At 58.6% G+C, this 230,686-nt stretch carries 167 protein-coding genes, 2 tRNA genes, 3 pseudogenes and 1 CRISPR repeat array (1 of these 173 only partly in view); of the genes and pseudogenes, 84 read left to right on the top strand and 88 right to left on the bottom strand.

Annotated elements, in window-relative coordinates:
• Together NQ492_RS09255 and NQ492_RS09250 are read left to right on the top strand one after the other, a co-directional pair.
• Positions 1 to 1,050 carry the 3' portion of a sodium-dependent transporter gene (locus NQ492_RS09255; RefSeq protein ID WP_015547316.1) on the top strand. Its footprint begins 300 nt before the window's first position, so only the last 1,050 of its 1,350 coding nucleotides appear in the window; its start codon lies beyond the left edge, outside the window; its stop codon occupies positions 1,048 to 1,050.
• A gap of 43 nt (positions 1,051 to 1,093) precedes the next feature.
• Entirely contained in the window at positions 1,094 to 2,512 is a 1,419-nt protein-coding gene (locus NQ492_RS09250) for a calcineurin-like phosphoesterase C-terminal domain-containing protein (protein ID WP_015547315.1), read from the top strand.
• 164 nt (positions 2,513 to 2,676) lie between these two features.
• Here the strand turns inward: NQ492_RS09250 and ribH are convergent, their stop codons facing one another.
• Positions 2,677 to 3,207: a 6,7-dimethyl-8-ribityllumazine synthase gene (gene ribH, locus NQ492_RS09245; protein WP_015547314.1), complete on the bottom strand. Its 531-nt coding sequence runs from the start codon at positions 3,205 to 3,207 to the stop codon at positions 2,677 to 2,679.
• Positions 3,208 to 3,216: 9 nt separating this feature from the next.
• The gene (locus NQ492_RS09240) at positions 3,217 to 3,900 is read right to left on the bottom strand and encodes a tetratricopeptide repeat protein (protein ID WP_015547313.1); all 684 of its coding nucleotides are present in this window, start codon (positions 3,898 to 3,900) and stop codon (positions 3,217 to 3,219) included.
• Positions 3,901 to 4,005: 105 nt separating this feature from the next.
• Between NQ492_RS09240 and recF the strand changes: the two genes are divergently transcribed.
• Positions 4,006 to 5,253, top strand: a complete 1,248-nt coding sequence (gene recF, locus NQ492_RS09235) for a DNA replication/repair protein RecF (protein ID WP_015547312.1) — start codon at positions 4,006 to 4,008, stop codon at positions 5,251 to 5,253.
• A 14-nt stretch (positions 5,254 to 5,267) separates the two neighbouring features.
• Positions 5,268 to 5,540 carry a DUF721 domain-containing protein gene (locus tag NQ492_RS09230; RefSeq protein ID WP_015547311.1) on the top strand — a complete coding sequence of 91 codons (273 nt, stop codon included), beginning with the start codon at positions 5,268 to 5,270 and terminating at the stop codon, positions 5,538 to 5,540.
• Between the two features lie 120 nt (positions 5,541 to 5,660).
• On the opposite strand, the gene NQ492_RS09225 is transcribed toward NQ492_RS09230, so the two are convergent.
• The 3 genes from NQ492_RS09225 to NQ492_RS09215 form a co-directional block, all read right to left on the bottom strand.
• Positions 5,661 to 6,860: an OmpA family protein gene (locus NQ492_RS09225; protein WP_022061664.1), complete on the bottom strand. Its 1,200-nt coding sequence runs from the start codon at positions 6,858 to 6,860 to the stop codon at positions 5,661 to 5,663.
• A gap of 173 nt (positions 6,861 to 7,033) precedes the next feature.
• Positions 7,034 to 9,586 (bottom strand): adenosylcobalamin-dependent ribonucleoside-diphosphate reductase, encoded by a 2,553-nt coding sequence (locus tag NQ492_RS09220; RefSeq protein ID WP_015547310.1) that lies wholly within the window; start codon positions 9,584 to 9,586, stop codon positions 7,034 to 7,036.
• Positions 9,587 to 9,779: 193 nt separating this feature from the next.
• Positions 9,780 to 10,154, bottom strand: coding sequence for a RidA family protein (locus NQ492_RS09215; RefSeq protein WP_015547309.1), 375 nt, complete (start codon positions 10,152 to 10,154; stop codon positions 9,780 to 9,782).
• 206 nt (positions 10,155 to 10,360) lie between these two features.
• On the opposite strand from NQ492_RS09215, the gene NQ492_RS09210 reads away from it, so the two are divergent.
• Positions 10,361 to 10,789 carry an META domain-containing protein gene (locus tag NQ492_RS09210; RefSeq protein WP_044054454.1) on the top strand — a complete coding sequence of 143 codons (429 nt, stop codon included), beginning with the start codon at positions 10,361 to 10,363 and terminating at the stop codon, positions 10,787 to 10,789.
• Between the two features lie 215 nt (positions 10,790 to 11,004).
• Here the strand turns inward: NQ492_RS09210 and NQ492_RS09205 are convergent, their stop codons facing one another.
• The 5 genes from NQ492_RS09205 to NQ492_RS09185 form a co-directional block, all read right to left on the bottom strand.
• Entirely contained in the window at positions 11,005 to 12,003 is a 999-nt protein-coding gene (locus NQ492_RS09205) for a malate dehydrogenase (protein ID WP_015547307.1), read from the bottom strand.
• A 63-nt stretch (positions 12,004 to 12,066) separates the two neighbouring features.
• The gene (recR, locus tag NQ492_RS09200) at positions 12,067 to 12,663 is read right to left on the bottom strand and encodes a recombination mediator RecR (protein WP_015547306.1); all 597 of its coding nucleotides are present in this window, start codon (positions 12,661 to 12,663) and stop codon (positions 12,067 to 12,069) included.
• On the bottom strand, positions 12,664 to 13,482 hold the full coding sequence (locus NQ492_RS09195) for a tetratricopeptide repeat protein (protein ID WP_044054453.1): 819 nt from the start codon (positions 13,480 to 13,482) through the stop codon (positions 12,664 to 12,666).
• Positions 13,483 to 13,486: 4 nt separating this feature from the next.
• The gene (locus tag NQ492_RS09190) at positions 13,487 to 15,343 is read right to left on the bottom strand and encodes a BatD family protein (protein WP_044054452.1); all 1,857 of its coding nucleotides are present in this window, start codon (positions 15,341 to 15,343) and stop codon (positions 13,487 to 13,489) included.
• 471 nt (positions 15,344 to 15,814) lie between these two features.
• Positions 15,815 to 17,428, bottom strand: coding sequence for a fumarate hydratase (locus NQ492_RS09185; RefSeq protein WP_015547305.1), 1,614 nt, complete (start codon positions 17,426 to 17,428; stop codon positions 15,815 to 15,817).
• A 318-nt stretch (positions 17,429 to 17,746) separates the two neighbouring features.
• On the opposite strand from NQ492_RS09185, the gene NQ492_RS09180 reads away from it, so the two are divergent.
• Positions 17,747 to 18,748, top strand: coding sequence for a class II fructose-bisphosphate aldolase (locus tag NQ492_RS09180; RefSeq protein ID WP_015547304.1), 1,002 nt, complete (start codon positions 17,747 to 17,749; stop codon positions 18,746 to 18,748).
• Between the two features lie 241 nt (positions 18,749 to 18,989).
• On the opposite strand, the gene NQ492_RS09175 is transcribed toward NQ492_RS09180, so the two are convergent.
• Entirely contained in the window at positions 18,990 to 19,949 is a 960-nt protein-coding gene (locus NQ492_RS09175; protein WP_044054451.1) for an alpha/beta hydrolase, read from the bottom strand.
• Positions 19,950 to 20,124: 175 nt separating this feature from the next.
• Positions 20,125 to 21,075: an NAD-dependent epimerase/dehydratase family protein gene (locus NQ492_RS09170; RefSeq protein WP_044054450.1), complete on the bottom strand. Its 951-nt coding sequence runs from the start codon at positions 21,073 to 21,075 to the stop codon at positions 20,125 to 20,127.
• Between the two features lie 114 nt (positions 21,076 to 21,189).
• Here NQ492_RS09170 and NQ492_RS09165 point away from each other — a divergent pair.
• A tRNA-Thr gene (locus NQ492_RS09165) sits at positions 21,190 to 21,261 on the top strand.
• Positions 21,262 to 21,500: 239 nt separating this feature from the next.
• On the opposite strand, the gene NQ492_RS09160 is transcribed toward NQ492_RS09165, so the two are convergent.
• The 8 genes from NQ492_RS09160 to NQ492_RS09125 form a co-directional block, all read right to left on the bottom strand.
• Positions 21,501 to 22,754: a Gfo/Idh/MocA family protein gene (locus NQ492_RS09160; RefSeq protein WP_044054449.1), complete on the bottom strand. Its 1,254-nt coding sequence runs from the start codon at positions 22,752 to 22,754 to the stop codon at positions 21,501 to 21,503.
• Positions 22,755 to 22,885: 131 nt separating this feature from the next.
• Positions 22,886 to 23,776 (bottom strand): IS3 family transposase, encoded by an 891-nt coding sequence (locus NQ492_RS09155; RefSeq protein WP_259872891.1) that lies wholly within the window; start codon positions 23,774 to 23,776, stop codon positions 22,886 to 22,888.
• Complete coding sequence (locus NQ492_RS09150; protein WP_014775546.1) at positions 23,773 to 24,186, bottom strand: hypothetical protein; 414 nt, start codon at positions 24,184 to 24,186, stop codon at positions 23,773 to 23,775. The genes NQ492_RS09155 and NQ492_RS09150 overlap by 4 nt, the downstream gene beginning before the upstream one ends.
• A gap of 142 nt (positions 24,187 to 24,328) precedes the next feature.
• The gene (locus NQ492_RS09145; RefSeq protein ID WP_259872890.1) at positions 24,329 to 27,670 is read right to left on the bottom strand and encodes a DUF1080 domain-containing protein; all 3,342 of its coding nucleotides are present in this window, start codon (positions 27,668 to 27,670) and stop codon (positions 24,329 to 24,331) included.
• 24 nt (positions 27,671 to 27,694) lie between these two features.
• Positions 27,695 to 28,975 (bottom strand): Gfo/Idh/MocA family oxidoreductase, encoded by a 1,281-nt coding sequence (locus NQ492_RS09140; RefSeq protein ID WP_015547244.1) that lies wholly within the window; start codon positions 28,973 to 28,975, stop codon positions 27,695 to 27,697.
• Positions 28,976 to 29,061: 86 nt separating this feature from the next.
• Entirely contained in the window at positions 29,062 to 30,303 is a 1,242-nt protein-coding gene (locus tag NQ492_RS09135; RefSeq protein ID WP_259874137.1) for a 3-keto-disaccharide hydrolase, read from the bottom strand.
• Positions 30,304 to 30,540: 237 nt separating this feature from the next.
• Positions 30,541 to 32,205, bottom strand: coding sequence for a DUF6377 domain-containing protein (locus NQ492_RS09130; RefSeq protein ID WP_050794758.1), 1,665 nt, complete (start codon positions 32,203 to 32,205; stop codon positions 30,541 to 30,543).
• A gap of 205 nt (positions 32,206 to 32,410) precedes the next feature.
• Positions 32,411 to 34,447 carry a DUF6259 domain-containing protein gene (locus NQ492_RS09125; RefSeq protein ID WP_044054718.1) on the bottom strand — a complete coding sequence of 679 codons (2,037 nt, stop codon included), beginning with the start codon at positions 34,445 to 34,447 and terminating at the stop codon, positions 32,411 to 32,413.
• Between the two features lie 824 nt (positions 34,448 to 35,271).
• Between NQ492_RS09125 and NQ492_RS09120 the strand changes: the two genes are divergently transcribed.
• The 8 genes from NQ492_RS09120 (at position 35,272) to NQ492_RS09085 (ending at position 48,920) form a co-directional block, all read left to right on the top strand.
• Positions 35,272 to 38,436 (top strand): SusC/RagA family TonB-linked outer membrane protein, encoded by a 3,165-nt coding sequence (locus NQ492_RS09120; protein ID WP_231839867.1) that lies wholly within the window; start codon positions 35,272 to 35,274, stop codon positions 38,434 to 38,436.
• 20 nt (positions 38,437 to 38,456) lie between these two features.
• Positions 38,457 to 40,427, top strand: coding sequence for a RagB/SusD family nutrient uptake outer membrane protein (locus NQ492_RS09115; protein ID WP_044054088.1), 1,971 nt, complete (start codon positions 38,457 to 38,459; stop codon positions 40,425 to 40,427).
• A 17-nt stretch (positions 40,428 to 40,444) separates the two neighbouring features.
• Positions 40,445 to 41,842, top strand: a complete 1,398-nt coding sequence (locus NQ492_RS09110) for a BT_3987 domain-containing protein (RefSeq protein WP_083810183.1) — start codon at positions 40,445 to 40,447, stop codon at positions 41,840 to 41,842.
• Between the two features lie 88 nt (positions 41,843 to 41,930).
• The gene (locus NQ492_RS09105) at positions 41,931 to 43,121 is read left to right on the top strand and encodes a DUF4855 domain-containing protein (RefSeq protein ID WP_231839868.1); all 1,191 of its coding nucleotides are present in this window, start codon (positions 41,931 to 41,933) and stop codon (positions 43,119 to 43,121) included.
• A 49-nt stretch (positions 43,122 to 43,170) separates the two neighbouring features.
• Positions 43,171 to 44,352 carry a DUF4855 domain-containing protein gene (locus NQ492_RS09100; RefSeq protein ID WP_015546442.1) on the top strand — a complete coding sequence of 394 codons (1,182 nt, stop codon included), beginning with the start codon at positions 43,171 to 43,173 and terminating at the stop codon, positions 44,350 to 44,352.
• Positions 44,353 to 44,367: 15 nt separating this feature from the next.
• Positions 44,368 to 45,840, top strand: a complete 1,473-nt coding sequence (locus NQ492_RS09095; protein ID WP_231839869.1) for a DUF4855 domain-containing protein — start codon at positions 44,368 to 44,370, stop codon at positions 45,838 to 45,840.
• A gap of 51 nt (positions 45,841 to 45,891) precedes the next feature.
• Positions 45,892 to 47,637 carry a DUF4855 domain-containing protein gene (locus tag NQ492_RS09090; protein ID WP_231839870.1) on the top strand — a complete coding sequence of 582 codons (1,746 nt, stop codon included), beginning with the start codon at positions 45,892 to 45,894 and terminating at the stop codon, positions 47,635 to 47,637.
• A 23-nt stretch (positions 47,638 to 47,660) separates the two neighbouring features.
• Positions 47,661 to 48,920 (top strand): hypothetical protein, encoded by a 1,260-nt coding sequence (locus tag NQ492_RS09085; protein ID WP_015546445.1) that lies wholly within the window; start codon positions 47,661 to 47,663, stop codon positions 48,918 to 48,920.
• Positions 48,921 to 49,006: 86 nt separating this feature from the next.
• On the opposite strand, the gene NQ492_RS09080 is transcribed toward NQ492_RS09085, so the two are convergent.
• The 8 genes from NQ492_RS09080 to NQ492_RS09045 all read right to left on the bottom strand — a co-directional run bounded on the left by NQ492_RS09080 (position 49,007) and on the right by NQ492_RS09045 (position 58,874).
• The gene (locus tag NQ492_RS09080; RefSeq protein ID WP_015546446.1) at positions 49,007 to 49,705 is read right to left on the bottom strand and encodes an SGNH/GDSL hydrolase family protein; all 699 of its coding nucleotides are present in this window, start codon (positions 49,703 to 49,705) and stop codon (positions 49,007 to 49,009) included.
• Between the two features lie 12 nt (positions 49,706 to 49,717).
• Positions 49,718 to 50,803, bottom strand: coding sequence for an SGNH/GDSL hydrolase family protein (locus NQ492_RS09075; RefSeq protein ID WP_015546447.1), 1,086 nt, complete (start codon positions 50,801 to 50,803; stop codon positions 49,718 to 49,720).
• Between the two features lie 7 nt (positions 50,804 to 50,810).
• Entirely contained in the window at positions 50,811 to 51,446 is a 636-nt protein-coding gene (locus NQ492_RS09070) for a GDSL-type esterase/lipase family protein (protein ID WP_015546448.1), read from the bottom strand.
• Positions 51,447 to 51,457: 11 nt separating this feature from the next.
• Positions 51,458 to 53,263 carry an FAD-dependent oxidoreductase gene (locus NQ492_RS09065; protein WP_015546449.1) on the bottom strand — a complete coding sequence of 602 codons (1,806 nt, stop codon included), beginning with the start codon at positions 53,261 to 53,263 and terminating at the stop codon, positions 51,458 to 51,460.
• Between the two features lie 75 nt (positions 53,264 to 53,338).
• On the bottom strand, positions 53,339 to 54,505 hold the full coding sequence (locus NQ492_RS09060; protein ID WP_157359516.1) for a n-acyl-d-glucosamine 2-epimerase: 1,167 nt from the start codon (positions 54,503 to 54,505) through the stop codon (positions 53,339 to 53,341).
• A gap of 58 nt (positions 54,506 to 54,563) precedes the next feature.
• Positions 54,564 to 55,958 carry a sugar porter family MFS transporter gene (locus NQ492_RS09055; RefSeq protein ID WP_015546450.1) on the bottom strand — a complete coding sequence of 465 codons (1,395 nt, stop codon included), beginning with the start codon at positions 55,956 to 55,958 and terminating at the stop codon, positions 54,564 to 54,566.
• 7 nt (positions 55,959 to 55,965) lie between these two features.
• Complete coding sequence (locus NQ492_RS09050; RefSeq protein ID WP_015546451.1) at positions 55,966 to 57,069, bottom strand: DUF4434 domain-containing protein; 1,104 nt, start codon at positions 57,067 to 57,069, stop codon at positions 55,966 to 55,968.
• A 356-nt stretch (positions 57,070 to 57,425) separates the two neighbouring features.
• On the bottom strand, positions 57,426 to 58,874 hold the full coding sequence (locus NQ492_RS09045; protein WP_083810185.1) for a phosphodiester glycosidase family protein: 1,449 nt from the start codon (positions 58,872 to 58,874) through the stop codon (positions 57,426 to 57,428).
• Positions 58,875 to 59,667: 793 nt separating this feature from the next.
• On the opposite strand from NQ492_RS09045, the pseudogene NQ492_RS09040 reads away from it, so the two are divergent.
• The 4 genes and pseudogenes from NQ492_RS09040 to NQ492_RS09025 form a co-directional block, all read left to right on the top strand.
• Positions 59,668 to 60,196, top strand: a pseudogene (locus NQ492_RS09040) (transposase family protein); the annotation flags it as partial.
• A 119-nt stretch (positions 60,197 to 60,315) separates the two neighbouring features.
• Positions 60,316 to 60,687 (top strand): DUF4372 domain-containing protein, encoded by a 372-nt coding sequence (locus NQ492_RS09035; protein ID WP_015546452.1) that lies wholly within the window; start codon positions 60,316 to 60,318, stop codon positions 60,685 to 60,687.
• 243 nt (positions 60,688 to 60,930) lie between these two features.
• Positions 60,931 to 61,782 (top strand): metal ABC transporter solute-binding protein, Zn/Mn family, encoded by an 852-nt coding sequence (locus tag NQ492_RS09030; RefSeq protein ID WP_026318415.1) that lies wholly within the window; start codon positions 60,931 to 60,933, stop codon positions 61,780 to 61,782.
• Complete coding sequence (locus NQ492_RS09025) at positions 61,779 to 62,558, top strand: metal ABC transporter ATP-binding protein (protein ID WP_015546453.1); 780 nt, start codon at positions 61,779 to 61,781, stop codon at positions 62,556 to 62,558. Before NQ492_RS09030 ends, NQ492_RS09025 begins: the two co-directional genes overlap by 4 nt.
• A gap of 63 nt (positions 62,559 to 62,621) precedes the next feature.
• Here NQ492_RS09025 and NQ492_RS09020 read toward each other — a convergent pair whose 3' ends face one another.
• The 7 genes from NQ492_RS09020 to NQ492_RS08990 all read right to left on the bottom strand — a co-directional run bounded on the left by NQ492_RS09020 (position 62,622) and on the right by NQ492_RS08990 (position 72,737).
• Entirely contained in the window at positions 62,622 to 65,396 is a 2,775-nt protein-coding gene (locus NQ492_RS09020) for a fimbrial protein (RefSeq protein WP_231839872.1), read from the bottom strand.
• 5 nt (positions 65,397 to 65,401) lie between these two features.
• The gene (locus NQ492_RS09015; protein ID WP_015546455.1) at positions 65,402 to 66,427 is read right to left on the bottom strand and encodes a fimbrillin family protein; all 1,026 of its coding nucleotides are present in this window, start codon (positions 66,425 to 66,427) and stop codon (positions 65,402 to 65,404) included.
• A 115-nt stretch (positions 66,428 to 66,542) separates the two neighbouring features.
• Positions 66,543 to 67,625, bottom strand: a complete 1,083-nt coding sequence (locus NQ492_RS09010; RefSeq protein ID WP_015546456.1) for a fimbrillin family protein — start codon at positions 67,623 to 67,625, stop codon at positions 66,543 to 66,545.
• Between the two features lie 44 nt (positions 67,626 to 67,669).
• Entirely contained in the window at positions 67,670 to 68,659 is a 990-nt protein-coding gene (locus tag NQ492_RS09005; RefSeq protein ID WP_015546457.1) for a DUF5119 domain-containing protein, read from the bottom strand.
• Entirely contained in the window at positions 68,656 to 69,840 is a 1,185-nt protein-coding gene (locus NQ492_RS09000; protein ID WP_018696174.1) for a DUF3575 domain-containing protein, read from the bottom strand. Before NQ492_RS09000 ends, NQ492_RS09005 begins: the two co-directional genes overlap by 4 nt.
• A 1,180-nt stretch (positions 69,841 to 71,020) precedes the next feature.
• Positions 71,021 to 72,226, bottom strand: coding sequence for a site-specific integrase (locus NQ492_RS08995; RefSeq protein WP_015546458.1), 1,206 nt, complete (start codon positions 72,224 to 72,226; stop codon positions 71,021 to 71,023).
• Positions 72,227 to 72,326: 100 nt separating this feature from the next.
• On the bottom strand, positions 72,327 to 72,737 hold the full coding sequence (locus NQ492_RS08990) for a plasmid mobilization protein (protein WP_026318417.1): 411 nt from the start codon (positions 72,735 to 72,737) through the stop codon (positions 72,327 to 72,329).
• A 455-nt stretch (positions 72,738 to 73,192) separates the two neighbouring features.
• Between NQ492_RS08990 and NQ492_RS08985 the strand changes: the two genes are divergently transcribed.
• Positions 73,193 to 73,690 (top strand): DUF3408 domain-containing protein, encoded by a 498-nt coding sequence (locus NQ492_RS08985; protein WP_014774946.1) that lies wholly within the window; start codon positions 73,193 to 73,195, stop codon positions 73,688 to 73,690.
• Between the two features lie 296 nt (positions 73,691 to 73,986).
• Here NQ492_RS08985 and NQ492_RS08980 read toward each other — a convergent pair whose 3' ends face one another.
• Positions 73,987 to 75,216 carry a site-specific integrase gene (locus NQ492_RS08980; protein ID WP_259872889.1) on the bottom strand — a complete coding sequence of 410 codons (1,230 nt, stop codon included), beginning with the start codon at positions 75,214 to 75,216 and terminating at the stop codon, positions 73,987 to 73,989.
• 286 nt (positions 75,217 to 75,502) lie between these two features.
• Complete coding sequence (locus NQ492_RS08975; protein ID WP_015546460.1) at positions 75,503 to 76,522, bottom strand: LacI family DNA-binding transcriptional regulator; 1,020 nt, start codon at positions 76,520 to 76,522, stop codon at positions 75,503 to 75,505.
• 353 nt (positions 76,523 to 76,875) lie between these two features.
• Here NQ492_RS08975 and rbsK point away from each other — a divergent pair, with 353 nt between their 5' ends.
• From rbsK to NQ492_RS08940, 7 genes are all read left to right on the top strand, one after another.
• The gene (gene rbsK / locus NQ492_RS08970) at positions 76,876 to 77,784 is read left to right on the top strand and encodes a ribokinase (protein WP_138266317.1); all 909 of its coding nucleotides are present in this window, start codon (positions 76,876 to 76,878) and stop codon (positions 77,782 to 77,784) included.
• Positions 77,785 to 77,814: 30 nt separating this feature from the next.
• Complete coding sequence (locus NQ492_RS08965; RefSeq protein ID WP_044054098.1) at positions 77,815 to 78,825, top strand: GRP family sugar transporter; 1,011 nt, start codon at positions 77,815 to 77,817, stop codon at positions 78,823 to 78,825.
• A 15-nt stretch (positions 78,826 to 78,840) separates the two neighbouring features.
• Positions 78,841 to 79,869 (top strand): nucleoside hydrolase, encoded by a 1,029-nt coding sequence (locus NQ492_RS08960; RefSeq protein WP_015546461.1) that lies wholly within the window; start codon positions 78,841 to 78,843, stop codon positions 79,867 to 79,869.
• A 26-nt stretch (positions 79,870 to 79,895) separates the two neighbouring features.
• A complete protein-coding gene (locus NQ492_RS08955) occupies positions 79,896 to 83,174 on the top strand; it encodes a SusC/RagA family TonB-linked outer membrane protein (RefSeq protein ID WP_015546462.1) in 3,279 nt (1,092 codons plus the stop codon).
• 11 nt (positions 83,175 to 83,185) lie between these two features.
• Positions 83,186 to 84,988, top strand: coding sequence for a RagB/SusD family nutrient uptake outer membrane protein (locus NQ492_RS08950; RefSeq protein ID WP_015546463.1), 1,803 nt, complete (start codon positions 83,186 to 83,188; stop codon positions 84,986 to 84,988).
• A gap of 34 nt (positions 84,989 to 85,022) precedes the next feature.
• Positions 85,023 to 86,807: a BACON domain-containing protein gene (locus tag NQ492_RS08945; RefSeq protein ID WP_172633807.1), complete on the top strand. Its 1,785-nt coding sequence runs from the start codon at positions 85,023 to 85,025 to the stop codon at positions 86,805 to 86,807.
• Between the two features lie 84 nt (positions 86,808 to 86,891).
• A complete protein-coding gene (locus tag NQ492_RS08940; RefSeq protein WP_015546464.1) occupies positions 86,892 to 88,058 on the top strand; it encodes a hypothetical protein in 1,167 nt (388 codons plus the stop codon).
• A gap of 178 nt (positions 88,059 to 88,236) precedes the next feature.
• Here the strand turns inward: NQ492_RS08940 and NQ492_RS08935 are convergent, their stop codons facing one another.
• Positions 88,237 to 88,389 (bottom strand): hypothetical protein, encoded by a 153-nt coding sequence (locus NQ492_RS08935; protein ID WP_015546465.1) that lies wholly within the window; start codon positions 88,387 to 88,389, stop codon positions 88,237 to 88,239.
• A 164-nt stretch (positions 88,390 to 88,553) separates the two neighbouring features.
• Between NQ492_RS08935 and NQ492_RS08930 the strand changes: the two genes are divergently transcribed.
• The 6 genes from NQ492_RS08930 to NQ492_RS08905 all read left to right on the top strand — a co-directional run bounded on the left by NQ492_RS08930 (position 88,554) and on the right by NQ492_RS08905 (position 96,396).
• On the top strand, positions 88,554 to 89,303 hold the full coding sequence (locus NQ492_RS08930) for an LPS kinase Kdo/WaaP (RefSeq protein WP_015546466.1): 750 nt from the start codon (positions 88,554 to 88,556) through the stop codon (positions 89,301 to 89,303).
• Positions 89,304 to 89,541: 238 nt separating this feature from the next.
• Positions 89,542 to 90,387 (top strand): prephenate dehydratase, encoded by an 846-nt coding sequence (locus NQ492_RS08925; protein WP_015546467.1) that lies wholly within the window; start codon positions 89,542 to 89,544, stop codon positions 90,385 to 90,387.
• 76 nt (positions 90,388 to 90,463) lie between these two features.
• Complete coding sequence (locus tag NQ492_RS08920) at positions 90,464 to 91,528, top strand: bifunctional 3-deoxy-7-phosphoheptulonate synthase/chorismate mutase type II (protein ID WP_015546468.1); 1,065 nt, start codon at positions 90,464 to 90,466, stop codon at positions 91,526 to 91,528.
• 202 nt (positions 91,529 to 91,730) lie between these two features.
• On the top strand, positions 91,731 to 92,411 hold the full coding sequence (locus NQ492_RS08915) for a response regulator transcription factor (protein ID WP_015546469.1): 681 nt from the start codon (positions 91,731 to 91,733) through the stop codon (positions 92,409 to 92,411).
• A complete protein-coding gene (locus NQ492_RS08910; RefSeq protein ID WP_044054104.1) occupies positions 92,389 to 93,837 on the top strand; it encodes a sensor histidine kinase in 1,449 nt (482 codons plus the stop codon). The genes NQ492_RS08915 and NQ492_RS08910 overlap by 23 nt, the downstream gene beginning before the upstream one ends.
• Positions 93,838 to 94,170: 333 nt before the next feature.
• Positions 94,171 to 96,396, top strand: coding sequence for an inorganic phosphate transporter (locus NQ492_RS08905; protein ID WP_015546470.1), 2,226 nt, complete (start codon positions 94,171 to 94,173; stop codon positions 96,394 to 96,396).
• A gap of 291 nt (positions 96,397 to 96,687) precedes the next feature.
• Here NQ492_RS08905 and NQ492_RS08900 read toward each other — a convergent pair whose 3' ends face one another.
• Positions 96,688 to 97,104, bottom strand: a complete 417-nt coding sequence (locus NQ492_RS08900; protein ID WP_015546471.1) for a DUF2721 domain-containing protein — start codon at positions 97,102 to 97,104, stop codon at positions 96,688 to 96,690.
• 163 nt (positions 97,105 to 97,267) lie between these two features.
• Positions 97,268 to 97,705: a PepSY-like domain-containing protein gene (locus NQ492_RS08895; RefSeq protein ID WP_015546472.1), complete on the bottom strand. Its 438-nt coding sequence runs from the start codon at positions 97,703 to 97,705 to the stop codon at positions 97,268 to 97,270.
• A 229-nt stretch (positions 97,706 to 97,934) separates the two neighbouring features.
• Here NQ492_RS08895 and pflB point away from each other — a divergent pair, with 229 nt between their 5' ends.
• From pflB to NQ492_RS08880, 3 genes are all read left to right on the top strand, one after another.
• Positions 97,935 to 100,163: a formate C-acetyltransferase gene (gene pflB, locus NQ492_RS08890; protein WP_015546473.1), complete on the top strand. Its 2,229-nt coding sequence runs from the start codon at positions 97,935 to 97,937 to the stop codon at positions 100,161 to 100,163.
• Between the two features lie 95 nt (positions 100,164 to 100,258).
• Entirely contained in the window at positions 100,259 to 100,984 is a 726-nt protein-coding gene (gene pflA / locus NQ492_RS08885; protein WP_083810187.1) for a pyruvate formate-lyase-activating protein, read from the top strand.
• 120 nt (positions 100,985 to 101,104) lie between these two features.
• Positions 101,105 to 102,259, top strand: a complete 1,155-nt coding sequence (locus NQ492_RS08880) for an acyltransferase (RefSeq protein WP_015546475.1) — start codon at positions 101,105 to 101,107, stop codon at positions 102,257 to 102,259.
• A 4-nt stretch (positions 102,260 to 102,263) separates the two neighbouring features.
• Here the strand turns inward: NQ492_RS08880 and NQ492_RS08875 are convergent, their stop codons facing one another.
• From NQ492_RS08875 to NQ492_RS08865, 3 genes are all read right to left on the bottom strand, one after another.
• Complete coding sequence (locus tag NQ492_RS08875; RefSeq protein WP_044054722.1) at positions 102,264 to 103,661, bottom strand: alanine/glycine:cation symporter family protein; 1,398 nt, start codon at positions 103,659 to 103,661, stop codon at positions 102,264 to 102,266.
• Between the two features lie 122 nt (positions 103,662 to 103,783).
• The gene (locus NQ492_RS08870) at positions 103,784 to 106,252 is read right to left on the bottom strand and encodes a heavy metal translocating P-type ATPase (RefSeq protein WP_015546477.1); all 2,469 of its coding nucleotides are present in this window, start codon (positions 106,250 to 106,252) and stop codon (positions 103,784 to 103,786) included.
• Between the two features lie 62 nt (positions 106,253 to 106,314).
• Positions 106,315 to 106,887, bottom strand: coding sequence for a helix-turn-helix domain-containing protein (locus NQ492_RS08865; RefSeq protein WP_015546478.1), 573 nt, complete (start codon positions 106,885 to 106,887; stop codon positions 106,315 to 106,317).
• A gap of 447 nt (positions 106,888 to 107,334) precedes the next feature.
• On the opposite strand from NQ492_RS08865, the gene NQ492_RS08860 reads away from it, so the two are divergent.
• A complete protein-coding gene (locus NQ492_RS08860) occupies positions 107,335 to 109,200 on the top strand; it encodes a glycoside hydrolase family 2 protein (protein ID WP_015546480.1) in 1,866 nt (621 codons plus the stop codon).
• An 83-nt stretch (positions 109,201 to 109,283) separates the two neighbouring features.
• On the opposite strand, the gene NQ492_RS08855 is transcribed toward NQ492_RS08860, so the two are convergent.
• Entirely contained in the window at positions 109,284 to 109,751 is a 468-nt protein-coding gene (locus NQ492_RS08855) for a hypothetical protein (RefSeq protein WP_157359457.1), read from the bottom strand.
• Between NQ492_RS08855 and cas9 the strand changes: the two genes are divergently transcribed.
• From cas9 to cas2, 3 genes are read left to right on the top strand one after another with little or no spacing between them, the layout of a single operon-like run.
• Positions 109,752 to 113,414 carry a type II CRISPR RNA-guided endonuclease Cas9 gene (gene cas9 / locus NQ492_RS08850; protein WP_044054106.1) on the top strand — a complete coding sequence of 1,221 codons (3,663 nt, stop codon included), beginning with the start codon at positions 109,752 to 109,754 and terminating at the stop codon, positions 113,412 to 113,414. It begins immediately after the preceding gene.
• Entirely contained in the window at positions 113,408 to 114,295 is an 888-nt protein-coding gene (gene cas1 / locus NQ492_RS08845) for a type II CRISPR-associated endonuclease Cas1 (RefSeq protein WP_015546482.1), read from the top strand. Before cas9 ends, cas1 begins: the two co-directional genes overlap by 7 nt.
• A 4-nt stretch (positions 114,296 to 114,299) precedes the next feature.
• Positions 114,300 to 114,638 (top strand): CRISPR-associated endonuclease Cas2, encoded by a 339-nt coding sequence (gene cas2 / locus NQ492_RS08840; RefSeq protein WP_044054107.1) that lies wholly within the window; start codon positions 114,300 to 114,302, stop codon positions 114,636 to 114,638.
• A 129-nt stretch (positions 114,639 to 114,767) separates the two neighbouring features.
• A CRISPR array of direct repeats spans positions 114,768 to 115,525; the repeat unit is 36 nt; unit sequence GTTGTGGTTTGATGTAGAATTTCGATAAGATACAAC.
• 33 nt (positions 115,526 to 115,558) lie between these two features.
• Here the strand turns inward: cas2 and NQ492_RS08835 are convergent.
• The 3 genes and pseudogenes from NQ492_RS08835 to NQ492_RS08825 all read right to left on the bottom strand — a co-directional run.
• A pseudogene (locus tag NQ492_RS08835) lies at positions 115,559 to 115,840 on the bottom strand (DUF4372 domain-containing protein); the annotation flags it as partial.
• A 260-nt stretch (positions 115,841 to 116,100) separates the two neighbouring features.
• A tRNA-Gly gene (locus NQ492_RS08830) sits at positions 116,101 to 116,173 on the bottom strand.
• Between the two features lie 159 nt (positions 116,174 to 116,332).
• On the bottom strand, positions 116,333 to 117,604 hold the full coding sequence (locus NQ492_RS08825) for an aminotransferase class I/II-fold pyridoxal phosphate-dependent enzyme (protein WP_015546483.1): 1,272 nt from the start codon (positions 117,602 to 117,604) through the stop codon (positions 116,333 to 116,335).
• A gap of 420 nt (positions 117,605 to 118,024) precedes the next feature.
• Here NQ492_RS08825 and NQ492_RS08820 point away from each other — a divergent pair, with 420 nt between their 5' ends.
• Together NQ492_RS08820 and NQ492_RS08815 are read left to right on the top strand one after the other, a co-directional pair.
• Positions 118,025 to 119,131 (top strand): site-specific integrase, encoded by a 1,107-nt coding sequence (locus NQ492_RS08820; RefSeq protein ID WP_015546484.1) that lies wholly within the window; start codon positions 118,025 to 118,027, stop codon positions 119,129 to 119,131.
• Positions 119,132 to 120,121: 990 nt separating this feature from the next.
• Positions 120,122 to 122,104, top strand: coding sequence for a PL29 family lyase N-terminal domain-containing protein (locus NQ492_RS08815; protein WP_015546485.1), 1,983 nt, complete (start codon positions 120,122 to 120,124; stop codon positions 122,102 to 122,104).
• Between the two features lie 228 nt (positions 122,105 to 122,332).
• Here the strand turns inward: NQ492_RS08815 and NQ492_RS08810 are convergent, their stop codons facing one another.
• The 3 genes from NQ492_RS08810 to NQ492_RS08800 all read right to left on the bottom strand — a co-directional run bounded on the left by NQ492_RS08810 (position 122,333) and on the right by NQ492_RS08800 (position 125,198).
• Positions 122,333 to 123,271, bottom strand: coding sequence for a phage/plasmid replication domain-containing protein (locus NQ492_RS08810; protein ID WP_015546486.1), 939 nt, complete (start codon positions 123,269 to 123,271; stop codon positions 122,333 to 122,335).
• Between the two features lie 151 nt (positions 123,272 to 123,422).
• Entirely contained in the window at positions 123,423 to 123,716 is a 294-nt protein-coding gene (locus NQ492_RS08805; protein ID WP_015546487.1) for a helix-turn-helix domain-containing protein, read from the bottom strand.
• 327 nt (positions 123,717 to 124,043) lie between these two features.
• Positions 124,044 to 125,198: a dicarboxylate/amino acid:cation symporter gene (locus NQ492_RS08800; RefSeq protein ID WP_149886890.1), complete on the bottom strand. Its 1,155-nt coding sequence runs from the start codon at positions 125,196 to 125,198 to the stop codon at positions 124,044 to 124,046.
• 68 nt (positions 125,199 to 125,266) lie between these two features.
• On the opposite strand from NQ492_RS08800, the gene NQ492_RS08795 reads away from it, so the two are divergent.
• Both NQ492_RS08795 and NQ492_RS08790 read left to right on the top strand, forming a co-directional pair.
• Complete coding sequence (locus NQ492_RS08795; protein ID WP_044054726.1) at positions 125,267 to 126,040, top strand: radical SAM protein; 774 nt, start codon at positions 125,267 to 125,269, stop codon at positions 126,038 to 126,040.
• A gap of 12 nt (positions 126,041 to 126,052) precedes the next feature.
• A complete protein-coding gene (locus NQ492_RS08790) occupies positions 126,053 to 126,814 on the top strand; it encodes a YaaA family protein (RefSeq protein WP_015546490.1) in 762 nt (253 codons plus the stop codon).
• Between the two features lie 57 nt (positions 126,815 to 126,871).
• On the opposite strand, the gene NQ492_RS08785 is transcribed toward NQ492_RS08790, so the two are convergent.
• Both NQ492_RS08785 and dxs read right to left on the bottom strand, forming a co-directional pair.
• Positions 126,872 to 127,018, bottom strand: coding sequence for a hypothetical protein (locus tag NQ492_RS08785; protein WP_157359458.1), 147 nt, complete (start codon positions 127,016 to 127,018; stop codon positions 126,872 to 126,874).
• A gap of 63 nt (positions 127,019 to 127,081) precedes the next feature.
• A complete protein-coding gene (gene dxs, locus NQ492_RS08780; protein WP_217727588.1) occupies positions 127,082 to 128,962 on the bottom strand; it encodes a 1-deoxy-D-xylulose-5-phosphate synthase in 1,881 nt (626 codons plus the stop codon).
• Positions 128,963 to 129,133: 171 nt separating this feature from the next.
• Here dxs and pyrH point away from each other — a divergent pair, with 171 nt between their 5' ends.
• Genes pyrH through frr form a run of 3 tightly spaced genes read left to right on the top strand, consistent with a single transcriptional unit; the run spans position 129,134 to position 130,991 of the window.
• Positions 129,134 to 129,841 (top strand): UMP kinase, encoded by a 708-nt coding sequence (gene pyrH / locus NQ492_RS08775; protein WP_015546492.1) that lies wholly within the window; start codon positions 129,134 to 129,136, stop codon positions 129,839 to 129,841.
• Positions 129,842 to 129,845: 4 nt separating this feature from the next.
• Positions 129,846 to 130,421 carry a TlpA family protein disulfide reductase gene (locus NQ492_RS08770; RefSeq protein WP_015546493.1) on the top strand — a complete coding sequence of 192 codons (576 nt, stop codon included), beginning with the start codon at positions 129,846 to 129,848 and terminating at the stop codon, positions 130,419 to 130,421.
• 12 nt (positions 130,422 to 130,433) lie between these two features.
• Positions 130,434 to 130,991: a ribosome recycling factor gene (gene frr / locus NQ492_RS08765; RefSeq protein WP_015546494.1), complete on the top strand. Its 558-nt coding sequence runs from the start codon at positions 130,434 to 130,436 to the stop codon at positions 130,989 to 130,991.
• Positions 130,992 to 131,338: 347 nt separating this feature from the next.
• On the opposite strand, the gene pckA is transcribed toward frr, so the two are convergent.
• Positions 131,339 to 132,946 (bottom strand): phosphoenolpyruvate carboxykinase (ATP), encoded by a 1,608-nt coding sequence (gene pckA / locus NQ492_RS08760; protein ID WP_015546495.1) that lies wholly within the window; start codon positions 132,944 to 132,946, stop codon positions 131,339 to 131,341.
• A gap of 594 nt (positions 132,947 to 133,540) precedes the next feature.
• Here pckA and hemW point away from each other — a divergent pair.
• The 7 genes from hemW (at position 133,541) to rimI (ending at position 146,068) form a co-directional block, all read left to right on the top strand.
• Positions 133,541 to 134,674 (top strand): radical SAM family heme chaperone HemW, encoded by a 1,134-nt coding sequence (gene hemW, locus NQ492_RS08755; protein WP_015546496.1) that lies wholly within the window; start codon positions 133,541 to 133,543, stop codon positions 134,672 to 134,674.
• A 134-nt stretch (positions 134,675 to 134,808) separates the two neighbouring features.
• Entirely contained in the window at positions 134,809 to 139,056 is a 4,248-nt protein-coding gene (gene glgP, locus NQ492_RS08750; protein ID WP_015546497.1) for an alpha-glucan family phosphorylase, read from the top strand.
• Between the two features lie 100 nt (positions 139,057 to 139,156).
• The gene (locus tag NQ492_RS08745) at positions 139,157 to 141,280 is read left to right on the top strand and encodes a glycogen debranching enzyme N-terminal domain-containing protein (protein WP_195636548.1); all 2,124 of its coding nucleotides are present in this window, start codon (positions 139,157 to 139,159) and stop codon (positions 141,278 to 141,280) included.
• A gap of 170 nt (positions 141,281 to 141,450) precedes the next feature.
• Positions 141,451 to 142,770 carry a glycosyltransferase family 4 protein gene (locus NQ492_RS08740; RefSeq protein WP_229094807.1) on the top strand — a complete coding sequence of 440 codons (1,320 nt, stop codon included), beginning with the start codon at positions 141,451 to 141,453 and terminating at the stop codon, positions 142,768 to 142,770.
• Between the two features lie 8 nt (positions 142,771 to 142,778).
• Positions 142,779 to 143,996 carry a glycoside hydrolase family 57 protein gene (locus NQ492_RS08735; protein WP_015546500.1) on the top strand — a complete coding sequence of 406 codons (1,218 nt, stop codon included), beginning with the start codon at positions 142,779 to 142,781 and terminating at the stop codon, positions 143,994 to 143,996.
• A gap of 126 nt (positions 143,997 to 144,122) precedes the next feature.
• A complete protein-coding gene (locus NQ492_RS08730) occupies positions 144,123 to 145,598 on the top strand; it encodes a RimK family protein (protein ID WP_015546501.1) in 1,476 nt (491 codons plus the stop codon).
• Entirely contained in the window at positions 145,595 to 146,068 is a 474-nt protein-coding gene (gene rimI, locus NQ492_RS08725) for a ribosomal protein S18-alanine N-acetyltransferase (RefSeq protein WP_015546502.1), read from the top strand. Before NQ492_RS08730 ends, rimI begins: the two co-directional genes overlap by 4 nt.
• Here the strand turns inward: rimI and NQ492_RS08720 are convergent.
• Entirely contained in the window at positions 146,040 to 146,387 is a 348-nt protein-coding gene (locus tag NQ492_RS08720) for a winged helix-turn-helix transcriptional regulator (RefSeq protein WP_044054728.1), read from the bottom strand. The genes rimI and NQ492_RS08720 overlap by 29 nt on opposite strands.
• A gap of 166 nt (positions 146,388 to 146,553) precedes the next feature.
• On the opposite strand from NQ492_RS08720, the gene NQ492_RS08715 reads away from it, so the two are divergent.
• Positions 146,554 to 147,081, top strand: coding sequence for a DJ-1/PfpI family protein (locus tag NQ492_RS08715; RefSeq protein ID WP_015546503.1), 528 nt, complete (start codon positions 146,554 to 146,556; stop codon positions 147,079 to 147,081).
• Between the two features lie 173 nt (positions 147,082 to 147,254).
• On the opposite strand, the gene NQ492_RS08710 is transcribed toward NQ492_RS08715, so the two are convergent.
• The 3 genes from NQ492_RS08710 to NQ492_RS08700 all read right to left on the bottom strand — a co-directional run bounded on the left by NQ492_RS08710 (position 147,255) and on the right by NQ492_RS08700 (position 150,132).
• Positions 147,255 to 148,169: an AraC family transcriptional regulator gene (locus tag NQ492_RS08710; RefSeq protein WP_015546504.1), complete on the bottom strand. Its 915-nt coding sequence runs from the start codon at positions 148,167 to 148,169 to the stop codon at positions 147,255 to 147,257.
• 65 nt (positions 148,170 to 148,234) lie between these two features.
• On the bottom strand, positions 148,235 to 149,113 hold the full coding sequence (locus NQ492_RS08705) for a YegS/Rv2252/BmrU family lipid kinase (protein WP_015546505.1): 879 nt from the start codon (positions 149,111 to 149,113) through the stop codon (positions 148,235 to 148,237).
• Positions 149,114 to 149,121: 8 nt separating this feature from the next.
• Positions 149,122 to 150,132: an FAD:protein FMN transferase gene (locus NQ492_RS08700; protein WP_015546506.1), complete on the bottom strand. Its 1,011-nt coding sequence runs from the start codon at positions 150,130 to 150,132 to the stop codon at positions 149,122 to 149,124.
• Positions 150,133 to 150,322: 190 nt separating this feature from the next.
• Between NQ492_RS08700 and rpsO the strand changes: the two genes are divergently transcribed.
• The 4 genes from rpsO to deoC all read left to right on the top strand — a co-directional run bounded on the left by rpsO (position 150,323) and on the right by deoC (position 156,033).
• Positions 150,323 to 150,595 carry a 30S ribosomal protein S15 gene (rpsO, locus tag NQ492_RS08695; RefSeq protein ID WP_015546507.1) on the top strand — a complete coding sequence of 91 codons (273 nt, stop codon included), beginning with the start codon at positions 150,323 to 150,325 and terminating at the stop codon, positions 150,593 to 150,595.
• A gap of 93 nt (positions 150,596 to 150,688) precedes the next feature.
• A complete protein-coding gene (pnp, locus tag NQ492_RS08690; RefSeq protein WP_015546508.1) occupies positions 150,689 to 152,932 on the top strand; it encodes a polyribonucleotide nucleotidyltransferase in 2,244 nt (747 codons plus the stop codon).
• A gap of 260 nt (positions 152,933 to 153,192) precedes the next feature.
• Positions 153,193 to 154,914 (top strand): hypothetical protein, encoded by a 1,722-nt coding sequence (locus NQ492_RS08685; RefSeq protein ID WP_015546509.1) that lies wholly within the window; start codon positions 153,193 to 153,195, stop codon positions 154,912 to 154,914.
• A gap of 237 nt (positions 154,915 to 155,151) precedes the next feature.
• Positions 155,152 to 156,033: a deoxyribose-phosphate aldolase gene (gene deoC / locus NQ492_RS08680; protein WP_015546510.1), complete on the top strand. Its 882-nt coding sequence runs from the start codon at positions 155,152 to 155,154 to the stop codon at positions 156,031 to 156,033.
• A 119-nt stretch (positions 156,034 to 156,152) separates the two neighbouring features.
• Here the strand turns inward: deoC and NQ492_RS08675 are convergent, their stop codons facing one another.
• Genes NQ492_RS08675 through NQ492_RS08665 form a run of 3 tightly spaced genes read right to left on the bottom strand, consistent with a single transcriptional unit; the run spans position 156,153 to position 159,328 of the window.
• Positions 156,153 to 156,413, bottom strand: coding sequence for a hypothetical protein (locus NQ492_RS08675; RefSeq protein WP_044054111.1), 261 nt, complete (start codon positions 156,411 to 156,413; stop codon positions 156,153 to 156,155).
• Positions 156,406 to 158,043, bottom strand: coding sequence for a S41 family peptidase (locus NQ492_RS08670; protein WP_015546512.1), 1,638 nt, complete (start codon positions 158,041 to 158,043; stop codon positions 156,406 to 156,408). Before NQ492_RS08670 ends, NQ492_RS08675 begins: the two co-directional genes overlap by 8 nt.
• A 43-nt stretch (positions 158,044 to 158,086) precedes the next feature.
• Complete coding sequence (locus tag NQ492_RS08665; RefSeq protein ID WP_044054113.1) at positions 158,087 to 159,328, bottom strand: DUF3078 domain-containing protein; 1,242 nt, start codon at positions 159,326 to 159,328, stop codon at positions 158,087 to 158,089.
• 96 nt (positions 159,329 to 159,424) lie between these two features.
• Here NQ492_RS08665 and nfo point away from each other — a divergent pair, with 96 nt between their 5' ends.
• Entirely contained in the window at positions 159,425 to 160,273 is an 849-nt protein-coding gene (gene nfo / locus NQ492_RS08660; protein ID WP_015546513.1) for a deoxyribonuclease IV, read from the top strand.
• A 32-nt stretch (positions 160,274 to 160,305) separates the two neighbouring features.
• Here nfo and NQ492_RS08655 read toward each other — a convergent pair whose 3' ends face one another.
• From NQ492_RS08655 to NQ492_RS08635, 5 genes are all read right to left on the bottom strand, one after another.
• Entirely contained in the window at positions 160,306 to 161,499 is a 1,194-nt protein-coding gene (locus tag NQ492_RS08655) for an aspartate aminotransferase family protein (protein ID WP_015546514.1), read from the bottom strand.
• 48 nt (positions 161,500 to 161,547) lie between these two features.
• Positions 161,548 to 162,273, bottom strand: a complete 726-nt coding sequence (locus NQ492_RS08650; protein ID WP_022061941.1) for a TrmH family RNA methyltransferase — start codon at positions 162,271 to 162,273, stop codon at positions 161,548 to 161,550.
• On the bottom strand, positions 162,254 to 163,174 hold the full coding sequence (rsgA, locus tag NQ492_RS08645) for a ribosome small subunit-dependent GTPase A (RefSeq protein ID WP_022061940.1): 921 nt from the start codon (positions 163,172 to 163,174) through the stop codon (positions 162,254 to 162,256). The genes NQ492_RS08650 and rsgA overlap by 20 nt, the downstream gene beginning before the upstream one ends.
• Positions 163,167 to 163,682 carry a CvpA family protein gene (locus tag NQ492_RS08640; RefSeq protein WP_022061939.1) on the bottom strand — a complete coding sequence of 172 codons (516 nt, stop codon included), beginning with the start codon at positions 163,680 to 163,682 and terminating at the stop codon, positions 163,167 to 163,169. Before NQ492_RS08640 ends, rsgA begins: the two co-directional genes overlap by 8 nt.
• Positions 163,683 to 163,789: 107 nt before the next feature.
• Positions 163,790 to 164,002 (bottom strand): helix-turn-helix domain-containing protein, encoded by a 213-nt coding sequence (locus tag NQ492_RS08635; RefSeq protein ID WP_022061938.1) that lies wholly within the window; start codon positions 164,000 to 164,002, stop codon positions 163,790 to 163,792.
• 157 nt (positions 164,003 to 164,159) lie between these two features.
• Between NQ492_RS08635 and NQ492_RS08630 the strand changes: the two genes are divergently transcribed.
• Positions 164,160 to 167,480: a hypothetical protein gene (locus tag NQ492_RS08630; RefSeq protein ID WP_015546516.1), complete on the top strand. Its 3,321-nt coding sequence runs from the start codon at positions 164,160 to 164,162 to the stop codon at positions 167,478 to 167,480.
• A gap of 422 nt (positions 167,481 to 167,902) precedes the next feature.
• Entirely contained in the window at positions 167,903 to 169,936 is a 2,034-nt protein-coding gene (locus NQ492_RS08625) for a glycoside hydrolase family 2 protein (protein ID WP_015546517.1), read from the top strand.
• Here the strand turns inward: NQ492_RS08625 and NQ492_RS08620 are convergent.
• Together NQ492_RS08620 and ispG are read right to left on the bottom strand one after the other, a co-directional pair.
• Positions 169,857 to 170,462 (bottom strand): WbqC family protein, encoded by a 606-nt coding sequence (locus NQ492_RS08620; protein WP_229104262.1) that lies wholly within the window; start codon positions 170,460 to 170,462, stop codon positions 169,857 to 169,859. The genes NQ492_RS08625 and NQ492_RS08620 overlap by 80 nt on opposite strands.
• A gap of 248 nt (positions 170,463 to 170,710) precedes the next feature.
• A complete protein-coding gene (ispG, locus tag NQ492_RS08615) occupies positions 170,711 to 172,195 on the bottom strand; it encodes a (E)-4-hydroxy-3-methylbut-2-enyl-diphosphate synthase (RefSeq protein ID WP_015546519.1) in 1,485 nt (494 codons plus the stop codon).
• A gap of 317 nt (positions 172,196 to 172,512) precedes the next feature.
• Between ispG and NQ492_RS08610 the strand changes: the two genes are divergently transcribed.
• From NQ492_RS08610 to NQ492_RS08595, 4 genes are all read left to right on the top strand, one after another.
• Positions 172,513 to 172,947, top strand: a complete 435-nt coding sequence (locus NQ492_RS08610) for a radical SAM-associated putative lipoprotein (protein WP_015546520.1) — start codon at positions 172,513 to 172,515, stop codon at positions 172,945 to 172,947.
• Between the two features lie 169 nt (positions 172,948 to 173,116).
• On the top strand, positions 173,117 to 175,228 hold the full coding sequence (gene recG / locus NQ492_RS08605; RefSeq protein WP_022061931.1) for an ATP-dependent DNA helicase RecG: 2,112 nt from the start codon (positions 173,117 to 173,119) through the stop codon (positions 175,226 to 175,228).
• 43 nt (positions 175,229 to 175,271) lie between these two features.
• Entirely contained in the window at positions 175,272 to 176,069 is a 798-nt protein-coding gene (locus NQ492_RS08600; protein ID WP_015546521.1) for a DUF3108 domain-containing protein, read from the top strand.
• Positions 176,070 to 176,184: 115 nt separating this feature from the next.
• Positions 176,185 to 177,120 (top strand): hypothetical protein, encoded by a 936-nt coding sequence (locus tag NQ492_RS08595; protein ID WP_015546522.1) that lies wholly within the window; start codon positions 176,185 to 176,187, stop codon positions 177,118 to 177,120.
• Between the two features lie 325 nt (positions 177,121 to 177,445).
• Here NQ492_RS08595 and NQ492_RS08590 read toward each other — a convergent pair whose 3' ends face one another.
• On the bottom strand, positions 177,446 to 178,519 hold the full coding sequence (locus NQ492_RS08590) for an SGNH/GDSL hydrolase family protein (RefSeq protein ID WP_015546523.1): 1,074 nt from the start codon (positions 178,517 to 178,519) through the stop codon (positions 177,446 to 177,448).
• An 80-nt stretch (positions 178,520 to 178,599) separates the two neighbouring features.
• On the bottom strand, positions 178,600 to 179,604 hold the full coding sequence (locus tag NQ492_RS08585; RefSeq protein ID WP_015546524.1) for an ROK family protein: 1,005 nt from the start codon (positions 179,602 to 179,604) through the stop codon (positions 178,600 to 178,602).
• Between the two features lie 118 nt (positions 179,605 to 179,722).
• Here NQ492_RS08585 and NQ492_RS08580 point away from each other — a divergent pair, with 118 nt between their 5' ends.
• From NQ492_RS08580 to NQ492_RS08525, 12 genes are all read left to right on the top strand, one after another.
• Positions 179,723 to 180,694 carry a polyprenyl synthetase family protein gene (locus NQ492_RS08580; protein ID WP_015546525.1) on the top strand — a complete coding sequence of 324 codons (972 nt, stop codon included), beginning with the start codon at positions 179,723 to 179,725 and terminating at the stop codon, positions 180,692 to 180,694.
• Between the two features lie 3 nt (positions 180,695 to 180,697).
• Entirely contained in the window at positions 180,698 to 181,948 is a 1,251-nt protein-coding gene (locus NQ492_RS08575) for a peptidase U32 family protein (protein ID WP_015546526.1), read from the top strand.
• A gap of 12 nt (positions 181,949 to 181,960) precedes the next feature.
• The gene (locus NQ492_RS08570) at positions 181,961 to 183,091 is read left to right on the top strand and encodes an acyltransferase family protein (protein ID WP_015546527.1); all 1,131 of its coding nucleotides are present in this window, start codon (positions 181,961 to 181,963) and stop codon (positions 183,089 to 183,091) included.
• A 172-nt stretch (positions 183,092 to 183,263) separates the two neighbouring features.
• On the top strand, positions 183,264 to 183,458 hold the full coding sequence (locus NQ492_RS08565) for a hypothetical protein (protein WP_015546528.1): 195 nt from the start codon (positions 183,264 to 183,266) through the stop codon (positions 183,456 to 183,458).
• Positions 183,459 to 183,490: 32 nt separating this feature from the next.
• Positions 183,491 to 185,395: a S9 family peptidase gene (locus tag NQ492_RS08560; protein WP_231839951.1), complete on the top strand. Its 1,905-nt coding sequence runs from the start codon at positions 183,491 to 183,493 to the stop codon at positions 185,393 to 185,395.
• A gap of 240 nt (positions 185,396 to 185,635) precedes the next feature.
• Positions 185,636 to 187,003: an MFS transporter gene (locus tag NQ492_RS08555; protein WP_015546530.1), complete on the top strand. Its 1,368-nt coding sequence runs from the start codon at positions 185,636 to 185,638 to the stop codon at positions 187,001 to 187,003.
• 47 nt (positions 187,004 to 187,050) lie between these two features.
• A complete protein-coding gene (locus NQ492_RS08550) occupies positions 187,051 to 188,445 on the top strand; it encodes an aminopeptidase P family protein (protein WP_015546531.1) in 1,395 nt (464 codons plus the stop codon).
• A gap of 105 nt (positions 188,446 to 188,550) precedes the next feature.
• Positions 188,551 to 188,784 carry a hypothetical protein gene (locus NQ492_RS08545; protein WP_015546532.1) on the top strand — a complete coding sequence of 78 codons (234 nt, stop codon included), beginning with the start codon at positions 188,551 to 188,553 and terminating at the stop codon, positions 188,782 to 188,784.
• 8 nt (positions 188,785 to 188,792) lie between these two features.
• Positions 188,793 to 189,473 (top strand): SGNH/GDSL hydrolase family protein, encoded by a 681-nt coding sequence (locus NQ492_RS08540; protein WP_015546533.1) that lies wholly within the window; start codon positions 188,793 to 188,795, stop codon positions 189,471 to 189,473.
• Positions 189,474 to 189,601: 128 nt separating this feature from the next.
• Positions 189,602 to 191,758 carry an elongation factor G gene (locus NQ492_RS08535; protein ID WP_015546534.1) on the top strand — a complete coding sequence of 719 codons (2,157 nt, stop codon included), beginning with the start codon at positions 189,602 to 189,604 and terminating at the stop codon, positions 191,756 to 191,758.
• A 559-nt stretch (positions 191,759 to 192,317) separates the two neighbouring features.
• Positions 192,318 to 193,475, top strand: coding sequence for a site-specific integrase (locus tag NQ492_RS08530; protein ID WP_259872888.1), 1,158 nt, complete (start codon positions 192,318 to 192,320; stop codon positions 193,473 to 193,475).
• Between the two features lie 353 nt (positions 193,476 to 193,828).
• Complete coding sequence (locus tag NQ492_RS08525) at positions 193,829 to 194,836, top strand: IS110 family RNA-guided transposase (protein ID WP_259872887.1); 1,008 nt, start codon at positions 193,829 to 193,831, stop codon at positions 194,834 to 194,836.
• 448 nt (positions 194,837 to 195,284) lie between these two features.
• Here the strand turns inward: NQ492_RS08525 and NQ492_RS08520 are convergent, their stop codons facing one another.
• On the bottom strand, positions 195,285 to 195,803 hold the full coding sequence (locus tag NQ492_RS08520) for a DUF3408 domain-containing protein (RefSeq protein WP_009596716.1): 519 nt from the start codon (positions 195,801 to 195,803) through the stop codon (positions 195,285 to 195,287).
• A gap of 456 nt (positions 195,804 to 196,259) precedes the next feature.
• On the opposite strand from NQ492_RS08520, the gene NQ492_RS08515 reads away from it, so the two are divergent.
• From NQ492_RS08515 to NQ492_RS08505, 3 genes and pseudogenes are all read left to right on the top strand, one after another.
• Positions 196,260 to 196,547, top strand: coding sequence for a plasmid mobilization protein (locus NQ492_RS08515; RefSeq protein ID WP_118406431.1), 288 nt, complete (start codon positions 196,260 to 196,262; stop codon positions 196,545 to 196,547).
• A gap of 543 nt (positions 196,548 to 197,090) precedes the next feature.
• Positions 197,091 to 197,435 (top strand): annotated as a pseudogene (locus NQ492_RS08510) (reverse transcriptase/maturase family protein); the annotation flags it as partial.
• A gap of 304 nt (positions 197,436 to 197,739) precedes the next feature.
• Complete coding sequence (locus tag NQ492_RS08505; RefSeq protein WP_015547672.1) at positions 197,740 to 199,140, top strand: DUF5009 domain-containing protein; 1,401 nt, start codon at positions 197,740 to 197,742, stop codon at positions 199,138 to 199,140.
• Between the two features lie 30 nt (positions 199,141 to 199,170).
• Here the strand turns inward: NQ492_RS08505 and NQ492_RS08500 are convergent, their stop codons facing one another.
• The 17 genes from NQ492_RS08500 to NQ492_RS08420 form a co-directional block, all read right to left on the bottom strand.
• Positions 199,171 to 199,851 (bottom strand): SGNH/GDSL hydrolase family protein, encoded by a 681-nt coding sequence (locus NQ492_RS08500; RefSeq protein ID WP_015547673.1) that lies wholly within the window; start codon positions 199,849 to 199,851, stop codon positions 199,171 to 199,173.
• 23 nt (positions 199,852 to 199,874) lie between these two features.
• Positions 199,875 to 201,188 (bottom strand): MFS transporter, encoded by a 1,314-nt coding sequence (locus NQ492_RS08495; protein ID WP_019149374.1) that lies wholly within the window; start codon positions 201,186 to 201,188, stop codon positions 199,875 to 199,877.
• Positions 201,189 to 201,405: 217 nt separating this feature from the next.
• Entirely contained in the window at positions 201,406 to 202,491 is a 1,086-nt protein-coding gene (locus NQ492_RS08490) for an SGNH/GDSL hydrolase family protein (protein ID WP_015547674.1), read from the bottom strand.
• Entirely contained in the window at positions 202,488 to 204,527 is a 2,040-nt protein-coding gene (locus NQ492_RS08485; RefSeq protein ID WP_015547675.1) for a calcineurin-like phosphoesterase C-terminal domain-containing protein, read from the bottom strand. The genes NQ492_RS08490 and NQ492_RS08485 overlap by 4 nt, the downstream gene beginning before the upstream one ends.
• A gap of 6 nt (positions 204,528 to 204,533) precedes the next feature.
• Entirely contained in the window at positions 204,534 to 206,333 is a 1,800-nt protein-coding gene (locus NQ492_RS08480; protein WP_015547676.1) for an FAD-dependent oxidoreductase, read from the bottom strand.
• Entirely contained in the window at positions 206,330 to 208,339 is a 2,010-nt protein-coding gene (locus NQ492_RS08475; RefSeq protein ID WP_015547677.1) for a glycoside hydrolase family 97 protein, read from the bottom strand. Before NQ492_RS08475 ends, NQ492_RS08480 begins: the two co-directional genes overlap by 4 nt.
• 7 nt (positions 208,340 to 208,346) lie before the next feature.
• Positions 208,347 to 209,822 (bottom strand): calcineurin-like phosphoesterase C-terminal domain-containing protein, encoded by a 1,476-nt coding sequence (locus NQ492_RS08470; protein ID WP_015547678.1) that lies wholly within the window; start codon positions 209,820 to 209,822, stop codon positions 208,347 to 208,349.
• On the bottom strand, positions 209,819 to 211,786 hold the full coding sequence (locus NQ492_RS08465; protein WP_259872886.1) for a glycoside hydrolase family 97 protein: 1,968 nt from the start codon (positions 211,784 to 211,786) through the stop codon (positions 209,819 to 209,821). Before NQ492_RS08465 ends, NQ492_RS08470 begins: the two co-directional genes overlap by 4 nt.
• A gap of 16 nt (positions 211,787 to 211,802) precedes the next feature.
• Positions 211,803 to 213,140, bottom strand: a complete 1,338-nt coding sequence (locus tag NQ492_RS08460; RefSeq protein ID WP_015547679.1) for a family 10 glycosylhydrolase — start codon at positions 213,138 to 213,140, stop codon at positions 211,803 to 211,805.
• Between the two features lie 4 nt (positions 213,141 to 213,144).
• Positions 213,145 to 214,428, bottom strand: coding sequence for an alpha amylase family protein (locus tag NQ492_RS08455; protein ID WP_231839925.1), 1,284 nt, complete (start codon positions 214,426 to 214,428; stop codon positions 213,145 to 213,147).
• A 110-nt stretch (positions 214,429 to 214,538) separates the two neighbouring features.
• Positions 214,539 to 215,897: a DUF5018 domain-containing protein gene (locus tag NQ492_RS08450; protein WP_015547681.1), complete on the bottom strand. Its 1,359-nt coding sequence runs from the start codon at positions 215,895 to 215,897 to the stop codon at positions 214,539 to 214,541.
• Between the two features lie 43 nt (positions 215,898 to 215,940).
• Positions 215,941 to 216,324 (bottom strand): hypothetical protein, encoded by a 384-nt coding sequence (locus NQ492_RS08445; protein ID WP_022062349.1) that lies wholly within the window; start codon positions 216,322 to 216,324, stop codon positions 215,941 to 215,943.
• Positions 216,325 to 216,350: 26 nt separating this feature from the next.
• Positions 216,351 to 218,006, bottom strand: a complete 1,656-nt coding sequence (locus NQ492_RS08440) for a RagB/SusD family nutrient uptake outer membrane protein (RefSeq protein WP_015547683.1) — start codon at positions 218,004 to 218,006, stop codon at positions 216,351 to 216,353.
• Positions 218,007 to 218,026: 20 nt separating this feature from the next.
• Positions 218,027 to 221,005 (bottom strand): SusC/RagA family TonB-linked outer membrane protein, encoded by a 2,979-nt coding sequence (locus NQ492_RS08435; RefSeq protein ID WP_407651332.1) that lies wholly within the window; start codon positions 221,003 to 221,005, stop codon positions 218,027 to 218,029.
• Positions 221,006 to 221,275: 270 nt separating this feature from the next.
• Complete coding sequence (locus NQ492_RS08430; protein WP_015547684.1) at positions 221,276 to 222,442, bottom strand: n-acyl-d-glucosamine 2-epimerase; 1,167 nt, start codon at positions 222,440 to 222,442, stop codon at positions 221,276 to 221,278.
• A 10-nt stretch (positions 222,443 to 222,452) separates the two neighbouring features.
• Positions 222,453 to 223,529: a DUF4434 domain-containing protein gene (locus tag NQ492_RS08425; RefSeq protein ID WP_015547685.1), complete on the bottom strand. Its 1,077-nt coding sequence runs from the start codon at positions 223,527 to 223,529 to the stop codon at positions 222,453 to 222,455.
• Positions 223,526 to 224,464 (bottom strand): DUF4434 domain-containing protein, encoded by a 939-nt coding sequence (locus NQ492_RS08420; RefSeq protein WP_015547686.1) that lies wholly within the window; start codon positions 224,462 to 224,464, stop codon positions 223,526 to 223,528. The genes NQ492_RS08425 and NQ492_RS08420 overlap by 4 nt, the downstream gene beginning before the upstream one ends.
• A gap of 326 nt (positions 224,465 to 224,790) precedes the next feature.
• On the opposite strand from NQ492_RS08420, the gene NQ492_RS08415 reads away from it, so the two are divergent.
• On the top strand, positions 224,791 to 225,996 hold the full coding sequence (locus tag NQ492_RS08415; RefSeq protein WP_015547687.1) for an ROK family transcriptional regulator: 1,206 nt from the start codon (positions 224,791 to 224,793) through the stop codon (positions 225,994 to 225,996).
• 77 nt (positions 225,997 to 226,073) lie between these two features.
• Here the strand turns inward: NQ492_RS08415 and NQ492_RS08410 are convergent, their stop codons facing one another.
• On the bottom strand, positions 226,074 to 228,215 hold the full coding sequence (locus tag NQ492_RS08410; protein ID WP_015547688.1) for an alpha-N-acetylglucosaminidase: 2,142 nt from the start codon (positions 228,213 to 228,215) through the stop codon (positions 226,074 to 226,076).
• 208 nt (positions 228,216 to 228,423) lie between these two features.
• Here NQ492_RS08410 and NQ492_RS08405 point away from each other — a divergent pair, with 208 nt between their 5' ends.
• Complete coding sequence (locus NQ492_RS08405; RefSeq protein ID WP_229092093.1) at positions 228,424 to 229,485, top strand: phosphodiester glycosidase family protein; 1,062 nt, start codon at positions 228,424 to 228,426, stop codon at positions 229,483 to 229,485.
• A gap of 174 nt (positions 229,486 to 229,659) precedes the next feature.
• Positions 229,660 to 230,583, top strand: coding sequence for an IS982 family transposase (locus NQ492_RS08400; protein WP_044118563.1), 924 nt, complete (start codon positions 229,660 to 229,662; stop codon positions 230,581 to 230,583).
• The last annotated feature ends 103 nt before the right edge of the window (positions 230,584 to 230,686 follow it).

Genomic DNA, 230,686 nt, shown 5'->3' with positions numbered 1-230,686 from the left:
CTGGGCTTCTACTTCGTGGTGTCGGGATGGACCGCCGAATACATGGTTCACTCCGTGACGGGAAGCCTTGCCCGGTACACCACCGCCGACGAATACAAGAGCGTTTTCGAGAATTTCATCCAGAACCCGTGGCGGCCCGTGCTCTACACCGCGCTGTTCGTGCTGGCCACGCACTTCGTCATCGCGATGGGCGTGCAGAAAGGCATCGAACGCTCGGCAAAGGTGCTGATGCCCCTGCTGTTCGTCATCCTGATCGCACTGTCGATCCACTCGCTGCTGATGCCCGGCGGCGAGGAGGGGCTTCGGTTCCTGTTCCGGCCCGACTTCTCGAAGGTGACGCCCTCGACGGTGCTCGTGGCGCTGGGGCAGGCCTTCTTCTCGCTCTCGATCGGCATCGGCACGATGGTCACCTACGCCTCCTACTTCAACCCCGACACCAACCTGCGCCACACGGCACTCAACGTCACGATCCTCGACACGCTGGTAGCCGTGCTGGCCGGCGTGGTGATCTTCCCGGCGGTGTTCAGCGTGGGCATCGAACCCTCGTCGGGACCGTCGCTCGTATTCATCACCCTGCCGGGCATCTTCAACTCGATGCCGCTGAGCATGGTCTGGTCGTCGGTATTCTTTCTGCTGCTGGTCGTTGCGGCGCTCACCTCGACCATCTCCCTGCACGAAGTCATCACGGCCTACATGCACGAGGAGTGGCACATGAGCCGGCGGGCCGCCGCATGGTCCACGACCGGAGCCTGCATGGCGCTGGCCGCCGTGGCATCGCTGTCGCTGGGCGTTCTGAAGGGATGGAACATCTTCGGACTCACGATTTTCGACTCGCTCGACTACCTTACGGCCAACATCCTGCTCCCCGCCGGCGGATTCTTCACCTGCATATTCGTCGGCTGGCGCCTCGACCGGAAAATACTCAAGGCCGAAATCAGCAACAACGGCACGCTGAAATTCCGTATCTACGGGGTGTTCATCTTCCTCGTGCGCTACGTCTGCCCGGCGGTGCTGCTGCTGATCTTCCTGGATAACCTGGGCCTCTTTTAGCGGCCCGCACCGATCAGAACGAAACCCAAAACCTACCGAAACCATGAAACGATTCATTGTCCTGCTGCTCGTCTGCTGCCTCGGCGCAGCCGTTACGGCCCGCCCGATCCGGGGCACGGTCAAATGCGCCGGGACGCCGGTCTCCGGCGTCACCGTCACGGACGGCCACTCCTTCACCGAAAGCGGCGCCGACGGAACTTTCACCCTCGACGCCGACGACGACGCACTGTTCATCAGCATCGTAACCCCTTCCGGCTACCTGGCCCCCATGGAGCAGGACATCCCGCAATTCTTCCGGCCCTACGCCGCTTCCACGAAGCGTTACGATTTCGAGCTGCGTCCGTGGCCGGCCACGGACGAGGTTTACGAATTGCTGGCGATCGGCGACCCGCAGCCCAAAACCGCGGCGCATTTCGACCGGCTCCGAACCGAGATCATCCCCGAACTGCGACGCGCGACCGCCCTCGGAAAGCAACGGGGCACGGCACAGGCGGCGCTGCTGCTCGGCGACATCGTCTGGGACTCTCCGGAGCTGTTCGCCGGCGTCCGCGAGCAGTTCGCATCGCTCGGAATACCGGTCTACGGCGTGATCGGCAACCACGACCACGACCGGAACAAATACACCGACCGGGAGGCCACGGAGAACTACCGGAACCATTTCGGCCCCACCTACTACGCCTTCGACATGGGACGGACCCACTACATCGTCCTCGACGACATCGTCTACCACGGAGCGAAGAAATACGACGAGCAGATCGACTCGCTGCAACTGGCCTGGGCCGCGGAATACGCCCGGCGGCTGCCCGCCGGGTCGCGCGTCTGCGTGGCCATGCACGCCCCGGCCATGAAGGCCTGGAAAGGCAATCAGGTCATGGAGTCGGCCGCCAGGCTGATGGACGCCTTCGCCGGCCACGAACTGCATTTCATCACGGGACACACGCACGTCAACTCGAACTACGACATCCGCGAAGGAGTCGTGGAGCACAACGTGGCACAGATCTGCGGAAATCTGTGGTACGACCCGATCAACAAGGACGGCACGCCCAAAGGCTACCAGCTCTTCCGCGAATGCGGCGGAGAGTTCTCGTGGGAGTACCGGAGCCTCGGATCTCCGGCCGTACGGCAACTGCGGGTATGGCAGCCCGGGCAGGTGGAAGCGTTTCCCGGAAGCGTCGTGGCCAAAATCTGGAACTGGGACCCCTGCTGGACCGTCGTCTGGTACGAGGACGGCCGTTACCGCGGCGCAATGCAGCGCATCCAGATCGTCGATCCCGACTATGCGGCGCATCTCGACTCTCTGAAAAACGCCGGGCGGAAACTCGCCAAATCGCAGCAACCCCGCATCTCGGACTTCTATTTCAAAGCGCGTCCTTCGGCTTCGGCACAGACGATCGAGGTAGTCGCCACGGACCGTTTCGGACGCCGCTATTCGGAGCGCATCACGCTCGAAAAGGCCCAATGACCGGCCGAAGCGGCGACAGCTGAACAAGTCCGGGCGAGCGGCGGGAACGGATCAGACGAACGAACGCCGGACAGCAAAAGAACGAGGCGGATGGAATGTACTTCGGTACTGTCCATCCGCCTCGTTTAAAGGATGTGCGAAAGATCGCCGCCAGAAAGCGGCAATCAGTTGATATTGCGCCGGTCGGGTTCGTGGTCGGGCGAAGCCGCCTCCATGTCGATCTGCAACTTCACCATGTTGATGGCCGTGGCCGCAGCCTCGTCGCCCTTGTTGCCGTGACGACCGCCGCAGCGGTCGAGGGCCTGCTGCATGTCGCCCACCGTCAGCACGCCGAAAGCGATGGGCATGTTCCACTGGATTTGCAGCTGCGTAATGCCCTGCGTCACGCCCTGACAGATGAAATCGAAGTGGCGCGTGTCGCCCTGGATAACGCATCCGAGAGCGATGACGGCGTCCACGTCGGTATACTCCGCGAAGAACTGCGCGCCGAGCGAAAGCTCGAACGTGCCCGGGACATATTTGACCTGAATATTCATATCGGGGCACCCGGCGGCACGCAGCGTGCGCACGGCTCCCTCCAACAGGGCCTCGGTGACCTCGCGGTTCCACTCGGCCACGACGATACCGAACCGCATGTCAGCGGCCGAAGGCAGGGGTGAGTCGAATTTGGAAAGGTTGTGATTCTTGGTCGCCATCGTCTTTCGCTATTTGATGCTGCCGAGCAGCTTTTCCGCATCGCGGGCCTCCATCGAGGCGGGATACGAAGTCAAAATCTCTTCATAGAAAGCCGCGGCTTTCTGCTCATTGCCCTGCGCCTGCTCCGCAAGACCTGCCTTGCGCAGGTACATCGGGGCCGTCAGGTTGTTGTCGGCGGCCTTCACGGCCTTCTCGTAGAACTTCACCGCCCTGGCGTAGTCCTGCTGCTCGACGGCGATATCGCCCTGCAAACCGTAGTTCTGTGCGTTGATCAGCTCCCCGGGGATACCTTTCAGCTGCGAGAACTTCGCCAGGTATTTGGCGGCGTTCTCCAGATCGCCCGTACGCAGGTAGCAGATGCCCGCATAATGCTTGGCGAGGTTGCCCGAAGGCGTCGAGCCGTACTTCTCGATCACGTCGAGGAAACCGGCCGCGTTGTCGTCGCCCAGCAGCGCCGTCTCGAAATCGGGGTTCTCGCCTTCGAAACGGTTCTGCGCCTCGGCGATCATCTCGGCGGCCTTCGTGGCGCGGGGCTGGAGGATCAGCGAGCGGTAGCCGAAAACGAGGGCTGCGAGGACGAGCAGACCGAGGAAAACGTAGGACATCGTCCGGCCGTTCCTCTCGAAAAACAACTCCGTTTTGTTCATTGCTTCGCCGAGGGTTTCCTGCTCGGCGACGTTCTGCTTTGCCATATTGCTTATTGTGTTATTAGTTTATAATTCGTACGATAGTTTGCAAAGATACAAAACTATTCACAATGTGCAATGTCGTGTCCGGATTTTTTGTATTTTTGTCCTATGCATCTGAAGAAAATAGCGCTGCTGAATTTCAAAAACATCTCCCAGGAGGAACTCGCGCTGTGCCCCGGCATCAACTGCCTGGTGGGCGACAACGGCGCGGGCAAAACCAACGTCGTGGACGCCGTTTACTACCTCTCGATGTGCAAGTCGTCGCTGCCGATGACCGACGGGCAGAGCATCCGCCACGGCGCCGACTTCTTCCTCGTCGAAGGGACCTATGCGAGCGATGCCGGCAAGCGGGAAACCATCGTGTGCAGCTTCTCGCGCAAGGGCGGCAAGGTGCTCAAGCGCAACGGCAAGGAGTACGAACGGCTTTCGGACCACGTGGGACTGATTCCCGCGGTGATCGTGTCGCCGGCCGACAGCGCGCTGATCTCGGACGCCGCCGACGAGCGCCGACGCTATCTCAACGCCTTCATTTCGCAGCTGGACCGCGCCTATCTCGGTTCGGTGATGCGTTACAACGCCGTGCTGGCCGAACGCAACCGCCTGCTGAAAACCCGGCCCGACGAAACCATGCTCCAAATCTACGACATGCAACTGTGCGAACACGGCAAGGCCATCCACGCCCGGCGGCAGGAGTTCGCCGAGCGGCTGCAACCCGTGACCGCGGCCTATTACAGCATCCTCTCGGGCGACCGGGAGCAGGTCGAACTGCACTACAAATCGGAGCTGAACGACCGTCCGTTCGAGGAGATACTGCTCGATGCGCGGCAGAAGGACATCGTCAACGAATTCACGACGGCAGGCATTCACCGCGACGACCTGGTGCTGAAAATCGGAGGTTATCCCCTGCGCAAATACGGGTCGCAGGGACAGCAGAAATCCTTCCTGATCGCCCTCAAACTGGCGCAGTACGCCGTCGTCGCCCAGACGAAGGGCGAACGCCCGATCCTGCTGTTGGACGACCTGTTCGACAAGCTCGACGCCGGGCGGGTCGAACAGTTGATCCGGCTGGTCTCGGACAACACCTTCGGGCAAATCCTGATCACCGACTGCAACCCGACACGCCTGAAACGGATTCTCGACAAGGCGGGCGGCGACTACACGCTCTTTTCAGTCGCCGAAGGCACCGTGACGCAGGAGCGGGCCGCGGCGGAAGATCCGGCGGAAGGCCCGGCCGGGAATGCAGCGGGAAATGCCGCAAACACCCCGGAGAACGCCGCAGGAAATGCAACGGAAGATTCCGCGAAAGGCGCGGAAAAAGAGCGATCCGTACCCGAATCAACCGACGAACAGCCATGAGACGAACCAAAACCATGCTGATGGGCGACCTGCTGGAGGAGTTTTTCAAACGCCCCTACATCGCCGCGAAAGTCGCCGAAGGCAAACTGCCGGACACATGGCGCGAGATTGTCGGCGACCGCGCCGCGGATGTCACCACCGAATTGCGGCTCGAAAAGCACATCCTGTACGTACGCATACAGTCGAGCGTCCTGCGCTCGGAACTTTTCTACCAGCGCGAGGCGCTCAAGGAGGAGATAAACCGCCGTTCGGGCGTACGGCTCGTCAACGCCGTCATCATCCGGTAAGTCCGGGTTCGGCAAAAAAGCATACCTTATATATATATGAAAAAAGATGCTCCTTTTCGAGGAGCATCTTTTTCTCTATGGCGGGAAGGTTCCATTCGCCCTCCCCAATACGGCCCGGCCTTATTTGATGATCACGGCGCGGTTGGCCTTCTGGTTGTTCTCGTAAACATTGGCTGCGTTGCCCTTGCCTTCGTAGGTCAGCTGTTTGGGGTTCACGCCGCATTTTACGAGGAAGTCGTAAACGCTCTTGGCGCGGTTCTCGGCAACGCGCTTGTTGCCTGCCGCCGTACCCGTCTGCTGGTCGGCGTGGCCCTCGATCTTGTAGACCCGGTCTTTCGGACCGCTCTTGATCAGGTCGGCCATCAGTTCGAGGCGGGTCTTCTCCTTCGGCGTCAGCTTCGACATGCTGTAATCGTAGAAAATGATCGAAGTCGGGCTGAGGGTGTTCACCTTCTGTGCGGCAGCGGCCTCGGCGGCGGCTTTGGCAGCAGCAGCGGCGGCAGCGGCTTTAGCGGCGTCGGCCTCGGCCTCGGCAGCCTTCAGTCTGTTGGCCAGATCCGCATTCTCCGACCGGGCGGCTTCGAGGGCGGAATTGCCCGCAGCCACTGCATTCTGGAAAGCACGGATGTCATCGGCCGTATAGCCCGGAACGCCGCGCTCCCAGCCACGCTGGTTGAAGCGGTAGGTGATACCAGCCGTAGCGGAAAGTCCGGCCAGATAAGAACCGTTCATCTCCGCAGGGCAAATATCCGACTTGGCGAGCAACCCCTTGAGTTCGATATTGAAATCGAATGCGGGCGACAGGCGGAACTTGCTGAGCAGACCCGCCGTGAAGGCGAAGTCCTGACGCGAACCGGATGCATTCTCACGCTGGCTACGGTCCGTGAAGTTCGAAGCCATGTAACCGAAACCGGCGAACGGCACGGCATACCACACACGGTCGGCACGGTAACCGCCGATCCAGTTCGAGGCGTTAACCATGAAATCCATGTGTCCGAACATGTACGGCCACGTCATCTTGCCGATCTGGGAATCGAAATTGTTGAACCATCCGCCCTGCAATTGAGCGCGCATACCGAAGACCGGATGCACCCACTTCGTCACCGACAGGTTGCCCTCGAAACCGAAACGGTCGCCCCAAGAGCCGGAGTTACCGCCGTTGGAGAAGGCTGTGCCGGTTCCGAAACCGGCCGAAATCTCCCAATTATCCCAGAATCCGTTCGACACGAATCCGGCAACGCTCGGCTTCTTCGGCGTTCCTTCGGCAAATGCGGCAGAGGCGAAAGCCACGAGCAAAAAAGTCAAGAAAATCTTTCTCATAATATTCATCTTTAATACGTCTTACATACTTGTCGTAAAAGTACACAATTTTTTCACAAAAACCATTCAAATCCGGTCAAAAAAACAGAAAAAAAGAGGGCTTCAAAATGTAAAAAGCCCCAAATGCCTGGGCATTGGGGCTTTTTAGAACACAAATCAGGTGGAAACAAACATCAGCCGCACTTGGAATAGCCGCACGACATGCAGGTCAGACAGCCGTTCTGATAGGCCATATTCTCCTGTCCGCAGCTCGGGCATTTACCCTTGGATTTCGTGCCGTCGACGATATACTGTTTCAATGCACGGCACACGCCGGTCTTCCACGTGTTGATCGACTCGCTGTCCAGATGCAGGGACTCGATCAGCGACACGGTCTTCTCGATCGGCATGCCGTGACGCAGCACGCCCGAAATGAGCTTGGCGTAGTTCCAGAACTCTTCGTTGAACAGACGCGAAATGCCGCCGATGGTGTTCGTATAACCGTAACGGTCGGTGTACTGGAAATCATAGCGTTTCGTACCGTCCGCCTCGCGGACCTTGATGATGAAGCCCTTCTTGATCTTCGGGGGAATGAACATGGCGTCCTCCTCGATCTTACCCGTGAAGACCTCGTAGGGACGCCCGCCCTGCAAGCCCACGAAGGCGATCCAGTCCTCCGTGCCGTTCTTGAACCGCACGATGTCGGCAGGAATCGACTTGGGACGCTTCTGCACCTCGCCGGGATGCTCCTCGCACTTCTTCCGGCTCTTGGAGTTCTTCTCCAGCAGCACGCCGTCGCGGCAGCCGTCGCGGTAGACCGTGACGCCCTTGCAGCCGCACTCCCAAGCCGTGCGGTAAACATCGGCCACCAACGCCTCCGAGACGTTGTTCGGCAGGTTCACCGTCACCGAGATCGAATGGTCCACCCATTTCTGGATGGCGCCCTGCATCTTGACCTTGGCCACCCAGTCGATGTCGTTGGCCGTGGCGCCGTGGTAGGGCGACGCGGCGACCCACTCGTTCAGTTCGGCGTCGGAGATCGTCGCCAGCTTCGAGGTGTCGTATCCGCTGGCTTCCAGCCATTTGACGAAATTATGATGGTAAACGTTGTACTCCTGGAACTTTTCGCCCGTTTCGTCCTCGTAATCGACGTGGGTGTCCACGTCCGAAGGATTGATCTTGCGGCGGCGCTTGTAGACGGTGCGGAACACCGGCTCGATGCCCGAAGTGGTCTGCGACATGAGCGACGTGGTTCCCGTGGGCGCGATGGTCAGCATGGCGATATTGCGGCGGCCCACCTTCGTCATCTCCTCGTAGAGCGCCGGATCGGCCTCGCGGATACGGGCGATCATCGGGTTGTTCACCTCCTTCGCGGCGTCGTAAACCGGGAAGGCGCCGCGCTCGGCGGCCATCTTCACCGAAGCGCCGTAAGCCGCCAGAGCGAGGCACTTCTGCACCTCGACGGCGAAGTCGATCGCCTCCTGCGTGCCGTAGCGCAGACCCAGCGCGGCGAGCATGTCGCCCTCGGCCGTGATGCCCAGACCCGTACGGCGGCCCTTCCGCGCCATTTCGCGGATCTTCTTCCAAAGCTCCAGCTCCACGCGGCGCACATCCAGGTCTTCGGGGTCGGCGGCGATCTTCCCGATGATCTGTTCGACCTTTTCCAGTTCGAGGTCGATGATGTCGTCCATCATGTGCATCGCCTTGTATACGTGGTCCCTGAACTTGTCGAAATTGAACTTCGCATCGGCCTTGAACGGGTTGTCCACATAGCTCAACAGGTTCATCGCCAGCAGGCGGCACGAATCGTAGGGGCAGAGCGGGATCTCGCCGCAGGGGTTGGTCGAAACCGTCACGAAACCCTCGTCGGCATAGCAGTCGGGAATGCTTTCGCGGATGATCGTATCCCAGAACAGCACGCCCGGTTCGGCAGACTTCCACGCGTTGTGGATGATCTTCTCCCAGAGCTTCCGGGCGTCGATGTCCTGCTCGTATTTGGGGTTGTCCGACTTGATCGGGAACTGCTGGTGGTATTTCTTCCCGGCGAGAGCCGCACGCATGAAATCGTCGTCGATCTTGATCGAGACGTTGGCGCCCGTCACCTTGCCCGTGTCGACCTTGGCGTCGATGAACCGCTCGGCGTCGGGATGCTTGATCGACAGCGACAGCATCAGCGCGCCGCGCCGCCCGTCCTGCGCCACCTCGCGCGTCGAGTTCGAGTAACGCTCCATGAAGGGCACGATGCCCGTCGACGTGAGTGCCGAGTTGAGCACCGGGCTACCCGTGGGGCGGATGTGCGAAAGGTCGTGGCCCACGCCGCCGCGGCGTTTCATCAGCTGGACCTGCTCCTCGTCCATGCGGAAGATGCCGCCGTAGGAGTCGGCGGGGTTCTTATGGCCGATGACGAAGCAGTTCGACAGCGACGCCACCTGGAAATTGTTGCCGATGCCGGTCATCGGGCCGCCCTGCGGAATGACGTAACGGAAATGGTCGAGCAACGCGAAAACCTCCTCCTTCGGGAGCGGATTCGGGTATTTTTGCTCGATGCGTTCGATTTCGGAAGCGATGCGCTCGTGCATCTCGCGCGGCGATTTCTCGTAGATGTTTCCGAAAGAGTCCTTGAGGGCGTACTTGCTGACCCACACCGTGGCGGCGAGGTCGTCCCCGTCGAAATACTTCTTCGACTCGGCAACCGCATCGTTGTAATTGACCTTCTGCGGCGTGTCGGCTTTGGTGGCTTTTGACATAACTATTTTCAGACTATTATTTCTATATTTTCAGATTTCAGGCGTCACGGCGGGCAAAACCCGGTTCTACAAAATTGCGGCTTTTCCGGATAAAAAGCCAGCATGAAGAGCCAAACTTATTCACAAAATATCTACAAAAGAGCAAAAGGCACGCCCCAGATACCCGGAGCGCGCCTTCGGTCCGAAGGCGGGATTATTTCACCGCCACGGCGTCGATTTCGACCAGCGCGCCCATCGGCAGCGCCGCGACCTGGTAGCACATGCGCGCCGGCATCTCCGAGGTAAAGAACTCCGCATAGACGGCATTCATGGCGGCGAAATCGCCGATCGACTGCAACAGGACCGTGGTTTTCACCACGTCGGAATAATCGTATCCGGCTTCGCGCAGAATATGGCCGAGGTTCGTGAGCGACCGGCGCGTCTGGGCCTCGATGCCTTCGTCCATCTTTCCGGACGCGGCGTCGATCGGGAGCTGTCCCGAAACATAGAGCGCGCCGCCGGCCTCGACGGCCTGCGAATAGGGACCCACGGCCTTGGGCGCATGGGGAGAAGCGATGATGGTTTTCATAAAAAATTATCTTGAAATTATTTAAGCCTTCGTGCTTTCAACCGCCGTACTCGCAGCCTCTGGCCGCATGTACAGGCCCGACCCTCCCTTGAATCCACGCCGAAGCGGGGACTTATATCCGCCTGCGGCGGAAATATCGGGTCCGGAAGTTGTACAAAGGTATAATTAATTCCCTATATTTGCCATATGATCCAAATGGAAAAACGATGAAGATTTTACTGAAAATTGCGATAGTCGCTGTCGCTGCGGCCTTTATGGCCGGATGCTGCAACTGCCGCTCCTACCAGAAAAAGACCCGCCGCCCGCTGGCGGGCACCGAGTGGCAGCTGATCCAGCTCGGCGGCAAGGCGGTCAAACCCGAGGAGGGCAAATTCACCGTCACGCTGCTCGCCGAAGGCAACCGCCTGACGGGCGTCGGGGCCTGCAACCGCCTGACGGGCGCCTACAAGACCGACGGGAAACGCACGCTGAAGATCGGGCCTCTGGCCGCGACGATGATGGCCTGCCCGGGCATGGACGAGGAGGACGCCTTCACCAAAATGCTCGAATCGGTGACCCATTACGACATGGACGGCCCGATGCTGCTGCTGTTGAGCGACGGCGAACTGCGCGCCGTGTTCCAGGCCAGGCCATGACGTTCCGGGGTCTGATCGGCGCCTGCGTCCTGCTCACCGCCCGACAGCAAGTTGTCCGCCGAAGCGGTCCGGGCGCTTGAAAGCTCCCCGCACTGGAAGCCGGGAGAGCTGTACGGACGAAAGGTCCCCGTGGAAATCACAATTCCCGTGGACTTCCGCTCGTCCAATTAAAAAGGGCCGGATGCATCCGGTCCTTTTCAGTTTTGCATTGCCCGCTATTTCAGGTGCGGATTCAGGCGGCCCCACTCGCCGACGGGAGGCAGAATGCCCATCGCGATCACCTCGTCGCGCAGTTTGCAGAGGTGTTCGTAACTCTCCGTCAGTTTTTGGCGCTCCCCGGCCGTGCCCTGCACGTTCTTATACGACACGCCCTCCTTCGTGATGACGGTCTCCATCGCCATGAGGATGTGCTTGAACTCGTCGTTGTGGACGAATACGCCGGCGGGATAGGTGAACGGCTTGCCGCCCATCGCCGCCGCGATCATCGAGATCGAGATATAGGCCGGACTCTGGAACGACGAACGGCCGCGCAGGTCGATGATGTGCTTGCCGCCCTGGATCACCCGCTGTTGCAGGTCGGCCCAGTCGCCCTCGGGCATTTCTTTGCCGATCAGCTCCGAAAGGGGCCGTCCGGCGACGAGCGTCGTCGAGGCGAAGACCGCCATCTGCTCGCCGTGGCCGCCGTAGGTGCGGCAGTTGCGGATTTCGTCGGGCGAGATTTTGAAATATTTGGCCAGTTCCGAACGCAGGCGCGTGGAGTCCAGCGCCGCGAGGGTCGAAACCTGCGAAGGCTTCAGCCCCGCATAGATCAGCGTGATCAGTCCCGTGATGTCGGCCGGATTGAAGACCACCACGACGTGCTTCACGTCCGGACAATAGGACTTGATGTCCTTGCCGAACTGTTCGGCGATCTGGGCGTTGCCTTTCAGCAGATCCTCGCGCGTCATGCCCGCCTTGCGGGCCGCGCCGCCCGACGACACGACGTAAGCCGCATCGGTCAGCGCCTCGCGGATGTCGGTCGTCCACGTGATGTTCGCCCCCTCGAAGGCGCAGTGGTAAAGCTCCTCGGCCACGCCCTCCAGCGCCGGTCCATACGGATCGTAGAGGCAAATGTTCGGCGTCAGGCGCATCATCAGCGCCGTCTGCGCCATGTTCGAGCCGATCATGCCGGCCGCACCCACGATGGTGAGTTTCTCGTTCGTTACAAAGTCCATAGTGTTGTTATTTTATTGAAACCACAAATTCGTCCCCTAAAACCCGCCTCCCGAGCGGGCCGGCTACTCGATCTCCCGGCGGTTCATCAGCGCGTGGGTGATCGTCAGTTCGTCGACATACTCCAGTTCGTCGCCGAAACCGATACCGCGCGCGATCGACGTAACTTTCAGCCCCGGGAACTGCCGCAGGCGGTTCATCAGGTAGAAAAGCGTCGTCTCCCCTTCGACCGAAGTCGAGATGGCGAGGATCACCTCCTTCACCCCGCCGCGGGCGATCCGTTCGCACAGCAGGTCGATCTTCAGGTCCGAGGGCGAGATGCCCTGCATGGGCGAGATGACGCCGCCCAGCACGTGGTACATTCCCCGGTACTGGCGCGTATTCTCGACCGACAGCACGTCGGCCACCTGCTCCACGACGCAGATCGTCGCATGGTCCCGTTCCCGGTCGGCGCAGATCGGACACACCTCCTCGTCGGAGAGGTTGTTGCACTGCGAACAGTAGCGGATCTCGTTGCGGAACCGGTCGATGCTCTCCGTCATCTCGGCCACCGAATCCCGCTCCATGCGCAGGATGTGGATGGCCAGGCGCAACGCCGTGCGGCGTCCCACGCCCGGAAGCTTCGAAAGTTCGCCGACGACGTCCTGTAAAAGTTTCGACATTTAAATCGTTTCGACGGTTTTACATTCGAGCCACCCCTTCTTGCCGTCGGCAATGGTGATCTCGCACCAGTTGTCGAGGCGGTCGGTGATCTCGACGAGCGTCCCCTCGTGCAGCACGAAGAGGTCGGTCGCCGACTTGTCGGGCGAACTCTTCACGGCCGTCGAGAGCGACATCACGACGGCCTGCGTGTCGTCGAGCATCTCGCGCCGCTCGCCCATGGCGAACCAGCTCGTGAGCATGAAGACCGCCGCGGCGACGAGGGTTCCGTAGAACCCCGCCTTGCGCAACGGCAAACGCTGTGCCAACAGGTAGGCGAGGAACAGCGCCAGGGCGCAGACCAACGCCGCGAGCGAGAAGACGCTCCACGCCGTGCAGCTCATCAGACGGCGCACGCCGCGCATCCATTCGGTGAAGAAAAATTCGGGTATCTGCTCGATGTTGTCCTTCGTGCGGGCCTCGGCGACGCTCAAATTATAGCGGATGTCGTCGTTGCCGGGAGCCAGCCGCAAGGCCCGGTGGTAGAAAAGGATCGACTTGCCCAGCCGCCCCTCCTTGAAACAGGCGTTGGCCAGGTTGTAATAGAGTTTCATGGAACTCAATCCGCGGGCGAGAATCTGCTCGTAGAACTCCGCGGCGGCATGGAAGTCGCCATTGATATAGGCCGTGTTGGCGCGGTCCCACAACTGCTCGGGCGACGCCTCGGCAGCGGGTTCCGGAGCCGCCGTCACGGCAGGCTGCGCCAGCGTGTCGGCTCCCTCCTGCGCATGCGCGCAGAGCATGCCGGACAGCAGGATCAGGAATAGGGTCAATCGTTTCATAACACTATCGTTTTATCACCGATTCGATGCGCGAGATCAGGTTCACGCCCTCGGAATAGACGTCGTTCATGCGGGCCGACTCGACGGGCGAATACTGCGCCTCGTCGCACCGGGTGATGATGTCCGTGAAACGCTGCGAGTCCTCGGACGAAACGCCCCGTTTGTGCAGCTCCTCGCGGACATTCTCCTTGGTGAGGTTGGCCACCGGGATGTTGAACTTGTCGCTCATGTACCCCCACAGCGCGCGGAGCATCTCCTCGTAGAAGGCATGCCGGTTCTGCTCCTCCATATACCGCTTCGCGGCGCGGAACCGCTGCACGGCGACCTTGTTGGCCCGCTTGCCCCGCACGAGGGCGACGTTCTGCGATTCGCGGATCTGCTTGCGCAGCGCCACGTAGATCATCGTGAAAAGCGCCAGCACACCTAACAGAAGAATCCAGTAGGCGGCGCTGAAGATGAACGGCACGCGCTCGGAGCGCAGCTGCGCCCCGCCCAGCTTGATGAAGCGGATGTCCTGGCCCAGCATCTTCACCTCCTCCTTCGACATGCCGCGCCCCTGCATCACCACCGCATCGCCTCCGCCGCGGGCATCGGGCGTGATTTCGAGCGTCAGCGGCTTCGATTTCAGCGTCACGTACTGCACCCGCTGGGGGTCGAAGTAGGTGAACTCGATGGGTTCGAGGTCGTAAGCGCCCTCGGCCCGTGCGATGAAGGGATATTCGAACTGGCGGTAGCCGGAGATGCCCGAGGCCGACGTGTTGATCGACTCGGTGGTCTTGACGTTATACTGCTCGAAGGAAGTGGGCAGCGGCAGTTTCGGGGCCTGTACGAAGGTGAGGTTGCCCGTGCCGGAAATCTTCACCGTGACCGTCGCGCCCGAATTGGCCGCGATCCGTTCCGAAGGGAACTGGGTGTCCATCGTGAAATTGCCCACAGCGCCGCTGAAGCTGGCCGGAGCACCTGCCGGAAGCGCTTTCACTTGGACCGTGGCCCGCTGGCTCTGCACCTTGCGCGGAACGTTGAACACCTCGCGGCCGCCCCCGAAGAAGGGATCGGCATGGCGGCTCTGCACCACGACCTGCGCCACGACGGTCATGTCCACGGGGTCGATCGTGAGCGAGCCGACCTGCTGCGGATAGAGCAGGTAGTCGTACAGCACACGCGTCTCGTACACCTTCCCGGCATAGGTCTCGCGCCCCACGCGGGCCGAATTGGGATCGGAGAGGTCCTGCGACCAGAAACCGTTGAACGACGGAGCCGACTCGGGAACGATGTTGACATAAGGAACCCGCGTATAGAGCTTGAAAGCCACGTGCAGGGGTTCGTTCTTGTAGACCGACGAGCGCGACACGACGGCCCGGAGCAGAATATCGTCCTTGCCGATCCGGCTCTGGGCATCGGCCTGCGTATCGTCCGCACGGTTCGAACCGCCCTGCTGCTGTTGCGCCCGGGAGCCTTCGCCCTCGTTCACGATCTCGATGGGCAGCGGCCGGGTCCGGTAGGACGAGCCGTCGACCTTGACCTCCGCGGCGCCGATGGTCACGTTGCCCGCGGCCTGCGGCAGCAGCACGAAAGTGTAGGTATAGCTGACGCTCTTGGTCATCGAGCCGTTGACGATCTGGACCGACGACCCCTGCGAGATGGCAGGTCCCGCCAGCACGTCGAATCCCTCGAACGAAGGCGCCTTGAAAGTATCCCCGTCGGGTTTGGCGTTCAGGGCGAATTCCACGCGGAACGCCTCGCCGACGGCGACCGTCAGCGGCGAGTTGGCTTCAAAAGTGACCTTCTCGGCAGCGGATGCCGAGAAGATCGTCAGCACGAAGAGTGCTGTCAGGGATATTTTTGCAACAAAGTCTCTCATCACAAAACGATATGTCTGTCAATTCGCACCGCACCCCGTACCGGCCGGCCGCTGTCGCCACCGGCGTTTGCCGATCCGGCTCCGCACGGCCAAAAGCCGGAACCAAGGGGCGGCGCCCGGTCCGCCGGGATACGGACCCGGCTCCACGCACCCTCTTCCGAAAGCCGTCTCTCAAACGGCCACAGGGAGGGGCTTGTCGCGGCGCGACCGGAATTTCGCCCGGATTATCTGCCGGATTTCATACCTTACGACGGTCTTTTTTACAATTTTACAACGCAAAGTTTTGCGCGTTAGTATTTTTTCATGCAACTAATTTACACCTGCCGTCCGAAACGCCAATTTTGCCGCTTGCGCCACCAAGCCCCTCCCTGAAGGAGGGGTTTGGGGTGGGGTCGAACCTGTAACCGGCACCGCAGGCGGCGACAACACCGATCGGGAGCGGGAAACAGTGCATGGTATAAACGACCGTTCTTAATGCTTGAAATCGGCGAAAAAGTCGTTCCCCTTGTCATCGACGATGATGAACGCCGGGAAGTTCTCGACATAGATCTTGCGCACGGCCTCCATGCCCAGTTCGGGGAAGTCCACGACCTCGACCGACTTGATGGAGTTCTTCGCCAGGATCGCTGCCGGGCCGCCGATCGAACCGAGGTAGAAACCGCCGTGTTTGCGGCAGGCGTCGGTCACCTGCTGCGAGCGGTTGCCCTTGGCCACCATCACCAGCGAACCGCCCTGCGACTGGAACAGGTCGACGTAGGGGTCCATGCGCCCGGCCGTCGTGGGGCCGAACGAACCCGAAGCCATGCCCTGCGGCGTCTTGGCCGGACCGGCGTAGTAAACCGGATGCTTCTTGAAGTATTCGGGCATCGGCTTGCCCTCGTCGAGCATCTGCTTGATGCGGGCGTGGGCGATGTCGCGGGCGACGATCAGCGTGCCGCGCAGATTCAGGCGCGTCTTGATCGGGTATTTCGTGAGGATCGCACGCACCTTGTCCATGCCCTCGTCGAGGTCGATGTCCACGGCCGGGGACATCGAGGGAGCCTCGGCCGGCAGGAAGCGCGCGGGATTCTTCTCCAGCTCTTCGAGGAAGATGCCCTCGGGCGTGATCTTGGCCTTGATGTTGCGGTCGGCCGAGCAGCTCACGCCGATGGCCACGGGGCACGAAGCCGCATGGCGCGGAGCGCGGATCACCCGCACGTCGTGCACGAGATACTTGCCGCCGAACTGGGCGCCGACGCCGCTCTCGCGGCAGATTTTCAGCACCTTCTCCTCCCATTCCAGGTCGCGGAAGCAGCGGCCGCCCTCGTTGCCCGAGGTGGGCAGCTCGTCGAGGTAGCCGGCCGAAGCCTTCTTCACCGTCGAAAGGCACATCTCGGCCGACGTGCCGCCGATGCAGATGGCCAGGTGGTAGGGCGGGCAGGCCGACGTGCCGAGGTCGAAGATATGCTGTTGGATGAATTTCGTGAGCGACTCCTCGTTCAGCAACGCCTTGGTCTGCTGGTAGAGGAAAGTCTTGTTGGCCGAGCCGCCGCCCTTGGTGATGAAGAGGAACTCGTACTCCATGCCGGGCTTGCCGCCGTAGATGTCGATCTGCGCGGGAAGGTTCGTGCCCGAGTTCTTCTCGTCGGTCATCGTAAAGGGCACGACCTGCGAATAGCGCAGGTTGCGGTCCTTGTAGGTCTCGTAAACGCCCCGGGCGATGCACTCGGCGTCGTCGGCCCCCGTCCAGACATCCTCGCCCTTGTGGCCGATGCAGATGGCCGTGCCGGTGTCCTGGCAGGTGGGCAGTTCGCCTTCGGCCGAGACGGTCTGGTTCAGCAGCATCGTGTAGGCCACGAACTTGTCGTTGTCGGTGGCTTCGGGGTCTTCGAGAATGTTGCGCAGTTTCTGGAGATGCGCGGCGCGCAGGTAGAACGACACGTCGGCATAAGCCTCCTTCGAAAGCAGTTCGAGGCCCTTGGGATCGACCTTGAGGATCTTGCGTCCGTCGCACTCCACGACCTTCACGTACTCCTTCATCAAAAGACGGTACTTGGTTTTGTCTTCCCCCACGGGGAACGGCTCCTGATAGATGAAATCTGCCATAGTATTTATAATGTTTGTATGTTGCTTCCTGTCTGCCCGCCGCGGACCGCCGTCCATTCGCGGCCTTCAGCCGCGCCTGCAAATCCGGCCCGCCCGAAACCCGTTCCCGGGAAGGACTTGCCGCATGCGGCCGGAAAATGCGGTCGCATGTCCCGCCCATCCGAAAATCCCTGCAAATTTACGAAAAACAATCCGGATTGTACAACGATTTCCCGGTTCGTCTGTTATTTTTTTCACAAAAAAGGCCTGTTATTTAGAATTTTTAGTAAATTTGTGCGGTTTTTTGAGTGCAACAAATTCACTAATATTTCAAATACTATGGTATCGTACAAAGATCTGGGTCTTGTGAACACGCGCGAGATGTTCGCCAAGGCCATCAAAGGAGGTTACGCCGTTCCGGCATTCAACTTCAACAACATGGAGCAGCTCCAGGCTATCGTCATGGCTGCCGCCGAGACCAAGTCGCCCGTCATCCTCCAGGTATCGAAGGGTGCGCGCAACTACGCCAACCAGACCCTGCTGCGCTACATGGCCGAAGGAGCCGTGGAGTACGCCAAGGAACTGGGCTGGGCCAAACCCCAGATCGTACTGCACCTCGACCACGGAGATTCGTTCGAACTGTGCAAGAGCTGCGTGGACATGGGATTCTCGTCGGTGATGATCGACGGCTCGGCGCTCCCCTACGACGAGAACGTCGCCCTGACGAAGCGGGTCGTGGAGTACGCTCACCAGCACGACGTGACGGTCGAAGGCGAACTGGGCGTGCTGGCCGGCGTCGAGGACGAGGTAGCTTCCGAAGTCAGCCACTACACCAAGCCCGAAGAGGTCGTTGACTTCGTGACCAAGACGGGCGTCGATTCGCTGGCCATCTCGATCGGCACCTCGCACGGAGCCTACAAGTTCACCCCCGAGCAGTGCACCGTAGATCCCAAGACGGGCCGTCTGGTTCCGCCTCCCCTGGCTTTCGACGTACTGGCCGCCATCGAGAAGGAGCTTCCGGGCTTCCCCATCGTGCTGCACGGTTCGTCGTCGGTTCCCCAGGAGGAAGTCGAGACGATCAACAAGTACGGCGGTGCGCTGAAGGCTGCCGTGGGCATTCCCGAGGAGGAGCTTCGCCAGGCCGCCAAGAGCGCCGTCTGCAAGATCAACATCGACTCCGACTCGCGTCTGGCCATGACCGCCGCCATCCGCGAGGTCTTCGCCACCAAACCCGCCGAGTTCGACCCCCGCAAGTACCTGGGTCCCGCCCGCGACAACATGAAGAAGCTCTACATCCACAAGATCAAGGAGGTTCTCGGTTCGGACGGCAAAGCCGAATAAGAGATTCCCGCCGGAAGGAGCGTTCCTTCCGACAAACGAAAAACCGGAGGTTCAGACCTCCGGTTTTTCGTTCGTCCAGCGGCTCCCGTCAGGACCGTCCCTTTCACGCAGTTCTCGGCGGCCGGGCGGTAAAGCCGCCCGCGCACTTCGGCCGGGAGTTTCCCGACGGTCTCCGCCAGAATCCGGCAGAAGGCCTGCGCCTGCTGCAAATCACACGCTTCCACATCGAGGGCGGCTCAATTCACTCCGGCCTGCCGCCGATATACCGCCCCACGAACTCCCCGACGCGGCGCGTGTACTCCTCCCGGTTGTCGCGGTACGAATTGGCATGCGACGCTCCCGGAACCACCCACAGCTCCTTGTCGCCGGGCTTGGCCCCGTAAAGCGGATAGACCATCCGCGTCGGCACGTAATCGTCGGCGTCGCCGTGGATGAACAGCATCGGAAGCCGGCTCTTTCGCACCTGCTCCAGCGACGAAGCCTCGCGAAAAGTCCAACCGTATTTCAGGCCGCACATCCACCCGGCCACGTCGAGCAACGGAAACGCAGGAAGCCCGAACTGCTCTTTCAGCTCCTTGGCAAACTGATCCCGGACGCTCGTGTAACCGCAGTCCTCGACAAAACATTTCACATAGGGTTTCTGCGCTTCGCCCGCAACCATCATCGTCGTCGCAGCGCCCATCGAAATTCCGTGGACCACCATACGGGTACGGCCGCCGAAGATTTCGTTGGCAACGTCCATCCACCGCAGCACGTCGAGACGGTCCTTCCATCCCATCTGGATGGCCCGGCCTTCGCTCTGGCCGTGATAACTGAGGTCCGGCAGCAGGATGTTGTAACCCAGGTCGTGGTTATAGAGGTAACCGATCATCAGCATCCGCACGGCATTGTCCGTATAGCCGTGAACGATCACCGCCGTACGGTCCGTCGGGCGGGGCGCCGCCGCATAGAGCGCATGCAGCCGCTCGCCTCCGCTCCCGGCGATCACCGTATCCCGCAGGGCCCCGGCACGTTCGAGGCTGTCGCCCCACGGCCGCAGGAAGGGATATTCGCCGTACATATATTCATACGACGACGCATTCTTGGCCTGCATCGTCGCATCGGGCGTCAGCGAATAGGAAAGCATGTAAAGGCTGCCGCCGGCAATGGCTGCCGCCAACAGCACCAAAAGGACAACAACGCTCCGGACAATTCGTTTCATAGCTGCGATTTTCGGTTATTCGATCGGTTCGGACAAAGGCAAATTCCCTGCCCCGGCGTAAAACGTAATGACTTCGGCGGCCCCGTCACCCGCAGCGTTCCCGCAGGATAGGCCGGGAGGGTCTCGCCGACCCGGTTTTCGGAGGCAGCGATGAGGGGAATTATCCCGACATCACTCACTCCGCAGCCAGTTTCATGCGGATATGCTCCAGCATGTCGTCGGTCATGCGCGAAAGGTCCCATTCGGGTTTCCAGCCCCACTCCTCGCGGGCACAGGTGTCGTCCAGCGAGTTGGGCCAGCTTTCGGCGATCTCCTTTTTCACGGGATCGACGTTGTAGTCCATCGTGAATGCAGGCAGGCGCTTTTTGATCTCGGCACAGATGATCTCGGGCGTAAAACTCATCGACGCGAGGTTGAAGCTGTTGCGGTGAATGAGCGTCGCCGGGTCGGCCTCCATCAACTCGACGCAGGCGCGCAGGGCATCGGGCATGTAGATCATATCCATATACACGTCCGACGGAACGGGACACGTGAACCGGCCGCTGCGGATCGCCTCGTAGTAAATTTCGACCGCATAGTCCGTCGTGCCGCCGCCGGGCAGCGTGACGCTCGAAATAATGCCCGGAAAACGCACCGAACGGGTGTCGACGCCGTATTTGTGGTGGTAATAGTTGCCCAGCAGTTCGCCTGTGACCTTGCAGATACCGTAGATCGTCGTCGGCTGCATGATCGTATCCTGCGGCGTCGAATCCTTGGGCGACGAGGGTCCGAAAGCGCCGATCGACGACGGGGTGAACAGCGCGCAATGGTGCTGGCGGGCCACTTCGAGCGAGTTGTTGAGCGCCCCCATGTTGACATTCCACGCCATCTGGGGATTGCGCTCGCCCACGGCGGACAGCAGGGCCACGAGGTTGAAAATCGTATCGATGCGGTAACGGGCCACGACCGAGGCCATAGCCGTCGCGTCGAGGGCGTTCAACACCTCGAACGGACCGTCCTCGGCCAACGTCCTGCACTCGCGCATATCGGTTGCGACGACATTCCCGCCGCCATAAATACTGCGCAAATAAACTGTCAGCTCGGAACCGATCTGGCCGCCTGCGCCTACTATTAAGATGCGTTTCATCTGATTTCTATTATGAATTGGTAGTAAAGGTAGAAAATAATTATGAAAAGTGTACAATTTTTTGGTCTTTTCATTTTTCTTGTGTACTTTTGCACCACTCGAAAGAGAAATGTTGCTGACATAGCTCAGTGGTAGAGCACTTCCTTGGTAAGGAAGAGGTCCCGGGTTCAAGTCCCGGTGTCAGCTCAGAAGACGGCACACAACCTTCGGAAGGCGGGTGTCATTCAACAGAAAATCAATTGCATAATCCTTGTAACAGGCTTGTTACAAGGATTTTTCTTTTTCGTTCCAACCAATCTTTCCGAAAACCGGCTGCAACCGATCCGCACAAAACAACACCTCCGGAAACAAAACAGCCGGAAAAATGAATCTTCCGGCTACGACCGGCTCTGCCCGGTCTATGCAATGTAAGTTATCGGAAACGGTTATTCGTCCATGCGAATCGTTTCGCCCGTCCGGCGGCTGCGTTCGGCCTCGTAACAGATGCGGTGGCTCTCGATCGAATCCTCGATCGAAGTCAGGAAAACATGGTCGGGGTCGTAGAGCGCCTGAATAAAATCGTCGATCAGATAGAGGTCGGCCCCGGCATGGAAAGACTGTCCGGCAATGTCCGAAAAGTCGTACGTCCGCTCATAACCGCCGCGGAACTTCCGGACCCGCAGCGTCCGCTCGTCACCGTCGATCTCGCCGCCGGTCATCCAGATATGCGTCCGCCGGAAATCGTCGTTGGAGAACATCTCCATCGACAGGCTCACGACGACCGCGTCATCCATCTCCATCGACAGCAACTGCCTATCCACCACATCGTTATCACAACGGTAAACACAGCGGCCGAAAAGCCCCGTACGCAATTCTTCCAGAATAGCATCGTCGAGGGTCATCCCTTCGGGAACATCGAAACTGGCCACCCAGTCCCGGCGGACATAATAGAGATCGCGCGCCGAAAAGGGGCATTGGGGCTCGATTTTACAGTCGAGACACCGTTCTCCGGCTCCTGCGGGAGCATTCTCGGCCCGAAACCATTGCAGCGATCCGAACGACGAGAGTTTCGAACAACGCGAACGGGTCAGCCACAACAGGAAGTCGATGTCGTGACAGCATTTGGCCAGCAGGATGGGATTCGCTTCGCGCACCCGGCGGAAAATCCCACGCACATAGCTATGTGTAGCCCGGTCCAATCCGACCGATGCAATGTGATTGACGGAGACGATCCGTCCGAACTCGCCGGAAGCGACCAGTTCCCGGATTTTGGCAAAATAAGGATGATAGCGCAGCACATGGCACACTCCGACCCGGACTCCGCGTTCCCGGGCGCGCCGCGCAATCTCACGGCATTCGTCCAGGCGCTGCGCAATCGGCTTTTCGAGCAGAAGGTGGTATCCGGCGTCGATCGCCTTGATGGCCGGGTCGAAATGGGCATTCTCCGGCGTCGAAACCAGCACCATATCGGCCTCGACACGATCGGCAAAGAAATCGTCGTAATTCACATAGCGGCGATCCTCCGGCAGTCCGAACCGGTCGGCCATCGCACGACGGCGCAACTCGTTCAGTTCGACGACGGCCACGAGTTGCAGCCGGCCGGGATAACGACGGGCATATTCGAGGTATTTGTCGGCCCGGTTCCCGGCTCCGATCACGGCGATCTTCACAGGACGGGACACGACCGGTTTAATTTTCATCAGGTCTTCACAGATGTTCGAACAGTCATACATATTCCGGATACAGCCGCAACGTACGGAACCGGGCTCGACAAATGTCCCGTCCTGAAAAAGGTTTACAGTGATTGATAATTAAAGATAAACATTTTGGTTCAAAAAATATTGTCCTGATATAAGTTTACATATGCCTTCCGAACAACCGTCTTTCGGCCCCAATGATGTTTGAGTTTCCCGGTTCTAAGTTCCGCTTCCAAGGGCGTAAGCCAATCGCAGCTGGCATGAGGTCTGAATGAATTATAAAGGATAACGATCTGGTCGATGCGTTCTTTTGCTGCCTGAAAACTTTCAAAACATTCCTCGTCGATCCATTCGCTCTTCAGAATACCGTTCACCCGTTCGGCAACGGCATTCTCATACGGATCGCCCTTTTCAGTCATGCTGATGCGAATCCCATTATCGGTCAGCAATTTCACATATTCTTTCGAACAATATTGGCATCCTCTGTCCGAATGATGGATTAACCCTTGCCGTTTTTGCTGCGGAGTCTGGTCTATGGCCATCCTCAGTGCACGGAGCGCTCCGTCCCGTTCCAATGTCGTATTCAGATCATAGCCTACGATCCGTTTGGAATAGGCATCCGTTATCAAAGCCAGATATGCAAATCCTTCTTTCAAAGAAATGTACGTAATATCTCCGACCCATAAACGATGCGGCCGCTCGAGGTCGAAACCCCGGATCAGATTCGGATATTTACGCATCCAGTGCCGCGAGCAGGTCGTAACGCTGTATTTCTTCCGACGTTTGACCAGAAGATTGTTTTCCGAAAGCAGCGTAAATAACCGATCCCGGCTGACCGGAAATCCGTCTTGTTGCAGCAAATGCCACAGTTTACGACCGCCGAGCCTGGGCATCAGTTTCCGGTAGTAACCCACCCGCTCCAAAAGAAGGGTGTCGGACAAGGATCCTTCCCTATTACGCCGTAAATGTTTATAATAGGCCTGACGGGTATAGCCGAACAACCCGCACAGAAACGACAGGCTCATTGCTGTGTGTCTTTCTTTGAGACGCTGGACTGTCCGGCTGCGGATTTTTTTAGCAGGTCGATACCGTATTCTTCCTGAAGGATATCTCCCATGATCTCATAGCCTTCCAGACGTAATAAAGCCTCTTCCAAGCGCCGCCGAAGGGCTTTGTTCTCGGATAATAATTCACTGGCTTCTTCACTCGTAACGCGGGACATGATCGGATAAGGATTAGGGGTACTCACAAAGCTACAACTATTTTTCGCTTTCCAGCGCTGACCCATCTTATGAATCGTAGACATGGGAATACCATGTTCTTCGGAGAGTTGGCGAGCCGTCTTGACTCCGCTCAAATACTCCTGTAAAATCAGATGACGCAACTGACGCGGTAAATAATGACGTGATAAGTCTGAATTCGTTGTTTGCTGCATAAGATTTACTCTTTTCTGTAAACCTTTTTCAGGACGGGACAAAAACCCGGTTATTCGCACTTCCGGACAACGGCGGTCAAAAGCGGACGGGGTGAAAGCCGCCGCCCGTCCGGATTTCTCCGGACGGGTAACGATTTTCAGCCTATTTACGCCCTGAAGCACTCAGGTCCAACACCCGCAGATTGCGGAACTGAATACCTGCGCCATGCCCCAGCAGACCAAGGTGACCGCTCTTGTTGAACAGTCCCGGATGATTCCGATGGTCGATCATATAGTGGTTGCCCTTCTCGCCCGGGTCGCCTACGCAATGGCCCTGACAGGCTTCGCGGATGTTGCCATCGAGAATCACTTCTCCGTTGACCGTCACGGTGATCCGATCGCCCACGGCGCGGATTTCCTCCACGTTCCAGTCACCGAGCGGCGGGAATTTCACTCGCTTGGCGGCAATTACACCGTAAACCGAACCATGCTGCTGGTAGTTTTTGATATCCTTGTAAATCGGTGCGTCGTGGTCGAGAATCTGAATCTCCATCCCCTCGAACGCAGCGTCGACGCCCATCGGCGTGCGGATGCCGATACCGTTGTTGACGCCCTCCCGAATGAAACGGAACTCGAAACGCAGCACGAAGTCGCTATACTCTTTCTTGGTGTAGAGGTTGCCCGAACCGCCGTATTGCGCCGTCACATCGATCGTACCGTTCAGCGGCACATAATTGGTCGTATTGCCGGTCCATTTGTGGAGCGACCGACCGTCGAAAAGCACTTCGAATCCTTCAGCAGCCTCTTCCGCCGAAAGTTCGAAAACAGGCGTCGAAGGCAGCTCGTTTACATATACATTGCGGAATTCGACGGGAGCCGCGCCGGCAATCAGTTCGATGCAACCGCAGATACCGACGGGTTCACCCGGCATATCCGGATTGGTCATCACGGCATTCTCGACTATTTTCACATCGTTTTCGAAGACGGTGATACGGTCGTCCACGACCTTTACATAGAGTGTATTCCAATTACCCGGCCGGTTATCGGCATCCGCAACACCTTTATCGTCCGCCAGCATACCCGTACCGGACACACCGCCCAAACGAATCTGCGGAATGGCCCTTACCGCGATACCGGCCTCTCCAGGAGTTTTCCAGTCGAGAATCATCTCGAAGTTTTCGTATTGCTTCGGGAATTGGATCGCGGGAGCGTTTGCTTGGGCCGTGAGGATACCGTCTGTCAGGGACCATTTTTGCGCCATTGCTGCGTCAGCCTCCAGTTGTGCCTTTGCCAGGGCCTTTGGCTTCATGGCCTTGCGGGTCTCGGGGTTTCCGACTACGGCTTTCCGGTTCTCCGGTTCGAGCGACAGGGGCTCGAATCCGGCCTCGGGGAGTTTTGCCATAAGTCCCTTTATCTCGTCGACGGCATATCCTGCATCGGCGTCGGCCTTGGCGAGTTCGACGTATACTTCCAGGGCCTTTTTCAGGGCTGCGGCTACCGTCTGACCACCCATGCCGGGGTTCTTCGCGGCGACGGTCTTCACGACCAATGCCGCCGTTTCGGCCGTCGCGGGAGCGTCCATATACTTCACGGCGAGTACCAGGGCGGGGAATACCGGGGTCCTGGAGAGCGCTTTGAGCAGTTTGTTCTGCGTTTTGGCCGAAGGGTTGGCTTCCAGTCCTTTGCGGTAAAGCTGGTATTTGCGCATCGGCGTATTGTCGGAGGCCGTTGCGAAATCGGTGTAACGCGAGATGGCGGCATCGGTCCAGTCGGGGTTCTTCCCGGCCAGTTCGTAGAGCACGTCGATCATCACGGGGTTCTTCACCGTGAGCAGGGCTGCGAAGGCGGCTTTCGGGTCGTCGGCTTTCAGCAGCGCGCCGATGGCCTCATCGGTGGCGGCCTGCGCCAGCAGGGGGTAGTAGCGGGCCTTCTGCGGGGCTGCGGCCATGCGTCCCGCCACCAGCTTGTACTGCATGTCGGGAGCCGCCGGCGCCAGGGCGTTCCTCAGTCCGGCCTGCAGGGCCTTCACGTCGTCTCCCTGCGCCTTGTCCAGCAGGTCGCACAGGCGGTCGAAATCGCCGGCGGTCGTGACGCCGGCCAGCGCGTCGTAAGCTGCCGTGCGTACGGCCTTGTCGCCGGATCCGAGCAGGGCGAATACCTTGTCGGCCGCGGTCGTGATGCGCCGCTTGGCGACGAGCTTCAGCGCATTGGCCTGCGTGGCGGGGTCGCCGTCGAGGGCCGCGACGAATGCGGCGTTGGGCTTTCCGTTAAAAGCCGCGAGGGCTGCGGAAGCCTCTTTGGCATGCGCGCCTCCCAGTTGTGCTATCAATGCGTCGAGCGCCTGCTGTCCGCCGATCTTCCCGGCGGCACGGACGGCTGCCAGGGCCAGCTCATCGTCCGGCGACGACATGGCGGCAACCACGGCGGCGCTCTGCGATGCGGCGTGGCGCGCTCCCAGCCAGCTTACGACATCCGTTTGCGCGGCGTCGCTCAGCGACGGGAGCTTCTTGACGAGGGCGGCATAGAGCGCCTCGTCGGCGAAGGCATTCGCGTAATCGAGCGCAGCGCAGCGGTAGGCCCTGTCGGCGTCTTTGAGCGCGGCGAGCAGTTCCGGCGTCTGTTTTTTGGCGTCCGTGCCGAGGACTATTCCCAGACCTGCGGCCCGGACGTTCTGCGGCATGCCGGTTTTGCGCAGGGCCTTGGCGGCGGCGACGGCCTTGCTGTTTCCTGCTGCCGCGAGCCGTGCGAGCAGGGCGACGTAGGCGCCCGTTGCGTCCGTTTTCGTGAAGGCGTATCCGTCGGCCTTTGCGGCTGCTGCGAGCGGCGCGATCGAGGCGGCTGTGCCGCACTTGGCCAGCGCGTTATAGACAGCCTCTTTCGTCGGCGTGCCGGCCTTGGGGTCTGCGGCCCATTTCAGCAGCGCGGGCTCTGCGGCCGCAAGGCGCTTCTCCGCGGCGGCATAGGCCAGCAGGGCGTCCGGGGCCGGGCTTGCGTCGATCAGTGCGAGGATCTCCCCGTCGGTTCCGGGCGTGGAGATCAGTCCGCGCACGGCGTAGTCGGCGAGGTATTCGTCCGCGGCGTATTTCACGAATACGGGGGCTTCGGCCGCCGTTGCGCATAGTTGCAGCTGCGAGAGCAGGAATGCCTGGTTGGGTTTGTCCGTCGAGGCGGCGACGGCGTCCGTCAGTCCGGCGCGGATCTCCCGCGCCAGCTCTTCGCGGCCTGCGGCGGTCACGTAGCTCACCACCCCGTTGATGGCGTATTCCACGGGGGCGTTCTTGCCTTCCGCTGCGGGCACGAGCATGGCGGCCATCATCCGGATTCCGTCGGCTCCGGTCGCCGCGAGTTCCTGCATCAGGCTGTCGAACGCCTTGGGCGTCTGGGCCGGGAGTTGGGCCAGGGCGTCCGCAACGATCGTCTCGGCGGTGCGCTGGCGCGCGTCCTGCGCACCGGCTGCGAAGGGCATCAGGGCGGCGAGGAGTATGGTGATAAATATCTTTTTCATGTTTTTTTCAGGTTTTGGACGTTATCAGATTTTCCACGGCGTGCGCATCGGCTGGTCGATGAGCCGGTTTGCGGCCTCGTCTCCGACGAAGAGCTGCTTGTCGGGATCGAAATGCAGCGTGCGGTTCAGGCGCAGGGCGCATGCCCCGAGGTTCACGAGCGTGGAGCTGCGGTGTCCCTTGAGCTCGTCGAGGGCGAAAGGCTCGCGGTTGCGCACGCATGCCAGGAAATCGGTGTTCTGCGGTTCGGGGTCGGGCATTTCGGCGATCTTCTCCATGACGTCGGGAATCGTGCACTCGAAACCCTGATACACCTTGCCCAGCGGACCTTCGATGTAGGGGACCTTGCCCTTGCTTTCGTAGCCCTCGCCTTCGAGGACGATCTGACAGCCGTCGTCGTAGGTGTATACGATCTTGCGCCAGATGCCCACGGCGTCGGGATGCTGCTGCGGAGCGTCGACCTCGATCTTCACGGGCGAGGTGTCGTCCTTGCCCAACAGGTACTGCACGGGGTCCATGTAGTGCTGTCCCATATCCGTGAGTCCGCCGCCGTCGTAGTCCCAGTAGCCGCGGAACGTGGCGTGCACGCGGTGTTTGTTGTAGGGTTTGTAGGGCGCCGGGCCGAGCCACATGTCGTAGTCCAGCTCTTCCGGGACGGATTGGGGCTTGAGGTTCTCCTGCCCCACCCAGAAGAATTTCCAGGTGAATCCCGTGGCTCCGGAGATGGTCACCTTGAGGGGCCATCCCAGCAGGCCGCTGTCGACGAGTTTCTTGAGCGGTTCGACCGTCGTGCCCAGTCCGTAGAAGGTGTCCTTGAAGCGGAACCAGGTGTTCAGGCGGAAGATGCGTCCGTTCTGCCGGACGGCCTCCACCACGCGCTTGCCCTCGCCGATGGTGCGCGTCATCGGCTTCTCGCACCAGATGTCCTTGCCGGCCTTGGCCGCCTCGACGGCCATGATGCCGTGCCAGTGGGGCGGGGTGGCGATGTGTACGATGTCGACGTTGGGGTCGGTGATCAGATCCCGGTAGTCGTGATAGCTTTCGAGGGTCTTGTCGAACTTCTTGCGGCCCAGCGCGATGGCGCTTTCGAGGTGTTTGCGGTCGACGTCGCAGACCGCCACCAGGCGGCATGCATCGTTGGAGGTGAAATGATAGCTGCTCTTGCCGATGCCGCCCACGCCGATGATGCCCTTCGTGAGCTGGTCGCTCGGGGCGACGAATTTGGTGCCTCCGAGCACGCTGCGCGGCACGATGGTCAGCAGCGCCAGCCCGCCTGCCTTTTTCAGAAAATCTCTGCGGTTACTCATAGTATTTCAGGTTGTGTTTTTTTGGATGCAGTCAATAAAATAGGTAGAGGAAACAGCGGTTCCGTCGGATGGGAACCGCCGTTTGTTTACAGGGTCGTCAGCCGGATGTTGCGCCAGAGGACCTTGATGCCTCCTCCGTCGTGAATCTGCAAGGCGATGCGTCCCTGCGCGGCGCCGATCTTCGCGTCGGTGATGTCCACCATCTCCTCGCCGTTGAGCCACGTCTGCACGCGGTCGCCCTGGACCTTCAGCCGCAGCGTGTTCCAATCCCCCTCCTTGAGAATCGACTCCTTCTCGTCGGGAATCTGCACCAGCCATCCGCGGCCGTAGGACTCGTAGATGCCCGCCGTGTCGTGGTTCTTCGGTGCCACTTCGCACTGCCAGCCGTGGACCTTCACCGGCGGCTCGACGAACGAGCGGAAAAAGACGCCGGAGTTGCCGTTGGCGAGCTGCTTGAACTCCACCGTCAGGTCGAAATCATCGTAGTATTCGCGCGTGGCGAGGTAACCGTATTTTTTGTCGGGACCGCTCTCGCAGACCAGCAGGCCGTCCTTGTCGACATACCATTTCTCGGTTCCGTAGGCTTCCCATCCCGTGAGGTCGCGGCCGTTGAAGAGTTCGACCTCCCGGCCGGCCTTGCGGGGCAGCTCCTTGATTTTCAGGTTGCGGAACGAAGCGGGGTAGCCGTGGTCCTGGAGGCACAGCACGCCGCGGTGCGCCAGTCCGTATTCGGGAGCCGTCTCCCATTTGCCGCTGTTCTTGCGGGCGAACCAGTCGTCGGTCCAGGCTTCGAATTCGAGGATCTTGCGGCCGTTGAGCCAATGCTCCACGTGGCCGTTGTCGCAGACGATGCGCGACGAGTTCCACTCGCCCTGCGGATTGACAAACAGGGAATCCGCAGTCGGAAGGTGCATCGCGTAGTCCACGCCCAGCTTCTGCCACTCTTCGAGCTTCGTCGGAGCGTTCTGAGACTCCCAACCATCGTTGTCGATCAGTTGGTACTCGGGACCCGTGACGTAGGGAACCTTGAAATAAGGATTCTCGACGACGTGGTAAAGCATGCCGCTGTTACCTCCGTAGGAGAGCTTCCAGTCCCAGTCTACGATGAAGTTTTCGTATTGTTTCTTGGTGACGATATAACCCGAAAGGTCGCTCCCGTCGCCGTTAGCCTGGATGCACCCGTCGACAACGTGCCACGGCTGGGTCAGAGAGTCCCCGTTGAAGTCTTTCCATTGATCCAGGCTATTCCCGTCGAAGAGCAATTCCCAGCCGGAGGCGATCTCCGATTCGCTGAGTGTGTTGTGGCGGGGACCGCAGGAAACGGCCATGGTGAGCAGCAGCGCAAAGCCGCACACGCCGGTGACTTTGCCGCAAAAAGTAGTTGGTAGTATCATTTTATGTTGGTTTAGTGGATATCTTTAGCGGATGTACAAAGTTATCCATTTTCAGGCATGCCGCTACACGCGCGATGCACTATATAGACCGATATAAGTCTATATACAATTAATAATCAAACTAATAGAAACAAGTATGACACCCCGTATTATATAGATTTCCGGAGATCTTTACAACCCGATCCGGGCGACCTGCGACTCGAAATCGTCGCGGTCGAGCGCGGCATTGCGCAGTTTGGTGCGGTAGGTATAGACCGTAGCGGAGGCGCAGTTGAGCAGCGAAGCGATATGCCCGCTGTCGGTAATTCCGAGCCGCAGGGCAGCCAGAATCCGCAGTTCGGTCGTCAGTGAAGAGTCCGTGCGGGGAGCGAAGCGCGATTCGGGCTGCAAAAGTTCGTTGACCTGCTCGATGAAATGCGGAAAAATATCGAGAAACGAGGCGTCAAACGACTGGTAGAATTTGAGGTACTCGCCGTTGATGGTCTGCGACATGCTGAGCTGGCGCACCAGTTCATCGGCGCCCTGGGTCTTGGCAATGTGGCACACTTCGCGGCGAAAAGCGTCCATTTGTCCGATATAGCGCACCGAGAGGTCGATATAGTGACAGACATAACGGTCCTTGATGCGGTTCGAATCGACCAAAGCGCCGTTGATCTGGCGGATATGATCGTTCTTGCCGAGCAATTCGTGGTTCTTTTCGCGGAGCATATCGCTCATGCGGATCAGTTTTTCGTGGTTGTTGTGCAGGCGGCGGTGCTGCCACAGCACGAACCACAGCACGACAGTCAGCACCACAAGGAAAACTCCGGCCAGGCAGATGACCACGATCATCATTGTCTGCCGTCCGGCGATATTGGCCGCCACGGCCTCGCTGATCTTCATTGCCGCCGCCGAAGAGTTGGGAATCCGGGCGATCGACTTGCAGCGCACGGCATCGTCGAAAGTGGAACCCATATAGGCCGCGGCACGGTCGAAGTCCCCGCGGTCGAAAAGCCGGAGCGCCAGGTCGTAGAGCGAATAGTAAGAACGGGTTCCGGCGCACAGGTCGGAGATCGACGACTCGGCCAGGCAGTACGCCGACAGGTCCTCGTCGCCCATTTTCCGGGCGATGTCCGACATGGCATAATAGAGCAACGCACGTTCGGGATAACTCAGGACTTTGGCCGTGAATGGCTCCAGCAATTGCAGCGCCTCCGCACAGCGCGCACTGTCGCGAAGACTCAGCGCCTCCATGCGCGCCCGGGTAAATTCGCTCAGCCCCGGAACCGAAATGCGGCGCGTCAGGAACACCGTATCACGCCATGCCTGCTTCTGGTGCGGGTCCTCGACCTCGGAATAACGCCGGGAAGCCACCGAGCAAAAACACAGATACCATGCTCCATACTCAAGCGGAGTCATACCGACGGTATCTATTTTCCGGAAAATAGCTTCGGCGTAACTGGTCTGCCCGCGGCCCAGCCAGACATCGATATCGGCCAGCAAGGCCAGCCGCCGCTCATACCGCGAACCGCTCCGTTCGGCCAGCCGGTAGAGCCGGTCGACGTAATAGGCCGAAGAGTCGAGATCGAAAGTCACGAAAACCTGCGCCACTGCGAACACCTGCTCCGCCTGTTCAGCCGTCGGGGCCTTGGCGTCGATGCGGCCGCGCAACTCGTCGGCCTGCTCCTGGCGCCACTGCTGATAGCGGGCTTTCTGCGCCAGCTCCGCATCCAACCGCTCCAATGCGGCCCGGGTCTGCAATGAATAGCTCTCCTGCGGTGTACATCCTACCGGCAGGAGGCACGCCGCAGCCAACGAGAAAAACACGCAGAAACGAAGGATAATCCGCAGAGGCATCGTCAATAGTTTTGGGTCGGACAAATTTAACAAAAAAGCCAGGCTTTGCAAACCGAATACGTCAATTTAAACCGAACAACAGGGATAAGAGACCGGAAAGCAGCGCCGAAAGGCACTCGCCGACGGCTTCCGGAAGACGACAGCAACACCCGTACCGACTCCTAAATCAGCTCCTTACGGATTATCCCCGAAGACCGGACGACGGTTACAAGTCGATACGCCGACAGGAGGCTCCGGCCATCCCGACCGGTTTGCCGACACCCGGCAGCGAGACCGTGTGCGCCTTGTCGTCCATGTTGACGATCAGGTAAACCCGCTTTCCGTCGGGTTTTAGCCACTCGGCGGCCAACACCGAAGCATCGTCGCCGAATCCGGGAATCCGGACGACCGGATTATCGCCCGACGGGGCGAACTCGCGGATAAACAAGCCCCCGTACACCACATCATGCACTCCCCGGCGGAAGTCCATGAGCGTCTTCATGAAGCGGGCCTCTTTCGCCGCGCGCTCCGACATCAGCGGCCGCGGATCGACCCACCCGATCTGCGAACCCCACAACAGGGCTTTGGCCAGTTCGTAACGGAAGTCGCCGAGGCCCATTTTATCCGCCGTGGCGGGCGTGTAGGTAAATGCGCTGGTAACAGCACGGTCGGAGTAAACCATCGGGAATACGGGTTTGATGACGCAGGCGTTCTCCTCGTGGGGTGTATTGACCACCAGCAGCATGTCGAACAGGTCGATGTAACACTCGGCGTTCTCTTCGCTGGTCAGAATTTTCCCCTCCTGCAAATGGTTGGCGCGGATTTCGCCGATGAGCCTGCGGTAGCCGTCGTACCAGAAACTCCCGCCGCCGACCGGGTGGTCGTGGCGCTCGTTCCAGCAGGGCTCCGGCGCCGCTGCCGAAATCTGGTCGATATAGACGCCGTCGACGCCGAGCCCGGTCTGGAGACTGTCGACCAGTCCGATAATCTTCCTGTGCCAGATGGCGGTCGAAGGGCATGTCACCGTATTGAGAACCTTCGAGGTGGGATAAATTTCGGTATAGAGCGATCCGTCGGGCTTGCGGCACGAAGCATCGTAACCGCGGTCGCGCTTATAGCTGTCCGCCGCGGGGTCCCAGAGACGGCCGTTGATGTAAGGCGTGACCCGGGCCCCCGACTGCTGAACGGCGCGGACCATCCCGGCAAAGCCCTCTTTGGCAGGCAGGTAGTCGGGATAGTGCGTATCGTAGGGATGGTTGTGCCAGAAGTACCAGTGTACACCCAATCCATCGCCGAAGTATTCGGCGGCGCTTTTGACCGCATCGAACGTATCGTCGCCGACGTATTTAGCGCGCACCCATGCGTCGGCGTTATAGCACCACTGCGGAATGTTACGTGCAGAGAGCGGTTTGCTGCCCCACTCGGTCGTAAAGGTGAAAGGACGATACCACCGGACGACGGCGTCCTCCCAACCTTCGGGGGCAAAGCCCACGACCGAAGTCCAGGGCAGGCGGAACGTTCCGTTTTCGATCCAGCCGGCCGAAGCAGGAATCGCGTCATTGAAGACGACCGTTTTGTGCGTACACTGCACCGAGTAGGTCTTGCCGCAGCCCCGGCGGTCCTCTGTGCCGTAGTAAAGGGCTCCGTCGCCGTTGTGCACCAGCACGAACTGCATAGCCGAAGCATGCGAGGGATAGCGAGCCTCGAAAGTGGCAATGTCGAGCGGTTTTTCGACACCCCAGCCTTCGGTCGTAATCACTTTACCGGCCGCCGGACGGTCGATTACGATGCGGGGAAACTTCACGTCGGTGACCAGCCATCCGGCAGGCAGATCGGCCTCCAGGTTCCATTGCAGCAACTCGCCGCCGTCGGGCAGCGTGACGTACATCCGGACAGGATATTTCACCGGCGAGTAATCGAGTGTCAACTGCCACGTGAAGACAAGCGTTTTGGCCCCGGCATCGTCGCGTACCCCGACTCCCTCGTAAACAGCGTGTTCGGGCAGCAACTCGGGATTCTCGCCCTGCGGGCCTTTGTAGACGAGCGCCCACGGCCGGTCGTTCTGCCCTTCGGGAGCCACAGAACGGCCGTTCAGCACCAGTTTTTTAATCCCGAAAACCTTGCCGGCGCCGAAAACGGCCTCCACATATCGATTGGACAGGGTGTAATCGTCGCCGGTCCGGCTTACCGCAGTCTGGCATCGGGCGAAAGTCGGCAGGTTCAGCAATAGCAGGCATACCGACAGCTTGCAGATTCGTTTCATCATATTTTGACAGTGTATTTCGGGTTGTCCGTCGTGTGTTGCCGCTTCGTACCGACGACCGGTTGTTACGGGCATTTCCGGCGCTTTATATTATAAGGTATATATCCGGCAGGGAGTTATATGGTTCGGAAACGTCCCTTTCGAACAAAAGTAAACAAAAAATATTTCTCAAACAACGGGAAGTTCATAAAAAACTTTTCGATCCCCTTCACGAACGAATCGGGTATCGCATTTTAAGAGGCCACAGACCCTTCCACCGCGCCTAATATCGTTCAATATTCTAATCAACAACAACTTATACAACAAAACCATATTCTTTTACCGAGTTGATTCCAGCCATAGGCAAGGAAATATTTTTATTCGGAAACGCCCCGCCGAAGCAAATAAAACCATTGATTATCAATAGTTTAACCCCCAAAAACCAACCTTACCGGACATCCTCCCTGTCTTTTTAAAGTAAAAAAACTTACCAAAAATACACGTGATAATAATTTTATTGTTATATTTGCTTTTGCATAATGAATACTTTTAACCGAGCATTGCCGTAAAATTATGTGATACGAGTCCTATAAACGACACACCCGACTCCGCCAAAGACCGATAACTAACTGAATACCAATACCGACAAACTATTAACTTTACCTAAAAAAACGGACGCCTATGGTTAAATGACACCGGCCAAATCGAAAACTATTGACTTCCCGAATTTCACAATCTCTCGTTGTTTTGCAGTTTGCAATAACAAAATTGAACCTGGACGGACCGTCCGACGGACACACGTAGGAACCGTACCAAACTTTATCAAGTAATTTAAATGAGGAAATATGACAATGACTATACAAAAGCTCTTTTGTAAAATAGTGCCCTGGGTGTGTGTGTTGATTCCGGGGCTTATCCCGATTACGGAATTGAGCGCGAATCCAAGATTCGAGTATACCGTAAACGACCTTTCCGAGGCGGTATCGGCTCCGCAAGAGAGGGGGGGGGAATTTAAGCTAACCGGTCAGGTATTCGACGAGACCAAGGCCGGAGTCCCGGGTGCGACAGTCACCGTCAAAGGCAGCACCCGCGGCGTTATCACCGGCAACGACGGCAGTTTTACGCTCGAGGTCACTCCGACCGATGTGATCGTGATCTCCTACCTGGGTTATGAAACGCAGGAGATTCCGGTGGGCGCCCGAAAGAATATCGTCGTCGAACTGGTCCGCAAAACCTCCGAACTGGAAGCTGTGACCGTAGTCGCCTACGGCAAACAGCGCAAAGAGAGCATCGTCGGAGCCATCAACACGCTCGACGCCAAAGAGTTGAAAGTATCCACAGGACAACTTTCATCGAGCCTCGCCGGAAAACTCGCCGGTCTGGTCGTCATGCAGCGTACGGGCGAGCCGGGATCGAGCGCCGAATTCTGGATCCGCGGCGTGAATACGTTCGGAACAGGCAGCACGACGCCTCTGGTGCTCGTCGACGGTATCGAACGCAGCATGGACCTGGTCGACGCAGACGACATCGCCACCTTCTCGATCCTGAAGGACGCCACCGCAACGGCTGTTTACGGCGTGCGCGGAGCGAACGGCATCATCCTGATTACCACCAAGCGCGGTATGGAGGGAACGCCGAAGATCAACGTGAAGGCCGAATTCGGCATGACCCAGCCGACGAAGCTGCCCAAGATGGCCAACACCAGGCAATGGCTCGATTTCTACGACGAATTGTGCCGGGACAGCCCGACCGGAGAGCAGGGTTTTTCGGATTATGAGCGCCAGATGTACCTGAGCGGCAAAGATCCCGACCTCTATCCGTCCGTCGACTGGACGAAGGAAATTTTCAAGAACCTGGCCATGACCGGCCGCGTCAACGTAAGCGTGGCGGGCGGTTCCCCCAAGGTGCGCTATTACGTGGGGTCGTCCTATTACACCGAAGGCGGTATCTTCAACATCGCCGACAACAAGCGTTACGACGCCCAGATGAACTACAACAAGTTCAATTTCCGTTCGAACATCGACATCAACATCACCAAGTCGACGGAACTCGGGCTCTCGCTGTCGACCCAATACACGACGACGAACCAGCCCAACAGCTCGTTGGCCGACCTGTACAACTACACCATGCTTTCGACGCCGATCTCGACTGCACCCATCTATTCGGACGGCACGCTCGCCATCGCTTCGGACAACGGCAGCACCAACCCCTACAACATGCTCAACAACTCGGGCTACGCACGGACCGCGAACGTCGTCGCCCAGTCGCTGATGTCGCTGACCCAGGACTTTTCGGATATCATCACGCCGGGCCTCAAGGCCAACGTCAAGTTTTCATGGGACGCCCAGAACTCGACGACCCTCAACCGGGCCTACTCCCCCAACGTCTATTCGGCCACCGGCCGCGACGAGGACGGCAACCTGATTTTCGACCAGACGGTCGTCGGAACGGGCTACATGTCGCTCGCGCGGTCCAATGCCGGCTGGACGACGATCAACTTCGAGGGAAGCCTCACCTACGAACGGCTCTTTGCCGATGACCACCGCGTAAGCGCCCTGTTCCTTTACAGCGTACGCAACCGGACCAATAACGTCCCCGGAACCTATATCGCGGCTTTCCCCTATCGGAACATGGGTATTGCGGCCCGCGTCACCTACGCCTTCCGGGACAAATATTTCCTGGAGTTCAACTGCGGCTACAACGGTTCGGAGAACTTCGCTCCGGGCAAGCGATACGGTTTCTTCCCCGCCTATGCGCTGGGTTACATGATCAGCAACGAGAAATTCTGGGAGCCGCTGCGCGACAAGATCAATGTACTGAAGATCAGAGGTTCTTATGGCAAAATCGGTAACGACCAGATCGGCGGAAGCCGTCGTTTCGCCTATAACACGACGATGAACGTCTCCGCCCCCGGTTTCGTTTGGGGAACCACGGGCCCCAGCGGCACGATCTATACGGGTATTCCGACGAACGGTTACACGACCGGAGAGATCGGCAATGCCAACGTGGCCTGGGAAGAGGCGACGAAGGCCGACGTAGGTATCGAATTGGGACTGTATAACAAGGTCCGTATTCAGGCCGACTACTTCTACGAGAAACGCGAAGGCATCTTCATCCAGCGCGAATCGACTCCGTCGGTGGTAGGAACCAAGGTCGCCCAGTATGTCAACCTGGGCCGGATGCAGAATCAGGGCGTGGATTTGTCGCTCGAATTCGACCATCAGTTCAACAAGGACCTCAGCCTGTCGGCACGCGGTAACTTCACCTACAACCGCAACAAAAAACTCTACGACGATAAACCGGATCAGATCTGGAAATACCAGAACCTGGCGGGATTCGCCCAGAACCAGCAGTTCGGACTTATCGCCGAGGGTTTGTTCGAATCCGAAGAAGACATCGCCACCTGGCCGAAACAGAATTTCGGCGATGTCCGTCCGGGCGACATCAAATACCGCGACATCAACGGCGACGGCGTAGTCGACACGTTCGACAAGGTGGCCATCGGTTATACGACTATTCCGGAGATCAACTACGGCTTCGGCGCCAGCCTCAACTGGAAAGGATTCGATATTTCGGTATTCTTCTCGGGCGTCGCCAATACGACCCGTATCATCAGCGGTTTCAACCTGTTCGGACAGGCTTCGAACATCAAACGGTCGGGACAGATTTTTGCCGACGTAGCCGAAAAGCGTTGGACGCTGGACAACCAGGACCCCAACGCTCCCTATCCCCGCCTGGCCATGAAGAAGGTCGACAACAACCAGCAGGCATCGACCTATTGGCTGCGCGACATGAGCTTCCTGCGCCTGAAGAACGCCGAAATCGGCTATACGCTTCCCAGGGCATGGACCAAAAAAGCAGGTTTCTCAGCGGTTCGATTCTATGTTCAAGGCGTCAATCTGCTTACATTCAGCGATTTCAAATTATGGGATCCCGAATTGAGCGCCAGCTACGGTAACCAGTATCCTCAAGTCCGCACCGTTACGATCGGTGTAAACCTGAACTTCTAAACCAAAATACCTGAACTATTATGAAACAAATGCGAATATTGTGTGCTATCCTGGTATTTTCCCTGGCATCGACCTCCTGTGAATCGTATTTCGACGTAAAACTGGACGACCAGCCCAATATCGAGGATATATTCAGCACGACAAACGGCACCAAAAAGTATCTCGCCCATATCTACTCCTACATTCCGATGGAGGAAGAGATCGTAGGCAGCGAGGGTTGGGTAGTTCCGCGCTCCGACGAAGCCCAGTACTCGTTCTTCCAGTGGGTGAACTACCTTCAGATCAAAACCGGCAGTTACAGCAGCGGTACGGTCAACGGGACCGGAGGCGACCTGGTAACAGCCGACGCGGCTTACTACAACTTCTGGAGAAAGAACTACGTGGCGATCAACCAGTGTTCGACGTTCCTCAAATACGTCGATCTAAACAAAGGCGAGAGCCCCGATAAAATCAAGGCCATGAAGGCCGAAGCCCGGTTCCTGCGTGCATTCTACTACTTCTGCCTGTTCCGTCAGTTCGGTCCGGTTTACATCTGGGGCGACCAGATGCCGGACGAAACTATCATGGGTTCGACGATCGACCGCATGACGGTGGACCAGAATATCGATTTCATCGTCGGCGAGTTGGACGCAATCAAGAACGACCTGCCGCTGCGGATGTCCGATATCGGAGAACCGGAGGCAAGTTTTGTCGGACGCGTTACGCGGGGAGCTGCACTGGCCCTGAAAGCACGCGTCCTGCTCTTCGCCGCATCGCCGCTCTACAACGGCTGCGACCTCTATGTCGGCAAGATGAAGAACATGCGCGGCGAATTCCTCTTTCCGCAGACCAAAGACGACACCAAATGGGAAGCTGCGGCACAGGCAGCATGGGATGTGATCGACCTGGGCATGTACAGCCTGTGCGAGGACAATACACAGACCGATCCGTTCAAGAAAGGCGTTGCATCGTATCAGAAAGTCATGTTCGACAACTGGAACAGCGAAACGATCTGGGGATGGTGGTTCCGGACGACCAAGGGTTACGAATACTTCGGCCCCACCGGCGGGCAGATCGGCCCGGCCATGCCGCCCAACGCACTGGAAACACTGGGTGTCCGCGGCGGATACGGCGGCATCGCCCCGTCGCTCAAGCTGATCGACACCTATCCCATGTGGGAAACCGGACGTTACCCGGTTACCGGCTACCAGGGCCAGAACGACCTGTCGAAACCGATCGTCGATCCCCAATCGGGATACCAGGCAACGGGATTCACCGAAAACTACAAGCAGCCGGCCGACGCCGACTGGGCCCCCGCTTTCAAGGCGCACAACAGTTGCGTCGGACGCGATCCGCGCTTCTACGCCTGCCTGGTCCCCAACGGATTCTACTGGCCTAACAAGACGTTCCCGAACCGGTTCACCTGCTATGACAACGCGGAGTGCACGTCGAGGTATTCCGCCACTTCGGACGCCAACCGCCTGGGTTATACCTGGCGCCGGCTGCTGAAACCCGACTATTCGCTCAACGACGAATACGACATGTACAAAGCAATCAAGTACGTGTATCCCGCATTCCGCCTGGCCGAGGTCTACCTGAACTACGCCGAGGCCTGCAACGAGAAACCGCAGCGCGACGAAACCGCAGCCCTCCTTTACCTGAACAAGGTACGCAACCGGGTCGGACTGAAGGATATCGAGGAGGCATACCCCGAAATCAAGGGCAACAAAGAATTGCTGCGCTGGTGTATCCAGAAAGAGCGCATGGTCGAATTCGGACTGGAAGCAAAACGTCACTACGACGCCTGCCGCTGGATGATCGCCAAGGACGAATACCCGGGCACTCCCTGGACGCTGCACCTGACTGCGACAAACTACGAGGATTCTTACCAGCGCGTGAACAACGAGCTCAGAATCAGCACCTATGTTTTCCAGGACAAGGACTATCTGTATCCCATCGGTGCCGCTCAGTTGGCCGAGATGACCAATATGACCCAGAATTACGGATTTTAACTAACGCTTGATGTGATATGAAAATAAATATGTGGAAACTGTTGTTTGCAGCCCTGATCGCATCGACCGCCATGGTCGCCTGCAAGGATGAGCGCAACAACTACATGGTAGACGATACGATCTCATTTCTCGCGACAGACAACCAGCTTATCAATGTAGCCCTGTATAATGAAGAATGTGATCTGACCGTCATTAAGAGCGGCAAGGGACAAACCGGCGCTACGGCGCGGCTGGAGGTTTCGGAAGCTGCGCTCGAAGCGTACAATACGGCCAACGGCACGGACTACAAGGCCCTGCCGGCAAACTACGTGACATTCTCTCCGGCGATCAAGTTCTCCGAAAAGGATATCCGCAAGACGGTTAAGGTAACCTGGGACGACGAGAACATCAATTCGCTCGGAGAAGGAAACTATGCCGTCGCAATCGAATTATCCGTCGACAACAACGCGCTGGAGGTTCCCGAAGCCCGCAAGGTAATGATCGTCAGCATGGCATGGTCGCACCTGGGCATGGAAGCGGATGTAGCGCCCGTGTTCAGCCCGGCCGCTTCGCGCGAAACCGCGGTTTACGAAGGCCCCGTCACCATCGACAACCCGATCTCGGTGATGGATATTACCGTCGACTACGAAATCGACAACAGCCTGATCACCGCTTATAACGACGCGAACGGAACCGACTACAAGGCCGCTCCCGCAGACCTGGTTTCGCTGGCCGCGACATCGTCACAGCTCGAGGCCGGCAAATCTTCGACGGCGTTCAGCCTCCAGATTCTCTCCGAAAAATTGTTCAACGGCAACGAACTCAAGGCGGTCGACGATAATCAGTATCTCGTACCCGTACGCATCAAGTCGCTGTCGAACGAGGCCATCGGCATCAGCCGCTCCGTCATGTACGTGCCCGTATCTTTCAACAGAGATGTGAAAGGCCCATGGACGTTACTCGAGGGTGAAAACAACTGCTATGGCAAGGATCCTAACGCTCCTGCATGGGCATTAGGATATACTGCGAACAAATTGTTCGACGGCATATTGACCGCCGGCGGCGAATGGATCTCCTCGTGGGACAACGGCCCCATCTCATTCCCGATGACCTTTGTCGTAGATATGGGCAAGGCCCGCGTGTTTACCAAGTTCCTGATCAGCGACTATACGACTCACCAGGGCAACTACCGCGAATACGAAATCTACATAGCAGACAAGTATAACGGGGCAAGTACGCAGTGGACACTCGTCGCCGACGGGAAGCGCGATTTCAAAGGCTGGACCGGCACGATCGAGACTTATGATTATCCAGTTAAGACGATGATCGCCGGTCGTTACCTGAAGTTCATAATCCTAAAACCAGAGAATCCGCAAACGGGCGATTATCTGAATGGACGCGGTAAATTGGCCGACGTTCAGGGCATAGGCTTCTAACGACTGATTTTCAATAAATTAATCCCGTTGTGAGTCTGAAAAAATTTCACAGCGGGATTAATTCGTACAACATGAAACACGACTCATTTTGCGTAAGTTATATTTCGTTGCACTGGTATTGGCTGTGGCGATGGGGTTCCTGGCGACATCGTGCACCGGCACGCGCGTTGTTAAACGCTATCCGTGGGAAGAGGCTCGGAAAAGCCTTGCGACTACGACCGACGCCATTTTGTGTTATGGTGGCAGCCACCACCGGACTCCTTATTTATGGGATCAGGCCCGGTTGGCGCCGCTGGTCACCTACACCGATCCGGCAGGCCGGGAACACTGGCTTTTCGACGGATTCATTTTCCTGGAATTCCAGGACACCAACCGCCCCGACAATGCCCGATATGCGTTTGAAACAGGCCAACTTCGCGACACGGGCGTCTCAGCCGGAAAAGCGCAGTGGCAGGAACTGATCGATTACTATTTCAGGCCGGGAAACGGTGTGGATGCACTGGATAAAGCCGTAAAAGAGGCCACAGGACGGTTGGGCAATGCCCCGGCCAAACGCCGCGTGATCATGGTCCTCCCGGATCCGGTGATCTACGAACACTACATCGACACGACCTCTTCGACGACCTATTGGGGCGAACTGGACGGCCGCCGGCTCGATTTCAGCAAAAACGAGGACCGCCTCGCCGCCTGCAAATGGTATATCGACCGGGTGCGTGCCGCATTTGCAGCCGGAAATTACCGATATGTCGAACTGGCCGGTTTTTACTGGCTGCGCGAGATCGTAACCCGGCCGCAGGATACGGCGTACAGTTACTTCCTGACACGTTCGGACATTCTGCTGCCGCACGTCGCCGACTACCTTCACCGCCTGAATTACAGTTTCAACTGGATTCCGTATTACGGTTCGCGCGGCTACGACGTGTGGCCGACATTCGGATTCGACCAGGCTTATCTGCAACCCAACTACTACTGGAAAGCAGAGCACGACATGGAGAAAATCTTCGACCAGATCGCGCAATACGACATGGCGATGGAGTTGGAGTTCGAGCCTACGCTGCTCCACGCCCGGGAGGGAAGCGAAGCCTTCCGGAAGCGGTTCCGCAGCTACATGGAATATGCAAAAAAGCGGAACATATACGGGACCAAGCCATTCGCCTATTACCACGGGACCAACGGATTCTACGACCTGTGGGCATCCCCAGACGAGGTAGACCGGGAACTCTACCACGAACTCTGCCGGTTCGTGATCGGGAATCCGCTGCGGCAACAACCGAAATAAAAACCCAATAACGACAAAATACACAATGACGACCCAACGATTTTTAACGATGTTCCTGTGCTGCGTTTCATTCTTCTGTTGCAGCAAGAGCGCCTTCGGAGCGCAGCAAACCCGCCAAGCCACCACCGAAGCGGCGGACCCCGCGATGTATGCCTGGGAGCAGGACCGCAACGGGATACTCTCCTTTTCGGACCTGGTGCTGTGCTACGGAGGCAGTACGCACCGGACGCCTTACAGGTGGGATGAACAGCGGTTTGCGCCGTTCGTCGCCTATACCGACAAACAGGGAAAGGAACATTGGCTGTTCGACAGTTTCCTTTGTCTCGAATTCCAGTTGGGATATACCTATGCCTACGAAGTCGGACACCGGGGCTACACTTCGGCCGGGAAACCCCAATGGCAGGAGCTGATCGACTACTGGTTCGACAAGGACAACGGTATAAATGCGCTCGAAGAGGCCGTGAAAGAGGCTGCGCAACGCATGGGAACGCCGCCGTCCAAACGCAAAGTGATTTTCAGCTTCCCCAATCCGGTCATATACAGACTGTACGACAAGACGAACGAATCGACGGTCTACTGGGGCGAACTGAACGGCCGGGAGCTGGACTTTTCGGTCGGCAAAGACCGCGTAGACGCCTGCAAATGGTTCATCGACCAGGTACGCCGGAAATTCGACGAAGCGAACTACCAATACGTCGAACTGGCCGGGTTCTACATCATTTCGGAAGAGATCGTCGTATCGCCGGCGGTCGAGGACGGCTGGAACCACGAGCTGAAGCGGTCGGAGGAGGTTGTTCCTCCGGTTGCGGAGTACCTGCATGCCCTCAACGAATGCCTCTGCTGGATTCCCTACAACCGCGCCGGGGGATACAAACGGTGGAAACAGGTAGGCGTCGACTACGCCTATATGCAGCCCAACCATTTCTGGGACGACAAGGGCGAACGGCCTCTTCCCCGGTTCTTCTCCGATATCAAGGCGCACGACCTTGCAATGGAATTCGAATTCGACGAAGCGCTGCTGGAAGGGAAACCCAACTGCGACGTGTACAAAAAACGCTTCCGGGAATATATGTCCAACGCCAAATCGGAGGGAATCTACGGCAAACAGCCGCTGAGCTACTATCACGGGACCAACGGGTTCTACGACCTGTGGGCGTCCCCGGCAGAGAAGGACAAGGAACTCTACCACGAATTCTGTCAGTTCGTGATCGGAAACCCATTGCGGAAATAAAAATCGGATACCGGCATGACAACCACAAGATTCATAACAATGCTCCTGTGCTGCGTCTCATTCATCTGTTGCAGCAACGGCAAAAGCGGCGAGGACGAGGGTTTGCAGCCCGCGATGAGCATGAAGATACTGACCTCATCGGCCTCATCGGTGACTCTGCGCGTAGAGAGTGTGAACGCCTCGCACTACCGCATCCTGTGCGCGGCGACCAACGACGAATCCTCACGGACGGCCCGGCAGGTCTTCGACGAGGGTAAAACCTACACCGGCAACAGGATCGTAATCGACGGGCTGTCGAAACTCACGACCTACACGGTCTTCGCCGTAGCCTGCAACGACAAAGGCGACTTCGGAACCCTGCAATCCGTTAAATTCACCACCGAAGCGACAGACCCCACGATGTACGCCTGGGAACAGAGCCGCGGCGGAATCCTCTCCTTTTCGGACCTGGTGCTATGCTACGGAGGCAGTTCGCACCGAACGCCTTACCGGTGGGATAAGCAGCGGTTCGCACCGTTCGTCACCTATACCGACAAGCAGGGAAAGGAGCACTGGCTGTTCGACAGTTTCCTGGCCATCGAGTTCCAGGTAACCAGCAGCATCGACAGCAAGCCCTACTCCTATATGGTGGGATTGAAACTCACTTCGGCGGCAAAGCCCCAATGGCAGGAGCTGATCGACTACTGGTTCGACAAGGACAACGGTATAAATGCACTCGAAGAGGCCGTGAAAGAGGCCGCACAACGCATGGGAACGCCGCCGTCCAAACGCAAAGTCGTCATGATCATGCCCGATCCGATCATTTACAGGGAGTACGCCGACGAATCCGCATCGACGGTCTACTGGGGCGAACTGAACGGCCGCACAATGAATTTTGCAAATGCCCAAGACCGCACAGCGGTTTACAAGTGGTATATCGACCAGGTGCGCAAGAAATTCAATGAAACAAATTACCAGTATGTCGAACTGGCCGGGTTCTACATTATTTCGGAGGATCTCACCACGCCGAGCTACGGCTGGAACAATGAACTGAAGCGGTCGGACGAGATTATTCCGCCTATTGCCGAATACCTCAACTCGCTCAACGAATGTCTCTGCTGGATTCCCTACAACCGGGCTTCAGGATATAACAAGTGGACCGATTTCGGTATCAACTACGCCTACATGCAGCCCAACCATTTCTGGGACGATAAAAACGAGCACCCTCTTCCCCGCTTCTTTTCCGATATCAAAGCCAATAATCTGGCGATGGAATTCGAATTCGACGAAGCGCTGCTGGAAGGAAAACCCAACTGCGACGTGTACAAAAAACGCTTCCGGGAATATATATCCAACGCCAAATCGGAGGGAATCTACGGCAAACAGCCGCTGAGTTACTACCACGGAACCAACGGGTTCTACGACCTGTGGGCGTCTCCGGCAGAGAAGGACAAGGAACTCTACCACGAATTCTGTCAGTTCGTGACCGGGAATCCGCTGCGGAAATAAAATTCAACGTTCAATATTGTTATGAAAGCCTTTAAATACTTTGCATTTTCCGTGTGCTTGGTACTGTTTGCCGGAAGTTCCGGAACTGCCGCCGCACAAAACTACCAGACGACCGACATTCAGGACCTCGCGCTGATCTATCAGGGCGGGAAACACCGGCTGGACTGGACGGTCGACGAATTCCGCCCCTACGTCGTACACCGATTCCTCGACGGTTCGAAACATTGGCTTTTCGACGGATTCCTGTTCCTCGAATTCAAAAACGGCACGGGCCGCTGCTACACCGTCGGGTATGAGAAAGAATTTGCCCGCAAACCCGAATGGGAGTGGCTCCTGGACCGCATCTTCGACGAGGGCAAGTCGCTTTCCGCGCTGGACCGATGCATCGGCGAGCAGATCGCAGAGATCGGCAAACCGGCGTTCAGGCATAAGGTCGTGCTGGGACTTCCCGAAGCCGTGCGCGACCAGAAAGACTGGGGCGAACTGGATGGCCGCAGGATGGACTTCTCGAAAGACGAAGACCAGATCGCCGCAACCAAATGGTATATCGACCAACTGATCGCGCGGTTCAAAAAAGCCGGGTACAAACACCTGGAACTCTCGGGCTTCTATTGGGTCGCCGAAGACACCAACCATTGCGGCGACCTGACCGTCCCGCTCAGCGAATATATCCACGCGCAGAAGAAACTTTTTTACTGGATTCCCTACTGGCAGGCCAAAGGCCACGAGGACTGGAAACGCCTGGGATTCGACGTGGCTTATCAGCAGCCCAACCACTTCTTCAACAAGTCGATCCCCGACAGCCGCCTGGACGAAGCCTGCGCCGTCGCCCGCAAAAACGGCATGGCGATGGAGTTCGAATTCGACGAGCGGGCTACCATTGCCGCCCCCGATACGTTCTATGACCGGATGCTGGCCTATATCGACCGGTTCGAAAAGAACGATGTCTTCAACGCATCGGCCGTAGCCTACTACTGCGGCAACCGCGGCGTACTGACGCTTTTCGAGTCGAACGAACACAAAGACAAGGTCATCATGGACCGGCTGGCCCGTATCATCTATACGCGCCAGGTAATGAAATACGGATTGCCCGTCAAAAACAAAACCCGCGTGGTGGCCCACCGCGGATTCTGGCATACCGACGGTTCGGCGGAGAACTCCGTTTCCTCGCTGTTAAACGCCGACAAACTGGGCGCCTACGGTGCGGAGTTCGATGTCTGGATGGCTGCGGACGGCAAACTGGTAATCCACCACGACGACAAACACGGCAGCTATGAGATGGAGAAAAATCCCTCGACCGTACTGACGACGCTCGAATTGGCGAACGGCGAGAAAATCCCCACGCTGGAACAGTACCTGCAGGCCGCCCGGAAAACGAAACTCGAACTGGTACTGGAGGTCAAGCCCCACGCTACGCCCGAAGCCGACGCCGAAGCGGTCCGCAAGATCGTGGAGATGATCGGCAAATACGGACTTACAAAGCGCGTAACCTATATTTCGTTCTCGTTCCATGCGCTGAAAGAGTTGGTGCGCGTGGCCCCGGCCAAAACCCCGATCATGTACCTGGGCGGCGGCACGCTGCCCGAAGACCTGAAAAAAATGGGGATGACGGGATGCGATTTCAACTACTGGGTTTTCCAGAACAATCCGACATGGCTCCATTCGATCAAATGGCTGAAAATGGCTTCGAACGTCTGGACGGTGAACAATCCTGTCGAAATGTTGTGGGTGATCGAAAACGGGTTCGATTTCATCACCACCGACCGTCCCGACCTGTTCCTCAGGCTCGTCCGGTGACACCACGCCAAAAACGAAAAAAAATGAGACACCGAATTTTACGCCGCCTGCTGATCTGCTGTCTGCTCCTGCCTGCGTCCGCCTGCGCCGACAAAGGTTCCGGCGAAGAGAACGGCGGCAACGGCGGCAATGCCGACGACGGCAAACGCCCCTATTCCGAGATGATGTACGTCAAGCGCCAGGGCGACAACCTCTACATTTCGGCCAAAATGGACGCTTCGACGGATATCCTCTACTGGTTCAAGCGCTGCCTGTTCAACGAAGTCTATACCTTCTACCGCGTGGGAACCCTTCCCAATACGGACCGGACGCCCACGACCCGCCCGGAAAGCGAACCCGCCGAGGTGCTCAACCTGGCTTACAGCGACAATATCGGCCCGTTCAATATCCAGGGCGGCGGCTGGTGCGGAGCGAACCACAAATACATGGAGCGTACGGCCCGGACGGCCTACAACAAGAGTTTCAGCGTAACGGTGGACGGGCAGCCCCTCGAAGGCGACAAGGCCGTATGGAGCCGGCAGGGAATAACGATCGAGGCGGAAAACGTGATTCTCGACCCGACGCATCCGTACAAAAACGCCGATAACGAGGAGGAACTGCGCGATGAGCTGTGCCACGAGTTCGCAACCTACCGGATCTTCCGCAACAACATCGACGTGACGGTACGCCACGATTTCTGCTGCAAAAATCCGGTGACGATAGCGATTTACTACGGCATGCAGTCGATGTTCGCGAACAAGACCCATTTCGCCACGCCGGGCGGGGCTTACAGCGGCTGGACACCCCCTCCCGCAGCCGGGGAATCGTCATTCACCAAAGCCGACTACCCCGATTTCCGACGATTCGTGGAGAAAAATGCAAAGGCTTACCAGTCGGCATATCTGTTGCCGGACGGGTTGGGCGACCATAGCTGGCTGGCAGATGCCGACGTGATGTTCATCTGTGCATCCTACGGCAAAAGTTACCACAAGCTGATTTCGAACAAACCGATCCAAAACGGCGATGCGATCGACTGGCGCGGCGTTTACACCTGGTTCGCAGCGCCGATTGCCGACGACGGCGACATGCTGTGCTACGAAGGAGCGGTGAACGGATATCCGGCGGTCTTCATCGACACCAAAAGAGCGTGTGAAAAAAGCATAACGCTGCCTTCTTACCTCGACCCGGAGAAGTACGAAACGATCGGCCCGAACGGGGGAATCCGCATCACGCCCGGCGGAGCCGGGAAGCTCCGGATTTCGGCCGATAAGGCCGGCGGATGCGTCCTGTCGTTCTGCAAGTGACCGAGCGCCCCCTACCGGGAACAGCCAAAGAAAGAGGTCGACGGCAATCGTCGACCTCTTTTTTTGTGCAGATACCGGCCCGCAGGCTATTTATGACGCTTGGATCCCGTGTGTTTGAGCGCAGCGCCGATCACCGGCTGCACGATCGCCTCCATTACATCGTAACCTGCCTCCGTGGGGTGAACGCCGTCGCCGGTATAGGCGGCGATCATTCCCCCGTCCGGCTCGGCCATCGGCGTGTGGTAATCGACATAGGGAATCTTCTCCTGCGCGGCATAGGCACGAATCATCCGGTTCAGTTCGATGATCTTCGGAGCGGGCTCCAGCCCCTTGTGCCAGCCGAAATCCCGGGCAGGCAGCAGCGAACAGAGAATGGGAGCGATGCCGTTCGCCCGCGCCAGTTCGACCATCGAAACGATGTTGCCGAAAATGTGCGGCAGCGAGATATAGCCGTTATTCTGGGCAATGTCGTTCGTACCTCCGCAGATCACCACGACCTGCGGATGCAGGTCGATGACATCGGCCCGGAAGCGCACGAGCATCTGCGAAGTCGTCTGGCCGCTGATGCCGCGGCTCACATAACCGTTCGAAGAAAAGAACCCGGGGTGTTTGCCGATCCAGCCCTCGGTGATCGAATTGCCCATGAAAACCGCTTTCGGCGCGGAAGGCTGTTCCCGGTTCGCCTGTTCGAACCTGCTAAAACCGGCCCAGTCATTCTGGGCATGCGCATCGGCGCAGATCGCAATGCCGGCAAGTACGGCAACGACAGTCAATAGTTTTTTCATCTTATGCTGATTTTATTCGATTGCCCGCAGCGGCATCTCCCAACCGGTGATCGTTGCGATGTAGGGAATTACCGCCGCGGCTATTTTGCGGTGTCCGCGGTAGTTGGGGTGATAGCCCGCTCCCAGATCTGCATCCATGTCGTGAATCTCGTCGAATTGCAGGATACAATGCAGGTTCTTATCGTTCAATCCCTTGATAATCGTTCGGGCGAAATCGTAAAACGGCCCGGCGCCCTGCGGCACGACGTAGAGGATCGGCACGTCGCCGTATTTTTCACGCAAATTGCCGCACATGCGCCGGAAAGCCTTCCCGAACACACGCTCCGAAGGCACGATGTCCGCACTCAGATCGTTGGTTCCCAGCTTGATGACCACAATATCGGGTTTATAGCCCTGAAAATCCCATCGGGAATCGGCGACCTCGTCGAACGTACGCATCATGCGGTCGGTCATGGTTATCTCCGAAGCCGCTTTCGGATCGCCCCAATTGCGCACGATCCCCCGTCCCGAATGAGCGATCAGCACGTAATCCGCATCGAAGTAGCGGGCCGTAATGCAGGCCCAAGCCAGGTCGCAATTCTCGGTCCGGGGCGTAAACGGCTCGCGGGGCGACAGCCCCTCGGTTCCGTAACCGCAGGTATGCGAGTCGCCGATAAACTCGATCAACCTCCCCGGTGCGGGCGGCGGCGCCAGCAGCCTGCCGTCGGTCTCTATCGCGTAGAGCGTCGTTCGCCCCTGCTCGGCTTCGGTCCGCTTCTGAACCGTCACGGTGTGCGGTCCGCGGCGGAGTTTTCCGACAAGCGGGATGACAGAGGCCCCGCCCTCGACCGTCACCGTGCCATAGAACTTACCATCGACGAAGACATTGTAGTAGTTACACCCGGTGTCCGAAGCGCGCATCGAGCAAGCCGTACCGTCGAAACGGAACGAAAAATGGCTGCCGCTCCAATCGAACGACAGGCTGCCGGCGGCGTCTCCGGCGGCACGCCCTACAAAGCGGACCAGCTCCGAATCCGCCCGGCAGGAACGCGGCCCGCCGCCGGCCGCACCGGCCCCGGCCGACAGGAACAGCGCGACAGCAAAGAACAGGACTTTCATAGCCGGATTATTTTACGTACGGACGAATCTTGTCGATCCAGACTTTATAACCGTCGGCCTTGAGGTGAATCCCGTCGAAATGGTATTTTTCGGGCAGTTGTCCGTTCTCGGCCATGCTGCTCCAAATATCGATGTATTGCAATCCGCGCGCTGCTGCGGCCTTTTGCAGCAGGGCGTTGAACTCGGCGATACGGACATTCTTGCCTTTGAGCGATTCGCCGCGCGACTCGTCGACGGGCAGTGCGCTCTGGATGTAAACCTTCGTGCGGGGAGATTTGTCCGCAATAATGTCGAGCATCCGCTCATACTGCCCGAGCAGGTCTTCGTTGCTGATATCCGTAAACACCAGATCGTTCACTCCTGCCATAATAAAGATGGCGCGCGGCTGCCCTCCGACGATGGGGTCGAGGCGGGCAAGCATCCCGACGATACGGTCTCCGCCGATACCGCGGTTGAGCACCCGCTTATCCGGGAAATACTCGGACCAGAATCCGCGTTCGGTGAGGCTGTTGCCGAGCATGACGATATTACGGCGTGTTACGGGCACGAGTTCCTCGACATTGCGCTTGGTCGTGTAGTAGTCCTGGGCAGAAACGGCTGTCGTCAGCAGGGCGGCCAGCAGTAAAAAAATCATTTTTTTCATGATCGGATGGTTTATTTGAGATTTCCTTCAAAATCGATGTCCCGCTCGAACGGATGCAGCGCCTCGTCGACCATGCGGGCCGCTTCGCGCCGGGTCAGTGGCGTCGTATCGGCGCTCGGGGCAATCCGTCCGCCGGCCCTGCGGAGCAGGTCAGCCGCTGAAGCCGCCGTGAGGGGCGCCGGGTCGTCCTCGACCGCGATCTGCGGGGCATAGTCGTGCAACCCCAGCGTAAATTCCCCGACCGATACCGTCCGCTCGGGGTAAAACCACGAACGATTCGCCCACTGGTAGGGTTCGCCCGTCATGCGCAGGATGCCCGTGGAAGCGATACGCTGCAACAACCCGAAATCCGGATCGTCGGGCTTCACGTCATAGAGCGGCTGAAGATAAGCTTTCTGGGCCAGCAAGGCAGCCTGAAGCCGCCGTACGGGGACTTCGCGGGGCGTACAGCCGGCCTTGACCGCAAGGGCCGCCAGCGTCCCCGCGGCCTGTCCGGTAAGCATGACGACGGGCTGCACGCGCGTCGACCCGTTGATCAGGTTCGAGACCGAGATCGCTTTGTCCGAAACGATAAGATTGTCGGTTCGGGCCGGAATCATCACTCCCGCCGGAACACAAAACGACGGCACGGGCAGGAATGCGATGCCGGGAACGTCGGGACGGCATTTGTGGTGATGGTCCACCGGGTAGTCGCCTACCGAAATACCCGTCCGGTAAAGCGGCGCAGGCCGGTCGTAACGTGCCATCACGTCGTCGAAAGTCAGCATGACGACCCCTTCCGCCCGGCGTCCCTCGCGATGGTAAGGCAGATAGGCCAGTCCGTCGGGAGTGTCGAATTCGTCGTCGGCGATACCCAGGTTGCGGTATCCCAGTTCGGTCTGGATGTAATAAATGAAACGCAGCGTCTTTTCACGCGCCGGACGCAACGCGGCTTCGCGCCGTTCATACGGCAGTTCGACGACATTGAGGTAGATGTCGTTGCCCTTGGTCGGCCAGTTGATCATGTACTTGCCGTTGGGCAGGCGACCGTAGGTAATCACCATTTCGGGCGGAATCGGATCGCCGACAGCCGTCGCATTACAACCGGAGAACTCCGCGGGATCGTAGCCCTCGGGGCGCGGGATCGTCCTGTCGGTCCCGGGGCCGTAGTCCTTGAGAATCGCAGTGACCGTCAGGTCCTGTACGATATTGCGGGCCTTCTCCGGGGCCAGCGACTCGCCCGTCAGGCTGCGCGAATCCATTCCCAACCGGTAAGGCGTACCGCTCAGGGGAAGCGCGTCGCCCAGGTCGGTGGCGTCGACGGTGACTTCGGCCGAAACCTCCAGCCTGTTGCCGGCTTTGTCGACGAACCGCGCCCCGGAGACTTTACGGCCGCGCCTGAATACCTTCACGGGGCGGAATCCATACTCGACCGACAACGCCGGTTCGGCCGCAGCCATGGCTTTGAAAATACTGTCGGCGACATGGGGTTCGAAGAGCGTATTGCTCACCCATCCGGTAGCCAGAGCCGGGGCTCCTCCGTAATGGGCCCGGAGCGCCTCGCGGAATTCATTCCACAAGCCCGAAGGCAGATTGGCATTGCCGTCGACGGCCGGAACGCCCTGCGCCGTAAACATTCCGCCGAGCATCGGCGTGGATTCGACGACGAGCGTCGTCACCCCCTGCCGCGCCGCGGCAACGGCCGCTGTCGTGCCGGATGTCGTACCGCCGATAATCAGGACATCGACCACCCGACGGGTGGTTTTGGCGGCTGCCGACAGTGCGAAAGCGACGGTTACGACCAATACGGCCGCGAGAAGGAATCCTGTACGTTTCATGCTTTTGACTTTTACGAATGAAACTCGCGGCTCAGGTTCGGGCCGCGAGTGAATTGAATTTGTATACAGGCCCGCCTACTCGCACTGTTCCAGAATTTGCCATATCTGGTACATGCCGCGCGGGACGTGGAAGCATCCCTTCCATTTGCCGCCCTTGAGCGGAAGCAGCACCTCGCCGCGGCGGTTCAGGTAGCCGAACCATTCGGGGTATTCGGAATCTTTGAAGTGCGTCCACATATATTCGTGCAGTTTCCCGAACCAGGCCAGGCACGCTTCGTTGCCCGTCATCCGGTAGCCTTTGATCATCGTGATCGCCGACTCGATATGCACCCACCACAGTTTCTGGTCCCATTCGAGCTGCTGCTGGGGATGGCCCAGCCGGTCCATGAAGTAGAAGATGCCGCCGTACTCCTTGTCCCAGCCGTATTCGATGGTCGACAACGCGATCTTCACGGCTTTGTCGATCAGTTCGGGACGGTTGAGCCGCTTACCCAGGTCCATAATGAACCACATGGCTTCGAGCGAGTGTCCGGGATTGATCGAACGCCCCTCGAACGAGTCCACCAGCGAATTGTCCGCCGCCGAGACATTCTCGACGATCAGCCCCAGGTCGGGTTGATAAAACACGTCCAGCACCTCGTGCAGACAGGTTTCGACAATCTGGTCGATGAGCTTCGGATCGATCAGGTGCTCGATTTCGAGCGAGAGGTTGCACAGGATCATCGGCAGCGCAAAGTCCTTCATCGGACGCGTGCCGGGGTGGCCCTTGCTCCATTTACCCTTGGGATTCGAGCGTTTTTCAAGCACCCGGTCGAAGGTCTTCCTGGCAATCAGGGCGTACTCTTCGTTGCCGGACGCTTTGGCCAACTGCGCAAAAGCCATCGTGGCGAAGGTATAGGAGAAGATGTTGTAGGGATCGACGATCGGCTGTCCGTCGCGCGTGAGCGAGAAGTACCAGTTGTAATCGCCGTCATGCCCGTATTTCCGGAGAAACTCGCCGCCCTGAACCGCACAGTCCAGCCACTCCTTGCGTTGTTCCACCTGGTTGTAAAGCATCGAGAACATCCACACCTCACGGCCCTGCAGCCAGATGAATTTATCCGTGTCGTAGACGCTTCCGTCACGATCGAGGCAGGTGAAATAACCGCCGTACTGTTCATCCTGCGAGTGCTCGAGCCAAAAGGGCAACACACTGTCCAGCAACTCCGACTTATATTGATCGGCTAATTCTTGAAAATTCATCATATTACTATTCGGTTAATTTCGAGGTTGTTAAAACCGCGATGAAAACATTGGTAAACTATTTCTGCCAGTACTTTTCGATCTCTTCGAGCGAGCGCCCCGTGGTTTCGGGAACGGCCTTCCAGATAATCAGGATATAAGGAACGCACATGGCGGCGAAGAGGAAGAACGTACCTGCGGGGGTGAGGTTTTCGAGCATCCACGGCGTCAACTGGCCGATCAGGTAAGTGCCGATCCACAGGGCGAGTCCGGCGATCGACATCGCCAGCCCGCGGATGCGGGTGGGATACATCTCCGAAAGCAGCACCCAGATTACGGCGCAGATCGACACCGCGCAGCAGAAGATGTAGGCCAGGAAGAAGATCAGCAGGAACGTACTGGACACACCCCATGCCGCTCCCCACAAGAAGTAGAGCCCGATGCAGACCAGCGACAGGATCATGCCCGACACGCCCCAGTATACCAAACTTTTGCGCCCCACACGGTCGATAATCACCAGTGCCAGAACCGTAGTCAGCATATTGACCATCCCCACGAGTATCTGCGAAAAAAGCGAGTCCCCGCTCGAAAGGCCGGCGTTCTCAAAAATCGTCGGACCATAGTAGAGCACCGCATTGACCCCCATGAACTGCCCCAGCACAGCAATAAACACGCCGATCAGAACCGCCTTGCGGATACCCGGAGCGAACAGCATACGCCATTCCGACTTTGTCTGCTGCGATCCAGCGGCGCGCACGGCCGCGATCTCCGCCGAGGCGACTTCCGAAGAGCGGTAGATACGCTCCAAAACGGTATGGGCCCGTGCGTCGCAGTTGCGCAGCACGAGCCAGCGCGGACTTTCAGGGATAAAGAAGATGACGATGAAGAAGAGAAGCGCCGGAAGCGTTTCGCTTCCCAACATGCCGCGCCACATCTCCGTTACCAGGATTTTCTGCATCAGGGCGGATGAATAGACGGCCGTTTCGGCCGATCGGAGGATCAGGAAATTGACCAGATAGGCTCCCAGGAATCCGATCGTGATGGCCAATTGGTAGAGCGACACGAGCGTACCGCGCCAGCGCGCTACGGCGACCTCCGAGATGTACATCGGCGAGACGATCGACACGACGCCGATACCCACCCCGCCGATGATGCGGTAAATGACCAACTGCGTGAAATCGGGACTCAGGGCGCAGCCGATGCCCGATACGGTAAAGAATACGGCCGAGATAAGCATCGTCATCCTGCGGCCGAAACGGTCGCTGAGGATGCCGGCCACCGCAACGCCGCCGATCGAACCGACGAGCGCACAGCCGACGAACCATCCCTGCTGCATGGCGTCGAGTCCGAATTGGGCCGAAACCCCGGTCACGGTTCCCGAAATGACTGCGGTATCGTATCCGAACAGGATTCCGCCGATAGCGGCTACGACCGAGAGGAACGCAACGTAGCCTGTGTTTGTCTGTGATTTCATAGTAAGGCTACCTGATATTGAAGTACTCTTTGTAACGGTCATAGAGGTGTCCGGCCTGCAAATAGGCCGACTGCGGACTCATGAAGTGCGAGAACTCGAAGGTGATCGCCTTGTCGTACCCGGCGCGCTTGGCCGCTTCGAGTTTCATGCGCAGTTTGTCGAATTTGATCGGCAGGAATTTGATCGGCATATCGCGGTCGAACGACTCGGCGTTGGTCCAGCACTGCATACCGTATTTATCGGCCATCTTCTTGTTGACGGAGAAGAAAGCGTCCAGTTCGTCGTAGTCGATGTGTCCGTCCTGAAAGGCGCAGGCATCGACCACGTCGTGAATCCCGTCGAAAATCTCGCTCCACTCCTTCTCGTGCTGCTCGACCGACACCGCCTGTTCCTTGGTCAGTTGGCTGCCGCTCGCCATAACGGCTTTCTTGCCGTCGATCCACGGGGAAATGAAGGTCGGCAGTCCGCCGGAAACCGCTTTGCACTGATTGCCCATGGCACGAAACGCCCCGATAGCGCCTTTGGTACTGCGGCTGATCTCGCCGCTCAGATACCAGCCGCCGAAACTCCGATACTTTTCACCGTACATCCTCCAGACCTCGTCGATGACGTATTTATTATGCTCGACTTCACTCGACATGTCGCCCGTGTCCCAGTACCGGCCCGAGTCGTAGAGGCCGAAATAGAATTTCATACCATATTTCTGGGCCAGACGCAGGTACATATCGACCAGGTCGACCGAGGGCATATAGCATCCCTGCCCGAGCAGGTGGGGCGACGGATAGGTGATGAACTTGCGGTATCCCGAGCGAATCAGGATCACGGTATCGATGCCGACGGCTTTCATGTAGCGGAAGTCGGCGTCCCACTCCTTCTCGCCCCAGTTCTGGTGGGGAATATCGTGGGAAATCTCATCCAGGAATGTTCCCGAAATCTGTAATCCGTTCCCTTTGGGGACAATCAGACCGCCCGGGCCCGGGAACGCCTCCGCCGATTCGGCCTCTGCGGTTCCGAGGTTTTCAGACGCCTTGACCAGCCCAGGTACGGCAACCGCTGAGGCGGCAGTAATGGCAATTTTTTTCAGGAAATTCCTGCGGGTCGAGGTTTTCATATTGGGTTCCAATTTTATCACACACTCAAAATAAAGTAAATTTTATCACTCTACAATGCAAATATAATTAATTTATTTACAATGAAGCAACCTTTTGCCTTTAAAATTCACGATCGAGCAAAAATAAATACGTTTAGCACCGGCAACCGGAGTTCGGCGTGTCATCCTAAGAAAAACCGGTGCGCATACCGACTTCCGTCAGCCGATTTTGCCGGTCCCGATCGGCGATACCGGTCCGCTCCGCGCCTGCGCAGGTGCAGGTGCAGGTGCGATCGCGATAAAAAACCGGGACAGCCGAAAAGCCGTCCCGGGTACAGAAAATTTACCGGCCAGCGAATATGCCGCCGTTTTCTCCGCTACTTGAATCCAAAAGCGCCCTGCACTTTCTTCGACGCCTCCACAGACCCTTTGGAGTTATCCACGGTCTTCTGACCGTTGATGAGCATATCGGGCGAGCTGGACCGTTCGAATACGATGGCCGAAGCGCAGCCCGTATCCTTCATGACCTGCGCCGTTTCCGGAATCGTAAGGCCCACGCTTCCGTTGATCTGCTGTCCGCAGAATGCGATCACCTTACCGTGAGGAGTAAGTCCTATCGACGAGGTCGCATACCGGTTGACATCGGTGGGATAACCCCAGTTGATTCCCGTATTGCAGATCATCTCGTCGGCAGTCTGGATTTGTCCGTCCCATAAGATCATCAACAGGCCGGAAGCTGCATTCTGCGCGTCCCAGACCGTTCCTTCCTCCTTTTTCCGCTCGACATAGGTCGAACCCGGCTTGTAGGGGAACGCATAGAGTTTGTCGTCGAATTTCTGCGACCAGGCCATCTTGTACACACCCTTGCTGTCCTGTCCCAGCGTGCCGAAAGGATAAAGCGCGCCTTCCTGCACGAATTGTCCGCCGCGGAAGATCAGCGGCTCTGCCGTAGATTCGATACCGACCAGCAGGACATTCCAGGAGGGTTCCTCCGAAGCAAAGGTATAAATCGATTTCTTGTTATCCTTGCCGGCTCCGAGCGCTCCCATCGTCGATTTGCCCGGCGACATGATTGCGATGTAACCGATGCTCTTGGTGGCTGCATTGTTGAGCAGGTCTTCGTTCTTGTAAACTTTGATGTAGTTGGGAAGCGTGCCGTAGGACGAAGTCACGTTCGTCCAGCCCTTGCTCAGCAGCGGATCTACATAATCTTTCACCTTGACGGTATAGTTGTAGTCTTCACCCTGATAGGTAACCACCAATTTACCGTCCTCGAGTTCGAGGTTGAACGTCTTGTCGGCGGGCGACTTGACGGTGGCGCCGCTCAACAGGCTGAAGTCGAACGTCATGGCGTTGATCTCCATCTCGGGTTTGTAGCCGATCGTGATGAGCTGACCTTCGACCACCGCGTCGGTGTCGCCGACCTTGGCCCCAACAACCGGCTGGAGGATCTCTTTGGGCGTTGCCGTCATCGTATAGGTCACCTCTTTCACGCCGTTGTGCAGTACGACCGAATAAGGAGCCGATAGATTGAGCGTCGAAGTGGCTTTGCCCGGGGTTTTCAGGAGCGCACCCTTGGTCATGTTGATCGTAACCGACACACTGGTCAGGTCGGACAACTCCTCGAATGCGAATTTGATGGTTTTGTCGGCATCGGAAATCACGGCATTGGCTGTTTTAGAGCCGTCGACCGCCACGACAGACGCAATCGGATTGGCAATCTCTTTCGAATCGCCCTCACCGTCGTCCTTATCCGAACACGAAGCGAGCCCTCCCCCTACCAGGAGGCCGAGCAATAAAGTCATCAGACTAAAATGTCTTTTCATAATTAAAGGTTTTTAGGTTACAGGAGGTTTGATGTTTTAATAGTATGTAGTTTCAGGTCCCCTTTTGCTATAAGTTTTTTCATTGACAACGGCGCTACATCTTTCGATGTCCTCAAAACAACATTTATTCATTTTGAAATAAAAATGCAACACCTTTGACACACAAACATAGTAATTATTTTTATCAATTATTCAATTTTGAATAAAATAAATAAACATATTTATCCAAATGGCAGAATTACCCGAAAATATCACACCCATCAAGCCGACACTTGGCAAAATCACATAACAACCATGAAAGGCCATTCGCAGAAATTTTATTTCCGCAAAACATTATTGCCGAAAAACAGAAGAATGAAGAGACACAACACATGCAACGGGGATGTCCGTACGGACATCCCCGTTTTCCGCACGGCCTATAAACAAAAGAGAGCCGGCGACAGGCCGGAAAACAAAAACGGGAACCTTGCAAGGTGTGGGATTATAATGATGTAACGACTTGATTTATCGGGTCGTTACATTTTTGTATAGGATAATAGGTAACGAAAAGGCAACGGTTTATTTTCAGTTAATTGCACGAAAATACCGCATTTCAAATAACCTACTGCAAGATACGAAAAATTTTCCGACCGGGCAAATTTCGGGACAGCCTTTACCAATGTCAAGTTCCGGAGTGATTTGCTCCGGTATCTGATAAAAAGTTTTGGTTCAAACATAGTTAAGTTTGTTTCTCCGTAGTTCTTTGAGTAAAATTATATAAACCCGTTGGCGGAATTAAAATTACAAAAGATTTATGCATAAAAAGTTATGCATAATACTAATTATTAACACATTAATGGTTTCCGATCAATTAATAGCTAATTCATATATGCACAACCTATATGCAATATTCGCAAAATTTCGCGACATCTGCAAGCAGTTTGCAGGGAACTTGATCAACGAAGAATATACCTCGATGTGGTGTCGTTCCCAGATTTTCCGACTTGGAAGTGGTTGCTCTCAATATGGCTTCTGAATCCATTGGTATTGACAGCGAATCCCTTTTATTCGTTAAACTGAGAGAATATAAATCTGAGATTCCTCATTTAATATCTCGTCAGTAATACAATGGCAGACGAAAGTTCACGGCTTCTCTTTGTGCTGCCATTCGAGAAAAGATGGCAGCAGCTATTGATGGTGGTGAAGACTACTTCTGTATAGATTCAAAACCGATAGAAATCTGTCGTCCTGCCTGTGCCAAGCGATGTTCCATGGGCAAAAATGAAATAGAAAAAGCTCCTTCGTTTGGATATTGTGCATCACAAGGAGTTTATTACTACGGTTCATTAGTGTCCACTAAAAAATCATAAGAGTTCTTTGAAATTATTGAAATTCAAATTGTTATAGCAGATTTTGAGGCGCAACGATTTGAAATTACTTTTGCAGTCTGAATCAGGCTGTTATGAATAAAGACAAATATGTTTTCGCCCAATTAGTCGGCTTCCTGGACAATTTTAAGTTCCTCCGCATTGTAAAGAAGTATGAAGGCGACAAGTATATAAAGAGTTATACTTGTTGGAATCAACTACTTACGATGATGTTCGGACAGCTGTCAAATCGAGAGAGCCTGCGGGATCTCATTGTTGCGATGGAAGCGCATGCCGGAAAACTTTATCACCTCGGCATCGGCAAATCCGTGACCAGAAGCAATCTTAACAAGGCTAACGAGCAGCGCAACTACCGCATATTCGAGGAGTTCGCGACCGACAGTAGTGATGCCAAAGAACAAAAAAATAACATTACCTTTACGGAACGATTTCGGGATTTGCCGTGATCCCAAAATCGTCCCGAATACAACCTCTGACACAGTTTATTTTACGATCCCATCAAGTTGAAGAATTCTTGCACATTCCGCTCCGATTTAGGGCAGACACATTCCTCGAACTTCATTCCGTCATTGAGACTGCCAAGAAGCACAACCATACTTCTTTTAGTGCCATTCAAGCCTTGTTTGAGGTCTGAAACCTTGACATGCACCTACCGCTGAATAGTTACTAAAAAACATTGATTATCAATCATGCGTAAAATTGCGACATATCTGTCAGCAATCATGCTGCTGACGGCCTGCATAACGAATAACCGGCAGAATAACAGAATTTTATACGTTTCGATACAACCGCTGCAAAGTCTTGTGGACAGCATTGTCGGCGGAGATTTCGAAGTCGAAGTACTCGTGCCCGCCGGAGCCAGTCCCGAGACGTTCGAACCTACGCCCAGACAATTTGTGGAGCTAAACGAAGCGCAACTTATTTTCAATGTGGGACTTATCGACTTCGAAACCTCGCTGTTGGGCAAAATCGAACAACAGGAGAAAGTCATCGACCTGAGCCGCGGAATCGACCTGATCGAAGGCTCTTGTTCGCACAGCAGCCACGGACACAATCATACGCACGGTGTCGATCCCCATGTCTGGACCTCCCCGAAGGCGTTGCAGAAGATGGCGGCAAACGCTTTCGAAGCCATTCGCAAAGCCTATCCCGATTCGGTGAAATACGAAACCAATTATAACCGGTTGCAGAAAGAGTTACAAGCATTGGACGCTCGCACGGCGGAGAAAATCGCACGGAGCGGCATCGAATATTTCATCGTCTACCACCCCGCCCTCACCTATTATGCCCGCGACTACGGGCTGCGGCAAGTCGCCATCGAAGCAGACGGTAAGGAGCCCTCGGCCAGGCAGTTGACGGCGATCATCCGGCAAGCCCGGGAGGATGGAGTCCGCCGGATATTCTACCAAAAGCAATTCCCGGCATCGACCGTGGAGGTCATAGCCCGAGACATCGACGCCGAATACGTGGCGATTGATCCGCTGGACCGGGACGCCATAGCGAACATCGACACGATAACCGACTTAATCACCGCAAAATGAATCTGGTAACGATGCGCGACGTAAGCGTCGCATACGACGGATACGAAGCCATTCAACATGTCGATCTGGAAATCGGCGACGACGATTTCCTGGGTGTCATAGGTCCCAACGGCGGCGGAAAGACGACGCTCGTGAAAGCCATACTCGGAACCGTGCCCCATACGGGCGAAATATGTTTGGCGCCGGAGTTGTTCCGGGGCAAGGAGCGGCTGATCGGCTATATGCCGCAGTTGTCGGATTTCGACCGGGAGTTTCCGATCTCGGTGCTCGAAGTCGTGCTGTCGGGATTGCAGGGCCGCCGCGGGTTCCGCTCCCCCTACACCCGGGAGGACCGCGAAAAGGCGATGGCGCTGCTGGCCTCGTCGGGGATTGCCGAAACGGCCCGCCAGCCGATCGGAGAGGTGTCGGGCGGCCAGATGCAGCGGGCGCTGCTGGCCCGGGCCGTGATCTCGGACCCGAAGCTGCTGATTCTGGACGAACCCGCGAATTTCGTGGACAACAAGTTCGAGAAAGAGCTTTACCGCACGCTGCACGAACTGAATACGCACATGGCAATCGTCATGGTGTCGCACGACATCGGCACGATCACGAGTGTCGTGAAAGAGATCGTCTGTGTCAACCGCCGCGTGCACCGTCATCGCTCGAACGTGCTGACCGAAGAGCAGCTGCGCAACTACGACTGCCCTATCCAGCTCGTTTCGCACGGCCACATTCCCCACACCGTGCTGGAGCACCACCCGGGGGACGGATGCTGCGACCACGATTCTGTCCGATAACGACCACCGCGACAATGGTCATACAGCCGGGCGCATTAGGGCGGAGAATGCCTCCCTGCGGCGTTATTCGTTTATATCTTTCACGCAGCGCACGCCGCCATAATTGCCTGTGCCGGTCAACAGATACAGCACACTGTTGCCTTGGCTGACGGAGAATCCGGGGCGGTTCGAGCCGAACTGGAAACGGGTGCGCGAAAAATGGTTGTTGAGCGTCCAGTTTCCGTCGTTGCCGATTCGGGAGTGCATCAGCGCCAGTTCCCGCTGATTGGGGATGCGGTATCCCGTCGGACAGGGGGAGTCGCCGCTGCTTGCATCGCTTCTCAGCGTCTCCCAGTTATAGGTATTGTTTCCGGATGTCGTGTTCATGACCTCGAATGTCCGCCACGGTTTGTTGGCCGCCTCGCGTTCGTGGTGTTCGGGCAGTTCGGCGGTCTGGAAATAGCCGCGGATGGATTGCTGATCGATTCGGGCAAGCGAGATCCTGCGGGTCATCGCATCGTAGGTAGCCAGATCGTCGGGCTTGACGGTTCCGGCGGCCGTGCGTGGAATTCCTAGATTACGGACACAACGATAATAAACAGGAGTAGAAATCGAACCGGAATAATTTTCGGAAAGTTTTCCGGTCGAGGAGCCTTCGGATGACCATAGGATTATGGGATTGTCATAGCCAAGGTACTTCTCGTGAACCGTACTGCTGGCGAAATACTGCTCCTGCCCCTCTGTCCAGGTCGTTTTCCTGTAAAGCCTGGCTCGCGGGTCGAAGGACCATTCGCCGATCCATAGATCCGTCAACTGGTGGATGGCCGCCAGATACCATTGCACCTCGTTCTCGTCGATCGTGCCGTCGCCGTCGTTGTCGCGGTTCATCCGCAGACATTTGTATTTGGCAGCCTCGTAATCAGACTTCATGGTCCAGGTCGACATCGTGACGTAATCGCTCCAGCGTTTGGTCGTACTGCCGCCCAGCCACATCCGGAGCGTATTCGCACGTCCGTTGTTCGAGTCGTTGTATGTCGGGTTGGAAACGTCGTTCGTGTTTTTTTCGAATGCGACCGGCGTTTCTTCCTGGATCATCTGCGTGCCCCAGGCCGTGAAATTCTCTTCGTCCATGATGTTATACATGGTCTGGATCGAGGACTGGCGGATCGAGTAGATGGCGTTGGTCTTCGTGCTCTGGCGATCGGGGCTGTACGCCAGATTCGAAAGGATGTTCATGACCCGCGCCTGCTGGTTGACGAATTTCTTCCACAAGCCGTTCACGGCCGTTTCCGAAGGATCGGTCGGGCTCGTCTCGTAATAGTATTCGTCGACGAATGCCGTGAAGCGCATGTAGTCGCTACTGTCGAACAGGTGGTCGGAGCCCCCGCTTCCGCTGGTACGGTAACGCTCCTTGCAGGCCTGAAGGATATTCACCAACTGGTCGACATACAGCAGTTTGTCCGTCCCGTTCGCCACGTCAGTCATATAGGTGTCCAGCGAGACCGTCCCCGTGTAGACCGCATCGTTGCCCGGATAGGCGCGGAAATCGGTGCTACTGTAGAAGTTGCTGCTGTTCTTGCTGTTGATCCGGAACTTTATCCACTTGTAGTCGGCCGGATGTTCGCCGGCGGCGCCCCGCGAGAAGGGGGTGTTGACGTCCCAGGTCATGGTCTCGTCCACGTTGCTCTGGTGGAAACTCAGGGTGAACACCTCGTTGTACGCGTCCAGCTCCTTGATCTGCAGCGCCATCACGACATCGCCCTCGGCGCCGGGACGCTGCTCGTCCTCCTCGGTCTTCTTGCTCGAATCGACCTCGATGATGATTTTGTCCACCGACACGATTTTCACGTTATAGGTATAGTAGGTGTTGCGGAGCAAGTTGTAGTCGTCGACGCCTTCCACGCCTCCGAGATGGATCGTATAGACCACATCGGTCGATATTTCCACGCCCGACGACGCGTCCTTGTAGCGTATGTCACCCCGCAACTGGACGCAGGTTCCGGTCTTCGGCGCATAGGTATAGTCGCCGTTGGCGACCTCGATTCCCGCGCCGGTCGGGGTCTTGTCTTGTTTCTCGCGCAGCGCATACTGCTCCTCATAGGTGCCCGCCGTGACGGGAATCTCGGCCCGGGGCGTCAGGACGCTCTCCAGCGAATAGAAGGCGAAGGTCTTGCCGTCCTCCTCGAAATGAGCCCACTCCGTATCGAAGCACTCCGCGGGGTCGGTGCACAGGTCGGTGCGCGAAGCCATCATCCCCGCCTTGCGTGGAACCGACACGACGCGCCAGTCGTCGGAAGTGAAGGTGACGCCCGAAGCCTCGGTGACGCGGAAGCGGATTTTGGAGTCGACGCGTGTCAGCGGCACGGTAGCCGAGACGGGACTGCCGGCCGTGACGGTGACATTCTCGGCGACGCCCGTCATCAGGAAGTTGGTGCCCCGTTCGATGAACTTGCCCCGGAGGTTCACCACGCACGAATCCAACGCCGCACGCGAGGCGATGCCGTCGAGCATCTCGCGGGTAATGTCGACGACCGTATTGTCCGTATTGGCAATGGCGGCCACGCTTTTCCCCGTGCCGCACGTCAGGCCGCCGATGGTTCCGGTCCAGCTCGATGCGCTCAGGCTGGAGATATAGTTGCGGCAATCGACCGACCCGTCCGGGTTGAATATGAAGATGTAGAGGTTGTTGATCCGCTGTTCGTCGGCATCGGCCGACACGGCGCGGGTCTTCACGTCGTTCTGCGAAGAGGCGACGCTCAGCGTCAGCGAGGCAAACTCGCCATGCGTTCCGGGCAATTCATCCTTCGAGCACGCCGCGACGGCCAGACACATCCAGGCTATATGGAATAATCGTTTCATAATCGTCAATCGAAATCGGGGACATCAATGGTTTCCTGGTTCCAGTCCTGCACCACACAGGTCAGCGCCATCTCGCCGAACGGGGTGAACTTCAGTCTGAAAACATATCGCTTGCTGGCTTCGATGCTGCCGGAGACGACGAAATCGCCGATATTCCGAACTATTGCAGATTCCCGCGTCACGCCGTTCGACGTGTAGCGGACCGTGACGGTGAGCAGGTCGTCGTCATCGATCTGTTGCGGCCAAAGCATCGCGCAGCCCGTTGCGGAGGAGACCGGCTGGTAGACGGGATAGACGGCAACCAGCGAATTGCCCTGCAACGTGCCGTCCGCCTCCGAGAGAGCGTACTCCCTGTCGGCGGCGTCCGTCGCTAAGGTCTGCGTGATGGCGTCCGGCAGTTCGTGGTGGCAGGTGGCCTTATGCAGGAACTTTCCGAGACGGATTCCGGTTATGCGTATCGACTGTCCCTCGGAGAGCGTGCCGTCGACGCTGGCTTCGAAGACCACGGCCGCCAACGCATGGCGGAATGTCAGCGGCACCCTGCCGCCCTCTTTCGTCCGGTCGAGGGCCGGGGCGCTCAGCAGCAGGTCGCGGTGATCCGCCACGGCGTCGGGAACGGCATAGGTGACGCGCGGAGCGCCTGTCCCGCATGAGACGGAGACCGCCGCATCGGTGTCATACGGAGCATAGGCGAAGAAGCTGACCTTTCCCTGGGGCCAGTATTTCGTCGGAGAATAGGTCCAGTCCCCTCCGGCGGGGCGTGTCACCCGGACATTGTACATGTAATCGGGCTTCGAAGCGGCGGCATCGTAGCTGCCCTGGGGCGAATAGTAGGCGAAAACCCCGAAGTCGGCAAAGTTGCCGTCGTCGGTCTGTACGCCTTTCGTCCATGGAACGGCCGAATCCCCTATCCGGTCGTCGAACCGGATGGCGTCGTCCGCGGGTTGCAGGGCTTCATCCCCTCCCCTGCCGCACGATATAAGAGTCGTCAGGCTGAAAACCGCCCAAAGCCAATATCTTCGTGTTTCCATATCCGTAACTTGTAAATCGTATCGGACCGCCGGGCGGTCCGGTTTGTACTCCGGGAGGGACATTCAACCCTCCCGGAATTTCGTGAGGCCGGCGCATGCGTGCGGCCAGAGCGTCTTAGATCTCCATGTCTGCGTTGGAATCCTCCCAATCCACTACCGACGTCTTGAACAGGATAGGTTCGAGGTTGCCGGTGACGGTCAGCGTATAGGTAATGCGCTTGTTCATCTTCCAGATCTCTTCCCCCTCCGTATCGCCGGTAACTTTCTTGCTGCTGAACGGAACCGTGTAGTCGGCATACGTGTCGGCCGAACCGAACAGATACTGGGGGGTTGCGTTATTATCCTTGTAATAGATCTTGCAGGAAATCGTAAGGGTGCCGCCGGTCATGTCTCCGTCACCGGTTTTTGCAGCGAACTCCTGCGGAAGCAGTATCAGTGCCTTGTCCGCATCATAGAGATTTTTTGCTTCCACATTGGTGATTTCCTTGGTCTCGGGGAAAACTGCCGTATATTCGGTCAGGTTGCCTTCAGTAATGCTCCAGCTGGCAGCGCCGGCGGCCGAGAGGGTGAAGGTGCCCTTCGACTTGAGGTTGCTCAGCTTGATGCCGTTCTCCTTCACGTCGATGAAGACACCGTCGCCCTTGGCCTTGGCCTTGAAACGCACCTGCGTCATCGCGTGTTTGAACTGGAGGGGAACCTTCACGGCCGGACTTGCCTTGGCGACATTCAGCGCCGAGGCGTACATGAGGTCCACCTGGCCGGCATCGTCGGCAGGAACGGTATAGTCCGTCATGATCATTCCGTCGCCCTTCGTATATGCAACCGGAATCGCAACGCCGTTCTTGGTGTAGGGCGCATAGGCGTAAAAACTGAGGGTTTCTCCCTGGGTCGGCCAGTAGCGGATGTCGCTCGTGTTCTTGTAGTCCCATTTCGTGCCGTCGGAAACGATCTCGGTGCCGGCATCGGCCTTGCCCATGTAGGGGCTGTCCGAGGTGCTAATAAAGGCCGTTACGCCGAAGACGTTGCCCGATGCGGCGAACTCGGGGTTGTTGTCGAACGGATTGCCGCGGGTGATGTTCGAATAGGTGTTGAAGCCGATAGCGTTGCCGGCATTGGTCAGGGCGGAGTCGACCACGCTTTCCTTTGCGCAGCCGGCCAGTGCGAAGGCCGCCAGAGCGATGAGAACAGATCTTTTCATTTTTTTCTTTTTTTTATGGTGTTTGTAAAATCATGTTTCGTCGGTTACATCGGGATGTCGACATCGATGTCCTCCCATTCCTCCAGGTCGGGGTCGAAGGCGCCGTCGCCGTTGCCGATCACCTCGGGAAGTTCGATCTCCACCTCGATATGGATGATCTTGTGCGTCGCGCCCTGCGTCACGCGGATGGCATCGGTGACATCGAGCGAGACGGGATGTTTTTCGCCGTTGAGCAGCACGAACTCCATCTCCATCAGGTAGCGCACGCCCGTCTCATCGTGCAGGCCGAACGTCGCCAGCTGTCTGGTGATGGTGCCGTTGCGCGGGTCTTTCGCATCGAAGCAGCGGTTGTTCAGCACGAACTCGTGGCAGACCTGCAGCGAATGCGGCTTGTCCGAATCGAGGTAATAGCCGCCCGAAAGATTCTTCAGGTGGGTGCGGGGCGCCCCCGCGGCATATTTGAGCCCCTTGACATGCACCCTGATGTCGGCCACCGAGATGATGCGGGTCGGAGCAGTCTGATAGACTGCCGCCGGGGCGGGTTCCATGCCGTGGGGTTTGGTCCGGAAATATTCGATCATCTTGCGGGTCACCTCGATATTTCGGACTACGCTTCCGGCCACCGTGTCGGGCTCCCCGATGAAGGATTCCGCTCGGGTGCCGCCGCCGAGCGACGTGAAGTTGGGGGACACCGCCCTGCCCATCAGGGCGAAGGTCTCCAGCCGGTCGGTTCCCGCGCTTTCGATATTCCTGTATTCATCCAGCGTATTGTTCAGCACGACAACACTATAGAAGCCTTCGGGCAGTGAGAGGTCCGCTTTCCGGGAGTCGTTGCTCCGGACCACGTCGAAAGCCGCGCCGTTGCGGTCGAACACGAATGCCGAAACGCCGTTGGGCGTCAGCCGCGCCGGAGTCCAGTCGGCCTCGATACGGACGGTGGCGCGGTCGACGGTGGCATAATAAAGGTCGTCGCGCCAGCAGGAGGAGAGCGCCAGAACGCCTGCAAGAGCCGATATAATCAGTATGTTTTTCATTTTGCAACCTCCTTTTTTCTGTAATGCAACAGCCATACCAGCGAAATCCGCGCCCTCGTAGGACCGATCCAGTTCAGCCGACGGGTCTCCCACGGGTAACGGACGACCTTGATGTCGCCGTACTTCGTGTCGCGCACACGGTCGTAGGCCTCATAGTTCGAACGCAGGTAACCGACTCCCAACGTGTATTCCATACGCAGGCTGCGGCTGCGTCCGATGCGGTGCGCATAGCCCAAGCTCAGCCCGGCATCGAAGAAGTCGCCCTGGGAACCGTCGTCGTTGAAGACCTGAAAGTCGAATTTTCCGCCGCCGCCGTACAAGCCGAGGTGCCAGCCCGTCATGACATCTCGTTTGGCGCGGTCGCCCAGCCAATATCTTATTTCGCCATGTCCTGCCAGAAGCTGCATCGTCAGGTCCGACTTGTTGCTCCGCCACCACGGGAACATCCACTCCCCGGCAACGGACCAGCGTTTGCCCATCGGGACTTCGAGCTCGACGTTGAGCGCCGAGGCCAGGTCGAAGAGCAGGTTGCTCTTCACGGCCAGCAGGGGCTTGCGGACGAACGTCGGTTCCATGGCCGGCGACTCCGGAACGGGTTGCGGAGCCGGCATCTGCACGGTGTCTGGTTCTACGACCGGTCCGGGTTCTGACTCGGGTTCCGGCTCGACCGTCGGTTCGGGCGCATGGGGAACCGACTGGAACACGATGATGCAGGTTGCGCCGGCCCGCAGATAACGCAGATGGTTGTTTACGATGTGCCGCCATGCCGCACCGTCGCCCACCTGTTTTAGCCGCCACTCTTTGGTCGCGGAGTCAACGTCCGAATTGATGATCTCCAGAACTCGCGCCCGATGGGGACATCGGTCGTCATCGGCAATCCGTTGGGCCAGTCCCGCCCAATCTTCGCCGATAGAACATATCTGCACCCTCTCTCGCACGATGTCGGGATGCTTCCAATACACATAAGTGCGCGTAGCCCGAGCCCGTTCTTCCGCGAGTTTGATGTTGCGTTCCAACATGCCCTCGGGAGATGCCGACGCGATGATGACAATGGAATCGAGATTATCCCTGACTTCCGGTCTGTTAAGCATGGTGTCGAGTTTGGCGAGCGACTCCTCGTTTGTCAGATACTTCTTTTCGAGCAGAGACCGGTCGAAACGGAAATACAGACGAATGATCACGCTCGTATCCCTCCGCAGGGATAAATCGGATACGGCATGTTGCGCATGGCTGTCATTCAGACAACAAACGCACGCCAGCATCAATAAGAATATCTTCCGTCGCAACTCCATTGGACCTGTTTCGATAAAGTTTCTAAAAAATTCCAATCCGTCTCTGCCTTTGAGTTTTTCCTCCGCTCTTTTTTCATTTTTGTAGCCCCGCATGACGAACCAGCGAGCGGTCGTGACTTCTTCTATATTGCGCGAAGCGATATCCATTCATGTTTATTATTTTTCAATCAGGACTCATACCCTTAGTCCATGCCAATAGGGGTATTAATATGTATTACAATCGTTTATATCACCCCTCCCGGAATATCAATCATCTATTCCGTAAATCCGTAAAAAGATATTCTGCTCGTTTTACGCCCTTTCTCTCCGCAAGAGAAAGAGCGATGGATATAATAGGTTGTAACTATCTGGTAAACAAACGGAAATCACACTCAACGGGCGGTTTATTTATATAACATTGTTGGATAAAAACCTTTCGGCGAGTTCAGCAGCCGAAAATTTCATCCGTTTTATACCGTTATTTCCATTAAATTACATAACTTTGTGTTTGTCAATATTTCTCTTGCGGAGAGAAGCAGTCTGTTTCACAACATTTTATCTTTCTACTCTCCCTATCAATCAATCGAAATCATCCATCGGAAATGTCTCTCTGCTCCATTTTTACCGGTTGCAGGCCGTTTGCGATTTCCTTGGGCGGATTCCGTCTGCCGATACATCTCTTCATGAGAGAAATAGCGAAATGATTAGCGTTTATTCCCAGCGCCCTACGCACGAAAGCCTCCGAATCAGTTCAACAAATTCTCCTGATTGTTTAACATTTCGAATTGAAATGACCGGGATAATTTTATTTTTCACCGAATTCTGTTGCCGTATTTCATATTTTTCATAACTTTGCGGCAGTGAGATATTTCTCTCATGAAGAGAAGTTGCATCTATCGGTCAATCCGTTAAATGCTATTTCGAGGATTTAGCCGTCGTTTATTTCTTCAATTATCACTACCGAACCACCGATTCCTTCCGGAGAGAGATTTTCCGGTGGATTGATCCGTCGGAAAAAATATCTCTTTCAAGAATAAGCCTTGAAAGAGATTTCCGAATGAAAGCCGGCTGAACAAAAATCTTTGTACGACTACAATGCTTTCAGAATTCGGCTGTTAGCCTTGTCCACAGCCGATGTGTCCAAAGAGGCGAGATAGATTCGCGTGGTTTTCTCCGAATCATGTCCCATCGCCTCGCTGATGATCGCGAGCGGAATGTTCCTGTCCTTGGCGATGGAAGCCCACCCGTGGCGGGCGACATAGCTGGTCAAGGGTATGTCCAGTCCCAACTGCTCGCCTAATTTTTTCAATTTGTCATTGACCAGATGCGCCGCATTCTTGTACTGCCGGCGAGCGTCGGCATGCATGTCCCGAATTACCGGCAGCAGATAAGGAGTGGCGTTCGTATCATATTTATCGACGATCTCCTGCATGGGTTTTTCCCATTTGACGAACAACTGCTGTCCCGTTTTCTGCCTGCGGTAAGAGAGTATGCCGTTTTGCAGATCTTTCTTCTTCAGGTAAGCCATGTCGATGAACGACATTCCCCGGGTGTAGAATGAGAACATGAAAATGTCGCGGGCGAAATCCATCGCCGGAAACAGTGCCAAATCCATATCCCGGATCTGGCGGATGACTTTCAGGGGTACCGCCCGCTTAACAGTTTTGCCAATGCCCGTGTAGACATACTTGAACGGATCGCGCTGCACGGTCATTTTCTTCTCAACGGCCCGGTTATAAATGGCTCGCAGTCCCCGCATATAGTAAGAGGAGGTATTCGGGCATACGCCCCTCGATTTGAGATAAGTCTCGTATTCGATCATCAGGTCGGAGTCCATCTCATCCCAAGACACCTCGGTATTCCTGCGGAAACGCCCGAAGCTGTTCAAGACGGTCGTGTAGCGTTCGCCCGTGCGAATTTTCCCGATCTGTCTCAACTGCCCGACAAGACTCCGGGCGAAAGAGAAAAAGCCCCCGGTATCCGAAGGCGTAAGATAACGTGCGACCACATCCCCGGCCGTATAACTTTCGCCCGTATGTTCCAACCGGGCGATAATGCGCTCCAGGCGGGCGGTGTCTTCCACGATCCGGCTTTTCAATGCGACAAGGTAAGCGTGTCGGGGCCCTTTGCAATCCGGCCGGAGCAATCCTGCACGCAGAGCGGCCCATTCCGACGGTAACAGTTTATGGCCGCTGTTGATCTGTCGGGTTACACGGTTATGGATGATCTGATAATACAGTCGGCCTTCACGATCCGCAACGGACGAGGCCCGGAATTTTACTTTTACGCTTGCCATACGTTTGTTGTTGTTAAAGTTGCCGGGCCAAGGTAACGAGCAAGCGTACAATTCTATATTGGAATCCGATAACGCTGCCGGTCGGGCGACAATCCAACTCTTATATTCGCAATCGCTCCTTAGCCTGTTTTGCAAGGTTGAGAATCTCAAGACTCAGAGCTTTCAGCTCGCGGGTCCGTTGCTCCAGCATAGCGATCTGATGCGGGATAGCAACGTTGGAAAAGTGTGCGTTGATGGCTTTTACAATCTGGTTATAGTTGTTCCCGAACTTTTGAAATTGGAAATAAAAATCATTCAGCCGGGCGATAAACTGCGTCTTTGACGGGTCGCGTTTGATGACGACGAACTCTTCGGCGAAGATGCGTTTGACGATAAACCGACTGCGGTTATGCTCAAGTCCGGCTTTGCAGAGCAACTCGTTGAAGCGGATGTTTTGCTCTTCATTGAGCCGGAAGGAGTATTTATAACTCGGAGTTCGAAATTGTTGTGTGTGTTTTCGGTCGGTATTCATAATATCGGTTAAAAAGGCGTTCGACTTGGGAGAACGCCCGGCCTCGCAGAGCGGGCACCTTTCGTATGCCGAAAAAATTTTCGGCATACGAAGGTACAGCTCGCTCCCATCTGGCGATGGGAAAAAGCCGCGCCGGAGAACTGCTATCGAAAGTTTGAAAACTCCTCCGCTACGGCTTCCGGGACTGGGGCTGTTCCCGGTGCAATATTACAACCGTCCGGTACGAAAAAAAAGCCCGCCGAACGGACTGGAGCGGTCGTGAGCGGACATCGGAATCGAGGTATTTCTGTCGGTTGTATCTTGCAGCATGAAAGGCAAGTTTTCTTATTCCGTTCATTATCCCGATATAAACTGTATTAAACAGAAAACGGTATTTTGAATGGTTTAAAACATAAAACCAAACACACGAGCTTTATGACCGTATAACGAATATTCAATCTCAAAAACATTGTACCATGGATTCATTAAAAGAAACTGACAAACCTGCAACAAACCTTCCGAAGCATCCCCGTATCGAAGTCGATGAGGAGTTGATGCGTCAGATGATCGCCGGACAAGCTCCTTTGGACTCGAAAGTCGTCCGTAGGATTCCCGAGCCGGAAGAGGAAAATACGGACGCTCCCGAGGGAAACACATCGGCACCAACTGCTGAAAAAACAAATGTCGACACCCAAACGACTACTGTAAAGGAGCCTGCTGGATTCCGACGGAAAAAGATCATACTGCCGGATTTCGAACGCACCTTCTTCGCTCCGGTAGATTGCCGTAACCGCTCGGCGATTTATGTCAGTGCGCAAACCAAGCGCAAAGTGTCGGAAATCCTCCACCTGTTGGGGAATGAAAGCACAAGGCTTACGGCTTTGGTCGACAATATGCTGCGCTTTGTCATGGACATTTATAGCGACGAGCTGAATTATCTCCATGAAAAGAAAAATAAAAGACGGCCGTTTTGAAAAAGCAGAGGAATTTCGACGGCAGATCACAGGACGGGATGAAATCCGCCGATCGCGGCTGAACATCAGAACCGGATCGTCAGGAGCCGCAGAATGTCGCCTTTTCCGACGGTAGCGACCAGCAAAACGCCGGGGATGGAAATATGCAAGGCTCGCCCCTCGGGCGATTCGCATGGCCTTGCATATTTCCATCTCTGACGATAAATTCCCTGCCGGCGGGAAAACTTACATCGAAAATTACCCTGCTATTGACGAAGTAAGATCGGGAATCGAATTAGCTGTAAGATAGGAGGCCATTACCGTGCGACCTTGAAGACGCTGCTGAGTTTCTCGCTTAATGCCGCCATATCCTGTCCGATTTTATCATTGGTGATCTTAGCATAGATTTGGGTCGTGGTGATCCGCTTATGCCCCAGCATCTTGCTGACCGTTTCCAGAGGTACGCCCTGCGTGAGCGTAACCGTCGTGGCGAAGGTATGCCGCGCGAGGTGGATCGTGGGGTTGAACGACAGACCGGCGTGTCTGGCAACATGCCGCAAGGACATGTTCAGCGTATTATAAGTGCCTTTGAGCGGAAAGACCCGGTCGCCTGAGAGGTGCATATCCTTATAACGCTCGTAGAGCATTCCGGCAACGGGAAGAAGTTTGACACGGAACTGCGTACCTGTTTTCTGACGCCTGTCGATAATCCAGCGCTCCCCGTTATCGTCCGTATGGATGTCCGCGTGGGTGAGTTTCACCACGTCCGCATGGCTCAGGCCCGTGAAAGCACAGAAGACGAAGGCATCCCGGTTGATACCCGTTCGGTAATTGGGGAGCCTGACATCTATCACGGCTTGTAACTCCGAAGCCGAAAGGTAACGGCGTTCTGAGTATTCCGGCCTCACGTAGAAACCTGCGAAAGGATCGGCGGCAATCCAGCCGTTCTTATACGCCGTGTAGGTCATCAGCTTCAATTTCTTGAGCGTAGAATGGATCGTCCCGGAGCGCATCCCTTGTACCGAGGAGAGGTAGACTACAAACTTTTCGATGAAATCCCGCTTCAGCTCTTTGAAAGGAATATCTTTTACACGGTATTCGTATTCGAGGAAAGAGGCAAGCCGGTTACGGCGTTTGCGGTAATTGTCATAGCTCGAATAGGCGCGGTCTTTGCCCACACGTTTGAGGAACCCTGCAAGGTATTCGTCGAAGGTCTGCAACAGCAGGCGGCAGTCGTCGCCCATACCGAGGAAGGCGTTGCGGACTTTTTCGGCCGTAACATACGAATCACGGTCGCAGAGCCGCTGGTACTGCTTGCCGATATTGGTCTTGATATTTTCCAGTTTTTCATTGAGACGCTGAGCTTCGAGGCTCTTACCGGAAGCCTTGTTCGCCTTGGCATCCCAAAGGGTGGAGCGAACGGTGAGTTTGCAGCTGAACTGCGACATCGTACCATTAATCGTGATACGACCCATGACGGGAACCTGACCATGTTTTTCCGACTGTCTTTTCACGTAGAAAAAGACTTTGAAAGTGCTGCGTTGCATGATAACCTGAACTTTGTGGATTTGTTAAACGTTAAGTCAGGTTATTTGTTATGCGGAAATCCAACACAATAAGCTGAAAACAAGCACTTTAGTGTAAATCAAAGCATTTCGGGCAGGTAACGGATAAGTAACACAACTCACCGTTAATCCTGCCCGATTCTGCTATTTTATTGCTTCGGGCACATGCGGAAAAGAGAATTAAATACTTATAAACAAGACATTTACTCTTTTCTGCATATTCCGTTACCTACAAATACCGAACCATACCGGTTCCCGTTTTTATTTTCTATAACAGCAGGTTGCGCACCGAACGCCGGATAATCAGCGACGGCGGCAGGTGCAGGTGCGAAGGCGCCGCACCGGGTTCGCGGATGGCGCGGATAAGCAGTTTCACAGCCAGCGTGCCGATCTCGTCCGTGGGCTGCCCGATGCAGGTGATCGCCGGGTCGAGGTAGTTGAAAAGCATGTTGTCGTCGAACGAAACGACAGAAATATCGTCGGGAATCCGCAGGCCCGATTCGTGGACCGCCTTCACCACCCCGAGCAGGATCAGGTTGCTCAGCGCGAAGATCGCCGTGGGCCGCTCCTCCCGGGCCAGCGCCAGCTTGGTCTCCAGATAACCGTTCTGCACCGAGAAATCCTCGCCCGTCACCACGATCCGGTCCCCGAGGCCGTGCGCCCGCAGCGTGTCGCCGAATCCCCGCACGCGGTCCCGCACAGGCATCGAATGGGGCGTGCCCTGGATGCAGGCGATGCGGCGGTGTCCGTTTTCGAGCAGGTACTCGGTCGCCATCACCGCGCCGCGGTAATTGTCCGTCGTGACATAGGAGAGCATCCCGGCGTCGGGCAGATAGCGGTCGATCAGCACCAGCGGCATGCCGCCCTCCTGCACACTGGCGAACAGCTCCGCATTGCTGCCGCACGGCGCGGCGACGATGCCGTCCACCCGCCGCGCCAGCAGCGCCGACAGTCCGTCCTGCTCGTTGCGCTCGTCCTCCTGCGTGTCGACCACCACCACCTTATAATTATAATTGCGCGACTCGCGGATCACCACGCCCGCAACGCCGGCGAAAAACGAATTCTCGATGTTCGGAATCAGCAGCCCGATCGTATCGGTACGATTTGTGCGTAAACCCTTTGCCAGCAGGCTGGGCGTATAGTTGCAGCGTTTGACCTCCTCTGTCACGCGCGCCACGGTACGCTGACTGATGCGGTATTTGGCCGCATTGCCGCTCAAAACGCGCGAAACAGTGGAAATCGAACATCCGGAACGTTCGGCGATGCTAACGAGAGTTTCTTTTTTCATTGCTTTATTTTCAGTTCACCCATGACAAATATATGAAAAATATCGAAAAAGAAAAGAAAAACGGTAAAATAATTTTGGAGGTTTCCAAAAAGTAATTATATTTGCGCAAACGATAAGCGCAAACAGAGCTAAAAAGATAGCATCCGAAAACCGAACATCTGCCACAGCCCCCATAAGAACCGTATTCTGCAAAGACACCCTATGAAAACAACGGGCGCAAAACGGCAAGAAACGGCATCGGGGACAATCGGCGGACGACCTGAAAACCAAAAAACCGCATCTCCGCGGGGTTGAGCCGCATCCGGACCCCGCAGGGCGAAAAAACGACAGAAATTAACCAACGATAACCGAACATGAACAAGATTCTGGTAATAGGCAGTACCAACATCGACATGATTGCCTGCGTCAAACACCTGCCCCGCCCGGGCGAGACCGTCGGCGAGGCGCGCTTCATGCAGTCCAACGGCGGCAAAGGGGCCAACCAGGCCGTCGCGGCCGCACGCCTGGGCGGCGACGTGGCCTTCGTCTCGTGTCTGGGCGACGACGCCGGCGCCGCAGCCCTCCGGCAGCAGTTCGCCGCCGACGGCATCAACACCGAGGCCCTCTTCACGGCCAAGGACACCCCGACCGGTACGGCGCTGATCTTCGTCTCGCAGGACGGCGAGAACTGCATCGCCGTGGCTCCCGGCGCCAACCACAGCCTCACGTGCGAGGCGATCGACGCCGTGGCGGACCGCATCGCCGGAGCCGAATACCTGCTCGTACAGCTCGAAATCCCGATGGAAACGGTGGCCTGCGCCATCGAAAAGGCATATGCGGCAGGAACCCGCGTAGTGCTCAACCCGGCCCCGGCCATGCCGCTCGCCGACGAACTGCTGCGCAAGGTCTACCTGATCACCCCCAACCGCACGGAAAGCGAAACGCTGACGGGAATCCCCGTGCACACCGTGCAGGACGCCTCGAAAGCGGCCGGGGCGCTGCTGGCGAAAGGCGTCGGCAACGTCATCGTCACGCTGGGCAGCGAAGGCGCGCTGATCCGGACCCCCGCGGAGGAGCTGCTGATCCCGGCGCGCACGGTCACGCCCGTAGACACGACCGCCGCCGGCGACGTCTTCAACGGCGCCCTGCTGGTGGCGCTCTCCGAAGGCCGCAGTCTGGCCGACGCCGTGCGGTTCGCCGCACACAGCGCCTCGGTCTCGGTGACCCGCATGGGCGCACAGGCCTCGATACCGTGGCGCGGGGAGCTGGAGACCCTCGCCTGAACCGAACGAAAACCTTAAAACTCAAATACTATGTTCGTTGTTAACAGCTACTCTTTGGCAGTCATCTTCTGCTTCATCACGATGCTCTGCTGGGGCTCGTGGGGAAACACCCAGAAACTCGCCGGCAAGACCTGGCGTTACGAGCTTTTCTACTGGGACTACGTGATCGGCATGGTGCTCTTCGCCATTCTCCTGGGCTTCACGATGGGAAGCATCGGGACCGAGGGCCGTCCCTTCCTCGAAGACCTCGCGCAGGCCGAATGGGGAGGCATCGGCAGCGTCGTGCTGGGCGGCGTGATCTTCAACGCCTCGAACATCCTGCTCTCGGCCTCGGTATCGCTGGCCGGGCTTTCGGTGGCCTTCCCGCTGGGCGTGGGACTCGCGCTGGTGCTGGGCGTTATCGTCAACTACGTCGGAGCGCCGAAAGGCGATCCCGTCGTGCTTTTCCTGGGCGTTGCGCTCATCGTTGTCGCAATCATCTGCAACGGCATCGCCTCGGGGCGCATGCGCAAGAGCGGCGACTCGGCGGCCCAGAACCGCAAAGGCATCATACTGGCCGTCGTGGCGGGCGTGCTGATGTCGTTCTTCTACCGGTTCGTCGCGGCGGCGATGGACCTCGACAACTTCGCGGCCCCGACGCCAGGCATGCTGACGCCCTATTCGGCGATCTTTGTCTTCTCGGTCGGCGTGCTGCTGAGCAACTTCGCCTTCAACACCTACGCCATGCGCCGTCCCTTCGTCGGAGCGCCCGTCAGCTACCGCGAGTACTTCCGCGGCTCGCTGCCCACGCACCTCGTGGGCATGCTGGGCGGCGCCGTCTGGTGTCTCGGAACGGCCTTCAGCTACATCGCCGCCGGCAAGGCCGGGGCCGCCATCTCCTACGCGCTCGGACAGGGCGCGCCGATGATCGCCGCCGTGTGGGGCGTCTTCATCTGGAAGGAGTTCAAGGGCGCCGACCGCAAAACCAACACGCTGCTGGCCGTGATGTTCCTCTTCTTCATCGCCGGACTGGCTTCGATCATCGCCTCCGGCGGCAACTAAAAACCCGAATCCGAAATGAAAACCTCACTGCTCCCCGCAGCGGCCGCCCTGCTGCTCGCGGGCACGGGCTGCGGCTCCCGGTCCGCAGCGCCGGCGCCGGAACCGATCCGGCTGATCGTCGAAACCGACATGGGCAACGACATCGACGACGCACTGGCCTTCGATCTGATCTACAAGGCGATGGACGACGGCCGCGTAGACCTGCTCGCCATCGGCAACCACAAACTCAGCCCGACGGCCACCGACTACATCGACATCCTCAACACGTGGTACGGCTACCCCGACATTCCGCTGGCGCAGTCGCCGACCCCGGTGCTCAACGACCACGCTCCCGACTACACGGCGGCGGTGTGCGCGATGACCCGCGAAGACGGCTCCCCGGCCTTCGCCCGGAGCAAGACCCCGGAGCAGATCGAGGACCCCGTCACGCTCTACCGCCGCACGCTGGCCGCGCAGCCCGACTGCTCGGTAACCGTACTTTCTTTAGGATTCGCGACCGAACTGGCAAAACTCCTCGACAGCCCGGCCGACGACATCTCGCCCCTCACGGGCCGCGAACTGGTGGCCCGCAAGGTGAAGACGCTCTCGATCATGGCGGGCAGCTACGGCGAGAAGCAGCGCGCGGAGTTCAACGTCGTCAACGACATCCCCGCCATGCGGAAACTCTTCGCCGAATGGGACACGCCGATCGTGCAGAACCCCTTCGAGCTGGGAAAGCAGGTCATGTATCCCGGTGCGGCCATCGAGAACGATTTCGGCTGGGCGAAACTCCATCCCGTCGTCGAGGGCTACAAGAATTACCACAAGATGCCCTATGACCGCGCGTCGTGGGACCTGCTGTCGGTGGTTTACCTGCTCCATCCCGAATACTTCACCGAAAGCGAGCCGGGAACCGTCGCCGTCGACGACAAAGGATTCACGAATTTCACCCCCGGTCCCGACGGACGGCACAGATGGCTGACCGCCACGCCCGAACAGCTGACCCGGCTGCGCGACTGCATCGTCCGGACGACGACCCGCGCCCCGAAACACACCGAACTCTGACCCAAACACTTCAAAGAACCTCGTATATGAATCTTTTTAACTACCGATCCGCAATCCGCCGGAAAATCTCGGGGGGGGGAATTTTCATCCTCCTGATGCTGGCGACGGGACAGGTCCTCGCCCAAAGCAAGGCCGTGTCCGGAACCGTGAAATCCCAACAGGGTGAGCCGCTCACAGGCGTCACCATCCTCATCGAAGGCACCACGCAGGGCACTTCGACCGATGCGCAGGGAGCCTTTACGCTTCAGGCAAAACCCGACGACATGCTGGCCGTCTCCTATCTGGGCTACAAGAGCCAGCGCGTCAAGGTCGGAACCCGCACCAAACTGGAGGTCGTCCTGACCGAGGACCAGAACCTGATGGACGAGGTCGTCGTCGTGGGATACGGAACCCAGCGGCGGCGCAACATCGTCGGGGCCGTGGAGAACATTTCGGGCGAGGTGCTCGAAAACCGCCCCAACGCCTATCTGCTCCGGTCGATCCAGGGCCAGATTCCGGGCTTGAACATCACGATGGCCGACGGCAAGCCGAGCCGTTCGGCGTCGATCAACATCCGTGCGAACACGCAGTCGATCGGCGCAGGCGGATCGGCGCTCTGCCTGATCGACGGCGTGGAGGGCGACCTGACGGCGATGAATCCCGAGGACGTGGAGAGCATCTCGGTGCTCAAGGACGCCTCCTCGACGGCCGTATACGGCGCCCGGGGTGCGTTCGGCGTGGTGCTGGTGACGACGAAAAGCGCCCGCAAGGATAAGATTTCGGTCGATTACAGCGGCAGCGTTTCGATCATCAGCGAGACCGTACGCCCGAAATACGAGACCGACAGCCAGACCTGGTACGACAACTACATGACCGCCTACGTGGGCTACTCGCACCATCTGCCGACGGGCATCAACAACTTCTTCCCCTGGACGCAGAGCTGGGAGGACGAGTACAAAAAACGCATGAACGACCCCGACCGGAGCTATCTGGAATGGGAACTCGACGCCAGCGGCAAATACCAGTATTACGGACGCAACACCGACTGGTACGACCTCTTCTACAAGAAATCGACCACGGCCCACCAGCACAACATCCGGATTTCGGGCGGCGGCAAAACCTCCAGTTTCATCGCTTCGGCCCGCTATTACGAGCAGGACGGCATCTACCGCGTCGGCGACGAGAAATTCCGCCAGCTGAACGCCCGGGCCAAAGGTACGGTCAACATCACCAAATGGCTGACCGTGGAGAACAACACCGACTTCGTGCGCCGCAGCTACCACCAGCCGACGACCTATGCGCAGAACCTGCTGGTGCGCCGCAACCTCGAACACCAGGGATTCCCGATCACCCGCGTCACCAACCCCGACGGGACGTGGACCGCGGCGGCCGTCTACACGGGTTACGCCAACATGGCCGAGGGCAACTCCTACCGCGACAACCTCAAGTTCGACATGAAGAACACGACCGTCGTGACCATCGACCTGATCAAGGACGTGCTGGTGGCCAAAGCCGACTACTCCTACCTGTTCAACCACTCGCGCCAGAACGACGTGATCTCGCAGGTCACCTACTCCAACGGTCCGGGTATCCAGATCTCCTATCCGGCGAGCAGCTCGATGCGCACCACCGAGACGCAGATCGAGTACCACAGCGGCAACGCCAACCTCTCGTTCACCCCGCGGCTGCCCGAAGACCACTCGCTGAACGTCATGGCCGGATGGAACATCGAACACAAGCGGGCGCGCAACACCCGCATGGGCCGCGACGGATTCATCGTCGACGGCAAACCCAACTACTCGCTGATGAACGGCATCGACTACGTCCTGGAGGACGCCAACAGCTACGACTGGGGGTTCGTCGGCATCTTCTACCGCGCCAGCTACGCCTACAAGGGCAAATACCTCGCGGAATTGAGCGGCCGCTACGACGGCAGCTCGAAATTCCCGAGCAACGAACGCTGGGGCTTCTTCCCGTCGGCCTCCGTGGGCTGGCGGATGTCGGAGGAGAACTTTATGAAGGACATCTCCTGGATCAACAACATCAAATGGCGTTTCTCGATCGGCAAGGCCGGCAACGGCAACGTCTCGCCCTACAAGTACATGGAGCTGTTGGACTTCAACAAGGCCGGCGTGATCGTCGACGGCAGCCAGCGCACCTACACCTCGGCGCCCTCGTCCGTGCTGCCGGCAAACCTCACGTGGGAGACCTCCTCGACGATCAACCTCGGACTGGACGTCAACCTGCTGAACAACCGCCTGAGCTTCGTGGGCGACATCTACCAGAAGGAGACGACCGACATGTTCGTCACCGGAGCCGAGCTGCCGGCCGTGACGGGCTATTCGGCGCCCTACGGCAACAACGCCGACATGCGCACCCGCGGTTTCGAGGTTTCGCTGGGCTGGACCGACAGTTTCCGTATGGCGAACAAACCCTTCAACTACAGCGTGCGCCTCTCGCTCTGGGACAGCAAGTCGATCATCACCAAATACACCAGCAAGTCGAACACCCTGCCCACGCTCTACGCCAACGCCTACTACGAAGGCATGGAGCTGGGTGAAATCTGGGGTTACCACGTCGTAGGGCTTTTCGCCACCGACGAGGAGGCGCAGGAGTGGGGTCTCAAGGCACAGGAGAAGACCTTCTGGAGCGGCGACAACAAGTCGTGGAACGCCGGCGACCTGAAATTCGCCGACCTGGACGAGAGCGGCGTCGTGGACAACGGCAGCAACCGCCTCGACGACCACGGCGACCTGCGCAAGATCGGCAACTCCTCGCCGCGCTACCACTACGGCATCAACTTCAGCGCAAACTGGAACGGCATCGACTTCGCGGTCTTCTTCCAGGGCGTCGGCAAACGCGACTGGTATCCCGCCGGCGAGTCGGGACTCTTCTGGGGACAATACGACCGCCCCTACGGATACAGCCTGCCGTGGCAGAACGCCGACCGCTGGTCGGAGGACAACCCCAACGCATACTGGCCCCGACTGCGCGGCTCGCTGGCCGTCAGCGGACGCGGCACGCTGCGCGCCGCCAACGACCGCTACCTGCAGAAAGCGCGCTACTGCCGCCTGAAAAACATCTCGCTGGGCTACACCCTGCCCCAGCAGATCACCCGCAAGGCCCACATCGAGAAACTGCGCATCTACGTCTCGGGCGAAAACCTGTTCTTCTGGTCGCCGCTGAAGAAGTACGCCAAGAACTACGACCCCGAAATGATCACGGCGGGCGACGCCGACTTCGCATCGAAGACCGGCACCGACGGCCAGGGCTACGGATACCCGATGACCCGAAGCGTAACCATCGGACTGAACATCAACTTCTAACACGCAATCCCATGAAACCCATACTGAACAAGATAGCGATAATCGCCGGATTGTCCCTCCTGGCCTCGTGCCAGAGCTTCTTCGACGAAGACCCCGTCTATTCGACGACCACCGACACCTTTTTCAATTCGGAAACGGCGCTGGAAACCTATGCGATCGGCTTTCTCGAAAGCCACCTGCCCTCGGCCGCGACGCTCACGCGCGGCGACCAGTACAGCGACATCTGCGTCACGACCCAGACCGAAGGATTCCTCAAGACGGGCGGTTACAGCGCCCAGCAGGCCAACAACTGGGCGCGGGGCAACTGGCGTCCGCTCTACAACGTCAACTATTACCTCAAGCACATGAAGGACGCGGCCCCCTATGTGGACGACGCGACAATGAAGCATTACGAGGGCGTCGGCCGCTTCTGGCGCGCGTGGTTCTACTGGGACAAGGTCAAGACCTTCGGCGACGTGCCCTGGTACGACGAGCCGATCGACCCCGACGACGACGAACAGCTCTACAAGGGCCGCGACCCGCGCGACTACGTCATGCAGAAGGTCCTCGAAGACCTCGACTTCGCCGCCACCTGGTGCTCCAAGGCCAGCAAATACGTCAACACCAACGTCATCAACCGCTATGTGGCGCTGGCCCTGAAATCGCGCATCTGCCTCTACGAGGGAACCTGGCGGAAGTACCACGGGCTGGACGGCAGCGAGGAATGGCTCCGCGCGTGCGTCGCCGCCTCGGAGGAGCTGATGGGCGACAGCCCCTATTCGCTGGTCTCGACGGCCGGCGAGGAGACGACCAATTACAGCAAGGTCTTCAAGAGCGAGGAGCCGCAGTACACCGAAGTGATCCTGGCCAACGAGTTCAACGCCACGCTCAACCGGTTTCACGACGCCTCGTGGTACTACGCCTCGGGCAGCTACGGACAACGCAACTCGGGTCCCAAAGCGTTCGTCAACATGTACCTGAACCTCGACGGGACGCGCTTCACGGACAAGGACGGATACAACAAGACGCAGTTCAAGGACGAGTTCGCCGGCCGCGACTACCGCCTGCGCCAGACCTTCATCACGCCCTACTACGTCAAGAAGGTCGGCGGCAAGGAGACCAACGAATTCGCAAAGGTCTTCCCCGGCCTGACCACGCAGCTGACCTACTACCGCATCATCAAGTGGAACACCGACGACGATGCGAACGAGAGCAACACCTCCAGCGCCAACTCGCTCCCGGTGTTCCGCTACGCCGAAATCCTGTTGAACGAGGCCGAAGCCAAGGCCGAACTGGGCGAGATGGACCAGACGGTGTGGAACAAGACGATCCGCCCGCTGCGCGAGCGTTCGGGCGTAAGCGGCGCGATGCCCGCCACGGCCGACCCCTATCTGGCCAGCTACTACGACGGGGTGACCGACAAGTGGATACTCGAATGCCGCCGCGAGCGGAGCATCGAGCTGTACATGGAGAACACCCGGCGCGACGACCTGATGCGCTGGCGCATGGGCCACAAACTGACGGTCGAATTCGCTGGCATCCACATTCCCGAACTGGGCAAGCCGTTCGACATGAACGGCGACGGAAAGAACGACCTCTGCTTCTACTCGAAGAGCCATCCCAAATCGGGCAGCAACCAGACCGGGGTTTCGTACGTGGAGGTGACCGCCGAAGAGGGCGACAACGTCACGACATACAGTGTCAACAAGGACAACTGCCTGGTTTACATTCTCGACCGGGAATGGGCAGACTACAAGTACCTCTACCCCGTTCCGAAGAATGCGCTCGACATCAACCCCAACCTGCGGCCGCAGAATCCCGGCTGGGACGACTAACCCGCTTACCCGAAACGATCAAAAATCCGATTTTATGAAAATACACGCTATAATTTCGTTTTTGTGCCTGGCGTCGGTCGCCCTCGGCACATCCTGCAAGGACGACGAAACCCACTTCCTGCAGCGGAGCCACGACGCGCTCTCGTTCCCGTACCTCAATTCGACGAAGGAGCTGCTCGTCCTGACCAACGGGTCCTGGAAAATCACGCCCGACGACACGTGGATCAGCTGTTCGCCCGGGGAGGGGAACGGCGCGCCGAAAGAACAGGCGGTGAACATCACCGTCGCGCAGAACGACGGCGCGGAGCGTACCGGCAGCGTCACGCTCTCCGACGGACTGAAAGAACTGGTCATCCGGGTTACGCAGGAGGACGGATTCTTCACCGTCGGCTCGCCCGAGATCGCCCCCAGTTTCGACCTCTACGAGGAGCTCGTGGACAAGCGGGTGACGATCCCCTACCAGAAATCGAAGCCCGGCTATAAGGCCGACGTCACGGCAACGCTCGAAGGCGCGGGAGCCGAAGGCATCGCCATCGAATCGCTCTCGGGATACGAAATGGAGGCGGGCGACGGAGCGATTCCCCTCGCCTTGAGCGGAACGCCGACCAAAAAAGGCCCGATCACGGTCAAACTGCACGTGGAGATCTCGTCCGTCGCGACCCCCTACGACCTCACCGCCGAGAGCCGCGCCAAACTGGCCGGCGAAGTAACCGTCACGATGTTCAAACTGCTGCCCCGCCTGGCAGTCCTCGACTGGGGCGACTACGAGAAGGGTACCGGCACGAACTTCAACAACGGCACGCCCCGCTCGTTCAGCTTCGGCCTCGCGCTGGAAGAGGAGGGCGACAACCTGCGCAACTACACCTCGAAGACGGCCAATTGGCTCACCGCCAGCAGCATGTTCTTCGCACACAACCGTTTCGCCTTCGGCAACCTGCAACCCAGCACGACCTACTGGTTCTGGATCGTCGCCCACGAGCTGGGTCCCAATAAGGAGGATTCCGACAAGACGTGGTTCTCGTTCACCACTCCCGAGGAGAATCTGGCGCCGAACGTCATCCTCTACAAGGATTTCGACGATTTCTGGTTCAGAGGCTGTCCGATCTACCAGGCATTCGGCGTCGAAGTCACCAACGCCCAGATCGGTGCGAACATCGACCCCGACGACCCGAACTGCCCGGCGGCCACCGGAAAAATCGTAAACCCCGTCAACTCCACCGACTCGTTCTTCAACTACGTCGGGAGCGCGACCGACAACCGCGGTCCGGTGAAAGCGGCCAAACTGTGGGAAGCATGGTGGGAAGGCGACACCTACGGCACGAACTACGCCGACGCCGACTATCCCGGCTGGCAGGGCTTCTGGGTACGCACCCAGACCGGAGCCGCACTGCTCTCGACCGCATCCGTTTCGGGCTACATCAAGACGCCCAAGCTGACCGGAATCGGCGAAGGGACGGCCGACATCACCGTAACGTGCCACACGGCGCCCTACTTCGAGCCGTACCACTCGTGGGGACAGGACCACGAACAGCACTACATCCAGGTCGAAGGTCCCGGAACCATCACCGACGGAGGCCCGACCAAGGCCGAACCGACAGGGGCCGCCACGGCCAACACGGACAAGCAGGTGACCGTACAGTGCACGACGCACGTGGACAGCGACAAAATTCCCACGACCGACTACGTAAACCCCACGGAGCATGTGGTCAAGATCGCCGGAGCCACCAAGGAGACCCGCATCGTAATCGCGGCGCATCCTTACGGAACCAAGCACTACCGCCTGTGGATCGACGACATCCAGGTAACGAAAGACCGATAATCACAAATTAGAAACAACAGGTTTTATTCGGTATTGCCGCCTCGGGCGGCAATACCGAATTTACCGCAACTAAAACGACATGCTATGAAACTGTTGAAATTCACGCTTATTTCAATTCTGGGCCTCTCGCTCTGCACCGCCTGCGGCGGCGACGGAGACGGCGGCGAAACGCCCGGTCCCGGCAAACCCGAAGGTCCCGACAAATCGTCGACCACGGGCATCGACCGGTTCGATGCCTCGAACATCTTCAGCCGGAACACCTACCTGCCGGACAACACGGCGATGCAGGGCTTCAACCTCGACTCGGACGGCTCGGTCTGGTACACGCAGCTCTCCAACACGAACCAGGCGCAGCTGAACTGGGTCCGCGCGCAGCCCAACAAGACCCCGGACGTGCAGACCGAGAACAAGGACTACATGAAACTCACCTACTTCGGCCACGGGACGAACACCGCCCTCGAAGAGGACGGCGCCGACCGTTACCTGTGGGCCGGAGCCTACGGCGTCTGCAACGCCAAAGGCCAGTACTGGAACGAAAAACTGGTGGGGCGCGTCAAATACGTGAAGGGAGCCACCGTCAAGACCAACGAGTGCAACGACTACTATTACATCGGCGACTACACCGACCTGCACCCCTCGATCGACGCGGAGAACGACCTGCTGACGATCAACTACGGCGACAGCAAAAATTCGTCCTACCGGTGTTTCGTCATCTACAAGCTGAGCGAGGCGAAAAAGGCCCCGATGACCAACGTAACGATCACCTGCACCGACGGCTTCCAGACCGACAGGCCCGCTTCGACCAACCCGGTCAGCGTGGTGGTGCGCTGCCACGACCTCACGACGCTGACGCCCGTCGCCCGGCCGCGCTTCCTCAAGACGGGATACGGCGCGAGCGGCGCCACCTACTACGACTGGCAGGGCTACGACGTCCACAAAAACCGGCTCTACTACACCGAGGGGCAGTCGAACTACAACCTCTTCGGCTCGTTCTACTCGGGCAGCTCGTTCGCCTACGTCACGGTGTTCGACTTCGAGGGCAACATCGTCGAGGAGCGGACGCAGGTGGCCGTCGTGTCGGACAAGGACAAACTGACCCAGATCGGCGTTTCGGTGTTCGGGACGCTCGAAGCCGAAGGCATCAAGGTCTGCAAGGACAAGCTCTATCTGGGATACACGGCCCGCGGAATCACCGCCGACAATACGAAACACTACCAGAACATCTTCGTATTCGACCCCTCTTCGAAATAACGCGCCCCACGGAAACCCGTTTCCGAAAAACCGGTGCTGCGCGCTGTCGCTGGCGACGGCCGCCGCGGCCGAGGGCTTCGCCCGGGGACCGGTCACGCCCAACGATTTCGGCTGCACAAGATCACCTACACGCGCGGCACCAGACCGTTCCAGACGGCCTGCCTCCCCACATGTGGCGTTACCGCACCTCGGGACCTGCGACGACCGTCCGCATCGAGGTCGCCGACTCGTTCGGCCGCACCTCCACGAAGACGATGACACGCCCCAAAGCGTTCCACATCCGGATGAGATAAATCCTGAAAACGAGCGGAAAAAGTTCCGCTCGTTTCATGCCCGTCCGAAACCGCACCCGGCCTTCGGGGAAAAGGAGCGCGTTCTCCGCACGCCACCCGATGAAATCCGCCTTTCTTTTCCGTTTCAGAACAACTTAACAATCAAACAGGACTAACGCCTTACGCCGCGGGTGCGTACCTTTGTTGCGGAAAAAACACCGCAATGCACATTCACGTCAATACGGCCTCGGAACACCTGCGGGACTTCGCGGAACGCCTGCCCGAACTCTTCGACCGGGAAGGCGAGGTCCTGCACGCGGGACGCAACACGATCAAAGCCTTCGAGGCGGAGGGAGAACGGCTGGTCGTCAAACGGTTCAAGCGCCCGAACCTGCTGCGGGCCGTCATCTACACCTTCTTCCGCCGGAGCAAGGCCCGCCGCTCGTACGAACACGCCGTGCGGCTCCGGGCGCTGGGCGTCGATTCGCCCGAACCCGTCGCATGGAGCGAATACCGCCGCCGCGGACTGCTCTGCGACAGCTACTACGTCTCGCGGCGCTCCGACTACACCCCGCTGTCGCAGACCACCGCACGCTTCCCCGCAGCGGGAACCCTGCCCGTGCTGGAGGCCTTCGCCCGCTTCGCCGTGCAGCTCCACGAGAAAGGCATCGAGCACCGGGACTTCAACCACGGCAACATCCTCTGGGACCGCACCCCCGCGGGCGCCTACCGCTTCCAGCTGATCGACATCAACCGCATGCATTTCGACGACCGGCCCCTCTCCTCCCGGGCCTGTATGATCAACCTCCGGAGGTTGTCCTGCCCCGCCGTGGCATTCCTCTACATCCTCGACCGCTACGCCGAAACGCGCGGATGGGATGTCGACGACACGCTGCTGCGCGGGACCTTCTTCCGGCTGGCGTTCGGCCGCCGCAAGCAGTTGCGCAAGCGGTTCCGGCACCGCAAGGGCTGATTTTTTCGCAAAAAAATACGGTGGACGTTTGGTTTTACGGATTATTTCGCTACATTTGCCAACGATAAAAGCCATCGAATGATGAGAGCATACGGTTTTGCATACTATTTTTATTACTTTTTCTTTTATAGCAAGGGAAAAAGCGGGATCGCATGCAATTAACTGTATACAGATAGTATAGATTAATATGACACGAAAATCCCGCTCGGTTGAGCGGGATTTTCTTTTTCAAACCATTATGGAACAAATCGCAATACAGGGCATCGCAGGATGCTATCACGAAACGGCGGCGCGCGGCTATTTCGCAGACCGGGAAATAGAGGTGCTGCCCTGCTTGAGTTTCGACGAGTTGTTCGCCCGGATGGCCGCCGATCCGGCGCTGCTGGGCATCGCGGCCATCGAAAACACCATCGCCGGCAGCCTGCTGCCCAACCACGAGCTCCTGCAACAGAGCCGCGCCCGGATCATCGGCGAACAGAAACTCCGCATCTCGCACGTCCTGGCGGCCCTCCCCGGGCAGACGCCCGACGACATCGCCGAAGTCCGCTCGCACCCGATCGCCCTGATGCAGTGCGGCGATTTCCTGAAAACCCTCCCCGGCATGAAGATCGTCGAAAGGGACGACACCGCAGGCAGCGCGCGCGAAATCGCCGAGGGACGCCTCGCAGGCACGGCGGCCATCTGCGGCGCCGACGCAGCCCGTCTCTACGGACTCGAAATCCTCCGGCGGGGCATCGAGACCAACAAACACAACTTCACACGCTTCCTCCTGCTCGCCGACGAGCGCCGCGCCGCGGAATTCGCCGATCCCGCCCACACCGACAAAGCCTCGCTGCTCTTCACCCTTCCGCACACCCGGGGGAGCCTCTCCAAGGTGCTCACCGTCCTCTCGTTCTACGACATCAACCTCACCAAAATACAGTCGCTGCCCATCATCGGGCGCGAGTGGGAATACCGCTTCTACGTCGACGTGACGTTCGACGACCCGATGCGTTACCGGCAGGCCATCGACGCCGCACGGCCTCTCACCAGCGACTTCCGCATTCTCGGCGAATACGCCGAATGCCCCAACCCCGCGATCTGACGCCCCGGAACGCCGCGCACCGCAAGCAGCCGGAAAAAGGAAAGACACTAAAAAAACAAACAAAAATAACGCAACCATGAACGACATTCAACCCATCACACTCCCGGGAATCGACCCCCGGCGCCCCCTGGTAATCGCAGGCCCGTGCAGCGCCGAAACCGAAGAGCAGGTCCTCGGCACGGCCCGCTCGCTGGCAGCCGAAGGCATCCGCATCTGCCGCGCCGGACTCTGGAAGCCCCGCACCAAACCCGGCGGCTTCGAAGGCGTCGGAGAGGCGGGCATCGCCTGGCTCCAGCGCGTGAAACGCGAAACGGGCATGTACACCTCGACCGAAGTGGCCACCCGCGAGCACGTCGCCACGGCGCTGAAAGGCGGCGTCGACCTGCTGTGGATCGGCGCACGCACGGCGGCCAACCCCTTCGCCATGCAGGAGATCGCCGACGCCCTGCGCGGAACGGACGTCCCGGTGCTGGTGAAAAACCCCGTCAGCCCCGACCTCGAACTGTGGATCGGCGCCATCGAGCGCATCTACAACGCCGGCATCCGCCGCATCGGGGCCATCCACCGCGGGTTCACGTCGATCGACAAGAGCCTCTACCGCAACCACCCGATGTGGGCCATTCCCATCGAGCTGCACCGCCGCCTCCCCCGCCTGCCGATCTTCTGCGACCCGAGCCACATCGGAGGCAAGCGCGAGCTGATCGCCCCGCTGTCGCAGCAGGCCATGGACCTCGGGTTCGACGGACTGATCATCGAAGCCCACTGCTCGCCCGACTGCGCCTGGAGCGACAAGGCCCAGCAGGTGACCCCCGAGGCGCTGGCCTATATCATCCGCAACCTGGTGATCCGCGACGAGTCGATCACCACCGAGAGCCTCACCGAACTGCGTTCGCAGATCGACAAGCTCGACGACCAGCTGCTGGAGCTGCTCTCGCGCCGCATGCGCGTCTCGCGCGACATCGGACAGTACAAAAAGGAGCACAACATGCCCGTCCTGCAAACGCAGCGTTACGAGGAGCTGCTGGCCCGCCGCGCCGGGCAGGCCGGGCAGATGGGCATGGACCGCGAGTTCATGCGCACCGTCCTGCAGGCCATCCACGAGGAGTCGATCCGCCAGCAGATGGAGGTGCTGGGGAAATAGATTTTCCCGCGTCGCCCGACACGAAAGGCTCCCGGCCGCCGGGGGCCTTTTCGGGTTTTTGCAGGCATCCGGCAAAGGCCCCCTGCGCTTCTTGACCGCAAAAGCGCATGAGACAACATTACATTTCGGTTAAATGTCATGCCGGGGGCATGCAACATCGGTGAATGATGCGTAAATTTGCTGCGGACTCAAACCCGCATTTATGGCAAAACACAAAATCCTGGTGGTCGACGATGAAGAGTCGCTGTGCGAAATCCTGCAATTCAACCTCGAAGTCGAAGGCTACGAAGCCGACGTGGCATACAGCGCCGAGCAGGCCCTCCGGATGCATCCCGAACGCTATTCGCTGATCCTGCTGGACGTTATGATGGGCGAGATGAGCGGCTTTCGGATGGCGCAGCTCCTGAAAGCCGATTCCGAAACGGCCCGGGTCCCCATGATTTTCTGCACCGCGAAGGACTCCGAGGACGACACGGTGGCCGGGCTGAACATCGGAGCCGACGACTACATCACCAAACCCTTTTCGGTCCGCGAAGTGCTGGCCCGCGTGCGCAGCGTACTGCGCCGCACGTCCGCCGCACGCGCCGAATCCGAAAGCATCCACTTCGAAGGTCTGGAGATCGACCTCCGGCGCAAAGTCTGCACGCTCGACGGCAAGGAGCTGCAACTCACCAAGAAGGAGTTCGAAATCCTGGCTCTGCTGCTCTCGAACCGGGGCGTGATCTTTTCACGCGAGGAGATCCTGCGCCGCATCTGGAGCGACGAGGTGATCGTCCTCGACCGCACGGTCGACGTGAACATCACACGCCTGCGCCGTAAAGTCGGGCCTTACGGGGAACACATCGTAACGCGCCTGGGCTATGGCTACGGCTTTGAAGCATAAACTTTCCTACCACCGGCGGCTGTTCCTGCTGCTGCTCGTCTTTTCGTGGACGCTGGTGGGGTGTTTCATCCTTTTCCAGTACGGGCGCGAAAAGCACTTCAAGGCCGAGCGGCTCGACGCGCAGTTGCAGCTTTTCAACCTGCGGATGCTCGACGCCGTGAATGCGGGCGTGCCCCCCGACGCCTTCATCGCCCGCTCCGGCGCACCCTGCGAAGGAGTGCGCGTGACACTGATCGACCCGGCGGGACACGTCGTTTTCGACAATTCGCTCGACACGCTGCCCGGCGCGAACCACCTTGACCGCCCCGAGGTCGCCGAGGCGCTGGCCCGCGGGACGGGGTACACCATCCGCCGCCACTCCGAAAGCACCGACCGCAACTATTTCTACTCGGCCATGCGGGGCGACCGCTACATCGTCCGCTCGGCCGTACCCTACTCCGTGCCGCTGGGTGAAATCCTGGCCGCCGACCGCGAATTCCTCTGGTTCATGCTGGGCGTGACGCTGCTGATGAGCGTGGCGGGCTATTTCGCCACGCGCCGCCTGGGCCAGAACATCACCCGGCTGAACGAATTCGCCGAACGGGCCGAGCGGGGCGAGCGGATCGACGACCTCCCGGCATTTCCCCACGACGAACTGGGCGAAATATCGAGCCACATCATCCGCCTCTACGCCCGTCTGCAAAAAACCACTGCCGACCGCGACCGCGAGCACGCCCTCGCGCTGCACGAGGAACAGGAGAAAATACGCATCAAGAAACAGCTCACCAACAACATCAACCACGAGCTGAAGACCCCCGTGGCGGCGATTCAGGGCTATCTGGAAACACTGCTGGCCAACCCGTCGCTCGACGCGCAAAGACGCACGGACTTCCTGGAAAAAAGCGCCGCACAGACCGAGCGTCTGCGGCGTCTGCTGGCCGACATCTCGACCATCACGCGCATGGACGAGGCGAGCCAGCTGATCCAGAAGGAGCGCGTCGTGCTGAACGACCTGATCGCCGAGGTCACGGCCGACATGGAACTGAAACCCGCCGACCAGCGGCTGCGGGTGAACATCGACTTCCCGCAGCAGGTCGAGATCGTCGGCAGCCCGTCGCTGCTGGCATCAATATTCCGCAACCTCGCGGACAACGCCGCGGCCTATTCCGGCGGACGCGACATCTTCATCCGGCTGCTTTCCGACACCCCCGAAGAGTGCACGGTCTCGTTCGCCGACAACGGCATCGGCATCGGCGAGGAGCACCTGCCGCACATCTTCGAACGCTTCTACCGCATCGACAAGGGCCGATCGCGCAAACAGGGCGGCACGGGACTGGGGCTGGCGATCGTCAAAAACGCCGTTGCGATCCACGGCGGCACGATCACGGCCCGCGAACGCGAACGCGGCGGGCTGGAGTTCGTCTTCACATTGAAGAAACACAGTTAACAAATTCCAGCTACACGACAACCCGCCCGGCCGCATTCGCAGCCTTCGGCTGCGATTACGAATCGGAGCCACCCCTGACTCCCCGCCTCGGCGGGGAGTTAAGGCGCAAAAACACACGCCTTGACTGCTGTGGCGGCCCGGCAATTCGCAAGCGATTGCGCTCGTCTGTCGCCTGCAGTTGTCGCACGCGGCCGGACAGGCGGCCGGATCGGTTTTTTACCGCTCCCCGATATTTTTTCACTCCCCCGCAACGCCCCTGTAACGCCTTTGTAACATCGGTTTCGGACCTTTGCAACGGTAAAGAACCATAACAATTACGAAAACGGATAATCCATGTCCCCGCTATTCACCGCAATCGTCGTCATCCTGGCCCTGCTGGCCGTGATGGGCATCGTCGTGGGCGTCGCCAACGACGCCGTCAACTTTCTCAACTCGGCCCTCGGCTCGAAAGTCGCACCGCGCCGCGTGATCCTCTGGGTCGCAGCCGCCGGCATTCTGGTCGGCACGCTCACCTCGAGCGGCATGATGGAGGTCGCCCGCAGCGGCGTCTTCTACCCCGGACAGTTCTCCTTTCAGGAGATTATGATGCTGTTTCTGGGCATGATGCTGGGCAACGTGCTGCTGCTGGACCTCTACAACACGCTGGGACTGCCCACCTCGACCACCGTATCGATGGTCTTCGGTCTGCTGGGCGCCGCCGTCGCCGCCGCCCTGTTCCGCATCGCCGGCAACCCGGGGACCTCCTTGCAGGACCTCTCGCAGTTCATCAACACGGGCAAAGCCATGGTCATCATCGCGGCGATCCTGTTGTCGGTGGCGCTGGCCTTCGTGGCCGGAACGCTTTTCATGTACATTTCGCGCCTCATCTTCTCGTTCCGCTACGCCGCCGTCTTCCGCCGCTGGGGAGCCGTCTGGTGCGGCATCTCGCTGGCCGGAATCCTCTATTTCGCGCTGTTCAAGGGGTTGAAAAGCTCGGGACTGATCCCGACCTCCGTTTCGGCCTACGTCGGCGACCACGTCCTCGTGACGCTCCTCGCCTTCTGGGCCGCGGCGTCGCTCCTCCTCTACATTTTCCAGCGCATGCGGCTCAACATCATGCGCATCACGATCCTGTCGGGAACCTTCTCGCTGGCCCTTGCCTTCGCAGGCAACGACCTGGTGAACTTCATCGGCGTGCCGCTGGCCGGCTACGACGCCTGGCGCATCGCCGGCGAGGCGGGCAGCGAAACGATGATGATGGGGGCGCTCGAAGCTCCCGCCCGGGCCAACTTCCTGCTGCTGGGCGTCTCGGGACTGATCATGGTGCTGACGCTGTTCTTCTCGAAAAAGTCGCAGCACGTCACCGAGACCGAACTGTCGCTCGCCTCGCAGCACGAGGGCGACGAACGCTTCGGTTCGACCCTCATTTCGCGCAGTCTGGTGCGCGCGACGCTGGTGATGAACACGATGTGGACCGGGCTGATTCCGGCGCGGGTTCAGAAGGCCATCGACCGGCGTTTCGAGCCGCTCCCTGCCGAAGAGCGTTCGTCGGCCCCCTACGACATGGTCCGCGCCGTGGTCAACCTCACCGCCGCGTCGATCCTGATCGCCATCGCCACCTCCTACAAACTGCCGCTGTCGACGACCTACGTGGTCTTCATGGTGGCCATGGGATCGTCGCTCGCCGACCGCTCGTGGGGCCGCGAAAGCGCCGTCTACCGCATCACGGGCGTGATGGCCGTCATCTCGGGGTGGTTCATCACAGCGCTCGGAGGATTCCTCATCGCGCTGGCCGTGACGGCCCTGCTGCTGTGGGGCGGCTGGATCGCCGTGGCAGCCCTCACGGCGCTCTGCGCCTGGCTGCTCGTCCGCAGCCACCTCAAGACGCCCGGACTGAAAGAGGAGGCCGAAAAGGCCCTGCTGCCGCTCGAAACGGCCGAGACCCCCGACGAGGTGCTGTGCGCCTGCATCGGCGAGGTCTGCACGACGATGCAGGAGGTCACGCGCATCTACAACCGCACGCTGGTAGCCGTCTTCAAGGAGAACCGCAAGGTGCTCAAGGAGATGGTGCGCGACTCGAACCGCCTTTTCGAGGAGGCCCGCATCCGCAAATACAACGTCATGCCGACGCTGCGCCGCCTGCAACGGTGCGACATCGACACGGGGCACTTCTACGTGCAGGTCACGGACTACCTTTCGGAGGTGACCAAGGCCCTGATCCACATCACGCGCCCGGCATTCGAACACATCGACAACAACCACGAGGGCATGTCGAAGGAGCAGATCGTCGACCTGATGCGCGTGAACGACCAGGTGGAGGCGATTTTCGACAAGATCAACGACATGCTGGCGACGAAGGATTTCTCGGACCTCGATCTGGTGCTCGAAATGCGCGACAAGCTCTTCGACACGATCGTCGAGGCGATCAAGAGCCAGCTGCGGCGCATCAACGACGTCCCGTCGGGCAGCACCCGCGCCGGGGTGCTCTACCTCACGATCCTCAACGAGACGAAGACGATGATGCTCCAGTCGCGCAACCTGCTCAAATCGCAGCAATATTTTCTGGAGGCCAAAAAATAATGCCGATACGCCATCGTGCAGACAATCCACCCAAACCCTCCTTTGAAAAGGAGAGCTTCAAAAAGCGCCGTGTAACGAAAATGCAACGGGTCCGTCATTTCAGCGAAACGACGGACCCGTATCTTTGCACTGTGAAAACCGGAGAACCGGATTCACAAGTTGGTTTTAGGTTACATAAGTAGGTTAGTGGGAGATGCAGTGACGCGACGTCGCGGCATCTTCGTTTTTGTCAAAAGATGCCGCTTCGCTAAATCACCCTTAAAAAAGGGCGGCTTGAACACGACCGGACAATTATTCCGAATCCCGCTTGTCAAGCGGGTTCTCCATATCCTTGAGGTGAATCTCCAGCGCCCGGACCGAGATCTGAATCTCCCAGATCGAAACGCCCAGCGAACCGACCAGCAGCAGCAACGCCGCACCGAAGACATAAGCCGAAAGCAGCATCAGCCCCACGTAGATCAGAAACATCGTCACCACGCACAGGAACAGGCTCGTGACGCCCAGCAACTGCATCGTGCGCGTGAGGTGGAGCCGCCGGCGGAGGTTGTCGATCTGCGCGCGCGTCACCTTCGAGGGGTGCTGCAAATGCTGCTCCTTGAGCGTGCGCACCAATTGCGCGTAGGACAGAAACCGGTTGGTGTAGGCCAGCAGAATCAGCGACACGGCCGAAAACAGCAGGGCGGGGGTCGTAAGCGAGAGTTCTTCCATCGTTATCGGGATTTACGCTGCAAAGATACGCTTTTTATCAAAGCCAAAGGCGAAAGGTTGTAAATGAAAAATTCACCTTTCACCTTACAAAGCGGCGGGACCCGGGGGCCGGATGCGCAACTCAAACCCCCGGGCCGTAATCCGCCGCACCAATCGTCGGCCGTCAGTGATCGGTCTCCACCAGCCGGAAACGGCGGTTGAATTTCAGTTCCAGTCCGTTGTCGAGGGTGATCTCATGGTTGCGGCCGTCGCGTTCGACACCCCGGACGTGCCGCCCCGGATAGTTCGCAGCCACGAATTTCAGGATCGGCTGCGGAATCAGCCCGTCGGGCACGACACCCCCCGGCCGCTCGACATCGGTCCACTCGCCGCGGGCGTCGAAGTCGATCTTCGTACCGTCGGCCAGCTTCACCTCATAGCTCGGGGCCACGCCCTTCTCCATCGTGGCGGAAACCACCTCGATGTCGTGAAAATACTTTTTCACCAACGTCTTCGCCGCATCGGGCAGTTCGTGCATCCTGACCGGAACTTCGTCACCGCCGGCGAACGCCGCCGTCGCAAAAAGCCCCGCACCCAGCAGGGCAATCCAGAATCTTTTCATCGTTTTTCGTATTTATACACTCCCGCCCCTGCAAAAGCAGGGCCACAAACGCCGCAACGCCTTCCTGTAACTATTGCATGTCCCGGAAGGCGCCGTCAATACCTGATCGTAGGTATTTTTTAAATTTTTATAAAAAATTGTAACCGCTCTTTGGCCGGTGTGAAAAAAATAACGTATCTTTGCCGACCGAAATAGGACAATTATCATCTCAAAACGAACAATATCATCTATGGAACTGAACAAAACCTTTATCGACGGGCTTTGGAGCAAAGAGATCAACGTGACGAGCTTCGTACAGACAAACATCACCCCCTACCTGGGCGACGCCTCGTTCCTCGCAGGACCTACCGAGCGAACGAAGCACATCTGGAACCTCTGCCTCAAGGCCCTCGAAGAGGAGCGTCAGCATAACGGCGTCCGCGCGCTGGACAACAAGACCGTTTCGACCGTCACCTCGCACAAGGCCGGCTACATCGACCGCGAAAACGAGCTGATCGTGGGCCTGCAAACCGACGAACTGCTCAAGCGCGCCATCAAACCCTTCGGCGGCATCAACGTCGTATCGCGCGCCTGCAAGGAGAACGGCGTGGAGGTCGACGAGAAGGTGAAGGACATCTTCACCCACTACCGCAAGACGCACAACGACGGCGTGTTCGACGTCTACACCGAGGAGATCCGCTCGTTCCGCTCGCTGGGCTTCCTGACGGGTCTTCCCGACAACTACGCCCGCGGCCGCATCATCGGCGACTACCGCCGTCTGGCCCTCTACGGAACCGACCGCCTGATCGAGGCCAAGCAGGAGGACCTCCGCAACCTCACCGGCCCGATGACCGACGCCCGCATCCGCCTGCGCGAAGAGGTCGCCGAACAGATCAAGGCCCTGAAGGACATCCGCACGATGGGCGAATACTACGGACTGGACCTCAGCCGTCCGGCGCATTCGGCGCAGGAGGCCGTGCAGTGGGTCTACATGGCCTACCTGGCCGCCGTCAAGGAGCAGGACGGAGCCGCCATGTCGCTGGGCAACGTATCGTCGTTCCTCGACATCTTCATCGAATACGACCTCGCGCACGGGACGATCGACGAGTCGTTCGCCCAGGAGCTGATCGACCAGTTCGTCATCAAGCTGCGCATGGTGCGCCACCTGCGCATGCAGTCCTACAACGACATCTTCGCCGGCGACCCGACGTGGGTGACCGAGGCCATCGGCGGACGCTTCAACGACGGCCGCACGAAGGTGACGAAGACCTCGTTCCGCTTCCTGCAAACGCTCTACAACCTCGGTCCTTCGCCCGAACCGAACCTCACGATTCTCTGGAGTCCCGAGCTGCCGCAGGGATTCAAGGACTTCTGCGCCAAGGTTTCGGCCGACACCAGCTCGATCCAGTACGAGAACGACGACCTGATGCGCGAAGTGCGCCACTCGGACGACTACGGCATCGCCTGCTGCGTCTCGTTCCAGGACATCGGCCGCCAGATCCAGTTCTTCGGCGCCCGCACCAACCTGGCCAAGGCCCTGCTGCTGGCCATTAACGAAGGTCGCTGCGAGAACACCGGCACGCTGATGGTCAAGGGCATTCCGGCGCTGTCGGAGGGTCCGCTGCGCTTCGAGGAGGTGATGCGCAACTACAAGATGGTGCTCAAGGAGATCGCCCGCGTCTACAACGAGGCCATGAACATCATCCACTACATGCACGACAAGTACTACTACGAGAAGGCCCAGATGGCATTCGTCGACACCGATCCCCGCATCAATCTCGCCTACGGCGTGGCCGGTCTCTCGATCGCCCTCGACTCGCTCTCGGCCATCAAATACGCCCGCGTGACGCCCCGCCGCAACGCCGAGGGTCTCACCGAAGCCTTCGACATCGAGGGTGAATTCCCCTGCTACGGCAACAACGACGACCGTGTCGACCACCTGGGCGTGGATCTCGTCTACTACTTCAGCGAGGAGCTGAAGAAGCTGCCCGTCTACAAGAACGCCCGCCCGACGCTGTCGCTGCTGACGATCACCTCGAACGTGATGTACGGCAAGAAGACCGGCGCAACGCCCGACGGACGCCTCAAGGGCGTGGCCTTCGCCCCGGGAGCCAACCCGATGCACGGCCGCGACAAGAGCGGCGCCATCGCTTCGCTCGCCTCGGTGGCCAAGATGCGTTACCGCGACTCGCAGGACGGTATTTCGAACACCTTCTCGATCGTGCCCAAATCGCTCGGTCCGACGGCCGGAGAGCGTATCGAGAACCTCGTGACGATGCTCGACGGCTATTTCACCAAGGGCGCACACCACCTGAACGTCAACGTGCTGAACCGCGAGATGCTCGAAGACGCCATGGAGCACCCCGAGAAATATCCGCAGCTGACGATCCGCGTCTCGGGCTACGCCGTGAACTTCACCAAGTTGAGCCGCGAACACCAGCTCGAAGTCATCAGCCGCAGCTTCCACGAAAGGATGTAACGGCTTGAAAAGCCGCTTTTAGGGGCGGGCGCAGGATTTGCATACCGGAACCCGGTTTGCGCCCGAACCCCCTTATTCAAAAACAAGGAACAATCATGCTTCGTGTACATTCTTACGAATCCATGGGAACATTCGACGGGCCGGGACTCCGGCTCGTCGTTTTCCTCCAAGGCTGCAATTTCCGCTGTCTCTACTGCGCCAACCCCGACACGATCGAGGCCGGAGCGGGCACATTGACCGACCCTGCGGAGATCCTGCGCATGGCCGTCGACCAGAAGCCCTTCTTCGGGCGGCGCGGCGGCGTGACCTTCTCGGGCGGGGAACCCACCTTCCAGGCTGCGGAACTCGTTCCGCTCGTAAAGTCGTTGAAGGAGGCCGGCATCCACGTCTGCATCGACTCGAACGGCGGGGTGTGGAACCCGGCCGTCGAAGAGCTGCTGGGGCTGGTCGACCTGGTGCTGCTGGACGTGAAGCAGGCCGATTCCGAACGCCACCGCGCCCTCACCGGACGCGAAAACGCGCAGACGCTCCGCACGGCCGCCTGGCTCGAAGCCCACGGAAAACCCTTCTGGCTGCGCTACGTGCTGGTTCCGGGCATCAGCGACGCCGAAGCCGACATCCGTGCGCTGGGCGAACGCCTCGGCGGCTACAAGTCGGTCGAGCGGGTCGAACTGCTCCCCTACCACACCCTCGGAGTGCATAAGTACGAGGCGATGGGGCTGGAGTACAAACTCCGCGACGTGCGGGAGAACACCCCCGAACAGCTCGACCGCGCCGCGGCCCTGCTGCGCGAATACTTCCCGACGGTGGTGGTCAACTGACCCGAAGGGGACGTCCGCCGGAGGGAGTGCGGACAACCAAAAATCCGGGACGCCGCGGCGAAAACGCACGGCGGTCCCGGATTTTTTTCGTACCTTCGCCGGAAATCCATTTCTGCGACAATGAAGAACCGACTTCCCGACCTGAACGTCCCGGCCCGCGAACGCATCGGCTGGGTGGACCTCCTGCGCGTGATCGCCTGCTTTCTGGTGGTCTTCTCCCACAGCTGCGACGCCTTCGTCGCCGTGTTCGACAGCGACCGCGCCACCTTCCTGCAAGGAGCGTTGGCAGGCAGTTTCGTCCGGGCCTGCGTGCCGCTGTTCGTGATGATGTCGGGCGTGCTGCTGCTGCCCGTGCGGACCGGAACGGGGGCTTTCTACCGCAAGCGGATCGGCCGCGTCCTCCTGGCGCTGGTCTTCTGGTCGCTGACGCTGCCCGTGCTCTACTACCTGTATATGCGCTACGTCGGGACCTCCAGTCCGTCGATCGACCCCGCGCTGTTCACCGGCGAAGCGACGCTGCACAAGATGTGGACCTTCGTCTTCAACTTCTGCTACGACACCACGCCGCTCTGGTATCTCTATATGCTGATAGGACTTTATCTGATCATGCCGCTGATCAGCCCGTGGCTCGAGCGGGCCTCGCGGCGCGAGTTGCAGAGCGTCCTCGCGATCTGGGGCCTGACGCTGCTGCTGCCCTACGTGAAGATGCTCGCCCCGGCGCTCGGCTACACGGGCAATTACGGCAACACGGGGCTTTACGGCGTCTGCGACTGGAACGGGTTCGGCACGTTCCACTACGTCTCGGGATTCGCCGGTTACCTCGTGCTGGCCTTCTACCTCGTGAAATTCCCGCCCGCGTGGAGCTGGCGCAGGACGCTGGCCATCTGCATCCCGTCCTTCATCATCGGCTACCTCATCACGGGACTGGGCTTCATCACCATGCAGAAGCATTTCCCGGGCAACTACGCCTACCTCGAAATCGTCTGGTATTTCGCCGGCATCAACGTCTTTATGATGACCGCCCCGGTCTTCATCCTCGTGCAGAAGGCCGCCGCACGGCCCCGCGCATGGCTCTCGCGGCTGGCGGGCGCGACGTTCGGCATCTACCTCTGCCACTTCATCTTCGTTCAGGCCGGCTACGACCTCGTGCAGCGGATTCCGGGACTTCCCGCGCTGGCGCGCATCGCGCTGATCGCCTGCGGGGCCTTCGCCGTGAGCTGGGCGGTGGTGCGGCTGATGCAGCGGTGGAGCGTGACGCGCCGGCTGGTAGAGTAATGCGCTACCAGCACTCGGCCTTGTCTTTCAATTCGGGAATCCGGTCTTTCGTGAAGACCGGATTTTTGATGCCCTGCCGCTTCTGGGCCGTGTAGTCGGCCAGCAGCAGGAAGGCCTGACGGCCCAGCAGCACGATCGCCGCCAGATTGCACAGCGTCATCAGCGCCATCGTCACATCGGCCAGGCTCCATGCCAGATCGAGCGTCGCCACGGATCCGAAGAGCACCATCGCGCCGACCAGCAGCCGGTAGAGCGTCAGCGCCCACGGCCGCGGAGTGATGAAGCGGATGTTGGCTTCGCCGTAGTAATAATTGCCGATAATCGACGAAAAGGCGAACAGGAAGATCGCCACGGCGACGAACACCCCGCCCGCGGGACCGATCTCGCTCTCCAGAGCCGCCTGCGTCAGCTGAATGCCGTTGAGCGAGGCGTCGGGAACGCCCCCGAACAGGATGATGAAGGCCGTGCAGGTGCAGATGACGAGCGTATCGGTGAAGACCCCGAGGGTCTGGATAAGCCCCTGCTTCACGGGATGCGAAACGTGAGCCGTGGCGGCGACGTTCGGGGCCGAACCCATACCGGCCTCGTTGCTGAAAAGTCCCCGCTTGATGCCCTGCATCAACGCCGCGCCGACCGCGCCGCCCAGCGTCTGCTCCCAGCCGAAAGCGTCGGCGACGATCAGTTCCAGCACTTCGGGCAGCCGCCCGAGGTTGAACAGCACGACGCCCAGCGCCAGCACGATGTACCCCAGCGCCATAATCGGGACGATCACGCCGCTGACACGCGCAATGCGCCGTATGCCTCCGAAGATGATGAGCAGCGTCAGCGCCGTGAGCACGACGCCCACCCACACATGATCGGCGCCGAAAGCTCCCTCCCACGCGGCGCAGATCGTGTTGCTCTGCACCGAGTTGAAGGCGAATCCGAAGGTCACGGAGATCAGCACGGCGAACAGCACGCCCATCCACCTCCGCCCGAGGCCGCGTTCCATGTAGTAGGCCGGACCGCCGATGAAAGAGTCCCTGCCGCGGCGTTTGTAAAGCTGTGCGAGGGTCGACTCGACGAAAGCGCTCGCGGCGCCCACAAGGGCGATGACCCACATCCAGAAGACCGCGCCGGGTCCCCCGACGACGATGGCCGTGGCGACGCCCGCGAGATTCCCCGTGCCGACGCGGCTGGCCAGCGACACGGCGAAAGCCTGGAACGACGAGACGTGCCGCTCGCCCTCCGGGCCGCTTCCGGCCGACTCGCCCAGCACGCGCATCATCTCGCCCAGCAGGCGGAACTGCACGCCCCGCGTGCGCAGGGTGAACCACACGGCACACCCCAAGAGCGCCGCGACCAGCACATAGGTCCACAGCACGTCGTTCACGCCGCCGATCCAACGGGAAAGAGTCTCCATCAGCATACTTTACACGATCCGACAGCAAAGTTAATGCTAAAACGCATTTTCCGCCGGACATTCGCCGGAAAGATGCGGCGCGGCACGAAAAAAACGCCCCGCCTGCGCAGGGGCGTCCGTCGTCACCGCGCCCGCAGGGTATACTCCCCGGCCCGCTCCGTAACGGCCTTCTGCAACTCCCCGAGGCCGATTTCCGGCCCGGAGAACTCCACGGCGGCCACCGGAGGGTCCAGCGTCACGACCGCCTTCACGCCGTCGAGGGCGTTCAGCGCATGTTCCACATGCATCCGGCAATGATTGCACGTCATGCCGTCCACGATAAATTCCTTTTTCATCTTTTCTTCGGTTTCAACCGGTTCGTCATGTTCACACTCATCGCCGATCCGCCGGCGTTTCAGCCGCAAGCTGTTGGCCACGACGCTCACGCTGCTCAAGGCCATGGCCGCCCCGCCGATCATCGGGTCGAGCAGAAACCCCCAGAGGGGATAGAGCGCCCCGGCCGCTACGGGAATGGCGACGAGGTTGTAAATGAAGGCCCAGAAGAGGTTCTGGCGAATCGTCCGCACGGTGAGTTGCGACAGCCGGATCATCTCCGGGATTTTCCGGAGGTCCGACGAGAGGATCGTCACCATCGCGGTATCCATCGCAATGTCGCTCCCCTGCCCCATGGCGACGCTCAAATCGGCCTGCGCGAGAGCCGCGCTGTCGTTGATCCCGTCGCCGGCCATGGCCACCGTCCGGCCTTCGGACTGCAACTGCCGGACGAATCCGGCCTTTTCGTGCGGCAGGACGCCCGCCCGGAAACGGGTGATCCCGGCTTTCCGGGCCGTTTCACGCGCCGAACCGGCGTTGTCGCCCGTCAGCATCCAGACCGTGATTCCCAGCGCGTGCAGCCGGGCGACGGCCCCGGCCGACGAGGGTTTCAGCGCATCGGCAAGGGCGAGCACGGCGTGCGTCCGCTCCTCGTCGGCGAACCAAACCACGGTCTTCGCCTCCTGCACCCACCCTTCGGCCAGCCGTTGCAGGCGGGCGTCGGGCACGATGCCGTGGCGGGACAGCAGCGCGTCGTTCCCGGCATACCAGGTCCGCCCCTCCGCGACGCCCCGGACACCCTGCCCGGGAATGCTTTCGAACCCGGTCACGGGAACGTCCCGCTCCCCGCCGAGCGATTCGACGACGGCCTGCGAAAGCGGATGCCCCGAGCGTTTTTCGAGGCTGAACAGAATCCGCCGCGCCGTCTCCGACCCTTCGGCCCACGCAGCGTCCACGACCGACGGACGGCCTTCGGTGAGCGTTCCGGTCTTGTCCAGCACCACGGTGTCGACCTTCCGGGCCACCTCCAGGCTCGCAGCGTCCTTGACGAGGATGCCCTGTCCGGCGCCCTTGCCGATCCCGACCATGAGGGCCGTGGGCGTCGCCAGACCCAGCGCACAGGGGCACGCGATGATCAGCACGGTCACCAGCGCCAGCAGCCCGCGGGTGAAGCCCTCCTCCGGCGCGAAAAGCATCCACGCCGCGAAGGTCAGCACGGCGAGGACGATGATGGCGGGAACGAAAACGCCGGCGATCCGGTCGACGGTCCGCTGCACGGGGGCCTTGCTGCCCTGCGCATCCCGCACCATGCGGATGATCCGGGCCAGCACCGTGTCCTGCCCCACCCTGTCGGTCCGGAAACGGAACGCACCGTTGCCATTCATCGTTCCGGCGAACACCGCCGCACCCTCCTGTTTGCAGACGGGGAGCGGTTCCCCGCTGAGCATGCTCTCGTCGACATACGACGCGCCTTCGGCCACCGTGCCGTCCACGGCGATGCGTTCGCCGGGATGCACGGCGACCAGATCCCCGGCGCGAAGCTCCGCAACGGGCACGGAGCGTTCGCCCGAAGGGGTGATCACCGTGACGGTTTTCGGTTGCAGGCCCATCAGTTTCGCGATGGCCGTCGTCGTGCCGCGCTTCGCCCGCTCCTCAAGCAGCCGCCCCAGCAGGATGAAGGCGACGATGACGGCCGCCGACTCGAAATAGACGTGCGGCTCGATGCCCCTCGACAGCCAGAATTCCGGGAAAAACAGGTTGAAAAGGCTGAACAGATAGGCGATTCCGGTACTGACGGCAACCAGCGTATCCATGTTGGCCGCCCCGTGGCGGAGCTGTTTCCAGGCGTTGACGAAGAACTCCCGTCCCAGTCCGAAAACGACCGGGGTGGAGAGCGCCCACACGGCGTATTTCACGGCCGGAGCGTCCATGAACAGCATGCCTCCGGCCACAATCGGAAGACAAAGCCCCGCCGCCCAAAGAGTCCGCCGTTTGAGCGCCCGGTAATGCGCCGCACGAACGTGCGCCGCCTCGTCCTCCGCCGGGCCTTCCGCGTCGGTCAGCAGGTCGTAACCGGCCGCCTGCACGGCCCGCTTCAGCGTCCCGGGAGAGCACTCCCCCGAACGGTAGTCCACCCGCGCCGTAGCGGAAGCGTAGTTCACATGCGCAGACTCGACGCCCGGCAGGCCGTTGAGCGCCTTATCGACCCGGACTGCGCACGAAGCGCAGCTCATGCCTGCGACCGGGAACGTATTCGTGATGATCTTACTCTTTTCCATGGGAACAAAGGTAAGGTCCCGACACGCTCCGGGTGTTACAGAATTATGGATATGATTTATACCTACACTTCATCCAGCGGTTTCAGGCCGCGTCCTTTCAGCCGGCGGAATTCAGTGGGCGACATCCCGGTCTGGGCGCGGAACTGGGCGCTGAGGTGCGCCACGCTCGAATAACGGAGTTTGTCGGCGATCTCGCTGACGGTCAGGTCGCCGTAGGCCAGCAGTTCCTTGACCCGCTCGATCCGCTGGGCGAGGAAGTATTTCTCGATGCTGATGCCGTTGACCTCCGAAAAGAGCTTGCTCAACGCACTGTAATCACGGTGGCAGCGTTCGCGCAGGTAATCCGACAGGTTGACTTTCGAGGCATCTTCGCTGTAATGCACCAATTCGATCACGGCCGTCCGGATCTGCTCGATGAGGCGCATCCGGCTGTCGTCGATCAGTTCGAACCCGTAGGCTTCGAGCAGTTTGCGGAACGCCTCCCGCTGCTCCCGGCCGGGCTTCTCCTGCACGACGACCGTTCCCAGTCCGACATCGAGGGGCGTGAACCCCGCTTTTTCGAGCAGCCGGGTGACGACCAGAATGCAGCGGTTGCAAACCATGTTTTTGATATAAAAGACGTTCTCCCGTTCCATAACCGCATTCGTTTTATCCGTAAATATAACACAAAAACGATTCCGTCCCGCCGACCGTCTTCCAGCCTTTCAGGTTCCGGCCGTTGAAAAGCGTCGGCCACGGGACCTGCGCTCCGACGAAGGTGCAGGGTCCCCAACAGTGCAAGAGTCTCTTTTTCCTATCAGTCGGGCAGTTTTGATCGTACGAATATAGTCTATTTTTTTCGGGTCTTCAGCCTGTTCCCCTGCAAAATTAACCTCTGACCCGCTCCGTATTCCGAAAAAGTTTCGTAACTTCGGCACAGCAAACCCATAGACGAAGCCATGAAACATGCGCACATCCTGCTGCTGCTCCCTTGCGGCATGCTGCCGCCGCTCGCCGGGGCGCAGCGCACGGAGCCGCCCGGCCGGTTCGACATCGCACCGGAATAACCACCCCGAAAACAAGCAAACCAACCAAAAACAACCATGAAGAAAACCGCAATCACCCTCTTTTTCCTGCTTCAGGCCGCGTGTCTGTTTTCGCAGATCCCCCGCCCGGAATATCCCCGCCCGCAGTTCGAGCGGACGGACTGGATCAACCTGAACGGCGAATGGACCTACACGTTCGATTTCGGCGCAAGCGGCCTGGAACGCGGCTACGCCGGCTCGAAGGGATTCGACGGCAAAATCATCGTGCCGTTCGCCCCGGAGAGCAAGCTCTCGGGCGTCGGCCACACGGACTTCATCGGCCGCATCTGGTACCAGCGTACGATCGACATTCCGGCAGACTGGTCGGGACGCAACGTGATGCTCAACTTCGGAGCCGTGTACTACACCTCCGAGGTGTATGTCGACGGCCGCTTCGTCGGACGCCACTTCGGGGGCAGCACGTCGTTCTCCTACGACATCACCGCATTCGTGAAGTCGGGCGGCAGCCACAGTCTGGTCGTCTTCGCCACGAGCGACCTGCGCAGCGGCAAACAGACTGCCGGCAAACAGTCGCTGCAATACGCCTCGCACAGTTGCGACTACACCCGCACGACAGGCATCTGGCAGACGGTGTGGATGGAGGCCGTGGCTCCCGAGGCCCTCGCACGCGTCCAAATGACGACCGACATCGACCAGCAGCAGCTGATCGTCGCCCCGCAGTTCTTCCGGGAAAGCCCGAACACGCTCCGGGTGACCCTTCGGGACGGCGGCAAGGTCGTCGGCACGCGGCAGGTCCGGGCGTCGAACAGCAGCGTCGTCGTCATCCCGGTCAAAAAGGCCCGGCTCTGGTGTCCCGAAGACCCGTTCCTCTACGACCTGACCTACGAGGTGGTCGCCCCCGACGGCCAGGTGCTCGACGCCGTGAAATCCTATGTCGGGATGCGCAAGGTCCACATCGAAGGCAACAAAATCTACCTCAACAACGAACCCTATTACCAGCGGCTGGTGCTCGACCAGGGTTTCTACCCCGACGGTATCTGGACCGCTCCATCGGACGACGCCCTGCGCCGCGACATCGAACTGGGACTGGCCGCCGGGTTCAACGGCGCGCGCCTGCATCAGAAGGTTTTCGAGGAACGCTACTATTACTGGGCCGACAGACTCGGCTACATCACCTGGGGCGAAAGCCCCAGCTGGGGAATGGATGCCAACGACGTGGAGACGGCCCGCAACTTCCTCTCCGAATGGGCCGAATGCGTGGTCCGCGACCGGAACCACCCCTCGCTGCTGACGTGGACGCCGATGAACGAGGAGTGGTGGCCCGACAACACGCAGTTCCCGCGCTTCGCCTCCGACGTCTACGACCTGACGGGGCGCCTCGACCCGACGCGCCCCGTCAACACCGTCAGCGGCGGCGCCGTCGTCAGGACCGACATCTGGGCCGTCCACAATTACGAGCAGAACCCGGCCAAACTGAAAGAGAAAATCTTCAGCGACGGCACGTTCTTCCATCCCCGCCTGCGGACGACCCGCGACCAGACGCGCAACATCGGATTCAACGAGGTGAAGGCGACCGCAAACTACGCCTGGCCGCAGTACGATGGCTCGTGCCCCTACCTGGTCGATGAATTCGGCGGCATCAAATGGGTGAAGGACCAGGAGAAGCAGGCCACGGATTCCCAGACCGAATCGTGGGGTTACGGACAGGCGCCCCGTACGCTCGAAGAGTTCTACACGCGGCTCGAAGGCCAGGTAGACGCGCTGCTCTCGCTCTCCGGACAGGTGTGGGGCTATTGCTACACCCAGCTCACGGACGTGGAACAGGAACAGAACGGCATCTATTGCTACGACCGCTCGGCCAAGTTCGACATGGACCGGATCAAGGCCATTTTCAGCAAACGCCCGGAACATCCCGCCCGATAACGCGCCGGACAGCCGCCCGCCCGAATGAAGCGCACCCCGAAAATCCGGAAAGGGATTTCGGGGTGCGCTTTTTATCCGGTTCGTCATCGTCCGCCCGCGGCAGAGCCTCGTGCACGAATGCGCCCGGAAACAGAAGGCGTCGCTGAATTTCTATTCGCGTGTTTTCCCGGTTTCAGAGTCTCGATATAAAGTATTCCTGCATATTCCAACGATATGCCCTTGATGAACGCTGCAATTGGAGATGCTTCATGTCGGTGCGTCGCACGGCGAGTGGCGGACGGTCCGACATGCGACCTTCTGTTTTCGGCACCATGAACTCCCGAAGGCAAAAAGCCACAGCGCCGGCACACTCCGCAATAGCAACCGAGGGTTTTTAAATTATTCACGAAATATAAAAAAGTCTCCACGGAGTACGCGGAGACAATAGGTTGAAAACCTTCGGCATATAGCCTTATTGTGATAAGATGTAGAATTCTTACACCACAAATATAGTAAAAAAAGATGAATTTCTGCAATTTTTTATTTAATTTTACAGAAAACACTTTCTTCATATGGCAAAAGTATTGGGTTTGGACCTTGGCACCAACTCACTGGGATGGGCCCTTGTCGATGAATCGGAGAACGAATATACGCTGATTGACAAAGGTGTAGACATTTTCCAGGAGGGAGTTGCCCGCGACAAAAACAATGAAAAACCTGCCGTTCAGGATCGGACGAGCGCCCGGGCACTGCGCCGCCACTATTTCCGGCGGCGTCTGCGAAAAATCGAACTGCTCAAAATACTCATCCGTTACGACCTTTGCCCGCCGTTGCCCGAGGAGCTGTTGACCGCCTGGCAAAAAGAGAAACGTTACCCGCAGGACAATGAATTCCTCCGTTGGCAGCGAACCGACGACAATGGGGATCGAAATCCTTACCACGATCGTTATGTAGCCCTGTCCGAGCGGCTCGATCTCGGGAATCGCACACAGCGCTGGCTGCTTGGCCGGGCGCTTTATCATTTGGCACAGCGACGCGGATTCCTCAGCAATCGCAAGGAAGCAGGAAATGAGAAAGAAGACGGCACGGTCAAGGAGTGTATCAAAAATCTGTCGGCTGAAATAGCAGCGGCAGGGTGTCGGTACCTCGGAGAATATTTCTACGGACTGTACCAACACAAGGAACGAATCCGCGACAAATACACCTCGCGCAACGAACACTACCTGGCCGAGTTCAATGCCATCTGCGACCGGCAGCAATTGCCCGACGAATGGCGTAAGGCGCTGCATCGGGCAATCTTTTTCCAGCGCGACCTCAAATCGCAGAAGGGGTCAGTCGGCCGATGCACCTTCGAGCCGACGAAGAGTCGGTGCCCCGTTTCGCATCCCCGTTTTGAGGAGTTCCGGATGCTGTCGTTCGTCAACAACATCCGGATTACAGGACCGGGCGACAATGCTCCACGACCTTTGACACAGGAAGAGTTCGAGACGATTCGTTCGCTCTTCTTCCGGAAAAGCAAGCCTTATTTCGATTTCGAAGAGATCGCCCGCAGAATCGCCGGCAAAGGGAAATATGCCTGCAAAGAGGAGCGTACAGAAGCTCCTTATCGTTTCAATTTCGCCCGCACGGCCACCGTATCGGGATGCCCCGTCACGGCATCGCTGCAAGCGATCTTCGGAGACGACTGGATTACGGAGATTCGCAGCCTTTACCTGCTTGGAGCAGGAAAAAACGAGGACCAGATGTTGAATGACGTATGGCACGCCCTCTTTTCGTTCAACGACGAAGGTCGGCTGCGTAGCTGGGCCTGCGAAAAATTGCAACTCACGGATGAACAAGCCAAAGCGTTTGCAGCCATCAAACTCCCGCAGGATTACGCGGCGTTGAGCCTAAATGCCATCGGCAAGATTCTGGTCTATCTGCGCTGTGGCTATCGGTACGACGAGGCGGTATTCCTGGCCAACCTGCGGGCGGCACTTCCGAAGGAGGTCTATGCCGACGAAAGCCGTCGGCATGAAATCGAACAGGACATCGCCTCGCTGCTGCTTGACTACAAGCGAAATCCGTATAACAAGTTCGATTCAAAGGAGCACCGCATTGCCGACTATTTCAGCGATCATGGATTGGATGCCTCTCGTCTGATGCGTCTTTATCATCCCTCGAAAATCGAGACCTATCCGGATGCGCAACCCAAGGCAAATGGCATTCTGCAGCTCGGCTCTCCACGTACTGCGGCCATTCGCAACCCGATGGCCATGCGGGCCCTGTTCCGATTGCGCAACCTGATAAACACGCTGTTACGCGAAGGCAGGATCGACCGAGACACGAAGATCCGGATTGAATTCGCCCGCGGACTCAATGATGCGAACAGGCGGAAGGCCATCGAGCAGTATCAGCGGGAACGGGAGGTTGAGAATCGGAAATATGCCGAAGAGATCCACAGCCAGTATGCCGCCGAAACCGGCCGCGAGATAAAACCCTCGGACGACGAAGTGCTGAAATACCGGCTGTGGGAAGAACAGCAGCACGTCTGTCCCTATACCGGGCGGCAAATCCGCATTTCGGACTTCGTCGGGTCGGCTCCGGATTTCGACATCGAGCACACGCTCCCGCAGGCTCGCGGCGGCGATGACTCGCAGATGAACAAGACGCTCTGCGAAAACCGGTTCAACCGGGAGACAAAACGGGCGAAACTGCCGGCCGAGTTGTCCAACCATGTCGAGATCATGGAGCGGATCGAATCGTTTGGTTGGCGGGAAAAAATGGAGAGTCTGCAAAAGCAGATTGAAGCCCAGGTTCGCAGGAGCAAAAGCGCAGCGATTAAATCCGAAAAGGACGACGCCATTCAGCGCCGTCACTATTTGCAGATGCAACTCGACTACTGGCGCGGGAAATACGAACGCTTCACCATGGCCGAGATTCCCGAAGGATTCAGCAATCGGCAGGGAGTCGACATCGGCATCATCGGCAAATATGCACGGCTCTATCTGAAGACGGTTTTTGACCGAATCTATACGGTCAAAGGTTCCACGACCGCCGCGTTCCGCAAGATGTGGGGACTGCAGGAGGAGTATGCCCGCAAGGAGCGCACGAACCACGTCCACCACTGCATCGACGCCATCACGATCGCCTGTATCGGCCGCCGGGAGTACGACCGCTGGGCGCAATATGTCGCCGACGAGGAGCGATACGGCTACGGCGAAAGCGGCAAACCCCGCTTCGAGAAACCCTGGCCGACCTTTACCGAAGATGTCAAGGCGGCGGCCGACGAACTGCTCGTTGCCCACCACACGCCCGACAACATGACCAAACAGACGCGCAGGAAGTTACGGGTTCGCGGCCGGATAAAGTTGAATGCCGACGGGGAACCAATCTACCAGCAAGGAGACACGGCTCGCTGCCGGTTGCATCAGGATACCTTCTACGGCGCTATTAAGCAGGATGGAGAGATCCGCTATGTCATCCGCAAATCGCTCGCGCAGTTACAGCCGACGGACATCGACAAGATTATCGACGATGCAGTCCGGGATCGCGTACGGGAGGCAATCGACAAGGTCGGATTCAAGACGGCGATGAATCCCGATGAATACACGATCTGGATGAACCGGGAAAAGGGCATTCCCATCCGCAAGGTGCGGATCTTCACACCGAGTGTCAAACATCCGATCGCGCTAAAAAAACAGCGCGACCTATCTGCAAAAGAGTACAAGCGGGATTATCATGTCGTAAATGAGGGGAACTATTGCACGGTCATCTATGAGGGCCAGGACAAAAAGGGCAAAACGAAACGCACCTTTGAACTCGTCAGCAACCTCGAAGCTGCCCAATATTTCAAAGCCAGCGCTGACCGGGAAGCCCGCCCCGATCTGGTACCGCAGACCGACACGAACGGTTTCCCCTTGAAATACATCTTAAAAACGGGGACCATGGTCCTGTTTTATGAAAATACCCCGGCAGAACTTTATGAATGTACCCGCAAGGAGTTGGTAAAACGACTCTACAAGGTAACAGCAATGGCTGCAGAAGGACGGGTACAGTTCCTCTTTCATCAGGAGGCCCGAGATCAGAAAACACTTACCTCCTTATATGGAGCTGGGACCTCTCAATTCTGCCAATCCAATCCATCACCGAAATTGCGCCTCAGCGTTTCCAATTTTAACATGTTGGTGGAAGGTTATGATTTCGAACTGACCGTAACGGGCGAGATAAAATTCAAAGATGACCGGCCATGCTGAAACGAACCTTGTTTTTTTCGACACCCTACTGTTTGAGCCTGCGCAACGGCCAGATGATCATCCACACGCGCGAGGCCCCCGACCAACGGAAAAGCATCCCGATCGAGGATATCGGCTTCGTGGTGCTGGAGGACCAGCAGACCTCCATCACGCTGCCGCTCTTGAATGCGCTGTCGGACAACAACGTGGCAGTTATCCTGTGCGGAGAGAACCGAATGCCGAACGCCTTGTTGATGAATTTGGATTCAAACAGAACGCAAGGTGAACATTATCGGATGCAGATCGCTGCATCCGAACCGCTGAAGAAGGGCCTTTGGAAACAGATCGTCGAGACCAAAATCCGCAACCAGGCTGCCTTGCTGCGGAAGCTGGGGTATGACGGAGACAAACTGAAACCCTGCTACATGAATGTCAAGAGCGCCGACGCCGACAACCGGGAGGGCATAGCAGCGAGAATCTACTGGTCAGAACTGTTCGGTGCCGAATTTTACCGTTCCCGCGAAGGTTCGCCGCCCAACAACCTGCTCAATTACGGCTATACGATCCTGCGAGCCGCCGTGGCCCGTGCGATCATGGGCTCCGGACTGTTCCCAGCATTCGGGATCTTCCATCGGAATCGTTACAACTCCTTTCCGCTGGCCGATGACGTAATGGAACCCTATCGACCGTATGTCGACGAATTGGTCTACCAACTTTACAGAAACGGGAATACACAACTGACCAAAAAGGTGAAAGGCGAACTGTTGCGGCTCCTGTTTGTCGATACTCGTTTCGACAAGGTTGTGCGACCTCTCGAAGTAGGACTTATGTTTTCAGCCTCTTCCCTGGCCAAATGCTTTGCTGGAACCCAAAAAAAGATTGCATATCCTTTATTGGAGTAGTCGAATGTCAGAAGTACGCTTGAATGCTTATCGAATCATGTGGTTGTTTGTCTTTTTTGATTTGCCAACCAATACAAAAACGGAACGACGTCATGCGGCGCAATTTCGCAAGGCGTTGGAAAAAGATGGTTTCACAATGATGCAGTATTCAGTCTATGTGCGCCATTGTGCATCGAAGGAGAATATGCAGGTTCACATTAAGCGGGTTCGACGATCGATGCCTCCGACAGGATTTACAAGTATTCTTGCTGTAACGGACAAACAGTATGGAGACATATTAAATTTTTGGGGTAAAAGCGAACGAGCAAAACCGGAAATTCCGCAACAATTGGAATTTTTCTGATAAATCGTTATTTTCGTTCTTTGAAATACGGAAAATGCATCAAACTGGCTTCGTCGGAACACCCGATCGTATTTTTATAGTGGCAGACAGCCCGTAAGTAACACTTTATCAATCAATATGAGGCCCGACGTTGTGGTTTGATGTAGAATTTCGATAAGATACAACTGAGTGGCCGAGCTTATGGCGAACTCGCTGTTGTGGTTTGATGTAGAATTTCGATAAGATACAACATCCCAGTAAGCAAGAAGAGTGTCGGCGTGTTGTGGTTTGATGTAGAATTTCGATAAGATACAACACAAGGCGAACGTATCAAGAGATCGCTGCTGTTGTGGTTTGATGTAGAATTTCGATAAGATACAACGATATAGGAAAGCATGTATATCATTTATCGTTGTGGTTTGATGTAGAATTTCGATAAGATACAACTCAGGCGACTCTTTTTGTGCCCTTGGGTAAGTTGTGGTTTGATGTAGAATTTCGATAAGATACAACAACTCGTCCGGGATATTATACCGCGCCTTGTTGTGGTTTGATGTAGAATTTCGATAAGATACAACCGATGATGCAACAGGTAACTGCGACGATTGGTTGTGGTTTGATGTAGAATTTCGATAAGATACAACGGAATGCCGTGGATACAGGTCCATCGCCTTGTTGTGGTTTGATGTAGAATTTCGATAAGATACAACGCGCCCCCTTACGTAATTGAACGGCTTGAAGTTGTGGTTTGATGTAGAATTTCGATAAGATACAACGATGATCTACACGGAGAAGAGCAAAGGCGTGTTGTGGTTTGATGTAGAATTTCGATAAGATACAACAGGATACTGCGTAAAATACGTAAGTAAGGTGTTGTGGTTTGATGTAGAATTTCGATAAGATACAACTCGGCCGTCCTTAACGGCAGCGCGAGGATAGTTGTGGTTTGATGTAGAATTTCGAGTGGCAAATGTCGTTTTCGCTATTGGATTACGCCCCATTCCAAGGTGATAACATTTGGATTGGTGAGTCTCCAATGCAACGACAACATCACGCAGGCTCTCACGGTTACAGAGTTGTCCGAACATGAGTGCCATGAGCTGATTCCAGCAGGTGAAGTTCTTGACATACCTGTTCCCATCATACTTGTCAACCAGGTGACGGAACTTGTTGTTGTCGAGAAATGCAACCAATTGAGCGAATACATATTTGTCTTTGTTCATAGAGCAGTCCCTTTATGGGCTGCAAAATTACAAATTCAAATCGTCGCACATGAAAAATTACTTCTAATAGACTATGTTTCAACTATTTCAAAGACCGACTTGCCCGCTTTTACGGGACAGTAGTGCACGATTTTATGTATCACACTCTGTATCACAAACGGCGATTTCAAGGCATTTTGTGTTACACAACGGACATCTGTAACACACGGTAGAAAAAGAAAAACGAGCGATAATTTATTGATTATCACTCGTTTATTAAGAGCGGAAAACGGGACTCGGACCCGCGACCTCAACCTTGGCAAGGTTGCGCTCTACCAACTGAGCTATTTCCGCAAAAGCTATCTTCTCCGCCCCGGGAAAACATCGTTTCCTGCGTTTCGAGACTGCAAATATAAAATGAAAAATTTATTCTGCAAAATTTTTCGGCTACTTTTGTCAAAAACAAAATGTCCCCGGCCGCAAAGCCGGGGACATCCGTATCGGAAACCGCCTTTAGCGGACCATAAACCCTTCGTCGGCACGTGCCGGAATGGGCATCGAAGCGTATACGCCGGTTTCGAGTTTCTCGCGAACGGCCTTGAAAGCCTCAATCGTAACCTTCACATCCTCCAGCGTATGCACCGCCGTCGGGATGATGCGCAGGATGATCTCACCCTTCGGAATCACGGGATAAACCACCATCGAGCAGAAAATACCGTGGTTCTCGCGCAGGTCCACGACCAGATTCGTGGCCTCGGGAATGCCGCCCTTCAGGAAGACGGGCGTCACCGGCGAGTTGGTCACACCGATCTCGAACCCGTTCTCTTTCAGGCTGCTTTGGAGCGCACGGACGTTCTCCCAGAGTTTCTCCTGGAATTCGGGGTGGTTGCGGATCAGCTCCAGACGCTTCAGCGCGCCGATCACCATCGGCATCGGGAGCGACTTGGCGTAAAGCTGCGAACGCATGTTGTAGCGCAGCAGGTTAATCAGCCAGCGGGGACCGCTCACGAAAGCGCCGATCCCGGCCATCGACTTGGCGAAGGTGTTGAAGAGCACGTCCACGCCGTCGACAACGCCGAAATGCGCCGCCGTGCCGCGACCGCCCGGACCCATCGTACCGAAGCCGTGGGCGTCGTCCACCAACAGACGGAACTGGAAATCCTTCTTCAGCGCCACGATCTCGTCGAGCTTGCCCAGGTCGCCCTTCATGCCGAACACGCCCTCGGTGATCACCAGCACGCCGCCGTTCTGCTCCTCGGCCAGATCCGTGGCATGCTGCAACTGCAGACGCAGCGACTCCATGTCGTTATGTCCGAAAACGAAGCGTTTGCCCTTGTGCAGGCGCAGTCCGTCGATGATGCAGGCGTGCGCCTCGGCATCGTAGACGACCACGTCGCGGGGGGTCAGCAGGCAGTCGATGATCGAGATCATGCCCTGGTAACCGAAATTGAGCAGGAAGGCATCCTCCTTGCCGACAAACGCGGCCAGCTCACGCTCCAGACGCTCGTGGTAAACGGTCTGTCCGCTCATCATGCGGGCGCCCATCGGGGCCGCCATGCCGAACTGCGCGGCGCCTTCGGCGTCGGCCTTGCGCACTTCGGGGTGGTTGGCCAGTCCGAGGTAATTGTTCAGGCTCCAGTTGAGCATCTTCTTGCCCCGGAAAACCATGTGGGGACCGATGTCGCCTTCGAGTTTGGGAAAGGCATAATAACCGTGGGCGTACGACATGTACTGACCGATCGGTCCGCCCGCATTTTTCTCGAGGCGTGCAAAAATATCAACCATATTTGTCTTGTAATTATGAGTTTATGTCTCTTTTTTCCGTTTTGGACGCACAAAAGTATACATAAAACGGAATCGGCATTCAAAAGTAGCCGTTTTTTATTCCACAAGGATACGCATTTATACTTATTTTCCGAAGAATCCCGGCAGCACATCCACAAACATACATGGGCAGAAACCGGCAACAATTCAATGTCAATATTTTATGAATCAACAGACAACCTGCTGAAAGACGGTCTTTGTTTGCTCTTCTTTGGTTGCATTCTGTTACTCGTTTGTTACTCAATGGTTCCCTCGTTTTGTTACTTGCTTGTTACTTGCTTGTTACTTGCTTGTTACTCGAAAAATCGAAAAAAGTTGCGGCAGAATCGAATCGTTTTGTTTTTCCTCGAATATAATCTATGAATTTTAAAATAATGGCATATGAAAGAAAAAGAAGTCATAAGATTACGCAGGAAAGCAACCCAATCAGGAGAATCCCTCTACCTCGACATTTATTTCAAAGGAAAACGTCGGTACGAATTTTTGCGTCTGTATCTCATTCCGGAACGGACAAAAGCAGACCGACTCAAAAACGAACAAACACTCCGACTGGCAATTGCAATCAAATCCCGGAGAACGATCGAACTGTTCAACAACAAATACGGATTTGCAACGGAAAAACCGGATGTCAATCTGATAGAGTATATACAACTGGTTGCCGCAAACAAACTGAAACAGGGAAGAATCGGAATCAAGGGAACTTTCGACACTCTGGTTTACCATTTGACAAAATATCATGGGGATAAGATTGCACTGCAAGATATTGACATCCGTTATGTTAAAGGATTCGTACAATACCTGTCGACAGCAATTGCAAGGACAAGTGGTGAGGTATTGAAATCATCATCCCAACACAACATTTACACCAGTCTCAAAATAATCATCCATCAGGCAATCAAGGATGAACTGGTGACATCCGATCCGACCAAATCGGTCGATCCTCCCCGAATGGTTCTACCCCACAAGGAACACCTGACGGAAGAAGAGTTGAAGAGATTGATTCAAACCCCATGTCCGAAAGAGATGGTCAAGAGGTCATTTTTGTTTTGCTGTTTTACCGGATTACGAATTTCGGATGTTCAAAAACTAATATGGAAAGAGGTGGTGACGACCAATAATGAAACCTATATCAACTTTCGGCAGAAAAAAACAAAAATTGAGAATTACGTTCCTTTGTCCGAAAACGCAATATCGGTTCTTCCTTCCAAGAGAGAGAATACAGAGACAGATTCGGTTTTCGATCTACCGAAGGAATCGACAATTCGCAAAGTATTGAAAAAGTGGGTATCGGATTCCGGTATCGACAAACACATCACATTTCATTGTGCAAGACACACCTGCGCAACTCTGTTGCTGAATTCCGGGGTTGACATCTATACCGTCAAGGAGATATTGGGACATACCGATATCGGAACCACCATGCAATATGCAAAGGTCGTTGACAAAACGAAACGAGAAGCAGTCAATAGCATCCCTGTCCTATATTGATCTTTGTTGAACCTGGTGTATTATCTCAAAAAGACCGGGATTGTCGTTACAGTTGACCCGTATCGAGTCGGAACAAGGTGTGACATCGAGTGTTTTAAGTAAATTGTTGCAACATGACAAAAATCGTAGGGAATAACAATAGTCGAGATTCAAAGTTCGGAGACGATTGAACCTGCAATTCAGAACCGTAAGGAAATGACACAACATTATATCGAGGTGGGACAATTCACATCCGGGACAAAACAAATAATTCAGTTTATAGTGATTCCGTAATTCGAGTTTTTTGACGGGATTCCATCCGCAATTCAAATAGGTCAGATTCGGGAACGATTCGATCCCTGCAAACGACTCGATCCCTCGGTGGGAACAATCTATCTTCGTAATTCGTAAAGTATCGTAGGGGGAGATTTTGCCATCTTTATCGACGATGAGATCATAGGTACTGACCAGATAATCGAAGAAATTGGAATCGGGGATACGAACTCCGTATCGATAAGTTCGTTCGGTGACTTTGTAAGTAGGAAAATCCATAGGTAAATTCGTTTTTTTGTATTTATCGAACGAAAAACCGGAAACATACAGAGAAGATACTGAAAGTAAAATAGTGATTTTTTGGAATATTCGGGTTAAATTTGTTCTGCAATACCCCGTTGAGTGTATTGATATTAGCAAACATTTTTATAGCTTTGTGGTGTTCCCGTGGGAACAACATATTATTGATGAAAGTGTTTTGCTTTTATCCTTGACAGGAAATCTGACAGTTTTCAAGAATACAAGGATAACAATAACACTCATCACTTGTATAGCTATGTATCGTTCGGATATATACTATTCAAGTGTGGGGTATTGTTTATTTGTATTCGGGTTTTGTCAGAACCTCCTGTCAGATAAACAAATAACTCCACACTTTCTTTTTTGATTGAATCCACCATTTGGGAGTTGAATGGTAACTACAATTTGAATGTTCAACCAATTCAAACAATAGTTGCTATGAAAAAAATTCTATCGGTATTTTGTATTGCCACATTGTTATTTGCAAGTTGCAGTGATGAGTATGAAGACAGTAAACTGTGGCAAAATGTCAACGATCTGAAAGATCGGATTGCATCCTTGGAGAAAACGGTACAGACTATGAACTCGGACATCGGTTCAATTCAGAGTATTGTCGATGCAATCAATGCAAGGGATTACATTGTCAAAATAGAAGAACTTGCAGACAAGAGTGGATATACAATCACTTTTGCAAAAGGGAATACCATTACCATTAAACATGGCAAGGACGGAATCGATGGCAAAGATTCCCATATTATCGGTATTGACATCTACGAAGGTATCTATTATTGGACAATCACAACCAATGGAAACAAGACTTGGTTGTTGGATAACGATGGAAACAAACTGAAAGTTTCCGGAGTAGATGGCAAAACTGCATATGATCTTGCAGTTGAAAAAGGTTATAAGGGGACATTGGAGGAGTGGTTGGAATCATTGAAAGGTTCAGGTTCCGAAGGGAAATCTGCATATGAACTTGCTGTTGAAAAAGGATATGAGGGGACATTGGACGAGTGGTTGGAATCATTGAAAGGATCGAATGGTTCCGACGGACAAGATGGATCGAATGGCAAATCTGCATACGAACTGGCAGTCGAGAAAGGATATTCCGGAACCATCGAAGAATGGCTGGAATCCTTGAATGGAACCGATGGTAAGGATGGTTCTGATGGAGAAAACGGCAAAGATGGTATTACTCCGATTTTGGGTGTCGATTCCGAAGGATATTGGACAATCGACATGGGGAATGGTGTTCAGAGACTGAAAGATGCAAACGGAGAAGATGTAAAAGCAATCGGACAGGATGGAACAGACGGTAAAGATGGGGTTGACGGTAGTTCTTTCTTCAACAATGTCCGTTATGACGATAATTTCGTGTATTTTACATTCACCGATGGAAAAACGGTATCCATTCCCTTATCCAAAGGTGTATCTTTCACGGTAATAGGAGTTTCGGCAGAACAATCATTCGAATACGGGGAAACAAGAACGTTTGATATTGTACAGAACAATATTGCTAAAATTTCAATCTCGAAACCTGACGGATGGAAAGTTTCTGTTCTTGGTGATATAATGACTGTTATTGCACCTCCCCAAGAGAATACTTTTGCAGAAGAGAGTGGTGAAATTGCAATTACTGCAATGGGTACGGACTCCAAGAGTTTTGTCATGTTCTTGTTTTCCGTAAAAGTTGAACCATACATCCAGTTCAAAGATTCTAAATTTGAGGAGTATATCCTTGCAAATTTTGATAAAGATGGCAATGGTTCTATCAGTCAATCAGAAGCAAATGAAATTATTTCCATCAATTGTAATAACATGGGAATCGAATCATTAGATGAAATCAAACAATTTCTCAACCTTAAAGTATTATATTTTTTTAAGAATCAAGTAACATCATTGGACGTTAAAGATTGTAAGAATTTAACAACTCTTGGTTGTATTGACAATCCAATAACTTCATTAGATGTTAGTCAGTGTATTAATTTGGCTATATTGCAATGTGGAAGTTCATATGGAAGTCCAAAATATTTAAAATCATTAAAAGTAAATAAAACAATAAAACATATTGATTGTAGATGGTCTCTTATAACATCATTAGATGCAAGCAATTGTATTAAATTAGAACAGATATATGTCCCAGACAACAAATTGAAAACCTTATCTCTGAATAATTGCACTCAATTGAATTCTATTATTTGTTATACCAATGAGATACCAGAACTTAATATAGAAGGTTGTATCAATATAACAGACATCGATTGTCGTTATAATGCACTTACAACTTTGGATGTGAGTGGATGTCCGAATTTGGAAAGTTTGACTTGCGATAACAATCCGAACCTTACATTATATTTTAAGACCGGTCAGTTTATTGAAAATTTAACCAAAGACGTACATACTCAAATTGTCTATAAATAGAATTGACAATTACATCTTATGGAAAACGATTCTGTGAAACATCATCGTTTTCACAACCGAACGTACCGATAATCAAACAAATGTAATCTACAAGTGAATATCAATAGCAATTCCAATTCGTTTCATTTTTTGAATTGATATTCACAACAAAAATCAATTGAAAAACCGAGAAAAATTCGTCAAAAAATGATTGATTTTTCTCGGTTTTTCTTGTAATTGTATATTTGTTTACACCCCCTCAACGAGTGTATTCAACTCCTCGATAAGAGGACTACGGACTACTCCTATCGAATTGTTTTGCATCAATTCTTTGGTTTGACGTTTGATTTCCGAACGTTGTCGTTTATCCAGTCTCCCTGTGTTGTATTGTTGGTCCAATTTTTTGAAGAACTCGTTCATCCCTCCCTGTTGTTCGACCAACAATAATATTCCGATTTTGTTCAAGTCTCTAATCCCTTTGCAATCGGTAATGTCGATCTCATATTCATTTTGCTTGACAATCTTTCGGTATTCCGATTTCCAGTAATCGACAATTCGATTGTAAAATTCGACATCATACAACATCGGAACAGTCACCTTGTTCACTTTGAAAATTTGTTTGATGCGATTTTTCAAACGAAGTTCATACCGCAATAAATTTTTGTTTTGATATTCCGGTGGAACGTAATCTTTGCGATTGGTTGTTTCCTTGATCTTGTCGTAGAACACCAATTGTTTTTTGTCGGAGACCGAACTGTAATACAATCCTTCGACCCCCTTGTAGAACATCTGTTCCAAACGTTTGTAGTAAGGTAAGTTCCCCAAATGATAGAAATAAGATTCCGGAGGATAGGTAACATCGAAATTGTATGCAACATCCATCCGGGAAACGGTTGCATTGTTCAACGAGATATGCAACGTGTCAGACAATTTTTCAAATGCAAGTCGGGTGTCAGTCCTCGTAAAGTTGACAATATTGTTCCCGTAAAGGAACTTGCAAAGACTGCCGTTGCCGATGGATACTCCTTGTGTCGTTGTTCGGATAGTCAGGTTGTCAATATGGGAGGTATATGTGGTTCCATATCGGGATGTGGTTGTATCGACATTCAGATCACGAGTAACCGTCTTGACAAAATTCAATTGGTGGGTATCAATCGATTTAAGATTTATATTGATAGTATCGAACATGATTCAAACAAATATTTTGTATTAAAAACAATATTAATATGTGCAACGGATTCGTCGGAGGTCATCGAGTAATTCCCGGTACAAATCCACTGCATGATATTGATGTTGTTCGTCATGGTCGTTCGATACGTTGATTTATAATATATATTCGTCATCGTACTCCTCCCTTATTTTTCAAATTGTACAACGTTGCTTTTTGCTGTGTTTCTTCGACGGTATCCTGTCGGTTCTGCAACAACCAATTCTCTACCTCCTCCTTGTCGAAGAAAATTTTTTTGCCGTTCGGTTTATGAAACGGGATCACCCGTTCACTGGTCAGGTGATACAAGTAGTCTTTACTCAATCCGTACATCAACGATACTTCGTCGGGTGTCAATACGGTTTTGTTGTTCAACAACAACAATTGTTTAATCTCTTGTAGTTCAGTTTGTAATTCTGTTCTCATATTTATGAAATTTTAATTTTTAATTAATATTTATATATAGTATATCATCGGTTTTTGCTTTTGATTAAAAAATTGCAACAAAAAATCCCCGACCAGTCAAGGTTGAGGATTTGTAAGAATCTATGTATTAATATCTTATATTTGTGAAAAAATCATTGAAATTAGATATTTTTGTTACCAGTTTGTTACTCGAAACAAAGACACAAAAGCACAACTATATGATTAACAATACATTGGATGCAAATTTTCAAATTTATACCTATTTATACTTATTTCAGTCCTAAATAAGGAAAAGGGCCGCCGACGGCGGCCCGGGAACGGAGTTTTTCAACGCCGCCGGTCGATCGCATCGACGATCACCGCCACGGCGCCGTCGCCCGTCACGTTGGTCGCCGTTCCGAAGCTGTCCATGGCGATGTAGGTGGCGATCATCAGCCCCGCGAGGGTCTCGTCGAAACCGAGCATCGACTCCAACAGTCCCAGCGCCGCCATGATCGCCCCTCCCGGCACGCCCGGAGCCGCCACCATCGTCACGGCCAGCAGCAGGATGAACCCCGCGAAGGTCGACGCCGGAATGTCCAGCCCGGCTATCATCGACACGGCCAGCGCACAGGCCGTGATCTTCATCATCGAACCCGAGAGGTGGATCGTGGCGCACAGCGGCACGACGAACGACGCCAGTTCGGGCCGCACGCCGAGCTTCACGGTCTGGGCCAGCGTCACGGGGATCGTCGCGGCGGACGACTGCGTTCCGAGGGCCGTCATGTAGGCGGTGAGCATCGTGCGGAGCATCTTCAGCGGATTTTTACGCGCCGCAAGCCCCGCGACGGAGAACTGCACGAGAAGCAGCACGACCGTCATGCAGAAGATCACCGCGATCAGTTTCACGAAGACGTCCAGCACCCCGGCCACCTGCCCCGACTGGGTCATCGACAGAAAGATGCCGAAAATGTAGAAGGGCAGCAGCGGAATGATGACGCGCAGAATCACCAGCTCGATGATCCGCTTGAAATCGTCCATCGCCGCCTTGAGCGTCACCGAACGGATATAGGCCATGCCCAGCCCCAGCACGAAGGCGAGGACCAGCGCCGACATCACACCCATCACGGGAGGCATTTCGACCGTGAAATAGGGCGCAAGGGCCGCCCCTTCCTCGGGCAATACGGCGGCGGAGCCTTCGAGCAGCGCCGGAAAGAGAAGCCGCCCCGTCAGATAGGTCCCGAACCCCGAAAAGAGCGTGAAGGCATAGGCCAGCGCGGCGGTCAGGGCCAGCAGACGCCCGGCGTTCCGGCCCAGATCGGCGATGCCCGGAGCCACCAGCCCGAGAATCAGCAGCGGAATGGCGAATCCCAGAAACTGCCCGAAAATCGCATTGAAGGTCAGCGCGATGCGCGTCGCCCAGCCGGGGAGGAAGAATCCGCAGGCGACGCCCAGCGCAATGGCCAGCACGACGCGCGGCAAAAGTCCGAATTTGAATTTCATAAAACGGTATTTTGGTAAAATTAGGAATTAATTTTGAATTCCTAATTCTTAATTCTTAATTTCGCACCATGACAGCGCTATTTCACGACATTATCTTCGGCCCGGTGCATTCGCGGCGACTGGGCCTTTCGCTGGGAGTCAACCTGCTCCCGCTCTCCTCGAAACTCTGCTCGTTCGACTGCATCTACTGCGAGTGCGGCTGGAATGCCGAGCACCCGGGCGGACGACGCTTCAACAGCCGCGAGGACGTGCGCACGCAGCTCGAAGCCACCCTGCGGCGCATGGTGGCCGACTCCACGCCGCCCGACGTGATCACCTTCGCCGGCAACGGCGAACCGACCATGCACCCCGATTTCGAAGCCGTCATCGGCGACACGATCGCCCTGCGCGACGCGCTGTGCCCCGCGGCGAAGGTCTCGGTGCTCTCCAACGCCACGCAGATCCACCGCGACAGCGTCCGCCGCGCCCTGCTGCGCGTGGACAACAACATCCTCAAACTCGATTCGGCGTTCGACGCGACGGTGCGGCGGATGAACAACCCGCAAAGCGCGTCCTACACGGTGCGGGGCATCGTCGAAGCGATGAAACGCTTCGACGGGCGCATGATTCTGCAAACGATGTTCCTGCGCGGGGAGTGCGGCGGACAGCCCGTCGACAACACCACCGAAGAGGAAGTCTCGGCCTGGCTCCGGCTCGTCGCCGAAATCCGCCCGCGGCAGGTGATGGTCTACTCGCTCGACCGCGACACCCCCTGCCCGACGCTCGAAAAAGTCACCAAAGAGGAGTTGCAGGCCATCGCCGCGCGCGTCGAAGCGCTCGGCATCCCCTGCTCCGTAGCTTAACGCCCGAACGCCATGCAGCTGCTTCTCTCCTGCGCCAAGACGATGACGGAGCGCAGTTCCGTCCCGACGCCCCGCACGACCCGGCCCGCCTACCGCAGCGAGGCCTCCGAACTGGCCGCCGGGCTGGCGACGCTCCCGACCGACGAACTGGCCCGGCTCCTGCGCGTCAACCGCCGTATCGCCGCCGAAAACCGCCTGCGCTACGGCCGCTTCCACGGCGACGACGATGCGGCGATCCCGGCCCTTACGGCCTACACGGGAATCGTCTTCAAACGCATCGACCCGGCGAGTTTCACCGACGCCGATTTCGAATACGCCCAACGGCACCTCAACATCACCTCGTTCCTCTACGGACTGCTCCGCCCGCTGGACGCCATCCGCACCTACCGGCTCGAAGGCGACGCCGTACTGCCCGGCCGCGGCGACGAAACGATGTTTTCCTACTGGCAAAGCCGGCTGACCGACGACCTGCTGGGCCGGATTCACGCCGACGACGGCATCCTGGTCAACCTGGCGAGCGGAGAGATGAAGCGTCTGTTCGACTGGAAACGCATCTGCCGCGAAGCGCGGGTCATCACGCCCGAATTCCGCGTCCGCGAGGGCGACCGGCTGAAAACCGTCGTGGTCTATACGAAAATGTGCCGCGGAGAGATGACGCGGCATATCCTGAAAAACCGCATCGCCGATCCCGCGACGCTCCGGTCGTTCGAATGGGAAGGCTTCCGCCTGGACCCGGCCCTCTCGAAAGGCGACGACTGGGTGTTCACGCTCTGACAAATGCCTTTACGGCGAAGACGGCGGAGTTCCCCGCCCCTGATCCACGAACAACAGTTACCCGGTGCGGCAGCCCCGCGCTTCGGCCGGCCGCAGGTCGAACACGGCGACAGGCATGCGGTCGGTGCGGTCCGAAGCCGCCGCGACAGCCACCGCACCCAGAATCAAAAGGGCGGCAGCAAGCAATAAAATGACGATTTTCATTTCCCGGTCGTTTTGGGAAGCCATCACACAGAATTTGTGCCGAAAAAATGCGTTGCGGAAAATTTACGCGCGGGTATCGAGCAGGGCGCGCAGAATGCCCTCCTCGTCGTAGCCGCACAGGGCGTACAACTGCCCGGGCGTGCCGTGTTCGACCCACTCGTCGCCGATGCCGAGCCGCTGCACCCGCACGTCGTAGCCGCGGCCGTTGAAGAACGCCGCGACGGCTTCGCCGACGCCTCCGCGCAGCGAACCGTCCTCGACCGTGACCACACGGCGGAACTTACGCCCCACTTCGTCCAGCAACGCTTCATCCAGCGGTTTCACGAACCGCAGGTCGTAATGCGCGACGCTCACGCCTTCCGCGGCAGCGCGTCCGGCGGCCCGTGCGGCGGCGTTGCCGACGGTCCCCACGGTCAACAGCGCCACGTCTGCGCCCTCGCGCAGGCGGCGGCCACGTCCGACGGGCAGCGTCTCGAACTTCTCGCCGCGCCACGGCAAGCCCTCGCCGTGCCCCCGCGGATAGCGGATCATAAAGGGATGTCCCGATCCGAGGGCCGTATACATCATGTTGCGCAGTTCGGGTTCGTTCATCGGCGCGGCGATCGTCAGTCCCGGCACGGCGCCGAAAGCGGCCATGTCGAAGACCCCGTGGTGCGTCACCCCGTCCTCGCCCACCAGGCCGCCCCGGTCGAGACACATCACCACCGGAAGATCCTGAATCGCAACGTCGTGGATCACATTGTCGTAGGCCCGTTGCATGAAACTCGAATAAATGTTGCAGAAGGGAACCATGCCTGCCGCGGCCAGTCCGGCCGAAAAGGTCACGGCATGCCCTTCGGCGATGCCCACGTCGAAACAGCGGCCGGGCATCTCGCGCAGCAGAATGTTCATCGAACAGCCCGACGGCATGGCGGGCGTGACGCCCACGACGCGCTCGTCGCGGCGCGCCAGTTCCAGCAGGGTTTCGCCGAACACGTCCTGATAACGCGCTGCGCCGCCCGGAGCCGAAATCCGCTCGCCCGTATCGGGATTGAAACGCCCCGGGGCGTGCCAGGCGGGCTGGTCGTGCTCGGCCGGCAGGTAGCCCTTGCCCTTGACCGTCATCACGTGCAGCAGTTTAGGCCCCTCGATGTCGCGCAACGCCCGAAGCGTCCGCACCAACTCCTTGAGGTTGTGACCGTCCACCGGACCGAAATAACGGAAATTGAGACTTTCGAAAAAATTGCTCTTGTTCAGCAGCCCCTGCTTCACGGCGTTGCCCGCCTTCTGGCAGAGCCGCAGCAGCCGCGGCGTATGCGACATCAGCCCCCACAGCCGTTGTTTGAAACGGTTGTAGTGCACCGAAGTCGAGATTTTCAGCAGGTAGTTTTTCAGCGCTCCCGTGGCCTGGTCGATGGCCATGTTGTTGTCGTTGAGAATCACCAGCAGGTTGGTGCGCTTCGAGGCCCCGGCGTTGTTCAGCCCCTCGAACGCAAGCCCTCCGGTCATCGAGCCGTCGCCGATCACGGCCACGACCTGCCGCTTCTCGCCGCGCAGTTCGGCGGCCTTGGCCATGCCGAACGCCGCGGAGATCGACACCGAAGCGTGCCCGCCCCCGAAAGAATCGTATTCACTCTCGGACATGCGCGGAAAACCGCTGATGCCGTTCAGCTGCCGTTTGGTTTTAAACGCCTCGCGGCGTCCCGTGATGATCTTGTGGGCGTAGGTCTGATGGCCGACGTCCCAGACGATCCGGTCCTCCGGGGTGTCGAAGACGTAATGCAGGGCCGCAGCCAGTTCCACGGCCCCGAGGCTCGATGCCAGGTGGCCCGGATTGACCGCACACTCGTCGATGATGTAACGCCTCAGCTCGTCGCAGTAGGCGGACAGCTCCTCCGGCGGGAGTTTTTTCAACTCCCGCGGTGAGGAAATCGTATCGAGCAGTTTATATTCTTCCGACGACATAAGGATTGCAAAGATAGAAAAAAGAACGGACGCCTCCAAAACCGAATCGCGCGCGGCCCGGCAAAACGCTCCGACCGGTAAAAGTGTCGTTACGACACCAAAGATAAGGAATATATATGAATTTTTTCGAAAAAATACCTATCTTCGCACTACGATAAAACGCGACCCACGATGAAATACAAGCGAATACTCCTGAAATTGAGCGGCGAATCGCTGCAAGGCGGACAGAAATACGGGCTTTCCCCCGAGACGCTGCAATCCTACGCCGAGCAGATCAAAGCCGCCGCAGCAACGGGCGTCCAGATCGGCATCGTCATCGGCGGCGGCAACATCTTCCGCGGCCTCACGGGCGCCAAAAAGGGCTTCGACCGCGTGAAGGGCGACCAGATGGGCATGCTCGCCACGATCATCAACTCGCTGGCGCTCCAGTCGGCGCTCGAAGACAACGGCGTCCGATGCAAGGTGCTCACCTCGATCCGCATGGAACCCATCGGCGAATACTACTCCAAAGCCCGTGCCATCGAATACCTCGAAGCGGGCTACGTGGTGATCGTCGGAGGCGGCACGTCGAACCCCTACTTCACGACCGACTCGGCGTCGGCGCTGCGCGGCATCGAGATCGAGGCCGACGTGATGCTGAAGGGCACCCGCGTGGACGGCGTCTACACGGCCGACCCGGAGAAGGACCCCGCAGCGACGAAATTCGACGAAATCACGTTCGAGGAGGTCCTCGACCGCCGTCTGAAGGTCATGGACCTCACGGCCTTCACGCTCTGCCGCGAGAACGGTCTCCGGATCATCGTCTTCGACATGGACACCGCGGGCAACCTCGGCAAGGTCCTTGCCGGGGAGAAGATCGGAACGCTGGTAAAACTGTAAGACTATGGCAACCAAGAAAAGCAACAAATCGCTGTGGGTGATGCTGGCGCTGATCGCCGCGATCATCGCCGTCATCCTGCTGCTGCCCTCGTGCGGCAACCGCAACGCCAAGAAGGGCGCCGAGACGGACGCCGAATCGACAACGCTCGTAAAGGCCGGAGACACGGCTCCGGACTTCACGGTCGAGATGGTCGACGGCAGCTCCGTGACGCTCGGCGACCTGAAGGGCAAAGTCGTGCTGCTCAACTTCTGGGCCACGTGGTGTCCGCCCTGCCGGCAGGAGCTGACCCGCGTGCAGACGGACATCATCGACCGCTTCGCCAGCAAGGAGTTCGTCTTCCTGCCCGTATCGCGCGGCGAGAAACGCGAGGCCGTGGAGGCGTTCCGCGAAAAGACCGGCTACGCCTTCCCGATGGGACTCGACCCCGCACGCACCGTCTACGACCGCTACGCCTCGAACTACATCCCGCGGAACTTCGTGATCGACCGCAAGGGCAAGGTCGTGCTGGCCACGGTGGGCTACGACGAACATGAATTCGAGGAGCTGATCCGCACCATCGAAAAAACACTCGGAAATTAAACCCCAACACTTATGGATACCAAGACGATTCTCAACGAAGCTACGGGCCGCATGCAGAAGGCCATCGACCACCTCGAAGAGGAACTTTTGAACGTTCGCGCCGGCAAGGCGTCGCCCAACGCCCTGAACGGCGTGATGGTCGACTATTTCGGCTCGCAGGTTCCCGTTTCGGGCGCTGCCAGCGTCACCGTACCCGACGCCAGGACCATCCTGATCCAGCCGTGGGACAAGAACATGCTGCGCCCGATCGAGAAGGCCATCATCGACTCGAACATCGGCCTGACGCCCTCGAACAACGGCGAGCAGATCCGCCTGACGATTCCGCCCCTTACGGAGGAGCGCCGCAAAGAGCTGGTGAAGCAGGTGCGCGCCGAAGCGGAGACCGCCCGCATCAGCCTGCGCAACGCCCGCCGCGACGCGGTGGAAGCCTTCAAGAAGGCCCAGAAGGAGGGCATGCCCGAAGACGAATCGAAGGACGGCGAAACGCAGTCGCAAAAACTGCTCGAAAAGTTCTCCAAGACGCTGGACGAAGCGCTTTCGAAGAAGGAGAAGGAGATTATGACGGTCTGACCTGCCGGCTTCCGCAAGACGAAAAGCCCGGCTGGAAATTTATTCCAGCCGGGCTTTTTCCATCCGTTTGTCCGGCAAACCCCGCACGCACGGGCGCGGCAACCCCGCATCGCCCCGGCAAAACCGACAGCGACCGACAAAACCGACAGCGACCGGCGCAGACGGATCGCCTCCGATCGCAAACCCGTCCGCACACATCCACCGTCATCCGCCGCCCATCCACCGTCATCTGCCGCCCATCTGCCGCCCATCCGCCGGACCGTGCCTGTTCCACAACATAAAAAATCCCGGTCTCCAATTGCGGAAACCGGGATTCATCTATTTGCAGCGGCTCAAGCCGCAGGGAATTACTTTACCTTCGGGCCTGCGGTTACGAGCTTCTTGCCCTCCTCGTTGCCCGTGAACTTCACGAAGTTCTTCACGAAGCGGTTGGCCAGATCCTCTGCCTTAACCTCCCAATCCTTGGCGCTCTTGTAGGTGTCGCGCGGATCGAGGATAGCGGGGTCTACGCCCGGCAGGGCGGTCGGAACCACGAAATCGAAGATAGGCATGGTCTTGGTCGGAGCCTTGTCGATCGAACCGTCGAGGATCGCGTCGATGATGCCGCGCGTGTCCTTGATCGAGATACGCTTGCCGGTTCCGTTCCAGCCCGTGTTCACGAGGTAGGCCTTGGCGCCCGACTTCTGCATCTTCTTCACCAGCTCCTCGCCGTACTTGGTGGGGTGCAGCGACAGGAAGGCTGCGCCGAAGCAGGCCGAGAAGGTCGGCGTAGGCTCGGTGATGCCGCGCTCCGTGCCTGCGAGCTTGGCGGTGAAGCCCGAGAGGAAGTAGTACTTCGTCTGCTCGGGGGTCAGGATCGAAACCGGGGGCAGCACGCCGAATGCGTCGGCCGAGAGGAAGATGACCTTCTTGGCGGCCGGAGCCTTCGATACGGGCTTCACGATGTTCTCGATGTGGAAGATCGGGTACGATACGCGGGTGTTCTCCGTAACCGACTTGTCGGCGTAGTCGATCTTGCCCTTCTTGTCCACCGTCACGTTCTCCAGCAGCGCGTTGCGGCGGATGGCGTTCCAGATGTCAGGCTCGTTCTCCTGCGAGAGGTTGATCACCTTGGCGTAGCAGCCGCCCTCGAAGTTGAATACGCCATCGTCGTCCCAGCCGTGCTCGTCGTCGCCGATGAGCTGACGCTTCGGGTCGGTCGAAAGCGTGGTCTTGCCGGTTCCCGACAGGCCGAAGAAGATAGCGGTCTCGCCCTTCTCGTTGGTGTTGGCCGAGCAGTGCATCGAAGCCATGCCCTTCAGCGGAAGCAGGTAGTTCATGTAGGAGAACATGCCCTTCTTCATCTCGCCGCCGTACCAGGTGTTGATGATCACCTGCATCTTCTCGGTGAGGTTGAAGACAACGGCCGTCTCCGAGTTCAGACCCAGCTCCTTGTAGTTCTTCACCTTGGCCTTCGAAGCGTTGAGCACCACGAAGTCGGGCTCGCCGTAATTCTCCAACTCCTCGTCCGTCGGACGGATGAACATGTTCTTCACGAAGTGAGCCTGCCAGGCCACCTCCATGATGAAGCGGATCTTCAGGCGCGAGTTCTCGTTGGCGCCGCAGAACGTGTCCACAACGAAGAGTTTCTTGCCCGAAAGCTCCTCGACGGCGATTTTCTTCAGCTCCTTCCAGGCCTTCTTCGTAACCGGCTTGTTGTCATTCTTATATTCGTCGGAAGTCCACCAGATCGTGTCCTTGGTGGTCTCGTCCATCACGAAAAACTTGTCCTTGGGCGAACGGCCGGTGTAAACGCCGGTCATCACGTTCACGGCGCCGGTCTCGGTCAGCTGACCTTTCTCATAGCCGCGCAGGCCTTTTTTCGTCTCCTCACGGAACAGTTCGTCGTAGGAGGGATTGTACACGATCTCGGTCACGCCCGTGATCCCGTACTTTTTCAGATCCATTTTGTCCATAATTGCAATTTATTTGATTAAAATCCTCTTTTCAACCTGACGTTTCAGTCCGCAGGTCCGGACTTCAACGGCACAAAGGTAGAAAAACTTTCATAATTGTGAAAAAAATAACAGCCGAAATTACAAAAAATATTTATTATTTTTTCCGATAGCGCTATACGCCTCATTGATAGCGTCGTACAACGCCGCCGAAAAGCCCTTCGCAAACCCTTGCGAGGATCGCCCGGCAAAAATTTTGCCGCAATTTATCCGCGCCGGACGGGACGCTCCGGTTTTCTTCCGCCGGTTTTTATCACCTTTGGGGGAGCGCGGATTTTCCGCCCGGAAACAGCCCTCTCCCGGAACACGTTTCCCGCCGACCCGCAACCGCCGGCCCTCCATGAAAACACGGCCGGAAACGACTCCGACGCTCTGCCCGCTGCCGCCCCGTGCGTTCCGGGCGACAGACGGGGAGCATCGCACTGAAAATGAAAAATCGCCGCCCCGACTTCCCGGCCTCCCGCGGGCGGAGGCGGAGCCGCAGCCGGAAAAATTTTCCGAACCGGATACGATTCCGTTTTGCAGTCATCCGTCTTTTTCGTATCTTTGGATAACATGGCCGGACTTTATTTCCACATACCCTTCTGCAAGCGCGTCTGCGCCTACTGCGACTTCTACAAAAGCGTCGACCTGCGCCGCATGGACCCTCTTCTGGAGTCCATGCACCGCGAACTGGACGCCCGGCGGGAATATCTGGGCAGCGAACCGGTGCGCACCCGCTACTTCGGCGGCGGCACCCCCTCGCTGTGCGCCCCGGAGGCCGTCACGGGGCTGCTGGACCATGCCGCAACGCTGTTCGATTGCACTGCGGCGGAGGAGACCACGCTCGAAGCCAATCCCGACGACCTCACCCCCGCCTACCTCGCCGCGCTGCGCCGCGCGGGCGTCAACCGCCTGTCGGTCGGCATCCAGTCGTTCGACGACGCGTGTCTCAAGCTGATGAACCGCCGCCACAACGCTGCGCAAGCCGTCGAGGCCGTGCGGAGCGCGCAGCGCGAAGGTTATGAAAACATCACCGTCGACCTGATTTTCGGCGTCCCGGGTTTCGGGGACGACACGCTGCGCCGCTCGCTCGACAGCGCCCTCGCGCTGGGCGTGCAGCACATTTCGGCATACCATTTGACCGTCGAACCCGGTACGGCCTTCGGACGGCGGGCCGCCCGCGGACAGTTCGCCCCGGTGGACGAAGCCACCAGCGAAACGGAATACGCCCTCGTGCACGAAACGCTGACCGGAGCGGGGTTCGAGCACTACGAGGTTTCGAATTTCGCCCTGCCCGGCTTCCGCGCCCGCCACAACGCGGCCTACTGGCACGGCGTGAAGTACCTCGGCATCGGCCCCGCAGCCCATTCGTTCGACGGCCGGGAACGCCATTGGAACGTCGCCTCGGTGACGGAGTACATCGGCGGCACGCCCGCCGAAGCGGAAACCCTCACCGACCGCGACCGCTTCAACGAATACGTGATGACCCGGCTGCGCACGGCCGAAGGCATCGACCTGCGGGAGGCGGAAAGACTGTTCGGCAAGGAGCGCGCGGCACGGGTCCTGCGCGATGCGGAACCGTGGCTGAAGAGCCGCACGCTCGTTCTCGCAGCGGGACGGATGGCCGTCCCGCCGGCTCGGATGCTGGTCTCCGACGCGGTGATCGAAACGTTTTTCGAAACGGAACCGGACACCGCAACCAAGTGAAACTGAAATGTTAAGTTATTATTAAATATTTTTATAAACATCCACTCCCGATTGTTTAATATAAATATAAGTGTTACCTTTGCGGCCGAATTCTTCTTCGGTTCGTCACGAAAATTACAAATTAGCATAAGTATATGAGCAATGCCAAACACTCCCCCGATTTGCTGTTCGAAGTAAGTTGGGAAGTATGCAACAAGGTCGGCGGCATCCACACCGTCATTTCGACCAAAGCGCAGACCGTCACCCGCAAATTCGCAGACCGCTACGTCCTGCTGGGTCCCGACCTCTCGCACGAGGGCGTCAACCCGGAGTTCGAGGAGGACCCCAACCAGCTGAAGGCCTGGCGCCAGAGCCTCTACAACGAAGGCATCCGCGTCCGCGTCGGCCGCTGGAAAATCAAGGGCGAGCCGACGGTGGTGCTGGTCGATTTCTCGTCGCTGATCCCCCGCAAGGACGAAATACTCAAAAGCCTCTGGGAATCGTACCACGTGGACTCGATCTCGGGCCAGTGGGACTACATCGAGCCGGTGCTGTTCGGATGGGCCGCAGGCGTCGTGATCGCCTCCTACGTCGAGACCTTCGGCACGCCGACCGAGAAGGCTGTCGCGCATTTCCACGAGTGGATGACCGCCGCGGGCGGGCTGTACCTGCGCAAACACGCCCCCTACATCGCCACGGTGTTCACCACCCACGCCACGGTCATGGGCCGCTGCATCGCCGGCAACCGCCTGCCGCTCTACAACGACCTCCCGAAATTCAACGCCGACGAGCTGGCGCGCCAGTTCAACGTCACGGCCAAACACTCGATCGAGAAGATGGCCGCCGCCTACCACGACGCATTCCTGACGGTGAGCGACATCACGGCCAACGAATGCAAATACCTGCTGGGGCGCGAACCGGACGGCGTGACGCCCAACGGCTTCGAGAACGACTTCGTATGGGCCGGCGAGGAGTACTACGCCAAACGCGACGAAGCCCGCCGGGCGATGATCTCGGTGGCCGAGGCCTGCCTGGGCGAAAAATTCACGGGCGACCCGCTGATCGTCGGAACCAGCGGCCGCTACGAATTCCGCAACAAGGGCATCGACGTCTTCATCGAGTCGCTCAAGCAGCTCGCCGCCTCGGACCGTCTCCGGCGCGAGGTGCTGGCCTACATCACCGTGCCGGCCGGCAACCGCGGCCCGCGCCTCGATTTGCAGGCTCATCTGGCCGACCCGTCGAAGCCCATCGACGCAGGCCAGTACAGACATTCGACCCACTACCTTGAAAACGCGACGTGGGACCCCATCGTGAACGCACTGAAGAACAGCAACCTCACCGATCCCGGATCGAAGGTGAAGGTGATCTTCGTCCCCACGTACCTCAACAAGGCCGACGGCATCTTCCACAAGGATTACTACGAACTGCTCGTGGGCATGGACATCACGGTTTTCCCCTCCTACTACGAGCCGTGGGGCTACACCCCGCTGGAGTCGGTGGCCTTCTCCATCCCGACGGTCACCACGACGCTGGCCGGGTTCGGCATCTGGGTCGACAAGCAGCGCGAGCACGCCGGCGTGGAGGTCATCCGCCGCGACGACTACAACGACAAGGAGGTCGAGGCGAAGATCGCCGATACGCTGCTGCGTTTCAGCCTGCTGGACGAAAAACACGTCAACGAACAGCACACCTCGGCCTATGAAATCTCGCTGACGGCGCTCTGGGAGCACCTCTTCGCGGCCTACGAACAGGCCTACTCCGAGGCGGTCGAGAGTTCGATCGTCCGCACCAACCGCGCCGTGCTCGACGGCGGCACGAAAACCGAGCAGATCAACTTCGTGCGCCAGCAGCTTTTCGTCGAGAAACCCGTCTGGAACCGCATGATGGTCGACAAGACGCTGCCCAAGCGGCTGCACGCCCTCGAAGAGCTTTCGCGCAACCTCTGGTGGTGCTGGAACCCCGGCGCCCGCGACCTGTTCGAAGGCATCGACCCCGCGCTGTGGGCCGAATCGGACCGCAACCCGATCGCCTTCCTCGACAAGATGAGCGTCGAGCGGATGAAGGAACTGGAGAAAGACACGAACTTCCTGGCGCAGCTCGACGCCGTGCACACGCAGTTCCGCGACTACATGAACGAGAAGCCCGACCCGAAGGCGACGACGGTTTCGTACTTCTCGATGGAATACGGCCTGCACTCGTCGCTGAAGATCTACTCGGGCGGCCTGGGCATCCTGGCCGGCGACTACCTGAAGGAGGCTTCGGACAAGAACGTTCCGATGGCCGCCGTGGGCCTTCTCTACCGCTACGGCTACTTCACCCAACGCCTTTCGGCGCAGGGTGCGCAGGAGGCCACCTATGAGGCGCAGAATTTCTACAAACTGCCGATCTCGCCCGTGCGCGACGAGGCCGGAGGCTGGGTGACGGTCACCATCGCCTTCCCGGGCCGCACGCTCTCGGCGCGCGTCTGGAAGTGCCAGGTGGGCCGCACGGACCTCTACCTGCTCGACGCCGACATCGAGGACAACCTCGAAGAGGACCGCCAGATCACCCACTACCTCTACGGAGGCGATTGGGAGAACCGCCTCAAGCAGGAGATCCTGCTGGGCATCGGCGGCATCCGCGCGCTGCGTCAGCTGGGCATCAAGCACGACGTGTTCCACTGCAACGAGGGCCACGCCGCATTCATCGGCGTCGAGCGCATCCGCGATCTGGTGAACCACCGCAAGCTCTCGTTCTCCGAGGCGCTGGAGGTGGTGCGCTCGTCGTCGCTCTTCACGACGCACACCCCCGTGCCCGCAGGCCACGACGCATTCCCCGAGTCGATGATCCGCCAGTACATGTCGCACTATCCCGACGTGCTGGGCATCACCTGGGAGCAGTATATCAACCTGGGCAAGACCAATCCCAACGACCCCAACGAGAAGTTCTCGATGTCGGTGCTGGCCTGCAACCTCTCGCAGGAGGTCAACGGCGTTTCGTGGCTCCACGGCGAGGTCTCGAAGGAGATCCTGGGCAACATGTGGCCGGGCTACTTCAAGAACGAGCTGCACATCGGCTACGTCACCAACGGCGTGCACTTCCCGACGTGGATCGCCTCGTCGCTGCGCCGCCTCTACGCCCGTTACTTCGGCGACGGATTCGAAGGCCACGTCTACGACATCCCGGCCTGGCAGAAGGTCCACGACATCCCCGACGCGGAGCTGTGGGAGGAGCGCATGAAGCTCAAGAACAAGCTCATCAAGCATATCCGCCGGCGTTACAGCGACCCCCGGCAGGTGCGCCTCGACTCGCCGCGCCAGATGCTTCAGGTCATCGAGGGCATCAAGCCCGACGTGCTGACCATCGGTTTCGCACGCCGCTTCGCCACCTACAAGCGCGCCTACCTGCTGTTCACGAACCTCGACCGTCTGGCGGCGATCGTCAACAACAAGGAGCGTCCCGTGCAGTTCATCTTCGCGGGCAAGGCGCACCCCAACGACAAGCCGGGACAGGACCTGATCCGGCGCATCGTCGAGGTGGCCGCCATGCCGCAGTTCGTGGGCAAGATCCTCTTCCTGCAAAACTACGACATGGAACTCGCCCGCCGCATGGTGCAGGGTGTCGACGTATGGCTGAACACGCCCACGCGGCCGCTCGAAGCCTCGGGCACCTCGGGCGAGAAGTGCGTGATGAACGGCGTGCTGCAATTCTCCGTGCTCGACGGCTGGTGGGTCGAGGGCTACAAGGAGGGCGCCGGATGGATGCTTCCGATGGAGCGCACCTTCGCCGACCAGCACTACCAGGACGAACTCGACGCCGAGATGATCTACAACACCATCGAGGAGCAGATCGCCCCGAAATACTACGCCCGCGACACGGACGGCATCCCGCACGAGTGGGTTTCGTCGGTGAAGAGGTGCGTGGCGGACATCGCCTCGAACTTCACGACCAACCGCATGCTGACCGACTACGAGAACCGGTTCTACGACAAGCTCGCCGCGCGCAAACGCGAGATGAGCGCCGAGGCCTACCGCATGGCCCGCGAGATCGCGGCCTGGAAGCGCAAGGTCTCCGCCGCATGGGACCAGGTGCGCATCGTCGACGTGCAGCGCGTGAAGATCGACAAGGAGGCCGTCTGCGTCGGCGAGAAGTACCAGTTCGCCGTGACGCTCGACATCGCCAACCTCCGGCCCGAGGACATCGGCGTGGAGATGGTCGTCGCGCGGCAGATCGTCGGCGGACAGTCCGTCAACGTCACCCGCACGATCCAGCTGGAACGCACGAAGGCCGACGGAAGCCGGGTCACCTACTCGCTCGACTACACGCCCGACGAAGCCGGCACGTTCGACGTGGCGCTGCGCATCTACCCCTCGAACCCGCTCCTGCCCCACCGCATGGACTTCGCGCTGGTGAAGTGGGCCTAATGCCAATAGAAGGTATTAAATTTGAATAATTAACAATAACAAGTTGTAACTGTTCGAAAATTTCAATATCTTTAAAGGACGAACCGTATTTTTTAGCGATATGTCAGCACTTACTTTCGACAAAAGCGAATTGGGCAATCTGGAGTACTCGCTCCAGCGCGAAATGCTCGCAACGGACCGTATCGGCGGCTATATGAGCACGACCATCGTCTGCTGCAACACCCGCCGTTACCACGGCCTGATGGTGGCCCCGATCGACGACAGCGACCGGACCTACGTCCTGTTGTCGGCGCTCGACGAAACGATCATCCAGCACGACCAGACGTTCAACCTGGCGCTGCACCGTTTCCAGGGGACCTACGAGCCGCGCGGCCACAAGTACATCACCGATTTCGAGTACACTCCGACCCCCACGATCACCTATCGCGTAGGCGGCGTGATCCTCAAGAAGGAGATGCTCTGGATTCACAAGCGCACGCAACTGATGATCCGCTACACGCTCGTCGACGCCCATTCGGAAACGCGCCTCCGGCTGCGCCCGTTCCTCGCCTTCCGCGACAAGCATGCGCTGACGCATGCCAACATGGAGGCCGACGGGCACTCCTATCCGGCCGTCAACGGCGTGAAATGCCGCCTCTACGGTTCGTTTCCGTGGCTGTATCTCCAGACCAGCAAACCCGGCGCGGAGTTCGTGCCCGCGCCCGACTGGTACTACAATTTCGAATACCGGCAGGACATCGCCCGCGGCTACGACGGCTACGAGGACCTGATGACCACGGGCTATTTCGAAACCGAGCTGAAGAAGGGCGAGAGCATCATCTTCTCGGCGTCGCTCGACGAAATGGGCTCGACGAAAACCATCGAGGAGGTCTTCGGCGGCTCCATCGCGCGCCGCACGCACAAGATCGACTTCATCAGCTGCCTCGAACACTCGGCGCGGCAGTTCGTGATCCGCCGCCCGGGCAACCGGACGGAGGTGGTCTCGGGCTATCCGTGGCACGGGGTTTCGGGCCGCCAGACCTTCGTCTCGCTGCCGGGCATCACCCTGTGGCAAAACCACAAGGAGGACTGCATCGACGCCCTCGACACGCAGGTGCGCGGCATGCAGGACGGCATGTTCGCCGGGAACGCTTCGGCGGCAGCGGCCGCGGACGCCCCGCTGTGGTTCTTCTGGACCCTTCAGCGGCTCGAAGCGCAGATCGGCGCGAAAAAGATCTGGAAACACTACGGCGAGGCCATGAAACAGGTGCTCGAGTCGTACAAACGGGGCGTCGCGGGCCGTGTCGCGCTCAACGACAACGGGCTGGTGTGGGCCTCGTCCGACGAGGTTCCCCTCACGTGGATGAACTCCGTGATCGACGGCCGTTCCGTCACCCCGCGCAACGGCTATCAGGTGGAGGTCAACGCCTTGTGGTACAACGCCGTCCGCTACGCTCTCCGGCTGGCCGGCGAGGCGGGCGACACGAAGTTCGTGAAGGCGTGGGAGAAACTGCCCGAACGCACCGCGGCGTCGTTCAACGAACTCTTCCGCCTGCCCGAAGGCTACCTGGCCGACTGCGTGGGCTGCGACGGCGCCAACACGGACATCCGGCCGAACATGATCGTCGCCTGCGGGCTGCCCTACAAGATGCTCGACGAGCAGACCCAGCTGGAGGTGATCCGCACAGTGCGGCAGCACCTCCTCACGCCGAAGGGCCTGCGCTCGCTCTCGCCCCGCAACCCGCTTTACAAGGGTTCGCAGGAGGGTACGCCCGCCGAACGCGACTTCGCGGGCAAGAACGGGTCGGTATGGCCGTGGCTGCTGTCGTTCTACGTCAGCGCCTGCTTCGACATCGACGGCGACGCCTTTCTGCCGCAGGCCGAGGAGATTCTCGCCGGATTCGAGGAGGACATCCAGACCTACGGCATCGGTTCGATCGGCGAACTGTTCGACGCCGATCCTCCGTTCGCGCCGCGCGGAGCCATTTCGCAGGCGTGGAGCGTCGCGGCCGTGCTGGACATCTACGGCATGATCCTCGCACGCAAACCGGAAGAGACGCCCGGAAAGTCGGAAAAACCCACAAAAAAAGCGAATCCGAAGACTGCGAAGGCCGCAAAAAACGTTGGTAAGGAGAAGGTTGCCGCGAAGGCCGCGAAGGCCGTGAAACCCGCGGCAAAGGCCGCCGCGAAGAGGACGGCCGCCAAAAAGACAACGAAGAAGAAAACGACGGAAAAAACGAAATAACGAATACGGCCCGGGCGCACAATGTGAAAGAGAGTTGTGCCGGATGGCGAGGCTCCTTCCGAGGGGAGGGGTTCGAAGCGGAATCTGACTTACGGACACGGCCGGGCGCCGTGAAGGGATGCGGAGAGGAAGCGCACAGGCGGCAAAATGAAACAACAAAAAGATAAGGTATGAGAGTTTTAATGTTCGGATGGGAGTTTCCGCCCCACATTGCAGGCGGGCTGGGAACGGCCTGCTACGGAATGACCCGCGGACTGGCGCGCAACGGCGTAGACGTCACTTTCATCGTCCCGCACGCCTACGGCGACGAGGACCAGCGTTTCACGCACGTCGTGAACGCCAGCGACGTGGAGGCCTTGTACGGTTCGACGGGCAGCGGCGCGGACGACATTCTGGAGAAGATGTCGTTCATCCACATCGACTCGAACATGGTCCCCTATATCTCCCCCGAGGAGTACGAGTCCTACCACGAGCAGTACGTCAAGTCGGGGCGGAAGACCTGGTCGACGACCGATGCCTGGAAACAGCGCTACACCTTCTCGGGCAAGTACGGCGCCAACCTCATGGAGGAGGTGGCTCGCTACGCCGTGGTCGCCGCGCAGGTGGCCAGGGACCTCGAAGGACAGTTCGACGTGATCCACGCCCACGACTGGCTCACCTACTACGCGGGCATCGCCGCCAAACGCGTCTCCGGGAAGCCGCTGGTGGTGCACATGCACGCCACGGAGTACGACCGCTCGGGCGAGAACGTCAACACGCAGGTCTACGCCATCGAACGGGCCGGCATGCACGCCGCCGACCGCGTGATCGCCGTTTCGAACCTCACGCGCAACATCGTCATCAACCGCTACGGCGTTCCCGCCGAAAAGATCGTCACGGTGCACAACGCCGTGCGCTTCGCCCAGAACAGCGGCAAGGTTCCCGAGCGGGGCGTCACCGACAAGGTCGTGACCTTCCTGGGACGCATCACCTACCAGAAAGGCCCCGACTACTTCGTCGAGGCGGCCGCCAAGGTCCTCAAGCGGGTTCCCGACGTGCGGTTCGTGATGGCCGGCTCGGGCGACATGATGAACCACGTCATCCGCCGCGTGGCGCGGCTCGGCATCGCCGACCGTTTCCACTTCACGGGGTTCCTCCGCGGGGAGGACGTGCACAAGATGTTCCAGCTGTCGGACGTCTACGTGATGCCCTCCGTCTCGGAGCCTTTCGGCATCTCGCCGCTGGAGGCGATGCGCTCGAACGTCCCGGTGATCATCTCCAAGCAGAGCGGCGTGGCCGAAGTGCTGGACTACGCCGTGAAGGTGGACTACTGGGACGTGGACGCCCTGGCCGACGCCATCTACGGACTGATCAAATACCCCGCCCTGTCGGGCATGTTCGCCTCGAAGGGTCTCGAAGAGGTGACCAACCTCAAGTGGAACGACGCCGCGGCGAAGATCAAATCGGTGTACGAAGCCGTGATCGAAGAGAATAAGAAACAATTAAAATAGCAACCCGCATGAAAACCGTCTGTCTCTATTTTCAGGTGCATCAGCCCTGGCGTCTGAAGAAATACCGCTTCTTCAACATGGGCAAGGACCACAACTACCTGGACGACCTTATAAACCGTTCGATCATGCAGAAGGTCGCCCGCCAGTGCTACCTGCCGATGAACGCCCTGCTGCTCAAGCTCATCAGGGAGAACAAGGGCAAGTTCCGCTGTTCGTTCTCGATCACGGGCATCGCCATCGAACAGTTCCGCGCCTTCGCCCCCGAAGTGCTCGACTCGTTCAAGGAGCTTGCCGCGACGGGCTGCGTGGAGTTCCTCGCCGAGACCTACTCCCACTCGCTGGCATCGCTGGCATCGAAGGAGGATTTCACGGAGCAGGTCAAACTGCACACGAACCTTATCAAAAAGGAGTTCGGGGTGAAACCCACCGCTTTCCGCAACACGGAGCTGATCTATTCGGACGAGATCGGCGCGATGGTCGCCGGCATGGGCTTCCGCACGATGTTGGCCGAAGGAGCCAAGCACGTGCTGGGGTGGAAATCGCCCAACTACGTCTACGCCAACGCCATCGACCAGAAACTGCGCCTGCTGCTGCGCAACTACAAACTCTCGGACGACATCGCTTTCCGCTTCTCGAACAAGAGCTGGGACCAGTGGCCCCTGACAGCCGACAAGTACGTGCAGTGGCTCGCCTCGGACGAGACGCCGGGCGAGGTCATCAACCTGTTCATGGATTACGAGACCTTCGGCGAGCATCAGAACGCCGACACGGGCATCTTCGAATTCATGCGCGCGCTGCCCAAGGCGATCCTCGCCAGGAAGAACGGCCTGGAGTTCGCCACGGTGACCGAGGCCGCGAAGAAGCACCAGCCCGTCGCCGTGCTCCACTGTCCGCACGTGATGTCGTGGGCCGACGAGGAGCGCGACGTGACGGCCTGGCTGGGCAACGAATTGCAGAACGAGGCTTTCTCGAAGCTCTATGCCCAGAAGGAGAAGGTCGCGGCGCTGAAAAATCCCGATTTCGATTATGTCTGGAGTTTCATGCAGACCTCCGACCATTTCTACTACATGGCCACCAAGTGGCTGTCGGACGGCGACGTGCACTCCTACTTCAACCCCTACGATTCGGCCTACGACGCCTTCATCAACTACATGAACGTCCTCTCGGACTTCATCATCGAGCTGGACAAGGCGGTAGCTGCCAAGGCGGCGAAAAAACGGGCCTGACGCCCCGACGGACAACCAGAAAACGGGTCTCTGCGGAGGCCCGTTTTTTTATTTCGCAAAACGGCGCGCGGCATGTACAACGGATGCTTTATTTGCTTACATTTGGCGCATCGAAAACACACATGCATGAATAGCGTCTTCATCCTGCTGAACAGCCTCAACGACTGGAAACCCTACTGCGAAACCGATTCGCTGATGACCGTCACCGACTACCTCGAACACCGTTACGGGGAGCGGACGCCCAAGCTGGTCATCAACTTGAGCGACGAATACGGCTACAACTCCGAAGGCTACTACTGCTCGCTGCTGGCCCAGGCCCGGGGACACCGGGTGCTGCCGGGCGTCGAGACGCTCAACAAGCTCGAATCGGGCGCCGGAATCCGCATGAACCGCAACCTGCAACAGCTCTGCCAACAGTGGATCGAACGCAACCGCATCACCGACGAAACCTGGCAGCTGAACATCTACTTCGGAACCTGCCGCGAGAAGGGTCTGGAGAAGATCGCGCGGTTCATCTTCGACCACTACCCCTGCCCGATCCTGCGCGTGACGATGAACAACCACGCCCGCAACCAGATCGAGTCGGTGCAGGCCCTTTCGCTGCGCCAGCTCTCGGAGAGCGGGCAGGACGATTTCGCCAATGCGCTCGACTGCTTCAACAAGAAGGTATGGCGCTCGCCGCGCTCGGCCAAGCCCGCACGCTACAACCTCGCCATCCTCTACGACCCGGACGAAAAATTCCCGCCCAGCGACAAGGACGCCCTCAACAAGTTCCTCGAAGTGGCCCGGAAAATGAACATCCACGCGGAGCTGATCACCGAGGAGGAAGCCACGCGGCTGATGGAGTTCGACGCGCTGTTCATCCGCGCCACCACAGCGCTCAACCACTACACTTTCCGCCTCGCGCAGCGTGCCGCGATGAACGACATCGCCGTGATCGACGATCCCGAGTCGATCATCCGCTGCACGAACAAGGTCTACCTCTGCGAGCTTTTCGAAAAGGCCCGCATCCCGGCCCCGGCCTCGCAGCTGCTGTTCCGCAGCAACGAATACTCCTTCGGCGAGATCAGCGAACGCCTCGGCGCGCCCTTCATCCTCAAGATTCCCGACGGATCGTTCTCGGTGGGCATGCACAAGGTGGCCAGCGACGAAGAGCTGCGCGCGGCGCTCGACGAGATGTTCCGCCACTCGTCCGTGCTGCTGGCCCAGGAGTTCATCCCCACGGAGTTCGACTGGCGGATCGGCCTCCTGGACGGCGAACCGTTGTTCGCCTGCAAATACTACATGGCCAAGGGCCACTGGCAGATCTACAACCACGCCCACGACGACACAGGCCGCAACCTGTGCGGCGCATGGGAGACCGTACCCATCTACAAGGCGCCGCAGAAAGTGCTCGACACCGCCGTAAAGGCCGCGGCGCTGATCGGCAAGGGATTGTACGGCGTGGACCTGAAACTCATCAACGGCAGGGCCGTGGTGATCGAGATCAACGACAACCCGTCGATCGACCACGAAGTCGAGGACGCCGTGCTGGGCGACGAACTTTACTACCGCATCCTCAACCACTTCGTCCACTGCCTCAACCGCCTCCACGCGCAATGAACCCCGCAGTCGGAATACGTCCCGCGACGGCCGGGGACCTCGACGCCGTGGAGTGCGTCGAGCGGCGTTCATTCCCGGAAGGGGAGGCCTTCACGCGGCGGCAGCTGCGCTACCTGCTGACGCATGCGCAGGGAGCGTCCTACGCCGCCACCCGCGACGGTGCGGTCGTCGGCTACATTTCATTGCTGATGCGGCGCACGGCGCAAAACCTCCGCATCTACTCCGTGGCGGTGGACCCCGCGGCGCGCGGCTGCGGAGCCGGACAGGCGTTGCTGGACGCCGCTATCGCGCTGGCCCGGCGGCTCGGGCTGCGTGAAGTGACGCTCGAAGTGCGCACCGACAACGACTCTGCCATAAGGCTTTACGCCCGCAAAGGCTTCCGCCCCGGAAAACTGCTGCGCGGCTACTACCCCGACGGCACGGACGCGCGGCGGATGTCGTTCAGGACCTCCTGCGGCCGTCCAGAATAGCCTCCTTGTTCGCCTCGGCCCATTCCACCAGTCCGAAAATATGCGGCAGGAGACTCCCGCCCCGCTCCGTAAGACGGTATTCCACCCGCGGCGGAACCTCGGCGTAGACTTCGCGGCGGATCATTCCGTCGGTTTCGAGCATCCGCAGCGTGACGGTCAGCATGCGGTGCGAAATGTCGCCCAGCGTGCGGTGGATCTCGCTGAAACGCATCACGCCGTTGGCATTCAACGTCAGCAACACCAGCATCGACCACTTGTCCCCCAGGCGGCACAGCACGTCCCGGACCGGGCAGGAACCCGTGGGCGTGAAATTTTTCAATTTTTTCTCCGGCTCCATCCGTTTGGTATCCAGCAATGGTTACACGCATGTAACCATCTCATTTTTAAGTGCGTTATTGTTTTTACGGGCTGTTTGCCCTATCTTTGTACGCAAAGATAACAAACTTACCGAAAATAACCATTGTATCACTAAACGAATTGCAATCATGGCAAAAAAAACAGCTGTCGTGGCCGTGAATCCCGTGAACGGGATGGGCCTGTTCCAGTATCTGGAAACGTTTTTCGAAAACAAGATTCCCTGCACCGTGTTCGCCGTGGCCGAAAGCCGCGAGATCCGCACCAACTCGGGCATCGGCCTGACGGCCGACGACGTGATCGCCAACCTCAAGGGTCACGAAGAGGAGTACGACGCTCTGGTGTTCGCCTGCGGCGACGCCGTGCCGGTCTTCGCGCAGCATGCCGGCGAGCCTTGGAACAGGGACCTGATGGAGGTGCTGAAAACCTTCGGGGAGACGGGCAAACCGATGATCGGCCACTGCGCCGCAGGGATGATGTTCGGATTCGCAGGCGTCGCCGCCGGACGGCGCGTCGCCGTGCACCCGATGGCCAAGGCCGCCGTGACGGGCCCCGTGGCGACGGACGCCCCGTTCGAAATCGACGGCAATTTCTTCACCGCGCAGGAGGAGCACGCCATCCCGGCGATGATCGGCCGCGTGGTCGAAGCGCTGAAATAGCGGCGTGTCATAGCGGACACCCGCGAGCCGCCACCTGAAAAACAAGGTTCGGTTTTTTGATTTTAGAGGAGCGGATTTTGTCCTGACACAGTTCGACCCGGACGGGACATACAAACGTATTTTCCGTCCGGGCCGGACAAGGCAGGGCGGAAGAGGCCCTGTAAAATCGAAAACTATCCTTTCCGCTTGTAACGCGAGGGCGAGGTTCCGGTGTGCTGTTTGAAATACTTGCCGAAGAAGGACTGCGTCGAGAAATTGAGGTGGTAGGCGATCTCCTGAATGCTCATTCCGGAATACTTGAGCAGGGCCTTGGCTTCGAGGATCACCGACTCGTCGATCCACCGCGCGGCGGTCTTGCCGCTCACCTCCTTCACCACGGACGAGAGGTATTTGGGCGTGATATTGAGCTGCTTGGCGTAGAAGCTCACGTTGCGCTCCCTCTTGTTGTACTGTTGCAGCAGCGACATGAACTCGTCGAACAGCACCTCGCAGCGCCCCTGCTTCATCTCGCCGGGCTGCTCGCGCTGGTTGATCTCGGTGATGATGTAGAACGCCGTGGTGAAGAGCGTGCGGATGATCTCGTGGCGGTAACGCTCCTTGTCGCTGCGCAGCATGGTCTTGATGAGCTGGAACAACTGGCGGATTTCGTCCACGTCCTGCGGCGTGACCTCCAGCACGGGGGCCTTGCCGAAGCGCATGTAGACCGGCAGCGAGGTCGAGAGGTCGATCTGGATCTCGTTGACGAACGATTTCGAGAAGGCCAGCAGGTAGGCCGCGGCGTTCGACGAACACTTGATTGTGCGGATGATCGAATCGGGGTTGAAAAAGACGATCGTGTTGGGCTTGATGCTGTAATTCTGCATGTCGATCGACACGGTGGCCTCGCCCGTCATCATAATGATGGCCGTAAAGCCGTCGATCGAGGTCGGATAATCGGCCGTGGTGTTCTTGTCGGCCGTGAGTGCGGAAATCACCAGATCGTCCGAAAGGTAAAAGACGTCACTCATCTCCTTCTTGATCCGGGAGATGGAGACCTTGCGCAAACTTTCGCGTCCTCCGCTGCGCGCCGTTTTGCCGTTATCCGCCATATCGTCGTAATTTTTCCGACAAAAGTATGAATTTTCGCAGAATCAAACAAGCCGGACCGTAAAAATCAGAAATTGCCCGAGGCCTGTTTGGCGCACATCACGCGCAGGCCGCCCGCCAGACACTCGATGTGCAGCGGGAATTCGGCGCCCTTCTGCCCGTCGACGTCCGTGGGTTCGTTGACCGACGAACGGATGTCGATCCGCCGCGCCCGGAGGTGGCGGACGATCTTCGGGCTGCCGCCCGCCAGATAGCGGCACATGGCCAGCGTCGAACGAAAGAAATTCTTCTTCTCCAGCAGGATGCAGTCGAACAGCCCGTCCTTGATCGACGACCGCCGCGCCAGGTGGAAACCGCCCGCCGTCTCGCCGTTGAAGATCAGCACCATCAGCGACCGCAGGTCGAACCGCTCGCCGTCGGCCTCGATCTCCAGCGGCACGGCGTGCATCGTGCGGAACTCCTTGACCCCCTCGATGATATAGGCCAGCTTGCCGATCTTGTGCTTGCGTTCGTCGGGCGTGCGCTGCGAGGTGGTCGTGAAGATTCCGAACGAAAAGATATTGACGAAATACAGGTCGTTCACCCGGCCTACGTCGACCCGGTCCACAGCCCCCGAAGCGATCTGCCGCGCCGCTTCGAGCGGCTCGCGCGACATGCCGACCGCCCCGGCGAAATCATTGGCCGTACCGGCCGGAATCACGCCGATGGGAATGTCCAGCCCCTTGCGTTTCATGGCGTTGACCGCATAGTTCACCGTGCCGTCGCCGCCGGCGACGACCATCAGGTCGATGGTCTCGTTGCCGTCGAACGGATTGGCCGTAAAGTCGATCCGCTGCGGCGTGACGTCGTAGCCGTAGGCCTGAAAAATCGTACTGATGCACCCGACGTTGCGGGCGATTTTGCCCTTGCCCGATTCGGGATTGTAGAGGAATACCGCTGTTTTCATTTATCTCGCTATTTCAGAATCAACGCTTCCATGGCCGGCGAGACGTACTCCTCGTACTCTCCGCCGTCACCCGCCAGGATGAAGTACGCCTTCACGCCGGGCATCCGTTCCACGGCCGCCAGCGCATCGTCGGCGCCCATCGCCAGAAACATGGTCCCCAGCGCGTCGGCCTCGGCGCAGGTCGGAGCCGCAACGGTCACCGACAGCAGGCGCGACAGGGCGCTGCGCCCCGTGCGGGGGTCGATGGTGTGGGCGACCTTGTTGCCCTCCCCGTCGAGGTAGAAACGGCGGTAGTTGCCCGAGGTGGCCAGCCCGCCGCCGGTCATCTGAATCCGTTTCTGGAGGTATTCGCCGTCCGACATGTTGCCGTCGAAAGGCGTTTCGACGCCGATGCGCCACGCCCGGCCCTGCCGGTTGAGTCCCCGGCAGCGGACCTCGCCGCCGATGTCGACGATGTAGTTTTCAGCCCCGTATTTCTCGACCAGTCCGGCCAGCAGATCGACCGTATAGCCTTTCGCCACGGAGTTGAAGTCCAGCTGCACGCGCGGGTCGTCCTTCACCAGCCGCCCTCCCTCGACGCGGACCTTTTCGCGGCCCACGAATTCGAGGATCGAATCGACGTTCGGGTTTTCGGCGCGCTCCCGGCCGGCGAAGCCCCACGCCTCGACCAGCGGCTTGACGGTCACGTCGTAACGCCCGTCGCTCAACGCGCCAATGCTGTCGGCCAGATGCAGGTTGAAGGCGATATGACGGTCGACGCTGTCGGTCTCGTTGCGGTTCAGACGGCTCACGAGCGACGTCGAATCGTAAATCGACATCGACGCCTTGGCCTCGCGGTCCAGCTCCATGACGGCCGCATAGAGACGCTGCCGCGAGACGCCCTTCACGTCGGCCACCACATGCAGCGTCGTGCCGAGCATCGTCCCGTCGACGGTGACGAAATCCGGCTCGCTCCCGCAGCCGCACAACACCGCGGCGACAAGCGCGGCGAAAGTTCCGCGCACACCCGTTTTCCCCATAATTTTCACTTGTTTAGCCGCAAAAATACGATTTTCTCGATTAATTTGTTATTATTAGACGCCAAATTGAAAATAATTGTGAATTATGAATTATGAATTATGAATTATTTCGTACCTTTGCGGAACGCTCTGGCGTTATCCACGGTAAGGGGGATGCGTCGTAGAGTGGAACGTAAAATAAATTTACACAATGGCTTATTTAACAGCTGAGAAAAAGCAGGAGCTTTTCGGCCAGTACGGCAAGTCTAACACCGACACGGGTTCGCCCGAAAGTCAGATCGCGTTGTTTTCCTACCGTATCAGCCACCTTACGGAACACCTCAAAAGCAACAAGCACGACTTCGGAACCCAGCGCGCACTGCTGCGCCTGGTCGGCAAGCGCCGCGCGTTGCTGGAATACCTGAAGGAGGTCGACATCGAGCGCTACCGCGCAATCGTGAAGACGCTGAATCTCCGCAAGTAGTCCCGAGGAAGAAATGGAGGCAATTCCCGAGAGGGGTTGCCTTCATTTTCGTTGCGAAAAACAATTCGAAAACATTATAGGTTTAAAATTTTTATGGAAGAAAAGAAGCTGTACAACGCAGTCCGCAAGATCATCACGCTGGCCGACGGTCGCCAGATCGAGATCGAGACGGGCAAACTGGCCAAGCAGGCCGACGGCTCGGTCGTCGTCAAGATGGGCGACACGATGCTGCTCGGAACCGTCGTGGCCGCAAAGGATGCAAAACCCGACACCGATTTCATGCCCCTCCAGGTCGAATACAAGGAGAAGTACGCCGCCGTAGGCCGCTTCCCCGGCGGTTTCATGAAGCGCGAAGCGCGCGCCAACGACAGCGAGGTGCTCGTCGCCCGCCTGATCGACCGCGCCCTCCGGCCCCTGTTCCCCGCGGATTACCACGCCGAAGTCTACGTGACGGTCAACCTCATCTCGGCGGACAAGGATATTCAGCCCGACGCGCTGGCCGGTCTGGCCGCCTCGGCGGCGCTGGCCGTATCGGACATTCCCTTCGGCGGCCCCATCTCGGAGGTCCGCGTCGTACGCCGCAACGGCGAATACGCCATCAACCCCACCTATTCGGAGATGCCCGAATGCGACCTGGACATCATGGTCGGCGGTACGATCGACAACATCCTGATGGTCGAGGGCGAGATGAAGGAGGTTTCGGAAGAGGTGATGCTCGGCGCCATCAAGTTCGCGCACGAGGAGATCAAGAAGCACTGCGCCGTACAGATCGAGCTGTCGAAGGAGTTGGGCAAGGACGTGAAACGCACCTACTGCCACGAGGTCAACGACGAAGAACTGCGTCAGACGATCATCAGAGAGCTTTACGACAAGGCCTACGCCATCGCCACGAGCGGCACGATGAAGCACGAGCGCGAAGACAAGTTCAACGCGCTCGAAGCCGAGTTCGCAGCCCGCTATTCGGAAGAAGAGCTGATCGAGAAGGCGCCGCTGATCCACAAATATTTCCACGACGACGTGCAGAAGAAGGCCATGCGCAACATGATCCTCGACGAAGGCGTCCGTCTCGACGGCCGCAAGACCGACGAGATCCGCCCGATCTGGTGCGAGGTGGGCTACCTGCCCGCAGCCCACGGCTCGGCGATCTTCACCCGCGGCGAAACGCAGTCGCTGACGACCGTTACGCTCGGCACGAAACTCGACGAAAAGGTCAAGGACGAGGTGCTCGTGCAGGGCACCGAGCAGTTCGTGCTCCACTATAACTTCCCGCCCTTCTCGACGGGCGAAGCCAAGGCCGCCCGCGGCCTCTCGCGCCGCGAAATCGGCCACGGCCACCTGGCATGGCGCGCCCTGAAGCCGATGATTCCGCTGGGCGAGGACAACCCCTACGCCGTGCGCGTCGTGTCGGATATCCTCGAGTCGAACGGCTCGTCGTCGATGGCCACGGTCTGCGCCGGAACCCTCGCGCTGATGGACGCCGGCGTGAAGCTCCGCAAACCCGTGTCGGGTATCGCCATGGGTCTGATCTCCGATTCCGAAACCGGCAAATGGGCCGTGCTGTCGGACATCCTGGGCGATGAGGACCACCTGGGCGACATGGACTTCAAGGTGACGGGAACCAAAGACGGCATCACCGCCACGCAGATGGACATCAAGGTCGACGGACTCTCCTACGAGGTGCTGGCCGCCGCGCTGGAGCAGGCCCGCAAAGGCCGCATGCACATCCTCGGCAAACTCACCGAGTGCATCGCCGAGCCGCGCGAGGACTACAAGCCCTGCGTGCCGCGCATCGTGCAGATCGTCATTCCGCAGGATATGATCGGTCCGGTTATCGGCCCGGGCGGAAAGGTGATCCAGGACATCCAGAAGACCACCAACACCACCATCACCATCACGGAGGTGGACAACAAGGGCATCGTGGACATCTTCGGCATCGACAAGGAGGCCCTCGACGGAGCGCTGGCCCGCATCAAGGCCATCGTGGCCATCCCCGAAGTGGGCGAGACGTACCACGGCAAAGTCCGCTCGATCGTCGCCTTCGGCGCATTCGTCGAGATCATGCCGGGCAAGGACGCCCTGCTCCACATCTCGGAGATCGACTACAAGCGTTTCGAGACCATGGAGGAGACGGGTCTGAAAGAGGGCGACGAGATCGACGTCAAGCTGATCGGCGTAGACCCCAAGACCAACAAGCTCAAACTGTCGCGCAAGGCGCTTCTGCCCAAGCCCGAAGGCTATGTGGAACGTGAGCGCCGTCCGCGTCCCGAGCGCGGTGAGCGTGGCGAACGCCGCGACCGCGGCGAACGCCGGGAGCGCCACGAGCACAAAGAGGAATAAAAAGACTGTTAATGTGGATATTTCGGACGGAAAAAAGCGTTGATTTCCGTCCGGAATATTGCATAATCAGCAAGAGTTTTCTATATTTGCACTGTTCCGCAGCCCGGCAAGCGCCTGCACGGACGGACAACGAAGAACGGACAACGAAGAACGGACAACGAAGAACGGACAGCGGGCGGACAGAGAGGCGGCGGAACGAACGAAAGAGGCAAACAAATTCAAAATAAACACATTAACTTTTACCTATTATGAAAAACTTAATGAAATTGAGCGTTGTGCTCGTAGCTGCCGCACTGGCATTCTCGAGCTGCAACTGCTTCAAGAAGATGGCCAAGAACCGGGACGACATCAAGCTGACGGTCACCCCCGAGATCCTGACGCTGAACAACGGCACGGTTGCCGCAGACATCAATGTAACCTTCCCCGTTGAGTATTTCAACAAGAAAGCCATCATCAAAGTTACTCCCGTCATCGTATTCGAAGGCGGCGAAGTGGCCGGCGCCACCCAATACTACCAGGGTTCGAAGGTGGACGAGAACTATGCAGTCGTAGACATGAGCAACGGCGGCAATTACACGCAGCACGTCGAGTTCCCGTACGATCCCCGCATGGACCAGTGCGCCCTGCAGCTCCGCGCCGAGATCAAGTGCCCGAAAGGCAAGGCCAAGGAGTTCGTGCTCGTCAACCTGAACACCGGCGCCATCCCCACCAAGGAGCAGGCTGCCGTGCTGGCCGGCAACGACGCCGCTGCCAAGGCTGCCATCGCCAAGGAATTCGGCCTGACGGTAGCTTACGGCCTGAACACCCTGCAAAAGGACCTCAAGTACGGCGACCTGATGGATCAGATGGCCAACAACTACAAGAAGGTCACCACGGTAGTCGACAAGACCGACCTGCTCTACGCCATCAACTCGTCGGTCGTGACGAAGAAGAACGAGAAGAACGCCAACCTCGGCGCATTCAAGGAGAACGTGGACAAGAACCTCACGAACGACCGCGCCACGCAGAACATCGCCGTGAAGGGCTACGCTTCGCCCGACGGTCCGGTGAAGTTCAACGACACGCTTTCGAAGAAGCGCAGCGAATCGGGTAAGAAGGTCGTTGCCAAGCTGCTCAAGGACGCCGGTCTGGACATCGACGCCGCCGCTTACGGCGAAGACTGGGACGGCTTCAAGGAGCTGGTCGAGAAGTCGGACATCAAGGACAAGAACCTCATTCTCCAGGTGTTGAGCCTCTACAACTCGCCCGCAGAGCGTGAGACCGAGATCAAGAACATGTCGACCGTATTCAACGAGCTGAAGAAGGACATCCTTCCCGAACTGCGCCGCTCGCAGATCGTCAACAGCACCGACCTCCAGGGTCTGACCGACGCCGAGATCATGGCTGCATACCGCAACGGCGGCGACCTGACCGTAGAGCAGTACCTCTATGCCGCCCAGGAGTTGGCCAACGGAGCCGAGGAGCAGGTTGCCATCCTGACCGCCGCTTCGAAGAAGTTCAACGACGCCCGCGTATGGAACAACCTCGGCGTTGCCCAGACGCAGGCCGGCGACAAGGCCGCCGCTCTGAAATCGTTCGAGAAGGCTGCCAAGCTGGATTCGTCGAAGGAGCTGAGCAAGAACCTGCTGCTCGCCAACCTGGCTAACGGCAACACGGCAGAGGCCAAGAAGTACGCCGCTGCCGCCGACGCCCAGGCCAAGGCTGCCATGGCTGCCGCCGAAGGCGACTACAAGGCTGCCGCCAAGAACCTCGAAGGCTACAACGCAGCCATCGCCCTGGTTCAGTCGAACGATCTGGCCGGCGCCAAGAAGGCCATCGCCAAGGACAACTCGGCCGACGCCGACTACCTGCGCGCCGTTATCGCCGCCAAGGAAGGCGACCTGAAGACCGCAGAGGCCCAGCTGAAGAGCGCCGTTTCGAAGAATCCCGCGCTGGCCCAGAAGGCCGCCAAGGACATCAACCTGAAGGCGCTGAAGAAGTAATCGGCTTCATCGGATAAAAAAGAGTCTGGCCCGAGAGGGTTCAGGCTCTTTTTTTGCATCCTGCCCCGTGTACCCCGCAGCAAAAGCGCAGGTGCATCCGTTTTTCGGAGAAACGGCCCGGCGCCATCCCCGGTGCCGCGTCCGGGCGGCGGCCGATGTCGGACACCGTTAAAATAATTGATCCGGAAACGATGCGGGATCGAATAATTTTTCTAATTTTGTAAAAAACACGATCGTATGGAATACGCCAACCATCTGAAAGAATACGCCCCGGCGTGGAGCGCATCGCAAGTCGACGAAGAGGTCGCACGCATCCGCAAGGCCGCAGAGGCCCGCAACCACAACACCGAGGTCTACAAATTCTGCTACTCGGCCATCGACCTCACGACGCTGTCGTGCAACGATTCGGTGAAATCCGTCACGGAATTCGCCCGCAAGGCCGCGGAGTTCTACCAAAAATACCCCCACATTCCCAACGTGGCTTCGATCTGCATCTATCCCTCGTTCGTCGAGACCGTGGGGCTGGCCGTGGACGGCACGCCGATGAAGATCACGAGCGTCGGCGGGGGATTTCCCGCGGCGCAGACCTTTCTCGAAGTGAAGGCCCTCGAAGTGGCGATGGCCGTGGAGAACGGCGCCGACGAGGTGGACATCGTCCTCAACGTGGGGCGCATGCTCACGGGCGAATACGACGAGGCGGCCAACGAGGTGGAGGTGATCCGCACGGAGATGGACGACGATGTGGTGCTGAAGGTGATCATCGAGTCGGGAGCGCTGAAAACCCCCGAGCTGATCCGCAAGGCGTCGCTGCTGTCGATGCTGGCAGGGGCCGATTTCGTGAAGACCTCGACGGGCAAGATCGACGTGGCCGCAACGCCCGAGGCCGCCGTGGTGATGTGCCAGGCGATCCGGGACTACTACGACAAAACGGGCCGCAAGGTCGGTTTCAAGGCCGCAGGCGGGGTCCGCACGGCCGAAGACGCCGCGCTCTACTACACGATCGTCGAGGAGATACTCGGCAAAGAGTGGCTCACGACGGAGTTGTTCCGCATCGGAGCCTCTTCGGCCGCGAACAACATTCTTTCAGCCATCGAAGGCTCGGAGGTCAAATACTTCTAACCGGCGCGAAACCGGCTGGCGGAGATCTGCGGGACCGTTTCTCTCGGACCGCCCCGCCCCGACGCACGAAAAACGGCGGCCCCTTGCGGGGCCGCCGTTTCATACATACCGATCCCGGCTTACGGAAGCGAATCCGTAATTTCGATGCTCAACGAATCGACCGTCCCCGCAGCCGGAGCGTCCTTGGCCGGGACGCCTTCGGCCGGAACGTCGAGTTCGGCGGGCGAGATCAGGTGCGGAGGTTCCGCGGCCGGCTCGACGCCGTTCAACAATTCATCGCGCCGCACCATCGACTGGAAGTTGTCGCGCCGGATGGCCGCAACGACGATAATGACGACTACCGCCACGGCCACGATAATACCGATCAGTTTTTTAATCATTTTCATTCTCCTCCTTTAAGATCCCGATGGCGCGTACGACGACGTTGTCCACGGGATAGATGTTTGCGTAAAAACCATTGTCCTCCAACGCCGTATTGCGGCCGATATAGGCCCGGAGCTGGGCCTCGATCAGCCTCCGCGAACGGGCGATGTCGCCGTAGCGCGGCGCAACGCCCTTCCGGGCGGCATAGCGGACGAAATCATCCACAAGGGTCTTGTCGCTGTCGAGCAGCGCCTGCAACTCATCAATGGTCTTCACCGCATTGAGCGCCTCACGGTGACGGTCGGCATACTCGATCGTATAGCGGTAGAAGATGTTGCGGCCCGCCACCTCGACGAAATACTTCGTCACGTCGGTCGTATCGGCCGGAATGAACACATCCGGCATGATGCCGCCGCCTCCGTAGACCACCTTTCCGCCCGGCGTCACCCGCTTGAGCGAGTCGGCAAAATGGATGCTGTCGGCCGAGAAAAACTCGTTGTTCCGGTAACGGTTCCAAAGATCCTCCTCGTAGTCCGCGTCATCCCCGATCGTGTAGGGCTTCTGGATCGAGCGGCCCGTGGGCGTATAGTAGCGCGCCGTGGTCAGCCGCAGGGCCGATCCGTCGCTGTACGGTATCTGACGCTGTACGAGACCCTTGCCGAACGAACGACGACCAATAATCGTACCACGGTCGTTGTCCTGCAACGCTCCGGCGAGAATTTCGCTCGACGAGGCGCTTCCCTCGTCGATCAGCACCACGACCTCCATGTCCTGCGCCGAGCCTTTGCCGTCGGCGTATTCGCGCAGCTGCTCGTGACGGCGGTCCTCGGTGTAGACGATCAGCTGGCCCTCGTGCAGAAACTCGTTGGCCACGGCGATCGCCTGATCGAGGAACCCGCCGGTGTTGCCCCGCAGGTCGAAAATCAGTTTCGTCACCCCTTCGGCGCGCAGCGATGCCAGCGCCTTGCGGAATTCGTCGAAAGTGGTCCGCGCGAACTGCCCCAGCTTGACGTACCCCACGCCGTCGGCGATGCGGAAGGCCGATTCGATGCTCCTGATGGGAATGACGCCGCGCACGACCTCGACCTCGACCAGGTCGGAGATGCCCTGCCGTTCGAGACCGAGGCGGACCGTCGTGCCGCGCGGTCCGCGCAGCATTTTGACGACGTTGTTCTGGGGAATCTTTCGCCCGGCGACAAGCGAATCGCCGATCTCGACAATGCGGTCCCCGGCCTTGACGCCGGCCTTGTCGCTCGGGCCTTGCGGAATGACGTTCAGCACGATGACCGTGTCGGTGGCCATGTTGAAGACCACGCCGATGCCGTCGAACTCCCCTTCGAGAGGTTCGTTCAGAGCCTGCATTTCCGCGGCGGGGATATAGACCGAATGGGGGTCCAGCTCCTTGACCAGCATCGGGATAACGTGCTCGGCGAGCGAGTCCATCGACACCGAGTCGACATACTGGTTCTCGATCAGCGAGAGCGTATAGGAGAGCTTGTTGTTGGGCAGCGCCATGCGGCTGAGCATGCCCTTGAGCTGCGACGTGGTGGTGTTGCGGCCCAGATACTGGCCCAGAACGAGGCCCAGAACGACTCCCGCGGCCAGCAGCAGCGGGAAGAGGACGGTGTGTTTCGAGTTTTTGTACATCGTATGATGGCGCCAAAGACGCCGGTTCGGTATTTAAAACTTATCAGGGTTTCGGCTTGTTTTTGAAAGTATAGGTGAGACCCACCTGCAACAGCGTACGGGTCTGCACGTCGACGTTCTGCGCCCGGTTGTAGTAGAGCTGGAAACTAACCTTCGTGGAGAGGTATTTCGTCGCCTTGATTTCGAGCGTGTTTTCCCAACGCACCGTGGGATGGATCGGCAGGCGGGGCTTGTCCTTGATGTCATGCCCGACGCTGGTGTCTTCCTTGTCGGCCCACTTGTCGTAGGCCTCCAGGTACTTGGTGTAGTCGCTGATCTTGTTCTTCTGGCCGATGTCGGTAATCCAGCCGTAGAAGGAGAAGACCGTCGTGATGTAACGCAGGTAGCCCGTCTTGCCGAACGTGCGGTCGAAACCGATCTCGACCGACGAACCGCCCTCGTATTTCGAGGTCTTCTCGGGGTCCTCGATACCATAGGGATAGGCCGGTTTGATCTCCTTGCCGTCGCCGTCGACCTGCCGCATGCGAATCCAGTCGCTTTCGGCAAAGGTGGCGTTCAAGGCGAGCGGAGACATGTTGACCGTGATGGGGAATTTCTTTTGAGGGCTTTTGTAGGTGATACCCAGCGAAATGTCGAGGTAACCCGGAGTCATAAACTTGCTCTTGAGGTGCTTCTTCTCCTGCTCGGAGCGCGATTTGTAACCGTTGACGAACTGGCTGCGGAATTGCAGAATTGAACCGTAAGTCCAGTTCTTCGCCATTTCGAACGCCGGGTTCACCCAGATGACGAACTCGTCCTGATTCTTGAACCATACGCCTTCGCTGTCCATGATCTTGTTGCCGCTCTCGTCGACCATCGGCTTGCCGTCCGGCCCCACGCGCTGCGTCTCGACCTTCATGCGGTTGTAACCCAGCTTGGCATTGAACTTGGTTTCGATGGAAAAGAGGTTCTTCTTGAAGATATGCCGCAGGTTGAAGGTCGCCACCAGCGCAATGGAGTTGTCACCGCCCGACACCGAGATCCAGGGATCGTTGTACGAAGTCAGCGTTCCCTGCAGGCCGCCGCCCAATTCGAGGTAGTTGCGCTCCTTGCGGATTGCGGCGCGCTCGGCCTTGTAGCGGGCGAGGCTGAAATAATCGGCATCGACGGACGTGGACTTCAGCCGGTCGCGGAACGTCACGTTCCGCCGTTCGGCATTGACTTCGTCGATTGAAATCTGGGCCGAGACCGGAACGGAGGCCCCGACGAGTGACGCCAGCGTGAGAATCAGGTAAAAATGTTTCATAACGAAGCGATTGTATTTGATTTTCAATCTACAAATTTATGAATTTATTTATAAAAACTTTAACTTTGTCTGAAAGTTAAACGGAAAGGACCAACTATGAAATATTTCGGAGCGCACGTAAGCGCTGCGGGCGGCGTGGAGAACGCTCCGGCCAACGCACACGCTATCGGAGCCACGGGCTTCGCCCTTTTCACCAAGAACCAGCGGCAGTGGGTCGCCAAACCGCTCGCCACGGGCGAGATCGACGCCTTCCGCGAGGCGTGCGAACGCTACGGCTACACGCCCGCACAGATTCTGCCCCACGACTCGTACCTGATCAACCTCGGACATCCCGAGAAGGAACCGCTCGAAAAATCGCGCGCGGCATTCCTCGACGAGATGCAGCGGTGCGAACTGCTGGGCCTCGACCGGCTGAACTTCCATCCCGGCAGCCACCTGCAGAAGATCACCGAGCAGGAGTCGCTCGACCGGATCGCCGAGTCGATCAACATGGCGCTCGACCGCACGCACGGCGTGACGGCGGTGATCGAGAACACCGCGGGGCAGGGTTCGAACCTCGGATTCCGCTTCGAGCACCTCGCCTATCTGATCGAGCGCGTGGAGGACAAATCGCGGGTGGGCGTCTGCATCGACACCTGCCACGCCTTCGCGGCGGGGTACGACCTCCGGACGCGCGAGGCGTGCGACGCCACGTTCGCCGAACTGGAACGCGTCGTCGGATTCGGATACCTGAAAGGCATGCACCTGAACGATGCGATGAAGATTCTGGGCAGCCGCGTCGACCGCCACACGCCGCTGGGCGAGGGCATGATCGGCATGGAATGCTTCCGCTATATCGCTTCCGACAAGCGTTTCGACGGCATTCCGCTGATCCTCGAAACCCCCGACGAAGCGCGCTGGAGCGAGGAGATCGCCAAACTGAAGGCGTTTGCCGAAGAGGCATAGAAAAGGGAGGCTCCGAAGCCTCCCTTTTGTTTTTACAACCGGTCCAGACAACTGCGGATCAGCGCGGCGCTTTCGCGCACTTCGTCCTCCGAGATCGTGAGGGGTGGCGAAATGCGGAACGCCGTGTCGCAGAACAGGAACCAGTCGCTCAAGATGCCCGCCTCCCGGAACAGTTCCATGATGCGGTAAAGTTTCGCCGATTCGCCCAGCTCGACGGCCAGCAGCAGGCCGCTGCGGCGGATTTCCCGCATGGCGGGATGATCCTTCAGCAGCATTTCATACAACGCGCCCTTCGTTTCGACCCTTTCGACCACCTTGTTGTCCACCAGGTAATTCAGCGCCGCAAGTCCCGCCGCACAGCAGACCGGATGGCCGCCGAAAGTGGTGATATGCCCCAGCACGGGATTTTCCTGCAAGGTGTCCATCACCTCGTGACGCGCGACGAACGCCCCGAGGGGCATGCCCCCGCCGAAGGCCTTGGCCAGACAGACGATGTCGGGCGTGACGCCGTATTTCTGCATGGCGAACAGGCGGCCCGTGCGGCCCATGCCGGTCTGTATCTCGTCGAAAATCAGCAGCGCGCCGACTTCGTCGCAGCGTCTGCGCAGCGCTTCCAGATAACCCGGACGGGGCGGACGGACGCCGGCCTCGCCCTGCACCGGCTCGGCCAGCACACAGGCCGTGCGGCGCGTAATGCGCTCCAGTTCGGAGAAATCGTTGAACTCCACGGCCTGCACGTCGGGCAGCAGGGGCCGGAACGCCCCCTTCCACTCCTCGCCCTCGGGCGCACCCATCATGCTCATCGCGCCGTGCGTCGACCCGTGGTAGGCGCGGCGCATGGAGACGATCTCCGTACGCCGGGTAAAACGTTTCGCCAGTTTCAAAGCCCCCTCGACCGCCTCGGCGCCCGAGTTGACGAAATAGACGCTTTCGAGCGGCGCGGGCAGCAGCGACGCGATCCTGGCGGCATACTCCACCTGCGGCGTCTCGACCAGCTCGCCGTAGACCATCACATGCATGTAGCGCGCAGCCTGCTCCTGCACGGCGCGCACCACGGCCGGATTGCCGTGACCGACATTGCTGACCGAAACCCCGGCCACGAGGTCGAAATAACGCTTGCCTTCGGGCGTATAGAAAAACGAGCCTTCGGCGCGCGCGACCTCCACCAGCATCGGCGACGGGGAGGTCTGGGCGACATGCGCCAGAAATTGTTTGCGGAGAATCATACTATTTTATCCATTTGCGCGGATTCGGGCCAGGAGCGCCGAAGCCGCCTATAAATCCGGGACCATACCCCGGCGTTGCAAAATCGCTTCGGAATCCTTCACGCTGCGCCGCATCCAGCGGCAGAGCGTTTCGGCCTGTTCGGCGTCGGACATCCGCCAGTTGCCGACCGTGAGGCGCATGCGCTCGGAGAGCGTGTAGATCAGGATCGCCGCCGAGGCCGAGACGTTCAGGCTCTCGACCATGCCGCACATCGGGATGCGCAGGAATTCGTCGGCCGAAGCGATCACCTCGTCGGAAATCCCGGCGTGTTCCGTCCCGAAGACCAGCGCGAAAGGTCCCCGCCCGACATCGAACGTCTCGGGCGTCGCGTCCTCGCGGTGGGGCGTGGTGGCCACGATCCGGTAGCCCGCCCCCTTGAGGGCGGCGACGGCCTCGCCCGTCGAGGCGTGGCGGCGCACGTCGACCCACTGGTGCGTGCCGCGCGCAATGTCGGGATTGGGTTCGAACGGGCAGAGCGTCTCCACGGTGTGCATCTCCTGCACGCCGAACGCCTCGCAATGGCGGATCAGCGCCGCGGCATTCTGCCCGTGGTACATGTTCTCGGCCAGCACCGTCATGTAGCGCGTGCGCATGGAGACCGTCTTCCGCAAAACGGCATACCGTTCCGGCGTCATAAACCCGGCGAGGCAGGCGATGCGCTCAGCGGCGTGTGCGGCATCGGGGCCGAAATCGAAGTCCGGTCCCGGGGAGTCGTTATTTGCGGTATTTTTCATCTTCATCGCGGATTTTCAGGTAGCTTTCGTAACGCGGCCAGGCGATTTCGCCCGCCTTCACGGCTTCGGTCACCGCACAGCCCGGTTCGTGGGTGTGGGTGCAGTTGTAAAAGCGGCAGGCGGGCGCAACGCGCATCATCTCGGGAAAATAGTGCCACAGCTCGGCCTCGTCGATGTCGATCAGTCCGAACCCCTTGATGCCCGGCGTGTCGATCACCGCGCCGCCCCCGGCCAGGGGGTACATCGTCGAAAATGTCGTCGTATGGCGGCCCTTGTGGTGACTTTCGGAGATTTCGCCCGTGCGGATGTCCAGCGAGGGGTCGATGGCCTGGATCAGCGTCGACTTCCCGACGCCCGAATTTCCCGAAACGAGGGTCGTGCGCCCCGCAAGCAGTTCGCGCACCTCCTCCACGCCCCGGCCCTCCCGGACCGACACCTCCAGCACCCGGTAGCCGGCCCCCTCGTAGACCGCGCGGAACTCCGCGACGGCCTCCGCGTCCTGCAGGTCGAGCTTCGACAGGAGGATCGTCACCGGGACCTTGTAGGCCTCGCAGGTCACCAGAAACCGGTCCACGAACTCCGTGGGCGTCTCGGGCGAACGCAGCGACGCCATCAGCAGCGCCTGGTCGACGTTGGCGGCGATGATATGCGACTCTTTCGAAAGGTTCGAAGCCCGGCGGATCACGTAGTTGCGCCGCGGCAGGATGTCGGCGATCACATAGTCGCCCCCCTCGTCGGCCTCGCACGCCACTTCGTCGCCCACCACCACGGGATTGGTCGAACGCACCCCTTTCAGGCGCAGTCTGCCCCGGATGCGGCAGCGCACCGTCTCACCGTCGTGCAGCACGTCGTACCAACTGCCCGTCGCCCGGACCACTGTGGCTGTAAACTTTCTATCCATCGGTCTCCGTTTTTTCCTCCTGCCGGGGAACCCGCTCGCCGACCCACTCCAGAAAAGGGAAAATGGATTCGGAAAGCCACCGGACAGGCTTGTAGCTTTTCGACTGCTCGATCGTCCGCGGCCCCACGAGGCAATAATCCTCATTCAGCGCATCGAAGGCCGAGAAGAGCACGCTCAACACGAGCAGGTACTTCAAAACCGATACGGCAATGCCCAGCAGCGTGTCGGCAACGCCCAGTCCCGCAAAGTGAAAGACCTTGCGCACCACCCTGCCGGCGATCGCCACGACGAGGATCACGACGACGAGCGCCGTGACGAAACCGCCCGCGGCGGCCACTTCGTCATCGAGCCGCAGCCATCCGCCGACCTGCGCGCCGAAACGCGCCGCGATCCAAATGCCCGCCACAATCCCTGCAAGGGAGCATATCTGCACGACGAAGCCTTGGCGCCATCCGTTCCAGACGGCCAGCGCCAGCACGAGGCAGACGATTAAATCAAGCGTGTTCAATAAGCCGTTAAATTATCACCGTAAAGATACGAATTTTAAAGAAACGGCCCAAAAAAAGCATACAACGAACGATTAGGCGCAATATATATAAATATAGGTATATCGTCCTAACGTATTACATCGCGCATATTAACACTCAACGCATTACAGATGCTGCAAATGGTTTTTACGGTAAGATTAGTCCGCCCCGCCTCGATGCGGCTCAAGTTGGATCTTTCCATGTCACACCGGTAAGCCAGCTCCTGTACAGTCAGCTTGCGTTCCTTCCTCAACTCCTTGATCCTCGTAGAGATATAAAGGATTTCATCTTGATAGTTCATTCCCATTTCAAAAATTTGGACAAAAATTTTGCTGTGCAAATTTTTATATATATATTTGCACCATGCGTATCATATATGATACTAACAAAAAGAGGGTCGTCCGAATAACAAATTGAAAACTAAATACAAACACATCTTTATTTCAACCATTTTTACTATGAAAAACAACAACTTGTTTAGAAAATTCCTGGCATTGTTCTTAACCGGAACCATGCTGGCCGGTGTCGGGTGTAAGGACTACGACGACGACATCGACGACATCAACAAAAAGATCGACGATCTAAATGCGAAAGTCGAACTGAAGGCCGATGCTTCCGCCCTTCAGACAATTTCAGACAAACTGAAGGATGTCGATTTCTCGAAATTCGTCACCGATGCCGAATTGAGCCAGGAGCTGGCAGCCTACGTCAAGGACGCCGACCTCAAAAAGAAAGTCGGAGACCTCGGGTTCCAGACCGTGACACAGGTGCAGGATCTGATCAAAGGCCTGCAAAACGAAGCGCAGGTGAAGGCCCTGATCGAGAATCAGCTCAAAGCCGCTGACCTCTGGTCCAAAATCGGCGGCGAGGTCAAAAAAGGCATCCTCGAAGAGCTGGCCAAAAACAGCGAGCTGACCACTGCCGTGAAGAATCAGGCTGTCGCAGCCGTCCTGGCCGCCATCACCAACGACCCGGCCGTGAAGGACATCAAGACCGCCATCAGCAAAATTGCCGGCGAGGAGGCCTCCGAATTCGTCAAGGAATACATGGACGTCAACAACAAAGCCTGGATCGAGAACGTGAACTCGGCAGCCGCCGAAGCGGTAAAGAACGCCGAATCCGCATTGAGCAGGCAGATCATCAGCCTCATTTCGACGCAGGGCTACCTGAAGAAGAGCGACCTGACTGCGGAACTCGGCGCCTTCAAGCAGGCCATCGCCCAACTTCAGGCCGATGTCACTGCGCTGATCAACCGCATCCAGTCGCTGGTAAACGTTCCCGGAACCATGTATGTTGGCAGTGGCGGAGCCTATACGACGATGGATTTCTACAAGGTCGGAGCCACCCCCATCGGCAACGGAATGGTCACGCTGACCTACCGCGTCACGCCGGCCTCGCTGGCCAAAGACCTCGTAGATGCCTATGCTAACGGAAAAGCGACGTTCGCTATTGTCTCCGAGCAGATAAAAACCCGTGCCGCAACGGCAACTCCCGCAGCCACCATCACCGACGTTCGGTTTATCGAGGAGGGTAAGTTCGCCGTAACCGCCACCATGTCGGCGGAAGAGCTTGGTGAGCTTTACGAGAAAGAGGAGAAATGGATCACGCTGGCCCTTTCGATCGAGAACACCGTGAATCCCGGAACCGGCGCCGAGGACGAAACCGCCTCGGAGGTAACGAACAACGTGCTGTCGAACTTCGCCAGCATCATGCCCGACGAGGCCCAAGAGATCGAACTCGGCGTTTACACCAAGGACGAGGAGCCGGTCGCCTACGACTACGCCACCATCGAAATGCCGTTCAACAAGCAGGCCGTCAGCAAGAAGACGCTGCTGGAGAATACGCAGCTGCTGGCTTCGCTCGACGGAGGCAAGACCCTGATGACGCTGGACAACGTCAACAAACTGCTTGGCTCGAAAATCAGCATCGGCGCTTACACCGTAACGCCCAAATACTACGCCGACCCCAGCCAGTCGGCCGAGATTACGGACAAAACCGAGATCGGCAAATTCATCCTGCGCGTCGACAACTCGAAACTCGTTTACGACACGAAACTCGCTACGGTGGACTTCCGTGCAGCAGGCGTTTCCGGCGACGTAGGCAAGAACGTCGTATGCGCACACAAAATCGTGATCAACGTCGACGGGAAAGCCACGACGGCAACGATCGAGGCGCCGCAGACCTACATCATCACCAACCAGGCCGGCGCGACCTTCACCTTCAAGGAGACTCCCAAACCGCTGGCATGGAGCTATGCGTTCGTCAAGAACGGCATCGCCGGGCAGACCGCCACTCCGGAAATCTCCGATAACATCTTCGGCGAAATCGCTTTGGTGAACGACATCGACCTGCCGAAGGAGGTCACCATCGAGGATATTATCACGCTGGGCAACCTCGACACGGACCGTTCGACGGTCAAGGTCGCCGGCAAGGAGGTCGACAACGATCTCGGCATCCGATTCACCGCATTCGCCAGCCAGATCGCCATGGGCGTGAAAGCCTCCGTTCAGGCAGATGCATACGAGTGGGGCAAGGCCTATGACATCGAGTATGTCTATGTATACCAGAACGTCGACTACAAACTGAAGGGCCAGATCGCCTTCGGAGCCGCCCCGGCGCCCGTCAACTACATCGTCGACAACGCCATCGGCTACGAGACGAAGAGCGTCAGCAAGACGTGGAAGGACGTTTACACAGCCAACAAGGCCGGATTCGCCAGCGAAGCGGAGTTCGCCGAGGCTATCTTCGCAGCTACGACCGATCCCGCAACGCCCGCAGGCGTAACGAAACTCTTCAACAAAGCAAATGAGAAGGGCACGGTGATCGAGAACACCAACGGCACGGCAATGACCGTCACCGCATCGACCCTGAAGGGCGTGCTGAATGCCAAGGACATCACCGCGACGGGCGACAAGTTCGAGCAGAAAGCCGAATGGACGACCTGGTACGGCCAGAAGATTTCCGTAACGTTCAACTACAATGTCACGATCCCCGACTTCGACTTGAGGTACAATGTCGGACACGTAACCGACATCGCAGGCGTGATGACGACCGTAGTCGAAGGTCTGGTCAACGGGACGACCAACCTCTGGGAGTGGCCCAACATCACACTGCCGACCTACTTCAACGAGGTGGACGCCGAGAAGTACGACTTTACGTTCGAAGTGACCTCCAAAGACGACAAACCGAACAAGGGCGACAAATACGCCGTCGTCAAGGGCGACAAACTCGACTGGAGCGCAGCAAACCGCAACTATGTCGACATCAAGGCTGTCGTTAAGATCAAGGACACGAACATCCAGGTAGCTTCCCTGCCGCTGCGCGTGGAGATCCAGACCCCGATCAAGACGCTGGCACAGACCAAGGCTATCGAGGTCGCTTACAAGACCAACGAGGCGACTACGGCCAATATGTTCGAGAACCTCCAGTTGATCGACGCCGACGGTAAGTCGTGGATCGAATACAACAAAGACACGAAGGCCTGGGAAGCCGTTACGGTAGGCAACGGCAAGACGGCCTACGACGTATTCCAGGCAAAACCCGAAGCAGCGAAAAATACCGCCGGTATCGTATTCAAGATGAAATCGGCCGAGTATGCAGATACCCCTGCCAGCGACAAGGATGCTTCCGCATATATCAAAATCACAGACAATACGCTGACCTACGAGAACAACAGCGCCACGCTGCTGAAGGACATCATCATCAAGGTAACGCCGAGCTTCACCTACCAGTACGGCGAGATCACGGGCGAGGAGATGACGATTACCATCAAACGCTAAAGTTCACACGCTTCGCGGTCCGGCACGGCAACCGGCTGTGCCGGCTCCGCAAAAGCGATCCTCGGCAGGGGATGACCCCCAAGGAGTTGTTTTTTAGTTAACAAGTTTCACACCCATCCCCTGCTTTTTGGCGGACCGAAGAGGCGCGGTCCGCCATTTTTTCGTACCTGCCGCCCCGATGCCCGCCGGGCGTAAAACCGGACCCCGTTCCGGCTTTGCGCCCGGCGGGCATTTCCCCTTCGGAACACAAACGACGCAACGGCAAAGACAGATAAGTTTGATTTTCAGCCCGGCTTGTATTATCTTTGCCAAAGATAAACCCCCGCACGGATAGGCGGCGCCACGGCAAACCCCAAGCAACGCTTGGTTCTGCACCCGGCTTGCACTATCTTTGCATCATACAGCATTTAACCAGCTCTGCCATGAAAAGATACCTAACGATTCTCCTGCTGCTGAACGTCGTCGCAATGACGGCCAGCGCCCGCGAGGTCTTCCCGATCAACGAAGGGTGGCGCTTTTTCTTCAAGTCGGAGAAAACCTCCGACAACGCCCGCCACGTAACCCTGCCCCACAGCTGGAACACCGATCCGCTGGCCCAGGGCTACTGGCTCGAAACCACGGGCAGCTACCAGAACGGCATGTATATCCCCGTCGAATGGGCTTCGAAACGCCTTTTCGTGAAATTCTACGGCGTACAGTCGGTCGCCGACCTCTTCGTCAACGGCTATCACGTCGGCACGCACCGCGGCGGCGCCACGGCCTTCACGTTCGAAATCACCGACAAAATCCGTTTCGGAAGCGACAACTCGATGCTCGTGGTGGTCAGCAACAGCAGCCGCGACGACGTGCTGCCCACCTCGACCGACATGAACCTCTACGGCGGCATCTACCGCGAGGCGGAACTGATCCTCACCGAGCGCACGGCCATTTCGCCGCTCTACCTCGGGTCGGACGGCGTGCTCGTACACCCGCAGACGGTCGGTCCCGAAAAGGTCGAGGGCGAGATCGAGGTGCACATCACCTCGAAGGGCGACAACAGCTGCACGCTGAACGTCGACATCACCAGTCCGCGGGGAGAGCGGGTCTTCTCGAAACGCCAGAAGGCGCGCCTCGACGGCAAACCCGTCTCCGTGGCCTTCTCGGTGGACAATCCGACGCTGTGGAGCCTGCGCGACCCGGCGCTCTACACCGTGACGGCCTCCATCGGCGAGGACAGCATCACCGACCGCGTCGCCGTCCGCACGGGCTTCCGCTCGATCGGAGCCAGCACGGCCGAAGGGCTGACGATCAACGGAGAACGCACACCCGTCCGCGGCGTCACGCTCTACCACGACAACGCCCTTTCGGGCGGCACGCTGACTCCGGAGGATTACGACGCCGACCTGCGGATCATCCGCACGATGGGAGCCAACGCCCTGCGCTCGGCGGTAATGCCGCACGCGCAGTACCTCTACGACCGTTGCGACGAACAGGGAATGCTCGTCTGGATCGACGCTCCGCTGCACCGCTCGTCGTTCCTGGGCGACGTCTCCTATTTCGCCACGCCCGCCTTCGAACAGAACGGACTGGACCAGTTGCAGGAGATCGTAGCCCAGAACATCAACCACCCGTCGGTGGTGATGTGGGGTATCTTCTCGCGTCTCTGGATGCGCGGCGACGACGTGACGCCCTACATCCGGCGGCTGAACGAGACGGCCCGCACGATGGACCCCTCGCGCCCGACGGTCGCTTGCAGCGACCAGAACGGCGACATCAATTTCATCACCGACCTGATCGTCTGGCAGCAGGACGTCGGCTGGCGGCGCGGCTCGACCGATGACGTGATCGTATGGCGCGACCAGCTGCAAAAAAACTGGTCCCACCTGCGTTCGGGCGTCTGCTACGGCGGCAGCGGATTCCTCGGACACAAGAGCTACACGGCGCAGTCCGAGCCTCGTTCGAACTGGATGCCCGAGGAGAAGCAGACGCGTTTCCACGAGGAGTATGCCAAAAACCTGCAAAACGACTCGCTGTTCTGGGGCGCGTGGATCGACAACATGTTCGACTACGGCTCCTCGCGCCGTCCCTACGGGATCAACGGCGCAGGCCTCGTGACGCTCAACCGCCGCGAGAAAAAGGACGCCTACTATCTGTACAAGGCGATGTGGAACGGCGCAGAGCCGACGCTGCATATCGTCGACAAACGGCGGCGTCTGCGCGATTATGAGAAGCAGGCGTTCCGCGTCTACTCGTCGGCCGGGACGCCGACGCTCATCGTCGGCCGGGACACGCTGGCGATGAGCGAATACGCCCCCTTCCAGTACCGGTCCGATTCGGTGGCCATACACGGGATGATTGAGGTGAAAGTGGCGGCGGGGGATCTGCGCGACAGCGTGACTATCCTTGTCGGCAACGTCCTAAAACCGAAACGGACGCAGGTCCTTCGGCGAACAGCAGGTCCGCAAACGACAAATTAGGGACGAAAGGCATCCTTTCGGAGAAGACCTGGAAATAAGGCTCGGCGATCAGCGCCAGGCCTTCTTTGCGTTTGGGGCGCAGGTCGAGGTCTCCGGGGGCCGCCTCGACATACGTCCGGGAGAGTTCGGGCATCGGCACTCCGGCCAGCGAACACAACACCTCCAGCAGACCCAGATTGTAATCGGCGAGAAACTCCCACTCCCGGCGGTAGAAAGGCTCGAACCGCCCGGCGTAGAAATCGAAATAGGGCGACGAGCGGTAGGAGGCCACCAGCGCGCCCCAATGCTGGTGCTGCCAGCGTTTGGAATAGTCGAGACGCACGTCGCGCACGGGCTGGCGGGGACGGTTGGCGTTGCGGACATGCACGGTCAGCTCCATCACGCCGTCCGAGGCCAGTATCCGCGCACGGTTGCGTTCGGAACGCTTCACGAAGTGCTCGCCGAGGTCCACGACGCAGCCGCCGCGCAGGAGGTGCGTGAAATACTCCACCGAAGGAAGGTATGCAAGAGGCAGTATAGTAGACATAAGTAAAAATTCAAAATTAAAAATCACCTGAAACGAAGCGGTCGAATCGGGTGAACCCCGCCTCTCGGGCGGGCGGCAGCGCGCAGGGCTTTGCTATGGAGCGACGCGCAATAGCAGACCTCCGCAGGACGGAACTGCGGCCTGCCGACGCAAAACACCGTTTTTATGCGTGTGAGCGCAGAACAGGAGCGGAAGCAGAACGAAGCTTCCTGCCGCCTCTTAAAACCGGCGTCTTACGCCGGCGGATTTTAGGCGGGCGTCCAGTCCCCGTTCTTTTTGATCAGCTCCACCAGCCGGTCGAGGGCCTCCTCCTGCGGAATGTTGCGCTCGACGACCGTGCGGCCCTTGTAGAGGGTGATGCGGCCCGGTCCGGCGCCCACGTAGCCGTAGTCGGCGTCGGCCATCTCGCCGGGACCGTTGACGATGCAGCCCATCACGCCGATGCGGAGGTTTTTCAGGTGCGACGTGCGGGCCTTGATGTCGGCGAGGGCCTTCTCGATGTCGTAGAGCGTGCGCCCGCACGAAGGGCAGGCGATGTATTCGGTGTGTGAAAAACGCACGCGCACAGCTTGCAGGATCATCAGCTCGATGTCGCGGATTTCGCTTTCGGCAAATCCCGGAGCGTCGATCCAGATGCCGTCGGCCAGGCCGTCGAGCAGCAGCGGTCCCAGGTCGGCGGCGGCCTTCACGGCGAGCGTCTCCAGCGAACGCTCTTCGTAGCGGCGTTTCACGACCACCGGTTCGTCGGGGATGTCGAGATTCAGGATCGCGGCGCGCAACTCGGCCGTCGGGTTGCCCGAAAGGGCTTCGAGCACCCGGAAACCCTCCAGCGGCTCGGTGTGCACGACGGGAACCGTCACCTTCGAACGGCGGCGGTATTCGGTCGGGAAGTAACGCTCGGGATGGAGCACCTCGAACTCGCCGGGACGGTCGGCAAAGTGTTCGACCAACAGCTGCGCCACGGGGATTTCATTTTCGGGGGCCTCGGTCAGCGAGACGCGGATCGTGTCGCCGATGCCGTCGGCCATCAGCGCCCCGATGCCCACGGCGCTCTTCACGCGCCCCTCGATGCCGTTCCCGGCCTCGGTGACGCCCAGATGGATCGGATAGTGCATATCTTCGGCATCCATCGCCTCGACCAGCAGACGGTAGGCGGCGACCATGACGCGCGTGTTCGACGACTTCATCGAGACCACCACCTGATCGAAATCGCACTCCCGGCACACCCGCAAAAACTCCATGGCCGAGACCACCATGCCCTGGGGCGTGTCGCCCCACTCGTCGAAGACGCGCTTCGCCAGCGACCCGTGGTTGACGCCGACGCGCAGGGCGACGCCCCGCTCGCGGCACTGCGCGATCAGCGACTGAAGATCGCCGCGGTCGAGGCGGTAATTTCCCGGATTGACACGCACCTTGTCCACATACCTGGCGGCGATGGCCGCGACCTCGGGCACGAAGTGGATGTCGGCCACAACGGCTGTCCGGAAACCGTCGGCACGCAGCTGCCGGACGATGTTTTCCAGATTTTCACCTTCGCGCCGTCCTTGCGCCGTAAGGCGCACGATCTTTCCCCCGGCGCGGTCGATCCGCTCGATCTGGGCCACGCTCGCGGCGGTGTCGTTGGTGTCGGTATTGGTCATCGACTGGCAGGCGACGGGATGCCCGCCGCCGATCGTCGTCCGCCCGATGCGCACTTCGCACGTTGTCCGGCGCATGAATTTCGAAAGATTCATCGGTTTATCAATTAGGTAATTACGCACTTTCTCACATCACTTTCCGCTGTCGGGCGGCGTTATCGCCGCCTTCGGCGACGTTTACAAATCCGACCCCACCCCAGCCCTCCCCCAGGGAGGGAGATGGCGTACGCATCGGACAGCAGTACAACGTACCGCCTCCCACTACCGAGAGCCGTTATCACCCCGCAACGGATTCAGGAAGCAGCGGCAAAATGAACGCTCTCGACAGCCGGTACAGTGTACAAAGATAGCAACGATTTGGCGAACGGCGAAATAATCGTTATATTTCGGAACATCTCTAAAATGCGAACGCCATGAAAGAGAAACTACTGCTGGCAGCCGCCGCGCTGCTCGGATTTGCAACGGCATGCAACAACGAGGAAGATCAACCGAAGGTGGTATCTATGTACGGGGTCCCGTACAACAACTACAAGATCAAGGGCAAGGTGACCGACAAGGCCGGACGGCCGATCAAGGGCATCGAGGTCCGGAGCAACGCCTACCTGCCGACACCGGAGGCGACGACCGCAGCCGACGGAACCTATGATCTTTCGGGCAAGGGAGTCGGCAACACGGCAAGAGTCACCTTCACCGACACCGACGGCCCGGCCAACGGCGGCGACTTCGCCGCAAAGACCGTCGACATCGAATTCACCGAGGCCGAACGCACGGCCAAAGGAGACGGCGACTGGGATCAAGGGGCATTCGCCAAATCGGGCGTCGACATCGCCCTCGAGGAGAAGGAGTAGCCCCTGCTCCCGACCAGCACGTCTCCCGGGACGGAAAAACGCACCCCGCCAATGCCCAAACAAGTTTGGCATTGCGCCCGGCTTTCACTATATTTACAGAACATAGGATGCGTCTCGGCAATGCCCAAACAAGTTTGGCATTGCGCTCTACTTTCACTATATTTGCCGGGTGGATACACTCGATAACGACATCAAATTCGTAGCGGGCGTCGGCGAGGCCCGGGCAAAACTCCTCGAACGGGAGCTGGGCATCCGCACGCTGGGCGACATGCTCAGCCACTATCCGTTCCGCTATATCGACCGCACACGCATCTACCGCATCTCGGAGATCACCGAGGCCGCAGGCCTGTCCTACGTCCAGTTCCGCGCCCGCATAACGGGCGTCGCCTATGCCGGAACAGGGCGCAAACGCCGCTTCACGGCCTTCGCGCAGGACCCCACGGGACAGGCCGAGCTGGTGTGGTTTCAGGGCGTCAAGTGGATCGAGAAACGGATCGAGGTCGGACGCGAATACCTCGTCTTCGGCCGCCCGTCGTTCTACCGCGGCGAACTGTCGGTCGCCCATCCCGAGCTGGAAACCATGGAGCAGGCCCTCTCGCGCAAGGCCGAAAGCGGCATGCAGGGCATCTATCCCTCGACCGAGAAGCTGGGCAATGTGCTGGGTGCGAAGGGCATGTACCAGATCATCTGCAACGCCTGGACGCTCGTGAAGGACCGCATCGCGGACCCGCTTCCCGAGGCCGTGCGCACCCGGTACGGACTGATCGGCCTGCGCGACGCCATCTACAATATCCACTTCCCGCAATCGCAGGAGGCCCTGCGGCAAGCGCAGTACCGGCTGAAGTTCGACGAACTGCTGGGCGTACAGCTCAACATCCAGCAGCGGCGCACCGAACGCCTCGCGAAAAGCAACGGCTTCCTCTTCACCCGGGTCGGGGGCGTGTTCAACACCTTCTACACCGAAAAACTCCCCTTCCCGCTCACCGGGGCGCAGAAACGGGTCATCAGGGAGATCCGCCGGGACACCGTGACGGGGTTCCAGATGAACCGCCTGCTTCAGGGCGACGTGGGCAGCGGCAAGACCCTCGTGGCGCTGATGTCGATGCTGCTCGCGGTGGACAACGGCTTCCAGGCCTGCATGATGGCCCCGACGGAAATCCTCGCCCGCCAGCACTACGCCACCGTCTGCAAGATGCTCGACGGAATGGACGTGAAGGTGGCCGTCCTGACCGGCGCCTCGAAGGCCAGGGAACGCCGGGCTTCGCTCGAAGGCATCGCCTCGGGCGAAGTGGACATACTCATCGGCACGCACGCGCTGATCGAGGACCGCGTGCAGTTCTCGAACCTGGGCTTCGTCGTGATCGACGAACAGCACCGCTTCGGCGTCGAGCAGCGCGCGCGGCTCTGGACCAAGAACCTCCAGCCGCCCCATATCCTCGTGATGACCGCCACGCCGATCCCCCGCACGCTGGCGATGACCCTCTACGGCGATCTCGACGTGTCGGTGATCGACGAGCTGCCTCCGGGACGGCGGCCCATCAAGACATTCCACTACACCGACGCCGCGCGGCTCAAATTGTTCGGCTTCATGCGGCAGGAGATCGCCAAAGGGCGGCAGGTCTACGTCGTCTATCCGCTCATCAAGGAGTCGGAGGCGATGGACTACAAGGACCTCACCGACGGCTACGAAGCCATCTCGCGCGACTTCCCGCTGCCGCAGTACGTCACGGCGATCTGCCACGGCAAGATGAAGCCCGCCGACAAGGAGGAGTCGATGCGCCAGTTCAAACAGGGCGAAGCCCACATTCTCGTGGCCACGTCGGTGATCGAGGTGGGCGTCGACGTGCCCAACGCGACGGTCATGGTCATCGAGTCGGCCGAGCGTTTCGGGCTTTCGCAGCTCCACCAGCTGCGCGGGCGCGTGGGCCGCGGCGGCGAGCAGTCCTACTGCATCCTGATGTCGGGCGAAAAACTCTCGCGCGAGTCGCGGGCGCGGCTCGAAGCGATGTGCGAGACCAACGACGGGTTCCGCCTGGCGGAACTTGACCTCAAGCTGCGGGGCGCGGGGGACATCAACGGCACGTTGCAGAGCGGCATGGCATTTGATCTGAAGATCGCCAGCCCCACGGCCGACGTGCAGATACTCACCGTCTCGCGCGAGGCGGCCGCAGAAATACTCGCCGCGGACCCGGCGTTGGCGCACCCGCAGAACCGGGGTCTCGAAGCTCTGCGGCGACGCTACTCGGGCCGCGAAGAGATTGATTTTTCACGCATTTCGTAATATTCCGTCCCGAAAAAACGTTAACCCATTAAAACCCTGTCCGATGAAACGGTTTCTATTCTCCATATTCCTGCTCGGCGTCCTCTCGCCCCTCGCCGCGCAGCTCTACCATCCGGGCGAACAGCTCTTCTACCGCGTGAGCTACAAGGCCAAGATGTTCCCCAATACGGAGGTCGGGACCGTGGAGGTCAAGACCTCGGAAGATACGGCCGACGGCAAGTCCTACTACAAGGTCGAAGGCGCAGGGCGCACGCTGCCCACCTACCGCTGGTTCTTCAACCTGGAGGATGTCTACACCGTGTGGATCGACACCGCGTCGCTGCGCCCCGTGCGCTTCGAGAGCGACATCCGCGAAGGCGACTACACCTTCCAGAGTTACTACACCTACATCTGGCCCGACTCGACCATCCACACCCGCTGGCGGAGCCGCAAAAACCCCTTCAGCGAGAAGCAGATGACCCTGACGGCCGAGAGCATGGACCCGATCGCGCTCTTCTTCAACCTGCGGTCGGCCCAAGCGGAGAATTTCCGCGTCGGTGAGCCGGCGACGCTTCAAATGGTCCTGCAAGACACCATCCGCCACCTGCACTACCGCTACCTGGGGCGCGAAAACAAGAAGATCCGCAACATGGGGCGTTTCCGCACGCTCAAGTTCGAGTGCCAGTTAGGGACGACCGAAGGCTACTCGTTCACCGACGGCACGATCTTCACGATCTGGATTTCGGACGACGACAACAAAATCCCCCTCTACATCGAATCGCCGGTCAAGATCGGCAGCATCAACGCCTACATTTCGGGCTACAAGGGACTTAAATACCCGGTGTCGAGCCTGATGAAATAAATTTTTTCCTATCTTTGCCCCGACAAACCCCGACGAAGAGCGCGCGCATCCCGACCCGGCAAAAAAATTTGCACGAAACCCCGGTTTGCACTATCTTTGTTGAAAAGCTATCCATATGGAAAACAAACAGGGATACGATCCTTCGGAATTCGAAGACGACGACTACACCACCCCGCAGCCCGATGCGGGCAAATCCATCCGCGGCTACCGCATCGTCATCATCATCCTCTCGGTGATCCTGGCTGCGCTTTCGGTGCTCTACTTCAGCATCCACCGCCAGCAAATGCTCGACAACGAGCTGTTGCAGGCCGACCGCGACTCGATCCAGAACGACCTGGGGCGGCTGATGACCGACTACGACGGGCTGCGCATCTCGAACGACTCGATTTCGGCCGGGCTGACCCTCGAACGCGAACGCGCCGACTCGCTGATGACGCGCCTTAAGAAGGAGCGTTCGTGGAACCTCGCGAAGATCAAACAGTATGAAAAGGAGGTCGGCACGCTGCGCACGATTATGAAAGGTTACGTGAAGCAGATCGACTCGCTCAATACGCTCAACAAAAAGCTCATCAAGGAGAACGTCGGCTTCCGCAAGGAGATTTCGTCGGCCAAGCTGCGCGCCGACATGGCCGAAGAGAAGGCCGCCGAACTGGACAACAAGGTCAAGGTGGGTTCGGTGCTCCGCGCCCGCGACATCCGCCTCTCGGCGCTCAACGACCGCAGCAAGCCCGTTTCGCGGGTCAAGAACGCCGCACGCCTGCGCGTCGACTTCGCGCTCGCGGCCAACGAGCTGGCCACCCCGGGCAACAAGGCCGTCTACGTGCGCATCACCTCGCCCGACGGCTACGTGCTGACCACCGAGGCCATGCCGACCTTCGAATTCGAGGGCGAACGGTTGAGCTACTCGGCCATGCGCGAGGTCGACTACCAGAACCAGGACCTCGAAGTGGGCATCTACTACAACTCGACGGGATTCGCCGCCGGAACCTACCAGATACAGCTCTACTGCGAAGGCCGCCTGATCGGCCAGACGCAGGTGGTGATGAAATAACGTCGGCGCACCTCCGTTCATAAGCCGGGCGACAGTCGTGTCGTCCGGCTTTTTCGCTTCAGAGCCGCCCGCCGGACCATCCCGGACCGCCGGACCGGAGAACTTCCGGAGCGGACCGCATTGCAACGTTGCGGCGCCGCAGCGTCGCAACCGTCGCAACCGCCGCGGGAGCGCCCCGCGGCACCCGGTCGGCGAAGAGGCCGACTGCCGCCTGCGGACCGACGGGTTCAGGGTGTCGCAGCAAAAGCGATTCCGACACGTGCAAAACAAGAGGAGGAGGCTCGTTGCGAGCCTCCTCCTCTTGTTTCCGGTAAAACCCGCCGTATCAGCGGATGCCGCACTTCCTGAATACCTTCAGCAACTCGGGCTGGAGGTTCTGCGCCCAGCGCCAGTAGCCCAGATCCGAAGGGTGCGTGCCGTCGGCCGAGGTCACGTGGTCCGTTCCCGTGAGGTCCGCCTTGTCGACGAAATAGACGTTGTCGAAACGCTTCATGGCTTCGGCCATCTGCCGACGGGCCATGTCGCGCTTGTCCTCTTCGATTTTGCGGGAACGGAGGTCGAAATTGCCGCTCTCGCGGTAGATCGTCTGCACGAAGATCAGCGGCGTCGAAGGCAGCTTCGCGCGGATGCGTTCGATGAAGGGAATCAGCCGCTCTTCGATCATCTTCGCGTCGGGATTCGAAAAGGCGTCGAAAACCATCGCGTCGGCGTCCTTTACGTCGCCGAGGTAGTCGGCGAAATAGGGTTGCAGCTTGCAGTTGCCGCTGCACGCGATGCTGCAAAAGTAGAGGCCCGTGTTGCGGCCGATCTGCATCGGGTAGCTCATGCCCGCGCGGCTGGTGCTGACGCCGTGCGTGAAACTCGACCCGAAGATCACGATCTTATGCCGGAAGGGATTCTCCATCGGGGTGATCGTCGCCCCCTCGTCCACCCCGACGCGGAGCGACGTCAGCTCGCTGTAATTGGGCAGGTACAACAGGCACTCCTTCTCCGAAGAGTCCATACGGCTGATCATCGTGTAGGCCTCGCCGCGTTTCTTCGGGGCGCGCGACGCGGCGTAAAGCCACTCGCCGTCCTTGCGGATGTAGAGGTCGAAACCCTCCGAAGCGACCCGCGGGGTGCTTGCCCCCGCGTAGACGAACGAGGTGTACTGCGGCTCCAGGTCGATGCGCGTGGAGTTGGTTTTGAAGACCAGCGCGAGACCCGCCGAGCAGCGCACCTGCTGGTTCTCGCCCTTGGTGAAGCCCTTGTAGGCGACCGTGTCTATCCGGTGGTAGGGATGCGGCGTCGGCAGGGCCTTGCCGATGAGGTTCAACTCGGTGGCGTCCACGAACCGCATCTGTGCGGCCGCGGCCCAGACCGTCAGCAGCGCGACGGTCAGAAGAAAGAAACGTTTCATTGCTGTGAATTTAAAGTTTTCGGTTTTCAAAAAAGGGCGAAGTCCGGAAACTTCGCCCTTGCGGCACAAGCCGTATCCGGCTATTTGGCGGCTTCCTGCCAGATCAGCGCCGAGGCGCCGAGGATGGCGGCGTTCTTGCCCTGAATGCCGCTGGGAAGCAGTTTCACCTTGTTCTTGAAGACGAAGAGCATGTTCTCCTCCATGTACCACTGCGTCGGTTCGAAGATCAGCTTGCCGGCCTTCGAAAGTCCGCCGAAGAGGAAAATGGCCTGGGGCGAGGTCACCGTCACCACGTCGGCCAGCGCGCGGCCCAGCATTTCGCCCGTATAGCGGAACGCCTCCAGCGCAATGGGATCGCCCTGCTCGGCGGCAGCCGAGATCATCGAGGCGTCGAAGTCGTCGAAGGCGATGCTGCGCAGTTTGCTGGGGGCGTTCATCTTCGCCATCAGCTCGAACGCCGTGCGCTTGATGCCCGTCGCCGACACATAGGTCTCCAGACAGCCCCTGCGCCCGCAGCCGCACTCACGGCCGTTGCGCTCGACGATCACGTGGCCGAACTCGCCGGCGAAGCCGTCGTGGCCGTAGACCATCTCGCCGTTGGCGACGAATCCCGAACCGAGACCCGTGCCGAGGGTGATCATAATGAAATCGCGCATGCCCTTGGCGTTGCCGTAAATCATCTCGCCGATCGTCGCCGCGTTGGCGTCGTTGGTAATGAGCGTCTTCACGCCGCCGAAACACTTCGAAATATCGTCCGCCAGCGGGAACACGCGGCGCGACTCGTCGGGATTGGGGTCGCCCTCCTTAAACTTCCAAAGGTTCGCAGGGGTTTCGATCGTGCCCTTGTGGTAGTTGGCATTGGGCGCGCCGATGCCGATGCCCGTCAGTTCGTACTCGAACGAAAGGCTCTGCGCCAGAGCGCGCATCGAGTCGCAAAGGTCCTCGACATAAGCCGGATAGTCGTCAACATAAGGGTACTTCTTGGTCGAGATGACCGATTCGGCATAGAGGTCGCCGTTTTCATCCACGAGGCCGAAAGCGGTGTTGATGCCGCCGATGTCCACGCCGATCGCGAGTTTTTTCATATCGTGTTTCAGGTTAAAAGTTAGTTTTATCCTGTCAAAGTTAATCGAAAATTCGGCTACTCCAAAGTTTTTTCCTATTTTTGGGACAGTTTCCGACCCAAAAGTACCATTCAAGACTATGCAGACCAACGAGCAGATGCTCTCCGCCATCGAAAATTACCTCGCCCAGACCGAATTTCCGGCCGAACCGGAACTCCTATACGCCCCGATCGGCTATTCGCTCGCCGGGGGCGGCAAACGCCTCCGCCCCATGCTGCTGACGCTCTCCTGCGGCATCTTCTCCGACGACGTGAAACAGGCGCTGCCCGCGGCTGCGGCCGTCGAGGTGTTCCACAACTTCACGCTGCTGCACGACGACATCATGGACAACGCCGCCGTGCGCCGGGGCAAGCCCTCGGTCCATGCCAAATGGGGGCAGAACGTGGCCATCCTCTCGGGCGACGCCATGATGATCTACGCCTACCGCCTGTTGAGCAGCGTCCCGGCCAACCTGCTGCCGCAGGTGCTCTCGACCTTCAACACCATGGCGCTCGAGGTGTGCGAAGGACAGCAGTACGACATGGATTTCGAACAGAAACCCAAGGTCTCGGTGGTCGAATACATGCACATGATCGAGCTGAAGACCTCGGTGCTGCTGGCCGGATCGGTCGTGATCGGCGCGATGCTGGGCGGCGCTTCGGACGAGGACTGCCGCCGCCTGCGGCGCTTCGCCGTCGAGCTGGGGCTGGCATTCCAGTTGCAGGACGACCTGCTGGACAGCTACGGCGACCAGCGGCTGGGCAAAGCCATCGGGGGCGACATCCTCGAAGGCAAGAAGACCTACCTGATGATCACGGCGATGAGCCATGCCGACGAGGCGACGCGCGAGATGCTGCGCACGGCCTACCGCGACCCGGCGCTCTCCGACGCCGAGAAGATCGGCAAGGTGAAGTCGATCTACGACCGGCTGGACGTGCCGCGCCTGACCGAGCAGCAGATCCAGCTGCGTTTCGAACGTGCGCTGTCGATCCTCGACACCCTTTCGGTGGCCCCTTCGCGGACACAGCGCATGCGCGACTACGCCATGAGCCTGATGGACCGGAAAAACTGAACGATGAAACGCTCCGACATTGAAATAATGGCTCCCGTCGGGAGTTACGAATCGCTCGCGGCCGCCATCCGGGCCGGGGCCGACGCCGTCTATTTCGGCGTCGGGAAACTCAACATGCGTTCGGCCTCGGCGGCCAACTTCACGCTCGACGACCTGGGACGGATCGTCGCCTCGGCCCGCAAGGCCGGGGTGAAGACCTACCTGACGGTCAACACGATCGTCTACGAAGACGAGATCGCCGACGTGCACGCCGTGATCGACCGCGCCAAAAAGGAGGGTGTCGACGCCGTGATCGCCTCGGACATGGCGGCGATCCTTTACGCCCGCCGGATCGGGCAGGAGGTGCACATCTCGACCCAGAGCAACATCTCGAACTCCGAGGCGGTGCGCTTCTACGCCCAGTGGGCCGACACGGTGGTGCTGGCGCGCGAACTGTCGCTGGAGCAGGTGGCGGCGATCCGCCGCCGGATCGTCGAGGACGACATCCGCGGCCCGCGGGGCGAACTGGTCGAGATCGAGATGTTCGCCCACGGCGCGCTGTGCATGTCCGTCTCGGGCAAATGCTACCTTTCGCTCTACGAAACCAACTGCTCGGCCAACCGCGGCGCCTGCCGCCAGCTGTGCCGCCGCAAATACACCGTCACGGACAAGGAGACGGGCGCGCAGCTGGACATCGACGGACGCTACGTCCTGTCGCCCAAAGACCTATGCACCATCGACTTCCTCGACAAAATGATCGCCGCGGGGGTCCGGGTGCTGAAGATCGAGGGACGCGCCCGCGGCGCGGAGTACGTGAAACGCGTGGTGGAGTGTTACGACCAGGCGCTCAAGGCGATGGAGTCCGGGACCTACACTCCCGCTTTAACTGCGGAGCTGAAAGAGCGGCTCCGCACGGTTTTCAACCGCGGTTTCTGGGAAGGCTACTACGCCGGACGCCCCGTCGTGGAGCACAGCCCCGCCTACGGATCGTCGGCCACCCAACGCAAAGTGTATGTGGGAAAGGTGACGAACTTTTACCGAAAGCTCTCGGTAGCCGAGGTGTCGGTCGAAGCGGCTCCGCTCGCTGTCGGGGAACCGATCTTCTTTCTCGGCGCGACCACGGGCGTCGCCGAACAGACGCTCACCGAACTGCACGGACCCGACGGACAGCCGGCAGAGTCGGTCGCCCAGGGGGAACTCTGCGCCATCCGCACGCCCGGCGTCGTCCGCCGCGGCGACCAGCTCTACAAATTCGTCCCCGCCGAAACAACCTGAAACCCGATACCGATGAAACCTCAACCGACCCAACCGGCCGCTTCGCAGCGGCTTCTTTCGCTCGACGCCCTGCGGGGCTTCGACATGCTCTTCATCATGGGATTCGCAGGACTGGTAACAGCCCTGTGCAAGCTCTGTCCCGGAGAATTTTCCGACTGGATGACCGCCCAGATGGGTCACGCCGACTGGAACGGATTCTTCCACCACGACACCATCTTCCCGCTGTTCCTCTTCATCGCGGGCATCTCGTTCCCCTTCTCGCTCGCCAAACAGCGCGAAAAAGGGATGAGCGAACGAAGCATCTACCTGAAAGTCATCCGCCGCGGCCTGACCCTCGTGGCGCTGGGATTCGTTTACAGCGGACTGTTCAAGCTCGACTTCGCCACGCTGCGCCTGCCGAGCGTGCTGGGCCGGATCGGTCTGGCGTGGATGTTCGCGGCGCTGCTGTTCGTCAATTTCAACGTGCGCACGCGCGCCGTCATCGCCGCCGCGATCCTCCTCGGCTACGGACTGCTGCTGCAATTCGTCGCCGCGCCCGACGCCGGAGGGGCCGGGCCGCTGACCCTCGAAGGCAATATCGTGGGCTACGTCGACCGAATCGTCATGCCCTCGCACCTGCTGGGCGGCAGGGGATTCGACCCCGAAGGGCTGTTGAGCACCCTCCCGGCCATCGTGACGGCCATGCTGGGCATGTTCACGGGCGAGTTCGTCCGCCGCTCCGAAGAGCGGACCTCCGGCAGCCGCAAGACGCTCTGGATGGCCGCCGGGGCGGTCGCGCTGCTGGCGCTGGCGCTCTGCCTCGACCCGTTACAGCCGATCAACAAGAAGCTCTGGACTCCGGCCTTCGTATTCGCCGCCGGAGCCTACTCGCTGGGCATGTTCGCGCTGTTCTATTATATAATAGATGTGTGCCAATGGCGGCGGTGGACCTATTTCTTCAAGGTCATCGGCGTCAATTCGATCACGATTTACATGGTCCAGCGGATCGTCCGCGTGAGCTACACCTCGGAGTTCTTCTTCGGCGGGCTGGCTTCGAAACTCTCGCCCGAGGCGGCCGCCGTGGTTCTCTCGGCGGGGTACGTCGCCGTCTGCTGGCTGCTGCTGTGGTTCCTCGACCGGAAAAAGATATACCTCAAGATCTGACCGTCCCCCCCCAATGACGGGAAGGCGCATCCGAAAGGTGCGCCTTTTTTCGTGACACGAAAACCGAAAACGGCCAACTATCGAAAATTATTTATCGAATTTCAATAAATATTATTTGTTTTTCAAAAATTGTTTCGTATGTTTGCAGTGTCGAAAACAAAAAAGACATCCCATGGAAATCGAAAAAGTCATCCGCATTCTGACCGTTTTTCTCGTCGTCGCGGCTTTCGCCGTGAAGGTCGCCACACATCTGATGTTCCCCCAGTCGCCGCACGGGTTCAACCTGCCGATCGCGATCGTCCTGCTCCTCTGCCTGACGAACATCTGGCGCAAAACCGGAAAACAAGAAGAGAACTCAAACGAATAAATCCCATGAAAAAACTCCTGATCATCGCCGCAATGGCCGCCACGGCCGTCGCCTGCACCCCGAAAACAGCCCCCGAGCTGCCGATGGAGACCTTCTTCCGCAACTCGGAAAAGTCGGACTACCAGATTTCGCCCGACGGAAAATACTTCTCCTACATGGCCCCCTGGGAGAGCCGCCGCAACATCTTCGTACAGCAGGTCGGGTCGGACGAGGCCGTGCGCATCACCTCGGAGAGAGAACGCGACCTGGCCGGATACTTCTGGGCCAACGACAGCCGCATCCTCTACCTCAAGGACACGGGCGGCGACGAGAATTTCCAGCTCTACGGCGTCAACATCGACGGCACGGACCCGAAGGCCTACACCGCCGTCCCGGGCGTGCGGACCACGATCATCGACCCGCTGGAGGAGATCGACTCGCTGATGATCATCGGCACGAACGAGCGCAACCCGCAGATATTCGACCCCTATCGTTTGAACCTCAACACCGGGGAGAAAACCCTGCTCTGCGAGAATCCCGGCGACGTGCAGGGCTGGCAGACCGACCACGACGGCAAGCTGCGCGTGGCCTACGCCGTCGTCGACGGCGTCAACACCCAGATCCGCTACCGCGAGAGCGAGGCCGAAGAGTTCCGCCCCGTGCTGACGACCAATTTCAAGGAGGGGGTCAGCTTCGCGACGTTCACCCCCGACAACAGGATGGTATACGCCATCACCAACCTCGGACGCGACAAGGACGCCCTCGTGCTGATGGACCCCGCGACGTGCGAGGAGAAAGAGGTGCTCTATACGAACGACACCTACGACCTGGCGGGCGTCTGGTACAGCGAAAAGGAGAAAAAACTGCTCGGCGTATCGTACGAAGGACACAAGGGGACGACGCGCCACTTCTTCGACCGTGAGGCCGGCGAGCTGTTCGGCCGCATGGAGCGCCACCTGCGCGGCTACGAACTGGGCATCGTCGGTTCGGACAAGGCCGAGGACAAATACATCGTCTACGCCGGCAGCGACCGCACGGCGGGCGCCTACTACATCTACGATGTCGCCACCGACACGATGACCAAACTGGCCGACCTGCGTCCGTGGATCAAACAGGAGGAGATGGCCGAAATGCTCCCCATCGAATACACCGCGCGCGACGGCGAGCGCATCGAGGGTTACCTCACGCTGCCCGTGGGCAAGACCCTGCGCAACGCCAAAAACCTGCCCGTGGTGGTGAATCCCCACGGAGGTCCGTGGGCGCGCGACTCGTGGGGCTTCAACCCCGAGGCGCAGTTCCTGGCCAACCGCGGCTACGCCGTATTGCAGATGAACTTCCGCGGCTCGACGGGCTTCGGCCGCCGCTTCACGGAGATCGCCTTCGGCAAGTGGGGGCAGGAGATGCAGGACGACATCACCGACGGCGTGAACTGGCTGATCGGGAAAGGCATCGCCGATCCCGCCCGGATCGCCATCTACGGCGGCTCGTACGGCGGTTACGCCACGCTGCAAGGCATCGTCAAAGACCCCGACCTCTACGCCTGCGCCATCGACTATGTAGGCGTCTCGAACCTCTTCTCGTTCCTGAACACCATTCCTCCCTACTGGAAGCCGCTGCTCGACCAGATGTACGAAATGGTCGGCAATCCCGAAACGCAGCAGGAAATGCTGCGCGAAAACTCCCCGGCGCTCAACGCCGGGCGGATCAAGACCCCGCTGCTGGTGGTTCAGGGCGCCAACGACCCCCGCGTGAACATCAACGAGAGCAACCAGATGGTCGAGGCGCTGCGCGCACGCGGCGTGGAGGTGGACTACATGGTCAAGGACAACGAAGGCCACGGATTCCACAACGAGGAGAACCGCTTCGACTTCTACCGCGCCATGGAGAAGTTCTTCGGCAAGCACCTCAAGGGCGTCCGGCCCGAGGGCGACATCGTCCCCGAAAGCTGCCGCCGGTAAAGGCAGCGGAAACAGAATCTGTGAACCACAACCATTCAAAATAAAAAGTTCAAACCCGGGCCGACCCGGAAGACGGCTCTCTTACCGGCCGCCGCGACGGAAAAGCCCATATGACAGTTGTGCGACGAAGGCCCGGAATTTCCGGGCCTTTTGCCGGAAAAGCCCGGAAAAATCCCTACTTTTGCTGTCGCAATGCACGCCGCGCCCCACATACCCCAGCGTCCTGCGGACGGACTGCCCATGCCCCAACGGCTCGGAGCCATTCTGGCCGTGGCCTTCGGCGTATCGCTCTCGGTGATCGACGGGACCGTCGCCAACGTCGCCCTGCCCACCATCGGGCAGCAGCTGGGCATCTCGGCGGCCGATTCGATCTGGATCGTCAACGCCTACCAGCTGGCCATCATGGTCTCGCTGCTCTCCCTCTCGGCGCTGGGCGACGTGGTGGGTTACCGCAAGGTCTACATCGGCGGGCTGATGCTCTTCACGGTGGCGTCGGTGGGCTGTTCGCTCTCCGGGTCGCTCCAGGCCCTCGTGCTGGCGCGCGTCATGCAGGGGTTCGGAGCCGCGGCCATCACCTCGGTCAACACCTCGCTGATCCGCTTCATCTACCCCAAGGCCCGGCTGGGACGCGGCATGGGCGTCAACGCCACGGTGGTCGCCACCTCGTCGGTGGCCGGGCCGACGCTGGCGGCGGGCATCCTCTCCGCGGCCGACTGGCCGTGGCTGTTCGCCGTGAACGTCCCGATAGGGCTGGCCGCCCTGGCGCTCAGCCGCCGGTTCCTGCCGGAGAATCCCGTACGGGTGCGCGAACACCGCTTCGACTGGCGCGACGCAGTGATGAACGCCCTGACGTTCGGACTGATGATGGCCTCGGTCGAGGGTTTCTCCCACGGGCTGGACCCGCGCGTGCTCTCGCTGGGCGTCGCGGCGCTCATCGTCGTCGGCTTCTTCTTCATCCGCGGCCAGCTGCGCGAACCGTATCCGATCCTGCCGTTCGACCTGCTGCGCATCCCGATCTTCTCGGTCTCGGTCGCAACGTCGGTCTGCTCGTTCCTCGGGCAGATGCTCGCCATGGTGGCGCTGCCCTTCTACCTGCAACAGGCCTGCGGCTACAACGACGTCGAGACGGGACTGCTGCTGACGGCCTGGCCCGCCGTGATCATGGTCGTGGCCCCGGCGGCCGGGCTGCTCGTCGAGCGCATTCACGCCGGGCTGCTGGGCGGCACGGGGCTTACGATGATGGCCGCGGGACTGTTCCTGCTGGCCTTCCTGCCGGAGCATCCGACCGATTTCGACATCATCTGGCGGCTGGTGCTCTGCGGCGCGGGATTCGGACTGTTCCAATCGCCCAACAACAGCATCCTGATCGCCTCGGCCCCGCCCGAACGAAGCGGTTCGGCGAGCGGCATGCTGGCCACCGCACGCCTCGCGGGACAAACGACCGGCGCCGCGCTGATGGCCCTGCTGTTCCACGTCGTGCCCGAAAACAGCACCCACACGGCCCTGCTGCTGGCGGGCGGATTCGCCGTCGCGGGGGCCGCCGTCAGCCTCGCGCGCATCCGCCTGCCCCTGCCCGAAGGGCTGAAGAGAATTAAAAATGAAAAATGAAGAATTAAAAATTAGTTTTTCGTATATTTGCTGAAAACAGCAACACTATGTTTTCAGCAAAAACCTATACCGCGCGCCGCCACGAGCTGCGCACGAAGATCGGAAGCGGCATCATCCTGCTCCCGGGCAATTCGCTCTCGCCGAACAATTATCCCAACAACGCCTACTACTTCCGGCAGGACTCCTCGTTCCGCTACTATTTCGGGCTGAACGTGCCGTCGGTCGTCGGCGTGATCGACGCCGACACGGGCGAAGAGGCGCTGTACGGCGACGATTTCACCGTCGAGGACATCATCTGGACCGGACCGCAGCCCACGCTGCGCGAAATGGGCGCCGGAGCGGGCGTCACGGCGACGTTCCCGATGGCGGAGCTTGAAAAACGGCTGCGCAGGGCGATCTCCCTGGGCCGCAGGGTCCACTACCTGCCGCCCTACCGCGGGGAGACCAAGCTCCAGCTGTCGGCGCTGCTGGGCATCAAACCCGCGCTGCTGCACGACTACAAGTCGGTGGACCTGATGTTCGCCGTGGCGGAGATGCGCGAGAAGAAGAGCGCCGAAGAGGTCGAGGAGATGGAACGCGCCTTCCGGATCGGCTACGAGATGCACACGACGGCCATGCGGATGTGCCGCCCGGGCGTCGTCGAACGCCAGATCGCGGGAGCCATCGAAGGCGTCGCCAAATCGCAGGGACAGGGCGTGTCGTTCCCGTCGATCGTGTCGCAGCACGGCGAGACGCTCCACAACCTCAACGCCGACGGCGTGCTGGAGGAGGGCCGGCTGCTGCTGTGCGACGCCGGCGGCGAAACCGTCGAAGGCTACTGCTCGGACCACACGCGCACCTATCCCGTGAGCGGACGCTTCACTCAAAAGCAAAAAGACATTTACAACATCGTACTGGCGGCGCACGACCACGTGGCGCGCATCGTGAAGCCCCACATGATGTACACCGAGGTGCACAACGCCGCCTACATGACCCTCGCCGAAGGGCTTGTCGGACTGGGCCTGCTGAAAGGCCCGGCCGCCGACGCCGTGGCCGCAGGAGCCATGACGATGTTCATGCCCCACGGACTGGGCCACGGACTGGGCATGGACGTGCACGACTGCGAGGCGATGGGCGAGAGGTCGTTCGACTACGGTTCGATCGCCGAACGGGCCGCCGAGTCGGGAACCTGCGTCTACCGCGCGGCGTGGCGGATCGAACCGGGGACCGTGATGACCGACGAACCGGGTCTCTACTTCATCCCCGCGCTGATCGACAAGTGCCGCGCCGAAGGGAAATACAAGGGCATCGTCGACTACGACGCGCTGGAGGCCTACCGCGATTTCGGCGGCATCCGCATCGAGGACGACATCCTCGTGACGGAGTCGGGCAGCCGCATCATCGGCGACCGGAAAATCCCCGTCACAGTCGAAGAACTGGAAGGCTTAAAAAGCCTTTTTTAGGGGCGACGGCAGGAATTGCATATCGGAGCCTGTACTGCGCTTCGGTCCTCTTTAAAACCCGGCTTTTAGCCGGAGCGGAAAAAGAATAATCTCAATAATACGACTATGGACAAAAAATGGACAATCGGCCTGGGCCTGCTGGGCATCCTGATCGTCTTCCTGCTGCTCTGGAATTTCGCTCCGGCCATCCAACGGTGGCTGGCGAGCGTCTTCGTGGACATCATTCTCCTGCTGGCCGCCTTCGCGGCGGGATGGCTCTTCGGCCGTTTCGGAGGCAAACGCCGCCGCAGCGACGACGAACGCAACGCACGCAACATCACCCAAGCTCAAAAAAAGTAACGACCTCCATGAAAAAACTGATTCTGCTGATCGCGCTCGCACTTCCGGCCCTGCTGACGGCCCAACAGCGCGACTGGGCCAACTACGGCCGCTATGCCGAAGCCAATGCGCAGCTCACGACCCCGCCCGCGGTGGTGTTCATGGGCAACTCGATCACCGACGGATGGGACAACGCCCATCCCGAATTCTTCACGGCGAACAATTTCGCCTGCCGCGGAATCGGCGGGCAGGTCACCGGCCAGATGCTCTGCCGCTTCCGGGCCGACGTGATCAACCTCCATCCGCAGGCGGTGGTGATCCTCGCCGGGACGAACGACCTGGCGCAAAACAACGGGCCGATCGCCACCCAGCACATCGTCGAAAACATCATCTCGATGGCCGAGCTGGCAATGGCCGCAGGCATCCGGCCGATCATCTGCTCCGTGCTCCCGGCCGGAAAATACCCCTGGAGGACCGAGATCGAGTCGGTTCCCGAAAAAATCCGGGACCTGAACGCACGGCTGCACCGGTACGCCTCCGACCGCGGGCTGATCTGGGTCGACTATTACACGGCGATGGACGCCGGAGACGGCTCGATGCGCAGCGAGTACACCAAAGACGGCGTGCATCCCACGCCCGAAGGATACGACGTCATGGAGCGGATCGTTCTGCCCGCGCTGGCGCACTACTGTCCCGCGGCCGCAAAGTGAATCCGCGGTTCCGACAGACCGAAAAATCGCCCTCATGGGGCGATTTTTTCATTCCCGAAGTTGTTTTTCACGAATAATTTGTATATTTATAGTCGGCTAACCGAAAAACCTTAAAACCATACGAGAATATGAAAAATTATTCAGCTAAAGAGATCAAGAACATCGTACTCATCGGCGCGCCCGGCACGGGTAAAACTACCCTTGCCGAAGCGATGGCCTTCGAGGGTAAGGTCATCGACCGCAGGGGTAGTATCGAGGCGAACAACACGCTCTCGGACAACACGGATATCGAGCACGAATACAAACGCTCGATCTATTCGACGATCCTCTTCACCGAATTCATGGACCGCAAGTTGAACATCATCGACTGCCCCGGCTCGGACGACTTCTGCGGAAGCCTCTTCTCGGCCTTCAAGGTCGGAGACGTGGGCGTCTTCCTGTTCAACGCCCAGAACGGCTGGGAGGTGGGCAGCGAGATTCAGGCCCGCTACGCCCGGCTGCTGCAAAAACCCGTGATCGGCGTGGTGAACCAGCTGGACGCCGAGAAGGCCAGCTTCGAGGCCACGGTCGAGTCGATCCGGGCTTCGTCGCGCGTGAAACCCGTCATCGTGCAGTATCCCGTCAACCAGGGTCCGGAGTTCAACGCCTTCATCGACGTACTGCTGATGAAGATGTACCGCTTCAAGGACAACGACGGCCACCGCGAGGAGCTGGAAATTCCGGCCGAAGAGCTTGAAAAGGCCCAGGAGCTGAACAAGGAGCTGGTCGAGATGGCCGCCGAACACGACGAGGCGCTGATGGAACTCTACTTCGACAAAGGCACGCTCACGCAGGACGACATCCGCTCGGGCCTGAAGATCGGCGTCTCGAAACGCGAAGTGATGCCCATCTTCTGCACCTCGGGCAAACGCGACATCGGCACCAAGCGTCTGATGGAGTTCATCATCAACGTGGCGCCCGGTCCGCAGAAAGCCCCGGCATTCCTTTCGACCGAAGGCGAGGAGATCACGGCCGACGAGACCGCACCCGCCGTGGCATTCGTCTTCAAGAGCCAGGTGGAACAGCATATCGGCGAGATCACCTATTTCCGCGTCATCCGAGGCAGGATCGCCGAGGGAGCGGAGCTGGTGAACACCCGCACCGGAAACAAGGAAAAACTCTCGCAGCTGTTCGCCGTGGCGGGCAAGAACCGGATCAAGGTCACGGAACTCATGGCCGGCGACATCGGCTGCACGGTGAAGCTGAAGGGCACGCGGACGAACGACACGCTTTCGGCCCCGTCGGCTCCCGTGACCGTCGAGCCGATCGCCTTCCCCGAACCGCGCTACCGCGCCGCCATCAAATGCAAGGACCAGGCCGACGAAGAGAAACTGGGCAAGGTGCTCAACGACGCCAAATTCGAAGACCCGACCATTCTGGTCGAATACTCCAAAGAGTTGAAGCAGACCATCATCCAGGGTCAGGGCGAACACCACCTGAACATCCTGCGCTCGCGCATCGAGAAGGAGAACAAACTCGCCTACGAATACATCGCGCCGAAGATTCCCTACCGCGAAACCATCACCAAGGTCGCGCAGGCCGACTACCGCCACAAGAAGCAGTCGGGCGGCGCAGGCCAGTTCGGCGAGGTGCACATGATCATCGAACCCTATTACGAGGGCATCGGCGAACCGAAGAACTACAAGGTACCCGGCAAGGGCGACATGGTGCTGAACCCCAAGACCAAGGAGGAATACGACCTGCCGTGGGGCGGCAAACTGCAATTCTACTCGGCGATCGTGGGCGGCGCCATCGACGCGCGCTTCATGCCCGCCATCCTGAAAGGTATCATGGAGAAGATGGACGAAGGCCCGCTGACCGGATCGTACGCCCGCGACATCCGCGTGGTGATCTACGACGGCAAGATGCACCCGGTGGATTCGAACGAAATTTCGTTCAAGCTGGCGGCCCGCAACGCCTTCAAGGAGGCTTTCCGCAACGCGGGGCCCAAGATCATGGAGCCGATATACAGCGTCGAGGTGCTCGTGCCGAGCGAATACATGGGCGCCGTGATGTCGGATCTCCAGAACCGCCGCGCGATGATCGCCGGCATGGAGTCGGACAAGGGATTCGACCGGCTGAACGCGCTGGTTCCGCTGGCTGAACTGTACCGCTACTCGACGACCCTTTCGTCGCTGACGTCGGGTTCGGCCACCTACTCGATGAAATTCGGCAGCTACGAGCAGGTTCCCGCCGACGTGCAGGAAAAACTGCTCAAGGCCTACACCGACACCGACGACGAATAACCCGGCAAAGGCCGGGCTTCAGGAGGCGAGAGGCCAGTCGGAACGGCACAGCCCATTCTGCGCCCGGCCCCGCTTAAAAGACCGGCTTCAGGGACCGCAGCAGGCCCTCCGCGTACCGTCCGGTTCCACGCCCCCCGCAAAGAGCCGGGTCCGGAGGCGGCACACAGGCTTCGGATGTCGCCATCCGGCGCTGCGCCCGATAATGCAAAAGCGGCGGACCAACAAGGTTCGGTATTTGTAGGTAAAGAGAAGTGCAGGAAAGAGTAAATATCTTGTTTGCAAGTATTTAATTCTCTATTCTGCATATGCTCCAAGCAATAAAAAAGCAGAATCGGGCAGGTTTGACGGTGAGTTTTGTTACTTATCCGTTACCTGCCCGAAATGCTTTTGTTTGCATTAAGGCGTTTGTTTTCAGTTTGTTGCATCGGATTTCCGCATAACAAATAACTTGACTTAACGTTTAACAAAACCACAAAGTTCAGGTTATCATGCAACGCAGCACTTTCAAAGTCCTTTTCTATGTGAAGAGGCAGTCCGAGAATCGGGTCAGGTTCCCGTCATGGGTCGTATCACGATCAACGGTACGATGTCGCAGTTCAGCTGCAAACTCACCGTCCGTTCTTCTCTCTGGGATGCCAAAGCGAACAAAGCCGCAGGCAGAAGCCTCGAATCGCAGCGCATCAACGAGAAGCTGGAGAATATCAAGACCAATATCGGCAAGCAGTACCAGCGTCTCTGCGACCGGGATTCGTATGTTACGGCCGAAAAAGTCCGTAACGCCTTTCTGGGTATGGGGGACGACTGCCGCCTGCTGTTACAGACTTTCGACGAATACCTCGCAGGCTTTCTCAAACGTGTGGGCAAAGACCGCGCCTATTCCAGCTATGAGGACTACTGCAAACGCCGCCGCCGTCTTGCCTCCTTCCTCGAATACGAATATCATGTCAAGGATATTGCGTTCAAAGAACTGAAGCGGGAGTTTATCGAAAAGTTTGTGGTCTACCTCTCCTCAGTACAAGGGATGCGTTCCGGGACGATCCATTCTACGCTCAAAAAACTGAAGCTGATGACCTATACGGCGTATAAGAACGGCTGGATTGCCGCCGATCCTTTCGCAGGTTTCTACGTGAGGCCGGAGTACTCGGAACGGCGTTACCTCTCGGCTTCGGAATTGCAGGCCGTCATGGACGTCCGACTGCCCAATTACCGGACGGGCATCAACCGGGATGCCTTCGTCTTCTGTGCCTTTACAGGCCTGAGCCATGCGGACGTGGTGAAACTTACCCACGCAGATATTTATACGGACGATAACGGGGATCGGTGGATTATCGACAGGCGCCAGAAAACGGGTACGCAGTTCCGGGTCAAACTGCTTCCCGTCGCCGCAATGCTCTACGACCGTTATAAGGACATGCATCTCTCGGGAGACCGGGTCTTCCCGCTCAAAGGCACCTATAATACGTTGAACATGTCATTACGGCATGTTGCCAGACACGCCGGTCTGTCATTCAACCCGACGATCCACATGGCCCGGCATACCTTTGCCACGACGGTCACGCTTACGCAAGGCGTGCCTCTGGAAACGGTCAGCAAGATGCTGGGGCACAAGCGGATCACCACGACCCAAATCTACGCTAAAATCACCAATGACAAGATCGGACAGGATATGAAGGCATTGAGCGAGAAACTCAGCAGCGTCTTCAAGGTCGCACAGTAACCCGGCGCGATCCCGGAATAGCGCATATCTAATATCTTCGGAATTTATTTCCGCCGGCAGGGAATTAAACGCCGGAGATGGAAATCCGCAAGGCCATGCGAATCGCCCGAGGGGCGAGCCTTGCGTATTTCCATCCCCGGCGTTTTGCTGAACGCATGTAGATTTGCAGCGTGATGTAATCACAGGTTATTTTGATATGGAGTCGCAGTGAACCGGGGCTGGACGTAAGCTTTGAGGCTTGGCGGTAGATTTGGACTGCGATTCCATTAACCTGAGAGAATGGCTGTTTAGAATTGTAGGTTTGAAGACCTGGTACATGTGATAGCATACGACTCTCACAAAACTAACAAGTTATGCACTATTTGTATTATGTGGGTCTGGATGTGTCGAAAGAGACTTTCGATGCGTCTTTGGTCGCCTTCGAGGATGCAAACGAGATGGCTCACCGCAAATTCGCCAACTCCCGAAAAGGGATCTGCTCGTGTCTGCACTGGGTTGAGAAGCGGCATGGTATTCGGCTCGACGATGTGATTTTCTGCGCCGAGGATATGGGGAGCTACATATCCGAGATGGCGGTTTGTGCTTCCGACAGGACGCTGACTTTCAATTTTTCACTGATCTCGCCGTTGGTAATCAAGTATTCGATGGGTATTGCCCGTGGCAAAACAGACAGAGTGGATGCCCGGCGTATCGCCGAGTATGCGATCACTCACTATCGGAAGATAGCCCTTTATCTGCCTGCAGAGAAGGAGCTGTGTCAGTTGCGCACATGGCTGATCTTAAGGGCTCATCTGGCAAAACAACGTGTAGCGAAACTGGTGTTGCTCGAAAAATTAGACTACAAAGAGAAATTCGCGGATGTATCTATTCAACGTTCCATGCTCCAGGAGGAGATCGCGTATGCAGAAATTCATATGAAAACCATCGAACGGGAAATGAAGGAACTGATAGCCGCCGACAGCAACATTTGCCGGAACTACAAGCTGCTGACCAGCATCAAAGGTGTAGGGCCGATCACGGCCATTGTGATGCTCTGTTCGACGCTTAATTTCACCAAAATCACAGACCACCGCAAGTTTGCCTGCTATTGCGGGCTGGCTCCGTTCGAACATAGCTCCGGCACAAGCGTTCGCGGGGGATGCCACACATCGAGCATGGCGAATCGAGACATTAAAGTACAACTGAACCGCAGTGCACTGATTGCCATCAGGTGTGATCCGCAACTAAAGGCATATTACGAACGCAAAGCGGCTGAAGGTAAACATAAATTCAGCGTCCTGAATGCTGTGAGGGCCAAAATCGCCGCCAGATGCTTTGCCGTCGTAAGGCGTGGAACACCATATGTAGCGTTGCAGATATAATCCGGCATACATATCTGCCATTCGATAAGATTTTGAGATCATTCAAAATCTCAAAATCTTATTGTCGGAACAGTCCGTCTAATTGGGAGCCGAACCTACTCATAATTAATGTATTGTCATTTCCGTACTCCGCAAATTAACGATTCTGACTATGGGATGCAAGGCTATACAAGCGCTTCGCGGCCTTGCATCCCATAACCAGAATCATTTTGCTAAACGCTACGACAAAAAATGACAATTTCCGGGCATGAAACTTTTTGCAGCTTTTATTTGGTTTTATCTTAGAATTCTACCGTCGGAATAGGCGGCTTTCTGCGGCCCGGACGCTACCCTGCGGACTGCCCCTCCAATAGCCATAATCCACGACACGCACGTCATATACCCCAATAGGCATAACAACCGCTCCCGACGTTTCGTTCAGCTGTCCGTTATAATTCGCATTGTCTGTTCAAAACGGTCGTCTGTTGTTCTTCTTCTCGTGGAGATAATTCAGCTCACCGCTGTAAATGTCCATGACAAATCGCAGCATATTGTCGACCAAGGCCGTAAGCCTTGTACTCTCATTCCCTAACAGGTGGAGTATTTCCGATACTTTGTGCTTGGTTCGGGTACTGACATAGATCGCAGAGCGGTTGCGGCAATCCACCGGAGCGAAGAACGTGCGTTCAAAATCCGGTAGCGTGAGCTTTTTCCGACGGAAACCGGAATGTTCTTTTACGGTACTCGCAGTGGAGTCTATGCCTGTTTTCTCAGCAGTCGGTGCCGATGCTCCGGATACCGTTTCCGATGTGTTTTCCTCAAGAGCGTTCGTATCTTCCTCTTCCGGCTCGGGAATCCTGCGGACGACTTCCGAGTCCAAAGGGGCTTGTCCGGCGATCATCTGACGCATCAGTTCCTCGTCGACTTCGATACGGGGACGCTTAGCAGGATTGGGTGCGGGGTTGTCTTTTTCCTTTAATGAATCCATGGTGCAACGTTTTTGAGATTGATTGTCAGCCATACGAGCATAGAGTATGTATGTCTGGTTTATTGGGTTAAACCATTCAAAATACCGTTTTCTATTTCATGCAGTTTATATCGGGATAATGAACGCAATAAGAAAATCGACCTTTCATGCTGCAAGATACAACTGGGTGAAATACCTCGGTTCCGATGTCCGCTCCAGACCGCTCCAGTCCGTACCGAGGGTTTGTTTTGGCGCCCGCATGGTTGTAATATTGCAGAGGGAAACGACCCACCCTCGGAAGCCGTAGCGGAGGTTTGGCATAGATTTTTCGAAAATTTTTCCGCCGCGGATTTTTCGCCTCACTTGAGGCGAGCGAGCTGTACCTTCGTATGCCGAAAAAATTTTCGGCATACGAAAGGTGCTCGCTCTGCGAGGCCGGGTGGCGTTCCCGAGTCACGCCACCTTACAACCTACGATATGACAAGTTCAAAAAAGAGGATCGGACGCCCGACAACGACAGATCCCAGAGTCCACAGGTATAATTTCAAACTCACCACGGAGGAGAATATCCGCTTTAAGCAGATGCTTTATAAGGCGGGATCGGAGCATAACCGGAGCCGTTTTATCGTCAAAAGAATCTTCGCCGAGGAGTTTGTCGTCATCAAACGCGACCCGTCGAAGACGCAGTTTATTGCCCGGCTGAATGACTTTTATTTCCAATTTCAAAAGCTGGGGAATAACTGTGTGCCCGTCAAGGCGATATAATAAATATAGCGATGGCAAGCTATTAGGTAAGTGTTCTTTGAAAATAACCTATCATCAACCGACTTATCTGAAAGGGAAACCGGACAGGGAGTGTAGCATGTCGGGGTAAACCATAAGTCAGTTAGTTACCGAACTGCGACTGAATGGGGTGATGAAAGACAGATATGAGGATAAAATCCGGATTGATTGAATGACAGCCTGAGCGGTACCTAGCGAAACTGTGACGTTAAGGTAACTATACTCGTCATATCGTGATACACTCATTGTAGTAGTTGTACAGAGAGCAAGAACTTATCACGACGCAACTGTAATAAGCAGTAAAAGGCGGACGTCATATCCGACAATCTGTCGCGCCATAGTTATTATATCGTAAACGGGGATTACCTAAACCGGAATGCCGTAAGGCTATTGGACGAAGGTCTATGAATATCCGGCATGGTAACGGAGCCGCCGTAGTAGTCCGAGCGAGGGAAAGCCTCGCACACGGCGAAGGGCGGCAGCTAATATTCATTAATACGATTAACGGAAAATGCGAGAGGCATTATGAGAAGTCCCGCAAGAGTATTAAACAGTCTGACAAAGCATAGTCAAACCACGGAATACAGGTTTGAGAGGCTTTATCGTATTCTTTTCAATGAGGAAATGTATTATCTGGCTTATCAGCGAATATATGCCAGGCCGGGTAATATGACACAAGGTGCAGACGGGAAAACCATCGACCGTATGAGCCTTTCCCGCATTGAGAAACTGATCCTTTCGTTGAAAGACGAAAGCTACTCTCCCCAGCCATCGAGAAGAGTGCACATCCCGAAGAAAAACGGAAAGACACGACCTCTCGGCGTACCCTCTTTCGACGACAAACTGGTGCAGGAGGTAGTACCATTCGTACAATCCATTTGCCCCGTTCTTTCCGATGCATAAAACATGCTCGCCGGAACTCCCATATCCGGCTTTCAGCCGGATAATCCATCCCGGGAAACAACCCGGTGCAGGCCGCACTTGCTCGCCGGAAAACACACATAAACCCTCTTAGCCGGGAATTCCATGCAATGAAAATAGTGTGTAATTTTCAGATATGCCCTTATTTGGGGGACTAACAGTGTAAAAGTTTTTGCTTTTGTGGGTGTTGGTGTTGATTTTTCTTATTTTTACAGGCGTTTGGAGTTAAAATTATTGAACTGAAACTGCCTGAATGAATAATCGTGCCTATGCCGTGGACATCCTGCGGGGACTTGCCATCGTGGGGATGGTCCTCTCGGGTTACATCGCCTGGAATCCCGACCTGCCGGCGTGGCTGTTCCACGCGCAGCTGCCGCCGCCGTCGTTCGTCTTCGATGCGTCGGTGGCGGGAATTACGTGGGTGGACCTCGTCTTCCCCTTTTTCCTCTTTTCGATGGGCGCGGCCTTTCCGCTCTCGCTGGGCCGCAGGCTGAACCGCGGCGACCCGCCCCGGCGGATCGTCGTCTCGATCCTCAAACGGGGCCTGCTGCTCGCCTTTTTCGCCGTTGCGCTCGGCAACACGGGGCTGTGGACGCTCGACGCCGTGTTGCAGCGTCCCGTCGTGAGCGCCCTTGTGACGATGACGGTCTGGGGCGCCTTTTTCGCGATGTTCGTGCGGATTCCCGGCTTCATCCCGCGGCAGAACGGGTGGCTCAACGCCGGCGGCATTGCGGTCCTCGCGGTCCTTATGGGCGTGTACCGGTGGCTGGGCGTCGGGGTGAGCGTCGTGCGGTCGGACATCATCATCCTGATTCTCGCCGACGTGGTCGTCGCGGGTTCGCTGATCTGGTGGCTGACGCGCCGCAACCTCTGGCTGCGGATGGGCATCGTCGCCCTGATTGCCGCCCTGAAGCTGGGCGCGGCGGTTCCGGGGTCGTGGAACGAGGCGGTGTGGAACTTCTCGCCTGTGCCGTGGCTCTTCCGCACGGAGTTTCTGCAATACCTCTGCATCGTGTTGCCGGGAAGCGTGGCCGGCGATCTGTTCGCCCGCTGGCTGGCGCGCGGGCAGCAGGAGGAGCGTCCGGCGCTTTCCGGACAGATCGCCGCCGCAGGGCTCACAGCGCTGCTCCTTGCGGTCAATATGTGGGGGCTTTTCACCCGTACGCTGACGCTCAATCTGGTGCTGACGCTCGCGCTGGGCGCGGCGGCGTGGATGTTGCTGCGCAAGCCCCGCACTGGGATCGAATCCCTGCTTTATCGACTGTTCACGACCGGATTTTTCTGGCTCCTGCTGGGTCTTGCGTTCGAATCGCTCGAAGAGGGCGTGAAGAAGGACCCCGCCACGGTGAGCTACTTTTTCATCACGGCCGGAATGGCTTCGCACGTGCTGCTGGTCACGTCGGTCCTGCTCCGAAAGGGCCGTTCGCGGGGCGGTCTGCTCGTCCTTTGCGGGCAGAACCCCATGATCGCTTACACGGCGGCGGGTTACGTCGTCGTGCCGCTGCTCGTCTTCGCGGACCGGGCCGTGGCGCTCCCGTGGCTGTGGGGTCAGTGCGGCTGCGTGATGGGAGTCGGGCGCGGGGTGATCGTCACCCTGTTGATGATGCTCTTCACGGCGGCCTTCACGCGGAGCAAAATCTTCTGGCGCACCTGACCAAAAAAACGGGGCCGAAGCCCCGTTCTGTCACTTGTCGGAGAGCGCCCGTTCGACGACGGGCGGCAGAATCCGCTCCATCACCCGATACCCCGCTTCGGTGGGATGCACGCCGTCGTAGGTGTATTCGGCGATCATCGAACCGTCCGCGGCCGCCATCGGCGTATGGTAATCCACATAGGGGATGCCCTCCCGTTCGGCGTAGGCGCGGATCATCGCATTGAGCCGGACGATCTTCTGCGCCGGTTCCAAACCCGGACGCCAGGGGAAGTCACCGGCCGGGAGCACCGAGCAGAGGACGGGCCGGATGCCGTTGGCGCGCGCCAGCTCGGCCATCGACTGGATGTTGTCCAGAATGTGCTCGAGCGAGATGTAGCCCGTGTTTTGCGCCAGGTCGTTCGTGCCGCCGCAGATCACCGCGACCTGCGGATGCAGTTCCACGACGTCGGCGCGGAAGCGCACGAGCATCTGCGAAGTGGTCTGTCCGCTGATCGCGCGGCTCGCGTAGCCGTTTTCGGCGAAGAAGTCGGGACGCTTGGCGATCCACCCTTCGGTGATCGAGTTGCCCATCAGAACGACTTTCGGATGCTCCGCCAGCGCGGCGTTCTCCTTTTCGAAACGTCCGAAGTTGGCCCAGTCGGCCGGGGCCTGTGCGGCGGCCGTCGCGGCGGTGAGGGCGGCGGCGAGGGTGATGATAAGATTTTTCAGCATGTCTAACGGTGTTTATCGGTGATTTATTCGTCGGTCAGTTCCTTTTCCACGGCCTGGGCCGCTCCCTCCTCCGTGTCCGGATGGGCGAAGGGGATGCGCCATGCGATGAGGAATATGGGGATGGTGGCCATGAGGGCCCAGAGGAAGAAGCGGTGGTAGCCGACCTGGTCGCAGAGCCAGCCGCTCGCCATGCCCGGCAGCATCACGCCCAGATTGGCCAGCGACGAACCGAAGGCGTAGTGGGCCATTTTGTGCGGTCCGGGCGCCACCTGCTGCATGATGAAGAGCGTGAGGCCCACGAACCCGAATCCGTAGCTGAAATATTCGAAGACGATGCCGCCGCAGATCAGCAGGGGCGATGCGGGCTGGAACCAGGCCAGCAGGGCGTAGACCACGAACGGGATGTTGAAGATCGTGATGAGCGGAAACAGCGCCCGCCGCAGTTTGAGCCACGCGATGAAGTAGCCGCCCAGGATCGAACCCACGACGAATGCGATCACGCCGAACGTGCCGTAGTAGAGGCCGATCTGCTGTTCGGTCAGGCCGAGACCCTGATTGTCGAGCGGGGCGTTGAGAAACAGCGGAACGATCTTGATGACCAGCCCCTCGGCGAAGCGGTAGAAGACGATGAAGGCGATGTAGATGCCGATGTACCTTTTCCGGAAGAATCCGCGGAAGATGGCGCCCGTCTCGCGCAGCGCCTCGCCGACGCTCCCCGCATGGGCCGTGGCTTCGCCGCCCGAAGGCAGCATCCGCAGGTGGTAGATTCCCAGCAGGAAGAGCAGCGCGCCGCAGAGCGCCATGACGATCATCCACGCCTCGACGATCCCGACCCGCTCTTTGAGCGCTCCGGCCAGATAGACCAGCCCGCCCATGGCGAACACCTTGGCGATGTTGTAGAACGCCCCCTGCCAGCCGATGAACCGCGCCTGCTGGTCCTTCGAGAGTTCGGTGATGTACACCCCGTCGGTGGCGATGTCGTGCGTGGCGCCGCTGAAGGCGATGACGCCCATCAGCGCCACGGCGTAGGGAAAGAAGTCGGGCAGGGGCAGCGTCAGCGCCGTCAGCGCCAGCCCCAGTCCGGAGATGAGCTGGGTCGACACGACCCAGAATTTCTTGGTGCGGAACATCTCCATCAGGGGGCTCCAGATCGGTTTGAGCGACCACGGCAGGATGATGAGCGAGGTCCACAGCGCGATGCGCGCATCGTCGATGCCCAGACCGCGGAACATCAGCGTGGAGACCATGTTCACGAGGATGAACGGCAGTCCCATGGCGAAGTAGACGGTCGGAACCCAGGATAGCGGCGAGCGGCGCCGGACGGTTTCGGGTTTCATGCGTTTTTGCGTTTAGTAGTTAGGCACGGACATTACGGACGGAGGCGGGAGCGGTTGAAAACGACCCTGCGGCGGCCCTCCCCTCCGGTTTCGGCTTATTTGCCGCAAAGATAACAAAAAGGCGGAAGGGTGCAAAACCGGATTCCCGGCGGTTCGGCAAAACCCTCCGACCGATAAAAGTGCCGTTACGACACCAAAGATAATTATTTGCGGCTAATTATTCGACATTCCGGTCGGGCATTTCCCACCCCGTGATCGTGGCGATGTAGGGAATGACGGCCATGGCCATCTTGCGGTGTCCCCGGTGGTTGGGGTGGTAGTTGGCGCCCATGTCGCGGTCCCAGTCGGTGATGCCGGGAAGCATGGCCGTGAGGTGGAGATGCGCGTCCTGCCGCTCGCGGAGGAAATTCTCCAGATAGCGCAAGATCACTGTGTTGTCGCTCGGGGCCACGCACAGCACGGGAACCTCGCCGTAGGCCGCGCGCAGCTGATCCAGCGCCTGCGCGTAGGAGGCGTTGAAGGCCTGCTCCGAAGGGGTCACGTCGGTGCTGAAGTCGTTCGAGCCGAGCTTGATGACGACGATGTCGGGCGTGCAGCCGCGGAAATCCCAGCGCGACGCCGGGTCCATGTCGAAGGTGCACAGCATGCGTTCGCGCATGGTGCAGTCGGAGACCTCCTTTTCGTCGCCCCAGTTGCGGACGATGCCCTGTCCCGAGTGGGCGATGAGGGTGTATTCGGCGTCGAAATAGCGGGCGATGACGCATCCCCACGCCAGATCGCAGTTCTCGGTCTCGGGCGTAAAGGGCTCCTCGACCGATTTGCCCTCGGTGCCGTAGCCGCAGGTGTGCGAGTCGCCGATGAATTCGATGTGGCGTGTGCGGGGTGCGGGAAGCGGAAGCAGTGCCCCGTCGGTTTCGACGCCGCGGAGCGTCGTGCGGCCCTGTTCGCCCTCGGTGCGTTTCTGTACCAGTATGGTATGCGGCCCGCGTTCGAGCCCCTCGGCCAGCACGACGGTCGAATCGGCCCCGGAGGTGGCGGCGACGCCGGTGTGCCGGCCGTCGACGAATACGTTGTAGTAGTTGCGGCCCGTGTCCGCGGCCCGCATGGCGCAGCGCGTGCCCTCGAATCGGAACGTGAAGTGGCTGCCGCTCCAGTCGAACGACAACGCTCCCCCGGGGCCCTTTGCGGCGCGGCCCGTGAAGCGGATTTCGGGCGAGTCGGCGGGGGTGAACACCGGGCCGCTGCCGCGGCCCGAAGCGGCCCCGCAGGCGAAGAGCAGCAGGGCGAAAATCAGTTTTTTCATCGGTTTATTCTTTTTTCAGCGCGGTACGTGTTTCCGAAGCGGTCGCGGGCCGTGACCTCGACGCGCCGCGTTCCGGCGGGCAGCGGCGCCGCGTAGTAGTGATCCGACTGTGTGACCGTGATCCATTTGTGGTCGAGTTTCGACGCATCGGCGTAGAGCCTCCGGGCCTGGGGATCGACCGCCGTGGTGCGTTCCATCCACACGGGGCGGCCGCCGTCGGCGCGCATTTCGACCGTCCAGGCGGGGTCGCAGTTCCAGACGTTGGCCACGATGCGTCCGGCGAAGGCTTCGTCGTCCTTGGAATCGTAGATTTTCAGCTGGAAGGAGCGCGGATGCCCGACGGATTTGTAGTACCACGACACCTCGCCGCCGTCGACCTCGAAGACGGCGTAGCCGGCCGGCGTGCCATCGGTGCAGATCGCGCCCTGCCACCACGCCCCGCTCAGGGCCGCGACGTTGTGTTCGTAGAGCCCCGCGCGGACGGGGCAGTTCGTCGTCGTGTGCATGTGACCCGAGACGATGTGCGCGTCATAGGGCTCCAGCAGCCGGTGCAGGGCCCGGTGGTTGCAGAGCGACCGCTCGGCCTGCGCATAGTCGAAGGGTTTTTCGTCCTTTCCGGCGAACGCGGTCGGGATATGGAGCGCCACGACCACCGTCGTTCCCGCGGGAACGAACGACAGGTCCCGTTCGAGCCACGCCAGCTGCCGCTCCTCGAGATAGCCGATGTAGTACCAGTCGCGGCCGATGTAGTAGTTGTCGTTCAGCACCGCGTAGTGTACCTCACCCACGTTGTAGGAGTAGTACGCGGGGCCGTACATTGCTTCGAACGCCGCGGCCGACGTTTCGTGCGAGCGGCCCCAGAGCTTCATGTCGTGGTTGCCCATCGCGTTGCGGAACTCGATTCCCGTCGCCGACATAACCTCGTTGTAGGAGGTGTAGAACGTGTGGTCGCCCGAGGTGATGTCGCCCGCGCAGATGCCGTGCATCGGGCGTCCGGAGCGCTCGGCGGCGGCAGCGGTTTGGCGGATGTCCTCCGCCGCACGCTCCAGCAGGCGGAACTCCTTGCGGGCGAAGAGCTGCGGATCGGCGACGACGACGAAGCCGTGGCGGGTTTCGCCGGATGGTTTGCGCCGGAGACGGAAGTCGTGGGAACTGCCGTCGGACTTCGCCGGAAGGTAATGGCGCACGACCCCCTCCTCCGAGGGCGACGCATAGCCCGCGGGGGTCGAGACGAAGACGAAGCGCGCCCGGTCGTTCGCCGGAAGCACGAAGCGGCCCGCCGAGTCGGTGGCGGCGCAGTTGTCGCCGTCGCTCACCACAACCCCCGCCAGACCTCGGCCCGCGCAGGTCACCGTGCCGATACGCGCCCCGGCCGACGTGACGTAAGGGCGCAGTGCCTCGACCCAGACGGCGTAGCCCGCCGGTGTGAGGTGGATGCCGTCCACGGTATACTCCGCGGGGAGTTTTCCGTCGCGGAGCATGCGGCTGCGGATGTCGATGAATTTCAGTCCGCGCCGGGCGGCCATCCGCCGCAGCAGGCGGTCGAAAGCCTCGATGCGGGCGTTCTTACCCGTGAAATATGGTTCGTTGCGCGCCTCGTCGAGGGGCAGCGGACTTTGGATAAAGACCTGCGTCGCAGGCGATTCGGCGGCGATGCGGTCCAGCAGACGTTCATACTGCCGGAGCAGCGCCTCGGGCGCGATGGTCGAGAATATCAGGTCGTTGACGCCCGCCATGAGGAATATCGCCCGCGGCCGTCCCGCCACGATGCTGTCCAGCCGCGCGGCCATGCCGGCAACGCAGTCCCCGCCTATGCCGCGGTTAATCACGTGCGCTTCGGGGAAGTATTCGGCCCAGGCGCCCCGCTCGGTGAGGCTGTTGCCGAGCATCACCGTGTGGTGCGGCCGCACGGGGAGAGACTCCTGCTGACTGCGTTTCGAGAAGTAGTAGTCGCCGCGGTAGTCGAGCGAGTCGGGCTGAGCAGCGAGCGTGACCGCCGCGGCGGTCGACAGAAGGGTCAGAATCAGTCGTTTCATAAGCAGTTAGCGGTATTCTCCGTGAAGATCGACCGGGCGGGCGAAGGGATCGAGACACTCCTCGAGAAGCAACGCCAGTTTCCGGCGCGTGAGGGGCCTATCCGCATCCGCGGGGCGGATCCGCGGGGCTTTGCCGCCCGCCTCGGCGATGAGCTTCGCGGCGCGTGCGGCGGTGAGGGCGGTCGTGTCGGTCCGGACGGGGATTCGAGGGGCGAAGTCGTGCAGTCCGCGGGTGAATTCCCCGACCGGGATCGTCCGCTCGGGGTAGAACCACGAACGGTTCGCCCAGTGGAACGGCTCGCCCGTCATGCGCAGGATGCCCGTCGCGGCGATGCGCTGCAGGGTCGCGAAGTCGGGATCGTCGGGCTTTACGTCGTAGAGCGGCGCGATGTAGGCTTTCTGGGCCAGCAGGGCCTCCTGCACCTCGCGCACGGGAACCTCCCGCGGCGGGCAGCGGCGTTCGGCGGCCAGCGCCGCGAGGGTTCCCGCGGCCTGTCCGGTAAGCATCACGACCGGTTGCAGGCGCGTCGAGCCGTTGACGAGGTTCGAGACGGAAATGGCTTTGTCCGAGACGATGAAGTTCTCGGTCCGGTCGGGAATCAGCGCCCCCAGCGGCACGCTGAACGACGGCACGGGCGGGAAGAGGATCTTCGGCAGATCGGTCCGGCAGTTGCGGTGGTGGTCGACGGGGTAGTCGCCGACGGAGATGCCCGTGCGGTAGAGCGGCCTCGCGTAACGATCGGTCACGTCGTCGAGCGTCATGCGCACCACGCCGTCCATGCGCCGCCCCTCGCGGTGGTAGGGCAGGTAGGCCAGCCCGTCCGGCGTGTCGAATTCGTCGTCAGCGATGCCGAGGCGGCGGTATCCCAGCTCGTGCTGGATGTGGTAGACGAAGCGCAGGGTCTTCTGCCGCGCCGCTTCGAGGGCCGCTGTGCGCTCGGCATGGGGAAGTTCCACCACGTCGAGGTTGATGTCGTTGCCCTCCTTGGGCCAGTTGATCATGTATTTGCCTCCCGGCATACGGCCGTATTCGAGCATCCGGTCGGCGCTGCGCACCCCTTCCGACGAGAGGTCGTAACACCCGGCGAACTCCGCGGGGTCGTAGCCCGCAGGCCGCTCGATGGTTCGGTCCGCGCCGGGCCCGTAGTCCTTGAGGATGGCCACCACCGTGAGGTCCTGCACCACGTCGTTGGCCTCGGCCGGAGCCAGCTCTTCGCCCGTGTCGGCGCGGGCGTCCATGCCAAGACGGTATGAGGTGCCGCTCAACGGCAGCGCGTCGCCCAGATCGGTGGCGTCGACGGTGATGCGGGCCTGCACCAGCAGGCGGCCGCCGCGCGCGTCGGTGAACTCGGCGCCCGTGACCCGTTTTCCGCGGCGCAGGATACCCGTCAGGCGGTAGCCGTGCACCACCTCGAGCGTCGGCTCGGCCGCGGCCATCGCGTGAAAGATGCTGTCGGCCACGTGCGGTTCGAACAGGGTGGTGCTCACCCAGCCCGTCCACAGCGCGCCGATACCGCCGTAACGCTTCCGCAGGTGGTCGCGGAACTCGTTCCACAGACCCGACGGCAGGTCGAAATTGCCGTCCGTGGCGCATACGCCCTGGGCCGTGAGCATGCCTCCCAGCATGGGAGTCTCCTCGACGACGAGCGTCTGCACGCCCTGCCGCGCCGCGGCGATGGCGGCCGTCGTGCCGGAGGTCGTGCCGCCGATGACGAGCACGTCGGCCCGGCGGCGGATGGTGTTTTCACAGGTGCAGCCCGCGGCGAACGTCAGACACAGCAGGGCCGGAATCAGGATTTTTTTCATCGGATCGGTGTTTTTTCAGGTGCGGCGAACCTAACGGCGCATCCGCCGCCCGAAGCCATGCTCACGGTCAGCGTATCGGCGGCCGTTACGGGACGCTCTTCGTAGTCAACGGCATAGGGATTGGTTTTCCAGTCGGCGCCCTCGCCGTCGGCGTAAATCTGCGCCGTGTAGGTCACCCCGGGCGCGAGGAACGTGAGGGGCACGCCGACCGTGCGGGGCTCCTCGTCGGTGACGGCGCCGAGGTACCAGTCCTCCGAGCTGCGGTCCTGCCGCACGAATACGGCATAGTCGCCGATCACGGCCGCGGGCACGAGCGTCCGCTCCCAGTCGGTGGGTACGTCGCGGATGAAGTCGAAGGCCTTGTGTCCGCGGTAGTTTTCGGGCAGGTCCGAGGCCATCTGGAGCGGGCTGTAAATCACCACGTAGTGCGCCAGCTCGCGCGCGATGGTCGACTGCACCCGCGCGAAGGGCGAGACGGGGTTGTCGAAACGGAACGTCCCGAACGTGTAGTCCATCGGCCCGGCCAGTCCGCGCAGGAACGGCACCACGGTGGTGTGCTCGGGCGGATTTCCGCCGTCGGGCGACCAGGCGTTGTACTCCTGACCGCGGACGCCCTCCTGCGTCATCAGGTTGGGCCACGTGCGTTCTATCCCCGTGGGCATGACCGGTTCGTGGTTGTCGATCATCATGCCGCAGCGGGCTGCCGTCTCGATCACGCGGCGGTAGTGCCGCACGCCGTACTGGCTGTCGTGCAGCTCCTTTCCGTCCATCAGCACATTGACGTAGCCCGTTTTGACGTAATCGACGCCGTGATTTTTATAGAACGCGAAAGCCTCCTCCAGCTGGGCCTCGTAATTCTTCGTATCGGCCCCCGTTTCGTGGTGGCCGATCAGTTCCACGCCCTTTTGGGCGGCGTAGCCGGCAACGGCTTCGATGTCGAAGTCCGGATAGGGCTCCGTGAAGCGGATCCGGTCCGTGTTTTTGGTCCACTCGCCGTCCCAGCCGACGTTCCACCCCTCGACCAGCACGCCCTCGATGCCGTGTTCCGCGGCGAAGTCGATGTAACGTTTCGCGTTTTCGGTCGTGGCGCCGTGGCGGGGTCCCTGCGCCCAGGTCTCCTGAAAGAGATGCATCGACCACCAGATGCCGACATATTTGGCGGGGCGGATCCACGAGGTGTCCTCGATGCGGCACGGCTCGTTGAGGTTGAGCATGAGCCGCGAAGTTACCAGACCGCCCGGCGTGTCGGCGACGATCATCGTGCGCCACGGCGTGCGGAAAGGCGTCCGTGCGTAGACCTTCACCCCCGTGGACCACGGGGTGAGGTGGCAGCGCAGGGTGGTTCCGTCGGGGTAGAGGCTCATTTTGGCGTAGTCCGTCAGATCGGCCTCGTGCAGGGCGAGATACCCTCCGCCGGCGCATTCCAGCGTGAGCGGCGTGTTGACCGTGTCCATCCGCGAGATGGGGGTGTGGCGGGCGAGGCTCTCGTAGTAGGGTTCGCGCGCGGGCATCCACCAGGCGTTGTGGTCGGACGGAAAGCGGTATTCGGTCAGCTCGTCCGTGATCGCGAACTCGCCCAGATGGGGCTGTTCGGGAAATTCGAAGCGGAAGCCATAGCCGTCGTCGAACAGGCGGAACACCACGTCGAAGCGGCGGCGGGGTGCGTCGCTTTCGCGCACGCTGACCCTCAGTTCGTTGTAATGGCTGCGCACGGTGCGCTGTTCGCCCCAGACGGTCTCCCACGTCTCGTCACGGCTGTCGCGCGACGTGCCCGTGATTTCGAGCCCTTCGCGCAGCGCCGGGGCATCGAGCAGTTCGAATCCCAGCGTCGAGAAATCCAAAAGGGGCGCGCTGCGGCGCGTCACGGAGTAGCCGATGCGGCCGCCGCGTTCGGCCACCTCGAGACAAAGCGTGCCGTCGGGCGAGCAGACGCGGCCTGAGCTGCCGCAGGCGGTGCAGAGGAGTGCGGCGAGCGCCGCGAAGAGGATCGAAAGAGGTTTTTTCATCGTGCTGTCATGGTTTTTTCGGTGTCGAATAGCCCGTGCCGCTCTCCCAGACCGAGAGCCGGCCGAATCGGTCGCGGACTTCGACGCGGATATGCGCATCGGGCGACGCGGGCAGGGCGTGGAAGAGGTGTTCGGTGCGGTCCGCGCCGATGTTTTTGTGCTTGAAATGCTCGCTGTAACGCGCCACGTAGTCGTAGATCGACGCGTCGTACCCCGTGTAACGGGTCATCGGTCCGCGCGGCTCGCCGTTCTCGTACCAGACGACCTGCCAGGCGGGGTCCCAGTTCCAGACGTTGACCGTCACGGCGTCGGGGCGGCGGCGGTCCTCGCCGACGCCGTAGGCCGTGAACTGCCGGCTGCGGGGGTGGTCCGCGGCCTTGTAGTACCACGTGAGGCCGTCGCCGTCGAACTCGTAGACCCCGTACCCGGCCGGAATGCCGTCCATGCTCCACGGGGCCTGCCAGAAAAGGGTGCTCAGCGGAGCGTGGACGTGCTCGAAGAGGTGCGGCTCGGGGGTGTAGTTTTCGTTGTAATGTTCGTGCGCGGAGAGGATATGGGCGTTGTAGGGTTCGAGCATCCGGTAGAGCGCCCGGCGGTTGTTGAGCACCTTGTGCGACTCCTCGCGGCTCCATTCACCGCTCCGCGCCGCGCGCGACCAGGTCGGGATGTGCAGGCAGACGACCACCGTGCGGCCCGCCGGGACGGTGGCGAGGTCCTGCTCCAGCCAGCGGAGCTGCCGCTCGTCGAGATACCCCACATAGAGGTAGCTGCGGCCGATGTAGAAGCAGTCGTCGAGCACCACGTAGTGCACGCGGCCGCGGTCGAAAGCGTAGTAGGTCGGGCCGAAGTGCTCCTTGAACGAGCGTTTCGCCCGGTCGCTCGTCCGCACGCCGAGGTCCATGTCGTGGTTGCCCGCGACGTAGAAGAACGCGACCCCGCTCGCGGCGAGGGCCTCGCTAACCGGTTCGAAAAGCGGGGGCCTGCGGTCGATGTCGCCGATGATGTCGCCGCAGACCACCCCCAGCGTCGGCACTCCGTCGGCGGCCGTCAGCCGCATGTCGTCCGCGGCCCGGCGCACGCTGTCCAGCTCGCACTCGAAGTAGACCTGCGGATCGGCGACCGCCAGCAGGCGGTGGCGCGTCATGTCCTGCACCGCGGGCTCCAGCGCGAAATCGTAGCGCCGTCTGCCGGGAGCGATGCGCCGGTAGATGCAGGGCGTGCCGTCGCGCAGGGGGATTTCGTACCCGTCGGGCAGCGTCAGGTAGACGAACTCCGCCTCCGTGTCCGACGGCAGGCGGTAGCGCCCTTTGGCGTCGGTGCGCACGATCGTGCGGCCGTCCGTGACGCAAACTCCCGTCACGCCCCTGCCGGAAGCCGTCACGCGGCCGCACAGATCGATCGTGCGCGTGGCCGCCCGCCCCGTGACGGAAAGAGACGAGGCGGCGAGCAGCGCCGCAAAGAGGATGAACGCGCTGGTTTTCATTTCACGGGTTCGAGAACGGCGGCCCAACCGCCTCCGGGGGCCATCCGCAGGGCGATCGCGTCGTCGCGCGTGACTTCACGGGTTTCGGTGCGGTAATCCCGCGCGATGCGGTCGGCATTCACCCCGTCGGCGAAGACCTTCATGCGGTAGCGGCCACCGTCGAGGAACTTCAGCGGGGCCTCCAGCGTGCGGGCCGTCCAGTCGGTGATGGCTCCGATGTACCACTTCTCACCGCTGCGGCGCGCCACGGCGGCGTACTCGCCCACCGAGGCGGCGAGCCCCACCGTTTCGTCCCACACGGTCGGCACGGCGGCGATGAAGGCAGTGAACTCCGCTTCGCGCAGGTAGTGCGACGGCGAGTCGCAGAGCATCTGAAGCGGACTTTCGAAGACGACGTACAGCGCCGCCTGATGGGCGCGCGTGCCCTGGCTCATCGGGTTGTCCCAGCTGATGGCGAAATCGGCCCGGGTGGCGTTGCGCGTGGCGCCGGGCGTGTAGTCCATCGGTCCGGCGACCATGCGCGTGAAGGGCAGCGTGCAGTCGTGGACGGGCGAAATATCGGTCGAGCATTTGTCGTGCTCCATGCCGTAAACTCCTTCGAACGAGAGGACGTTGGGGTATTTGCGCTGGAGCCCCGCGGGTTTGAACGACCCGTGGAAATCCACGATCAGACCGCGGTCGAACGCCGCGCGGGCGATCTCATCGTAAAATCGGACCATCTCCTGATCGGACCGCTGCATGAAGTCGATCTTGATGCCCTTCACGCCCCAGTCGCGGTAGGTGTCCAGGATGCCTTCCAGGTCCTTCTTCATGGGGTTCCAGAGCGTCCAGAGCACCACGCCGACGCCCTTTTCGCGGCCGTGGCGGATCAGCTCCCCGAGGTCGATCTCCCGGCGCGGCTCCTTGATATTGAGCGTGCTCACGGACCACCCTTCGTCCAGCAGGATGTAGTCGATGCCGTATTTGGCCGCGAAATCGATGTAATACTTGTAGGTCGCGGTGTTGACCCCCGAGCGGAAATCGACCCCGTAGATATTGAGCGAATGCCACCACTCCCACGAAATCTTGCCCGGCCGCACCCACGAGGCGTCGCCTTCGACGGGTTTCGACGCGAGCTGGTAGGCGAGGTTGTTCTCCAGCAGCGCGCGGTCGTCGGGGTCGATGGTCACCACGCGCCACGGAAACGTGCGCGTGCCTCGGGTCCGGGCGATGTAGGGCGCTTTTTTCACCAGCTCCTCGTTGCGGTCCGAACCCTCCCTGAGCCGGGCTTCGAGCACCACGGGCGGGAACTGCGCGCGGAGGCTGTGTCCCTCGCCGCCGAACAGGAACAGGCAGGGATAGTCCTCCAGATCGGTTTCCGTCACGACCATGCGCGTGCCGCGCGGCGAGGAGAACCACACGGGCAGGTAGGCGTACCGCTTCGCGTCGAGCTCCGAGAGGTGCTTGCGGTCGAAGAACGCTTCGCAGTGGGAGATGAAATCGGGGTTCTCCTCGCGGGGCCAGAGGGTCTCGAAATCGGCGGCGAAATTCAGCTCGGCGGTCTCCGACTCGATGTCGACGGTCCCCTTTCGCGCCGTTTCAAAACGGTAGACCGCGCCGTTGTCGTAGACCCGGAAGCGGACGGCCCAGCCGCCGCGGAACGTAAGCAGAAGCTCTTCGCAGCGATCGTGCAGCGTGCGGAACTTGGTCGGAACGGGCGCCGTGCTGCGCTCGTCGATGCGCCGCCGTTCGGCCCGCCGCACGACGGGCGCCGCGCCGAACGGCTCGGCCCCGGCGATCTTCATGCCGATGCGGCTTGCGTCGAGCAGCCGTTCGCCCTCGCGCGTGACGCTCCAGCGCAGTTCGGGCGCGGTCGATACCGTCACCGTGATTTTTCCGTCGGGAGATATCGCCGTGTACTCTTGGGCCCGGAGCCCCGAAGCCCCGGCCAGCACGGCTGCGGCGATAAGAAGGAGTTTTTTCATGGTGCAACTGTTTTACTTATTCGGTTGCCGTCTCCGCTTCGTAACGGTCGATGCCCCGCTTGATGGCGACCCACATATCGTTGTTGATGACATGAACGATGTCGAAGACCATCAGCCCGGCCGTGCGTTTGAGGCAGTAATAGCAGGCTTCCTCGATGTCGAATGTCTTCTGCGAGCAATCCACCGTCGCGTAATAGGTACAGGCGTTGAGCAGGAAGCGCTCGGCACGGTTGATACCGTATTCGATCGACTCGCCGTCGTCGGGTCCGTACACGCGGGGCAGGTAGGTCCCCAGCAGGAACGTGTCGAGCTGATCGGCGAAACCGGTCTGGTGGTAATTGATCGAACACCAAGAGTTGAACGACCACGCATCCTGATCCGTTAGCGGACGGAACGCCTTGCTGGCCCAGTTCTGTCCGTTGGCATAGAGTGCGCCCCACCACGAAGCGGCCCAATATTCCAATTTTACGTCCGGTTTGATTGCCTTGATCTCCTTGCGAACGCGGGCTACGAAGTCGTGGATTATCATCGAGCGGAACTCCCACCACTCTTTGTAGTATTTGCCGGGGACTCTTTCGCCGGAAGCGTTGTAGGTGAAGACATCGCCCGGCCACGTCTCGACGAGTCCGCCAATGTACTTTTCGAACGCCTCTTTGGATGCTTCCGAGAAATCGCTCTGATAGTCCGGAAAACGGCAGTAGTCGAGCGCGTAGGCATCGAAATCGTAGTTGGTGACTATTTCACGAATGAAACGCAGGGCGAACTCCTGAACTTCGGGCAGGACGGGATTGAGGAACGCTGCGACCTTCGTGGGGTCATCCTTGATGTCGACCATGCCCTCGGGCTTGTATTGCATGCAGGTTTTCCCCTTCCATGTCGTGCCCCGGTAGGCGGGTCCCTGTCTGGTGCTGGGCATGCCCATGGGGAATACGGTGGTCGAGACGGTCACTTTCAGGTTCCGTTTATGTGCCTCGTCGAGGAAAAACTGGAGGTAGTCCCAACCTCTGTCGGCAACGTTAACTGAACCGATAGTCGTCGCTTGGGTCATGAACTCGCTTTTGTAGAGTACGTCCCCCTCGACGGGCTTCACATCCACGACGATCTTGTTGAATCCCGCTTCCTGTGTTTTGTCGAGCATGGCGATGATACCGGCCTGTGTCGAGAATCGCTGGAAGTTGGCCTCGGCATCGAACCAGAGCATTTTTTCCTTTCCCTCTGAGGGTTCCGGTTTCGGATCGGGGTTCGGCCCGGGTTGCGGCTTGTCGAGTTCCGGAGGGGTTTTATGCGATTCCGTGCAGGCGGACGGAATCGCCGCCATCAGCAGGACACAAAGTATCAGGATGGATTTTTTCATCTTGTCATTTTTGAGTTTTCTGTTCTTTTTCAGCCCGGTCGATACCACGTTTGATGTCATCCCATAGATCGTTTTCGATGACCTGAATGATGTCGAAGACCATCACACCGTCCGTGCGCGAAAGACACAGGTATACGGCGTCTTCGAACTGATCGACATGGTTCTGGGCGTAGAGCGAACCGTAGACCGCACAGTCGCCGTCGACATCCTTCAGCGAGCGGGCGAGACCGTACTCGATGGATTCGGGATCGTCCATGCCCCATACCTTTTCGAGGTAGGTTCCCGTGATGAAGACATCGAGCAGATCGGCGAATCCGGTGCGGTTGTAGGTCGGCGTGGCCCAATCGTCGAGATAGGCTTCGTGGAAGCGCGAACGCGGGCTGGCCCAGTTCTGGCCCTGCGTGTAGATGGCGTGCAGCCACGAGGCGGCCCAATACTCCAGTTTCACGCCGGGTTGCAGCTCATCCACCGTCGCGCGTATTCGGGCGATGAAGTCGCGGATGACTCCCGAGCGGAACTCCCACCACTGTTTATAGTAGGGGCCTGCCACGCGGGCTCCGTTGGCGTCGTAGGTGAATATATCCTCCGGGAAACGGTCGATACCGTGTCCGAGGTAGGTTTCGAACGCTTCGCGCGAAGCGGGCGAGAAATCGCTCTCAGCATCGGGGAAGCGGCAATAGTCGAGGGCATAGCCGTCGAACTTGTATTTTGTGAGCAGTTCGTGTGCGAAACGCAGCACGTACTCCTGATTTTCGGGCAGTACGGGATTGAGGAACGCTGCGACTTTCGTCGGGTCGTCCTTGATGTCTTTCCTCCCTTCGGGCGTGTATTCGACACAGGTTCGGCCCGCCAGTTCCGGGTCGGAGTAGGCCGCTCCCTGGCGGAACGTGGTGAATCCCGCAGGGAAAATCATCGTCGAGACGGTCACTTTTAGTTCCCTTTTACGCGCTTCGTCGAGGAAGCATTGCAGGTAGTCCCAATCGCGGCGGACGGTGTCCGGACCGACGACGGTGAGCGGTTCCAGCATATCGCTTTCGTAGAGCACGGTGCCCGAAATGGGGCGCACGTCCACGACGATGTGGTTGAATCCGCACTCGACGGTGCGGTCCAAATAGTAGCGGATCGAATCCTGCGAAGCGAAGCGCTTGAAATTGGCCTCTGCGTCGAACCAGAGCATTTTGGGTTTTCCACCGTCGGCGGCGCGAAGCGTCCGGGCGGAGTTTCCGCCGCAGGATATCGATGTCGCTGCAACGAAGAGGATGACTGTAAAAAAGGTGCTTATTTTCATGGGTCGTGTTAAAAGAACCGCATTCCTCCGGCCCGAGAACGGGCCCGGACCGGGAAGAATGCGGATTGATACGGTTTCGTCAAGACCTGTCGTGACAGGTGTAAGGTTTGTTAATCGTAAGTGATCTCCAGTTTCCAGCTCTTGACTGCGTGCCCGGGAACCAGTACGTATACGTAACCGCAGTTTTCCTTTTCGTTATACACGAATGTTCCGACGGGGCGGTAGGGGTTGGCGTCCGAGATCGCGTAATTGAGCGTCGCCTCGGTGGGGTTGAGCAGGAATTCGCCGTTCGAGTCCACGATCGAGACGTAGGTGCAGGGCCAGCCGGTGGTGAAGACGGCGGCATAAGCCTTTTCGTTGAACATGAAAGCGCGGATCGAACCTTTGGTGTAGTTACCCCAGTTGTTCGGACCGTTGGGCGCTGCTCCCGGAATCTGCTTCAGATTGAGCGAGGATGTGCCGTCCCAGCCTTCCCAGGTCAATACGTTGTGACCGCCGGCCACGGCATCCCACATGAACCAGGTGCCCGAAACCTCTCCCGAGCAGGCCGAAACCATCTGGCTCCACGAGCCGTCGTTCGAGGGCTGTCCGGTAAGCAGGTTGTAGTAGTCGCCACGCACGCCGTCGGCGAAACCCCAGCAGAAACTCGGGCCAGTGGCTACGCGTGCGCCCAATGCCGTAATGAGCGCTTTGCCTTCGACGAGGTTGCCGCCCACGGAGAGGAACGCTGCGATGGCGCTGTCCGACGGACCGAGGATCGTTTCGGCGGGCTGGTCGCATCCGTTCTTCCAGCAGGCGTACGTAACAGGAGCCGATCCACTCGTGCCGTCAGCGGTCAGTGAAGCGATCAGATGTCCTGCCTCGTCGTTAGCCAGCGAGGTGACCTGCAATCCGTCGTAACCGGTCATGTTCAGATTGCCTGCGGCAGCGAGCGTCTTGCCGTCGAATACCTTGGTGCCGATGACGATCTTGTCGCCGCTGACGCCGATTTGCAGGTATTTCGTGTGATCGGTGATGTCCATCTGAGTGGCCGTTTTCTCTGCCAGAGCACCGATCTTGGTATAGGAAACGACAACTTTTTCAACGGGCTTTGTTGTATAAATGCGGGTGGTCTTGCCGTCGGCTCCCGTCACCGTGAATGAAATCGGCTGCGTATAGTCGGCCGCCACGGAGGGATCGGGCGTGATGGTTGCGCCTTCGGAGAGTTTCACCGTGGCGGTGGCCGTCTTCATGGCTTCCAGCTGCGGCGTGGTATAGGCAAGGTCGATCGATTTGTCGTAGTCGTAGACATCGCCTGAAAGCGTTTCCCCTTCGGGGAGATTCAGAACGAAAGATTCGATACGGCATTTTTCGCCGCGGTCGATCTGCGGGCCGGGTTTGCTGATTTCCGGATCGTCGTCCGTACAGGCTGCAAACGACAGCGCGAGACCTGCCAGGGTGGCGTAAGCGAACAAATTGAACTTTTTCATATTGGTCGAGTTAATTTTAGATTTATTCATTCGTTGTAATTCGTTATCTGCGCGTGTAGAAAGCCCACAGCGTATAGGTTCGCGATCCATTGTCGCCTGCCCGAACCTTGATCTCCATCGGATCGGAGAGGTCTTTCAATCCCGACAGTGACGGATAGATATAGGTGTCATAAGCCACGTTTGCGCGTACCATCAGCTTTTTCACGTCGTATTTTTCACGAAGTTTTTTGGGAATGGGGAAGAAAATCTCGCCCGTCGTTTCGTCGATGATTCCTGCGATACCGGCTCCGCCTTCGGCGGGCTGGATTTCGATGGAATTAATCGTACTGTCCGTGTGGATGAATTCGTCTTCCGCTTCGGCGCATGATGTCGCAAGCGATGCGAATGCCGCTACGGCCAGTACTGCAAGATATTTACGGAGTTTCATAGTCGTTCTGTTTTTGCGGTTAATCATTAGATCCATCCGTCGTTGTTCGTACAGAGCGAATTGTTCGAACGCTCCGAAAGCGGAATGGCGAATCGGTAATAACGGTCGTAGAAGATGCGCTTGTGTCCGCCGTCGGCATCGACCTGCTCGTAGGTAAATGAACCGTCGGACTGTTTGGAGATCTTAACGCCGTGCACGTTCTGCCCGTCGATGACTTTTTCGGCCAGCCGCCAGCGGCGCAGGTCCCAGTAGCGGAAACCTTCGCCGGCCAACTCCACCTTGCGTTCGTGACGCACGTATTCCAGGAAGGTCTCCTTGTCGGCGGTGGCACGCGCGGGCAGTCCGACGCGGGCGCGGACATCGTTGAGCGCCTGCAGCGCTTCGGCGCTGTTCTTGTTCCAGTTCTCCATGGCAAGTGCCTCAGCCTTGTTCAGGAGGACCTCGGCATAGCGCAGTACGATCCAGTCCTGTCCCGAGCCGCTCGTGACCCACGTCTTGTCTCCGTCTATGAGGTATTTGCGCAGGTAATAACCCGTTACGGTCGTTCCGGCGGCTCCGGCGTTTTCATAGGCCTTGTATCCGTCCTTGCCGCCAACGAAGCTTTCGATCTTCCGCCCCATCCAATCGGCTCCGTTATAGAGAATCGTGGCGTAGAAGCGCGGTTCACGGTTCGCATAGGGATCCTTACCGTGTTTCTCCCAGGAGAAATTGCCGCCGTCGCCTGCCATTTCATAGCTGTCGACCAATTCGCTGGTGGGAACGAATCCCGAATAAACCTGCTTGCCTAACTCCTTTGTATCGCCCGAGGGCCGCACGTAGGCGTCGTAGGCATGGTCGATCACGCTGGATTTGAATTCTACGGCAAAGAGTACTTCGGGACTGTTGATGCCGAGTTCGAAGATTTTGGCATAGCCGTTCTTCGACAGGTCCAGATTACCCTCTGCCGTGGCGCAATCGCGTGCGGCCTGTGCGGCGACATCCCATTTTTCAGCGTAGAGCGCTACGCGGCTCAACAGACCGTATGCGGCTTTTTGAGTGGCGCGGCCCGAGTTGTCGCTGTCCCATTTCAAGGGCAGGTCGGGAGCCAGTTCCTTCAGTTCGTTAATGATGAAGCCCCAGCACTCTTCCTCCGTCGAACGGGCTTTGTCGTTCTGCTCAGGGCCGTCGACTTCGGTGCGAAGAATCACCCCGCCGTAAACCCGGCACAGCATGAAATAGGCGTAGGCACGGCAGAAACGCACTTCGGCGATACGAATCTTGAGCCAGTCCTCACCGAATTTGCGGCCGAATTCGGCCGCGTCGCGCAGGAATTCGTTTTCGCGGCGGATGCGGTCATAATGACTCGACCAGCACTCGAACGCACCGGCGGAGTTGCTGTTGAAAGCCGTTTCCTGGAGGAGCGTGGCGTTGAAGTTGTGGTTGTACTGATTCCAGGAGGTGCTTTTCAGGATGTCGGAATAGGCATCCGATAATCGGGGCGACGCATAGGCATCGCCGCCGCGCATCTCGGTGTTTGCCCCGAAGATGGAGTAGAGTCCGATGACGTATTTATCAGCCGTAGTGGTGGTGGACCAGACGGTCGCCGGCGAAAACCGGTCCGCCGGATTCAGGTCCAGCACGTCGGAACAGGAGGTGCCCAATACGACGGCCGCCAGACCGAGTATGAATATGATCTTTTTCATAGGTTCAGTTGCTTTAGCGGTTAGAAGGATAAATTGACTCCGATACTGTAGGTCCGCTGTTGCGGGTAGTAACCGTTGTTGACCGACGGCATTTCGGGGTCCACGTATTTGAATGCACTGAAAGTCAGCAGATTGGTTCCTGCCACGTAGATATTTACCCGGCCGATACCGGTATTTTTCAGAATGTGTTCGGGGAGCGAGTAGCCGATCTGGAGGTTCTTCAGACGAAGATATGCCCCGTTTTTCACCCACCAGGACGAAGGCCATGCGTTGTTGCCGTTGGCTACGGTGCTCAGACGCGGATAGTCGGCATTGCGGTTGTCTTCACGCCAGGCGCTCTCCACGAGATAATAGGGTGCGTTGCCGTTGCCGTAGAAAGGACGGGTGTACATCGTGTTGTCGAAAACGCCCGAATAGTATGCCGCGCTGAGCTGATAATCGCAGATGGCTACACCCTGCCAGAGGGCTGTAAGATAGAGGTTTTTCCATGCCACCTCCATATTGAGCGAGAAGTTCATCTCGGGGGTATAGCCGCGGCCGATTTTGATGAAGTCCTGCGACTGCTCGATCTTGCCGTCGCCGTTGACGTCGGCATACATCAGGTCACCCAGACGCTTCTCTCCCGAAGGAGCCGTCGGCGAATTGGCGATCTGCTCTTCGGTCTGATAGAGTCCGATCGCCTTGTACCCGTAGAGCGTACCCATCGGTTTGCCCAGGATGGCACGGTACATCGGATGGTTGTCGGAAATTTGTTTGGCGAGAACCCGGTTGCGGGCCCACGAGAGACTACCCGTCAGCGAATACCGCCAACCGCTGGCAAAGTGATTGTTGTGTTTTAGCACCAGCTCGAAGCCGCGGTTATCTACCTTGCCGGAGTTTTTGTATGACGGTACGTTGCCTCCCAGGGAGGGTGCGTAGGAACCGCCGACCTGTTCGAGGATATTGTCGGTAACCTTGTAGAACCAATCGAATTCGATGCCCAGTTTTCCGCCCCAAGCGTTCAGGTCCAGGCCCACGTTGAAACTGCGCGAACGCGACCAGGTAAGGTCCTTGTAGACATAGTTGCTGGTGTAATAGGTCGTCTGACCCTTGCCGCCTATGATATAGCTGTAGGAGGGTGCGGTCGATCTGTAGGATTGCACATAGAGATAAGGGCTCGTATCGTCCATACCCAGTTCGCCGTAAGAGGCGCGCAGCTTGAAGAAGTCGATTTTCGGGAGTGCCTGCTTGAAGAACTTCTCTTCGGACATGACCCAGCCGACGGCTGCGGACGGGAAGAATCCCCAGCGGTTTTCGGGGGCGAACTTGTAGGAACCGTCCGCGCGGAATGTAAATTCGACCAGATATTTCTTGTCAAATGCATAGTTGAAACGGCCGGCGTAGCTGGCGATACTCGTTTCGCTGAACGAACCGGTTACGGGGGTTGTGATGCCTTCCCACGTGGTGCCGATCGAAAGATCGACCGGATAGGGGGCGAAATACCCCGCCTTATAGCCGGTCATTGTGTCCGAGTAGGTTTTTTTCTGCTCGTAGAAGAACAGGCCGCCTACGCTGTGACGCCCGAATTCGCGGTTGTAGGTCAGCGTCGGGCGAACGGTGAATCCGTCTCCGAACGACGACGATTTGTTGAAGCTGCTGTTGACATTGACTCCCGATGCATTCACGACTGTGGAATTCATCGTCGTGGGCGAGAATGACATCAGCTGGTACGATTGCAGCATATTGCGGTTGCCCGTATTCGAATAGTCGTATGCAACGTGTACGGCGGCCTTGAGTCCTTCAAGCGCCTTGATGCTGCCGAAATCGTATTCCAATTTGGCGTTTCCCTCGAACTGCCAGCGCTTCGTATCCTGAAAACCGCTCTTGTTGACCGCGGCAATGGGCTGCTGCGTGTATACGCCGCTCATATAACCTTGCGGCAGGTCATTATAGGTCGGAGCGATGATCGGCAACGAGAAGAGCGCCTGCGAGATGGGGTTGAACTCACCCTGCGTGCCAAGAGAGTATCCGGGTGCGTGGGTGTCTTCGCGGAATGCGGCGATATTGACGTTCAGATTGAAATTCTTGGCGATCTTCGTGTCGATGTTGGCGCGCACGTTGAAACGCTGGTAAGAGGTATTGGGCAGGATACCGTCCTGATTCATCATACCGATGCTCGTATAGTATTTTACGCGGTCGGTACCTCCCGTAGCGGAGATGTTGTGCTGGTGTGTGAAACCGTAGTTCTTGAAGAGCAGATCCATCCAGTCCGTTTCACCGTATATCCCTTTTTCCTTCATACCGGCGATCACCTCATCCGTCCACAGCGGATTCAATCCGTCCATCTCGCGAGCCTTGTTGTGCCAGCCGATGTAGTCCTGGGCGTTAAGCATCTCGGGCATGGCGACATTGGTGGTGAAAGTCGCCGAGCCGTCGTATGAAATGGTAGCAGCGCCCTTCGAGCCGGTTTTGGTGGTGATCAGAATAACGCCGTTGGCTCCGCGTACGCCGTAGATGGCCGAGGTGGCGGCATCCTTGAGGATGGAGATCGATTCGATGTCGTTGGGGTTGACCGTATTAATCATACGCTCCACCCCGTCGACGATGCAAAGCGGGCTGGAATTGTTGAACGAGGAGACACCACGGACGAAGATCGTGGTGCCGTCGCTGCCGGGCTGTCCCGAACGCTGAATACTCGTCACTCCCGGCAATTTGCCGGTCATCATGTTCGATACGTTGGTCATCGGGGCCTTCAGCAACTCCTTGCTGGAGACCTGGGACACGGAGCCTACGAGAAACTGTCGTTTCTGTGTGCCGTATCCCACTACGACCACTTCATCCACCAGCGTGGCGTCCTCTTCCAGTTGGACGTTCAGGGTTTTGCGGCCGCGGACGGCCACTTCTGCAGTTTTGTAACCGAGGAAACTGAAGACCAGCACATCGTCGGAGGACAAGACCTCGATAGCATACTGTCCCTGTGCATCGGTGGTAGTTCCCCGGGTGTTGTCACCTTTTACGATGACCGTAGCACCCGAAATTTCCCCCCCCCCTTGCGTCGGTCACTCTTCCGGAGACTGAAAGTCCTTGCGCCTCAGCTACATTGGTGCCTGTGATCGCCATGGAGACCACGGCTAATACGCTGCTCAATAGGCAGCGAATGCCTGAAGGTTTCATTTTGTAAACGTTTCTCATAAAATTAGGGTTGCAATAGGTTTAGATTTTTGTGACGGGAGACGTGCTCCGCTCGAAATGGTTGATTAAGGCATTTTTCGCATAGTTTTATGTTTGGGTTATTGGCACTCGTCGAGTATTTTCCAGCACTGGTACAGACCGCGAGGTACATGGAAACAGCCTTTCCATTTGCCGCCCTTGAGCGGGAGCAGCACCTCGCCGCGGCGGTTCAGATAGCCGAACCATTCGGGGTATTCGGGGTCCTTGAAATGCGACCAGGTGTAGTCGTGCAGCCGGAGGAACCAGTCGAGACACGCCTGCGAACCGGTGAGGCGGTATCCCTTGATCATCGCGATCATCGCTTCGATATGCACCCACCACAGTTTCTGGTCCCATTCGAGCTGCTGCTGCGGGTGTCCGAGCCGGTCCATGAAATAGAACAGGCCGCCGTACTCCTTGTCCCAGCCATATTCAGCCGTGTCGAGCGCGATCTTTACGGCCTTGTCGATCAGCGCCCGGTCGTTGAGCCGCACGCCGAGGTTCATGATGAACCACATAGCTTCGAGCGTGTGGCCGGGATTGATCTGCCGGCCTTCGAACGAGTCGGAGAGCTCGCCGTCCGCTGCGACGTTCTCGACGATCAGCCCCAGCTCCCCGCGGTAGAAGACCTCCATGACCTGGTGGATGCAATCCCGGATCGTCGCGTCGAGCAGCGCGGGGTCGATCATCTGCTCCGCTTCGAGCGCCATGTTGCAGAGGATCATCGGCAGGGCGAAATCCTTCAGGTCGCGCGTGCCCGGGACGGTCTTGCACCACGGTCCCTTGGGGTTGTCGCGTTTTTCGAGAATCCGCGCGAAGGTGCGCTTGGCGATTTCGGCATATTGGTCGCTGCCCGTGGCGAGAGCCGCCTGCGCGAAGGCCATCGTGGCGAACGTGTAGGAAAAGATGTTGTAGGGAGCCACGAGCGGCCGGCCTTCGCGCGTGAGCGAGAAGTACCAGTTGTAATTGCCGTCGTGGCCGTGTTTACGGAGGAACTCCGCCCCCTGTACGGCGCATTCGAGCCATTCGGGACGCTTCTCGACCTGGTTGTAGAGCATCGAAAATAGCCACACCTGCCGTCCCTGCAGCCAGACGAATTTGTCGGTGTCGTAGACGTCGCCCCCGCGGTCGAGGCAGGTGAAGTAGCCGCCGTATCGTTCGTCCTGCGAGTGGGTGAGCCAGAACGGAACCACGTTTTCGAGCAGTTCGTCCCGGTTCAGACACGCCAGTTGTTTGAAATCGATCATGGGAGGTTCTTTATTTTTTGTGTTGGAGATAGTTCATGTATTCCATATAGCGGTTGTAGAGGTGTCCCGCTTGGGTGTAGGACGAATTGGGGCTCATGAAGTGCGAGAATTCGAACGTGATGACATTCTGCATCCCGGCGCGCCGTGCGGCGTCGAGCTTGAAGAGGAGTTTCTCCCATTTGATCGGCAGGAAACGGATGGGCATGTCGCGGTCGAACGATTCGACGTTGGTCCAGCACTCCATGCCGTAGCGTTCGGCCAGCTCGCGGTTGACCACCAGGTAGTCGTAGAGTTCGTCGTAATCGACCTGTCCGTCCTGGAAAGCGAGGATGTCCACGGCTCCGGCGATGTCGCTCAGAATCGCGTCCCACTCGCAGCGGTGCTCCTCGACGGTGATCGCCTTGTCGCCGGCCATCACCTGATCGGTCTTGACGCCGTGGATGTAGGGCGAGATCATCGTCTTCAGCCCGCCCGATATCTCCTTGGCGTGCCGGCCCATCGCGGCGTATATCTTCGATACGTTGCGGGTGCGGCGGCTGATCTCCTGCGAGAGGTACCAGCCCCGGAACGATTTGTGGTGGCCGTATTTGGCCCACACCTCGTCGATGAGCTGCATGTTCAGTTCGATCTCCTTCTCATACTCTCCCACGTGCCAGTGGTAGCACGAGTCGTAGGTCCCGAACCAGAAATCCATTCCGTACTTGTCGGACAGCGCGAGGAACATCTCCACCAGATCCACGGGCGGATACTTGACCTTTCCGGTCCGGAGCAGGCAATCGAACGGCGCCGCGATCCAGCTGCCGAGCCCGGCGCGGATCAGCACGACGGTGTTGATTCCCATCTGCTTCATGGCCTTGAAGTCGGCGTCCCACTCCTTCACGCCCCAGTTCTGATGGGGAATGTCCCAGCTCACCTCGTCGAGGAACGTGGCGCGGATGGGGAGGGCTTCGAGGATCTTTTCGGTGCGGAAATCCGCATCCGTGAATTCGCGCGTCTTCTTCGGACCTTTGCCGCGCGATGCGGCGGGCAGGCAGACAAGTATCGTCAGTGCGGCGCCGAGCAGGCCGCGGAACAGCGTTTTTTTCATTTCTTCGAAGTATTTAAGTATTCGAGGTATCGGTCGTAGAGGTGCCCCGCCTGCAGGTAGGCCGACTGCGGGGACATGAAATGCGAGAATTCGAAGGTGATGGCCTGATCGATACCCGCCTCCTCGGCCATCCGCAACTTCAGACGCAGCTTCTCCCACTTGATCGGCAGGAACTTGATCGGCATGTCGCGGTCGAAGGTCTCGGTGTTGGTCCAGCACTCCAGGCCGTAGCGGTCGGCCAGCCGCTTGTTGATGCGGAGGAATTCCGGAAGCTCGTCGTATTCGACGTGCCCGTCCTGAAAGGCCACGATGTCCACCGCGCCCTGAATCCCCCGGAAAATGGCGTCCCACTCCGCCTCGTGGCTCTCGGCCGTGACGCCGCCCGTGCGCGTGGTCCGGTCGGTGTACTGGCTGATGTTCTTGCTGCCGTCGATGTAGGGGGAAATCAGCGTCGGCAGTCCGCCCGAGACGGCTTTGCAGTGACGGCCCAGCCGGGCGTAGAGGTCGATGATTTTGCCCGTGTTGCGGCTGCACTCCTGCGAGATGTACCATCCGCCAAAAGCGGCGTGATGCCCGTAACGGGCCCACACCTCGTCGATCAGGCGGCAGTTGAGCTCCACCTCGTGCAGATAATCCCCGGATGCCCAGTATTTGCCCGAGTCGTAGAGCCCGAACCAGAATTTCATGCCCCACTTTTCGCTCAGGCGCAGGAACATCCCGACCAGGTCCGCGGGCGGTTCGTAACAGCGTTCCTCCGAGGTGAGCACCTGCGAGGAGAAGGTCTGCCAGCGGCGGTAGCCGCAGCGGATGAGTATCACGTGCTCGATACCGGCCCGGTGCATGTGTCCGAAATCGGCGTCCCACTCCTTTTCGCCCCAGTTCTGGTGGGGAATGTCGTGGCTGATTTCGTCCAGAAAGGTTCCTTTGATCTGCATGGCGGTTTGGTTATAATAAAGGTGGCGTTAAATCACGAGCAAATGTAATAATAAAAATTATTATCACAAGCGGTTTTGGTGATAAAATTTTATTCAACAGCGGTTTTGTCACAAATATGTTTATTTTGCAGGTGGAGCTCGTTCGCAGGAAGGGCGGCGGCCGATCGGGGTACGATCGTAAAATTTCTGCGAATGAACGGTCCGCATGGCGACATTCGTTATAAATTCGCGGCTCGGGGCGCATTTTCCGCAGAATGTTTGCCCGACTCGCTATTTATTTTTATCTTTACCCAATCGTAAAGACGTAAATCAAACACCCCGACGAAATGACCAATTCGTTCCTCAAACTGGCCACGGAAGGCAACAAGGCCGCTATTCTCAAACAGCAGATTATCTGTCAGTACATTCTCGGCGGCGATTCGAGCATCACCGATCTGAGCAAGGCCGTGAATCTGAGCGTGCCGACCGTGACCAAACTCATCGGGGAGCTGATCGACGAGGGCTTCGTGCACAATTTCGGCGAGCAGGGGACGGCCGGCGGACGACGGCCGAATATCTACGGCCTGAATCCCTATGCCGGGTATTTCGTCGGCGTCGATCTGCGCAAGGATTCGGTCATGATGGCCGCCATCAATTTCAAGGGACAGCTGATCGATGAAACGACGGTCGATTTTCTGATGGACAACGATCCCCGTTCGCTGGACCGTCTTTGCGACGTGATTCAGAATTTCATCCGTGCGCGCAAGATCGCCCGCGACAAGGTGCTGGCCGTCGGGGTGAATATTTCGGGCCGCGTCAATTCGCAGACCGGATACAGTTACAGCTATTTCTTCGTCGAGGAACAGCCGCTGACGATGCTGCTCGAAGAGCGTCTCGGCACGACGGTCTACATCGAGAACGACACCCGTGCCGCCACTTACGGCGAATATATGTACGGCGACGCCCACTCCGAGAAGACGATGCTCTACATTAACGCCAGCTGGGGACTGGGGTTGGGGATGATCATCGACGGCAAGATATTTTACGGCAAGTCGGGCTTTTCGGGCGAATTCGGCCATTTTCCGCTGCTCGACAACGAGATCATCTGCCGCTGCGGCAAACGCGGCTGTCTTGAGACGGGGGCTTCCGGTTCGGCCATGCACCGGATTTTTCTGGAGAAACTCAAGGAGGGACGCGTGTCGATGCTTTCCGAGAAATACAAAAAAGGCGAGGAGATCACGCTGAATGATATTCTGGCCGCGCTGCTGAAGGAGGATGTGCTGGCCATCGAGATTCTGGAGTCGGTGGGGCACACGCTCGGCAAGGCCATCGCGGGGCTTATCAACATGTTCAATCCGGAGGTGATCGTTATCGGCGGTACGCTTTCGGTGGCCAAGGAGTACCTGATGCTGCCCGTGCGCAACGCCATCAACAAATACTCGCTGATGCTGGTCAACAAGGATACGCAGATACGCCTCTCGACCCTGGGCGAACGCGCTGGAGTGATGGGCGCCTGCATACTGGCGCGCAGCAAGTCGCTGGGGCTGTTCTGAGAAGCGGCCCTCTGCGAACGGAAAACTCCCGGACTGAACGAAAAAGTCCGGGGTTTTATATAAATAGGTACGACGCCCTACCGCTCGGCGTCGAACAGCGGTTTGTATTTCGAGGCCAGTTCGCGCGCCGTCCGCACGGCGTCTCCCGCTTCGGGGAAAGTAAGCGGGTGGGAGGCGTCGGCCCATCGGCATTCGAAGTCGCGGATTTCGCGGTCGAAAGCCTCATGATCGAACATCCGGCCCGTGCGGGCCGCCTCCATCACGCGTTCGATGAAGAGCCGCCAGCGGGGAGCGTAGTAGGTCGAAATCATTCCGGACCATGTGCGGCTGGCGTAATCGGTAAGGTGGTAACTGTCGCCCCAAACCGAGATGAGCATGCGGGCGTTGGTTTCGTAGTAATCTTTCGAAGCGTTGTCGCTGCCGAAGCCGCGCGCCGCGGCGATCCACCGCTCGAGCGAAAACTCGGGGTGGCAGGCCGTGAGCAGGTTGATGTCCGCAAGCAATCCGGTCATGCGTCGGGCGGCGGCGTCCATCGCCTTCCGATCGTGCTGCGCATAGGCCGCGGCGAAACGGTCGCGTTCTATCAGGAAGTAGTCGCCCAGCACCTGCCGGCCGATGTTCACTACGTCGAAACGGTAGGTGTCGCGTTCGCTGTCCACAGCGAGCAGCTCTTCCCAAACCCGCCACAAGGTCGGGAAACGGTAGCCCGTCGTGGGCTTGGTGGTCCAGTGCCAGTTACCCTCCAGCGCGGGATGCGCATTGGTCAGCGGAGACTGTCCGGTCTGCGCGGGCAGCGTGTAGACGCTGTCGCAGAGCGTCCGCCAGCCGGTGCGGGCCGCGGGGTCGCGGAATCCCGTGCGGCGGTCGGCCAGGCGTGCGATCCACTCGTCGTCCGCAATGCCCGTGTTCCACGCTTTGTCCAGCACGAATTCGTACATGAACTGGTTAACGCCGAAGCCTTCGAGCGTCGAGCCCACGCCGCGCAGGTTGTCGCCGCCATGGGCGAAAGCGTCCTCCATGCGGGCACTCACGGTATGGAAATTGCCCGATAGCATCGTGTTGCCCCCGAAATTGCCGAGGTAGCACCACAAGTAAGGCTGGCCGTGGAATTTTTCGGTCTGCTTCCAGATCTCTGTGAATTCGCAGAAGTAATCCAGCATCAGCAGCCGGTCCTGCGGCACGGCGCCGAGGAAGGCGCGGATGTTCTCCGCGGTCCAGTGCGTCGGATCGGCATAGAAGAGCCAACCCATCTGGAGCCACACCGCCTCGGGATCGACCTCCGCCATCGACTCGTAGATGTGGCGCGACATTCCGGCGAGCGTTTCAGGATCCCACGTCGGGGCGTCGATCTCGTTGAACGGATCGGCGCCGTAGATATGGCCCGTGCCGAACAGACGGGTCTGTTCGGTGAGGAACTCCCGCTGGATGACCGCGAAAAGCGGGTCCATCGGGTCGAGGAAACTGCACCGGTATCGATCGTCGAAGCCGCCCCAGTAGCTCACGCGTGTGATCCGGGCATCGGGATGGAGTCTTTTGAGCTCCTGCGGAACGTGTCCCGCGAAGGCCGGCAGCACGGGTTTCATCCCCAGTTCGCGTTCGCGCGCCAGAATACGCTGCTGCAACGCCAGCTGGCCGTCGATCCACTCCTCGGGCAGCGGACCCTGCCAGCGGTCGATGTTCGACATGCGGTGCCAGGGCAGGTGGGCCGGACCGGTGAAGTAGGCGCGGACCTCTTCGTCCGAAAGTCCGAGCCGGGTCCATACCCGCTGCCAGACGGCTTCCTGCCCCGTGATGGCCAGCGGCATGGTTACGCCCTGAAGCGCCATCCAGTCGATGAAGCGTTCCCATTCGGTCCATCCCCACCACGGCATGGTGTACCCGAACGTGCAGTAATTGAGGAAGAAACGCTCCCGTGCGCGGGATTCGACGCGGACTTTTTCGTCGATCCGCGGTAGCACGGCAGGCATCTCCACGGGATTGCAGGCATGCCACGAGACAGTCGTCAGGCAGTAATTCTTCAGGTAATGGTTCAGTCCCACGGCAATCGAGGCGGAGCTGTTGCCGCGCACGACGATCTTTGAGCCGCGGGATTCCAGTTCGAAACACTCGGTCGTATCGGTAAGACGCTCGAAGCGGAACTGTTTTTCGTGCTCGGGAATGATCCGCCGGGCCAGTGCGCGGACGGCGGCATCGTCCTCAGAGCGGCAGCCAGCGGCCATGCAGAGCAGCGCCGTAAGGCAGGCAATAAATCTCGGTATTTTCATATCGGGCAGGGTTTGGGTGAGCGATCGATTGCTTTGATGGCAAAATTAATATAATTATTCAAAACATCATACAAAGTAAAAATATTTACGCTGAAGAGTTTTATGTTACCGTAAATTAATTATCTTTGCTTCCATGAAATGAATAAACATTTGTATGATGCACATGAAAAATCTCGGTTATATGCTGTTGGTAGCCCTTCTGTTGTGCTGCACCTGCGTACAATGCAGCGAGAAGGAGCACCAGACTCCTCCGGCTCTCTCTGAAGGGGACGATCCGGGCGGCGACGGCGGCGAAGAAAATCCGGAAGGTCTGCCCGGTTATCCGAAGGGTCTTACGGTCGATGAGTTTACGCAGGAACTTGCGAACGGCTCGAAGTGCCTGGGCTTCTACGCCATCGTCGATTTCAAGGCGAATCCGAACCTGCGGTTCCGTCCGCAGTTCTCCGCAGCGAAGAAGCCGACGGCCTATTTCTCGGCATTCGCCGAATCGGGAGACGGTACGCCGTATTTGGCCGTCAACGGGGGTTTCTTCGGCGGTACGACTTCGGTTAGCCTGCTCATCGACCGGGGTGTGGTCCGATCGCTCGCCGTGCAGGAGGATTGGATATGGTCCACAAATCCTTACACGCATTTCTTCCCCGTGCGGGCCGCTTTGGGGCAGCTGCGCGACGGAAGTTTCGAGGCGGCCTGGGTCTATTGCGTGGCCGACGACGACAACTGTCCCTATGCTTTCCCGTCCGCGCTCGGCAACAACGAGAAGACCATGACGTTCATGCCGGCGCCACCGACCTCGCACACGGCGGGCGGACGCCGCTGGCAGCCCTACAACGCCATCGGCGGCGGCCCGATGCTGGTCCACGGGGGCCGGAACGTGGCCGAGGAGAACTACTGGAAAGAGATTTTCGACTGCGGAGGTCTGCAGGGACTTGCGCGGCATCCCCGGACGGCCATCGGCGCCACGGAGGACGGGAAACTGGTCATCGTGGTCTGCGACGGACGCAACAAGCGGGGCAGCGCCGGTATGACACTGCCCGAACTGGCCGACAAAATGATCTCGCTGGGATGTGTCGAAGCGATCAATCTCGACGGCGGCGGCTCCTCGACCTTCGTGGGCCGGGAGGGACGGGTGCTCAACATGCCCAGCGACACGCCCGGTACGACTGCGCAGGACGTCGCGCTACGGGAGCGAAGCGTTCCCACGGCGGTAATAATCGCCGAGCAGTGACGCGAAACCCAATACTTTACGGGCGGCAGGCATTCTGCCGCCCGTTTTTGTGGTGCGCATTCATTCACTTTTGCCCGAAATTTGTCAAAAAAAGGATTAATTAACATCTTTTGACACGGCTTTCAGATAATCTTTTATACTCGTTGGTTGAATTAAATTTCCCAATATTTATAAATGAAAAAGTTGCACAAATTGCAGATTATTAGCAAATTAGTGGTAATCACACCGTTAACTACTATTGCTCTGCTTATGCGCAACTTCATAGCAAATTTCGTTAGAATTCTCGGAATCTGCAAGGATTTCGCTGGGAATCGTGTAAATGAACTTGGAAACGTACCCCGTTGTGGCGTTGTTCCGAAGTTTTCCGACCTCGAAGTCGTCGCTCTCGGCATAACCGCCGAGGCTTTCGGATTCGATAGCGAAAATCTTCTTTTTCATCGTCTGCGACATGAGTGCAAGGACGATTTGCCAAACCAGATCAGCCGCCGGCAGTTCAATGTCCGTCGTAAGCTGACGGCCAGACTTGCCGAGGAAATCCGCAAGGAGGTTGCTGTCGCCATTGACGGATCTGAGGACGTGTTCTGCATTGATTCCAAGCCGGTAAAGGTCTGCCAGAACGCAAGGGCGAAACGTTGTGTCATGGGCCGAGACAACGCGGAGGCCGCTCCGGATTGGGGATACTGCGCCTCGCAAGGTCTGCACTATTACGGTTATAAACTCCATGCTGTGTGCGGGATACGAGGTGTGATACATTCCTATGACATGACTGCGGCAAGCGTACATGACATCCATTACCTCAATGATGTGCGTTGGGAATATCATGACTGTATGATGCTTGGAGACAAAGGTTATCTCAGTGCCGAGGTTCAGAAAAACCTCTTTGAGACAGCTAATATAACTCTTGAAGTCCCGTATCGGCTGAATCAGAAAAACTGGCGTCCGCCATCCCGGACATACAAGAGATTCCGCAAGCGTATAGAAACAATATTCTCCCAACTCAACGACAATCTCATGATGATACGAAACTATGCAAAGCAATCCTGCGGTCTCTTTACCCGTATGGCAGGCAAAATCGCAGCTATGACGTTTATGCAATAGGGCAATTTCGTTAATCTTCGTCCGATTGGGCTGATAAAATATTCACTAATCTAATTCAACCAACAGGTTTATAATTATAGAATAATCAAAGACCACTCATCCT

Origin of the sequence: Alistipes shahii WAL 8301, assembly GCF_025145845.1 — a bacterium.
In the GTDB taxonomy this organism is placed as follows: Bacteria; Bacteroidota; Bacteroidia; order Bacteroidales; family Rikenellaceae; genus Alistipes; species Alistipes shahii.
Note: the sequence above shows the minus strand (reverse complement) of the source record. Positions and strands in the feature narration are given on the sequence as shown.

Coding starts and splice junctions, on each gene's coding strand:
- NQ492_RS08655 (WP_015546514.1), bottom strand. CDS start 161,499: ATGATTCTCCGCAAACAATTTCTGGCGCATGTCGCCCAGACCTCCCCG.
- NQ492_RS08855 (WP_157359457.1), bottom strand. CDS start 109,751: ATGAAGAAAGTGTTTTCTGTAAAATTAAATAAAAAATTGCAGAAATTC.
- NQ492_RS08570 (WP_015546527.1), top strand. CDS start 181,961: ATGAAACCTCAACCGACCCAACCGGCCGCTTCGCAGCGGCTTCTTTCG.
- NQ492_RS08460 (WP_015547679.1), bottom strand. CDS start 213,140: ATGAAAAAATCCATCCTGATACTTTGTGTCCTGCTGATGGCGGCGATT.
- NQ492_RS09060 (WP_157359516.1), bottom strand. CDS start 54,505: ATGAATTTTCAAGAATTAGCCGATCAATATAAGTCGGAGTTGCTGGAC.
- NQ492_RS08665 (WP_044054113.1), bottom strand. CDS start 159,328: ATGAAACATTTTTACCTGATTCTCACGCTGGCGTCACTCGTCGGGGCC.
- NQ492_RS09130 (WP_050794758.1), bottom strand. CDS start 32,205: ATGCCTCTGCGGATTATCCTTCGTTTCTGCGTGTTTTTCTCGTTGGCT.
- deoC (WP_015546510.1), top strand. CDS start 155,152: ATGGAATACGCCAACCATCTGAAAGAATACGCCCCGGCGTGGAGCGCA.
- NQ492_RS08430 (WP_015547684.1), bottom strand. CDS start 222,442: ATGATCGATTTCAAACAACTGGCGTGTCTGAACCGGGACGAACTGCTC.
- NQ492_RS08825 (WP_015546483.1), bottom strand. CDS start 117,604: ATGGTTGATATTTTTGCACGCCTCGAGAAAAATGCGGGCGGACCGATC.
- NQ492_RS08550 (WP_015546531.1), top strand. CDS start 187,051: ATGTTTTCAGCAAAAACCTATACCGCGCGCCGCCACGAGCTGCGCACG.
- NQ492_RS08490 (WP_015547674.1), bottom strand. CDS start 202,491: ATGAAAAAACTGATTTTCGCCCTGCTGCTCTTCGCCTGCGGGGCCGCT.
- NQ492_RS08455 (WP_231839925.1), bottom strand. CDS start 214,428: ATGAAAATAAGCACCTTTTTTACAGTCATCCTCTTCGTTGCAGCGACA.
- NQ492_RS09080 (WP_015546446.1), bottom strand. CDS start 49,705: ATGAAAAAACTATTGACTGTCGTTGCCGTACTTGCCGGCATTGCGATC.
- NQ492_RS08520 (WP_009596716.1), bottom strand. CDS start 195,803: ATGGATTCATTAAAGGAAAAAGACAACCCCGCACCCAATCCTGCTAAG.
- NQ492_RS09240 (WP_015547313.1), bottom strand. CDS start 3,900: ATGGCAAAGCAGAACGTCGCCGAGCAGGAAACCCTCGGCGAAGCAATG.
- NQ492_RS08930 (WP_015546466.1), top strand. CDS start 88,554: ATGCACATTCACGTCAATACGGCCTCGGAACACCTGCGGGACTTCGCG.
- NQ492_RS09025 (WP_015546453.1), top strand. CDS start 61,779: ATGAATCTGGTAACGATGCGCGACGTAAGCGTCGCATACGACGGATAC.
- NQ492_RS09085 (WP_015546445.1), top strand. CDS start 47,661: ATGAGACACCGAATTTTACGCCGCCTGCTGATCTGCTGTCTGCTCCTG.
- NQ492_RS08425 (WP_015547685.1), bottom strand. CDS start 223,529: ATGAAAAAAACGCTGTTCCGCGGCCTGCTCGGCGCCGCACTGACGATA.
- glgP (WP_015546497.1), top strand. CDS start 134,809: ATGAGCAATGCCAAACACTCCCCCGATTTGCTGTTCGAAGTAAGTTGG.
- cas1 (WP_015546482.1), top strand. CDS start 113,408: ATGCTGAAACGAACCTTGTTTTTTTCGACACCCTACTGTTTGAGCCTG.
- NQ492_RS09140 (WP_015547244.1), bottom strand. CDS start 28,975: ATGAGTAACCGCAGAGATTTTCTGAAAAAGGCAGGCGGGCTGGCGCTG.
- NQ492_RS08600 (WP_015546521.1), top strand. CDS start 175,272: ATGAAACGGTTTCTATTCTCCATATTCCTGCTCGGCGTCCTCTCGCCC.
- frr (WP_015546494.1), top strand. CDS start 130,434: ATGGATACCAAGACGATTCTCAACGAAGCTACGGGCCGCATGCAGAAG.
- pyrH (WP_015546492.1), top strand. CDS start 129,134: ATGAAATACAAGCGAATACTCCTGAAATTGAGCGGCGAATCGCTGCAA.
- NQ492_RS08940 (WP_015546464.1), top strand. CDS start 86,892: ATGAAACTGTTGAAATTCACGCTTATTTCAATTCTGGGCCTCTCGCTC.
- NQ492_RS08980 (WP_259872889.1), bottom strand. CDS start 75,216: ATGCAACGCAGCACTTTCAAAGTCTTTTTCTACGTGAAAAGACAGTCG.
- NQ492_RS08865 (WP_015546478.1), bottom strand. CDS start 106,887: ATGGAACGGGAGAACGTCTTTTATATCAAAAACATGGTTTGCAACCGC.
- NQ492_RS08440 (WP_015547683.1), bottom strand. CDS start 218,006: ATGAAAAAGATCATATTCATACTCGGTCTGGCGGCCGTCGTATTGGGC.
- recR (WP_015547306.1), bottom strand. CDS start 12,663: ATGTCGAAACTTTTACAGGACGTCGTCGGCGAACTTTCGAAGCTTCCG.
- pflA (WP_083810187.1), top strand. CDS start 100,259: ATGCTTCGTGTACATTCTTACGAATCCATGGGAACATTCGACGGGCCG.
- NQ492_RS09070 (WP_015546448.1), bottom strand. CDS start 51,446: ATGAAAAAAATGATTTTTTTACTGCTGGCCGCCCTGCTGACGACAGCC.
- NQ492_RS08620 (WP_229104262.1), bottom strand. CDS start 170,462: ATGTCTACTATACTGCCTCTTGCATACCTTCCTTCGGTGGAGTATTTC.
- NQ492_RS08705 (WP_015546505.1), bottom strand. CDS start 149,113: ATGAAAACAGCGGTATTCCTCTACAATCCCGAATCGGGCAAGGGCAAA.
- ribH (WP_015547314.1), bottom strand. CDS start 3,207: ATGGCGACCAAGAATCACAACCTTTCCAAATTCGACTCACCCCTGCCT.
- NQ492_RS08495 (WP_019149374.1), bottom strand. CDS start 201,188: ATGAAACCCGAAACCGTCCGGCGCCGCTCGCCGCTATCCTGGGTTCCG.
- NQ492_RS09055 (WP_015546450.1), bottom strand. CDS start 55,958: ATGAAATCACAGACAAACACAGGCTACGTTGCGTTCCTCTCGGTCGTA.
- NQ492_RS08975 (WP_015546460.1), bottom strand. CDS start 76,522: ATGAAAAAAGAAACTCTCGTTAGCATCGCCGAACGTTCCGGATGTTCG.
- NQ492_RS08595 (WP_015546522.1), top strand. CDS start 176,185: ATGGAAAACAAACAGGGATACGATCCTTCGGAATTCGAAGACGACGAC.
- NQ492_RS09010 (WP_015546456.1), bottom strand. CDS start 67,625: ATGAAAAGATCTGTTCTCATCGCTCTGGCGGCCTTCGCACTGGCCGGC.
- NQ492_RS08555 (WP_015546530.1), top strand. CDS start 185,636: ATGCCCCAACGGCTCGGAGCCATTCTGGCCGTGGCCTTCGGCGTATCG.
- NQ492_RS08895 (WP_015546472.1), bottom strand. CDS start 97,705: ATGAAAAGATTCTGGATTGCCCTGCTGGGTGCGGGGCTTTTTGCGACG.
- NQ492_RS09160 (WP_044054449.1), bottom strand. CDS start 22,754: ATGAAAATTAAACCGGTCGTGTCCCGTCCTGTGAAGATCGCCGTGATC.
- NQ492_RS08530 (WP_259872888.1), top strand. CDS start 192,318: ATGGGTCGTATCACGATCAACGGTACGATGTCGCAGTTCAGCTGCAAA.
- NQ492_RS09155 (WP_259872891.1), bottom strand. CDS start 23,776: ATGAGCCTGTCGTTTCTGTGCGGGTTGTTCGGCTATACCCGTCAGGCC.
- NQ492_RS09005 (WP_015546457.1), bottom strand. CDS start 68,659: ATGAAAAACATACTGATTATATCGGCTCTTGCAGGCGTTCTGGCGCTC.
- NQ492_RS09035 (WP_015546452.1), top strand. CDS start 60,316: ATGAATAAAGACAAATATGTTTTCGCCCAATTAGTCGGCTTCCTGGAC.
- NQ492_RS08470 (WP_015547678.1), bottom strand. CDS start 209,822: ATGAAAACCAGCGCGTTCATCCTCTTTGCGGCGCTGCTCGCCGCCTCG.
- rbsK (WP_138266317.1), top strand. CDS start 76,876: ATGAACAAGATTCTGGTAATAGGCAGTACCAACATCGACATGATTGCC.
- NQ492_RS08995 (WP_015546458.1), bottom strand. CDS start 72,226: ATGGCAAGCGTAAAAGTAAAATTCCGGGCCTCGTCCGTTGCGGATCGT.
- NQ492_RS09185 (WP_015547305.1), bottom strand. CDS start 17,428: ATGGCAGATTTCATCTATCAGGAGCCGTTCCCCGTGGGGGAAGACAAA.
- NQ492_RS08635 (WP_022061938.1), bottom strand. CDS start 164,002: ATGAACTATCAAGATGAAATCCTTTATATCTCTACGAGGATCAAGGAG.
- NQ492_RS08675 (WP_044054111.1), bottom strand. CDS start 156,413: ATGATTAAAAAACTGATCGGTATTATCGTGGCCGTGGCGGTAGTCGTC.
- NQ492_RS08815 (WP_015546485.1), top strand. CDS start 120,122: ATGAAAAAAATTCTATCGGTATTTTGTATTGCCACATTGTTATTTGCA.
- NQ492_RS09210 (WP_044054454.1), top strand. CDS start 10,361: ATGAAGATTTTACTGAAAATTGCGATAGTCGCTGTCGCTGCGGCCTTT.
- NQ492_RS09145 (WP_259872890.1), bottom strand. CDS start 27,670: ATGAAAAAGATATTTATCACCATACTCCTCGCCGCCCTGATGCCCTTC.
- NQ492_RS08870 (WP_015546477.1), bottom strand. CDS start 106,252: ATGGAAAAGAGTAAGATCATCACGAATACGTTCCCGGTCGCAGGCATG.
- NQ492_RS08965 (WP_044054098.1), top strand. CDS start 77,815: ATGTTCGTTGTTAACAGCTACTCTTTGGCAGTCATCTTCTGCTTCATC.
- NQ492_RS08475 (WP_015547677.1), bottom strand. CDS start 208,339: ATGAAAAAACCTCTTTCGATCCTCTTCGCGGCGCTCGCCGCACTCCTC.
- NQ492_RS08685 (WP_015546509.1), top strand. CDS start 153,193: ATGAAATTGAGCGTTGTGCTCGTAGCTGCCGCACTGGCATTCTCGAGC.
- NQ492_RS09125 (WP_044054718.1), bottom strand. CDS start 34,447: ATGAAACGAATCTGCAAGCTGTCGGTATGCCTGCTATTGCTGAACCTG.
- NQ492_RS08465 (WP_259872886.1), bottom strand. CDS start 211,786: ATGAAAAAACTCCTTCTTATCGCCGCAGCCGTGCTGGCCGGGGCTTCG.
- NQ492_RS08810 (WP_015546486.1), bottom strand. CDS start 123,271: ATGTTCGATACTATCAATATAAATCTTAAATCGATTGATACCCACCAA.
- NQ492_RS08410 (WP_015547688.1), bottom strand. CDS start 228,215: ATGGCCGCTGGCTGCCGCTCTGAGGACGATGCCGCCGTCCGCGCACTG.
- NQ492_RS09110 (WP_083810183.1), top strand. CDS start 40,445: ATGAAAATAAATATGTGGAAACTGTTGTTTGCAGCCCTGATCGCATCG.
- NQ492_RS09100 (WP_015546442.1), top strand. CDS start 43,171: ATGTTCCTGTGCTGCGTTTCATTCTTCTGTTGCAGCAAGAGCGCCTTC.
- NQ492_RS09230 (WP_015547311.1), top strand. CDS start 5,268: ATGCTGATGGGCGACCTGCTGGAGGAGTTTTTCAAACGCCCCTACATC.
- NQ492_RS08400 (WP_044118563.1), top strand. CDS start 229,660: ATGAAAAAGTTGCACAAATTGCAGATTATTAGCAAATTAGTGGTAATC.
- NQ492_RS08585 (WP_015546524.1), bottom strand. CDS start 179,604: ATGAAAAAACTCGCGATCGGCGTGGACATCGGCGGCATCAACACCGCT.
- NQ492_RS08950 (WP_015546463.1), top strand. CDS start 83,186: ATGAAACCCATACTGAACAAGATAGCGATAATCGCCGGATTGTCCCTC.
- NQ492_RS08740 (WP_229094807.1), top strand. CDS start 141,451: ATGAGAGTTTTAATGTTCGGATGGGAGTTTCCGCCCCACATTGCAGGC.
- cas2 (WP_044054107.1), top strand. CDS start 114,300: ATGTCAGAAGTACGCTTGAATGCTTATCGAATCATGTGGTTGTTTGTC.
- NQ492_RS08730 (WP_015546501.1), top strand. CDS start 144,123: ATGAATAGCGTCTTCATCCTGCTGAACAGCCTCAACGACTGGAAACCC.
- NQ492_RS09225 (WP_022061664.1), bottom strand. CDS start 6,860: ATGAGAAAGATTTTCTTGACTTTTTTGCTCGTGGCTTTCGCCTCTGCC.
- NQ492_RS09020 (WP_231839872.1), bottom strand. CDS start 65,396: ATGAAACGATTATTCCATATAGCCTGGATGTGTCTGGCCGTCGCGGCG.
- NQ492_RS08900 (WP_015546471.1), bottom strand. CDS start 97,104: ATGGAAGAACTCTCGCTTACGACCCCCGCCCTGCTGTTTTCGGCCGTG.
- NQ492_RS09030 (WP_026318415.1), top strand. CDS start 60,931: ATGCGTAAAATTGCGACATATCTGTCAGCAATCATGCTGCTGACGGCC.
- nfo (WP_015546513.1), top strand. CDS start 159,425: ATGAAATATTTCGGAGCGCACGTAAGCGCTGCGGGCGGCGTGGAGAAC.
- NQ492_RS08445 (WP_022062349.1), bottom strand. CDS start 216,324: ATGAAACTCCGTAAATATCTTGCAGTACTGGCCGTAGCGGCATTCGCA.
- pflB (WP_015546473.1), top strand. CDS start 97,935: ATGGAACTGAACAAAACCTTTATCGACGGGCTTTGGAGCAAAGAGATC.
- NQ492_RS09150 (WP_014775546.1), bottom strand. CDS start 24,186: ATGCAGCAAACAACGAATTCAGACTTATCACGTCATTATTTACCGCGT.
- hemW (WP_015546496.1), top strand. CDS start 133,541: ATGGCCGGACTTTATTTCCACATACCCTTCTGCAAGCGCGTCTGCGCC.
- NQ492_RS09195 (WP_044054453.1), bottom strand. CDS start 13,482: ATGAAACGATTGACCCTATTCCTGATCCTGCTGTCCGGCATGCTCTGC.
- NQ492_RS08715 (WP_015546503.1), top strand. CDS start 146,554: ATGGCAAAAAAAACAGCTGTCGTGGCCGTGAATCCCGTGAACGGGATG.
- NQ492_RS08480 (WP_015547676.1), bottom strand. CDS start 206,333: ATGAAAAAAATCCTGATTCCGGCCCTGCTGTGTCTGACGTTCGCCGCG.
- NQ492_RS09215 (WP_015547309.1), bottom strand. CDS start 10,154: ATGAAAACCATCATCGCTTCTCCCCATGCGCCCAAGGCCGTGGGTCCC.
- NQ492_RS08485 (WP_015547675.1), bottom strand. CDS start 204,527: ATGAAACGACTGATTCTGACCCTTCTGTCGACCGCCGCGGCGGTCACG.
- NQ492_RS08880 (WP_015546475.1), top strand. CDS start 101,105: ATGAAGAACCGACTTCCCGACCTGAACGTCCCGGCCCGCGAACGCATC.
- dxs (WP_217727588.1), bottom strand. CDS start 128,962: ATGTCGTCGGAAGAATATAAACTGCTCGATACGATTTCCTCACCGCGG.
- NQ492_RS08560 (WP_231839951.1), top strand. CDS start 183,491: ATGGCCGCCACGGCCGTCGCCTGCACCCCGAAAACAGCCCCCGAGCTG.
- NQ492_RS09220 (WP_015547310.1), bottom strand. CDS start 9,586: ATGTCAAAAGCCACCAAAGCCGACACGCCGCAGAAGGTCAATTACAAC.
- rimI (WP_015546502.1), top strand. CDS start 145,595: ATGAACCCCGCAGTCGGAATACGTCCCGCGACGGCCGGGGACCTCGAC.
- NQ492_RS08405 (WP_229092093.1), top strand. CDS start 228,424: ATGAAAAATCTCGGTTATATGCTGTTGGTAGCCCTTCTGTTGTGCTGC.
- NQ492_RS08920 (WP_015546468.1), top strand. CDS start 90,464: ATGAACGACATTCAACCCATCACACTCCCGGGAATCGACCCCCGGCGC.
- NQ492_RS08785 (WP_157359458.1), bottom strand. CDS start 127,018: ATGAAAATCGTCATTTTATTGCTTGCTGCCGCCCTTTTGATTCTGGGT.
- NQ492_RS08905 (WP_015546470.1), top strand. CDS start 94,171: ATGTCCCCGCTATTCACCGCAATCGTCGTCATCCTGGCCCTGCTGGCC.
- NQ492_RS08625 (WP_015546517.1), top strand. CDS start 167,903: ATGAAAAGATACCTAACGATTCTCCTGCTGCTGAACGTCGTCGCAATG.
- NQ492_RS08650 (WP_022061941.1), bottom strand. CDS start 162,273: ATGAAAAATACCGCAAATAACGACTCCCCGGGACCGGACTTCGATTTC.
- NQ492_RS08925 (WP_015546467.1), top strand. CDS start 89,542: ATGGAACAAATCGCAATACAGGGCATCGCAGGATGCTATCACGAAACG.
- NQ492_RS08580 (WP_015546525.1), top strand. CDS start 179,723: ATGCAGACCAACGAGCAGATGCTCTCCGCCATCGAAAATTACCTCGCC.
- NQ492_RS08575 (WP_015546526.1), top strand. CDS start 180,698: ATGAAACGCTCCGACATTGAAATAATGGCTCCCGTCGGGAGTTACGAA.
- NQ492_RS08800 (WP_149886890.1), bottom strand. CDS start 125,198: ATGAAATTCAAATTCGGACTTTTGCCGCGCGTCGTGCTGGCCATTGCG.
- NQ492_RS08820 (WP_015546484.1), top strand. CDS start 118,025: ATGAAAGAAAAAGAAGTCATAAGATTACGCAGGAAAGCAACCCAATCA.
- NQ492_RS08505 (WP_015547672.1), top strand. CDS start 197,740: ATGAATAATCGTGCCTATGCCGTGGACATCCTGCGGGGACTTGCCATC.
- NQ492_RS09045 (WP_083810185.1), bottom strand. CDS start 58,874: ATGAAAAGACATTTTAGTCTGATGACTTTATTGCTCGGCCTCCTGGTA.
- NQ492_RS08960 (WP_015546461.1), top strand. CDS start 78,841: ATGAAAACCTCACTGCTCCCCGCAGCGGCCGCCCTGCTGCTCGCGGGC.
- NQ492_RS08525 (WP_259872887.1), top strand. CDS start 193,829: ATGCACTATTTGTATTATGTGGGTCTGGATGTGTCGAAAGAGACTTTC.
- NQ492_RS08450 (WP_015547681.1), bottom strand. CDS start 215,897: ATGAAAAAGTTCAATTTGTTCGCTTACGCCACCCTGGCAGGTCTCGCG.
- NQ492_RS09115 (WP_044054088.1), top strand. CDS start 38,457: ATGAAACAAATGCGAATATTGTGTGCTATCCTGGTATTTTCCCTGGCA.
- NQ492_RS09175 (WP_044054451.1), bottom strand. CDS start 19,949: ATGAAACGAATTGTCCGGAGCGTTGTTGTCCTTTTGGTGCTGTTGGCG.
- NQ492_RS08630 (WP_015546516.1), top strand. CDS start 164,160: ATGAAAAACAACAACTTGTTTAGAAAATTCCTGGCATTGTTCTTAACC.
- NQ492_RS08710 (WP_015546504.1), bottom strand. CDS start 148,169: ATGGCGGATAACGGCAAAACGGCGCGCAGCGGAGGACGCGAAAGTTTG.
- NQ492_RS09050 (WP_015546451.1), bottom strand. CDS start 57,069: ATGAAAACCTCGACCCGCAGGAATTTCCTGAAAAAAATTGCCATTACT.
- NQ492_RS09095 (WP_231839869.1), top strand. CDS start 44,368: ATGACAACCACAAGATTCATAACAATGCTCCTGTGCTGCGTCTCATTC.
- recF (WP_015547312.1), top strand. CDS start 4,006: ATGCATCTGAAGAAAATAGCGCTGCTGAATTTCAAAAACATCTCCCAG.
- NQ492_RS08910 (WP_044054104.1), top strand. CDS start 92,389: ATGGCTACGGCTTTGAAGCATAAACTTTCCTACCACCGGCGGCTGTTC.
- NQ492_RS08735 (WP_015546500.1), top strand. CDS start 142,779: ATGAAAACCGTCTGTCTCTATTTTCAGGTGCATCAGCCCTGGCGTCTG.
- NQ492_RS08795 (WP_044054726.1), top strand. CDS start 125,267: ATGACAGCGCTATTTCACGACATTATCTTCGGCCCGGTGCATTCGCGG.
- NQ492_RS09075 (WP_015546447.1), bottom strand. CDS start 50,803: ATGAAAGTCCTGTTCTTTGCTGTCGCGCTGTTCCTGTCGGCCGGGGCC.
- pckA (WP_015546495.1), bottom strand. CDS start 132,946: ATGGACAAAATGGATCTGAAAAAGTACGGGATCACGGGCGTGACCGAG.
- NQ492_RS09190 (WP_044054452.1), bottom strand. CDS start 15,343: ATGAGAGACTTTGTTGCAAAAATATCCCTGACAGCACTCTTCGTGCTG.
- NQ492_RS08610 (WP_015546520.1), top strand. CDS start 172,513: ATGAAAGAGAAACTACTGCTGGCAGCCGCCGCGCTGCTCGGATTTGCA.
- rpsO (WP_015546507.1), top strand. CDS start 150,323: ATGGCTTATTTAACAGCTGAGAAAAAGCAGGAGCTTTTCGGCCAGTAC.
- NQ492_RS08860 (WP_015546480.1), top strand. CDS start 107,335: ATGAAGAAAACCGCAATCACCCTCTTTTTCCTGCTTCAGGCCGCGTGT.
- NQ492_RS09015 (WP_015546455.1), bottom strand. CDS start 66,427: ATGGAAACACGAAGATATTGGCTTTGGGCGGTTTTCAGCCTGACGACT.
- NQ492_RS08535 (WP_015546534.1), top strand. CDS start 189,602: ATGAAAAATTATTCAGCTAAAGAGATCAAGAACATCGTACTCATCGGC.
- pnp (WP_015546508.1), top strand. CDS start 150,689: ATGGAAGAAAAGAAGCTGTACAACGCAGTCCGCAAGATCATCACGCTG.
- NQ492_RS08670 (WP_015546512.1), bottom strand. CDS start 158,043: ATGTACAAAAACTCGAAACACACCGTCCTCTTCCCGCTGCTGCTGGCC.
- NQ492_RS08415 (WP_015547687.1), top strand. CDS start 224,791: ATGACCAATTCGTTCCTCAAACTGGCCACGGAAGGCAACAAGGCCGCT.
- NQ492_RS09135 (WP_259874137.1), bottom strand. CDS start 30,303: ATGGCCGTTTCCTGCGGTCCCCGCCACAACACACTCAGCGAATCGGAG.
- NQ492_RS08500 (WP_015547673.1), bottom strand. CDS start 199,851: ATGCTGAAAAATCTTATCATCACCCTCGCCGCCGCCCTCACCGCCGCG.
- NQ492_RS08420 (WP_015547686.1), bottom strand. CDS start 224,464: ATGCAGATCAAAGGAACCTTTCTGGACGAAATCAGCCACGACATTCCC.
- NQ492_RS09180 (WP_015547304.1), top strand. CDS start 17,747: ATGGTATCGTACAAAGATCTGGGTCTTGTGAACACGCGCGAGATGTTC.
- NQ492_RS08875 (WP_044054722.1), bottom strand. CDS start 103,661: ATGGAGACTCTTTCCCGTTGGATCGGCGGCGTGAACGACGTGCTGTGG.
- NQ492_RS08545 (WP_015546532.1), top strand. CDS start 188,551: ATGGACAAAAAATGGACAATCGGCCTGGGCCTGCTGGGCATCCTGATC.
- NQ492_RS09065 (WP_015546449.1), bottom strand. CDS start 53,263: ATGAAACGTACAGGATTCCTTCTCGCGGCCGTATTGGTCGTAACCGTC.
- NQ492_RS08805 (WP_015546487.1), bottom strand. CDS start 123,716: ATGAGAACAGAATTACAAACTGAACTACAAGAGATTAAACAATTGTTG.
- NQ492_RS08945 (WP_172633807.1), top strand. CDS start 85,023: ATGAAAATACACGCTATAATTTCGTTTTTGTGCCTGGCGTCGGTCGCC.
- cas9 (WP_044054106.1), top strand. CDS start 109,752: ATGGCAAAAGTATTGGGTTTGGACCTTGGCACCAACTCACTGGGATGG.
- NQ492_RS08990 (WP_026318417.1), bottom strand. CDS start 72,737: ATGAATACCGACCGAAAACACACACAACAATTTCGAACTCCGAGTTAT.
- NQ492_RS08985 (WP_014774946.1), top strand. CDS start 73,193: ATGGATTCATTAAAAGAAACTGACAAACCTGCAACAAACCTTCCGAAG.
- NQ492_RS09250 (WP_015547315.1), top strand. CDS start 1,094: ATGAAACGATTCATTGTCCTGCTGCTCGTCTGCTGCCTCGGCGCAGCC.
- NQ492_RS08955 (WP_015546462.1), top strand. CDS start 79,896: ATGAATCTTTTTAACTACCGATCCGCAATCCGCCGGAAAATCTCGGGG.
- ispG (WP_015546519.1), bottom strand. CDS start 172,195: ATGAATCTTTCGAAATTCATGCGCCGGACAACGTGCGAAGTGCGCATC.
- NQ492_RS08935 (WP_015546465.1), bottom strand. CDS start 88,389: ATGAAACGAGCGGAACTTTTTCCGCTCGTTTTCAGGATTTATCTCATC.
- NQ492_RS09205 (WP_015547307.1), bottom strand. CDS start 12,003: ATGGACTTTGTAACGAACGAGAAACTCACCATCGTGGGTGCGGCCGGC.
- NQ492_RS08770 (WP_015546493.1), top strand. CDS start 129,846: ATGGCAACCAAGAAAAGCAACAAATCGCTGTGGGTGATGCTGGCGCTG.
- NQ492_RS09170 (WP_044054450.1), bottom strand. CDS start 21,075: ATGAAACGCATCTTAATAGTAGGCGCAGGCGGCCAGATCGGTTCCGAG.
- rsgA (WP_022061940.1), bottom strand. CDS start 163,174: ATGGATAGAAAGTTTACAGCCACAGTGGTCCGGGCGACGGGCAGTTGG.
- NQ492_RS09120 (WP_231839867.1), top strand. CDS start 35,272: ATGACAATGACTATACAAAAGCTCTTTTGTAAAATAGTGCCCTGGGTG.
- NQ492_RS08590 (WP_015546523.1), bottom strand. CDS start 178,519: ATGAAACGTTTCTTTCTTCTGACCGTCGCGCTGCTGACGGTCTGGGCC.
- NQ492_RS08915 (WP_015546469.1), top strand. CDS start 91,731: ATGGCAAAACACAAAATCCTGGTGGTCGACGATGAAGAGTCGCTGTGC.
- NQ492_RS08745 (WP_195636548.1), top strand. CDS start 139,157: ATGTCAGCACTTACTTTCGACAAAAGCGAATTGGGCAATCTGGAGTAC.
- NQ492_RS08565 (WP_015546528.1), top strand. CDS start 183,264: ATGGAAATCGAAAAAGTCATCCGCATTCTGACCGTTTTTCTCGTCGTC.
- NQ492_RS08790 (WP_015546490.1), top strand. CDS start 126,053: ATGCAGCTGCTTCTCTCCTGCGCCAAGACGATGACGGAGCGCAGTTCC.
- NQ492_RS08540 (WP_015546533.1), top strand. CDS start 188,793: ATGAAAAAACTGATTCTGCTGATCGCGCTCGCACTTCCGGCCCTGCTG.
- NQ492_RS08700 (WP_015546506.1), bottom strand. CDS start 150,132: ATGGGGAAAACGGGTGTGCGCGGAACTTTCGCCGCGCTTGTCGCCGCG.
- NQ492_RS08515 (WP_118406431.1), top strand. CDS start 196,260: ATGACAAGTTCAAAAAAGAGGATCGGACGCCCGACAACGACAGATCCC.